This is a genomic window from Bosea sp. (in: a-proteobacteria), from assembly GCF_023953965.1.
Taxonomy (GTDB): domain Bacteria; phylum Pseudomonadota; class Alphaproteobacteria; order Rhizobiales; family Beijerinckiaceae; genus Allobosea.
Genome location: NZ_JAMLIX010000002.1, coordinates 947,120 through 1,150,000, shown reverse-complemented (window position 1 = coordinate 1,150,000; position 202,881 = coordinate 947,120). Strand labels below are relative to the sequence as shown.

Below are 202,881 nucleotides of genomic sequence, written 5' to 3'. Positions count from 1 at the left end.
GCCAATGCGCGCGCGATCGCCGGCCAGTCGATATGACCGGAGCCGACGAAGCCGCGATTGTTCTCGTTCGCCTGGAAATGCACGAGCTTCGACCCCGCCAGCCGGATCGATGCGGCAAGGTCGAATTCCTCCATGTTCATGTGGAAGGTATCGAGCATCACGCCGACGGCGGGCGAGGCGACGGCTTCGACATAGTCCAGCGCATGCCGGCAGGTGTTGCACATGTCGGTCTCGAACCTGTTCAGCGGCTCGACGCCGAGCACGATCCCCTTGTCGGCGGCGCGCTTTGCCGCCTGCGTCAGGCCGCGGACGACCGCATCGACCCGGCGACGGCGCTCGGCCGGCTCGACCGGATGTGGCGCCCGGCCGGCGAAGACCAGCGGCGCGCCATAGAGCGGGCCGCCGACGATACCGGCGCTGAGCGCGGCGGCGATGTCGACGCATTGCTCGAGATAGGCGATGCCGGCCTGATGCGCGGCCGGATCGGGGCTGGCGAGGTCGCGGGTCGGGTTCACCCGTGCCGCCAGCACGATCGACAGGCCGGCATCGGCTGCGGCGGCCTTCGTCCCGGCGAGATCGAGCTCGCCCGGCTCCGGCACGAGCAGTTCGACGACATCGGCTCCGGCCTGCTTCATGCGCTGGAAGGTCGGGAAATGCTCGCGCCCGAAGGGGCGCGCATAGAACATCGAGATCACCCCGATCGCATTGGTCATGATTTGACTGCTCCTGCCGTCAGACCGCCGACGAGCCGCTTCTGCACAAAAAGGAAAAGGATGGTCACGGGCAGGGCAATGATCGTGCCGCCCGCGGTGAGAATGCCCCACTGCACCGTGAATTCGCCGATGAACAACTGCAGGGCGACGGTCACCGGCCTGACCGTCTCGCCCGAAAGCATCATCGCGAACAGGTACTCGTTCCAGGAGGTGATGAAGACGTAGATCGCGGTGGTGACGATGCCAGGCATCACCAGCGGCAGCACCACCAGCCGGATCGTCTGCAGGCGCGAAGCCCCGTCGATCGTCGCGGCCTCGTCGAGATCGCGCGGGATCGCGTTGAAATAGCTGACCAGCATCCAGATCGAGAACGGGATCGAGAAGGTCGAATGGCCGATGATGACGCCGAGGAAGGTGTCGATCAGCCCGAGCGTCCGCATCAGCACGAAGAGCGGGATGATCAGCAGCACGATCGGGAACATGTTGATGACGAGGAAGCTCGTCATCAGCGTGCGCCGCCCGGCGAAGCGGAAGCGCGAGAACGAATAGGCGGCGGGCACGCTGGTCGCGAGCCCCAGCAGGACGGCGCCGCAGGCGATGATCAGGCTGTTCAGCAGATTGACCGGAAAGCTCGTGCGCTGGATCAGCGTTCGGTAGTGCTCGAAGGTCGTGCTGCTCGGCAGATAGCGCACCGGGAACTGGGAGAGGTCCGCATTCGGCTTGATCGAGGTCAGCAGCATCCAGACGAACGGTGCCAACGCGAAGGCGAGCACCAGCAGGACGGGAATTTCGACCTGAATCAGGTTGCGGGCGAAGGAGCGGGGCCGGATCATCGCTCCATCTCCCCGGCCTGCCGGCGGACATAGAGCCAGACGATGCCGAGCAGGATCGCGGTCAGCATCAGCGAGAGCGAGGCGGCATAGCCGAATTCCATGCCGGTATAGGCGCGCAGGAAGGCGTAGAGCGGCAGCGTATGCGTGGCATAGCCCGGCCCGCCGCCCGTCATGACCAGGATGACGTCGAGCGAATTGGCCACCCAGATGATGCGCAGCAGCACGGCCGTCGTGACGATGCCGGCGATCGAGGGCAGGGTGACGTGGAGGAACTGGCGCCAGGCATTCGCCCCGTCGATTTCGGCCGCTTCGTAGAGCTCGCCCGGCACGGTCTGCAAGCCCGCCAGAATGGTGACGGTGAAGAACGGAAAACCCTGCCAGACCAGCGCCAGCATGATGCAGGCCAGTGCCGTGGAGGGCTGGGCGAGCCAGGGATGCGGCGTCGAGATCAGGCCAAGGCGCAGGAGGATGTCGTTGAAGACGCCGAGATTGAAATCATAGATCCAGGTCCACATCAGGCCGATGATCACGCTCGGCAGCGCCCAGGGGATGATCACCAAGGCCCGCGCCATGCCGCGCCACCAGAAGCTCTGGTTGAGCAACAGTGCAGCTGCGAGGCCGAGCAGGAGCTGCAGCGACACGATGCCCGCAACCCAGATCGCGGAGTTCGCGAGCGCGATCCAGAAGACCTCGTCGGAAAGCGCGGTGGCGAAATTCCGCAGGCCGACGAAGCGGAAATTGTCCGGATCGTAGAGAACGTATTCGTGCAAGCTGTACCAGGCCGTCTGCACGACCGGGAACAGGATGACCAGTGCCGTTACCAGCAGTGCCGGCAGCAGGAAGCCGTATGGGGTCGCCGCGCGAAGCATCGCGCCGCTCGCCATTGCCTTGTTCATGGCGTCGTCCCTTAGATCGATGGCTGGCGCCGGAACTGGTCCGGCGTCGTGCGATGCGATCCGGCCTCAGCCGTGGAAGGTCTGTTCGACCGCCCTCATGAGATCGTCCGGGTTCATCCCGCCCGTCAGCGCCCGCTGCAGGTTGGTGGGCAGGACGCGGCCGACGAAATCCGGCGTCTTCACATGGTCCGGCAAGGGCTTGGCGATGGGCAGGGAGGCATCGCTCGCCTCGACGAAGCGCTTGGGATGCACGGTCCAGCTCTTCGCGTCCGAAATGGTGATCGGCAATTGGCCGCTGAGCTTGGCCTGTTCGGCATTGTTCCCGGCGCTCGACAGGAAGCTGATCCAGCGGAAGGCGGCCTCCTTGTTCTTGCTGCCCGCGAAGATCGCATTGGATTCGTCGCCGAAATAGGTCCACCCGCCACCATCGGGGCCACGCGGCACCGGCACGGCCGAGACCTTGTCGCCGAGCGCGCCGACGATTTCGGCAACCGAGCCGATGTGATGGATCGCCATGCCGGTCCGGCCGGCCTTGAAGGCGTCGACGATCTGGCGGAAGGCATCGGTCGGCGCCGAGGGCGGGACGACCTTGTGCTTCACGGCAAGGTCGACGAACCAGCGGTTCGCCGCGAGCGCCTTCTCCGTGACCATGCCGCCCTTGTCGAAGCTGGCGCCGCCGCCGAGGACGAAAGGTCCCCAGTTGTCATGGCAGCCGGCGCCGCCACGCATCCCGTAGCCGTAGACACCGTCCTTGGTCAGGGCCTGTGCGGCCGTGAGGAACTCAGCGAAAGTCTTGGGCGGCTGGAGCCCTGCCTGCTGAAGCAGATCCTGTCGGTAGTAGAGATAGATCACCACATAGTGCAGCGGCATGTAGTATTGCTTGCCGTCGGGCGAGCGGTTGATCTTCCAGACGTCCTCGGCGATGTCGCTGCGGCCCTTCCAGTTGGCGAGGAAGCCGTCCAGCGGCTCCAGCGCCTTCATCTGTCCGAAGCGCGAGAGATAGGACAGCCGCACCATGGCGCAGTCGGGCTGGTTCCCGGCGACCAGGGCCGAGAAGATGCGGTTGATGTAGTCGGTGCCGCCGCCCCACGGGATCGGCTCGGCCTGGATCTTGATGTCCGGGTTCTCCGCCTCGAATTTCGCGACGAGGCCGGCAGGCGTGTTCTGGGGATTGTCGTAATGATACCACCAGCGCACTGTCGCTTTACCCTGGGCGATGGCTGGCCTGGCGGCTTCGAAGGAGAGCGCGGTCGCGCCCGCGAGTTTCATGAAAGTCCTGCGTTCCATAATGTTTTCTTCCCTGATGTTTTTATAGTCTTTCGGTGATGTAGGCCGCCGCCGCGTCGATCATGGCCTGGGCCGGGGCAAGCTTCCGGCTCATGCGCAGGCAGCCATGGACGACGCCGGGCACATGGTCGTGGCGGAAGGCGACGTCTGCCGCCGCGATACGATCGGCCAGGCGGCGTGTGTCGTCGGCAAGCGGATCGAGCCCGCCCGCCGCAAGGTAAAGCGGTGGCAATCCGGCGAGATCGGCATGCAGCGGCGCGCCGAGCGCCGGAGGGGCGTCGAAGGCTGCACCGAGATAGTTGCGCCAGTACCAGCGCATATTGGCCGTGGTCAGGAGATAGCCTTCGCCAAACCGCGCATGGCTGCCGCTTTCGAAATCGGGGGCATAGCAGCCGTAGAACAGGGCAGCGGCGGCGGGGAGGGCGAGCCCGGCATCGCGGCGCTGGATCATCGCCGCAAGCGCGAGCGTCGCGCCGGCCGAGTCTCCGGCAAGCGCCCAGCGTCGCTCATCGACATCGGAGCCGAGTTCGCCGCTGAGCGCGAAGGCGATGGCGCCGAGCGTATCCTCCAGCGGGATCGGATAGGGGTATTCCGGCGCGAGGCGATAGTCGAACCCGAAGATGGCACAGCCGGACGCCGCCACGAGGGTCCGCATCGTGCCGTCATGGGTGTCGACCGAACCGAAGGTCCAGCCGCCGCCATGGACATAGACGACGAGAGGCAGGGCGGTTCCGGGCTTCGGATGATAGAGCCGCCCGCGCAGCGAAGCGCCGTCCAGCCGCACCGTAATCTCGCGGGCCGGGATATCGGGCGCGCCTTCGTTCCAGGCGATCGAGCCGGCGTCGGCGGTGCTGCGGGCCTCGGCGATCGGCAGGGTCTTGAAATCGACGCCCGGCGCCGCCGCGAAAGCGGCGAGAATTGGGGCCATCTGCGGATGGACGAAGGCGCTCACGCGGCCACCTCGTCGCTGCGCTGAAGGACGACCGTGTCGATATGGGAGCCGAGCGCCGCGGCCAGCCCGCGGCCGTCGCCGGCGGCAAGCCGCTCGTAGAGAACGTCGTGGCGTCGCGCCGTCTCGATCAAGGGGCGGCGATGCTCGGGTGCCCAGAGTTTGTAGCGGTTCGAATGCATGATGCAGCGCGCCAGTATCTGCCCGAGGGCATCGAGGCCGGAGAGCCGGAACAGCGCGAGGTGAAAATCCTTGTCGGCTTCGATCACGCGGTATTCGTCGCCCTCGGCGGCGGCTTCCAGCATGGTTGTCCGGAGGCCGCGCAGGTCGTCGAGCGCGGGGCTGTCGGCATGGAGCGCCGCCTTCAGCGCACCGCGCGTCTCGATGCGGCGGCGCAGTGCCAGCATTTCGTCGGCTTCCTCCGCTGTCAGCCGCGTCACGATCGTCCGTCGTCCCGAGCGGACGACGAGGCCGTCCTCCTGCAGGCGCAGCAAGGCCTCGCGGATCGACCCCTGGCTGCAGCCGATCTCATGGGCGAGGCCGAGCTCGGTCAGGACCGTTTCCGGCGTCAGCTCGTTCAGGATGATGCGCCGCTTGACGATACCGTAGACCAGATCGGACGGACGGCTGAGCTTAGGAACCAAGGCGAGCCTCCCGCTGGACAAAGGCCGGTCTCTGCGAATATCGATATCATTATCGATAATGCTGTCAATGCTTGTTGCCGTGGGGAAGCTGATGCGCCACAGGATTCGGAAGATCGACGTTCACCTCGTCTCCGCCCCGGTCCCCGGCGGCTTCGCGGATGCGACGCGCAAGGTCGAGACGATCGGCTTCGTGATCGTGCGCATCACGACGGATCAGGGACTGGAAGGGATCGGCGTCACCTATCACGAGGTCGGCGGCGAAGCGACCTGCGAGCTGATCAACCGCAACATGACGCCGAAGCTGATCGGCCGCGACCCGCTCGAGACGGAGGCGATCTGGCAGGAATTCTTCCACTATTTGCGCGGCGTCGGCCGCAAGGGGCTGATGTATTGCGCGCTCAGCGCCGTCGACATCGCGCTTTGGGACCTCAAGGGCAAGATCGTCGATCTGCCGGTCTACAAGCTGCTCGGCGGGAACCGGACCAAGGTGCCGGTCTATGCCAGTGGCGGCTGGACCTCCTATTCCGACGATCAACTCGTCGACGAGATCAAGGGCATGGTCGCGCGCGGCTTCACGACCGTGAAGTTCAAGGTCGGCTTCGACGGCGGCCGCAATCCGAGGCGCGATGCGGAGCGTGTCCGGAAGGTTCGAGAGGCGGTCGGCCCGGACATCAACCTCATGGTCGACGCAAACAATTCCTTCGATGCGGCGACGGCGGTGCAGCTCGCCAACCGCATCCGCGAATACGACATCTTCCTGTTCGAGGAGCCGGTCTTCGCCGACGACATTCCCGGGCTCGCCCGCTTCAAGCGCGGCACCGACATCCCGCTGGCAACCGGCGAGCACGAATACACCAAGTTCGGCGTCAGGGACCTTCTCATGCACGACGCGGCGGACATCGTGCAGGTCGATGGCGCCCGCGCCGGGGGGTTACACCGAGATGCTGAAATGCGCCGCCCTGACCCAGGCCTGGAATGTAAAGTTCGCGCCCCACGCCATGGAGAACCTCCATCTGCACCTCGTCGCGGCGGTGCCGAACGCACTCTTCCTCGAGCGCCTGCTGATGTTCGAGGACATAACCGCTCAGGTTTTTGACGGTGCGCCGCTGCCGATCGACGGCTATATGCACGTGCCCGACCTGCCGGGTCTCGGCCTCAAGCTGAACATGGATTTCATTGGGGAACGGGACGAAACCTCACCGGCGAGCCGCCGCTGACCGGTTCAGACTGCCACCATGATGTCCGCTTGCCCGGCGGAGAACCAACGCCCGCCCGAAACGATTCGAACTCTTCTGTAAAGAAAGGGCTGGGCGTCGAAATAAGACGTCGGATCGCTAGCTGCAGCAAATGTCGCTTCAGTTCGATGGGAATCCCGAGAGTCCACGCCACCCGGAGGGGTGGCGGCCCGCTTTAGCGCGTGCTCTGCCGCGGAACGAGCGTGAACGGGATGATGCTTTTCTTCGGTTCTGCCGCGCCGGCGAGGCTTGCGAGGATCTTGCGGCCGGCGAGAACCCCGATTTCATGCGCCGGAACGTGAACCGTCGTCAGGCCGGGGCTGACGACCCGGGCGATCGGGAGGTCATGGAAGCCCGCGATGCCGAGCGCGCCGGGCACGTCGAGGCAGCGCGCCTGGGCGGCCATGAGGGCGCCCACGGCATAGACGTCGCTCGTGAAGAAGACGGCATCGGGCGTAAGCGCGAGCACCGCGTCGAGGATCGCCGCGCCTTCCTCGAGATGGGGGACGGACGGCTCGCCGATCGTCAGGATCGGCAGTACCGGCAGGCCGAGCTCGCCAAGCGCGCGGGCGTAGCCGAGCTCGCGGCGGCGGGCGCGCTCGTTGGTGCGGCTCGGGCCGCTGACGAAGGCGATCCGCCGGTAACCGCGTTCCGCAAGATAGCGGGTCATCGCATGAGCGGCGTCTTCGTTCGAATAGCCGACGACCATGTCGAGGGGCGTGCGCGCGAGCTCCCAGGTCTCGACGATCGGCACGCCGCTGCGCTTCAGCAGGTTGCGGCTGTGCTTTGAGCGCGTCACCCCGGTGAGCATGAAGGCGTCCGGCCGATGCGCGAGGAATGCGGCGATCAGCGCATCCTCCTCCTCGAGGCGATAGCCGGTCTCGCCGAGCATCAGGTGATAGCCGTGCGGGCGCAGCGCTTCCGACAGCCCCGTCACGGTATCGGCGAAAATCGCGTGCTGGATGGTCGGAATGACGGCGGTCACGATCCGGCTCTTCGACCGGCCCGACAGGACGCCCGCGACGACATTCGGCACGTAGCCGGTTTCGGCGATCGCCGCCTTCACCCGCGCCAGCGTGCCGGGCGCCACCTTGTCGGGATCGCGCAGCGCCCGCGAGACCGTCATCTGGGTGACGCCGGCCGCCTCCGCGACATCGGCCATGCGCGGCAGCGAGGGGGCGTTCGGCTTGTCGGGCGATCCGCTCACGGCGACCTTTCCGCCCGCCGGCGAGCGTCAGAACCGCGCCGACCAGCGATCCGTGAAGAGCGGCAGAAAGGCATCCGGTTCCCAGGGGTGGGCGAGGGCGACCTCGGGCCGGAACTCGCCCACGCCGAGCCCAGGCCGGTCCGGCACCACGTAACGGCCATTCTCGGGCTTCGGGGCATGCTCGAGAAGGTCGAAGCGGAACGGAACGTCGTATTCGCAGAAGGACTCCTGCATGAAGACGTTCGTGGTGCAAGCGTCGAGCTGCACGGCCGCCGCCGTCGCCACGGGGCCGAACGGATTGTGGAAGGAGACGGGCGTATAATAGGCGTCCGCCATCGCGGCGATCTTCTTACCCTCCAGGATGCCGCCGACATGGATGATGTCGGGCTGCAAGACGTCGATCTCGTGCGTCTCGAGAAGGTTCACCATGCCGGCGCGGCTGGTGCAGCGCTCGCCGGTGGCGAGGCGTGTCTTCATGCCCCGCCCGACCATCGCGAGGGCGGCGGCGTTCTCGGGATCACAGGGTTCCTCGAACCAGAACAGGTCCGCCGCCTCGAGGTCGCGCGCGATCGCGATCGCCGAGCCGGGGCTGAAGCGGCCATGGGCGTCGATCATCAGGTCGACATCGGGGCCGACAGCGTCCCGCACCGCTTCCACGATCGCCACCGCGCGCCGGATCGAGGCGCGGTCGGGATCGCGGCCCGCATCCTCGAAAGGATCGAATTTCAGGCCGCGATAGCCTTTCGCGGCCGCCGCCTTCGCGGCATCGCCGATCTCGGCAGGCGAGGTGCCGATGCCGTACCAGGCATTGGCATAGGCGGGCAGCACGTCGTGCACCCGGCCGCCCAGCAGGTCGTGGGTCGGGCGGCCGAGCGCCTTTCCGGCGATGTCCCACATCGCCATCTCGATCGCGGCGGCGGCGCTGTTGATGATCGGGGAATGCATGAACTCGTTGCGCAACACGTCGTGCCACAGCTTCTCGATCGCGAAGGCCGAGCGGCCGGCCACATAGCGGGCGACGAGCTGGTGGATCGCGACCTCCACGGCCTTCGGCTGGTATTCGAGCGAGCCTTCGCCGATGCCGGCGATCCCCTCGTCGGTCTCGACATGCGCGAAGACACAGTTGCGCCAGCGCATGCCGACCACATAGGTCGTGACCTTGGTGATCCGGCAGGCGCGGGGATCGGTCTGCGGTAGGGACGGCATGTCGCTCGGCTCCGGGCGTGCGGGTTCAGATGTTGGGCAGCGCGCCCATCTTCTCGCCCGTCCATTTCTCGGTCAGGGCGTTCAGCTCGCCATTGGCGCGGATCGCGTAGACGAAGGTGTTGAGCCATTGCAGCAGGTCGCTCTGGCCGCGCCGGATGCCGATGCCGAAATGGTTCTCGACCAGGGTCAGCTTGCGCTCGAACTCCTTCTGGGCCTTGCCGCGGTTGAGGACGAGCAGGGCCGTGGTGCTGGAGCCGAGCGCATCGACCTGGCCAGACACCAGCGCCTGGATCGAGGTCGCCTCGTCGTCGAAGCGGACGATCTGCACGTCCGGCAGGGCCATCTTGGTGAGAAGGTTGTCGGGAATGGTGCCGCGCGGCACGCCGACCTTCAGGCCCTTGAGATCCGCGAAGCTCGCGATCTTCCGGTCGGCGCGCGCCGTCACGATGGTTCCGACCGCCGCATAGGGGCTGGAGAACTGGACCTGCAAGGCGCGCTCGGGCGTCACCGAGAAGAGCGAGATCACCATGTCGACGCGATTGGTGAGCAGGTAGGGAATGCGGTTCTGCGACGTGACGGGCACGAGTTCGAGCTTGACGCCGAGATACTTGGCCACCAGCCGGGCGACATCGACGTCGAACCCGTCGGGCTGGCCGTCCGATCCGGTGATGCCGAAGGGGGCGCTCGTCGGGTCGACGGCGATCTGGACGGTGCCGCGCTTGATGATGTCGTCGACGGTCTGCGCTCCGGCCGCCGTCGTCAGGGTGAGGCATAGCGTTGCAAGGGCCGCCGAGGCCCAGTTCAGAATGCGCTTCATGGTGTCCTCCTCTTCGTCTTGTCATTGGCGAGAGCGACGATCTGCGGGACCGTCATTCCGCATTGCTCCTGCAGGAAGGGCAGGGATCCGCATTCGATGAACCTGTCGGGAATGCCCACGCGCTCGAGGGGCTTCACGATTCCGGCCTCGAACAGCGCCTCGGCGAGGAGCGCGCCGAGGCCACCGCTCACCACATGGTTCTCGATGCTGATCAGCCGGTCATGGCGCCGTGCGAAGGCCGCGACGCCGGCGGCATCGAAGGGCTTGATCGTCGGCACGTGCAGCACGCCCGCCGAGATACCCGCGGCTGACAGAATCTCGGCGGCATCGAGCGCCCGCTCGGTCATGAGGCCGGTCGAGACGAGCCCGATGTCGCGGCCCTCGCGCAACACGTAGCTGCGCCCGATCGCGAAGCGATGCGTCTCCGGATCGAGCACGCGCGGCACCGCGCCGCGCAGCAGCCGCACATAGGCCGGGCCGCGATGCGCCGCGACCGCATGCGTGACCTGCTCGAGCTCGGTGGCGTCGCACGGGTCTATGACGACGAGATCCGGCACCATGCGCATCAGCGCGAGGTCCTCGATCGCCTGGTGCGTGCCGCCATAGCCGGTGGTGAGGCCGGGCAGACCGGCGAAGATCTTCACCTCGGCCCGGGAATGCGCGCAGGCGATGGCGATGAAGTCGTAGGCGCGGCGGGTCGCGAAAACGCCATAGGTGGTGCAATAGGCGACGAAGCCGGATTTCGCGAGGCCCGCCGCCACCGCGACGAGGTTCTGCTCCGCCATGCCGACGTTGAAGAAGCGGGACGGGCAGGCCTCCTTGAAGGGGAGGATGTCGGTGTATTTCGCCAGATCCGCCGTGAGGCCGACAATGTCGTCGCGCCTCCTCGCGAGCGCCGCCAGCGCGTTTCCGAACGGGGCGTCAACGAGCTCGCGGCCACCGGCCCGCTCCACCTCGCCCATGCCGAGGGTTACGCCGCGGCTCATGGCTGCGCCTCCAGCTCGCGTTCGAACAGGTCCCATTCCTCCGGCTCGACCCGGACGAAATGCGCCTTTTCGCGCCGTTCGATCGTCGGCACGCCGCGGCCGGGGCGGGTGCGCAGGACGATCGCCTTCGGGCGGCCGTCCCGGGCACGCGCGCCATGCAGCGCCTGGAGGATCGCCGCCACGTCGTTGCCGTCGATCTCGACCGTGTCCCAGCCGAAGGCCCGGAGCTTGCCGGCGACGGGCTCGATGTCGAGGACGATCGCGCCGTCGGCCTGGATGCCGTTGCAGTCGATCAGCGCGACGAGGTTGTCGAGCCCGAAGCCCGCGCCCGCCATCAGCGCCTCCCAGGTCGAGCCCTCCTGCAACTCGCCGTCCGAGAATTCGACGAAGATCCGCGCCTGCGATCCGCGCAGGCGCTGGCCGAGCGCCATGCCGACGGCCTGGCCGGGCCCATGGCCGAGCGAGCCGCCGATGATCTCCACGCCCGGCGTCGTGTCGAGCGTGCTCATCGGCAGCCGGCTGCCGTCGACGCCATAGCTGGCGAGCTCCTCGGCCGGGATCAGCCCCGCCTCCGCGAAGGCCGCCCAGAGGGCGATCGCGTAATGGCCGGTGGAGAGCAGGAAGCGGTCGCGCTCCGCCCAGCCGGGATTGGCCGGGTCGTGGCGCAGTTCGTGGAAATAGAGCGCCGCCAGGACGTCGGCGATAGCGAGGCCCTGCGCGATATAGCCCTGGCCGATATGGCGCGACATGCTGATCATGTGGCGCCGGAGCGCCCTGGCGCGTCTCTTGATGTCCTCGATCGGGAGATCCGATCCGGGAGCGTTGCGCAGCATCGTCTCAGTCCCTGTCCAGCCCGCCCGACATGTTCAGCCGCTCGGCCGTGAGATAGTCGGGCGCGTCGAAGGCGAGCCACAGCACGGCCTCCGCGACCGCCTCGGGCGCGATGCGCCGGCCGACCGGGATGCGGGCGGTGCGCTCCGCGAGGAAGGCGTCGATGTCGCTGCGCCCTTCGAGGCTTGCGAAGGCTTCTTCGGTGCTGCGCTGCATCGGGGTGTCCATCATGCCGGGCGCCACCGAATTGACCCGGATGCCATGGGGCGCGAGCGCGACGGCGGCGGCGCGCGTGATCGCGTCGACGGCAGCCTTCGAGGCCGCATAGGCCGTGTAGTTCGGCAGCGCCATGCGCGAGGCCGGCGAGGTGACGTTGATGATCCGCCCGGCGCGCTGCGCCGCCATGATGCGGCCGGCCGCCGCGCTCGCCAGCGCCAGCGCCCGCACGTTGAGACCGAGCGTGCGATCCCAGGTCGCCGCCTTCATCGCGAGGAACGCTTCGCCGGCACCGTAGCCCGCATTGTTGACGAGCACGTCGAGCCCGCCCAGTCGTCCGGCCGCCGACATGACGGCGGCCTCCGGGTCGCCGCCGATCAGATCGGCCGCGATCGCGATGCCGCCGCAGGTCTCGGCGACGGCCTCGGCGCCCGCCGCGTCGATGTCGATGACCGCGACGCGCGCGCCGCGGCCGGCGGCGCCGATCGCCACAGCGCGGCCGAGGCCCCCCGCACCACCCGTCACGATCATCCGTGCAGCCATAGCCATGGCCCCGTTGTTGACGGACCCGATGTTATCGGTAACATTGATGCTGTCAAGGGGGGGCCGTGGACTACGTCTTCCAGTTCTCGACGCTCTGGCGCGAATGGCCGCTGCTGCTCGGCGGGCTGCTGCTCACGCTGCGGCTTTCGCTGATCGCGATGGTGTGCGGGCTCGCGCTCGGCACGGCCTGCGCGGTCGGCAGCGCCTATGGCCCGCGCTGGCTGAAGGCGGGGCTGTTCGGCTATGTCGAGGCGATCCGCAACACGCCCTTCCTCGTGCAGCTTTTCCTGGTCTTCCTGGGATTGCCGTCGCTCGGCCTGCGCCTCAGCCCGGATGCCGCCGCGGCCTTCGCCCTGACGATGAATATCGGCGCCTATGCATCCGAGATCATCCGCGCGGGTATCGAGGCGGTTCCGCGTGGCCAGATCGAAGCCGGCCTCGCGCTCGGACTGCGCAAGACGCAGATCGTGCGCCTCGTCGTGCTCCGACAGGCGCTGATCGCCGTCTACCCGGCGCTGTGCAGCCAGTTCATCCTGCTGATGCTCGGCACGAGCGTCGTCTCGGTCATCGCGGTGGAGGAGCTCACGGCGACCGCGAACTCCATCCAGTCGCGCACCTTCCGCGCCTTCGAGGTCTATTTCGTCGTGACCGCCATCTATCTCGCGCTGTCGCTCGGGTTTCGGCAGGTCTTCCGCATCGTCTATGCGAGATGGGTACGGGCCGGATGATCCGCGATTTCTCGGCCGGCGACGTCATGATCCTGCTGCGCGCCGCGCAGTGGACCATCGTGCTGTCGCTCGTCGCCTTCGTCGGCGGCACGATCATAGGCCTCGTGATCGCGCTGATGCGCTCCGCGGCCGGCCGCGTGCCGCGGCTGCTGGCGGGTGCCTATGTCGAGCTGTTCCAGGGCACGCCGCTGCTGATGCAGCTTTTCATGCTCTTCTTCGGCGCCAACATCGTCGGCCTGCCGGTCAGCGCCTGGCACGCAGCGGCGATCGGGCTGACGCTCTACAGCAGCGCCTTCCTCGGCGAGATCTGGCGCGGCTGCATCGAGGCGGTGCCGCGCGGGCAATGGGATGCGGCGCGCGCGCTCGGGCTTCGATATCCGCATCAGGTCGGCCTGGTCATCATCCCGCAGGCCTTGCGCCTCGCGACGCCGCCGACCGTCGGCTTCCTCGTGCAGGTCATCAAGAGCACCTCGGTGACCTCGATCCTCGGCTTCGTCGAGCTGACCCGCGCCGCCCAACTGGTGAACAACACGACCTTCCGCCCCCTCCTCGTCTTCTCGATCGTCTGCGCGATCTACTTCGCGCTGTGTTGGCCGCTCTCCTATCTCAGCCGCCGGCTCGAGGGCCGGCTCGCGCGCGCGGACATGCGGCCGCCCCAGGCCAAGCCCTTCGACCGCGACCCGCTCGGCATCGCGCAGCCGCGGTAGTCTCCGGGCTCGCAAATCCGGGCCTGTCTGCCGGCGCCGGCAACGGGTCGACGGCGTTGCGGCTCGGGCCGGGCTCCACCCGTCGCGGTCCTTCTCGTTCTCTTTCAGCCGTTGAGGAGTGAGGTTGACGACCCGGTAGCTGGGCTCCAATCAAGCTGTGGCGCAACGGCGCCAGCACGGTGCGGGACTTCGAAAGCGGCGGCGATGAACGATTTGCGGGATCTGACCAATTCCCGTCGGTATTTAACTACCAATAATGGCGGGCCGAAGCCGAAGAAACAGAGAACTACACCTACGCTATAGCCCTCCCAAATGACCCGTGAGGCTTTGGTTGATTGTGTTCCGCGCCCCTTGCTCCCCCCGTTTCACTTTCGGTCACTGTACTTGAGGATCACTTGTGGCTTTTAGCTGATAATTGAGGAACGCCCCAACGCCCTTTAGTGCACGGACGCTATGCCACAGCCAGTCCGAGGGATGCGGTCATGCTCCAGCAGCTTCGTTGCTGGTCTTGATGACACATACTGTATTGAGAGAGGCTCATGAACCGCCTATCCTCGTGCTTCAAGGGGGGGGGGTGTCGAATGCAGCTCAAGTCTTTTCGCGTAAGGAATTTTCGATCCATCAACGATAGCGGTGAAGTTGATGTTTCTCGTATCACGGCGTTACTAGGTCGAAACGAGAGCGGCAAGTCGAACGTCTTGCGGGCGCTTCATAGTCTAAACCCAGCAGACGGCTTCAAGGCGCTCAATCCCATCAAGGATTTTCCGAGACATCGGAAGCTTTCAGAATGTAACGACCACACCCCGGTTGTAGACTCCACATGGCAATTGAGCGAGTACGAACAGCGACGCCTAGCTGAGATTTGGCCGGCCGCTGAAGGTGTGTCTGAGGTCACTGTTGGCCGTCGATATGGCGACAAGCGGTATGTTGGCATCGACGCCCCGGAAACCCCTTTCGACCTCGCTGCGATTAAAGCCGAAGCGCGTAAGATTGACGCGGCGGTCAAGGCAAAAGCCTCGAAGTTGACGGGCGAAGCAAAGGCCGAGTTGGAGCGGGCTTCAGACGCATTCGTGGTTGCCATCGGTGCCGGAGTGACTGCCGCGAAATGGGCTGCAACGGCGACCTCGGCGCTTGCCGCGCTTCGGCAGGCGCTTGCAGCAGCGGACATCGAACTTACAGACGCCCAAGACCAAAAAATTGTGTCCTTGGAAGAGATGGCCGAAGCCATCCCGGGAAGCGAAGAAGCACACTCGAAGGCGCGCGGTTGGATTATCGAACGCTTGCCAAAGTTCATGTATCTTGAAGACTACCCCGAAATACGAGGTCATCAAGATATTGCTCGCTTCCTCAAGCGTAAAAATGAAGGGCAGCAGACAGCCGCCGACGTAAATTTTGAAAAGCTTTGTAAGGTTGCCGGGCTTAGCCCTGAAAAGCTCAACGAACTGTCGCAAAGCGATGACCAAGAAACACGTGGGCAATTAGCCAACCGTGCTGGTGCCGTCGTCACGACCGCCATTCGCAAGCGGTGGAAGGACCGCGAACTGAAGGTACGCTTCAACCTCGACGCACACCATTTCGACACGCTGATTTCCGATCCTAACAGTACGTATGACGTTGAAGTGAACCTTGATGAAAGAAGCCGTGGCTTCCAATGGTTTTTCGCGTTCTATGTCGTGTTCGCGGCAGATACCGAAGACGGCGAAGCCGATGGCGCGATTTTGCTGTTGGACGAACCGGGTCTCTATCTCCACGCGCGGTCGCAAGGTGATTTGCTTCGACACCTCGAAGACGATTTCACCAACCAAATCGTCTATACGACACACTCACCGTTCATGGTCCCAACGCACCAATTGGATTGGGTACGAACGGTCAATATTGCCGAAGAAGAAGGCACGACCGTTTCCAACGACCCGAACGGTGACGCCCGCACCCTGTTTCCGTTGCAAGCCGCGCTTGGATACGACCTTGCCCAAAGCCTGTTTATCGGGCCGAACAACCTGGTTGTTGAAGGCGTCACCGACTTTTGGATTCTTTCGGCGGTTTCGGCATATCTGAATGAGCAAGGAAAAGTTGGCCTCGATGACCGGTTGACCATAACGCCAGCCGGCGGCGCGCAAAAAGTTCACTACATGGTAGCGCTGCTAACGTCTGAACAACTGAACGTGCTTGTCCTATTCGATGACGAAAAGGACGCCAAGGCAACGCGCGACGATTTGGTGAAAGGCAAGCTTATCCGGTCGGATAACATCGTTTTCGTAAGCGAAGCATTCGAAGCTCCCCCCACTGAAGCCGACATTGAAGATATACTGGACTCGGCTGTTTACGAAGCACTTGTGCACGAAGCCTACGCCAAGGAACTGAAGGGCAAAACGTTGGAATTGAATGCCCGCATTCCTCGCATAGCCCGCCGCTTCGAGGCGGCGTTTGATGCACTTACTATTGCGTTTCACAAAACACGGCCAACGCGGCTGTTCCTACAAAAAATGGCCAGCGACCCGTCGTCGGTTTTGCCCGCCGCAAGTGAAGGCCGGTTCGAGCGCCTATTCAAGGCAACTAATGCTGCTCTTGAAAAACACCTTTCAGGGTGATCGAGCCTCAGGGCGTGTAGGGTGTGTTCGGGGGAAATATGAATCTTGATGATAAGCATGCGTATCGCGTTGGGAGCCATTCCGAGTCATGGAGCGATCTACCTGCGGATGACGATACGCTAGATAAATTCATCGCGTCAGCGCGAAAGCGGATCGAGCCTTGGCTATCCGCTGTTTTTCAAGCCGAACACTTGAATCTTTTGATAGGTAGCGGCTTCACGACCGCCGTGGGATATATGGCCGGAGCCAATGCTACAGGCATGGGCAAGGTTGTGTTCGGGAGCGAGTTCGACAAGCAGATCGACGACTTCGCTGCGAACGAGGCGGCACGCATGGGGCGTGGTGCGGCCAATATCGAGGATCAGTTCCGGGCAGCCCTTTCGGTTTATGAGGGGTTGAAGATCATTGATATGGCTAAAGCCGCCACCCTTAAATCCGCGATGGATGTACAGCTCCGTGGTTTCCTTGAATCACTTCTCAAAACTGAAGCCGGTCTGATCAGCGGCGATCCGGCAAAGCGAGTCATTGCAGAAGGGGCAGTTCAGTCGTTCCTACTCAGCTTCGCCAGTCGCGCGGCTTCGCGCGAGAGGCTGCATGTCTTCACTACGAACTACGACAGGTTGATTGAGCACGGTTGCGACCTCGCCGGGCTTCGTATTATCGACCGTTTTGTTGGAGCGCTCACGCCTGTTTTCCGGTCAACCCGCGTCGAGGTTGATGTGCATTACAACCCGCCGGGCATTCGCGGGGAACCACGCTTCATGGAAGGCGTCATCCGCCTGACCAAACTTCATGGTTCTCTCGACTGGCTATTCAGCACGACAGATCGGAAGATTTTGCGGAAGGGAATACCCTTCGGTGCCCCCACCGATCACACCGATCTGCCCAAAAAGCCGGTCGATACGGTGATGATCTATCCGAACCCGGCGAAGGATGTCGAAACGACACAGTATCCGTACGCAGAGCTGTTTCGTGATTTTGCCGCCGCAACGTGCAGGCCCAATGCGGTTGTCGTCACTTACGGCTATGGCTTCGGGGACGATCACATCAACCGCGTGTTGCTCGACATGCTGACGATCCCATCAACCCATCTCGTGGTGCTCGCTTACTCGGCGGATGACCGCTTGAAAGGCTTTCTTTCACGGACTCGCGAGGCGCAGGTATCGCTGTTAATCGGTCCCCATTTCGGTGACCTCACAACGTTGATCGAAAACTACCTCCCGAAACCAACGCTTGATTACATCACCGGGCGCATGACCGAACTATTGAAGCACCGCCCGCCAGAGCATCCGTCCGCACCAGACGCTGCTGCTGCGACTACCGATGAGTTCGGCGAATTGTTAGGCGGCGGAACAACAGCATGACCACGCCCATAGAGTCCATTGCTGGCTTGGTTATCGGCGCGGTTGAGTCTGTTTCGCCTGATGAAATCCGCATCCTGCTCGAATTGGATGCACCGCAGGCAACGGCGCTGAACACAGGAACACCTGCCGCATTTCCTCGCCTCAATGGCTATGTCCTTATTCCTAACGAGGCCGGCGCGACGGTCGCCTACATATCATGGATCGGGATAGAGCGGTCGCCCTATCCCAAACGGTCGGGCTTGAAAGATTTCGGTCTGATCGACCTTCCGTTTCCACTGCGAAAGATGTGCGTCTCGCCTGTCGGCACACTCACGTCTCGGCGGGACCGAGCATCGAAGCAGACAGTGTATGAACTGTCGCGCGGCGTAGCCGCGTTTCCGTCAGTGGGCGATCAGGTACTCATGCCGACACCTGAACAGGTCGAGGCTATCGTTGGTGCGAAGGAGTCGGATCGGCGTGTCCGTATCGGGACTTCGGCCCTTGCATCGAGCGCCGAGATCAAGGTCGATCCCGACAAGCTATTCGGCAGACATCTCGCCGTGCTCGGCAATACGGGCAGTGGCAAGTCCTGTACGGTTGCCGGACTGATCCGCTGGTCGCTCGACGCAGGAGCAAAAGCGATGAGTGACGCGGGCCGAAAAGGCCATCCGAACGCGCGCTTCATCGTTCTAGATCCCAATGGCGAATATGCCAAAGCCTTTGCGGATCGAGGAGATCAACTCCGTCTGTTCCGAGTCCCACCAGTCGTTGGAACTGAAAGAGAGCTGGATGTTCCGGCATGGCTTTGGAGCGGCCATGAATGGACTGCCGTTGCCCATGCCCAGCCGGGTGCGCAACGTCCGCTTCTGTTGCGCGGGATACGAGAACTGAAGAGCGGCCATCATGAAGATGTACCGCGAGAAGCCACCATCAAGCGGCATCTGCTTGTTTCAAGTGGTCGCATTACCGCCATGCTCAATATGGGAAGCACCGCCTTCGCCGGAGCGGTCGGCCCCCGGTTTGATTGCGCGCGCTTGCTGGGCGGCATCGCCGAGGATTCCGCTCATTTTGCAGCATCGGTCGATGACCCAGCGACGACGCTATTGCAAACGCTTTCTGCCACAATCACTGAAATTGTTGACTCCCGGCGGTCGGGATTGACCTATTTTAACGACTTCTTGGTCGGCGATCTTGAATCGGCCCGTGACGCCATCGCTGTTGTTACAGATGCCCTACCGGATATTGTCGGCGCGGCCGCCGCAATCAGTGAAGACGCTCCAGTTCCATTCGATGTCACACTGCTTGCCGAACATCTGGATCATCTGGCTGCCGAGCAAGGCGGAAATTTCGCGGCGTTTATTAGCACGCTTGGCCTTCGTATTCGCAGCATGCTCGCGGATCAACGGCTTGGAAGCGTCATTGGAAAGGTACCGCCAACCAGCTTCGAGGAATGGCTAAAAAGTTATATCGGTGATGACGGCGCACGCAATGGCCCGCTAGCTGTCGTCGACCTTTCCTTGGTCCCCTCCGAGGTCGTTCACGTCGTTGTGGCCGTGCTGGCCCGGGTGATTTTTGAATCTCTGCAACGCTATCGGCGGCTCAATGCAGAGGGGCTATCACTGCCCACAGTCCTCGTGCTGGAAGAAGCTCACACCTTCATTCGACGCGGTAAGGACGACGAAGGCCCGGCGTCCAGTCCTAACCAGCTCTGCCGGGAAATTTTCGAGCGCATTGCCCGCGAGGGACGCAAATTCGGCTTAGGTCTGGTGCTGTCGTCGCAGCGACCATCAGAGCTTTCGCCGACCGTTTTGGCTCAGTGCAACACCTTCATTCTCCATCGTATAGTCAACGATTCCGACCAAAACCTTGTCGCGCGTCTTGTACCAGACAACGTGGGTGGGTTGCTGCGCGATCTGCCCAGCTTGCCATCAAAACAGGCGATCCTGTTGGGATGGGCGACGCCTATTCCCGTACTGGTCGAGATCGACGAGTTGGCAAAGGAGCATCAGCCTCAATCCGCCGACCCTGATTTTTGGGATGTTTGGACAGGTGCCAACAAGCGCGAAGTTGATTGGCATCGGATCGCCCGGCACTGGACAGCCCCTATCGCAGTTGACGCTCAAAGCACGGAACCGCCAACGGCATCTAGCGAGGGTGCGGTTCCCATGAACAATTCCACTTCTCCCGATCTGGATGACGAAATTCCTTTCTGAGGATTGAGACTTAGGGCTCTGCCCTCCGCGCACTTCAAGAGGCTTCCGCCCAGCTTCCTACGCGCGTGCCGCGCTCCGTGCAGCCGGTTCCCCGCGAAGCCTCCTTCCGTTTGCACACCCGGTCTCGGCGACGGCCAGAAGGTCAGGCGCGGCGTTCCGCTTCGCTGACCTTCCGACCCGAGGATCAGAGAAATGACCAACGTATCCGACAGCACCCCCCGCATCTATGTCGCCTGCCTTGCCGCCTACAATAACGGCTATTTGCATGGCACTTGGATCGACGCGGATCAGGACGCGGACCAGATCAGGGACGAGATTGCCGCGATGCTTGCCCGTTCCCCCGTCGAGGACGCGGAGGAATACGCCATTCACGACTATGAGGGCTTCGAGGGCGTCAGCATCTCCGAATATGCCGGCATCGACAGCGTGGCGCGGATGGCCGCTTTCATCGCAGAGCATGGCGCACTCGGCGCGGGCTTGCTGGGGCATTTCGGTGGCGACATGGACCAAGCCGAAACCGCCTTTCAAGACTGCTATCATGGTCAGTACGCCAGCCTCGCCGACTATATGGAGGAATTGACCTCAGAGAGCGTCACGATCCCCGAGGCGCTGCGCTACTATGTCGATTGGCAGGCGATGGCGCGCGACGCTGAGATCGGTGGCGACCTGTTCACCATCGAGACGGCGCATGGCGAGGTGCATGTGTTTTCCAGCAGATGAGAACGTGAATGCCTGTCCGTGCTCATAAGGGCAGGCATCTCGAAAGCACCGGCTGTCGCTAAGCTAAAAACACCAAAGAATGATCGGGTTAGCCGCTCAAGGTATCTGCTTTGAGCGGCTTCTCTATTTCCAACGATCCTTGAACCTCTCTTTGCCGGGCGCTGCCCAGCATCCCGGCTTGGGGAGGTGACGCCATGCTCAGCATCGATTGGCGATCTCCGGCGGCATACGGGTACACAAAGCACATCCCTGCCGCTGGTTTCGCTTGGGAATACCTGCGCCGCAACGACGAATATCGTCGGGACTGCCAGACCATCGCATTGACCGGAGGGACAGATGCCCGCGACCTCGAAGAGTTCGCGCATCGCTGGGGTTTGCGATTTCCCGTGCGATCCAGACGCGCCGCATGAGCAGCATTCGCCAATCTGGAGTCCGCGCCTTCAACCGCAAGCCGTAATGTTGTCGCCCGTCAATCACAAGGACGACGACACCGAACCGGTACTGACGTTGGCGCATCTCGACGGCCTCGATATGCGCCGCGCGGCCGATGGCTGGCACGGCATCTGGCAGGTGGATGGCGTCGCGCATCAATTCTGGCTGCCAAAGGCGGTGCCCGACGCGGCAGCGTTCTACGCTGTCACGCTGCCGATGGATTCCTTTCTGGAGCTGCGCGCCCACGCTGCGCGCCGTCTTTGGCGGTCTCTCAACGGTCGCGCGCCCGGTCCCGACTTCCGGGCCGTTCCCGCCCAACTCCGGCAATGGCATATCCTGTCCCTGCGCGCGCTCGACGCCCGACTGCATGGCGAAAGTTATCGCACCATCGCTGAAGTCCTGCTCGGCTTTCGCGGCACCAAGGAGGACTTTGAGAGCGATCCTCGCAAGAACAAGGCCCGCCGCCTGGTCACGCACGGTATCAAGATGATGCGCGGCGGCTATCGCCTTCTGCTTCACTACCCGATCAAGCCCGGCAAGCGTTGATCGGGTGGCGTGACCCTCACGCCTTGTTGGCTGCCGCCTGCTCCAGAATCTTCCGATAGCCCTCACGCGACAGCCATTGCGCGCGTTCGAGATGGCTTCGCCAGCAACGGCGGGTGCGAAGTTCATCGGCGACCGGATCACGGTGCAACACGATCTGCGCGACTTCCTTCCAGTCCGCGCCCTCGGCCTTCGCATCGAGAAGGCGCAGATAGGTAACGTAATGCCGTTTGTCATAGACGGTTATGGTATCGCCGGTCGGCGCTTCATCGTCCACATCGGGATCGAGTTCGACGGGAACCCGCATAGTCACTCCTCCTAGGTTCCAGAGAGCCTTGTTTGCGGTGCGCCCCCGCAACTGGCCCCTCTACCTGGTGATCGGGGAGTTAGTAACCGTGACTAGACGGCCCCATGACCTTTAGGCGAGAAGCCCTGGACATACGCCATGGGCTCCCCGACCATAAGGTTCGAGGATGGTGGTGCCGTCACGGCCGGCACCAACCGCTAGTCAGGGGTTACTACGCCCCAGAGCAGCGCGTCTGCTCCGTCTACGTTTCTATCCGAGCCGGCCGTAAATGTCTTTGCCTATTCGGCGGGGCAGGCAGTGAGACGCTGAATTATCTCATTTATTAGCCCGCATCACCCCAGAGGGGGTGCCGCCAGCGCATAGGCGCAAATGCGGCACGCTACGCGCCGCCGATCCCTCGCCATGGTTCGCCACAGTCCGCTGCCGCCACCGGCAGCCCAATCCTGACTGGAGGTGATCCATGCCCAACCCGCTTGCGGGCCTGCCGCCGCGCCTGCTGCGCACCAAGGAAGCCGCGCGCTTCCTCGGCATATCCATCCGCACCCTTGAGAAGCATCGCACCTACGGGACCGGCCCGACCTATCGCAAGGTCGGCGGTCGCGTCCTCTACACCGTCCGCGATCTGGAAGACTGGAGCGCGGTCGGCGAACGCAAATCCACCCGCGACAAGACCGCCGGCACCGTCTTTCCCGCGCGTCCCCTCACGCCCGAAGAACGGGGCGACTGCTAGATGCTGCGCGAGGACGATCACGACCCCGCGCACCCGACCGAGGATAGCGAGCGCAGCCGTCTAGACCCCTTCGTGGTCGCAACGGGCGACGCGCCGCCGCGCGACCAGCGCGACTTGATGGAACGGCCGTTCTTCTCGCTGGCGAAGACCCCGCGCACCAAGCCGATTCTCTACAAGGCCGCCGACATAGAGGTGCAGGTGTTCGGGATGCCCGAGCATGGCATGGCGACCATATGGGACGCCGATGTGCTGATATGGGCGGCCTCGCAGATCGTTGCGGCCGAGAACAACGGCCTCACCACGTCGCGCTTTGTCCGGTTTACGCCCTACCATCTGTTGCGCGCCATCGGGCGGCCGACCGGCAATCACCAATACCGGCTTCTGAAAGCCGCGCTGGCGCGGCTGCAATCGACCGTCATTGCCACCACCATCCGCAACGGCCCGCATTGGCGTCGCCGGCAATTCTCATGGATCAACGAGTGGGAGGAAATGACGACGCGCGCCGGCCGCGTCGAGGGCATGGAATTTGTCCTGCCCGAATGGTTCTACAATAGCGTCATCGACCGCTCGCTGGTCCTGACCATCGACCCTGCCTATTTCCGGCTGACTGGCGGCATCGAGCGATGGCTTTACCGCGTCGCCAGAAAGCACGCCGGGCACCAGCGCCACGGCTGGATTTTCGAGGTCGCGCACCTTCATCAGAAATCCGGCAGCCTCGCCCGGCCGTCCGACTTCGCGCTCGACCTGCGCCGGATCGCGGCCCGCCAGCAACTCCCCGGCTACCGCCTCCAGATCGAGCGGGAAGACGGCCGCGAGCTGCTGCGCATCCGCCCCGAAAACTCATCAACAGGCACTGTTGATAACCCTGTTGATGCCATCGGCAGATCAGGCGCACGGGGTATCGGCACATCAGGCGCAGCACTATCGGCAGATCAGGCGCACGAACCGCAGCTAACGCTCTGGCGTGAAAAGCGGAATCCGACCGCTAACTTATCTAACAGAGAATCTAACTCTTTTTCTTTGACGCGCGCGCACCCGAAGCGTGGTGCCGGTTCTGCCCGAAGGGGCGAGCCATGACGGCCGCGCTCGACGCGCTGCGCCCGCGCAGCCCCCAGCACATCACCGGAGACAAACAATGACCCGTCGCGCCCACCGCAGCGCGCACGGCCGTCCGCTGCCGGACGGGCCTGCGCCCTTCACAACATTGGTCGAGCTGACCTTCGAGAAACGCAAGGTCGAGCACTGGATACGCTTCGGCCGCAAGAGCTACAAGCAGATCATCGACCGCCGCCGCAGCGTCGTCGGTTTCGCGCCGGGCAGCGTCTTTGCCTTCGTGCGATGGGCGAAGGGCGAGCACGGCACTGTCGTTTCCCGCATCGACATTGTGCGCGCCATCGGCCGGGGCGAGCCGTTCCAGACATTGCCGTTCGTGCGTCCCGGCGGCGAAATCCTGTTGCGCCTCGACGGCTGGCCGAAGGTGCAGCGTGCGCTTGTCGCTATCGACGCCGTGGATGCGCTCGGCCTCGATCCGGCCGACGCCTCACCGGAGCATTGGCGGCACGTCCATAACCGTTTGACCGCCAATCTGGAGCCGCACGCCTACACCCCCGAGCGACATGCCGCTTGGCTTCATCGCCGAAGGATCGACCCATGACGCGCCGCCGCACCCTCACGGTGACGGCGCTCGCCGCCATCGGCATCGCCGCCGCCAGCGCCGTCGATTGGCCCGTGAAACTCATCTGGAACGCGACGGCCAGCGCACCCATCGGCTTCTACACCATCGCACCGGCCGAGCGGATCGAGGTGCCCGAGATGGTCGCCGTCATGCCGCCCGAACCGCTCGCCGCCTTCATGGCCGAGCGCGGCTATATCACGCGCGGCGTCCCGCTGTTGAAGCGCGTCTTGGGCTTGCCGGGACAGCGGGTTTGCCGCACCGGCCGCACGATCACGGTGAACGGGATCGAGATGGGCGAGGCGCTGGAGCGCGACAGCCTCGGCCGTGATCTGCCCGTCTGGCGGGGCTGCCGAGTGATCGGCGACGGCCAGCTTTTCCTCATGAATTGGGAAGTCCGCGACAGCCTCGACGGCCGCTATTTCGGACCCACCCCCGCAGCTTCCGTCATCGGCCGAGCGGTCCCGCTCTGGACCGATGAGGAAGGCGTCGGCCGCTACGAGTGGCGCGCACCGACGCATTGAAACCATCCCCCGAAAGCCAACCGCAGGAGATTTCCCATGGCAGAAATAGGCACCTTCACCCGCACCGAAACCGGCTATGCCGGGGAGCTTCATTCGTTCGGCCTGCACGAAAAGCTGTTCATAGTCCCGGCCAAGCCAAGCGACGTGAAAAACGCGCCCGACTATCGCGTGCGCCTCGATAGCGAGGACGGCCCGGACGCCGGCCCGACATGGAAGGACGCCAGCGAAAATGCCGGCGACTTCGTGTCGATGAGGCTGGAGGGACCGATCTTCCCGTTCCCGATCCGCGCCAAGCTGTTCCAGTCCAACGACGATCCTTCGGTCTGGACGCTGCGTTGGAAGCACCCCCGGAAAGTCGAGGACGAGGAATGACGGCCGCGCGCGTCCGGCCCGCCATCCGGTCCAGGATCGTCATCCCTTTGTTCGCGGAAAAGCCGTCTCATCCCTTCGTCCCGCTCGGCCACCGGACGGCCGGCGCGCACAGCGAAGGTCAGGGGCGGCCATCGGCCGGCGCTAGCGCCTTGCCCTTGACCGCAGCGCGCACGCTGGCAGGCTGGTGTCGAAGCGGAGACAGGACTGCATGGCACTATGCCGTCCTGATACTGGCCGGCGCGCTTTCCGTTTGCGCGGGATCGGGCGTCGCGGTTGCACAATCCGCGCCCGTCGAGCGCCCGGCCGCCGCCCATCCTTATGCGGTCCACATCGCCGAGGCGTCGCAGCGTTTCGGCATCCCCGAGCAATGGATTCGTGCCGTGCTGCGCGCCGAAAGCGCGGGCGACGTGCGTGCGGTTTCGTCGGCCGGCGCGATGGGATTGATGCAGGTGATGCCCGACACATGGACGGGCCTGCGCATCCGCTACGGCCTCGGCCGCGACCCCTACGACTCGCGCGACAACATAATGGCTGGCACGGCCTACCTGCGCGAAATGTGGGATCGCTACGGCAATGTCGCGGCGATGCTCGCGGCATATAACGCCGGCCCCGGCCGCTATGACGAATACCTTGCGACCGGCCGCACCCTGCCGGCCGAAACGCGGGCCTATGTCGCCGCGCTCGCGCCGATCCTCGGCGGCGCGGCTGCAACCGAACCGCCGTCATCGGCACCGCCACCGCCGCCTGATTGGCGCGAGGCACCGCTGTTCGTCATGCGTCCGGGCGACACGCGGGCCGTCGCCGCGCCGCCGTCCGACGCACAATCCGGCGACGCCCGCGCGACCGTTCCGGCGCGCGATCCCGCCGATGCAGAGTCGCAGGGCGACAGCATTTTCGTCGCCGACGCGAGCGGTTCGGGAACGCCATGAGGGCGGCGTTCCCGCGCTCGGCGGCGCTCATTCCGGTGTCCAGTCAGGCAGGTTTTTGCCCGGCTGGATTCCCGGCAGGAGGGGCAGAAAAGGCAGAAAGGGCGGAGGGCAAGATTAAAGAAGACGGCACCATATCGGGCCGCTTCTGGAAATTGTTGTTGTCTGCACACTGGTTAGGTGGCCGGTTCCGGCACCATGGTTTTGAGGGGTCGCGTGCCGCGATTTCGCACAAAGCCTTGGCTTTGCTGGGTTTCGAGCGGCACCATAGGCCCATATCAGCCGTTTTTCGGTGGTTTTATCAGGAGTCGCGCCCATGAGCGCCGACGATGAAAACCGCTTCCGTCCGAAGCCGGGCCGTATCCGATCCGACACACCGAAGGCCGGCAAGACCAAGAGCTTTTTCACGCAGGTCAAGAAGATCACCCGGCAGCATCAGGCAGCAGCCTCCCGCGATCCTTCCATGCCGTCATCCGCTCGCCCGTCATCGCCGGGGCGGTCCCGTGCCGTGGTCGCCAGCGGCAAGGGCGTGAAGCGCGGCCGGGGCGCGAGCTTCGTGCGCGCTCGGAACATCTCCGGCCAATGGCATCATCGCCAGCCCGGCAGCCGCCGCGTGATCGTCAAGCAGCGCAGCGTTCGGGCCGCGTGGAAGGGCGCACGCGCCCGCGCGCATCTGCGCTATGTCCAGCGCGACGGCACGTCACGCGACGGCGAGCGGGGCCGGCTCTATTCGGCGACCGAGGACCGCGCCGATGGCGACGCCTTCCTTGATCGCGGCAAGGACGACCGCCACCAGTTCAGATTCATCGTCTCGCCCGAGGATGGCGCGGAGCTATCGGACCTCACGGCCTACACCCGCGATTTCATGAAGCAGGTGGAAGCCGACCTCGGCACGAAACTCGATTGGGTCGCCGTCAACCACTACAACACCGGCCATCCCCATGTGCATGTCATCGTCAACGGCCGCGACGAGATGGGCGAGGATCTAATCATCAATGGCGACTACCTCGCCAACGGCCTACGGGAGCGCGCCAGCGAGCTTGCCAGTCTGGAACTCGGCCCCGTCACCGAAATCGAGCAGACCCGCAAGCTGTCGGCCGAGATAGACCAGGACCGCTTCACCCGGATTGACCGCGCCATGGCCGAGGAAGCCGATGCCCGGTTCCTCGACCTGCGCCATGAACCGGCCGCACCGCGCCGCCAGTTCGAGCGCACCTTACGCCTGCGCCGTCTCGCCAAGCTGGAGAAGATGGGACTGGCGACCGAGCACGCGCCCGGCGTTTGGGAGTTGAGCAAGGACATGGAGCCGGCCCTGCGCGAGTTGGGCGAGCGCGGCGACATTATCCGCACCATGCAGAAGGCGCTCGGCCCGCAGGGAGGCGAACGCGATCCCATGAGCTTTCAAATCCATGACGGAGCGCCAGAGACACCCATCGTCGGCCGCGTCGTGGACAAGCACCTGTCGGACGAGCTGGGCGAGAACCTGACCATTGTGGTGGACGGGATCGACGGCAGGACGCACCACATCGCAGGCATCGCGCCCGAGCGGCTGGAGGACGCCCGCGTTTGCAGCGTCGTCCAGATCGGCCCGGCCGAGGCGACCGCCCGACCGTCCGAACGCGCCATTGCCGCCATCACCGAGGACGGCATCTATCGTCCGAGCCGCCATCTGGAGCAGGCGAAGTTCGAGGGCCGCGTTCCGGGCGGCGATTATGAGGGCTATGTCGATGCCCATGTCCGGCGACTGGAGGCATTGCGCCGCGCCGGGATCGTCGAGAGGATCGACGCCGACCAATGGCGCATCCCCGATGATCTGGTCAGCCGCGCCGCCGCCTATGACGCCGGCCGTGACCGGCAGGCCAGCGTTCGCATCCTTTCCCCGGTCGATCTAGGCAAGCAGATCGGATCGGACGGCACGACATGGCTGGACCGGCGATTGGTCCATGGCGAAACGGCCGACCTTGCGCCGGCCGGCTTCGGCCAGCAGGTGCGTGAGGCGATGGACCAGCGGCGCGAGCATCACATCGAACAGGGCGATGCCACCCGAGCACGGAACGGCCGCATCTTCTACCGGCGCAGCCTTCTCGCCACCTTGCGCGAGCGGGAGGTTGCCCGCATTGGCGCGGAGATGGCCGAGGGCAAGGGGTTGCCGTTCCGTGCCGCCACGGACGGCGAGAACGTCAGCGGCAAGTTCACCGGGACCGTTCAGCTATCGAGCGGCAAGTTCGCCGTGGTGGAAAAGAGCCATGAGTTCACGCTTGTCCCGTGGCGGCCGGTGATCGACCGCCAGCTCGGCCGCGAGATCACTGGCGTCGTGCAGGGCGGATCGGTGTCGTGGCAGTTGGGGCGAAGGCATGACCTTGGCCTTTAGCACATACGCGTGTTTCATCCGGTATCTATCATGCCCCGTGTATCTCACGCTGGATGCCGGCTATTGTAGGGGCCATCATTCAAGCGAGCAGTAGAAAAGAAGATATGCCGAGACCGAAACTTCATAGCGATGAGTTCATTCTAGATACCGCGCTAGGCATCCTTCTTCAGAAAGGTCCATCGGCCTTCACCCTCTCCGATGTTGCGGAAGCGGTCGGCATCTCGCGGGCTGCACTGATCCAGCGGTTCAAAGACAAGGCGACGCTGCATCTAAAGGTCATGGAGCGCAACACGCAGGAGGTGCGCGACTATTTCGCGGGTGCGAGTCCCGAAAAGGGCCTCGATCCGCTGTGGGCGATGCTCAAGGACCTCATCGCCGGTATGGGTGACGGTGCCGGAACGGAAGGCTACCTTCTTCTATTGTGGGGAGACGTTCAGGAGCCGTCGCTTCGCGCCCTTGCGGCGGAGCGGAACAGACTGGTCCTGAAAGCTATCGAGGCACGACTGCCCGCCGGGCCGCGCCCACCCGAGCATACCGCCGGCTTGATTCAGACGGTCATTCAGGGGTCTTGCATGCAATGGCTCGTTGAGCCGGAAGGCGAGCTAGCGGCTTTCATGACCAAGCGCACCCACATGCTTCTGTCCGTCCTCTATCCCGACCATGTGTTCGGGTAACACCATCTGGAGGGTTGTTTATAACAGTCGTGTCGGTTATTTATAAGGCATGCGCCACGGTATCGCCGGGCACGGAAACCCGGAACGACTATCATGCCTATACAAGAACCCAGCCCGTTGGGGGCCGAACGACAAAAAGCACTGCCTGCGCCAACCTTGGCGCTGAACCTCATGGCCGACGAGTTCGATGCGTTGAACGCGAGCAGCGGGCCGCAAATCGCCTATCGCGACCTGTTCTGCCCACACATGGACCTGCCGCGCGCCTTGCGGAACTGGTCAGAGGCTCGGGGCGTCCAGTTGCGGAGCCTTCGCAAAATCACGCATGAGCGCGGCGGTCGGTCGCAGAAGGTGCTTTTCGGCCTTCATGACGGTTATGCCGTTGAAAGCGTTCTGATCCGTCGTCACGACGGACACACCGCCTGTATTTCGTCACAGGTTGGATGTGCCTTCGCCTGCCAGTTCTGCGCTTCCGGCCAAGCCGTGTCAACGGCGGTCGGATTCCAGGCCAGCGTGGCGGAGTAAAAGCAGGCCACTGGCGTTGAGGGTGGCGGATATGGCAGGGGCCCCGATCGGGGCCCCTGCCATATCGCGCTGTCGGGATTGATCAGGGGATGATCTCGCCGGTTTCTGGATCGGCTTCGTTGGCGGTGGTCTGTTTTTGCCCCGCCGCGGCGGAGGCGCGCCGGCGGCCGGCCGATTGTTTGAGGCGGTAGCTGTCGCCGTTCATGGCGAGGATGCTGACGTGGTGGGTCAGGCGATCGAGCAGCGCGCCGGTGAGGCGCTCCGATCCCAGGACGGACGTCCAGTCCTCGAAGGGCAGGTTCGAGGTGACGATGGTTGAGCCGCGCTCGTAGCGTTGCGAGAAGATCTCGAACAGGAGCTCGGCGCCGGTCGGCGACAGCGGCACATAGCCGAGCTCGTCGACGATCAGCAGCTTGACCGCCTGCAACTCGCGCTGGAGCCTGAGCAGGCGCTTCTCGTCGCGGGCTTCGAGGAGCTGGTTGACCAGCGAAGCCGCCGTCGTGAAGGCGACGGAGAAGCCCTTCTGGCAAGCGGCCAGCCCGAGCGCGAGGGCGACATGGGTCTTGCCGGTGCCGCTGTTGCCGAGCGCGATGATGTTCTCCCGGCGCAGGATGTAGCCGCAGCGCGCCAGCTCCAGCACGAGCATCTTGTTCAGGCTCGGGATCGCCGTGAAGTCGAAGGTGTCGAAGCTCTTCACCGCTGGGAAGCGCGCCGCCCGGATCCGCCGCTCGACCGTGCGCCGCTCCCGGTCGATCAGTTCGAGCTCGACCAACCGTAGCAGGTAGCGGGGATGATCGACGCCGTCGCGGGAGCATTCCCGTGCCACCTTGTCGTACTCGCGCAGGACGGTTGGCAGCTTCAGTTGCTTGAGGTGGTGCGCCAGCAGGACCTGCGGCGTTCCAGCGGTCGTGCCCGCCGGCATCGTCTCTTTCCCCGAGCCCGTCATGCCGCGGCTCCCGGCAGGAGCACGGCGTAATCGGCCGCCGAGGTCGTCTTCACCGTAGTCCTCGGCAGATACGGATAGGCCGCCAGATCCAGACGGGCCGGGCGCCGTTCCAGCCGCGCCAGCGCGATCAGCTTCACCGCATCGAAGCCGATCGCGCCCAGCCGGATCGCCTCGCCGACGGCGAAGCTCACGACCTCGCGCGGCAAGGCCTCCAGCAGCCGCAGCACCTGGATGAACTCGCGCTTGCCGCGATTGCCCATGCGCGCTTCCAGGAGATGGCGCAGGTGCTGGAAGGCCTCGGGCAGGTCCCAGCCCTGCAAGGCCGCGGCCTGGTCGAGGGCGTTCGGCTTCTCCTCGATTAGCGCCAGATAGTGCAGCGGATCGGAGACGAACACGCCCGTCCCGTAATTGCGGGGATGGCGGGCAATCTCCTCGCCCCGGCACAGGATCACGACCTCCTCGACGAAGCCCTTCACCACCACGTCCTGGAAGCCATAGGCCGTCGGGACCGAGTAGTCGTTCGACCGATATCGGACCAGCGCCGTCGACGAGACCCGCGCACCACGCTTCTCGCACGGCTCCAGCGGCACTGCCGGCAAAGGGCGCAAGACCCCGAGATCGGCAACAAGCCGCTCTCCGATCGTCTGGGCATGCCGGCCGGCCCGCTCGTCCTGTCGCCGGCGGCAGCGCTCGGCCAACATCGCGTTCAGTTCGGCGAAGCTCGCCGCCAAAGGGATCGGCGTCATGAAGTTCGAGCGGGCATACTTCACCAGCCCCTCGACCTTGCCCTTGTCATTGCCCTTGCCCGGGCGCCCGAACCGATCCCGGAACAGATAGTGGCTCACCAGCTCCGTGAAGGCCCGCGTCCGCTCGCGCCGGCCATCGCCGCAGATCTTCGCCACCGCAATGCGGGTGTTGTCATAGAGGATCGACAGCGGCACACCGCCGAAGAAGCCAAAAGCCGAGACGTGACCGTCCAGGAACGCTTCCGTCGTCTCGCGCGGATACGCCTTCACGAAGCAGGCATCCGACTGTGGCAGGTCCAGGCAGAAGAAGTGGATCTTCTGCCGCACGCCGCCGATCACCGCCAGCGCCTCGCCAAAATCCACCTGGGCGTGACCGGGCGGATGGGCCAGCGGAACGAAGGTCTCGCGGCCCCGCGCCCGGCAGAGCCGCACATGGTCCTTCACCACCGTGTAGCCGCCGGCAAAGCCGTGCTCGTCCCGCAGCCGCTCGAAGATCCGCTTCGCCGTATGGCGCTGCTTCACCGGAGACGCCCGGTCTCCGTCCAGGATCGCCTCAATCACCGGCAGCAGCGGACCGAGCTTCGGCTTCTCGACCGGCTTCGTGCGCGTGTAGCCCGGAGGGATCGAGAACCGGCACATCTTGGCGATCGTTTCGCGGCTCAGCCCGAACACGCGAGCCGCTTCCCGTCGGCTCTGCTTCTGATTGAAAACGAAATCGCGAACCGCCGCGTAGACCTCCACAGCGAACATCCCCGCCGACCCCGAAAGGGATCAGCCTATCCAGTGGACGACTTTTACGCCGCCCGCGCCCGCACAAACGCAGGCGCTTCACTGGATGGTTTTCTCACCGCCCTGCACACTACATGCCGGCCGTGGCATGGGCCTATCCCACACCGCCAGCAGGCCAGCGCCAGACCGTCCCGGCCGCGCCGATCATCCCGGCCGAGGCTGCGAGGAACTACCGCTACGGCCTGACAGGCGATAGCCCGCCATGGCGACCCATCTCCGTCTTCGACGATGGCCGCCGCGTCTATGTCGTCTTCCCGGCCGGGATCGTGCAGGGCGAGATGCCGCCGATCTTCGTGCTCGGCTCCGATGGCGAGCCGCAGATCGTCAACAGCCGCGTCCATCAGAACATCCTGATCGTGGACCGCCTGTTCGGCGCGGCCGAGCTGCGCCTTGGCAGCGGCAGCCGCCAGCAGACGGTCAGGATCGTCCGCATCAACCCGCCGCAGGCCGCCGCCGCGCAGCCCGCCAGCGCGACCGGAGACTCCCCGTCATGACAGACACCACTATCACCGACACCGCCGCGCCCATGCGGCTACGCGCCGAAACGCCCCGCGTCACCCGCCTGTCCCGCAAGATGCTGGCAGGCGTCGGTGCCGTCGCCTTGCTCGGCATCGGCGGGGCGCTCATCTACGCTCTCCAGACCCGCGATGCAGGACCGGGCGGCGAGGAACTCTATTCTACCGAGAACCGGCCCACGGCGGACGGCCTGTCGGGCTTGCCGCGCGACTATACCGGCCCGGTTCTCGGCCCCGCGCTGCCCGGAGATTTGGGCCGCCCCATCCTCGATGCGCAGAACAGGGGCCAGCCGGTTGCACCGCCCGTCATGGCGACGCCCGCCGTCGATCCAGAGGAAGAACGCCGCCGCGCCGAGGAAGAAGCCGCGCGCTTGAGCAACCTGTTTTTCCAGTCCGGCCCGCGCACGGGAGCACCAGCAGGAACGGCCATGCCCGGCCTTGCCGGTCTTGGCCTTGGTGGACAGCCTGCGACGCAGGATCGGCACACGGCTTTCCTCAATGGACCCGTGGACCGGCAGACCGTCGCGCCGGATCGTGTCGCGCCGCCGGCATCGCCCTATATCCTTCAGGCCGGGGCCGTGATCCCCGCTGCGTTGATAACCGGCATTCGCTCCGACCTTCCGGGCCAGATCACAGCGCAAGTCACCGAGAACGTCTATGACAGCCCGACCGGCTCGCTGTTGTTGATCCCGCAGGGCACCCGCATCATCGGCCAATATGATGACGGCGTGACCTTCGGCCAGCGCAGGGTGCTTTTGGTGTGGAACCGCCTGATCCTGCCGGGCGGCCGTTCCATCGTTCTGGAGCGCCTGCCGGGCGCGGACGCCAGCGGTTACGCCGGCCTTGAGGATGGCGTCGATTATCATTGGTGGGATCTGATGAAGGCGGCCGGACTGTCCACGCTGCTCGCGGTCGGGACGGAGTTGGCGACCAGCGACGAGGACCGGCTTATCCGGGCCATCCGCGACGGTGCGCAGGATACCGTCAATCAGGCGGGCCAGCAGATCGTTCAGCGCCAGTTGCAGGTCGCGCCGACGCTCACCATCCGGCCCGGCTTCCCGGTCAGGATCATCGTCACCCGCGACCTTGTGTTCGAGCCGGCAGGAGGTTGACAATGACCAAGCTGAAACTCGGCCCGCTGCCCGACGACAAGCCCGTCAAGGTGACGGTAGAGCTGCCCGCGCCGCTTCACCGCGATCTGGTCGCCTATGCCGAGGTGCTGGCCCGCGAGAGCGGCCAGTCCGCCGCCGATCCCGTCAGGCTGATCGTGCCCATGCTGGAGCGGTTCATCGCCACGGATCGCGGTTTCGCAAAGGCACGGCGGGAAGCAGGACAGACCATAAAAACATGAGCTTGAGTTGGTATATGTGCGTGGCAAGAGCAAAAAATTGTACGCAGCTACCTGTTTTCCATGACGGGGATATGCTAACCATCAAGCATCCTGCGACGCGGCATGTGCTTCGTCATGCGCCCTTGAAACCATCCGCTACGGAGCATACGTTACACCCATGATGTTCATTTCCACATTCTTCCCGCTGATCTGAACGACTGAAAGTCGTGCCGGCGCACCTGCGCCGTTCAGATTAAGACGGCCCTGCTGACGCGGAGGCCGAACGGAGAATGTGTTTGTAATGCCTAAATCTAAGCATGTCGGCCTGACTTCTGGTCAGGTCCAGAGCTTCATTGACGATGGGTTTGTCAAAATCGAAAATGCCTTCAGCGCCAACCTTGCAAAGCAAGGGAGGGACGAGTTGTGGGCGGATATAGGTCTGTCACCGGACGAACCTGAAAACTGGACTCAACCCGTTGTTCGAGTGGGGTTCAAGTCGTCGCCCCCCTTCATCGAAGCTGCTAACACGCCGCAACTGCACAAAGCCTACGACCAACTCGTTGGGGAAGGCCGATGGCTTGCCCCCAAAGGTGTTGGAACCTTTCCCATCCGCTTTCCGTCACCAGAATCTCCCGGTGACGACGGCTGGCATGTGGACGTGAGCTTTGGCACCGACAATCCAGATTTCATGGAGTGGCGGGCCAACGTTAAGAGTAGCGGACGCGCCTTGTTGATGCTGTTTCTGTTTTCGGATGTTGGTCCCAATGACGCGCCTACGAAAATACGAAAAGGGTCACATGCGGCGATTGCACGTGAGTTGCTGCCCTACGGCAATGCAGGCGCGACACTCAGGCAACTTTCCGAGAATGGCTACGCCTCTACGGAAGGTTGCGATGTTGCGTTGGCAACAGGTGCGGCGGGCACCGTCTACCTATGTCACCCATTCATCGTCCATGCGGCGCAACCTCATCGAGGGGAGCAGCCGCGTTTCATGGCACAGCCGCCGCTGCTGCCGAAGGACGAGTTTGATCCGGCGCTACCTCCATCGCCGGTCCAGATCGCCATCCGTCAGGCATGTAGGCTGACGTTCTAAGCCAAGAGGCATCCGGGGCCGCAACGCGGCCCCGGATGTTGCTGGTTATCCGCTAGTGTCTCTGCAACTGACGCAGGGGTGCCGCCAGCGCATAGGCGCAAATGCGGCACGCTACAGGCCGCCGACTGCCCTCCATGGTTCGCTTAATTCCGGGACCGTGAGTGCCCCGGAATCCACCAGAGCCAAGGAGGATTCCATGTGCGCAGAGCGCCGCCGCGCCCGCAAAGGGCGACCGCGACAGCCGGTTCCCGAGACACTTCCCGACGATCTTTTCGACTATGCCGACGAACCCACGTCGGACGGGCGGGAGCGCCGAAGGTCGCCGCTTCGCATCGTCGATGTGGAGTCGTTGCCTGTCTTCGACGACTGGCCCGAGAAGGTGCCGGTCACCGAGGAAGAACTGCAAATCTTCGAGCGGTATTTCGGCGACGTGCTCGACCGGCTGTTCGGCCCCATCGACGATCCTGACAATCAGGGCTTGAAATCGTTATCCTCTGATGATAACAGTAAGTCATGAGCGAGGATCGTGACCCGAGCCTCGACACGCTTCTGGACCTCGACGGTCAGGTGCTCGTTGTCGATCCCGAGAGCGGCCATTGGGTAAAGTTCGTCGTCACCCGCGTTCCGGTCTCGCCGGAGAAGCCGCACGGCCTCGATTACTCGCTCACGCTTCACGGGCCTTCGGGCGAGCGGCTGGTCGGCTTCGACAACGCCCATCCGGTCGGCCGGGGCAGGCGTGGCGGGCCGATGGACCATCGGCACCGTCTCCAGACCGTGAAGCCTTACGCCTACGAGGATGCGGCCACGCTGCTGGCCGACTTCTGGCAGGCGGTGGACGCGGTGTTGAAGGAGCGAGGCGTGCTATGACCACATTGAAAGTCGGGATTGCCGGCTACGATGAGATGAAGGCCCGCACCATGCGGATCGCGCGCGGCGAAGAAAAGCCGGCGGCCGACGATCCGAAGGTGTGGTTCACATCCATGGAATCCTTCGCGCAGCTCCTTTCCAGCGGGAACCGCGAGCTGCTGCGCGTCATCGACGAGCAGTCGCCCGGCTCGCTGGAGGAACTGTCGCGGATCACGGGGCGGGCGAAGCCCAACCTGTCCCGAACCCTCAAGAAAATGGCGCGCTACGGCCTGATCCGCATGGACCCCGGCGAGGGCCAGAAGCTCGTGCCCAAGGTGCTGCATGATCGCGTGGAGCTGGCGTTGCCCTTGCTCGAACGCCGCGCGGCAAAAGGAGGCCAATGATGAGCATTCAGTCCCCACACGTCGCCCTGCGCGCCGCGCTCTATCTGCGCGTCTCGACCGCCCGGCAGGCCGAGCATGACGTGTCGATCCCCGACCAGCGCAAACAGGGCGAAGCCTATTGCGCTTCGCGCGGCTACCAGCTTGTCGAAACCTTCGTCGAGGCCGGAGCATCGGCGACCAACGACCGTCGCCCCGAGTTCCAACGGATGATCGAGGCCGGCACCAGCAAGCCCGCGCCGTTCGACCTGGTGGTGGTTCACAGCTTCTCGCGTTTCTTCCGCGATCACTTCGAGCTGGAGTTCAACGTCAGGAAGCTCGCCAAGAATGGCGTCCGGCTGGTGTCCATCACACAGGAAATGGGCGACGACCCCATGCACGTCATGATGCGGCAGATCATGGCGCTGTTCGACGAATACCAGTCGAAGGAGAACGCCAAGCACGTCCTGCGCGCCTTGAAGGAGAACGCCCGCCAAGGCTTCTGGAACGGTTCGCTTCCGCCCATCGGCTACCGCGTCGTCGATGCCGAGCAGCGCGGCGCGAAGATGAAGAAGAAGCTGGAAATCGACCCGCTGCACGCCGACACCGTGCGGCTGATCTTCCGCCTTGCAACGGAAGGCGACGGCACGTCCGGCCCCATGGGCGTCAAGAACATCGTCAGCTACCTCAACAGGAACCACATGTTCACCCGCAGCGGCGGGCGTTGGGGCATCGGCCAGCTCCACCGTATCCTGACCCGGCGCACCTATATCGGCGAGCATCGGTTCAATCGCCGTTCCAAAAAGGGTGACGTGAAGCCCGAGGAGGAAATCGTCACCGTCGCGGTGCCACCGCTGATCGACCTTGAGACCTTCGAGGCGGTGCAGAGGCGCTTGCAGGTCAATAATCCGAAGGTGACGCCGCCGCGCGTGGTCAGCGGCCCAAATCTGCTGACCGGCATTTGCCATTGCGGCAATTGCGGAGGTGCGATGACGCTGCGCACCGGCAAGAACGGCCGTTATCGCTATTATGCCTGCTCGATCCGGGCGCGGCAGGGCGAGACCGGCTGCAAAGGCCGCGCGATCCCCATGGACAAGCTCGATCGCATAGTGGTCAGCCATATCGAGGAAAGGGTGCTGGACCCCGAGAGGATCGAAGATGTGCTCGCCTCGCTGCTCGACCGCCGGCAGGAGAGCGTCGAGCGGCGCAGCCAGCACATTGCAGAGCTGAACCAGCGCGCGGCCGAGGCCGACATGCGCCTCAAGCGGCTTTACGACGCTATCGAGGCTGGTTCGCTCGACCCGGCCGAAGCCGCCCTCGGCGAGCGGATAGCGGGCCTTACCGCGCTACGGGATCAGGCACGCGCCGACGCCGAAAGAACCGAGGCCATGCTGAAAAGCTCGGCCCATCAGGGCCTCACAGGGGCAGCCGTGCGGGAACTGGCGAGTGAAGCCCGCACCCGACTCCGGCTTGGAAAGGGCGGCTATCGGCGGGAACACGTCCGGGCCTTCGCCCAGCACGTCGAGGTCGCGGACGACGCAATCTACATCAAAGGCAGCAAAAGCACCCTGTTGAGGACGCTGGTAGCCACTAAGGGAGGGAAAACGGCGGAAATCGGCGTTCCCGGTTTTATACCGAGGTGGCGGAAGGGGTGGGATTCGAACCCACGGTGGGCTTGCACCCACGGCGGTTTTCAAGACCGCTGCCTTAAACCACTCGGCCACCCTTCCGCGCGGCCGTTCAATGCCGGTCAGGAAGCCGATTTGCAAGCGGAACCTGAACCCGGCGTCGAGCGGTGGCAGGGGCTCGAAACCGTGTCCTCGAGGTCACGCCGCACAGGAAAATCGCAGCCGGGGCCGCTCCAGGTTGACATGTGCCCCGTTTCGAACGCTCCTGTGGCCGCCCCAGGGCGCAGGGATGGCCGTTCGGCGGCCCGCTTTCCGGCGGAGCCCCGCGACTTAACGATCCCTTAAAGGAATTGGCTGAAAACTCGGCTATGCCGCCTGTGGCGGCCGAGCCGGAAGACGTGTTTTCGGCGCAGCGAAGCGGAACGGCAGAATGATGCGAGACGCTAGCCTTTCGGCCAGGGAGATTGCCTCCATGATGTCAGGGCCGATGCCGGCGTCCTCCTGCGTTCCCACCGTCGCCCGTCTCGGATGCGTCGTCCTCGCCGGCCTGTTCGCCGCCAACTGCGCCGGAAACCAGGTCGCCGGGCGCCGCTCCAAGGAGATCGGCGCCTTCCCGCAGGCGAAATACGGTACCGCCAGCCCGCGCGTGGTCGCGGAAGGCGAGGACGTGCCGAAGGGCGGCGGCCGTCAGCTGATCGGCAAGGCCTATTCCGTCGCCGGCAAGCGCTATGTCCCGTTCGAGAAGCCGGTCGGCTATGCGCAGGTCGGCACCGCCTCCTGGTATGGCGAGGCTTTCCACGGCCGCCGGACGGCCAATGGCGAGATCTACGACCGCCACAGCGTCTCGGCCGCGCATCCGACCATGCCGCTGCCGGCCTATGCGCGCGTCACCAACCTGATGAACAGCCGCTCGATCATCGTGCGCGTCAACGATCGCGGCCCCTTCCATGGCGGGCGCATGATGGACCTCTCCCAGGCCACCGCCGACGCGCTCGCCTTCCGCCATCTCGGCACGGCGCGCATCAAGATGGAATATCTCGGCCAGGCCTCGCTCGCCGGCTCCGACGACAAGCTCCTCCTCGCCACGCTACGCACCGACGGCACGCCCGCGCCGATCCCGGGCACCAGCGCCCGGACCATGGTCGCCAGCGCCGAGCCGGTCGCCACCACCCGCACGCGCAGCGTCGACCTCGATGCGCCGCCGGCAGCCGAACCGGCGCCCGTCGCCACGCCGGTCGTGCAGGCCTATGCCCCGCCGCAGCCGCGGACGATCACGCCCTCCGCCCCGGTCGTCGCGACGCTCGCCTCCGCCGTCTCGACGCCGGTCGAAGGCCCCAGCCTGCGCACCGCGCCGCTGCCGCCGAACCGGCCGTTCGATCTCGATACGATCGCCGGCGCGGCCAGGCCCGTCGTGATGCCCGCGACGCTGCGCACGACCCTGCCGCCGCCGCGGGCCAATCTGGCGAGCCTGTTCGCCGCCCCGGAGAAAGGGGCGGCCGGGCGCCTTGCCAAGACGCATCCGCTCAACAGGCTCGCGCCGCAGCCCTTGCAGCCGCTCGCCCGCAACTGAGAAGCGCCCGGCTTGACCTGATGGCGGGCGCTCTGCTTCACATCGGGGCATGAACGCCTTTTCCCGTCAGCGACAGAGTGCGGCGCCCGCGATCCGACGGCTGGCGGCCGGCTTGGCTCTGGCGCTCGGGCTTTTCTGCTTCGTTCCCGCCGTGCTGGCGCAAGGCTTCCAGTCGCAGGCACCGTTCGCGGTGCTGCTCGATTCGGAAAGCGGGACGGTGCTCTACGAGAAGGCGGCCGACACGCTGATGGCGCCGGCGAGCATGGCCAAGCTCGCGACCGTGCTCGTCGCCTTTCAGGATCTCGCCTCCGGGCGGCTGACGCTCGACAGCGAGATCAGCATCTCCGAGAACGCCTGGCGCAAGGGCGGCGCCCCTTCCGGCGGCTCGACGATGTTCGCCGTCCTCAACAGCCGGATCAAGCTGTCCGACCTCTTGCAGGGTATCATCGTCCAGTCGGGCAACGATGCGGCGATCGCGCTGGCGGAGGCGATCGCCGGCGACGAGGCGACCTTCGGCCGGGTGATGACGGAGCGGGTGAGGGCGCTCGGCCTGCCGAAATCCAGCTTCCGCAACGCGACCGGCATGGCCGATCCGCAGCAGCGGGTGACGGCCCGCGAGCTCGCCCTGCTCGCCGACCACATCATCAAGACCTACCCCGAACTCTACAGGATCTTCGGGCAGCGCGAATTCACCTGGAACAAGATCCGCCAGCAGAACCGCAACCCGCTCTTGATGATGGATATCGGCGCCGATGGGCTGAAGACCGGCAATATCGACGAATCCGGCTTCGGCCTGGTCGGCTCCGCCGTGCAGAACGGCCAGCGGCTGATCGTGGTGGTCAACGGGCTCAAGACCGCGCGCGAGCGGGCGAACGAGGCGCGCAAGCTCATCGAATGGGGGTTTCGCGCCTTCGAGCGGCGCGAACTCTTCGCCGCCGGCGAGACCGTGGGCGAGGCCAGCGTCTATGGCGGCGAGAAGGGCCGGGTCGCTTTGCGCAGCAAAGGTGCGGTCAGCCTGCTGATGCCGCGCGGCGGCAGCGAGCGGCTGGCGGCCCGGATCGTCTATCGCGGGCCGCTTTCGGTGCCGGTCGAGGAAGGGGCGGAGGTGGCGCGCCTCGTGGTGACGCGCGGCGAGGTCAAGACGCTGGATATCCCGCTCTACGCGGCCGAGAGCGTGCAGGCCGGCAGCCTGCAGAGCCGGGCGCTGGATGCGCTCATCGAGGCGGCGACCGGCTGGGTCCGCAAGGCGCTGAGCCGGAGCTGAGCGGCGCGATCATGGGCAAGGGCCGTTTTATCACGCTCGAAGGCGGGGAGGGGGCCGGCAAGTCGACGCTGGCGCGCGCGCTCAGCGAGCGGCTCAGCGCAGCCGGCATCACGGCCAGGACGACGCGCGAGCCCGGTGGCTCGCCCAAGGCCGAGGCGATCCGCGGGACAATCCTGGCGGGGCAGGTGCGCGATTTCGGGCCCTTCGCGGAAGCGCTGATGTTCTCGGCCGCCCGGATCGACCATATCGATAGCCTGATCCGCCCGGCGCTGGAGCGCGGCGAATGGGTGATCTGCGATCGCTTCATCGATTCGACGCGGGTCTATCAGGGCGTGCTGGGCAAGCTCGATCGCGCGCTCCTGGCCGCGCTCGAGGCCGTGACGGTTTCGGGGTTGATGCCGGAGCTGACGCTGATCCTCGATCTCGATCCTCAGATCGGCCTTGCCCGCGCCGCCGGCCGGCGCCGGCCGGGGGAGGCGGCCGACCGCTTCGAGGGCGAGACGCTGGCCTTCCACCGCAATCTGCGCCAAGCCTATCTCGCTATCGCCCAGGCGGAACCGCAGCGCTGCGTCGTGCTCGACGCGACGCAGCCGCCCGAGGCGCTCGCCGAGGCCGCATGGCGCGTCCTGCGCGAGCGCCTTCCCGTCGATCCGGAACCGTGATGCGAGAGACCAGCGACGAACCCGACCGGCTGCCGAGCGCGCCGCATCCGCGCGAGACGCTCGCCCTCGTCGGCCATGCCGCGCGTGAGCGCATCTTCCTCGAGGCGCTGACGTCCGGCCGCATGCACCATGCCTGGCTGCTCGGCGGGCCGGAGGGCATCGGCAAGGCGAGCTTCGCCTATCGTGCGGCGCGCTTCCTGCTCGCCGGTGGCGATCCGCAGGCGCGCGCGGCAAGGAGCGCCGACCTCGCCATGCCGGAAGCCGACCCGGCGGTGCGGCGGGTGATGGCGCAATCGCATCCGGACCTGCATGTGCTGCGCCGGATTCCGAAGCAGGACGGCAAGGGCTATACCAGCAACATCCCCGTCGACGCCGTCAGGCGGGTGATCGACCGCTTCGGCGCGAGCGCGGCGGAGGGCGGCTGGCGCGTCTGCATCGTCGACTCGGCCGAGGACATGGATCGTCCGGCCGCCAATGCGCTTTTGAAGCTCCTGGAGGAGCCGCCGCCGCGGGCGCTGTTCCTGATCGTCGCCCATGCGCCGGGGCGGATGCTGCCGACGATCCGCTCGCGCTGCCGGCTCATGACCTTCGAGCCGCTGGCCGAGGCCGATGTCGCGCAGGCTGGCCGGCTGGCGCTGGAGCGCATGGGGATGCCCTTCGACGGTTCGGCGCTGGCGCAGGCCGCAAGGCTGTCCGAAGGCTCGGTGCGGCGGGCCTTGACCTATGTCGATCCGCAGACGCTGGCGCTGGTCGAGGCGGTGAGGGCGCGGCTCGACGCGCTGCCGCAGATCGACCTTTCCGCCCTCATTGCGCTCGCCGAGGATGTCGCCGGCAAGGCGGGCGAACGCGACTTTACGGTGATGATCGAGACGGTGCAGGGCTGGATTTCCGACCACCTCCACGCCCATGCCGCGGGCGGGCCGGGGCGCCTTGCACCGCTGGCGGAGGTATGGGAAAAGCTCAGGGCTGCGGCGCGCGAGGCCGAGACCTATAATCTCGACCGCCGGCCGCTGGTGATGACCCTGTTTCATGATCTGTCGTCTGCGGTTTCCCGCTCGCGCGCAGCGTGAAGCGAAGCTTGCGGACGGACGATGGCCACGGCCCCGAAATTCTATCTGACGACCGCGATCCATTACACCAATGGCCCGCCGCATATCGGCCACGCCTATGAGATGGTGGCGTCGGACGCGATCGCGCGCTTCAAGCGCCTCGACGGCTACGACGTCCTCGCCATGACCGGCACCGACGAGCACGGCCAGAAGGTGGCGCGCACGGCAGCGCAGAACGGCCTCTCGCCTAAGGCGTTCGTCGACAAGATCGCGGCGCGCTTCCAGGAAATGGAGCAGCGCCTCGGCTGCTCCTTCGACCGCTTCATCCGCACCACCGATGCCGACCATCTGCCCTCGACCCAGGAGCTCTGGCGGCGGATGGAGGCCAATGGCGACATCTACCTCGCCAAATATTCCGGCTGGTACTCGGTGCGCGACGAAGCCTTCTACGGCGAGGAGGAGACCACCCTCCAGCCCGACGGCACGCGGCTCGGCGGGCAGGGGACGCCGGTCGAATGGGTCGAGGAGGAGAGCTATTTCTTCAAGCTCAAATCCTATCAGGACCGGCTGCTGAAGCTCTATGAGGAGGTGCCGGACTTCATCTCGCCGGAAACGCGCCGGAACGAGGTCGTCTCCTTCGTCAAGAGCGGGCTCGAGGACCTCTCGATCAGCCGCACGACCTTCGACTGGGGCCTGCCCGTGCCGGGCGACCCGAAGCACGTCATGTATGTCTGGGTCGATGCGCTGAACAATTACGTCACCGGGACGGGCTTCCCCGATCCGGCCAGCCCGCGCGCGCATTACTGGCCGGCGGACGTCCACATCATCGGCAAGGACATCGTGCGCTTCCACGCGGTCTATTGGCCGGCCTTTCTGATGTCGGCCGGGCTGCCGCTGCCGAAGCGCGTCTTCGGCCACGGCTTCCTGCTGAACAAGGGCGCCAAGATGTCGAAGTCGGTCGGCAACGTCGTCGATCCGTTCGATCTCGCCGATCTCTATGGCGTCGACCAGCTGCGCTATTTCTTCCTGCGCGAGGTCTCCTTCGGCCAGGACGGCAACTACAGCCACGAGGCCATCGTCGGGCGCATCAATGCCGACCTCGCCAACGACCTCGGCAATCTGGCGCAGCGCTCGCTCACGATGATCGCCAAGAACTGCGAGGGCAGGGTGCCGCCTTGCGGAACGCTGACCGAGGCCGACGAAGCCATGCTCGCCATGGCCGACGCGGCGCTCGCCAAGGCGCGCGCGGCGATGAAGGATTTCGCCCTTCATACCGTTCTGGCCGATCTCTGGGCCGTGGTGGCGGAGGCGAACCGCTATTTCGCCGGCAACGAGCCCTGGCGCCTGAGCAAGACCGACCCGGCCCGCCGCGACACCGTGCTCTACGTCACGATCGAGGTGCTGCGCGAGATCGCGATCCTGGTCCAGCCGGTGATGCCGCAGGCCGCCGGCAAGCTACTCGATCTCCTCGGCGTCGCGCCCGAGGCGCGCGGCTTCGCCTCGCTCGGCCCGGCGCATCGGCTCGTCAGCGGCACGGTCCTGCCGGCGCCGAGCGCGATCTTCCCGCGCTATGTCGAGCCCGAGGACGGCCAGGCGGCGTGATGCTGATCGATACGCATTGCCATCTCGACTACCCGGACTTCGCCGAGGAACTGCCGGCCTATGTCGCGCGGGCGGAGGAGGCCGGGGTCGGCCGGATGGTGACGATCTCGACCCGCGTCGCCCGCTTCGCCGACTACGCGGCGATCGCGGAGCGCTTTGCCTCGGTCTGGTTCTCGGTCGGCACGCATCCGCATCAGGCGCATGAGGAGCTCGACGTCACGCCCGAGCGGCTCGCCGAGCTCGCGCGCCATCCGCGCTGCGTCGCCATCGGCGAAGCCGGGCTCGACTACCATTACGATTCCAGCCCGCGCGAAGCGCAGGCGCAGGGACTCAGGAGCCATATCGCCGCGGCGCGGATGACGCGGCTGCCGCTCGTCATCCATGCCCGCGAGGCCGATGACGACATGATCGCGATCCTGCGCGAGGAGACGGGGAAGGGCGCCTTCCCGGCCATCCTGCACTGCTTCACCGCCGGCGAAGCGCTCGCCTTGGCCGGCGTCGAGTTCGGCTTCTACGTCTCCTTCTCCGGCATCCTGACCTTCAGGACCTCGGAGGATTTGCGCCGGATCGCCCGGATGGTGCCGCGCGAGCGCCTTCTGGTCGAGACGGATGCGCCTTATCTCGCGCCGGTTCCGTTCAGAGGCAAGCGCAACCAGCCGGCCTATGTCGTTGAAACGGCTAAGGTTCTGGCCGATGCGATCGGCGTCTCTTTCGATGAGGCCGCGCGGATCACCACCGAGAACGCCAAGCGCTGCTACTGGAAGATGGACCACGCCGCGCCGGTCGCGCAGGTGGCTTGAGCCGACCGATGACGCTGACCGTCACCATCCTCGGCTGCGGATCGTCCGGCGGCGTGCCGCGGCCGGGCTCCGGCTGGGGCGCCTGCGATCCGCACGAGCCGAAGAACCGGCGCCGGCGCTGCTCGATCCTGGTCGAGCGCTCCGGCCCGGACGGCACGACGCGGGTTCTGGTCGATACCTCGCCGGATCTGCGTGAGCAGCTTCTGGCGGCCGCGGTGCCGGCGCTCGACGGCGTGCTGATGACGCATAGCCACGCCGACCATACCCATGGCATCGACGATCTGCGGGCGCTCGTGCTGCACATGCGCCAGCGCATCCGCATCTATGCCGATACCCCGACCGAGGCTTCGCTGCGCGCGCGCTTCGGCTATCTCTTCGAGACGCCGCCCGGCAGCTATTATCCGCCGATCCTCGATCTCGACCAGATCACGGCCGGCCGGCAGCAGACCATCGACGGCGCCGGCGGGCCGGTCACGGCGCTGCCGTTCCGGGTCGAGCACGGGCCGAACTACGAGGCGCTGGGCTTCCGCTTCGGCGACCTGGCCTATCTGCCGGATGTCAGCCTGATCCCGCCGGCCGCGATGGAGGCGATGGCCGATCTCGATGTCCTGATCCTCGACTGCCTGCGCGAGACGCCGCATCCGAGCCATTTCCATCTGGCGCAATCGCTGGAGGCGATCGCCAAGCTGAGGCCGCGGCGCGCGATCCTGACCAATCTCCATGTCGATCTGGATTATGCCAGCCTGACCAGTCGCTTGGCGGGAATTGCGGATATCGCGTTCGACGGCATGACGGTGTCGGTTCCGGGCTGAAGCGCAGAGATCCCGGCGGACGTTCCCATCAGAATAAGTTCCATAATATAGCTTATGCGAATCATATCCTCGCGGCTTTCGACCCTGCTCCACCGTCGCTGCGCTCGCAATGACGACGAGGTGGACGCGAAGGCCGCTCAAGCGGCCTTCTTCCGCTCCGCGATGCGGGCGAGATCGGTCAGAAGCCGGCGTGTCGCCTTGAGCCGCTCGTCGACCGTGGCGAAATCGTCGATGAAGACGACGCGCATGTCGGGGCGCACCTTGGCCAGCGTGCCCTGCCTGGCGACGTAAGAGACGAGCCCCTCCGGATTGGCGAATTCGTTGCCGCGGAAAGCGACGATGATGCCCTTCGGCCCGGCCTCGACCTTCTCGACATTGGCGCGCTTGCACAGGGCCTTGATCGCGACGATCTCCAGGAGCTGGTCGACCTCCTCGGGCAGCGGGCCGAAACGATCGACGAGTTCGGCGCCGAAGGATTGCAGCTCGGCGTTGTCGTCCATGGTCGAGAGGCGCTTGTAGAGCGTCAGCCTCAACGTCAGGTCGGCGACGTAATGCTCCGGGATCATCACCGGCGCGCCGACCTGGATCGACGGCGACCATTGCGTCTCGGTCTCGAACTCGATGCCGGCCTTCAGCGCCGCCACCGCCTCCTCCAGCATCTGCTGGTAGAGCTCGTAGCCGACCTCCTTGATATGGCCGGACTGCTCGTCGCCAAGCAGGTTGCCGGCGCCTCTGATATCGAGATCGTGGCTGGCGAGCTGGAAGCCGGCGCCGAGCGTGTCGAGCGATTGCAGCACCTTCAGCCGCTTGTCGGCCTGCTCGGTCAGCTTGCGGTTGGCCGGCACGGTGAAGAGCGCATAGGCGCGCGTCTTCGAGCGGCCGACACGGCCCCGGAGCTGATAGAGCTGGGCCAGGCCGAACATGTCGGCGCGGTGGACGATCAGCGTGTTCGCGGTCGGGATGTCGAGGCCGGATTCGACGATCGTGGTCGAAAGCAGAATGTCGTACTGGCCGTCATAGAAGGCGCTCATCACGTCTTCCAGGGAGCCCGCCGCCATCTGGCCGTGGGCGACGCCGACCTTGCATTCCGGCACCTGCTTGTCGAGGAAGTCCTTCACATCCGCGATGTCCTCGATGCGCGGCACGACGTAGAACGACCGCCCTCCCCGGTATCGCTCGCGCAGCAGCGCCTCGCGCACGATCAGCGGGTCGAAGGGCGTGACGAAGGTGCGCACCGCGAGGCGATCGACCGGCGGCGTCGCGATGATCGAGAGCTCGCGCACGCCGGTCATGGCGAGCTGGAGCGTGCGCGGGATCGGCGTCGCCGACAGCGTCAACATGTGCACCTCGGCGCGCAGCTCCTTCAGCTTCTCCTTGTGGGCGACGCCGAAATGCTGCTCCTCGTCGACGATGACGAGGCCCAGGTCCTTGAAGTCGACGCCCTTGCCGAGCAGGGCATGGGTGCCGACGACGATGTCCATCGTGCCGTCGCGGGCGCCCTGCTTCACCGCCTTGAGATCGGCGCTGCCTACGAAGCGCGACGCCTGCCCCACCTTGACCGGCAGGCCGGCGAAGCGCTCGGCGAAATTGCGGTAGTGCTGGCGGGCGAGCAGCGTCGTCGGCACCACGACCGCGACCTGCTTGCCGTTGAGCGCGGCGGTGAACGCGGCGCGCAGCGCGACCTCCGTCTTGCCGAAGCCGACATCGCCGCAGACGAGCCGGTCCATCGGGCGCCCGGCGGCGAGATCGTCGAGCACGGCATCGATGGTGTTCTGCTGATCCTCGGTCTCCTCATAGGGGAAGCGGGCACAGAACTCGTCATAGACGCCTTCCGGCGGGACGAGGCGCGGCGCATCCCTGAGCGCGCGCGCGGCCGCGATCTGGATGAGCTTGCCGGCCATCTCGCGGATGCGCTGCTTGAGCCGCGCTTTACGCGCCTGCCAGCCGCCCCCGCCGAGTCGGTCGAGCTGGACTTCGGTGTCCTCCGAGCCGTAGCGCGACAGAAGCTCGATGTTCTCCACCGGCAGGAACAGCTTGGAATCGCCGGCATAATGGATTTCGAGGCAGTCATGCGGCGCGCCTGCCGCCGTGATCGATTGCAGGCCGACGAAGCGGCCGATGCCGTGGTCGACATGAACGACGATGTCGCCGGGCGCGAGCGACGACAATTCCGCGATGAAATCCTGCGGCCGGCGCGTCTTGCGGCGCGGGCGGACGAGCCGGTCGCCGAGGATGTCCTGCTCGCCGATGACGGCGAGGCGTCCGGCCTCGAAGCCGGTCTCGAAGCCCCAGACCGCGAGCGCGACCGTGCCGGGCTTGAGGTCGAAAGCGGCGCGCAGCGAGCCGGTCATCTGCACGCTCTTGAGGCCGTGATCGGCCAGCACATGCGCGAGGCGCTCGCGCGAGCCCTCCGACCAGGCGGCGAGGATGACGCGCTTGCCCTCGCCTTCCAGAGCCTTCACATGGGCGACGGCCGCATCGAAGACGCCGCCGGCATCGGCCGTGCGCTCGGCCGCGAAGCTGCGGCCCTGCTTGCCGCCGAGATCGAGGATCAGCTTGCCCTCGCTGTCGGGAAGCTGGAACGGGGTCAGGCTCGCGACACCCGCATTGTCGACGATGCCGCGCCAGTCGGCGGGCGAGAGATAGAGCGCGTCCGGCGGCAGCGGCTTGTAAGGGACGCCCCCTGCCCCGCCCGGCTGGTCGAGCGCCGCCTTGCGGGCGTCGTAATAGTCCTTGATCAGGCTGATGCGCTCAGCCGTGGCGTCCTCCGCGTGATGGTCCAGTACCAGCGGCACGTCCGGCAGATAGGTGAAGAGCGTGTCGAGCCTGTCCGCCAGCAGCGGCAGCCAGTGTTCGAGCCCGGCCGGGCGGCGGCCCTCGCTGACGGCTTCGTAGAGCGTGTCGTCGCGGCCGGGCGTGCCGAAGGTCGCGATATAGGACTGGCGGAAGCGGCGGATGCTCTCGCTCGTCATCTGCGCCTCGGACATCGGCACGAGGTCGAGCCCGCGCAACTGCCCGGTGGTGCGCTGCGTCTCCGGATCGAAGGTACGGATCGATTCCAGCGTGTCGCCGAAGAAGTCGAGCCGGATCGGCGCCGGCATGCCCGGCGGGTAGAGGTCGACGATGCCGCCGCGCACAGCGAATTCGCCGGTCTCGCGCACGGTCGACGAGCGCAGATAGCCGTTGATGTCGAGCCAGCGCGCCAGCTCCTCGGTGTCGACCATGTTGCCGGGCGCGGCCGAGAAGCTCTCCGAGGCCACCTTGCCGAAAGCCGGCACGCGCTGGAGCGCGGCGTTGACGGTGGTGAGCAAGAGGCGCGGCCGCTCGCCTGATTTCGTCCTGGCGAGGCGCGACAGCGTCGTCATCCGGTGCGCCACAATGGCAGGCGCGGGAGAGACACGGTCATAAGGCTGGCAGTCCCAGGCCGGGAAGCTCATCACCTCGAGATCGGGCGCGACGAATTGCAGCGCATTCTCCAGCACCTGCAGGCGCTGGCCGTCGCGGGCGATGAAGACGAGCAGCGCCGGACCTTCCGCCTTCTTGGCGCGGGCGCGGGTGAGATCCGCGAGGATGACGGCGTCGAAGCCGTCCGGCACGCCGGCGAGCGTCGGCTTGTCGCCGCGCTTCAGCGCATCGAGCAGGCGGTCGAGCTGGGGCTTGGCGATCTGGGAGGGGGGTGGGATGCTCATCGGGGCGTTTCAGTTCTGACTATCTCTCGTCATTCCGGGGCGCGCCGCAGGCGCGAACCCGGAACCCACGACTGGGTGAAACATGTTATGTCCGGCTGGCGGCCGCTCACCCGGTCGTGGGTTCCGGGTTCTTCGTTGTGCGAAGCCCCGGAATGACGATGAAGGGACCAGGCGAACCGCTACACATGGATCGGCTTGTCGTGCCGGTGGAAAGCCTTCAGCCGCCGGAACAGTTCCGAATCGTAATTCTCCGGCACCGTGATCTCGCCGGTGATCCAGCCGAGCAGGTCGCGGTCGGGCACCTCGATCAGCCGCTCGAACTCGTCGAGCTCGGCTTCGCTGAAGCCGCCGATGGCGTCGTCGGCGAAGCGGCCCATGATCAGGTCCATCTCGCGCATGCCGCGATGCCAGGCGCGGAACAGAACCTTGCGGCGGCGCGGATCGAGATCGGCGCTGGAGCGGGTCGAGCCGGACATGGGAACCTCGAAAAGCTGGGGCAAGAAAAACCGGGGAAACCCGCAATGGCGACGGGGCCGGCCCCGTCGCGAAGCCTGCCTTGCCGGGTTATATAGCGATGCAGCCCGGCGAAGTCAGCGGTGAAGCCACCGTGATCTTCGTAGCTCCGACAAACCGCCGAGACGTCTTGCGCCCCTCGATCCTCGATCCGCTGTTCGCTTCCGCCACGACGCTTCCCGGCGTCGGGCCGAAGCTCGGCAAGGTTCTGGACCGCTTCCTCGGCAGCGAGACGCAAGGGGCGCGCGTCATCGACCTGATGTTCCATCTGCCGAGCGGCGCCGTCGACCGCCGGCCGAGCCCCTCGATCGCCGAGGCGCCGGTCGGCGATGTCGCGACCTTCGCGGCGCGCGTCGCGGAGCACCGCCCAGCCCCTGCCGGCAAGAGGGCGCCCTACCGCGTCATCGTCGAGGACGAGACCGGGGACGTCACCCTCGTCTTCTTCCACGCCGATTCCCGCCATCTGGCGCAGAGCCTGCCGGTCGGCGCGTTCCGGATCATCTCCGGCAAGCTCGAGCTCTGGGAAGGCATGCGCCAGATGGTGCACCCCGAGCGCATCCTCGATCCCGCGCAGGCCGATACCCTGCCCGCCTTCGAGCCGGTCTATCCGCTGACCGAGGGCATCGGCGCGCGCGTGATGATGCGGACCGCGCAGGCGGCGGCCGAGCGCTGCCCCGAGATGCCGGAATGGCAGGACCTCGCCTTCCTCGTCAAAAGCGATTTCCCCGCTTTCCGCGCGGCGATCGCGGCCCTGCACCACCCCGCCGACCGCAAGGCGGCCGAGGGAGACACCGTCGCGCGCCGGCGCGTCGGCTATGACGAGCTGCTGGCGAGCCAGATCGCGCTCGCGCTGGTACGCCGCCAGCAGAAGAAGCTCGCCGGGCGCGCCACCAGCGGCGACGGGGGCCTGCGCTTCCGCATCCAGTCCGCCCTGCCCTTCGAGCTGACCGAGGGCCAGCGCAAGGCGATCGCCGACATCCATGGCGACATGGCAAGGCCCGAGCGGATGCTCAGGCTGCTGCAAGGCGATGTCGGCTCGGGCAAGACCGTGGTGGCGCTGATGGCGATGGCGGCTGCCGCTGAGGCCGGACGGCAATCGGTGCTGATGGCGCCGACCGAGATCCTCGCCCGCCAGCATGCCGAACGGCTGGCGCCATTGGCGGAAAAGGCGGGGCTGAAGCTCGCGCTTCTGACCGGGCGCGAGAAGGGCGCCGGCCGCCGGCAGGTGCTCGAAGGGCTGGCCGAGGGATCGATCGACATCGCCGTCGGCACCCATGCGCTGTTCCAGGAAGGCGTCGCCTTCCACGATCTGGCGCTCGCCGTCGTCGACGAGCAGCACCGTTTCGGCGTGCATCAGCGCCTGCTGCTCGGCGCCAAGGGCGAGGCCGTCGACATCCTGGTGATGACCGCGACGCCGATCCCGCGCACGCTCTCGCTGACCTGGTTCGGCGACATGGACATCTCGATCCTCTCCGAGAAGCCGGCTGGGCGGAAGCCGATCGTCACCCGCGCCATCTCCTCCGAGCGTTACGACGAGGTCGTCGGCGCCATCGGCCGGGCGGTCGAGAGCGGCCAGCAGGTCTATTGGGTCTGCCCGCTGGTGCAGGAATCCGACACGCTCGACCTGGCGGCGGCGCAGGAGCGTTTCGAGGCGCTGAGCGCGGTCTTCGGCGCCAGGGTCGGGCTGCTGCACGGCCAGATGCCCGGCCGCGAGAAGGACGCCGCCATGGCCGCCTTCGTCGCGGGGCAGACGCGCATCCTGGTCTCGACCACGGTGATCGAGGTCGGCGTCGACGTGCCCAATGCCAGCGTCATGGTGATCGAGCATGCCGAGCGTTTCGGGCTTGCCCAGCTTCATCAGCTGCGCGGGCGGATCGGGCGGGGTTCCGCCGCCTCGACCTGTCTCCTGCTCTACAAAGGGCCGCTCGGCCCGATCGCCAAGGCGCGGCTGACGATCATGCGCGAAACCGAGGACGGTTTTCGCATCGCCGAGGAGGATCTGCGCCTGCGCGGCGAAGGCGAGGTGCTCGGCACCCGGCAGTCGGGCTCGCCGGACTGGCGCATCGCCCGGCCGGAGACAGACGGCGACCTCCTGGCGGCGGCGCGCGACGATGCCCGCCTGCTGATCGAGCGCGACCCGCATCTGGAGACGCCGCGCGGCGAGGCGATCCGGGTGCTGCTCTACCTGTTCGAGCGGGACGTGGCGATCCGGTTGCTCAGGGCGGGGTGACGGGCGGCTTCAACTCCGGCTTCGGCTTTCCGCCCTGCTCGCCCGGCTGGATCAGCCCGGCCGACATGATCAGCTTGGCGCCGTCCTCGACAGAGATCGCAAGCTCGACGATCTCGCGTCGCGGCAGATAGAAGAAGAAGCCCGTGGTCGGGTTCGGCGTGCAGGGCAGGAAGACGCCGACCTGCTCGTCGCCATCCGGCAGGCGCCCGGCGATGTCGGGCGCCGCTCCTTGCGCGATGAAGACGATCGACCACATGCCCGGCTGCGGGAACTGCACCATGCCGACCTTGCGGAACGAGGTGCCCGATTGCGAGAAGATCGTCTCGAAGACCTGCTTCACGCCCTTGTAGAGGCTGCGCACCACCGGCATGCGATCGAGGATCGCCTCGCCCGCGCCGATCAGCGAGCGGCCGACGAGATTGGCCGTGAGGAAGCCGAGGAGCGTCAGTCCTACGAGCGCGATGACGAGGCCGAAGCCGGGCACCGGATAAGGCAGATAGGCATCGGGCAGGTAGGAGCTCGGGATCAGCGGCTTCACCAGCCCGTCGATGAAGTTGATGAACCACCACGTCACCGAGGCGGTGATGGCGAGGGGGGCGGCGATGACGAGCCCGGTCAGGAAATAGCGGCGCAGCCGCGCGCCCCAGGTCGGGCGCAGGATGTCGGTCGCGAGAATCAGGCGGGGATCGTGCGGGCCGGCGGTCAATCGTTTCTCCCAAAGCAGCGGCGCGACCTCGCGCCCGCTTGCGGCCGCCTCCGCGGGCCGCGATATGACACGATAAGCGAGGCGGCTGTATCCGCCACCCCGCAATTCGGGCAAGCAGGGACGAGGCCGTGAGCGAGGACGACCAGCCGCGACACCCCTGGCGGCCGCTGCTGTTCGCCGCGGGCTGGGTCTTCACCGCGCTCGGCATCGCCGGGGTGATCCTGCCGCTGATGCCGGGCACGATCTTCCTGATCGCCGCCGCCTGGTGCTTCTCGCGCTCCTCGCCGCGCTTCGAGGCCTGGCTCCTCGGCCATCCGCAACTCGGGCCGCATGTGCTGCGCTGGCGCAAGACCGGCGCCATCGCGCGGCGCGCCAAATACGTCGCCTGCGGCTCGATGGTGCTGAGCTTCGTCCTGCTGACGCGCACGGGCGCGCCGCCGGTGGCGCTCGTCGTCACCGCGGCCTGCCTGATCGGCTCAGGCTTCTACGTGGCGAGCCGGCCGGAAGCCTGACACGCCCCGTTCGCCTCACTCCACCGTGACGGATTTCGCCAGGTTGCGCGGCTGGTCGACGTCCTTGCCCATGAAGACGGCCGTCTGGTAGGCGATCATCTGGATCGGCAGCGCATAGACGATCGGGGCGAAGAGCGGGTCCATGTCCGGCATCACGATCGTCGCCTCCGGCACGATGCCGGCGGCGGCGGCACCCTTCGCATCGGTGATCAGGATGATGCGGCCGCCGCGCGCCGCGACCTCCTGCATGTTGGAGGCGGTCTTCTCGAACAGCGCGTCATGGGGCGCGACGACGATGACGGGCATGTCCTCGTCGATCAGCGCGATCGGGCCGTGCTTCAGTTCACCCGCCGGATAACCTTCTGCGTGGATGTAGCTGATTTCCTTTAGCTTCAAGGCGCCTTCCAGCGCGAGCGGGAAGCTCGTGCCGCGCCCGAGATAGAGCACGTCCTTGGCCCGTGAGAGCCTGTGCGCGAGCTGCTCGATCTGCGGCTCGAGCGTAAGCGCCCTGGCGATCAGGCCGGGCAGCGCGATCAGGCTGGCGACATGGGCCGCCTCCTCCTGCGGCGTCAGCGTGCCGCGCCCGCGGCCGGCGGCGAGCGCCAGGCACGCCAGCGCGGTCAGCTGGCAGGTGAAGGCCTTGGTCGAGGCGACGCCGATCTCGGGGCCGGCGAGCGTCGGCGCGACGGCGTCGCTCTCGCGGGCGATGGTGGAGGTCGGCACGTTCACGACCGAGAGGACGGTCTGCTTCTCCCGCTTCGCATAGCGCAGGCTCGCCAGCGTGTCTGCGGTCTCGCCCGATTGCGAGACGAAGAGCGCGAGCCCGTCGTCCGGCAACGGCGCCTCGCGGTAGCGGAACTCCGAGGCGACATCGATCTCGACCGGCAGGCGGGCGAGCTTCTCGAACCAGTATTTCGCCGTCAGCCCGGCATAATAGGCGGTGCCGCAGGCGGAGACGGAGAGCCGCGACAGCGTCTTCCAGTCGATCTCGCTCCCGAAGGGCAGGCGCACCGTGCCCTCGGCCATGTCGAGATACTGCGTCAGCGTATGGCCGACGACCTCCGGCTGCTCGTAGATCTCCTTGGCCATGAAGTGGCGGTGATTGCCCTTCTCGACCAGGAAGGCGCCGGCGGCGACGCGCTGGGCGCGGCGCTCCACCGGCGCGTTGCTCCTGTCGTAGAAGGTCGCGCCCTTGCGGTGGAGCACGACCCAGTCGCCCTCCTCCAGATAGGCGATGAGATTGGTGAAGGGGGCGAGCGCCAGCGCGTCCGAGCCGAGGTACATCTCGCCCTCTCCGATGCCGACCGCCAGCGGCGAGCCCTTGCGGGCGCCGATCAGCAAATCTTCCTCGCCCTGGAACAGGAAGGCGAGCGCGAAGGCGCCGTTGAGGCGCGGCAGGCTTAAGGCCACCGCCTCGACCGGCGACTTGCCGCGATCGAGCTCGCGGGTGACGAGATGGGCGACGATCTCGGTATCGGTCTGGGTTTCGAAGATGTAGCCATCGCCTTCGAGTTCGGCGCGCAGCTCGCGGAAATTCTCGATGATGCCGTTATGGACGACCGCGAGCTTCGGCGTCGCGTGCGGATGGGCGTTGGTCTCGTTGGGCTTGCCATGGGTCGCCCAGCGGGTGTGGCCGATGCCGATCATGCCGGCGAGCGGCTCGTTCGACAGGCGGATCTCGAGGTTCCTGAGCTTGCCCTCGGCGCGGCGACGGGCGAGCTTGCCGCCCTCGAGCGTCGCGACGCCGGCGGAATCGTAGCCGCGATATTCCAGCCGCCGCAGCGCCTCGACGACCTGCGTCGCGACTGCTTCCTTGCCCAGAATCCCGACGATGCCGCACATGAGAAAACCCTTCAAAGCCGTTGCTGCCGGCCAAGCGCATAGCCGCGAAAGCTGCGCAGGCCCAATCAATCTACGTGACGAACTGTGAACGGCGGCTTGCCCCGACCGTCGCGATTGCGCGCTATTCGGCCGCCTTCTTGGCGGCCTTGCGGGCTGCTGCTGCTTCGCGGAAGCTCTTCGCCCAGCCCTGCCGCTCGATCTGCCGGGCACGGCCGACGGCGAGCGCATCGGGCGCGACGTCGCGGGTGACGACCGAGCCGGATCCGACATAGGCGCCCGCCCCTATCGTCACCGGCGCGACCAGCGCGGAATTCGAGCCGATGAAGGCGCCCTCGCCGATCGTCGTCCTCGACTTGGCGAAGCCGTCATAATTGCAGGTGATCGTGCCGGCGCCGATATTGGCGCCCGCCCCGATCGCGGCGTCGCCGATATAGGTCAGGTGGTTGACCTTGGCGCCGGGGCCGATATCGGCCGCCTTCACCTCGACGAAATTGCCGACCTTGGCCTTCTCGGCGAGCCGCGCCCCCGGCCGCAGGCGGCCATAGGGGCCGACGCTGGCGCCAGCGCCGACGGTCGCCCCCTCCAGATGCGAGAAGGCGTGGATCACCGCGCCGTCGTCGACGCGCACGCCCGGCCCGAAGACCACGTTCGGCTCGATCACGACATCGCCGCCGATCTCGGTGTCATAGCTGAAGAACACCGTCTCCGGCGCGATCAGCGTCGCGCCGCCGAGCATCACGGCCAGGCGCTTGCGCCGCTGGAATTCCGCTTCCGCCGCAGCCAGTTGCGCGCGGTCGTTGACACCCTGCACCTCGCTTTCGGGCGCCCGCAGCACGACCGCCTCGAGGCCGCGCGCCCGGGCGACCGCGACCGCGTCGGTGAGGTAGAACTCGCGCTGGGCGTTGTCGTCGCCGATCGCCTCCAGGATCGACAGCGCATGCCGGCCGGACAGCGCCATCAGCCCGGCATTGCAGAGCGTGATGGCGCGCTGGCCGGGCGTTGCGTCCTTGTGCTCGACGATCGCCTCGAGGCGTCCGTCCTGCTCGACGAGCCGGCCATAGCCGGTCGGGTCCCTCGCCTCGAAGCCGAGCACGGCGACGGCCGCGCCGCCGGTCAATGCGGCGCGCAGCGCCGAGAAGGTTTCCGGGCGCACCAGCGGGGTATCGGCGAAGGCGACGATGACGTCGTCATGGCCCGCCGCGATCGCGGCCTTTGCCGCAAGCGCCGCGTGCGCCGTGCCCCGGCGCTCGTGCTGGACCGCGATTTCGGCATGCGGCACGAGGCGCCGCGCCTCCTCGCCGACCTCGGGGCGCTCCGAGGAGATCACGACGGCGACGGCGTCCGCCCCGGCCTGCGAGACCGATGCGAGCGCATGGCCGATGAGCGAGCGGCCGGCGACCTGATGGAGCACCTTCGGGCGCCGCGATTTCATGCGGGTGCCTTCCCCGGCGGCCAGGACGATCGCGAGACAGGGCCGGGCCGGCTGCATTTCCGTCATCTTTGTCGTTTCCCTTGCAGAGCCTGAACGGCGCGGCCGCATTCGCGCATGCCCGTATCACAGGCGCGTGGATAGCCGATCCGCCGGCCTTTTGCCAAAGCCTCGATCGCGGCGCCCGCATCGGTGCGATTTCGAAAGGGCACAATCATTCGAAATGCCGGCATCGTCGCGACGGATAAGGCTTTCCACGCGAACTGGAAATGCTCTAGAAGCGCGAAGGGCGAGGGCGTCGCCCGCGTAGTTTGGATGCCATGTCGAAACCCTTGAATCGCAGGCAGTTTCTGGAGGGGGCAGGCAGCGGCGCGTTGCTGCTCTCGCTGGCGGGCCCCGGCGCCGCACAGGCTCCGACCGGCGCGGCCTCCTTCAACATCCCCGCCCTCATGGACGGACAGCGTTTCGATCCCGCGGTCGTGGTCGACGTGGCGCGGCTTCTGGCTCAGCGCCCGATGATCGCGCTCAACGCCAACGACCTGCCGGAAGGCTATGCTTCCCTGCCCGCCGACCAATATGCCGCGATCCGGATGCAGCCGGGCGCCACGGTCTGGGCCGGCGAGAATCGCGGCTTCACCGTCGAGCCCCTGCATCGCGGCCATATCTTCTCCAATCCGGTCAGCCTGTTCACGATCGAGGAGGGCACGGTGCGTCGCATCGGCTTCGATCGCGGCAAGTTCGATTACGGGCGCGTCGCGCCGCCTCCGGCCAATCTCGACCTGCAATTCTCCGGCATGCGGATCACGGCCGGGCTCGAGCGGCCCTTCGAGGTCGCGGTCTTCCAGGGCGGGACCTTCTTCCGCGCCCTGGCGCGCGGCCAGAACTTCGGGGCGATGGCGCGCGCGCTGATCCTGCGACCCGGCGAGACGCGCGGCGAGGAACTGCCGTTCTTCCGGGCCTTCTGGATCGAGAGGCCGAGCCCGGCGGTCGGCTCGCTGGTGATTCACGGCCTGCTCGATTCCGAAAGCGTCGTCGGCGCCGTGCGGATGACGCTCAGGCCCGGCGACGTCACCTTCGTCGACGTCGAGATGACGCTGTTCGCGCGACAGGCGCTGGATCATGTCGGCTTCGGCTGCGCCAGCGCCACCTTCCTGTCGGGCCCGCAGAGCCGGCGCGTCTTCGACGACATCAGGCCGTCGATCGGCGAAGTCTCCGGCGTGCAGATGCGCTCGGGCGCGGGCGAATGGATCTACCGGCCGGTCAACAACCCGGCGACCTTGCAGGTCTCCTCCTTCGTCGACGAGAACCCCAAGGGCTTCGGGCTGGTGCAGCGCGAGCGCGACCCCGCCGCCTTCCAGGACGACGAGCAGCGCTTCGAGCTCCGGCCGAGCATCTGGATCGAGCCCCTCGGCGACTGGGGTGCCGGCTCGGTCCAGCTCATCGAGATCCCGAGCGATTCGGAGCCGAACAAGAACATCATCATGTACTGGCGGCCGAAGCAGCCGCTCGCGGCCGGCAGCGAGACGGCGCTGAGCTATCGCCAGGCCTGGTGCTGGCAGCCGCCGGAGCGCCCGGAGCTGGCGATCGCCGTCCGCTCGCGGCAGGGCAAGGGCTCGCAGGGACGCCGGCGGCGCTTCATCGTCGACTTCACCGGCGAGAGGCTCGCCGATCCCGCCCTCGTCGCCGCGACGCGGGCGACGATCACGGCCCAGCCCGGCGCCGTCCACGGCATAAGGCTGTGGTCCTATCCTGAGCGCAAGCTGATGCGCGTCGGCTTCGAGGTCGACCCCGGCAACGAGAATCTGTCGGAGCTGAGGCTCGTCCTGCGCGCGGGCGAGGAGCCCGTCTCCGAGACCTGGTTGAACCGATGGACCTGGTGAGCGTGGCCCGCCGCGACGCCCTGGAAGCGGAGCCGCGCGGCTACAGCGCCGCCCGCGAGCCGGCCACGCCCCCCGAGGCGCCGCTCGTCATGCCGGTGCAGTCCTTCCGCAGCTGGAAGGCGTCGGAGCGCCGCGCCCCCGCCGCGCCGCGGAACTGGACGACGCCCTGGCTGAAGCGCCTCTTCGTCTTCGGCGGCGGGCTCGCGCTCACCGGCTTCGGCGCCTGGGAGATGTATCATGTCGTGTCGGTCAGCCGCACGACCTTGCTGCAGTACGCCCTGCTCGTGCTGTTCACGATCAACTTCTCCTGGATCGCGCTCGCCTTCACCAGCGCGCTGCTCGGCTTCTTCGGCGTGCTCTTCGGCGCCGGCCGGGCGGAGAGGGCCGAGAGCCTGAAGCACCGCACCGTCGTGGTGATGCCGATCTACAACGAATCCTCGGCGCGCATCTTCGCGGCGGTGGCGGCGATCCGCGAATCGGTCGAGGCGACGGGCCTGGGCGCGCATTTCGACTATTTCGTCGTATCCGACACCACCAACCCGGATATCTGGGTGGCGGAGGAGCGCGCCTTCCTGGCGCTGCGCGAGCGGCTGGGGCCGGACGCCCGCGTCTACTATCGCCACCGGCCGAAGAACCACCACCGCAAGGCCGGCAACATCGCCGATTTCGTGACGCGCTGGGGCGGGCTCTACGAGCACATGGTCGTGCTCGACGCCGACAGCCTGATGACCGGCACCTGCATCGTGCGGCTCGCCGCCGCGATGGAGGCCGATCCCGATGCCGGCATCATCCAGTCGCTGCCGCTGATCATCAACCGCAACACCTTCTTCGCGCGGCTCCAGCAATTCGCCGCCCGCGTCTACGGGCCGGTGATCGCGACGGGGCTCGCCATGTGGTCCGGCCGCGACGGCAATTACTGGGGCCACAACGCCATCATCAGGACCAAGGCCTTCGCCGATCATTGCGGCCTGCCGGACCTGAAGGGCAAGCCGCCTTTCGGCGGGCATGTGCTGAGCCACGACTTCGTCGAGGCGGCGCTGATGCGCCGCGCCGGCTGGTCGGTCTACATGCTGCCCACCCTGACGGGCTCCTATGAGGAGAGCCCGCCTTCGCTGATCGACATCTCGGTGCGCGACCGGCGCTGGTGCCAGGGCAATCTCCAGCATGCGCGGATCATGGGAGCCAAGGGCTTCGTGACGGCGACGCGCCAGCACTTCGCCACCGGCATCATGGGCTACCTCGCCTCGCCGCTGTGGCTGATGCAGCTCGTGGTCGGCATCCTGATCGTGCTGCAGGTCAACTACGCGCGGCCGGAGTACTTCACCCAGGAATTCACGCTCTTCCCGGTCTGGCCGCGTTTCGACCCCGAGCGCGCCTTGCGGCTGTTCGCGCTGACCATGGCGATCCTGCTGGCGCCGAAGCTGTTCGGCCTCATCCTGACGCTGTTCAACGGCAAGCTCAGGCGGGCCGGCGGCGGCGCGATCCGCCTGATCGTCTCGGCACTGATCGAGGTCCTGTTCTCGGCCTTCTTCGCGCCGATCATGATGCTGATCCAGTCCGGCTCGGTCTTCCAGATCCTGCTCGGGCGCGACACCGGCTGGAACCCGCAGCGGCGCGACGACGGCTCCATCCCGTTGCAGGACATCGTGCGCCGGCACCGGACGCACACCGTGCTCGGCATCGTCACCGGCCTCTCGGCCTTCATGATCGCGACCTCGCTCTTCGCCTGGATGTCGCCAACCATCGTCGGCCTCGTGCTGGCGATCCCGCTGTCCTGGGCTTCGGGGCAGCTCGCCATCGGGCTCTGGCTGAAGAGCCGCAAGCTTTTGCTGACGCCGGAGGAAGGCGCCCCGCCCGCGATCGCGACGCGCGCCAACGAACTGCAGGCCGAGTTCGAGCAGGCCGGCTTCGACGAGGCCGACGGCATCAGGGCGCTCCATGCCGATGCGGAACTCCGCCACGCGCACGAGCTGATGCTGCCCTTTGGCCAGCCGCGCCGGCGCGGCGAGATCGAGCCGGACCGCGCCGTGGCCCAAGCCAAGCTCGTCGATGCCGAGACGGTCGAGGACGCGGCGATCTGGCTGAAGCCGAAGGAGCGCATGGTCGTGCTGCACGACCGCGCCCTGATCGGGCTGCTCGCCTCGCTGCCGCCGGTGGAGGCGAAGGGCTGAGACCGGCCCTTCACCCCTGCTCGAAGGCCACCATGCAGCCGAAGGCCGCCTCGGCCGGCACGAAGAGCCGCTCGTCGCTGCACTGGAACGGCAGCTCGGCCGTGGTCAGGCGCTCCGCCACGGCATCGAGATCGGGCACCGAGACGCAGAAACCGAGGAAGCGGGCCGGCGTCGTATCCGGCTCGACATGATAGGCGCCCTGCGCCGCCTCGGGATCGAGCACGTCGATGCGCCCGCGCGGCAAGGCGAGCACGTAATCCTCATTGCCTTCCAGCACCTCGGCGCCGCCGCTGAAAGCCGACAGGAAGGCGCGGTGGAAGGCGGGCTCCTCGGCCAGCATCACGGCGGCGGTGAGCGCGCTCGCCCCGTTCGGATGCCGCTGGAACTCCGGGTTCCAGAAATTCTGCGGCTCGAGCTGCTGGCAGACGAAGAAGCCGCATTCCGGCGCGCGCGGATCGGCGGCGAAGGCGAGCTCGAAGGCGACGCGGACATCGCTGCCGTCCGGCCGCCTGCCCCGGCGCTCGAAGAAGAAGGGCTCGAAATCGCCGATGCCCAGCGCCTTGAAGGTGGCGGCGTCAGCCTTGGCGTCGGTGCTTTCCAGGACCAGCATCGACAGCCCCTCGCCCTGACCGGCCAGCGCCTCGCGGACGAAGGCGCCGAAGGAGAAGCGGCGCTCGCCATGCGGCGGGATGGCGGCTGCGTCGGCGATCGCGATCAGCTCGAGGAAGGAGCCGGGGAACTGCACGATCCGGTTCTCGGTGCCCCAGGGATGGCGGTTGCGGGCGCCGACGCTGAAGCCGAGCTTCTCGTAGAAGCTGCCGGCGGCGTCGAGATCGCGGACGCCGATGACGAGATGGTCGAGGCCGCGGGGCGTTGAGGCTGGTGCAGGCATGGCAGGCTCTTTCGACGGGCGTATCGGAGCCCAAAGCTAGAGCGCTTTTTAGCCGGAGGGCAACCGGGCCTCAGACCAGGCGGCTCTGGACCTTGGCCGCCTCGATGAAGCTGGCGAAGAGCGGGTGCGGCTCGAAGGGGCGCGATTTCAGCTCCGGGTGATACTGCACGCCGATGAACCAGGGGTGGTCCGGATACTCGACCGTCTCGGGCAGGAGGCCGTCCGGCGACAGGCCGGAAAAGCGCATGCCCTTCGCTTCCAGCCGCTCGCGATAGCCCATATTGACCTCGTAGCGGTGCCGGTGGCGCTCGGAAATCTCGGTCGTGCCGTAGATCCCGGCGATCTTCGAGCCGGCCGCGAGCGTCGAGGCATAAGCGCCGAGCCGCATGGTGCCGCCGAGATTGCCGTTCGCCGCGCGCTCCTCCAGCTCGTTGCCGCGCATCCATTCGGTCATCAGGCCGACGACCGGCTCCGGCGTCGGGCCGAACTCGGTCGAATTGGCGCCCTCGATGCCGGCGAGCGAGCGCGCCGCCTCGATCACCGCCATCTGCATGCCGAAGCAGATGCCGAAATACGGCACCCTGCGCTGCCTGGCGAAGGTCGCCGCCTTGATCTTGCCCTCGGCGCCGCGATGGCCGAAGCCGCCGGGCACCAGGATGCCATCGACATGCTCGAGGAAGGGGGCCGGGTCCTCCTTCTCGAACACCTCCGACTCGATCCAGTCGAGGTTGACCTTGACGTTGTTGGCGATGCCGCCATGGGTCAGCGCCTCGATCAGGGACTTATAGGCGTCCTTCATGCCGGTGTATTTGCCGACGACGGCGATGGTGACCTCGCCCTCGGGGTTCTTCACGCGCTCGGAGATGCGCTGCCAGTTGGAGACGTCCGGCTCGGGCCCGGCGTCCATGCCGAAGGCGGCGAGCACCTCGTTGTCGAGCCCCTCGGCATGGTAGGAGAGCGGCACGTCGTAGATCGAGGCGACGTCGCGGGCCTCGATCACCGCGGTCTCCCGCACATTGCAGAACAGCGCGAGCTTGCGGCGCTCCTCGTGCGGGATCTCGCGGTCGGTGCGGCAGAGCAGGATGTCGGGCTGGATGCCGATCGAGCGCAGCTCGGCGACCGAATGCTGGGTCGGCTTGGTCTTCAGCTCGCCGGCGGTCGGGATATAGGGCAGGAGCGTCAGATGCACGAAGATGCACTGGCCGCGCGGCAGTTGCTGGCTGATCTGGCGGATCGATTCGAGGAAGGGCAGGCTCTCGATGTCGCCGACCGTGCCGCCGATCTCGACCAGGGTGAAGTCGTAGCCCTCGTTGCCGGTGAGGACGAATTCCTTGATCGCGTTGGTGACGTGCGGGACGACCTGGATGGTGGCGCCGAGATAGTCGCCGCGCCGCTCCTTGGTGAGGATGTCCATGTAGATGCGGCCGGTGGTGATGTTGTCGCCCCGGTTGCAGGGCCGGCCGGTGAAGCGCTCGTAATGGCCGAGGTCGAGATCGGTCTCGGCGCCGTCGTCGGTGACGAAGACCTCGCCGTGCTGATACGGGCTCATCGTGCCCGGATCGACGTTGAGGTAAGGATCGAGCTTGCGCAGGCGCACCGTGTGGCCGCGCGCTTGCAGGAGGGCGGCGAGAGCCGCCGCAGCAAGACCCTTGCCGAGCGAGGACACCACGCCGCCGGTGATGAATACATACCGCGTCATGGGAGCGCACCTCTATCGCCACGGGTTCGATTCGCTAAGCGCCCGCAGTGCAGCCCCGCCTTGCTCTGCGCGCTTGTCCACACAAGAGCGGGCCGGTCGCCCGGCCCCGCCCCATACAAAAGCGAAGGGCCGGTTTCCCGGCCCCTGCCCGTCTACTGCTGCGGCGCTGCCGGCGTCGGCGGCTGGGCGCCGCCCTGGTTCTGGTTCTGCATCTGGCGCAACTGGTCGAGGACGCCGCCGCCCGCATTGGGGGCGCTCGGCCCTGCCGGCGCGCCGGGCACGGCCGGGGCCGAGGTCGCGGGCGCGCCGTCGAGGATCGAGCGCTGGGTGCGGCCGGTATTGGCCATCACCGCCAGGATGATCGAGGTCAGGAAGAACAGACCTGCGAGGATCGCGGTCGCCCGCGTCAGAGCGTTGGCCTGGCCGCGGCCGGTCATGAAGCCGCCGACGCCGCCGCCCCCGCCGGAGCCCATGCCGAGGCCGCCGCCTTCGGAGCGCTGCAGGAGCACGACGCCGACGAGCGCGACGACGATGATCAGATGGATGACGATGAGAACGTGCTGCATGGTCTCACGAAATGGGCATGGCGCGGGCCGCCGCCAAGGGCCGCCCGCTCCTCCTCGAAGATCGAGGCGAATTCGGCCGCGCACATAACACGGGCCCGCCGGCTGCGCCACCCCTCAGGTGGCGCAGGCCCGGGCGATCGCCAGGAATTCCCCGGCCTTGAGGCTGGCGCCGCCGACCAGCGCTCCGTCGACGTTTACGACGTTCATCAGCTCGGCGGCGTTCGAGGGCTTGACCGAACCGCCATAGAGCAGGCGCACGCCGGCGGCGGCCTGCCTGCCGAGCAGGCGGCCCAGTTCCGCGCGGATCGCCTCGTGCATCTCGGCGACGTCGGCGGCGGTCGGCGTCAGCCCCGTGCCGATCGCCCAGACCGGTTCATAGGCGACGACGAGCGTCGCAGGCGTCGCGCCCTCGGGCACCGAGCCGCGCAGCTGCTTCTTGACGACGGCGAGCGCCTTGCCGGCCTCGCGCTCGTCCTTCGTCTCGCCGACGCAGACGATCGGCACCAGCAGCGCCTTCTGCGCGGCTTCCGCCTTGGCCTTGACCGTGGCGTTGGTCTCGCCGTGCAGCGTGCGGCGCTCGGAATGGCCGACGATGCAGAATGCCGCCCCGGCATCGGCCAGCATCGCGGCGGAAACCTCGCCGGTGAAGGCGCCGGCCTCCTGCGGGCTGCAATCCTGGCCACCGGTCGCGATGCGCGCGCCGATCAGCGCCGCGCTCGCCGCGAAGAGCAGGCTGGCGGGTGGGCAGATGGCGAGGTCGACGGCCTGCTTCAGCGGCCCGTCATAGCCCTTCGCCACCTCGGCCGCGATGGCGAGGTCGGCCTTCAGGCCGTTCATCTTCCAGTTTCCCGCCACAAGCGGCTTGATGCTGCGCGTCACGTTAATCCTCCGAAATCAGCTTCCCGCGATCTAGCAACGCCCGCTCGGCGCCGCAATCGCATGCGAAGCCGCCGCGGCGATTGCGGGTTTCGCCGCCGGTTCCTATAAGCAGCGCCGGCATACACGCGCGGCTTCGTCGCCGCGCCACGGACCAGGGTCAGGGAAAGACAACTTCCATGATGATGATGCAGGGCATCCGCAAGGCGGGACAGGGCTTCTTCGGGAAGCTCGTCATCGCCGTCATGTTCGGCTTCCTCATCCTCTCCTTCGCGATCTGGGGCGTCGGCGACATCTTCACCGGCTATGGCCGCAACGCGGTGGCGACGGTCGGCAAGACCGAGATCGGCCTCGAGCAGATGCGCTCGGCCTATCAGAACGAGATCCAGAACCTGATCCGCCAGCAGCGCCGGCAGATATCGCCCGAGATGGCGCGCGCGCTCGGCCTCGACCGGCAGGTGCTGTCGCGCCTGATCACCGAGGCGACGCTCGACCAGGCGGCGCAGCGCCTGGGGCTTGCGGTCTCCGACGAGACCATCCGCAACCTGATCTTCGACGACCCGTCCTTCCGCGACGCCGCCGGCCAGTTCTCCTCGGCGCGGTTCAACGATCTCCTGCGCTCCAACGGCTATAGCGAGCAGAGCTATGTCGCGCTCCAGCGCACGACGATCCTGCGCCGGCAGCTCTCGGAGCTGATCGTGGGCGGCCTCACCGCGCCGCTCGCCTTGCAGGAGCAGGGCAACCGCCTGCGCAACGAGAAGCGCGCCATCACCTTCGCCCGGATGCCGGCGAGCGCCGCCGGCGAGATCGCCGCGCCGAGCGAGGATCAGCTCAAGAGCTTCTTCAACGATCGCAAGGCGATGTTCCGCGCGCCGGAATTCCGCACGGCCGACATCCTCTCGATCACGGCCGAGACGCTGGCCGACCCTTCCAAGGTCTCCGACGCGGAGACCAGGGCCCGCTACGAGGCGATCAAGGGGCAGCGCTTCACCGCCGCCGAGACGCGCACCGTGCAGCAGATCCCCTTCCCCAACGCCGAGGAGGCGCAGGCCGCCAAGGCCAAGATCGATGGCGGCGACAGCTTCGACGAGATCGCGACCGAGCGCAACGTCGCCTTCGCCGACCTGACGCTGGGCACCTTCACCCGCGAGCAGATGGTCGACCCCGCCGTGCGCGAGGCCGCCTTCGCGCTCGAGGAAGGCGACGTCAGCGCGCCTGTCGCCGGCGCCTTCGGCACGGTGCTGCTGCGCGTGACCAAGGTCGAGGCCGCGCATGTGCGCCCCTTCGAGGAGGTCGCGGCCGAGGTCAGGCAGGAGCTGGCGACGAGCCGCGCCGCCGCCCGGGTCACCGAGCTGCACGACAAGATCGAGGACCAGCGCGCCTCCGCCCGCCCGCTCGCCGAGATCGCCAAGGAGCTTGGCCTGGCGCTGCGCAGCGCCGGGCCGATGAACGCCGCCCTCGGCCGCCCCGACGGCTCCCGCGAGGAGGCCCTGCCCGGCGGCGACGCGACGCTGCAGGCGATCTTCCGCTCCGATATCGGCGTCGACAACGAGGCGATCCGGCTTCCCCGCGATTCCGGCTATGTCTGGTTCGACGTCACCAAGATCGATCCGGCGCGCGAGCGCAGCTTCGAGGAGGTCAAGGCCGAGGTCGAGAAGCAATGGCGCGTCGACGAGACCGCCACGCGGCTGTCCGACAAGGCGCGCGCGCTCGTCGAGCGCCTCGACAAGGGCGAGAGCTTCGATGTGGTCGCGGCCTCCGCCGGGCTGACCATCGAGACGGCGGCCGATCTTGCCCGGCAGGGTGAGCGCCCGGAGCTGCCGGGCACGGTCGTCGCCCAGGTCTTCGGCACGCTCGCCGGCAAGGGCGGCTCGGCCGCCGGCGCGGATGGCGGGCGTATCCTGTTCAGGGTCGATTCGGCCACCGTCCCGCCTTACGTCCGGACCACGCAGGAGGCCGGCGAGTTCGAGCGGCTGCTGTCGTCGAGCGTGAGCGAGGACATCCTGCTGCAATATGTCGCCAAGCGGCAGGCAGAGCTCGGCGTCAGCATCAACGAGGCGGCGTTCCGCAACGCGACCGGCGGGGCGCAGAATTGACGATGCAGCCGCTCCAGGCGTTCGAGCATTTCGCTGAGCTCTACGAGACCGGCGCGCCGCAGCTCCTGCGGCAGGTGCTGGTCGGCGATTGCGAGACGCCGGTCGCAGCCTTCCTGAAGCTGCGCCACGCCACGACCGGCCCGGCCTTCCTGCTCGAATCGGTCGAGGGCGGCGCCGTGCGCGGCCGCTACTCGATGATCGGGCTGGAGCCCGACCTGATCTGGCGCTGCCATCATGGCAAAGCGTCGCTCTGCCGCCCGGCGCTGGGCGAGAGCTTCCTCGCCGATCCGCGTCCGGCTTTCGAGAGCCTGCGCGCGCTGCTCGCGGAGAGCGCCGTTCCGGAGGCCGAGGGGCTGCCGCCGATGGCGTCCGGCGTGTTCGGCTATCTCGGCTACGACATGGTGCGGCTGATGGAGCGCCTGCCCGAGCCGAAGGAGACCGGCACCGGCGTGCCCGACGCCATCCTGACGCGGCCGACGCTGATGGTGGTGTTCGATGCGGTGCGCGACGAGATCCATGTCGTCACCCCGGTCCGCCACGTGCCGGGCGTCGACGCGCGCCACGCCTATGAACGGGCGCAGGAGCGGCTGGAGGCTGTGGTGAAGGCGCTCGAAGGCCCCCTCCCCGCCGAGGCGGCCATCGATATCGCCAGCCTGCCGGAGCCCAGGACGGTCTCGAACACCAGCGAGGCCGACTATCTCGCGATGGTGGCGAGAGCGAAGGACTACATCCGCGCCGGCGACATCTTCCAGGTCGTGCTGTCGCAGCGCTTCGAGGCGCCCTTCGTCCTGCCGCCCTTCGCGCTCTACCGGGCGCTGCGGCGGGTCAACCCGTCGCCCTTCCTCTGCTATCTCGATTTCGGCGATTTCCAGATCGTCTGCTCGAGCCCGGAGATCCTGGTCCGGCTCAGGGGCGACACCGTCACGATCCGGCCGCTCGCCGGGACGCGGCGGCGCGGCGCGACCCAGGCCGAGGACGAGGCTCTCGCCGCCGAGCTTCTGGCCGATCCGAAGGAGCGGGCCGAGCACCTGATGCTGCTCGATCTCGGGCGCAACGATGTCGGCCGCGTCGCCGAGATCGGCACGGTCAAGGTGACCGATTCCTTCTCCGTCGAGCGCTACAGCCAGGTGATGCACATCGTCTCGAATGTGGAGGGCAGGATCGACCCGCGCCACGATTCGCTCTCCGCGCTCATCGCCGGCTTCCCGGCCGGGACGGTCTCGGGCGCGCCGAAGGTCAGGGCGATGGAGATCATCGACGAGCTGGAGCACGACGCGCGCGGCGCCTATGCCGGCTGCATCGGCTATTTCGGCGCCAATGGCGAGATGGACACCTGCATCGTGCTGCGCACGGCGGTCGTCAAGGACGGGCGCATGCATGTCCAGGCCGGAGCCGGCATCGTCTACGATTCGAACCCGGCCTCCGAGCAGGAGGAATGCATCAACAAGTCCAAGGCCCTGTTCCGCGCCGCCGAGGAAGCGATCCGCTTCGCCGCCCGCAGCGGGCGCGGGCAGTAGACTCCTCCGCCGTCATTCTTCGGCTCCCTGTCATTCCGGGTTCGCGCCTGTGGCGCGCCCCGGAATGACAGCCGTATGGCGCCTCAATGCCCGTTGCCGGGCGCGGCCGTCATCCGGTCGACCCAGGCGATGCCGAGCGCCGAGAGGATGAAGACGACGTGGATCAGCGTCTGCAGCAGGACGCCGGTTTCGGCATAGTTCGCCGTTTTGCCCGCGACGCCGATATTGCCGGCCTCGATGAAGGTCCTGAGCAGGTGGATCGACGAGATGCCGATGATCGCCATGGCGAGCTTGATCTTGAGGAGGCTCGCATTGACGTGGCTCAGCCATTCCGGCTGGTCGGGATGGCCTTCCAGGCGCAGCCGCGAGACGAAGGTCTCGTAGCCGCCGACGATCACCATGATCAGGAGGTTCGAGATCATCACCACGTCGATCAGGCCGAGCACGACCAGCATGATCTGCTGCTCGCTGTAGTCGAAGGCGTGGAGGACGAGGTGCCAGAGCTCCTTCAGGAACAGGAAGACATAGACGCATTGCGCCACGATGAGGCCGATATAGAGCGGCAATTGCAGCCAGCGCGAGGAGAAGATCAGCGCCGGCAGCGGCTTCATGGCGGCAAGTTCGGCTGGCGGGGCGGAGGGGTCGCGCGGTTGCGCCATGGTCGGGTTCCGATCCTTCGGTCGAGTGTCGCTGAGCGGTGCAACGCTAGATGGCGGGCAAAGCGGCTGCGCGCAAGCACCCCCGGAACAGCTTTCGCGACATCGCGACGGCCCATTTATGCCCTGATCGGCGTCTAAGCTTTCCCTGCGGTCGCCGGACCGCTACATTCCGAATCCAGTCGGGGACCATGCGGGGTTCCGCTCGCCCAGGATCGCAGAGGAGTTTCGCCATGATCAGGACGCTCGCCCTCGCCGCCGCCCTTGCCGGGGGCGCCATGCTCGCCCAGCCGGCAGCGGCTGCCCCGCTCGCTCCCGCCGCCTCCGCGCTCGCTGCGGCGCAGGGCGGCAGCGACCTCGTCCAGAACGTGCAGTGGCGCCGCTATGGTTATGGCCCGCGCTACTATGGCGGTTATCGCCGCGGCCCTGCCGTGGGCGCGGGGATCGCCGCCGGCATCATCGGCGGCGCGCTCGCCGCCGGCGCGCTGGCGGCTCCGCCCCCGCCGGTTTACTACGAGCCGGCACCGGTCTATGTCGCGCCGCCGGTCTACGCCGCGCCCGTGCCCCGGGCCTATGGCTACAGCGTCCAGGACACTGACGCGGTCGCCTATTGCTCGAGCCGGTTCAGGACCTACAACCCGGAAACCGGCACCTATATCGCCAAGGGCGGCGTCGTGCGCGCCTGCCCCTGACGGCAGGCGACGGCGCGATCGCGGACAAGGGCTCCCCGCAGCGATGCGGGGAGTTTTTTCATCGGCGGCCCTGCCGTATCCTGCGGCCGGACTCAATCGGAGCGTCTCGTGCGGATCGCCACCTGGAACGTCAATTCGGTCAGGCAGCGCCTCGGCCATCTCCTGGATTTCCTGAAGGAGGCCGAGCCCGATGCGCTCTGCCTCCAGGAGATCAAATGCCTGGACGGCGATTTCCCGCGCACCGAGATCGAGGCCGCCGGCTGGCAGGTCGAGACCCATGGGCAGAAGACCTTCAACGGCGTCGCGATCCTGAGCCGCTCGCGGCTGGAGGATGTCCGGCGCGGCCTGCCGGGCGACGAGGGCGACGAGCAGGCGCGCTATCTCGAAGGCGTGCTGCCCTTCGGCGCGGGCGTGGTGCGCCTCGCCTCGATCTACCTGCCGAACGGCAACCCGCCCAACACCGAGAAATACGCCTACAAGCTCGGCTGGATGCAGCGGCTGACGGCCCATGCCCGCATGCTGCTGGAGCAGGAGGAGCCGCTGGTGCTGGCGGGTGACTACAATGTCATCCCCGAGCCGCGCGATGCCCGCGATCCGGCTGCCTGGGTCAGCGACGCGCTGTTCCTGCCCAGGACGCGGGCCGCCTTCCGCGGCCTTGCCAATCTCGGCCTGACCGAGGCGCTGCGCAGCACGACCGATGCGCCGGGCCTCTACACCTTCTGGGATTATCAGGCCGGCGCCTGGCAGCGCAACAACGGCATCCGCATCGACCATCTCCTGCTCTCGGCCCAGGCGGCGGACCGGCTGGCGGGCGTCGGCATCGCCAAGCATGTCCGGGGCTGGGACAAGCCCTCGGACCATGTCCCGGTGATGGTCGAGCTGAACTGAGGGCGCTCAGTTCTGGCCGGCGGCGCTGCGGGCGCGCGCGCCGACGAGATGCTGGCGCTCGAGCAGGGCCAGCGCCGCCGAGCGATCATTGGCCGAGGCCGCCGCGAAGGCCGTGTCGTGCCGCTCGATGATCCAGGCCTCGCGCATCGGGTCGGCGCCCTCGCGCGCCATGGCGAGCCACATCAGTCCGAGCACGGGCTGGCGCGGCACGCCCTCGCCGCCGCGCAGCAGCATCTCGCCGAAGGCGGCACGCGCAGGCGCATGGCCCTTCTCGGCGGCGAGCTTCATCCAGCGCGCCGCCTGACGCAGATCGCGGCTCGCGCCCTGCCCGGTCATGTAGAGGCGGGCGAGGTTGTACTGGCCGTCCGGGTCGCCGAAATAGGAGGCGGCATAATGGAACATGTCGAAGGCCCGATCGGCGTTGGGCTTCACATAGCTGCCCTTGATCCCGTCCGAGAAATAATTGCCCAGCGCGACGAAGGCGCGGCCGACGAGTCGCCCGTCGGCGGTGCCGGGAATGGCGTCGGCATTCTCGTCCGCGATCTTCGAGAAATATTCGAACGCCTTGAGATCGCTGGCCGGCACGCCTTCGCCGCCGGCATACATCCGGCCGAGCTTGTATTGCGCCGTGAGATGCCCCTGCGAGGCGGCGTATTCGAGCGCGCGCACGGCGCCGACCTTGTTGCCGGCGGTGGAGTCGCGCATCCAGGCCTTGAGCGCGTCGCGCGCGCTGGTGAAGGGCACGAGCGGCAGCGCCGTGTGGGCGGCGGGCGTATCCGGCGCGGGCGCGATCGCCGCGGCGCCGGGAGCGGAATCCTCCGGCTCCGGCAGCGCAGCGCCCGGAATGGCCCGCGGCGGCACCGGCTTCGTGCCCGACAAATCCTGCGCCAGGACGGCCTTCTGGCCGCCAAGCGTCAGGAAGAGGCATGCTATGATTGTGCTAGATATCCGCATAGCAATGGGTTTCGGCCGCCCCTCCTGGGTGGGTTACGGCGCCGCCTCTGGCGGAGCCGACGGTCTGCGCGTATTTCCACAGCGCGCCGGAATTGTAGTCGGTCTTCCTCGGTTTCCAGCTCTTACGACGCGCTTCGAGTTCGGCATCAGAAAGGCGAACTGCGAGCTTTCCCGTGACGGCGTCGAGTTCGATGACGTCGCCGTCGCGGATCAGCCCGATCGGCCCGCCGACCGCGGCCTCCGGCCCGACATGGCCGACGCAGAAGCCGCGCGTCGCGCCCGAGAAGCGGCCATCGGTGATGAGCGCGACCTTGTCGCCCATGCCCTGGCCGTAGAGGGCTGCGGTGGTCGCCAGCATCTCGCGCATGCCGGGGCCGCCCCTGGGGCCCTCATAGCGGATGACGAGGACGTCGCCCTCCTTGTAGGTCCGGTCGGTGACGGCCTTGAAGGCGTCCTCCTCGCAGTCGAAGCAGCGGGCAGGCCCGGTGAAGACGAGCTTGTCCTGCGGCATGCCGGCGATCTTCACGATCGCGCCCTCCGGCGCGAGATTGCCCTTGAGGCCGACGACGCCGCCGGTCGCGGTGATCGGCCTGTCGGCGCGGTAGACCACGTCCTGCGCGTCGTTCCACTTCACCGAGGCCATGTTCTCGGCGATGGTGCGGCCGGTGACCGTCAGGCAATCGCCATGGAGGAAGCCCGCGTCGAGCAGGCTCTTCATGACGAGCGGGATGCCGCCGACCTCGAACATGTCCTTGGCGACGTATTTCCCGCCAGGCTTGAGGTCCGCGATATAGGGCGTCTTCCTGAAGATCTCGGCGACCTCGAACAGGTCGAAGTCGATGCCGCATTCATGCGCGATCGCCGGCAGGTGCAGCGCGCCGTTGGTCGAGCCGCCGGTCGCGGCGACGACCATCGCGGCGTTCTCCAGCGCCTTGCGGGTGACGATGTCGCGCGGGCGGATGTTCTTCGCGATCAGCTCCATCACCATCTCGCCGGCGGTGTAGCAGAAGGTGTCGCGGACATCGTAGGGGGCCGGCGCCCCGCAGCTATAGGGCAGCGCCAGCCCGATCGCCTCGGCGACGGTCGCCATGGTGTTGGCGGTGAACTGCGCGCCGCAGGAGCCGGCCGAGGGGCAGGCCGTCTCCTCCAGCTCCTTCAGGTCCTCGTCCGACATCGCGCCGACCGAATGCTTGCCGACGGCCTCGAACACGTCCTGCACCGTGACGGGCCGGCCCTTGAAGGTGCCGGGCAGGATCGAGCCGCCATAGATGAAGATCGAGGGTACGTTGAGGCGCACCATCGCCATCATCATGCCCGGCAGCGACTTGTCGCAGCCGGCGAGCCCGACGAGCGCATCGTAGCAATGGCCGCGCATGGTCAGCTCGACGGAGTCGGCGATGACCTCGCGCGAGGCGAGCGACGACTTCATGCCCTGGTGGCCCATGGCGATGCCGTCGGTGACGGTGATGGTGCAGAACTCGCGCGGCGTGCCGCTGGCGGAGGCCACGCCCTTCTTCACGGCCTGGGCCTGGCGCATCAGCGAGATGTTGCAGGGCGCGGCCTCGTTCCAGCAGGAGGCGACGCCGACGAAGGGCTGCGCGATCTGCTTCGCGGTCATCCCCATCGCGTAATAATAGGAGCGGTGCGGCGCCTTGGCCGGGCCGACGCTGACATGCCGGCTCGGCAATCTCGACTTGTCGAACACAGGCCCGTCCATCGCCACTCGTCCCGTCCCCCCGAACCAGACCGGCACGGCTTACACATCTGCCATGCCAATCACCCGGGGGCAATTTCCGCCCCGGAGCCCGCCCCCGGCCGCAATTGGCGTCCGAAGCGCTGCGTCAGGTTCCAATTCGACCGTATCCCAGGGACTTGCCGCAGCGTTTTGCTGGGCGCCGTTTGTGGCGGCTTCGCGGCGATTACGGCAGCCGGGCCTCGTTCCCGCCCGGCTGTTGCGCCGATGTCACAGCACCATGGGCAGCACGAAGAAGCCTCCGACGACGACGACGAGCAACGCCAGCGCCGTCATCGGCAGATGCTTTTCGATGAAGATGCGGATGTCGTCGCCGTAGTAGCGCAGCGCCACCGCGATCATCAGGAAGAAGGTCGCGCGCGAGACCACCATGCCGATGGTGAACTTCCACAGGTCGAAATGCAGGAAGCCGGACATGATCGTGACGATCTTGAACGGGATCGGCGTCAGGCCCTTGGTGACGAGCACCCAGAACCAATAGTCCTGCGAGGTCGCGATCAGGCTGGCGGCCTTATCCTGCAAGCCGTAGATCCCGATCAGCCAGGCGCCCAGCGAGTCATAGAGCAGCGCCCCGATGGCATAGCCGAGATAGCCGCCGAGCACGGCGCCGAGCGAACAGATGCCGGCATAGACCCAGGCGCGATCCGGCCGGGCGATGCACATCGGAATCAGCAGCGGAATCGGCGGCAGCGGGCTGACCGAGCTCTCGACAAAGGTAAGGGCGAACAGCAGCCACGGGGCAGCCGGATGGGAGGCGTAGGAAACGCACCAGTCATAGGCTCGCTTGAGCATGGGTCCTGAACAGCCGGTCCTTATACCGTCACGCATTCTGCATGACGGGTTTGCGTCGGGCGCATCTAAGCCGGGTCCGCCCGCAAACGCCAGTCCTGTCTTGGCTCGGCGTCGATTTCACGACGATGCCGTGGCCGGAATGCGGTCAGCTCAGCCGTGCCAGCGCCTCCGCGACCTTGAGCTTGCGGGCTTCTGCCGCTGCCTTGCGCTCGCGATTCTCCTCGACGATTTCTTCCGGCGCGCGGGCCATGAAGTCGGGATTGCCGAGCTTCTTCTCAACCACCGCGATGTCCTGGTCGAGCTTGGCGAGCTCCTTGGCCAGGCGCGTGCGCTCGGCCTCGAGGTCGATCAGCCCGGCGAGCGGCAGCGCCGCGACCTCGCCGCGCACGATGATCTGCGCCGACTGGCCGGGTGCCGCGCCCGCGAAGGCGATGTCGGAAACGCGCGCCAGCCGCTCGATCATCGGCGCCCACGCTTCGATCGTCGCGCGAGTCGCCTGCGATGCATTGACGAGCACCAGCGGCGCCTGCGTGCCGGCCGGCACGTTGACCTCCGAGCGTACCGAGCGGATGTCGGAAATGAGATCGACGACGAAGCCGATCTCGGCCTCGGCCGCCGCGTCCTCGAGCGCCGCGAGATCGGGCCAGCGCGTCAGGCAGACCAGCGAAGCATCGCCGGCGGCAAGCCTGCGCGGCGCGCCGGCTTCAGCCTTCTGTGCCCAGAGCTCCTCGGTGAGGAACGGCATGAAGGGGTGCAGGAGCTGGCAGATCAGGTCGATGACGTAAGCGACCGTTCCTTGCGTCTCGGCCTTCGCCGCCGCATCGACACCCTCGCCTTGCAGGACCGGCTTGGCGAGCTCGAGATACCAGTCGCAGAACTGGTTCCAGACGAAGCGATAGGCCGCGCCGGCCGCCTCGTTGAACTTGAAGCTCGGGATGCCGGCCGCGATCTCCTCGGCGGCCTGCGCCGCCTCACTCAGGATCCAGCGGTTGAGCGGCTCCTTCACAGCGGCGGGGTCGAAGCCCTCGGCGCGGGCGCAGCCGTTGATCTCGGCGAAGCGGGCGGCGTTCCAGATCTTGGTCGCGAAATTGCGGTAGCCCTCGACGCGCTGGGTGGCGAGCTTGATGTCGCGCCCCTGCGCCGCCATGGCGGCGAGCGTGAAGCGCAGCGCGTCGGCGCCGTATTTGTCGACGAGCGTCAACGGGTCGATGACGTTGCCCTTCGACTTCGACATCTTGGCGCCCTTCTCGTCACGGACGATGGCGTGGATGTAGACGTCCCTGAACGGCACCTCGTCCATGAAGTTGAGGCCCATCATCATCATCCGGGCGACCCAGAAGAAGATGATGTCGAAGGCGGTGACGAGCGTCGCCGTCGGATAATAGCGCTTCAGCTCCGGCGTCTCCTCGGGCCAGCCCAGCGTCGAGAACGGCCAGAGCGCCGAGGAGAACCAGGTGTCGAGCACGTCCTCGTCGCGCCTGAGCTCGACGGGGCCGCCGTAATGGCTGACCGCGAGCGCCTGCGCGCCCGCTTCCGACTCGGCAACGAAGACCTCGCCGTCCGGCCCGTACCAGGCCGGAATCTGGTGGCCCCACCAGAGCTGGCGCGAGACGCACCAGGGCTCGATGTTCTCCAGCCAGTCGTCATAGACCCGCGTCCAGTTCTCAGGCGTGAATTTGGTGCGGCCGTCCTTGACGGCCTTCAGCGAGCGCTGCGCCAGGGGCTTGACGTCGACATACCACTGGTCGGTGAGCCAGGGCTCGATGACGACGTCCGAACGGTCGCCATGCGGGACCGTGTGCGTGTTTGGCTCGACCTTCGCGAGCAGGCCGCGCTCGGCCATCATCGCGACGACGCGGCGGCGCGCGGCGAAGCGGTCGAGGCCGTCGAGGGCGAGGGTCTCGGGCTCGGGTTTCGCGCCGGCCAGGAACTCCTCGTTGCCGGCGAGCTGGATGCGCGCCTCGCCGTCCAGGATGTTGATCACGTCGAGCCGGTGGCGCTTGCCGACCTCGAAATCGTTGAAATCATGCGCCGGGGTGATCTTGACCGCGCCGGTTCCCTTCTCGGGGTCGGCATAGTCGTCCGGCACGATCGGGATGACGCGGCCGACCAGCGGCAGCACGGCGTTGCGGCCGATGAGATGGCCGATCGTCCCGTTGTCGGGGTGAACCGCGACGCCGGTATCGCCCAGCATCGTCTCGGGCCGCGTCGTCGCGACGGTGATTACTGTCTCCGGCTCGCCTTCGAGCGGATAGTCGAAATAATAGAGATGCCCGCTCGGATCGCGGTTCAGCGCCTTGTCGAGCTTGGCCGCGTCGAAGGGCTCCTCGCCGCCGCGCTGCCATTTGAACGAGCCGGTCTTCTCGACCTGCACGACCTCGAGATCCGAGATCGCAGTCTGGAATTTCGGGTCCCAGTTCACCAGCCGCTTGGCGCGGTAGACCAGCCCCTGCCGGTGCAGGCCGACGAAGACCTTAAGGACGGCGGCGGAGAGGCCCTCGTCCATGGTGAAGCGCTCGCGCGACCAGTCGCAGGAGGCGCCGAGGCGGCGCAGCTGGTTGACGATCGTGCCGCCCGATTCCTCCTTCCACTTCCAGACCTCGGCGAGGAAGGCCTCGCGGCCCATGGTGCGGCGGTCGGAGCGGTTCTCGGCGGAAAGCTTGCGCTCCACCACCATCTGCGTCGCGATGCCGGCATGGTCGGTGCCGGGCTGCCAGAGCACGTCCTTTCCGCGCATGCGCTCGAAACGGCAGAGCACGTCCTGGAGCGTGTTGTTGAGCGCGTGGCCCATATGCAGCGAGCCGGTGACGTTCGGCGGCGGGATCACGATGCAATAGGGCTCCGCGCCGGGGGCGGCCCCCCTGCCCGCCTTGAAGGCCTGCGCCTCGTCCCATGCCTTGCTGATCCGGGCCTCGACGGCTGCCGGCTCGAAAGTCTTGTCCATCATCGCATCGCTCGAACGCAGAAAGGCCGGGGAACCTGCCCCGGCCGGAAGATCGCTGGCCAAAAGGTCTCAAGCCTTAAGAGCCCATGCGAAGCCTGCGCGTCAACGGTTTCGATGGCACCGGGCGGGTCAGGCGAGGTTCGATTGCAGGAACCAGAGCGATTTGTCGAGCATGCGCGACCAGGCGGTGAGCAGGTCGGCGGTATCGGCGTCCCCGGCCTCGTCGCAGGCGTCGATCGCCTCGCGCACCTTGTTGGCCGTCGCGGCGTAGCGCTCGATCAGGGCGTTGAGATGATCCGGAACGGCGACGATATCGGTCGGATAGGGCTTGAGCGCGGTGGTCTGCACCGTCGTTTGCGCCGTGCCGAAGGCGACGCCGCCGAGCTGGGCGATGCGTTCGGCGACCGTGTCGACATGCAGGTCGAGCTCGTCGCGGAAGCCGTCGAGCATCAGATGGATGCCGATGAAGCCCGGACCCTTGAGGTTCCAATGTGCCTGCTTGGTGACGAGCGACAGGTCGATGCCGTCGGCGAGGCGCTCGTTCAGCAGGCCGATGACCTTCGTCCTGGTGTTCGACGCCAGATCGATCCGGCTGGATTTGACCAGCTTCGTCGTGGTCGAGCTTTTCGCCGTGCTGTGCGACGCGGTCCTGACTGCGGTTCTGGCCATGGCATACCCCCGGATCGAGAGAAGACGATGCGCCCCGATGAAGGCCGGCGCCTTTCCTATACGCGGGAGATGCCCGGCTGGTTCCGCTGCCGCCGCGACGGAACCTGCCGGGCCCTGCCCCGTTGGAGCAGCACCCCCCAACGACAGGCAGCAGGACGAGCGACATGACCAGCCACGACGACCAGACGCGGGTCTGGGACCTGATCGATTCCATCAAGTTCGCGATGCTCGTGACCCATGACGGCGAGGGCGATGCGCTGCGCGCCCGGCCGATGCACGCTCATGGCGAGCGCGAGGAGGACGCGATCTATTTCCTGACCGACCGCCGCCACTACAAGGACGACGAGATCCGCATCAACGACAACGTCTGCCTCGCCTTCGCCGATACCGACGGCCAGCGCTATCTCTCGGTGAGCGGCACGGCGACGGTCCTGGACGACCGGGCGCGCGTCCACGATCTCTGGAATGCGGGCAACCGGGCGTTCTGGGACGATGAGGACGATCCCAATATCCGCGTGCTGCGGGTCAGGCCCGGCATGGCGGAGTTCTGGGACAGCCCCGGCAAGATCGTGACCGGCGTCAAGATGGCCGCCGCGGCGCTGACCGGGGCGAAGCCCGATCTCGGTGAAAACCGCAAGGTCCCTCTCTGAAACCCTGAAACGACGAGCTGGATGCGATGATGAAACTGATGGTCCATGCGCTGGGGGCCTGGTTCGCCGTGGAGGCCGCCTCGGGCCGCTACCCTCGCCCGGTCGCCGTCGGGCTGACCATGCTGGTCTCCCGGCTCGGCGCGCCGGCCACTGTCCTCGCCATGGCGGGTTACGGCCTGATGCGCCTCAGGGAGGCCGGTGCCTTCGAGCGCAGGCGTGTGGCCCCGAATAGCCGCAAGCGCAGCGCCGGCTAGATCGTCGCGCGTCCTGCCGGACGCGGTAACGATGATCTATCTCATTGCTTGAGCATCGGATTTTTCCGAAAGCGGAATCCGCTTTTCGCATCCGATGCTTTAGCTGCGCCCGCCGCGCGCGACGCGTTCGATCTCGGCCCTGACCAGCCGCTCGACCATGGCCGGGAGGTTGTCGTCGAGCCAGGTCTTGAGCATCGGCTTCAGCATGTCCTTGACCAGATCCTCCAGCGTGCGCGCGTTGTTGCTGAGCACGGTGCTGGCCAGCTGGCCGAAGGCATGGGTCACGACGGAGCTCGCCTGGTCCGACAGCAGGCTCGCCATGTCGGGCGCGGAGGGCGATGCCGGCTCGTGCGCCGGCTCGCGCGCCGGCTTAGGCGCCGGCTCGGGCGGGAGGAAAGCGCGCGGCGGCTCGGCGGGAGCGGCAGGCGGCGGCGCAGGCGGGGCCGCGACCGGCGCCTCGTCGATGAAGGCGACGTCGGAATCGTCGGTGAAGGCGGGCGGCGGGGCCGGCGGTGCGGGCTCGGGGGCTGCGACCAGCGCGGCCTCGGCGCCGAGATCGAGCACGTCGTCCTCGATCGCCGCGGGTGCGGCCTCCGGTTCCGGCGAGGGCGCGGCGGCGTCCTCGGCCGGCTTCGCCTCGTCGTCGGAAATGATCCGGCGAATCGAGGCGAGGATCTCCTCCATCGACGGTTCGCTGGGCTTGGCTTGCGCGCTCATGAAGGCCTGACCGTTGAACACCGGGCGCGTCAATGGAATCAACGCCACTCCAAGGCGCAGTATTCCATGGCGGCGATGCCAGACAAGGCGCCGGCCGGCTCTCCCACAGGAGAAATCCGCGCTGTTGCCCGAATGCGCCGCCGCTCAGCGGCCGTCGGGGGTCTGGGTGCCCCAGAGCTTGTCCTTGACCTGCTCGTAATGCAGGCGGGCGTCATAGGCCTCTGCCTTGAGCTTGAGGGTCTGGGCCGAGAGCTTGCCGACGGCGGAGAGCACCGCATAGGAGGCGACGACCCGGTCGCGCTGGGCGACGACGAGGCTCGAACGGGCGCTGACCAGCTCCTGCTGGGCGTTGAGGACGTCGAGCGTGGTGCGCTGCCCGACCTTCGCCTCCTCGCGCACGCCCGACAGCGCGGTGGTCGCGGCCTCGACCTGCGCCTGGGCCGCGGTGATCTGGGCACGGGCCGCCTCGAGCCCACCCCAGGCGGAGACGACCGCGGCGCGCACCGTGTCGCGCTGCGTATCGACCTCGATCCGGCGCTGGCCCGCCGTTTCCTTGGCCTGGCGTGTGCGGGCATAAATCTGGCCGCCCTCGTAGATCGGGATCGTCAGCGTGCCGACGATGCTGGCCGACAGGCGCTGGTCGCCGGAATACTGGGTGTCGTAGCGCTGCTGGACGACGCCGCGCACGCCGATCACGGGATAGAGATCGGCCTCGGTGACCTTGACCTGGAGCTCGGCGGCATCGACCCCGTGCAGCGAGGCGATGATCGCCGGGTGGTTCGACAGGGCCTGGTTCAGCGCGGTCGGCAGCGTTTTCGGCAGGAGATTCTCGACCGGGCGGCCGGGCGCGAGCGAGCGCGGCTCGGCGCCGACATTCTGCCGGAAGCGCGCCACGGAGGTCTTCAGGTTCGATTCGGCCAGGATCGCCTGGGAGCGGGCCGAGGACAGGCGGGCCTCGGCCTGCGCCACGTCGGTGCGCGTCACCTCGCCGACCTGGAAGCGGTCGCGGGTCTGGCGCAGCTGCTCCTCGAGAACCTCGACGTTGTTGCGCTGGAGATTGAGGATCGCCGTGTCGCGCAGCACGTTCATATAGGAGGTCGCGGCGTCGAGCAGCACGTTCTGCTCGGTGTTGCGCAAGGTGGCGCGGGCGCCCAGAACCTGCGATTCGGATTGGCTGACGGCGCTGCGCGTCTTGCCCGAATCGAAGATGTTCTGGTCGATCTGCACGCCTGCGCCGCGCGGGCCGAGGCGGGAGGTGACGCGGTTGTGGTAGGGCGAGGCGGTGGCGAAGGCCGGAATCTGCGCGTCCGTGATGCTCGCGCCGATATCGGCCGAGGCCGTGATTCGCGGCCGGTAGCCCGCCTTCGCCTGCGGCACGTTCTCGTCGGTCGCGCGCACCGAGGCACGCTGCGCATTGAGCGTCGGATTGGCGGAATAGGCCCGTGCGAGCGCGGCATCCATGGTCTGGGCCGAGACCGGCCCGGCCCAGCCGCCGGCCAGCGCCAGAGCGAAGGCGGCACCGAGCCCTAGCCGGCCGATCTTGTCGTCGCGTTTATCCACTAGACGCCTCATCTGCGCACCAAAGGTCGCACCCAGGCATCGCCCCAGCCTCGGCAGAGTTGCAATTCATACCCGCTCAGGCTCCGCCCGCCAACGCATGGGACGCCGCCGGAGCGGTTTAGCGCGGCGGGTGCCGTAAAAATGCGACACCCGCCGGTCTCAGAAAACGAATTCCGCCGGACGGCGGAACTCGGCGAGAGCGGGCGCCGCCGCATCGAAGACCGGCCGGCCGGAGACCGCATCCGCGGATTTCAGATAGAGCATGACACGCGCGGCGCGGCCCACGCCCTCGACCACGACGAGCCTGCCTTCGGGCCTGAGCAGCGAAAACAGGGATTCGGGCGCAAGTTCGCAGGCCCCGCTCACGAGAATCGCATCGAAGCCGGCGTCAGCGGGCCGCGCGGCGGCGATCGTGACGCCATCGGCGCCGGCGCGGCCGAGCGCGGCTTGCGCCAGCGCGCGGGCCGCCGCATCGGGCTCCCAGAGCGTGGCTTTCGCACCCATATGGTCCATCAGCGCCGCGCCGTAGCCGGAGCCGCCGCCATAGTCGAGCACGTCCTCGCCCGGCTGCGGATCGATGAGCTGGATCATCCGCACGATCACCATCGGGGTCATCAGCGCGCGCCCGCTGCCCGGCAGCGGGATCGACTGGTCGAGATAGGCGAGATGGGACAGGTTTTCGGGAAGGAAGGCTTCGCGCGGCACGAAATCCGCCGCCGCCAGCGCGGCCCGGTCGGTGATGTCGTAGGTGCGCAGCTGGCAATCGACCATATTGCGGCGCAGCGAGGTGAAATCGTCCATGCCCGAACTCTCCGTTCCCGGCAGCTTTCTGTTCGAGGCCCGCGCAAAAGGCAAGCACCCCTGGGCTGGGGCGAACCATCGATCCGAGGGGGACGCTGGCTCCCGGAGCAGGATTCGAACCTGCGACCAATCGATTAACAGTCGATTGCTCTACCGCTGAGCTATCCGGGAACACGGTGGCGGCGTCATAGCGGCGCGCTTCCCCCAGCGCAAGCCCCCTCGCGGCCGGCGTCGCGGAATTGTCGCCGCCCCGCGACGAAGTTGCGATGTCGGGTTGCGGCGGCGCGCGGCTTGTGGTTAGTGCGCTCTCGCCGAAGCGGTCGCATCCGTCTTCGCGGGATGGCCTCGTGGCGGAGTGGTTACGCAGAGGACTGCAAATCCTTGCACCCCGGTTCGATTCCGGGCGAGGCCTCCACAGATCGCCGGGCAGCCGTCGCCGCCGTCCCGGCTACGCCCTAGCGTGCCGTCGAGGCAGGCGTGCCGGAACCCGGCACGAGCCGCTCGGGGAATGTCAGGGACGTGACGACGACGATCGCCGTCAAGCCGATGACGGCCAGCCAGAGCCAGAAATCCAGCGGCGGTTTCTTCGGGTTTTCCATGACGAGGGGACGCTTGAGCCGCGCCGAGGTTCCCGCTCCCGCGCGATCCGGCTTCAGCCGCCGCGTTCGGCGAAACGGGCCATCAGCGCGAAATAGGCCGGATAGGGCAGGAGCCGGGCGACCTTCAGGATCCAGGCGAGGCGGCGCGGTACGGTGATCTCGAAGCCGCCGCGCTCGAAGCCGTCGACGATTCGCCTCGCCCCCTCCTCCACCGTCAGCAGGAAGGGCATCGGAAAGCGCCGCCCTTGCGTCATCGGCGTTTCGATGAAGCCGGGGTTGACCAGTTGCAGGCGGATGCCGGCCGCCTCGCAATCGAAGCGCATCGCCTCGCAGAAATAGATCGCCCCGGCCTTCGCCGCGCCGTAGGCGGCCGCGCCCGGCAGGCCGCGATAGCCGACGAGCGAGGCGTTGACCGCGATCTGCCCGCGGCCGCGCAGGGCCATGCGCCGCTCGACGGGAAAGAAGCTCTTGGCGACGCCGACGAGGTTGACCGCGACCACGGCCTCGACGGTTCGCGCATCGATCGCCCGGCCCTCGCCGGCGGCGATGCCGGCATTGAGGAAGGCGAGCGCGATCGGCCCGTGGATGCTCTCGATCGCCTCGGCGACACGCTGCATCGCCTCTGCGTCCGTCACGTCGCCGGCATGGGCGACGATCCGGCCGGGCAGGTCTTCGGCGGCGCGCGCCAGACGCTCGAGCGCCTCGAGCCGCCGGGCGGTGACGGCGACCGTCCAGCCCCTACCCGCCAGCTCGCGCGCGACCGCCGCCCCGATGCCGGAGCTCGCGCCGGTGATCCAGGCGATACCGTCCTGCGGTGTCATGCGGGGCAAGGCCATGGCGGCTCCGGGGTGTCGGCGCAACATCTAGAGGTTGCCGCGGGCGATGGGAAGAATCCGCCGCCATGACGGCGACGACCTTGGCAGCCATACGACAATCGGTGCAGTCTTGGCCGCGAGGGCGCGCCCGCGCCGCCGCGAGACGATAGACCATGCCGACCGAACTCATCTTTCGACAGGATGCCTATCTGCAGGAGACGCCGGCGACGGTGGAAACCGTGAACGAGCGCGGCGGCATCGTCCTCAACCGCACGGTGTTCTATGCGACGGGCGGCGGCCAACCGGGCGACAGCGGCTATCTGCGCCGCCCCGACGGCAGTCCGATCGTGATCGGCACCACGATCTACGATCCGCTCGACAGAAGCCGGGTCGTCCATGTCCCGATCGAGGGGCAGGCGCTGCCTGCTGTCGGAGAGACCGTGACCGCCGTGCTCGACTGGGAGCGCCGCCTCAAGCGCATGCGCGTCCATACCGCGCTGCATCTGCTCAGCGTCGTGCTGCCCTTCCCCGTCACCGGCGGCGCGGTCGGCGACGGCGACGGGCGGCTCGATTTCGACATCCCCGAAGGCGGGCTCGACAAGGCCGAGATCACAGAGAAGCTCAATGCGCTGATCGGGCGCAACGCCGCCGTGACCGAAAGCTGGATCACCGATGCCGAGCTCGACGCCAATCCCGGCCTCGTCAAGACGATGTCGGTGAAGCCGCCGCGCGGTTCCGGCCGCGTCCGGCTCGTCGCCATCGGCGAGATCGACCTGCAGCCTTGCGGGGGCACCCATGTCCGCAACACCGCCGAGATCGGCCCCGTCGCCGTCACCGACATCGAGAAGAAGGGCAAGCAGAACCGGCGCGTCCGGATCGCGCTGGCCTGAGACCGCTTGAAGCAGGATACTACCCATGGCCCGTGAAGACGTCTTCGTTTCGACCGAGTGGCTGGCCGAGCGCCTGAATGCGCCGGACGTCATCGTCGTCGATGCCTCCTGGTACCTGCCGGCCCATGGCCGCGATCCGCATGCCGAATTCGCCGAGCGGCGGCTCCCCGGCGCCGTGCATTTCGACATCGACGCGGTGAAGGATACAGCTTCAGACCTGCCGCACATGCTGCCGCGGCCGGAGGCGTTCGCGGCGGCCGTCGGCGCCATGGGCCTCGGCGACGGCATGCGCATCGTCGTCTATGACGGGCTCGGCCTGTTCTCGGCCCCGCGCGTGCGCTGGACCTTCCGCACCTTCGGCGCCCGCGACGTCGTCATCCTCGACGGCGGCTTCCCGAGATGGGAGCGCGAGGGCCGGCCGATCGAATACGGGCCGCCGCGCGCCCGCGCCGCGCGCAGCTTCACCGCCCGTCTCGACCATTCGGCCGTCGCCAGCGCCGAGGACGTCGCCCGGGCGCTCGCCGGCGGCAAGGCCCAGGTCGTCGATGCCCGCCCGGCCGACCGCTTCCGCGGCGAGGCGGCGGAGCCCCGCCCCGGCCTGCGCAGCGGCCATATGCCCGGCGCCCTGAACGTGCCTGCCACCGCGCTCGTCGCCGATGGCGGGCTGAAGGACGCCGCGGCCATCGCCGCCGCCTTCGCCGAGGCCGGCGCCGATCTCGACCGGCCGCTGATCACGAGCTGCGGCTCCGGCGTCACCGCGGCGATCCTGGCGACCGCGCTGGAGACGATCGGCAAGCCGGCGCGCGCGCTCTATGACGGCTCCTGGGCCGAATGGGGCGCGAGCGACCGGCCGATCGCGACCGGCAAGGGCTGACCCAGCCGCCCTCACCCCGTCTCGAAATCGCCCGGTTGCGGCGGAGCGATCGGGGTGAAGAGCGTGCGGTCCGGCTTGATGTCGAGCAGCGGCGTCTCGTCGAGGCAGTCGAGACCGCGCACGCAGAGCACCCGCCCCTCGCGCGCGACCAGTGTCACGATCGAGGTGCCGATCGGGTTGGGCCGGACCGGGGTGCGCAGCGCGAAGGTGCCGTGAGTCTCGCCGTTGTTGGCCGGGCTCTGGCGGACGAGGTCGCGGCGCGACTGGTCGAGCCAGTAGAGCACCTCCAGCCGCGCGAAGCGCTCGACGCCCTCCAGAGCCTCGTCCCAGGGCGGGAAGAGCTCGATCCGGCAGATGGGCCCGTCGGCCCTGCCCTGGCGCGGGCAGGTCAGCCGCGAGGTCCAGGGCGTGCGGATGGTGCCGATGAAGACGAGGCCGGCATCGCTCGCCTCGGGCGGCGCGACGGCGACCTCGTTCTTACGGATCTCGTTCTCGCGGACCATCGCGTTCAGTCGATCGCGATCATCACGTCGGAGGCCTTGACCACGGCATAAGCCTCCTTGCCGACGGCGAGCTGCAGATCGTCCACCGCCGCGTTGGTGATCGACGAGGTCACGATCGCGCCGCCGATGTCGATGCGGACATGGGCCGTCGTCGCGCCCTTGGTGATTTCGACGATCCGGCCCTTGAGCTGGTTGCGCGCGCTGATCCTCATGGCTCGTCCTCCGCTTGCGGCACTGTGACCGCAGCGGCTCCCCGACGCGACCAGTTGACTTGGCCCGGACCCCGCTGCAACCATCGCTATATCCGTCAATATACAACGAGAAGCAGAGCGAGGAACAGCATGTTTAAGCGTCGCACCCTGTTAGGGCTGGGCCTGGCCTTCACCCTGGGCCTTGTCCCCGCCTTCGACGGCGCCCGGGCGCAGCCGAAGGAGCTCGTCATCTTCGCCGCCGCCAGCATGAAGAACGCGCTGGACGAGGCCGCCGCCAACTGGGTGAAGGAGACCGGCAAGCCCGCCCCGAAGATCTCCTACGCCGCCAGCAACACGCTCGCCAAGCAGATCGAGAACGGCGCCCCGGCCGATATCTTCGTCTCGGCCGACCTCGACTGGATGGACTATGCGGCCGGCAAGAACCTGATCAAGCCCGATACCCGCGTCAGCCTGCTCGCCAACCGGATCGTGCTGGTCGGGGCCAAGGATTCGACCGCCAAGATCGATCTCAAGCCCGGCGCCGACATCGCAGGCGCGCTCGGTGCCGGCCGCCTCGCCATGGGCAATGTCGATTCCGTCCCCGCCGGCAAATACGGCAAGGCGGCGCTGGAGAAGCTCGGCGCCTGGGACAAGGTGAAGGACAAGCTCGCGCAGGCCGACAACGTCCGCGCCGCGCTGCTTCTGGTCTCGCGCGGCGAGGCGCCGCTCGGCATCGTCTACGCGACCGACGCCGCCGCCGACCCGCAGGTCAAGGTCGTCGCGACCTTCCCCGAGGATTCGCACCCGCCGATCGTCTATCCGGTGGCCGTCACCAAGGATTCGGCCAATCCCGACGCGCAGGCCTTCCTGACCTATCTGCGCGGCGCCGCCGCGAAGCCCGTCTTCGAGAAGCAGGGCTTCACCGTGCTGAACAAGGCCGCCAGCTCTTCGTGATCGACTGGTTTTCGCTTTCCGCGGAAGAATGGACGGCGGTGAGGCTCAGCCTCATCGTCGCCACCACCGCCATGCTCGCGAGCCTGCCGATCGGGCTTTGCGTCGCGCTTCTGCTGGCGCGCGGGCGCTTCTGGGGCAAGTCCCTGCTCGACGCGATCGTCCATATGCCGCTGATCCTGCCGCCGGTGGTGACGGGCTATCTGCTGCTGATCGGCTTCGGGCGGCGCGGGCCGATCGGCCAGTTTCTCTACGACTGGTTCGGGATCGTCCTGTCCTTCCGCTGGACGGGGGCGGCGCTGGCCTGCGCGGTGATGGGATTCCCGCTGATGGTGCGCGCCATCCGCCTCTCGATCGAGGCGGTCGACCGCAAGCTCGAAGCCGCCGCCGGGACGCTCGGCGCGAATCCTTTATGGGTCTTCCTCGTCGTCACCCTGCCCTTGTGCCTGCCCGGCATCCTCGCCGGCATGATCCTGTGCTTCGCCAAGGCGATGGGCGAGTTCGGCGCGACGATCACCTTCGTCTCCAACATCCCCGGCGAGACGCAGACGCTGCCCTCCGCGATCTACACCTTCACCCAGGTTCCCGGCGGCGACGCCGGCGCGCTCAGGCTCACCCTGATCTCGATTTCGATCTCGGTTGCGGCGCTCATCCTGTCCGAGCTGATGGCGCGCATCGTCGGCCGGCGGATCGCCGTCGAATGACGCCGGTCCTCGACATCGCCGTCCGCCGGCGGCTCGGTGCATTCAGCCTCGATGCGGCCTTCACCTCGAACGGGCGGCTCACCGCCCTGTTCGGCAGCTCGGGCTCGGGCAAGACCTCGCTGATCAATGTGATCAGCGGGCTGATCCGTCCTGAATCCGGGCATGTGCGCGTCGACGGCGAGACGCTGGTCGATACGGCGAAGGGCGTCTTCCTGCCGACGCATCGCCGGCGCATCGGCTATGTCTTCCAGGAGGCGCGGCTCTTTCCCCATCTCACCGTGCGGCAGAACCTGCTGTTCGGGCACTGGTTCGTGCCGCGCGCGCAGCGCCGGCCGGCGGAGCTCGACAGGGTGCTCGACCTGCTCGGCATCGGTCACCTCACGAAGCGGCGGCCGGGCGCGCTTTCCGGCGGCGAGAAGCAGCGCGTCGCCATCGGCCGGGCCCTGCTGGCGCAGCCGCGCCTGCTCCTGATGGACGAGCCGCTCGCCGCGCTCGACGAGGCGCGCAAGGCCGAGATCCTGCCGCATATCGAGCGGCTGCGCGACGAGGCCGGCATTCCGATCGTCTATGTCTCGCATGCGCTGGCGGAGGTCGCGCGGCTTGCCACCACCATCGCCATGGTCGAGGGCGGGCGCATCCTCGCCTGCGGCCCGACCGCCGAAATCCTCTCGCGCCCCGACCTCGCTGCACGTCCCGGCGCGCCCGAGGCGAGCACGCTGCTGGCGGCCGAGGTCACAGGCTTCGACGAGGCTTTCGGGCTGGCGCGGCTTGCGACCCCGGCCGGGCCGCTGACGGTCGCACGCGGCGGGCTCAGCCTCGGGCAGCGGATCGGGATCCGCATCCTGGCGAGCGACGTGATGCTGAGCCTCTCCCGTCCGGCCGGGATCAGTGCGCTCAACCTCATGCCCGGTACCGTTTCCCAGATCGGCGCGCGCAGCGGAGCGGGCGGCAGCACGGTGCATCTGCTCGTCGCCTGCGGCGAGGCCAAGCTCGCGGTGAGGCTGACGGCGAAATCGGTCGACCTGCTCGGGCTCGCCCCCGGCAAGCCGGTCCATGCGGTGATCAAGAGCGTCTCGGTCGAGATGCCCTGAGCCAGGCGCGATACCGCCCTCCGGAAAAGTCATGGGATCAACCTTGACCTTCCCATAATGGGAAGCGCCATATGTCTCGTCATCACCACGAAGGAGACGGCGATGACGGTCATCGACAGGGGCAGGCACGACCTCGAAACGCTCGATCTCGGCGTCGAGGGCATGACCTGCGCGAGCTGCGTCGCGCATGTCGAGCGCTCCGTCGCGGCGGTGCCCGGCGTCGACGCGGTTTCGGTCAACCTCGCGACCGAGCGCGCGCGCGTCTCCTTCGCCAAGGGGGATACCGATCTCGGCAAGATCGCGGAGGCGATCCGGCAGAGCGGCTACACGCCGGTCGAGACCACGATCGAGCTGTCGGTTTCGGGCATGACCTGCGCCTCCTGCGTCGGCCATGTCGAGAAGGCGCTGCGGGCCGTGCCGGGGGTGGCCGATGCGACGGTCAACCTCGCGACCGAGCGCGCCAGCGTCAGGACGCTCGCAGGCGCCGACATCACCCCTGCCCTGGTGAAGGCGGTGACTGACGCCGGCTACGAGGCGAGCCCCATCGCTGCGGCCGATGGCGAGGCGGAGGCCCGCCGGCAGGCCGGGAAGGCGGAGGAGCAGAGCAGGCTCCTGCGCTCCGTCATCCTCGCCGGCCTGATGACGCTGCCGCTGCTCGTCGTCGAGATGGGCAGCCATATGGTTCCCGCCCTGCATCACTGGCTCTCCGGCACTTTCGGTGCCGGCAATGTCCGCGTCTTCTCCTTCGTGCTGGCGACCGTCGTGCAGTTCGGGCCGGGCCTCGTCTTCCTGCGCAAGGGCTTTCCGGCGCTGCTCAGGGCCGCGCCCGACATGAACTCGCTGGTCATGCTCGGCACCGGGGCGGCCTATCTCTATTCGACCACCGCGACCTTCCTGCCGCATCTCCTGCCGGAGGGCGCGGACGGCACCTATTTCGAATCGGGCGCGGTGATCGTGACGCTGATCCTGCTCGGACGCTGGTTCGAGGCGCGCGCCAAGGGCCGCACCGGCGCCGCCATCCGCAGCCTGATCGCGCTCCAGCCCAGGACCGCGCGCGTGCTGCGCGACGGCGTCGAGAGCGACGTGGCCGTCGAGAGCGTCCGCCCCGGCGACAGCGTCATCCTGCGGCCGGGCGAGCGCGTGCCCGTCGACGGCACGGTGACGGACGGCTCCTCCTTCGTCGACGAATCGATGATCACCGGCGAGCCGGCCCCGGTCCGCAAGGAGGCCGGCAGCGCCGTCACCGGCGGCACCGTCAACGGCTCGGGCGCGCTGCGCTTCACCGCTGAGAAGGTCGGCGCGGATACGCTCCTGGCGCAGATCGTGCGCACCGTGCAGGCCGCGCAGGGCGCGAAGCTCCCGATCCAGGCGCTGGTCGACCGTGTCACGCTCTGGTTCGTGCCGGCCGTGATCGGGCTTGCCCTGATGACCTTCGTTGTCTGGATGGTTTTCGGACCGAGCCCGGCGCTGTCGCATGCGCTGGCCAACGCCGTCGCGGTGCTCATCATCGCCTGCCCCTGCGCCATGGGGCTTGCCACCCCGACCTCGATCATGGTCGGCACCGGGCGGGGCGCCGAGCTCGGCATCCTGTTCCGGCAGGGCGACGCCTTGCAGGCGCTCCGGGACGTGCAAGTCGTCGCGCTCGACAAGACCGGCACGCTGACCCGGGGCCGGCCCGAGCTCACCGATATCGAGCCGGCCGCCGGCTTTTCGGAAGACGCGGTGCTGCGCCTCGTCGCCTCGGCCGAGAACCGCTCGGAGCATCCGCTGGCGCAGGCGCTGGTCGCCGCGGCCAAAGCGCGCGGGCTTTCGCTCGCGGAGCCCGCCGATTTCGTCAGCGACCCCGGCCGCGGTGTCACCGCGACGGTGGAGGGCCGCAAGGTCGCGATCGGCGGCCACGGGCTGATGCAGCAGGACAATCTGGAGGTCGCGCCCTTCGCGGATCGCGCCAAGGCGCTGGCCGAAGCCGGCAAGACCCCGCTCTATGCCGCGATCGACGGCCGCATCGCCGCCGTCATCGCCGTCGCCGACGCGGTGAAGGAGACCACGCCCGAAGCCATCGCCACGCTGCACCGGTTGGGCCTCAAGGTCGCGATGGTGACCGGCGACGACCGGCGCACCGCCGAGGCGGTCGCACGCAGGCTCGGCATCGACGAGGTCAGGGCCGAGGTCCTGCCGACCGACAAGGCCGAGGTGGTGAAGGCGTTGCAGAAGGGCGGCGCCCGGGTCGCCTTCGTCGGCGACGGCATCAACGACGCACCCGCGCTCGCCCAGGCCGATGTCGGCATCGCCATCGGCACCGGCACCGACATCGCGATCGAAAGCGCCGATGTCGTGCTGATGTCGGGCGACGTGATGGGCGTGCCGCGCGCGATCGCCCTGTCGCAGGCGGTGATCGCCAATATCCGGCAGAACCTGGCCTGGGCCTTCGGCTACAACGCCCTGCTGATCCCGGTCGCGGCCGGGGTGCTCTACCCGGCCTTCGGCATCCTGCTCTCACCGGTCTTCGCGGGGCTTGCCATGGCGCTGTCGAGCGTCAGCGTTGTCACCAATGCGCTCAGGCTGAAGCGCTTCCGGGTTCCGGCCGCCGAGGGGGAGGTCTGAGATGAATATCGGTGAAGCGGCCGCCCGCTCCGGCGTCAGCGCCAAGATGATCCGCTATTACGAGAGCATCGGCCTGATCGCCGCGCCCGCCCGCAGCGCGGCGCAGTACCGGGTCTATGCCGACGAGGACGTGCATGCGCTGCGTTTCGTGCGCCGCTCGCGCGATCTCGGCTTCTCGCTGGAGGAGACGCGCGAATTGCTGGCGCTCTGGCACGACAAGAGCCGGGCCAGCGCCGATGTGAAGAGCCTCGCCATGGCGCATGTGCGCGAACTGGAAGAAAAGGCGGCCGAGCTCAAGGCGATGGCCGACACGCTCAGGCATCTGGCGACGCATTGTCATGGCGACCAGCGCCCCGATTGTCCGATCCTGGCCGATTTCGCCGCCGCGCCGGCGGCGCGGGCCAAAGCCTGAGGCGCCTTTCCGTCATGCGCCGGGCGGCTGGACGCAGATGCGCCGGCTTGCTCATATGCGGCCTCGACGAGGGGCAGAGCGACCATGGACAATCGAAACGATCTCTGGCGGCATGTCGATGCGCATAAGGAGCGCCTGATCGCGCTCTCCGACCGGGTCTGGGGCATGCCCGAGGTGTGCTACACCGAGAAGCGCTCGGTGGCCGAGCATGTCGCCGAGCTGAAGCACCAGGGCTTCCGCCTCACCGAGAACGTCGCCGGCATCCCGACCGCCGTGATCGGCGAGGCCGGCGAAGGCGGCCCGGTCATCGCCTTCCTCGGCGAGTACGACGCCCTGCCCGGCCTGTCGCAGGAGGCCGGCCTCGCCGAGCACAGGCAGATCGAGGCCGGCGGCCACGGCCATGGCTGCGGCCACAACCTCCTGGGCTCGGCCGCCCTGCTCGCGGCGGTGGCGATGAAGGCGTGGCTCGCCGAAAACGGTATCCCCGGCCGCGTGCGCTACTATGGCTGCCCGGCCGAGGAAGGCGGCGCCGGCAAGGCCTTCATGGTCCGGGCCGGCGCCTTCGACGATGCCGATGTCGCCATCTCCTGGCACCCGGCCAGCGTCTGGGAGGTCGCGCCGGCGCTGGCGCTCGCCAACACCCGCGCCGATTTCGTCTTCACCGGCCGCGCCGCGCATGCGGCCGCCTCGCCCCATCTCGGCCGCTCGGCGCTCGATGCGGTGGAACTCATGAATGTCGGCGTCAACTACATGCGCGAGCATATGCCGAGCGATGCGCGCGTGCATTATGCCCTGCTCGACACCGGCGGCATCGCGCCGAACGTCGTGCAGGCCCATGCCCGCGTCCGCTACTCGATCCGCGCGCGCGACCTGCGCGGCATGCTGGAGCTCGTCCAGCGCGTGAAGAAGATCGCCGAAGGCGCGGCGCTGATGACGGAAACCCGGATGGAGATGCGCGTGATCAGCGCCGTTTCCGACCTCGTCGCCAACACGCCGCTCGAGGACGCCATGCACAAGGTGATGGAGGAGCTCGGCCCGCCGCCTTTCGACGATGCCGACAGGGCCTTCGCCGAAACGATCCGGGCCACGCTCTCGCCGCAGGACATCGCCGCGATCTGGCGCGCCATCGGCATGCCCGACAGCGGCGTGGCGCTCGCCGATTTCCTCGTCCCGCGCGACGTCCGGCGCAATCCGGCGATCGGCTCGACCGATATCGGCGATGTCAGCTGGGTCGTGCCGACCGTGCAGGCCCATGCGCCGACGGTGGCGTTCGGCACGCCGTTCCACACCTGGCAGGTGGTGGCGCAGGGCAAGGCGCCCGCCGCCCACAAGGCGATGGTGCATGTCGCCAAGGCGATGGCCGCGACCGGCGCCGCCGTGCTGAGCGATCCGGCCCTGATGGAAGCCGCCAAGGCCGACCACAAGGCGCGGCTGGGCAAGGAAGGCTACATCTCGCCGCTGCCGCCGGAGGTTAAGCCGCCGCTGACGATGTCGCTGGGGTGATTGAACGAACACATATGATCCGGGAGAATGGGCCTTAAGCCGCCAGCCGGCGGAAGCGCCCGCCCGGAGCAGCCATGGACCCCGCAGAAGACGCAGAAGACGGGTTGGGCCGGCATCACCGCCTCGCCAGCGGCCGGGCCGATTCCGCCGTTCCCGAACCGGTCGATCTCGCCGGCTATGTGCTGGACGAGCAGTTCGGCTTCCTGTTGCGCCAGATCCAGCAGCGCTATGTCGCGATGTTCCTCGAGATGATGGGGCCGGACGGGCCGACGCCGCCGCAATTCGCCACGCTGTGCCGGCTCGCCGCCGACGGGCGGATATCCCAGAACCAGCTCGGCCGCATGACCGCGATGGACCCGGCCACGATCCGCGGCGTGGTGACGCGGCTGGAAGAACGTGGCCTCGTCGAGCGCCTGAACGATCCCGACGACAAGCGGCGCGTTCTGGTCCAGCTCAGTCCGCGCGGACGCGAGCAGCTGCCCGGCTACATCGTGCGCGCCAAGGCGATCACCATCGCCGCGCTCGATCCGATGGAGGCGCAGGAGGTTACGCCGCTGCTCGATCTGATGCGGCGCCTGCTCTCAGGCTTCAGAGCGCCAGATACTGGCGCCGCGCCGCCTCGTCGTCCTTGAGCGCGGCCATCGTGCCGTCGAAGCGGATCAGCCCCTTCTCGATGATGACGGCGCGGTCGGCGATGTCGCCGGCGAAATGCAGGTTCTGCTCGCAGAGCAGGACCGAAAGCCCCTCGCCCTTCAGCAGGCGGATGGTCCTGGCCATCGCCTCGACGATGACGGGGGCGAGGCCCTCCGAGGGCTCGTCGAGCAGGAGCAGGCGCGGATTGCCCATCAGCGTGCGGGCGATGGTCAGCATCTGCTGCTCGCCGCCCGACATCGCCCCGCCCGGCCGCTCGCGCATGCGGCCGAGATTGGGGAAGAGATCGAACAGACGCTCCGGCGTCCAGTGCGGCGCTCCCTCACGCGGCGGCTGGCGGCCGACCTCGAGGTTTTCCATCACGTCGAGATCGGAGAAGACGCGCCGGTCCTCCGGCACATAGCCGATGCCGAGGCGGGCGATTCGATGGGGCTCGCGGCCGGCGATGTCCTTGCCCTCGAAGCGGATCGTGCCTTGCGGCTCAGGCACCAGGCCCATCACCGTCTTCAGCGTCGTCGACTTGCCGGCGCCGTTGCGGCCCATCAGCGCGACGACCTCGCCATGCCCGACCGCGAAGCCGACGCCGTGCAGGATCTTGGCGCGGCCATACCAGGCCTCGACGCCGGAAAGTTCGAGGAGCGCCGCCATCAATGCCCCCCCGAGGCTAAGCCGGTGCCGAGATAGACTTCGCGCACCCTTGGGTCGCCACGCACCTCGGCGCCGGTGCCGGACGCGATCAGCCGGCCGTGATCGAGCACCAGCACGCGGTCGGCATGGGCGAAGACGACATCCATGTCGTGCTCGGTGAACAGCACGGCGATGCCGCGTTCCCGCGCGATGCGGGCGGTCAGCGCCATCAGTTCGATGCGCTCCTGCGGCGCCATGCCGGCGGTCGGCTCGTCCATCAGCAGGAGCTTGGGCGCATTGGCGAGCGCGACCGCGAGCTCGACGCGCTTCAGATCGCCATAGGCGAGCACGCCGCAGGCGCGCCCGGCCTGCTCGCGCATGCCGACCTGATCGAGCAGCGCGTCGGCCGCTGCGCCATGGCGCCGGTCGGCCCGGCCGATGAGGCGCCAGCTCTCGCCGGCATGCGAGGTCAGCGCCGTCTGGACGTTCTCGCGCACGGTCATCGAGGCGAAGGTCGCGGTGATCTGGAAGGTGCGGCCGACGCCGAGGCGCCAGACCTTGCGCGGCGCGAGTCCGGTGATGGCACGGCCGGCGAGGAAGACCTCGCCGCGATCGGGCCTGAGCTGGCCGTTCAGCATGTTGAAGCAGGTCGTCTTGCCGGCGCCGTTGGGGCCGATCAGCGCGACGAGCCTTCCGGCCTCGACCGAAAACGAGACGCCGTCGACCGCCTTCACGCCGCCGAAGGACCGGGCGAGGTCGCGCGCTTCCAGCACCGCGATCATGCCGCCGCCCGCCTGGCGCGCCAGTACAGCCAGGTGCCGACGAGGCCGCGCGGGAACAGCACGACGAGCAGCACGATCGAGAGCCCGAGGACGAAGCGCCAATAGGCCGTCAGCTTCATCAATTGCTCGTTGAGGCCCATATAGGCGAAGGCGCCGACGACGGGGCCCGCGACCGTCTGCACGCCGCCGAGCAGCACCATCAGCAGGGCATCGACCGAGCGCGGAATGCCCATATAGGTCGGGAAGACCGACCCCTTCGAGAAGGCGAAGAGGCCGCCGGCGATGCCGGCCGCAACCGCGGCGACGATGAAACCCGCCCATTGCAGGCGCCCGACATCGAGCCCGATCGCTTCGGCCCGCAAGGGGCTGTCGCGGCCGGCGCGCAAGGCGTAGCCGAAGGGGGCGAAGATGATCACGCGCAGCGCCAGGACGACGAGCACGGCTATGGCGAGCGCGAGATAGTAGAATGCCGTCGCGGAGGCCGCCCAGGCCGAGGGCCAGACACCGAGGATGCCGTTGTCGCCGCCGGTCAGCTCCACCCATTGGAAGGCGGTCGCCCAGGCGATCTGGGCGAAGGCCAAGGTCAGCATGGCGAGATAGACGCCGGAGAGCCGCACGCAGAACCAGCCGAAGATCGCGCCTGCGACACCCGCCATCAGCGGCGCCGCCACCAGGGCCGGCTCCATCGAGGCGCCCAGCCATTTCACGGCCAGCGCCGCGCCATAGGCGCCGAGGCCGAAATAGGCGGCATGGCCGAAGGAAATGATGCCGCCCGGCCCCATCAGCAGATGCAGCGAGGCGGCGAAGACCGCGAAGATGGTCAGATCGGTCAGCGTCAGGATCAGGTGATCCGGCACGGCGAGCGGCGCGAGGACCAGAAGGCCGAGCGCCACCGCGCCGAACGCCTTGGCCCCGCCGTCGGCCGGGCTCAGCAGGAAAAGCCCGCCGGCCGCGCCGCGCGGCTCGGCGCCGGCCTTGCCGAGCAGGCCGTGCGGCCGCACGATCAGCACCGCCGCCATCACCAGGAAGACCAGGACGAGCGTGATCTTGGGCAGGATCAGGATGCCGAAGGCATGGAGCACGCCGATCAGCACGGCGGCGAGATAGGCGCCCGCCACGCTGCCGAGCCCGCCGACGACCACCACCACGAAGGCTTCGGCGATCATCGAGAGGTCCATGTGCAGGTTGATCGCCTCGCGCGGGAGCTGAAGCGCGCCGCCCAGCCCCGCCAGCGCCGCGCCGAAGGCGAAGACCGAGGTGAAGAGCAGGCGCTGGTCGACGCCGAGCGCGCCCACCATCTCGCGGTCCTGCGTCGCGGCGCGGATCAGCACGCCCCAGCGCGTCCGGTGGAACAGGAGCCAGATCAGGCCGAGCACGACCGGCCCGACGGCGATCAGGAAAAGCTCGTAGCTCGGGAAACGGCTGTCGAACAGGATGACGAAGCTGCGCAGGCCCGGCGCGCGCGGGCCGAGCTTGTCCTCCGGCCCCCAGGCCGCCAGCGCGATGTCCTGCACCATCAGCACGACGCCGAAGGTGGCGAGCAGCTGGAACAGCTCCGGCGCCTGATAGATCCGGCGCAGGATCAGGACCTCGATCAGCGCGCCGACGAACCCGGTGAGAACGACGGCGAGGACGACGCCGCCCCAGAAGCCGATCGGCGCGGCCGGGCCGAGCCAGGTCACCAGCGTGAAGGCGAGATAGCCGCCCAGCATGTAGAGCGAGCCATGGGCGAAGTTCACGATGCGGGTGACGCCGAAGATGATCGACAGCCCGCACGCCACCAGGAACAGCGACGAGGCCGAGGCCAGACCGTTCAGCGTCTGGGTGAGGACGAGATCCAGCATGTCGTCTCGGGCGGGGCCTGCCTGGATAGAAACCTGTCCGTCATCCCGGACAAGCGGCTTGCAAGCCGCCCCGATCCGGAATCCATCATGAAACTCGACACCCTATGATGGATTCCGGGTCAAGCCCGTAATGACGGAATCATCCCGTATGGCCAAGCTCAGGCGCCCGGGCGCAGCTTGCGGACCTCGTCGTCGCTGGGCAGGTACTTCGCGCCGTCGCGATAGCTCCAGTCGACCATCACGCCCTTGCCGTCGCGCAGCGCGCTCTTGCCGACATAGGCGCCGAGCGTCGACTGGTGGTCGATCTTGCGGAACTCGACCGGGCCGAAGGCCGAGCCGAAACTCAGGCCCTCGAAGGCGTCGACGAGCTTCTCGTTGTCGGTCGTGCCGGCCTTCGCCAGCGCGGCGGCGATCGCCTTCACCGTCTCGTAGCCGACGATCGAGCCCAGCCGCGGATAATCGCCGTATTTCGCCTTGTAGGCGTCGCGGAACCTGACGTGCTCCGGCGTCTGAAGATCGGCATGAGGGTAGCCGGTGATGATCCAGCCCTCCGGCGTCTCGGCGCCGAGGGTGTCGAGATATTCCGGCTCCCCGGTCAGCATCGAGACGACGTTGCGCCCCTCGAACAGGCCGCGCGTGTTGCCGGCGCGGACGAAATTGGCGAGGTCGACGGCGAAGGTGACGTTGAAGATCGCCTCCGGCTTGGCCGCCTCCAGCGCCTGGACGGTGGCGCCGGCATCGATGCGGCCGAGCGCCGGGAACTGCTCGGCGACGAAGGTCACGTCGGGGCGCGCCTTCAGGAGCAGTTCCTTGAACCATTTCACCGCCGACTGGCCGTATTCGTAGTTCGGCGCGACGATCGCCCATTTCTTGGCCGGGAGCTTCGCCGCCTCCTCGACCAGCATCGCCGCCTGCATGTAGGTCGAGGGCCGCAGGCGGAAGGTGTAGCGGTTGCCCTGCGACCAGACGAGCGCGTCGGCCAAGGGCTCGGACGCGACATAAAGCCGCTTGTTCTGCCTGGCGTAGTCGGCGAGCGCCAGGCCGACATTGGAGAGGAAGCCGCCGGCGATGATGTCGACCTTGCCCGCGGTCACGAGATCGGCGGCGTGGCGCACCGCGTCCTCGGGCTTGCCGGCATCGTCGCGGAACACCGTCTCGAGCTTGCGGCCGAGCACGCCGCCGGCGGCGTTGATCTGGTCCTGCGCCAGCTCCCAGCCCTGGCGATAGGGTTTCAGGAAGGCCGGCTGGGCGGTATAGCTGTTGATCTCGCCGATCCGGATCGGCCCCGCACCCTGGGCGCGGGCCAGCGAGGGAACGCCGAGGGCAAGCGTGCCCGCGACGAAACGGCGGCGGTCGATCTGCATCAGGGGTGTCCTTCGCCTCGCTTACGGCTGCAATCCGCGCCGATATACCGTTCCAAGGGTGGCTGGAGCGGATTTCATATGCATGCATATGAATAGGTGCGGCAGCGTGTTTGTCAATCCGGTTTTTGCATTGCAGCGGATAGCCGGGCGGCCTACGGCGAAGGCCGATGGCCGGCGAAACACGGAAAAGCCCTTGAATCGGAATGAAAAATTCCCTGCCTGAAAATAAGTCAGCAATACTTCCCCTTCCCTCTTGCCGGGTTGCGGGAGGCTGCTTATCTGAATTGCAGCGCAGCAGAGATGTTGCGCCGCCCTCCTTGGGCGTTTCCTCCCTCGACTTCGGGCTGCGCTTCGCGCAGCCCTTTTTTCTGGGCTGAACCGCGTTGCTTTCACCAGCGCCGGCCATAGGCCCAGGGCGGCCCGCCGAAGGAGGCGTCGAACCGGTCGAAGCGATGGCGCCGCTCCGCCGCCCGGTCGAGATCGAGCTGCAGCAGGCAGTTCGAGAAGGCGTCGCTGGGCGCGCGGAAACCGAAGGCGCGGCAGCGCGCTTCATCCATGGCGCGATAATCGGCGTCCGTGGTCACGCAGCCGCCGAGCGCGAGGGCCAGCATCGTGCCGGCGGCAAGCCTGATGATCTTCATCGCGCTTCTCCTCTCGCTAGTCCGTCCTACGCACCGAGGGCCTTGCGGTTCCCAAAGCCAGGTCAGCGCGAGAACCGGATCGGCACGGCGAGCGCGATCGCGCTGCCGCCCACTCCCTCCGGGGGAGCCGGAACGGGGCTGGCGCGGCGGATCATCGCGACCGCCTCCCCGTCCAGCGCCGCATCGCCAGAGCCGCGCAGGAGCCGGGCCGAGAGCACGCGCCCGCCACGGTCGATGCTGAAGGCGACCTGCACCGTACCGGGGCTGGCTCCGCCGGGGAAGCGCTTGTAGCGGTTGAGATGGGCCATCAGCGAACCCCGCCAGCTCGCGGTCGCGGCCGGAGACGGCGAGGAGGCGCCGGAAGCAGGTGCCGCCGCACGGGGCGCGGCTTGCGCCTGCGCGACCGGCGCGGTTGTCTGCTCGGCTTTCGGCTTGTCGGGCCGGACCGGCTTCTTCTTCTCGACGACCCTGGGTTTCGGCTTCGGCCTGGGTTTCACCTCCGGCGGCGGCGGCTTCGCCTCCTCCTTCGGTGGCGGCGTCAGGACGGCTAGAGCATCCGGCAGCGGCGGCAGCTCGGGAATCGGGATATCGAGCTCCGGCACCGCGACCGGCTCGGGTTCCGGCGGCGGCTCGATCTCGCTTGGCGTCTCGACCGGCTCGGGCGGCGGCGGTTCGGGCTCCGGCTGGGCCTCGGTCATCTCCGGGCCCGGCGCGACCTCCTGGGGAGGCGTCTCGGGCGCGACGGCCAGCGGCGAAAGCTCGATCATCACGGCGGCGGGAGGCGCTCCCATCGCCGCCTCGGCGCGCTGCCAGTTGGCGATGACCCAGCCGGCCGTGCCGTGGGCGCCGGCCACGATCAGCGCCGCCAGGCTCCAGCGCAGCGCCGCCGGCGCGAAACGCGAGATCGCGGGGCGTTCCAGGCTCATCATGGCTTCGGCTCCGCGGCGGCGCCCTGCCCGGTATCCTCGAGCCCGACCAGCGCGATCTTGAGATAGCCGGCATTGCGCAGGAGGTTCATCACCTCCATCAGCTCGCGATAGGCGACGGCGCCGTCGGCGCGCAGGAAGACCCGCTGCTCGCGGTCATGCCCCGTCCGCTGGTCGAGCGTCGCCTGCAGGGCCTCGCGCGGCACGCCGTCATTGCCGAGCGCGAGCGAGAGATCGCCCTTCACCGTCAGGAAGACCGGCGTGTCCGGCCGCGGCTGCGGCTGCGCGTTCGAGACCGGCAGGTCGACGGCGACATCGACGGTCGAGAGCGGCGCCGCCACCATGAAGATGATCAGCAGCACGAGGATGACGTCGATGAACGGCGTGACGTTGATGTCGCTGACCTCGCCGAGGTCGCCGTCCTGCGGCTCCTTGAGGGAAACGCCCATGGCTCACTCCGCCGCCGCGAGCGGCGCAGCCTTGCGCCCGCGGCGCTCCAGATCGCGCGAGAGATGGCGCAGGATCTCGCCCGAGGCATCGGACAGCGTGGCGCGGTAGCCGGTGATGGCGCGGGCGAAGACGTTGTAGATGATGACGGCGGGAATCGCGGCGACGAGGCCGATCGCCGTCGCCAGCAGCGCCTCGGCGATGCTCGGCGCGACGACGGCGAGATTGGTCGTCCTGGCCTGGCTGATGCCGATGAAGGCGTTCATGATGCCCCAGACCGTGCCGAACAGGCCGACGAAGGGCGCGGTCGAGCCGATCGTGGCGAGAAGGCCGGTGCCGCGCGCCATGGCGCGGCCGGCGCGCGCCTCGATCCGGGAGAGCGCGATGGCGACGCGCTCCTTGGTGCCGTCCTCGCCGAGATCGGCCGAGCGGCGCGTCTCGGCCAGCGCCGCCGACAGCAACTGGCCGACGGCGCCGCGCAGCTTGCCGCTCTTGCCGGCGGCCGCTCCGGCCGCCTCGCCGAGGCTGTCCGCCGCCTCGATGCGCCTGAGCGCCCGGCCGGCGGAGCGCTTGGCCGCCGCGAGCTCCATCGCCTTGGCGAGCCAGATCGTCCAGGTCACGAGCGAGGCGAAGGCGAGCCCGAGCATCACCGCCTTCACGACGATGTCGGCGGCCATGAACATGCCCCACGGGGACAGATCATGCGGCAGCGTCGCCATCGCGGGCGGCGCAGCCGTCTCGGCGGGCGCCAGCGGCGGATGGGCGCTCATCGGCGGGTTGATGCCGAGCCCAGGCAGCGTGGGCGGCAGGGGTTCGGCAGGCTGCCCGGGCTCCTGGGCCTGGGCCACCACGGACAGGCTCACCGCGACGAGAGCCAGACGAAACGCACGCATCATCACCCGATCCAGTCTCATCCGGAGCGCCCCCGGCCCATGCCGGCTGCGCCCTTGCGCAGGCCTCTCCCCAGTCTGGAGGATTGGCGCTTCCTCATTGGAATCATTACAAAAAAAGACAGGCAGCAGCGCTGCCGCGCATGCGATACGCCTGTTCGAATCGGATCGGCATGTCAAGGTGAAGCAGCTTGCCGACCACGCCTTCGGCAGGGCGGAAGCCGCGCATTCCAAGGCCCGCCCGCGCTTCCCGACAGCTACTACATATCCGCCATTCGGTGAATGCAGAACGCTGCCGCGGCCCGATCCGTCAGTCCCGTCCGGGCCGGTCGATCTCGGCCTGCAGCGCCGCCAGGTGCTCGGCGGCAGCGTCGGCCGCGGCCCGCTCGACGGCGCGGAAACGCAGGATCAGGGCTTCTCCGAGCGCGGTCAGCCGTGCGCCCCCGCCATCGCGGCCGCCGATCCGGCGCTCGACCACCGGCTTGCCGAAGAGCAGGTTAAGCTCCTCGACCAGCTCCCAGGCGCGCCGATAGGACATCTCCATCGCCCGGCCGGCCGCGGAGATGGAGCCATGCGCCGCGATGTTCTCGAGCAGGGCGATCTTGCCGGGGCCGATCCGGCCTTCCGGGTCGAGCTGGATGCGCAGGCTGAGCGAGGGCACCGCCGCCTCTCAGGAGGCTCTGGCCAGGGTGCTCCGCTCAACCTCTCCGCAGGCGGAAAGCCAGATCGCCGCGACCTCTTCGATGCCGGTCCGGTCGTCGGCGTCGAAGCGCCCCGGTGACGGGCTGTCGAGATCGATCACGCCGATGATGCCGTCGCGGCCGTGCAACGGCACCACGAGCTCCGAGCGCGAGGCAAAATCGCAGGCGATATGGCCGGGGAAGGCCTGAACGTCCTCGACGAGAATCGAGCAGCCGCGCGCGACCGCCGTACCGCAGACGCCCTTGCCGACCGGGATGCGGACGCAGGCCGGCCTGCCCTGGAACGGCCCGAGCACGAGCTCGCCGCCGCGCATGAAGTAGAAGCCGGCCCAGTTCAGGTCCGGCATCGCCTGGAACAGCAGGGCCGAGGTGTTGGCGGCGTTGGCGATGGGGTCGCTCTCGCCGGCGAGCAGGGCTTCGAGCTGCGCCGCGAGCGCGCGGTAGAATTCCGGCTTGCTGCCACTGTCGATGCTGCGTGCCTCGAACATGATCCTCGCGCCTCCGCCGCTCGATCGCCGTGCGTCCTGTCGGACGCAAAGTGGCGATTTGGCTTTTGTTTCAGCATCCGATTGTTCCGGAAAGTGGATTCCACTTTTCGGTCCGATGCTCTAGCCGGTGCCGGTCCTAGCACCATCCACCCGCGCGCGCCACCGACGCTCGCCCCGGCGGCAGGCGCAACGAGGCCGATCCTAGAACGGGATGTCGTCGTCGAGATGGCTGGAGGACGAGCGCCCGCCCCCGCCGCCGCCGCTCGACATGGCCGGCTGGCGCGAGCCGCCGCCGCCCATCGCGCCGGAACGGCCGAAGGAGCCGCCGCCCGAGCGGTCCTCCACGTAGCCGCCGCCCCCGCCGCCCTCGCCATATTCGTCGGAGCCGCCCTGGCGGCTGTCGAGGATGGTGAGCTCGCCGCGGAAACGCTGCAGCACGATCTCGGTGGTGTATTTCTCGACGCCGGACTGGTCCTGCCATTTCCGGGTCTGAAGCTGGCCCTCGATATAAACCTTCGAGCCCTTCTTCAGATACTGCTCGGCCACCTTCGCCAGGTTCTCGTTGAAGATCACGACCGAGTGCCACTCGGTGCGTTCCTTGCGCTCGCCGCTCTGCTTGTCGCGCCAGGTCTCGGAGGTGGCGATGCGCAGATTGACGACGGGCTCGCCGCTGCCCAGCCGACGCACCTCGGGATCGCGCCCGAGATTGCCGATCAGAATGACCTTGTTGACGCTACCAGCCATGACAGGCTCCACTTCCTGCGCACTTCATCACCGAACCGGCCTCTTGACCGACGCCGAACCCTATCGGCCAGTGCAATCAATTGCAATGATGTTCTTGCTTTGTTCGAGAGCCGCCGGCAAGGTTTTCCCCTGTTCGTTCGGCAGCGGCGCCTCGTTCGCAGCGCGAAACGAAACGACCCGGCGGGCGGGGCCTGCCGGGTCGCGAAATGAGGATAGTCGCCGAGGCTTCAGCCGCGCGGCGCGAAGGCCTTGAGCGCGGCGGCGGCGAGCGCCGATTTCAGCGCGGCGCCGAGCACGAAGGGCATGGCGCCCAGCGCGATCGCCTTGGGCAGGCCGATCAGGACGGAAAGCCAGGCCGTGCCGATCACCAGGCACAGCGCGTTGCCGATGAGCATGGCGGCGAAGGCGAGGCCGACGCGGTTGCCGTTCCAGCCCCGCTGCGCGAGCCACCCGGTCAGCGCCGCGGCGAAGGGGAAGGCCAACAGATAGCCGCCGGTCGGGGCGACGAAATAGGCCACGCCGCCGGCCCCGGCCAGGACCGGCAGGCCGATGAGGCCCTGCATCAGCCAGGCGACGACGGTGACGGCGCCCAGCCGCCAGCCATAGAGCGCGCCGATCAGCGTCACGGCGAAGGTCTGCATCGTCATCGGCACCGGATACATCGGCACCTTGATCTGCGAGGACAGTGCCAGCAGAAGGCTGCCGACGATCACGGCCCCGGCCTGCCAGGCGAGCGAGCGGCTTTCCAGCCGCAGCGGGCTGAACGGGCGGCTGAGGGCAAGGTCGGTCATGGTCGCTCCTGTGTCGGGATCGAATTGTCGATGATCTTGATGTTCGATGCGGGAGGAAGTCCATATCCCGGCGGAAAAGGCAAGCGTCACCGCGGAGGCCGGATCGCGACCCGCGTCGAGCGTCGCCTTGCGCGCGGCTGCTGACGTTTTCTGTCAGGATGACGGCAGCAGCGCGCGCGGCTGCATGCTATTCATGCCGGGCAGAACGCCGCGAGGCTGGAAAGGCCCGGCATTTGCCTTATCTCTAGGCTTCTCCGATACGGACGCCCCGATGGCCCGCAAGACCGATACCGCCGCCCGAACGGCTGCCCAGCAGGCTGCCGCTCTCGAAGACATGTTCGACCGCAACCAGGTGGCGGACCCGAACCTGCGCGTCATCTGCGTGCGCGGTGCGCGCGAGCACAACCTCAAGAACGTCGACCTCGCGATTCCGCGCGACAGGCTCGTGGTGTTCACCGGGCTTTCGGGCTCGGGCAAGTCCTCGCTCGCCTTCGACACGATCTATGCGGAAGGCCAGCGCCGCTATGTCGAGTCGCTCTCGGCCTATGCCCGCCAGTTCCTCGAGATGATGCAGAAGCCGGATGTCGACCAGATCGACGGGCTCTCGCCCGCCATCTCGATCGAGCAGAAGACGACCTCGAAGAACCCGCGCTCGACGGTCGGCACCGTCACCGAGATCCACGACTATATGCGCCTGCTCTGGGCGCGCGCCGGCATCCCCTATTCGCCGGCGACCGGCCTGCCGATCGAGAGCCAGACCGTGCAGCAGATGGTGGATCGCCTGACCGAGCTGCCGGAGAAGACGCGCGGCTACCTGCTCGCGCCCGTCGTGCGCGGCCGCAAGGGCGAGTTCCGCAAGGAGATGGCCGACTGGCTGAAGCGCGGCTTCCAGCGCGTCAAGGTCAATGGCGAATTCTACGAGATCCCGGACGCCCCGGCGCTGGACAAGAAGTTCAAGCACGACATCGACGTGGTCGTCGACCGCATCGTGATCCGGCCCGATCTCGGCGCGCGCCTCGCCGACTCGCTGGAGCAGGCGCTGGAGCTGACCGACGGCATCGCGGTTTTCGAGTATGCGGACGAAAAGCTCGATAACGGCGAGGCCAAGCGCGTCACCTTCTCTTCCAAGTTCGCCTGCCCGGTCTCCGGCTTCACCATCCCCGAGATCGAGCCCAGGCTGTTCTCGTTCAACAACCCCTTCGGCGCCTGCCCGGCCTGCGACGGCCTCGGCCACGAGATGCGGATCGATCCGGACATGATCGTGCCGGACCATTCGCTGACGCTGAAGAAGGGCGCCATCGCTCCCTGGGCCAAGTCGACCTCGCCCTATTACGGGCAGACGCTGGAAGCGCTCGCCAAGCATTTCGGCTTCTCGATGACCAAGCCCTGGTCCGAGCTGCCGGAAAGCGCGCGCAACGCCATCCTGTTCGGCACCGGCACGGAAGCCGTGCGCATGGCCTATCACGACGGGCTGCGGTCCTACGAGGTGAAGAAGCCCTTCGAGGGCGTCATCACCAATATGGAGCGGCGCTGGAAGGAGACCGAGTCGGACTGGGCGCGCGAGGAGATCGGCCGCTTCATGTCCGAGACGCCCTGCGCCGCCTGCGACGGCTATCGCCTCAAGCCCGAGGCGCTGGCGGTGAAGATCGACGGCCGCCATATCGGCGAGGTCTCGAAGCTCTCGGTCAAGGACGCGCTGGACTGGGTCAGCGCCCTGCCCGCGCGGCTCTCGAAGAAGCAGAACGAGATCGCCCCGCGCATCCTCAAGGAGATCCGCGACCGGCTGACCTTCCTGCTCGATGTCGGGCTGGAATATCTCACCCTCGCCCGCGCCTCCGGCACCCTTTCGGGGGGCGAGAGCCAGCGCATTCGGCTCGCCTCGCAGATCGGCTCGGGGCTGACCGGCGTGCTCTATGTGCTGGACGAGCCCTCGATCGGCCTGCACCAGCGCGACAACGAGCGCCTGCTCGGCACGCTGCGGCGCCTGCGCGACCTCGGCAACACCGTGATCGTGGTCGAGCATGACGAGGACGCGATCCTGACGGCCGACTACGTCGTCGATGTCGGCCCGGGCGCCGGCATCCATGGCGGCGAGATCGTCGCGCAGGGCACGCCGCAGGACATCCTCGACAATCCCAACTCGCTCACCGGCAAATACCTCACCGGCGAGATGAGCGTGCCGGTGCCGCCGAAGCGCCGCAAGGCGCAGAAGGGGCGCTCGCTCAAGATCGTCGGCGCGCGCGGCAACAACCTGAAAAACGTCGACGTCGAGATCCCGCTCGGCCTGTTCACCTGCATCACCGGCGTCTCCGGCGGCGGCAAGTCGACGCTCGTCATCGACACGCTCTACAGGGCGGTGGCGCGCAAGCTGAACGGCTCGATCGAGCATCCCGCCCCGCACGACCGCATCGAGGGCATGGAGCATCTCGACAAGGTCATCGACATCGACCAGTCGCCGATCGGCCGCACGCCGCGCTCGAACCCGGCGACCTATACCGGCGCCTTCACGCCGATCCGCGAATGGTTCGCCGGGCTGCCGGAGGCGAAGGCGCGCGGCTACCAGGCCGGGCGCTTCTCCTTCAACGTCAAGGGCGGGCGCTGCGAGGCCTGCCAGGGCGACGGCGTCATCAAGATCGAGATGCACTTCCTGCCGGATGTCTACGTCACCTGCGACGTCTGCAAGGGCAAGCGCTACGACCGCGAGACGCTGGAGGTGAAATACCGCGACATGTCGATCGCGGACGTGCTCGACATGTCGGTCGAGGAGGCGAAGGGCCTGTTCAAGGCGGTGCCCTCGATCCGCGACAAGATGGAGACGCTGGCCCGCGTCGGCCTGGACTACGTCAAGGTCGGACAGCAGGCGACGACGCTGTCGGGCGGCGAGGCGCAGCGCGTCAAGCTCTCCAAGGAACTGTCGAAGCGCGCCACCGGCCGCACCCTCTACATCCTCGACGAGCCGACCACGGGCCTGCATTTCCACGACGTCGCCAAGCTGATGGAGGTGCTGCACGAGCTGGTCGACCAGGGCAATTCGGTGGTGGTGATCGAGCACAATCTCGAGGTGATCAAGACAGCCGACTGGATCATCGACATGGGCCCCGAAGGCGGCGACGGCGGCGGCGAGGTGGTGGCGCAGGGCACGCCGGAAGAGATCGTGCGCACGGCCAAGGGCCACACCGCGCGCTTCCTGAAGGAGGTGCTGGAGAGGCGGCCGATCAGAAAGGGCAAGGCGGTGACGCGGCAGGCGGCGGAGTAGGCCGGCGCCCCCTCAGAACCGGTCGACGATCGTTACCCCTGTCCCCTCGAATCGATCCATCGCCATCAGCGCGGGGATCGATTCGGCAAGCGTGATGCGCCGGCCGACGAGCTGCTGCGGGGTGAGCTTGCCGGCGCTGATCATCTCGAGCATCGCGCCATAGCGATGTGCCTGCATGCCGCGGCTGCCGAGGATCTCGAGCTCGTTGGCGATGACCTGCGCCATCGGGATCGGCGGCGTCGCCTGCTCCGCCAGCAGGAGCCCGACCTGGACATGCCGGCCGCGCTTGCGCAGATTCGCCACCGAGTTGAAGCAGGTCTGGGGAGAGCCCAACGCATCGAGCGAGAGATGGGCGCCGCCGCCGGTTGCGTCGCGCACCGCCGCGACGACATCGGGCACCGTCGCGGCATTGATCGCGACCGAAGCGCCGACCGCGCGGGCGAGGCGCAGCTTGTCGTCGGAGATGTCGACCGCGACGACATTCGCCCCGAGCGCGGCGGCGATCATGATCGCCGACAGGCCGACGCCGCCGCAGCCATGCACCGCGACCCATTGCCCGGCCGTGGCCCTGCCCTGGTCGACCACCGCCCGGAAGGAGGTGACGAAGCGGCAGCCGAGGCTGGCGGCCGTGGCAAAGTCGATTTCCTCCGGCAGGCGCACGAGGTTGAGGTCGGCCCGGTCGATCCGGACATATTCGGCGAACGAGCCCCAATGGGTGAAGCCGGGCTGGAACTGGTGGTCACAGACCTGCTGGTTGCCGGAATGGCATTGCGGACAGGCGCCGCAGCCGGCGACGAAGGGCACGGTGACGCGGTCGCCCTCGCGGAAGCGGACGACGCTGCGCCCGACCGCCGCGATCACCCCGGCGAGCTCATGGCCCGGCACATGCGGCAGGCGGATGTCGGGGTCGTGCCCGACCCAGCCATGCCAGTCGCTGCGGCACAGGCCCGTCGCCTCGACCTTGATGACGACGCCGTGCGGCTCCGGCGCCGGATCGGGCAGGATGCGCAGCGCGGGAGCCTGCCCGAAGGCTTCGTAGACGACGGCTTTCATCGCGCATGCGCTCCTCGATTGCGCTCTTCTCATGGGGCAGCGGCGCCGGAATCGTCAATCGCGCAGCAGCGCCCGGGCGGTCAGACGCCCTTAAGATTCCGGGCCTAGAGTCCCGGGACCCGCCGTCATCGGCGGGTTTTTCGAGGACGGCCGCGAAACATCCATGAGCGACAGCGTCCACGGCCCGACGATCGGCGACAGCGCCCCCTCCGCCGCCTTCGGCGGCGTCCTCGCCGGCTGCGGGCTGTTCGTGCTGATCCTGTCGCTCCAGCCCTTCGCCGCCCCGCCGGAAGCGACCGCGCCCGTCGAATCGACCGGCAACATCGTCAACCAGATCGGCTGGTTCGGGCTCGGCCTCGTCTTCCTCGCGGCGCTGCTTTGCCTGACGCGGCGCGACGTGCTGGCCCGGCTCGGGCTCGGCCGCTGGGGGCTCGTCTTCACCATCGCCGCGCTCTCGGCCCTGCAGGCGCTCGATCCGGCCGCCTCGCTGCGCGGGCTCCTGCTCACGGGAATCGTGATGATCGTCGTTGCCGGCGTGCTGCTCCTGCCGCGCGACGAAGGCGCCTTCGCCACCGCCGCGGTCAATGCCTGCCTCGTGCTGGTCCTGCTGATCTACGCCATGCTGCTCCTGGCGCCGCATCTCGTCGTCCACAGCGCGGAAGGGGCCGAGGGCGTCCATGCCGGCGATTGGCGCGGGCATCTATCGCACAAGAACTTCGCCGCGCCGGTCTTCTCCATCATGGCGATGATCGGGATCTATGGCTGGCAGAGCCGCCTGCGCTGGCGCGGGGCGCTGATCGTCGCGCTGTGCGTCGTCTTCGTGCTCAACAGCGGCTCCAAGACGACGATGGGCTTCCTGCCGCTCGCGCTGGGCGTGGTGGCGCTGGCCCGGATCAGCGGGCGGCCGGGGCTTGCGGTTCTCGTCCATCTCGGGCTTGTCGGGCTGATCGCGGCGCTGACGGTCGGCTCGGTGATGTCGCCGCTGCTCTCCGGCCTGGTCAAGGTGTTGATCCCCGACCCGACCTTCACCGGCCGCGACGAGATCTGGAGATTCGCCCTGAACCGCATCGCCGAGCGGCCCTGGTCCGGCTACGGCTATGCCAGCTTCTGGCAGACGCCGGTCGTGACCGGCCTGGAGGAGAATTACGAAGCGAGCTGGGACGTGCGCGGCATCGGCTCCGCCCATAACAGCTATCTCGACGCCGCGCTCGCCTTCGGCATCCCCGGCGCCGTCGTCACGATCGTCGTGCTGACGGGGCTGCCGCTCCTCGATTACCTCGCCGCCTGCCGCGTCGCGGGCAACCGCCGGCTCGCCGATCTCTTCGCCATGATCGTGGTCTTCATGACCTATGTCGGGATGCTCGAATCCTTCCTGCTCAACCGGGCCGATCCGCTCTGGGTGCTGTTCGCGCTGGCGGTGACGGGCCTCGGGCTGGCCGGGCGGATGCGGGCACGCCCACCCTAGCTGACGCGCGGACGCGGGTCCGATATCATCCCGGCGGACGAGAAAGCCACGACGACGACCCGATGAGCGACAGACAACCCGCAACCACCGACGGCAAGGGCCGCGTCACGCTGGTCGGCGCCGGGCCGGGCGATCCGGAGCTCCTGACGCTGAAGGCGATCCGCGTCCTGGAGAGCGCCGACATCATCCTCTACGACGAGCTCGTCTCGCCCGGCGTGCTCGAACTGGCGCGGCGCGAGATCAGGCGCATGCTGGTCGGCAAGACCGGCTACGGCCCCTCGGTGAAGCAGGCCGACATCAACGCGCTGATCGTGACGCTCGCAGGCCAGGGCAAGCATGTCGTGCGGCTGAAGGGCGGCGATCCCGGCATCTTCGGACGCGCCGGCGAGGAGATCGACGCCTGCCGGGCCGCCGGCATCCCGATTTCGATCGTGCCCGGCATCTCGGCGGCGCAGGGCGCTGCCGCCGCGCTTGGCCTGTCGCTCACCCATCGCGACCATGCCCGGCGCCTGCAATTCGTCACCGGCCATTCACGCAAGGGCGAATTACCCGAGGATCTCGACTGGCGCGCCATGGCCGATCCAGCAGCCTCGACCGTGATCTACATGGCGCGCGCCACCCTGCCCCGCTTCCGCGAATGCGCCATCGCCGCCGGGCTCGACCCGCTGACGCCGGCCGTCGCCATGCTCTGCGCCACCCTTCCCGGCGAGGCGCGTGTCGCCGCGACCATCGCCACCCTGCCGGAGCGGCTGGCCGAGCTGCCGGCGAAGGGGCCAGTGCTCGTCCTCATCGGCCGTGCCTTCGGCCCGGCGCTCGCCAGCGAGAACCCGGCCGAGGACCAGCGCCGGAGACGCGTTTTCTCCTAACGCGCTTAAATTTGGAAGACGCGGGCTGCGCCGGCTGATTGAGACGGGACCGAGGAGCCCCTAGGTTTCGTTTGTTTTCCAGAACGATTCGAAGCCTGAACCGAACCTTGCGATGAACCCAACGGAGGCCCGCCATGACGCGACCTGTGTTTCGCCACCTCATCCGGGCCGGACTGGTCCTTAGCGCCTTTGGCCTCGGCTTCGGCATGGCGGCCGCGGCCCGTGCCCAGAGCGAGCTCCTCAACGTCTCCTACGACCCGACCCGCGAGCTCTACCGCGAGATCAACGCGGCCTTCCTCGCCGAATGGAACGCGAAGAACCCCGACCGCAAGATCACCACTGTCCGCCAGTCCCATGGCGGCTCGGGCGCCCAGGCGCGCACCGTGATCGACGGGCTTGCCGCCGATGTGGTGACGCTGGCGCTGGCCGGCGACATCGACGCCATCGCCGAGCGCTCGAAGAAGCTGCCACTCGACTGGCAGACGCGCCTGCCGCATAATTCCGCGCCCTATACCTCGACGATCGTCTTCCTCGTCCGCAAGGGCAACCCGAAGGCGATCCGGGATTGGGGCGACCTGGTGAAGCCCGGCGTCCAGATCATCACGCCGAACCCGAAGACCTCGGGCGGGGCGCGCTGGAACTATCTCGCCGCCTGGGCCTATGCCGAGAAGGCTTTCGACAAGGACGAGGCGAAGGTGCGCGACTATATCGGCAAGCTCCTCGCCAATGTCCCGATCCTCGACACCGGCGCGCGTGGCGCGACGACGACCTTCACCCAGCGCGGCATCGGCGACGTCTTCCTGTCCTGGGAGAACGAAGCCTTCCTCGCGCTGAAGGAGTTCGGCGCCGACAAGTTCGAGATCGTGGTGCCGAGCCTGTCGATCCTGGCCGAGCCGCCGGTCGCGCTGATCGACGCCAATGTCGACGCCAGGAAGACCCGCGAGGCGGCACAGGCCTATCTCGAATTCCTCTATACGCCGAAGGCGCAGGCGATCATCGCCAGGAACTTCTATCGCCCGCGCAACCCGGAAGCGGCCGAACCCAAGGACATCGCCAATTTTCCGCAGGTGGAGCTCGTGACGATCGATGCCGTCTTCGGCGGCTGGAAACAGGCGCAGCCGACCCATTTCGGCGATGGCGGCAGCTTCGACCAGCTCTACAAGCCGGCACGCTGATCCGATGACGGCGGCGACGACGCCTTTCCGCTGGCGCGAGCCGAGCATCCTGCCCGGCTTGGGGCTTTCGCTCGGCATCACGCTGACGGCACTGTCGCTGATCGTGCTGATCCCGCTCGCGGCGCTGTTCCTGAAGGCCGCCAGCGCCGGACCTGCCGATATCTGGGCGGTGGCGACCTCGCCGCGCACGCTCGCCGCGCTCAGGCTCTCCTTCACGGCGGCGCTGTTTGCGGCGCTGGTCAACGCCGTGTTCGGCCTGATCCTGGCCTGGGTGCTGGTGCGCTACGAATTTCCCGGCCGGCGCCTGATCGATGCCGCCGTCGATCTGCCCTTCGCGCTGCCCACGGCGGTCGCCGGCATCTCGCTCGCGGCGATCTACGCGCCGAACGGCTGGGTCGGCTCGCTGCTCGCGCCGCTCGCCTTCCGCATCACCGTGCCCTTCACCGATCTCTCCTTCGGCTTCGACGGCCGGATCGCCTATACGCCGCTCGGCGTGATGGTGGCGCTGATCTTCATCGGCCTGCCCTTCGTCGTGCGCACCGTCCAGCCGGTGCTGGAGGAATTGCAGAGCGATGTCGAGGAGGCCGCGGCGCTGCTCGGCGCCAGCCGCTTCAGGACGTTTCGCCGGGTGATCCTGCCGCAGCTCGTGCCGGCGCTGATGACCGGCTCGGTGCTCGCCTTCGCGCGGGCCGTCGGCGAATACGGCTCGGTGATCTTCATCGCCGGCAACGTGCCGATGGTCTCCGAGATCGCCCCGCTCCTGATCGTGATCCGGCTCGAGCAGTTCGACTATGCCGGCGCGGCCGTGGTGGCGACGATGATGCTGATGATCTCGTTTGCGCTCATCCTCGCCGGCAACCTGATCCAGGCCCACGCCCGCAGGAGGTTCGGCGATGTCTGACGCCGCGCTCCCCTCCGGCCGCGCCGCCCGCGCGCGTGGCGAGAGCCCCGTCGTGCGGGCGCTGCTGATCGGCGTCTCGCTCGCCTTCCTCATGCTGTTCCTGCTCCTGCCGCTGGCGACGGTCTTCATCGAGGCAGGCAGCAAGGGCTGGGAGGCCTATCGCGCCGCGATCACCGAGCCCGACGCGCTGGCCGCGATCCGGCTGACGCTCGTCGTCGCAGCCGTCGCGGTGCCGTTCAACATCGTCGTCGGCGTCGCGGCGGCCTGGGCCGTCGCCCGGTTCGAGTTCCGGGGCAAGGACCTGCTGATCAGCCTGATCGACCTGCCCTTCTCGGTCTCGCCGGTGATCTCGGGCCTCGTCTTCGTGCTGCTCTTCGGCGCGCAGGGCTATTTCGGCCCCTGGCTCCAGGCCAACGACATGAAGATCGTCTTCGCGCTGCCGGGGCTGATCCTCGCCACCATCTTCGTCACCTTCCCCTTCGTGGCGCGCGAGCTGATCCCGCATATGCAGTCGCTCGGCTCGGCCGACGAGGAGGCGGCGCTGACGCTCGGCGCCTCGCCCTGGCGGGTGTTCTTCCGCGTGACGCTGCCGAACGTGAAATGGAGCCTGTTCTACGGCGTGCTGCTCTGCAACGCCCGCGCGATGGGCGAGTTCGGCGCGGTCGCGGTCGTCTCGGGCAGGATCCGCGGCCTGACCAACACCATGCCGCTGCATATCGAGATCCTCTACAACGAGTATATGGGCGCGGCCGCCTTCGCGGTGGCCTCGCTGCTGGCGGGGCTCGCCCTCGTCACCCTCATCCTCAAGACCCTGCTGGAATGGCGCTACGGCGATGCGATCGCCGCCAGCCGCCGCCACTGACCCCGGGAGCCGGGCCATGTCGGTCGCCGTCACCATCGAGACCATCGAGAAGCGCTTCGAGACCTTCCCGGCGCTGCGCGGCGTCTGCCTCGACATTCAGGCCGGCGAGCTCGTCGCGCTGCTCGGCCCGTCGGGCTCGGGCAAGACCACGCTCCTGCGCCTGATCGCCGGGCTGGAACAGGCCGATCGCGGCCGCGTGCTGTTCGGCGAGACCGATACGCGCGAGCTTTCCCTGCGCGAGCGGCGCATCGGCTTCGTCTTCCAGCAATATGCCCTGTTCAAGACGATGAACGTCGCCGAGAACATCGCCTTCGGGCTGAAATCCCGGCCGCGCCGCGAGCGCCCGAGCGACGACGAGATCCGCAGGCGCGTCGGTGCCCTGCTGGAGCTCGTCCAGTTGCCGGGGCTGGAGAGGCGCTATCCGAGCCAGCTCTCCGGCGGCCAGCGCCAGCGCGTCGCACTGGCGCGCGCGCTCGCGATCGAGCCCAGCGTGCTCCTGCTCGACGAGCCTTTCGGCGCGCTCGACGCCAAGGTGCGCAAAGACCTGCGCGCCTGGCTCAGGGAGCTGCACGGACGCACCGGCCACACCACCGTCTTCGTCACCCACGACCAGGAGGAGGCGCTGGAGCTCGCCGACCGCGTCGCCATCCTCAATGACGGGCGCATCGAGCAGGTCGGCTCGGCCGACGACGTCTACGACCATCCGGCGACGCCCTTCGTCTGCGAATTCCTCGGCGAGGCGAACAAGCTGCCGGTCGAGATCGTCGGCAGCCAGGCCTTCTTCGGCGACCGGCCGGTGCTGGGCGGGCTGACGCAGAACCAGGGCGGGCCGGCCTCGCTCTATGTCCGGCCGCAGCATCTGCGCATCGTCGACGAGATGCCGCTGGCGCTGCCCGGCACGGTCGCGCATTTGCGCCGCAACGGGCCGCTGCGCCGGGCGGAAGTCGCGGTCGAAGGGCTGAAGAAGCGGCTCGAGGTCGATCTCGCGAGCCAGGTCGCCCCGGCGATCGGCGAGCGCATCAGGCTGCGCATCACCCATGGCAACCTGTTCGCAGCCGCCTGAGGAACCGCCCCTCGCCTCGCCGGACGGACCGGGCTATGCCTGTCGCAGAACCGATCACGACGACAGGAGACCGCGATGAAAGCGCGCGCGAAATGGGTGGAAGGCATGGCCTTCATGGGCGAATCCGGCAGCGGGCATGCCGTGATGATGGATGGCGCGCCCGAATATGGCGGGCGCAATATCGGCATCCGGCCGATGGAGATGCTGCTGATCGGGCTCGCCGGCTGCACGAGCTTCGATGTCGTCGGCATGCTGAAGAAGGGTCGTGAAAACGTGACCGGCTGCGAGGTCGAGGTCGAAGCCGAGCGCGCCGCGACCGACCCCAAGGTGTTCACCAGGATCCACCTCGCCTACCGCATCACCGGCAAGGGGCTGTCGCGGGCCAAGGCGGAGCGCGCCGTCACCTTGTCGAAGGAAAAATACTGCTCGGCTTCGATCATGCTCGGGGCGACCGCCGAGATGAGCTACAGCCTGGAGGTGATTGATACGGTGCAGGAGGAGGCCGCCGCATGAGCAAGGCTGAATTCGCAGGGCTGATCGTGCCGGAGACGCTGGCCGAACGGCTCGGCGGGGACGATCTCGTCATCCTCGACATCCGCACCGCCGCCGATGGCGGAAGCGCCGCCTTCGAGGCCGGGCACATCCCCGGCGCCGCCCATTCCGACTATGCGACGGATGGCTGGCGGGCGCGGATCGGCAATGCGCCGGGCATGCTGCCGCCGCTCGACCGGCTCGCCGCGCTCGCGGGAAGGCTCGGCATCGCGCCGGGTTGCGACGTCGTCATCGTCGCGGCCGGCACCGCCGCCACGGATTTCGCCGCGGCGGCGCGGGTCTACTGGACGCTGAAGTTCATCGGCCACGGCCGGCAGGCGATCCTCGACGGCGGCTTCAGGGGCTGGACCGCCGATCCGGGGCGCCCGGTCGCGCGCGGCCCCTCGCCGCCGAGGAGCGCCGCCGCCTATCCGGTCGTCGCGCAGCAGGATCTGCGCAGCACGGCCGACGCCACCCTCGTCGCCCTGCGCAGCCGGCAGGCGAGCCTCCTCGATGCGCGGGGCTCGAGCTTCTTCGAGGGCCGCGAGAAATCCGCCGAGGCGGCGCGCGCCGGCCATATCCCCGGCGCGATCCAGCGCGACTATGCCGGCGCCTTCGAGGGCGGCAAGCTCAAGGCCCGCGGCGAGCTGGAGGCGCTGTTCGCGATGGTGCCGCAGGGGCCGGTGGTGTCCTACTGCAACACCGGCCATTCCGCCGCGGCGAACTGGTTCGTGCTGTCGGAGATCCTCGGCCGCGACGAGGTCGCGCTCTATGACGGCTCGATGACCGAATGGACCCAGGATCCCGAGCGCCCGGTCACGACCGGCGGCGCGGCCTGACGTCGGAATTGCCAAACAGGCTGAAACCGTTCAAAGGAAGCGCTTCCCGACAATCCGGAACTCAAAGCCCAGCCGATGAACGCCGTCGCGCCGAAAATCTCCTTCGTCTCGCTGGGCTGCCCCAAGGCGCTGGTCGATTCCGAACGGATCATCACCTCGCTGCGCTCCGAGGGCTATGAGCTCTCCAAGAGCCATGCCGGCGCCGATCTCGTCATCGTCAACACCTGCGGCTTCCTCGATAGCGCCAAGGCGGAATCGCTCGAGGCGATCGGCTCGGCGATGGCTGAGAACGGCAAGGTCATCGTCACCGGCTGCATGGGCGCCGAGCCGGAGCAGATCCGCGACGCCTTCCCGAACGTGCTCGCGATCACCGGCCCGCAAGCCTATGAGAGCGTCGTCTCGGCCGTGCACCAGGCCGTGCCGCCGCAGCACGACCCCTTCGTCGACCTCGTGCCCGACCAGGGCGTCAAGCTGACGCCGCGCCACTACGCCTATCTCAAGATTTCAGAGGGCTGCAACAACCGCTGCACCTTCTGCATCATCCCGAAGCTGCGCGGCGACCTCGTCTCGCGGCCGATCGGCGAGGTGCTGCGCGAGGCCGAGAAGCTGGCGAAGGCCGGCGTCAAGGAACTGCTGGTGATCTCGCAGGACACCAGCGCCTATGGCCTCGACATCAAATACGCGCCCTCGCTGTGGAAGGACCGGGAGATCCGCAGCCGCTTCTTCGAGCTTTCCCGCGAGCTCGGCCAGATGGGGATGTGGGTCAGGCTGCACTATGTCTACCCCTACCCGCATGTCGACGAGGTCATCCCGCTGATGCAGGAAGGGCTGGTGCTGCCCTATCTCGACATCCCCTTCCAGCACGCCTCGCCTTCCGTGCTGAAGGCGATGCGGCGTCCGGCCCACCAGGACCGCACGCTCGACCGCATCCGCAAATGGCGCGGGATCTGCCCGGAGCTGGCCATCCGCTCGACCTTCATCGTCGGCTTCCCCGGCGAGACCGAGGACGACGTGGAGATCCTGCTCGACTGGCTGAAGGAAGCGAAGCTGGAGCGCGTCGGCTGCTTCAAATACGAGCCCGTGAAGGGCGCGCCCGCCAACGATCTGGGCCTTGCCCCCGTTCCCGAGGCGGAGAAGGAGGCGCGCTGGCACCGCTTCATGAAGGCGCAGGCCGAGATCTCGGCCCGCATCGTCAAGGGCCGGGTCGGCAAGCGCATCCCCGTCATCATCGACGAGGCCGGGCCGAGCGTCGCCAAGGGCCGCTCGAAATGGGACGCGCCCGAGATCGACGGCAACGTCTATGTCGCGAGCCGCCGGCCCTTGCGCCCGGGCGACATCGTCACGGTGAAGGTCGAGCGCGCCGATGCCTACGACCTGCACGGCGTCGCTGTCTGAGCCGTCTTCCTCTCAGTTGAAGGCGCAGAGGCGGCGGATGATGCGCCCGCTGCGGTCACGCGCCGTGCCCAGGCTGCTGCAGGCGTCGCTCGCGATCACGGCCTCGGTCTGCTCCGACTGCCGGGGCGGCTCGCCGCAGGTGCCGGTCGTGCAGCCGGTCTGCGCATAGCGCAGCCGGACCGGGCCGGGAACGCGCACCCGCCCCTTGTCGGCGCCTTGCAGGATCGCGTCGGCATGGGTCGCGGATTGGCCACCGTTTCCCCTGGCCTGCTGGGCGAGCGCGATCCCCGAGAGGGACAGGACCGCGAAGAGGAAGACGCTGGTCTGAAACTTGGACGACATGAAGCCGGGTCCCGCATGGTCGCCAGCATGCGCTGGCCCCCATTCGTCGCGTCACCTCGGCACCGGGTTCACGCCTTGCGGAAAAAGGGGCCCGGTCTCCCGGGCGCCCCTCTCCCGCCTTGCGTCGTCAGGGGATCAGCACCGTCGAGCCGGTCGTGCCGCGCGATTCCAGCAGGCGATGAGCGTCGGCGGCCTGCTTCAGCGGGAAGGTCGCGTTGACCGGCACCTTGACCTTGCCGCTCGTCACCGCCTCGAACAGGTTCTTCGCCATCGCGACCATGGTCTCGCGCCTGCCCGTGTAGACGTTCAGCGTCGGCCGCGTCACATAAAGCGAGCCCTTGGTGGCGAGGATGCCGAGATTGAAGGCTTCGACCGCGCCCGAGGCATTGCCGAAGGATACCATCAGGCCGAGCGGCTTCAGCGTGTCGAGCGACTTCATGAAGGTGTCCTTGCCGACGCCGTCATAAACCACGTCGCAGAGCTTGCCCCCGGTGATCTCCTTCACCCGCGCCGCGAAATCCTCCTCGCGGTAGTTGATGACACGGTCGGCGCCATGCGCCTCGGCGAGCCGCGCCTTTTCCTTGGAACCGACCGTGCCGATCACGGTTGCGCCCAGCGCCTTGCCCCATTGGCACAGGATCAGGCCGGTCGCGCCGGCCGCGGCATGGACCAGGATCGTGTCGCCCGGCTTCACCGCATAGGTGCGGTGCAACAGGTATTCGGCGGTCAGTCCCTTCAGCATCATGCTGGCGGCGGCTTCGTAGGAAATGCCGTCCGGCAGCGCGACGGCATTGGCCGCCGGCACGACGCGCTCCTCGGCATAGGCGCCGAGCGCCGAAACCACCGCGACTCGGTCGCCCGGCGCGAATTCGGTGACGTTGGGACCGACCGCGAGCACGTCGCCGGCACTCTCGTTGCCCAGGATGAAGGGCAGTTGCGGGGCCGGATAGAGGCCCGAGCGGAAATAGGTGTCGATGAAATTCAGGCCGATCGCCCGGTTCCGGATCCGGATTTCGCCGGGGCCCGGCGGCGCCAGGGCGATATCCTCGAACTGGAGGACGTCGGGACCGCCGGTCTGATGGGCGCGGATGGCTTTGACCATGAAGGCATCTCCTCGGAATGGATGGGCTTCAGCATAGTTGATCGGACGGGGTGGCCGCATCCCAGCCGGACGCAGGGGCCCCTTGCGACTTTGCGGCCCGTGGCCAAAACGCGCCTCATCAGCTAGCCAGAGGCTATGAATGCACAGAGCGCCGATCCGGTCGACATCGCCATCGTGGGCGCGGGCGCCGCGGGGCTCGCGGCCGCGCTGGCGCTTGGCCGCGAGGGCCGCAGCGTCGCCCTCATCGGCCCGGTCGCGACGCCGCGCGACGGGCGCACCGTCGCGCTGTTCGACGGCTCCTGGCGGATGCTGTGCGGGCTCGGCCTGGAGGAGGCGCTCAGCGACAAGGCCGCTCCGCTTTGCGTGATGCGCCTTGTCGACGACAGCGGCAGCCTGTTCCGGCAGCCGCCGGTCGAATTCCGTGCCTCCGAGATCGGGCTTGCCGCCTTCGGCTGGAACGTCGAGAACGCCGATCTCACCGCGATCCTCGCCGAAAAGGCCGCCGCGCTGCCCGGCCTCACGATGATCCCCGGCTTCGTGCGCGCCATCGAGCCCGAGGCCGATGGCGTGCGCCTCACCGGCGACGGCTTCGCCCCGCTGAAGGCCCGCCTCGTCGCCGGCGCCGACGGGCGCAACTCGAAGGTGCGCGCGGCGGCGGCGATCGAAAGCCGCGACTGGCGCTATCCCCAGGTCGCCCTGACCGCGATCTTCGCGCATCGCCGGGACCATGGCGACACCTCGACCGAATTCCACACCCGCCAGGGTCCCTGCACGCTCGTCCCCCTGCCCGGCCGGCGCTCCTCGCTGGTCTGGCTCACCGATCCGGCCGAGGCGGAAACCATCGTGGCGCTCGACGATGCCGCTTTCGCGCGCCGCGTCGAAGACCAGGTGCAGTCGCTGCTCGGCGCGATGACGGTCTCAGGCGCGCGCGGCAGGGTGCCGATGGGCGGACTCTCGGTCGAGCGCTTCGGTGCCGGCCGCATGGCCCTGATCGGCGAGGCCGCGCATATCTTCCCGCCGATCGGGGCGCAGGGGCTGAACCTCGGGCTGCGCGATGTCGCGGATCTGCGCGATGCGCTCGAGGGAGCGGCCGATCCCGGCGGCGAAAGCGTCATCGCCGCCTATGACAGGGCAAGGCGGGTGGATGTCCGGCTGCGCACGGGCGCGGTCGACATGCTCAACCGGACGCTGCTGACCGATCTGGTGCCGGCCGACCTGCTGCGCGGCGCGGGGCTTTTAGCCCTGTCGCGGATCGGGCCGCTGAGACGCTTCGTGATGCGGCAGGGCGTGGGCGATCATACCCGCTAGCGAAAGAGATCGGCGGTTATCCGGCCCGTCTTCACCAGCCACAGGAAGCCCGGCAGCGTGATCATCGAGACGATGGTGCCGACGAGGATGCAGGCCGAGGCGCGCGCGACGCCGACGCCGTACTGCGTCGAGATCACGAAGATGTTCAGCGCCGGCGGCAGCGCCGCCATGATGATCGCGGCGTAGGTCCAGTGCGGCGGCACGCCGCCTAGCGCCGAGAGCAGCAGCCAGACCATCAGCGGATGCAGCAGGAGCTTGATCGCGACCAGCGCCGGCACCTCGGCCGGCATCGTCTTCATCGGCCTGAGCGCGACGGTGACGCCGAGCAGGAAGAGCGCGCAGGGAGCGGCCGCCTGCGACAGCCACAGCACCATCCGGTCGATCGCCTCCGGCAGCTCCAGCCTGAGAGAGCTCGCGAGCACCCCGGCGAGCGTCGCGAGGTTGAAGGGATGGGTCAGCACCCGCCAGATCACCTCGCCCGTGGTCGCGAGGAGGCTCTTTTTCCCGACCCCGGCCAGGGCCATCAGGAAGGGCACCAGCGAGAACAGCAGGATGTTGTCGAAGACGAAGATCAGGACGACGGGCGCGCTCGCGGCCGGGCCGAGCGCCGCCAGGATCAGCGGCGGCCCCATATAGCCGATATTGGAATAGGCTCCGGCCACGCCCTGCATCACCGCCTGCGGCATATCGCCCTTCGCGGCCTTCAGCCCGATCGCGAAGGACAGGCTGAAGGCGAGGAAGGTCGCGGTGGTCGTGCCGGCGATGAAGCGCCAGTTGGCGAGCTCGCTCAGCGGCTTGTCGGCGATCAGCCGGTAGAACAGCGGCGGCAGCGCCACATAGATCAGGAAGAACTGCAGCCAGGCGAGCCCCGCCTCCGGCAGCCGCTTGACGCGGCCGATGGCGAAGCCGAGCAGGATCAGCCCGAAGAAGGGCGCGACCAGGTTGAAGATGCTGAGAAGGTCGGCCATCGGCGGCGTTTTCGTCCTGCGGTGAAGGCGCCCGCTTTCGAACAGAATCCCGCGGACGCCTGCATCTAGCGTCGTTTCCGATCCGACAGAACCGCCATTGCGCGCCGGTCCCCCCGGATGGCTTCGCAGCTCACGTTCCTCGCGATGATGATTTACGACCAGCCGGATAATATGCCTAGGATAAATTTCTTACCGGCCTGCAAGAATATAAACCTGGGACCATTTGCCTATCCGTTATCGAAATGGACGGCGGGCCCCGCCCGGATCGGATCCGGCGCGGCGCTACGAAGGGAATCCGGCACGCCACTTCGATCGGTCGATTGATTTCGACGCATTTACGACGCATTGCTTGCGCAAGGCGACGAGACCCGAAGCCGGCGCGTATCGGCCGGCTCAAGATGGATCTGTCATGGAAGCGCGTTCGGCCAAATTCAGGATCGGGCAGGTGGTCAAGCACCGCATCTACCCGTTCCGTGGCGTGATCTTCGACGTCGACCCGGTCTTCTCCAACACCGAGGAGTGGTGGATGGCGATTCCGGAAGCCATGCGCCCGTCGAAGGACCAGCCGTTCTACCATCTCTTCGCCGAGAACGAGGAGGCGGAATACGTCGCCTATGTCTCCGAGCAGAATCTCGTCGACGACGATTCCGGCGAGCCCGTGCGGCATCCGCGCGCCCGGGAGTTCTTCCGGCGCGACCGCAAGGGCCGTTACAAGCTGGACCGCGCCGACCTGAACTGACGGAGGCCGAACCTTCACGAAAAAGGCCGGCCCCGCGAGGGACCGGCCTTTTTCGTCATCGGGCGGAAGCGCCGCCGCTCAGGGCTTCGGCGGGGTCGCCGGCGCAGGCACGGCAGGAGCCGGAGCCGCGCCCGGAGCAGCCTCGGCGCCGCCGGCGCCGAGGCGCTGGCGCAGCTCCTCCTGGCGCTTGCCGAGCTCGTCCTGCAACTTCTTCTGCTGGTCCTCGAGCACCTTGGGGTCGATCGCCGCGCCGTCGAAGCCCTTGGCGAAATCGGCGAGCGGGATGGTGAAGGTCAGCTCGCGGGCGCCCTGGTTCTGGACGCTGACGTTCAGGTTGGTGCCCTTCCTCATCGCGTTGATGAAGTCGTCCTTGACCGGCGCCTCGGCGAAGCAGCCATTGGGGAAGCAGATCGCGTAGCGGCCGCCGACCGGCTGCGCGCTGTCGACGGCGAAGCGGATGCCGGGCTGCAGCAGGAGGCCGAGCGGCATCAGGAAGCGCACGATCTTGTTGGCGTCGCCCTTCACGTCGTAGATCGCGACGGCCAGCACCGGCTGCCCCTGATCGGAGACGAAGTCGCGCGTGGTGTAGCAGATTTCCTTGTTGGCGCCCTGATCCTTGCCGCAGACCTTGGTCCAGGTCGTCTGCGAAGGCTCGGGCTTGACCTGGACGACGGTGGGGCCGGCAGGCGCGGCGCCGGGCTGGGCCGGAGCGGCGGGCTGCTGCGCCGGAGCAGGAGCGGCCGGGCGGGAGGGCGCCGGGCGCTGGGCGGGGGCCTGGGCGAAGGCCGCGATCGGCGCGAATCCGACAGCCGCACCGAGCACGAGGCCCAGAGCACATGATGACAAGCGATACGAAGCGGACATTCCTTGTCTTTCCTTAACCTGGCGAATCCGGTACCACGCCTTCGCAAGCCGCGCGCGTCACCATTCATGGCCCAATCGCATGGGGCGCCGGCCACCGCAAGCCCGTGCACATCAAGGCCGATTGAGGCGTTTGAATGACACCTTGCCCCGCCTTTAGAGCATCGGTCCGAAAAGGGGAATGCGGTTTTCGGGAAAAGCCGGGGGTCCGGCGCGCCGCCAGTCGCAATTCCGGCAGCAATAGCCTGCGTGACCGCAGCACCGGCATGCTATCCTCGCTCGAGGGAATCAGGTCGTCCGATGGATCGTCTTCGCTCGTCCCCGGCGCCGAGCCGCCGTGGGATCAACCTTTTACTGGCTTCCGCCCCGTTCGCCTTGATGGCGCGCGGCAGTGCCGCGCTCGCCGATTCGGCCCCCGCCCGGCATGCCATCGCCATGCATGGCGAGCCCGCCCTGCCGCCGGGCTTCGACCACCTGCCCTATGCCGATCCGAAGGCGCCGAAGGGCGGACGCATCGTCCTCGGCATCCAGGGCACCTTCGACAGCCTCAACCCGCTGGTCGTGCTCGGCGTCGCCCCGGATGCCGTGCCGAAATACGTCCAGCAGAGCCTGCTCTTCCGCTCGGCGGACGAGCCCTTCACGGCTTATGGCCTGATCGCCTCCGCAGTCGAGCTCGACGCGGATCGCACGCGGCTTGCCTTCGAGCTCGACGAACGCGCGCGCTTCTCCGACGGCAGGCCGGTCACGGCCGAGGACGTGATCTTCACCTTCGAGATGCTGAAGACGAAGGGCAAGCCCTTCCACCGCGGCAGCCTCGCGCGTGTGACCAGGGCCGAGGCCGTCTCGCCGCGGCGCGTCGAATTCGCGCTCGGCGACGGTTCGAACCGCGAGCTGCCGCTGGTGATCGGCGCCATGCCGATCTTCGCCAGGCATGCGACCGATGCCGAACGCTTCGGCGAGACCAGCTTCAGGCCGGCGCTCGGCTGCGGCGCCTATGCGGTCGCGGAGGTCAGGCCCGGCGAATCGCTGACGCTGAAGCGGCGCCGGGATTTCTGGGCCGAGGATCACCCGCTGATGCGCGGGCTCCATAACCCCGACGAGATCCGCTATGACTTCTACCGGGATTCGAATGCGCTGTTCGAGGCGTTCAAGGCCGGGCTCTACGATGTCCGCATCGAGGGCGACCCGACGCGCTGGATGACCGGCTACGACGTGCCGGCGGTTCACGACGGGCGCATCCGGCGGAAAACCCTGCATTTCGACACGCCCAAGGGCATGACCGGCCTCGTCTTCAACACGCGCCGGCCGATCTTCGCCGACCCGCGGGTGCGCGAGGCGCTGGGGCTGATGTTCGATTTCGAATGGGTCAACCGCAACCTGTTCCACGGCGTCTATCGCCGCGCCGGCAGCTTCTTCTCCGATTCGGAGCTCTCGGCGCTGGGCCAGCCGGCCGACGCGCGCGAGAAGGCGCTGCTCTCGGGCTTTCCGGGCGCGGTGCGCGAGGACATCCTCGCAGGCAGCTGGCGACCGTCCGAGACCGATGGATCGGGCCGCGACCGGGAGCCGGCGCGCAAGGCGCTCGATCTGCTCAAGGCCGCCGGCCATGCGCTTCAGGGCGGCGTGCTGCGCAATGCGCAGGGCGAGCCCTTCGCCTTCGAGATCACCGTGACCAGCCGGCCGCAGGAGCGGCTGGCGCTCAACTATGCGCAGTCGCTCTCGCGGCTGGGCATCGCGGTCGCGGTCAGGCTGATCGACGACGTGCAGTACTGGCGGCGGCTGTCGACCTTCGATTTCGAGATGATCCAGTGGACCTGGCCGGCCTCCGCCTCGCCGGGCAACGAGCAGATCGGGCGCTGGGGCTCGGCCAACGCCCGGCGCAACGGCGCGCTGAACTATGCCGGCGTCGCGTCTCCGGCCGTGGACGCGGTGCTGCAGGCCCTGCTGAGCGCCCGCGAGCGCGCGGATTTCGTCGCGGCGGTGCGCGCGCTCGACCGGCTCCTGATCGCGGGCTTCTACGTCGTGCCGCTGTATTACCTGCCGGATTTCTGGATCGCGCTGGCGCAGGGCGTCGAGCTCACGGGGCGCCAGCCGGCCTATGTCCTCTCCACCGAAACGCTGGCGCGCCTCCCGGCCGCGCCGGCCCCGGCGAATTAGGGTTCCTCGATGCGGGCAGAACAGGACGACGCCTCCGCCTTGCTCGACGGGCTCGATCTCGACACCCTGCTTACGGCGCTGACGCGCAGCCGCGGCTACGAGGCGGCGCTGCGCGACCCGCCGGGCCGGCGCGGCTGGAGCGACGCCGTTCCGGGCTCGATCAGCTTCCTCGACCTCGACCAGCGCATCGAGCGGCTTTCGCGGCTGCTAGCGCTCAACAAGGGGCAGCCGGGCGCGAGCGTCGCGATCCTGGCGCCGCTGGGGCCCGAGGCGATCGTCTCGATGATGGCGGCCTTGCGCGCCGGGCTTTCGCCGCTGATGCTGCCGCTGCACGCCAACGAGCTCGAGCTGCTCAAGCTGATCGAGGCGTCGGGCGCGGTGATGGCGCTGGGCGTCAGCCGGGTCGGGTCGCAGCGGCCGCTCATGACGCTGCGCAACCTCGCGATGCGGACCTTCGGCACGCGCTTCGTCGGCGGCTTCGGGCCGGATATCCCGGACGGCGTCGCGCCGCTCGACATGCTGATGACGAATCCGGCGTTGCAGCCCCTGCCGCCGGTCACGCAGCGGCCGGCCTTGCAGGTCACTGAGGGCGTCTCGCTGCAGGGGCCGTTCACGCTGTCGGAACGGGAGCTGCTCGGCAAGGCGCTCGACATCTCGCGGGCGCTGAAGCCGGCGGTCTCGTCGCGCATCGTGACGACGCTCATCGGCGGCGATCTCGCCGCGCTGGCGAGCGGGCCGGCCATGGCGATGCTCGCCGGACTCGAGCTTCTGCCGCTCGGCCTGTTCAGCCTCGGCGACCTGCAGGCCTGCATCGAGGGCGGGCGCAGCGTCCATCTCGTCCTGCCGGGCGCGATGGAGCCGGCGCTGGCGCATTCGCGGCTCGCCAGCCATCCGGCGCTGGCGAGCCTCGTCTTCGTGCAGCGGGGCGCGCGCGAAGACCCGGCGGTCGGCCGGCCGGACATCGCGATCGTCGATATCGAGGTCAGCTCGCCCGCCGACATCGCCGTCGTCAGGCGCCAGGGGCCGGCGCTCGCCTGACGGCGATTGCCTGTGGAAGGCGGGGCCTCCCCGCGCCCGGCGAAGGCATGGCCGTGCTAGAAGCGCCCCCCGCACCCGCATACGCCAGCACGACACAGCCACCGCAAGCATGACCACGGCCATCGAGATCGGAACGACGAAGACCGGCGAGCCCGGCCTGATCGATCTCGCCGAATTGCTGGCGACGCGCCTCCTGGTGCAGGGCAATTCCGGCTCCGGCAAGTCGCATCTGCTGCGCCGCCTGCTGGAGCAGAGCGCGCCGCTCGTGCAGCAGGCGATCATCGATCCGGAGGGCGATTTCGTCTCGCTTTCCGATGAGTTCGGCCATGTCGTGGTCGATGCCACATGCGGCGAGGCGGAATTGCAGCGCGTCGCGCTGCGCGTGCGCCAGCATCGCGTCTCGGTGGTGCTGAACCTCGAAAACCTCGAGGCCGACGAGCAGCTGCGCGCCGCCGCCGCCTTCCTCGGCGGGCTCTTCGACGTCGACCGCTCGCTCTGGTTTCCGATGCTGATCGTCGTCGACGAGGCGCAGCTCTTCGCCCCCGTCATGGCGGGCGAAGCCTCCGACGAGGCGCGCCGGCTCTCGCTCGGCGCCATGACCAACCTGATGTGCCGCGGCCGCAAGCGCGGGCTCGCCGGGGTGATCGCGACACAGCGCCTCGCCAAGCTCGCCAAGAATGTCGCGGCGGAAGCCTCCAACTTCCTGATGGGCCGCACCTTCCTCGACATCGACATGGCCCGTGCCGCCGACCTGCTCGGCATGGACCGGCGCCAGGCCGAGATGTTCCGCGACCTCGCGCGCGGCGAGTTCGTCGCGCTCGGCCCCGCCCTTTCGAAGCGGCCGCTGCCTCTTCGGATCGGCCCGGCCTCCTCGGTCGATCGCGGCGGCGCGCCGGGGCTGATGCCGCTGCCCGAGCAGGCGCCGGAGGAGGCCGGCAAGCTGATCTTCACGCCGGGCGAGGACGAGCCGGCGCCAATGGCCCGCTCCGCTCGCCCGGCAGCGCGCCCGCGGCCGGAGCCGGGCGACGTGCTGCGCCGGATCGAGAGCTACCGCCCTGCCCCGCTGCCGGAGCCCGAACCCGAAATCGCGCTGGAGCCGGCCGAGCGCGAGGCGATCATGGTCGCGGTCCTGCGCGAGCTGATGGCCGATCCCGAGGCGCGCTCGCGGCAGGTCGCGGTGCTCTACCAGGATTTCACCGTGCGCTGCCGGATGCGCCGGCTCGGCCGGGTCGATCTGAGCCTGGAGGAGTTCCGCCGCAGGCTCGCCGTGGCGCGCGCCGGCGTCAGCGACGCCATCGCGGAAAGCGAGGGCTGGCGGGCGGCGGTGGCGGCCTCCGCCACGCTGCCGGAGGATCTGCAGGGGCTCTTCCTCTACATCGCCCGCACCGCGATCGAGGGCCGGCCCTGCCCCGGCGATGCCGAGCTCGCACGGGTCTATGGCAGCCATTCGCCGAGCCGGGCGCGGCGCCTCATCGGCTATATCGAGGAGCGCGGGCTGATCGTGGTCCATGTCGATTTCCGCGGCCAGCGCACGCTGGCGCTGCCGAGCCTCGGCGTCGAGACCGCGCCGGGACTGGCCCAGCCGCGCACCGCCGGGATGCCGCGCAGCGCGCGGGGGTGAGCAAATCGGACCTGCTGCCACGAAACTTGACCATCCCGCCCCCGAGCGTGCATGACCTCAAGCCGCAGTCACGGGTCCGGCCATGCGCGTTCTGTTGATCGACAACTACGACAGCTTCACCTGGAACCTGGTCCACCTCGTCGGCGGGCTGGGGGCCAAGGTCGATGTCTGGCGCAACGACGCGCTGACGGTCGCGGAGGCGCTCGGCGGCGAGCATGACGCGATCGTGCTCTCGCCCGGCCCCTGCACCCCGAACGAGGCGGGAATCTGCCTCGACCTCATCAGGCAGGGCGCGGGCGTGAAGCCGATCTTCGGCGTCTGCCTCGGCATGCAGGCGATGGGGCAGGCCTTCGGCGGGGAGGTGGTGCGCGCGCCGGAGCCGATGCACGGCAAGATCTCGGCCGTCCGCCACAAGGCGCGCGGCCTGTTCCGCGGCATCAACGGGCCGTTGCAGGCGACGCGCTACCACTCGCTCGTGGTCGAGCGCGCCTCCTGCCCGGCCGTGCTCGAGATCGAGGCGGAGACCGAGGACGGCCTGATCATGGCGCTCTCGCACCGGCACTTGCCGGTCCACGGCGTCCAGTTCCATCCGGAGAGCATCGCCTCCGAGCACGGCGCGACGATCCTGCAAAACTTCCTCGACCTGGCGGCGCGATGGCCGCGCGAACGCGAAGCCTCCGCCCAGCCCCTTTCAGCCTGATCCCGCAGAGTTGCCATGGACGATTTCAAACCCTTCATCGCCAAGGTCGCGACCGGCGCGACGCTCTCGCGTGAGGAAGCGCGCGACGCCTTCGACACGATCCTCTCCGGCGAGGTCACCAATGCGCAGTCGGCCGCCTTCCTGATGGCGCTGCGCGTGCGCGGCGAGACGATCGAGGAGATCGCCGGCGCCGTCGGGGCCATGCGCGGCAAGATGCTTCCCGTGAAGGCCCCGCCCGAGGCGATGGACATCGTCGGCACCGGCGGCGATTCCTCCGGCTCCTACAATGTCTCCACGCTGGCCGCGATCATCACCGCCGCCTGCGGCGTGCCGGTCGCCAAGCACGGCAACCGCGCCGCCTCCTCGCGCTCGGGCGCCGCCGACGTGCTGATGGCGCTTGGCGTCAAGGTCGGGCTCGATCCGGCCGCGACCGAGCGCTGCATCCGGCAAGCCGGCGTCGGCTTCATGTTCGCGCCGACGCATCATGCCTCGATGCGCCATGTCGCGCCGGTGCGCACCGAGCTCGGCACGCGCACGATCTTCAACCTGCTCGGGCCGCTCTCCAACCCGGCCGGGGCGAAGCGCCAGCTCATCGGCGCCTTCTCCGAGACCTGGCTGGAGCCGATGGTCAAGGTGCTCGCCTCCCTCGGCTCGACCAGCGTCTGGGCGGTGCACGGCTCCGACGGGCTCGACGAGATCACCACCACCGGGCCGACCCGCGTCGTCTCGCTGGAGAACGGCGAGATCACCCGCTTCTCGATCAGCCCCGCCGATGTCGGCCTTCAGCCGGCGAAGCCCGAAGACCTGCGCGGCGGCACGCCCGAAGAGAACGCGGCGGCGCTCAACGCCGTGCTCGCCGGGGAGAAGACCGCCTTCCGCGACATCGCCGCCTTCAATGCCGCCGCCGCCCTCCTCGTCGCCGGCAAGGCGAAGGACCTGAAAGAGGGCTTCGCCCTGGCGAGCGCCGCGATCGATTCAGGCCGGGCGAAGGCGACCCTCGCCGCGCTCGTCGAAGCCTCGAACGCGTGAGCGCCGGCATGACCGACATCCTCGCCAGAATCGAAGCCTATAAGCGACAGGAGATCGCCGCCGCCAAGGCCGCCGTCCCGCAGGCCGAGATCGAAAAGCGCGCGCGCGCCGCAGGCCAACCGCGCGGCTTCGCCGATGCGCTCGGGGCCAAGCTCGCGCAAGGCACGCCCGCCCTGATCGCCGAGATCAAGAAGGCGAGCCCGTCCAGGGGCCTGATCCGGGCCGATTTCGACCCGCCCACGCTCGCGCGTGCCTATGCGGCCGGCGGCGCGGCCTGTCTTTCCGTGCTGACCGACGCGCCCTCCTTTCAGGGCAGGCCGGAGTTCCTGACGCAGGCGCGCGAGGCCGCCGGCCTGCCGGCGCTGCGCAAGGATTTCCTCTACGAGCCCTATCAGGTCCATGAGGCCCGCGCCTGGGGCGCCGATTGCATCCTGATCATCATGGCCGGCGTCGACGACGCCACCGCCAAGGCGCTGAACGAGACCGCGCGCGGGCTCGGCATGGACGTGCTGGTCGAGGTGCATGACGACGCCGAGCTCGACCGGGCGCTGAAGCTGGAAAGCAGGCTCATCGGCATCAACAACCGCGACCTGCGCAGCTTCAACGTCGATCTCGCGGTGACGGAACGGCTGGCGCCGCGCGTGCCCGCCGGCCGGATCGTCATTAGCGAAAGCGGCATCTTCAGCCATGCCGACATCGCCCGGCTCAACCGGGCGGGCGTGAACAGCTTTCTCGTCGGCGAGAGCCTGATGCGGCAAGCCGACGTGACCGCCGCGACGCGGGACCTGCTCGCCGGCAAGGCCGACGCGGCGTGAGCAGGCTCAGCCATCTCGACGCCCAGGGTGAGGCGCATATGGTCGATGTCGGCGGCAAGGCCGAGACGGTGCGTCTCGCCATCGCCGAAGGCAACGTCGTGATGGCGCCGGAAACCATCGCGATCGTGCGCGACGGCAACGCCAGGAAGGGCGACGTGCTCGGCACCGCCCGGCTAGCCGGCATCATGGCGGCGAAGCGCACGCATGAGCTGATCCCGCTCTGCCACCCGCTGCTGCTGAGCAAGATTGCCGTCGATCTCACCATCGACGAGGCGCTGCCGGGCGTGCGCGTGCGCGCCGAAGTCAGGATGAAGGGCCAGACCGGCGTCGAGATGGAGGCGCTGACCGCCGTCTCCGTCGCCTGTCTCACCGTCTACGACATGGTCAAGGCCGTCGACCGGGCGATGCGGATCGAGGCTATCCGCCTGCTGCGCAAATCCGGCGGCCAGTCCGGCGATTACGAGGCGAAAGAGTCCTGATGGCGCTCACCCCGGTCCCCGTCGCGCGCAAGGCGCTGCTCGAGAGCATCCCGGGGCCGATGGGAGCGGAGACCCTGCCACTCTCCCAATGCGCCTGGCGGGTGCTCGCCACCGAGGTCGAGGCGCTGAGGACCCATCCGCCCTTCGCCAATTCCGCCATGGACGGCTATGCCGTGCGCGGCGACGAGATGGCGCAAGGCGTTGCGCTCGCCGTGATCGGCGAATCGGCCGCCGGCCGGGCTTTCGAGGGTGCGGTCGGGCCGGGTGAGGCGGTGCGCATCTTCACCGGCGCGCCGATGCCGCAGGGCGCCGACACGATCCTGATCCAGGAAGATGCGGACGGCGTCGGCAGCCCGGCGATCCGCGTGCGCGTGCCGCCCGCGAAGGGCCAGTTCCTGCGCGCTGCGGGGCTCGATTTCCACAAGGGCGACGTCCTGCTGCCGGCCGGGCGCGTGCTCGACGGCGCGGCGCTCGGGCTCGCCGCCGCGATGGGGCACCCGGCCCTGGCCGTCCGGCGCAAGCCCAGCGTCGCGATCCTCGCCACCGGCGACGAGCTGGTGGCGCCGGGCGAGCCGGTGGGGCGCGACCAGATCGTCGCCTCGAACTCGTTCGCGCTCGCCGCGCTGGTCGAGAAGGCCGGCGGCAGCGTGCTCGATCTCGGCATCGCCCGCGACGACCATGCCGACCTCGCCGCGAAGATCGCGCAGGCGCGGGCAGCCGAGGCCGATGTGCTGATCACGCTCGGCGGCGCCTCGGTCGGCGCGCACGACCTCGTGCACGAGGCGCTGACGCGGGCGGGCATGGCGCTCGGCTTCTGGAAGATCGCGATGCGGCCGGGCAAGCCGATGATGACCGGGCGCCTCGGTCCGATGGTGGTGGTCGGCCTGCCCGGCAACCCGGTCTCCTCGATCGTCTGCGGCCATCTCTTCGTGCTGCCGCTGATCGAGGCGCTGCTCGGCATCACTGACGCCGGCCGCGACCGCAGCATCCCCGCTTTGCTCGGCCGCGACCTGCCGGGCAACGACGCGCGCGAGGATTACCTGCGCTCGGAGCTTTCGCTGACGCCGGAAGGCTGGGTCGCGACGCCCTTCGGCCGGCAGGATTCCTCGATGCTCGGCACGCTGGCGCGGGCGCAGGCGCTGACGATCCGCCCGGCCTATGCCCCTCCGGCGAAGCAGGGCGACCCCTGCCGCATCCTGCCGCTACGGTAGCTGCTTGCGGAACACAAGCAGAACGCGTATGGTGTTCGTGCTTTGTTTCGAATCTCTTCCAGGGGCCGGCGGGGACCATGCTGACACGCAAGCAACACGAACTCCTGCGCTTCATCCAGGAACGCTTGCGCGAGAGCGGCGTGCCGCCCTCCTTCGACGAGATGAAGGACGCGCTCGACCTGCGCTCGAAATCCGGCATCCACCGGCTGATCATGGCGCTGGAGGAGCGCGGCTTCATCCGCCGCCTGCCGAACCGGGCGCGCGCGCTCGAGGTCATCAAGACGCCGGAAGGGCTCGGCGCACCGCAGCCGCGGCAGCGCTTCAGCCCGGCCGTGGTCCAGGGCGGCCGAGGCGCTGAGCCGGCTTCCGCCAGGCCGCGCCCCGCGGCAGCGGCGGAGGAGGACGGCCGGCGCGCCGTCGCCATCCCCGTCATGGGCCGCATCGCCGCCGGCACGCCGATCTCGGCGATCCAGAGCCGCAGCCACACCGTTTCGCTGCCGCCCGACATGCTGGGCTCCGGCGAGCATTACGCGCTGGAGGTGCGCGGCGATTCGATGGTCGAGGCCGGCATCCTCGACGGCGATACCGTCATCATCCGCAGGCAGGACACGGCCGATACCGGCGACATCATCGTGGCGCTGATCGACGACGAGGAGGCGACGCTGAAGCGGCTGCGCAAGCGCGGCTCCGCGATCGCGCTCGAAGCGGCGAACCCGGCCTACGAAACCCGCACGCTCGCCCCCGACCGGGTCAAGATCCAGGGGCGGCTGGTCAACCTGATGCGGCGTTACTGAAGGCGATCGGTCGCCATCGGGGCTGGGCGACGGCCCCCGGCTTGATCGGCAACGCCTACAAGGGGTCCGGATCGCCATCGGCGGCATCGGCCGATGGCCGAGGGGCTGCAGCCGGCGGGGCCGCAGGCGCCGGCTTGCCGCGGCTCCAGGGCCTTTCGGCGCCGGAGCGTTCCGCGGCATGGCTGCTCCAGCCCTTGGATGCGCGGTAGAGCGAGGTCGCGCCGCCGCGCGAGAGCGTCATCCGCTCGATCAGCTGCGCCTTGCAGGCCCCACTCCAGGGGGTGGCGGTGACGACGAGGTCGGCCCGCTGGCAATCCTCGACGATCGCCAGCCGGTCGCGCGCATAGGAGACCGTGCGCCGGTCTGCCGTCCGGGCGATGCAGGCCAGCCTGTCGCAGGCGATGCCGGCCCTGAGCGAGGGATCGTCGGGCGAGCGGGCGTCGCCATCGGCGGCGAGCCATTGCTGGAGGACGAAGCGGCTGGGCTTGCCGGCGATGGCGAGGCGCCCGTCGGGCCCACGCACCGCCAGCCCCGCGCCGTCGCGCTCGATCAGGATCTCGGGCCGCTCCGGCTTGCCGGCTATCGCGACGCCGAAGACCAGTGGCAACACCGCAAGCCAGCGCCAGGCGGTCGTCCAGAGCGTCAGCCACAAAAGCGCCAGCGCGAAGCAGCCCAGCACCGCCGGACCGAACGCCGCGACCGTCACCGTGGAATGGTCGATGGTCGCGACCCAATGCGCCACGCTGAGCACCGCGTCGGAGGCGAGCCCCATCAGCGCCCAGGCCGGCCAGTCCAGCCCGAACGGGTAGGCGAGCACGCCGAACACCGCCGCCGGCATCACGAAAAGCGAGACGAAGGGCAGCGCCATGGCGTTGCCGAGCAGGCCGAAGGGGTTGAAGGTCTGGAAATGATAGGCGCCGAAGGGTGCGGTGGCGGCGGTCGCCAGCAAGGTGGTGACGACGATGCCGAGCGCCGCCGTCGCGATCGGCCCAAGCGGCCAGGGCAGCGCCGGCGGCGGATTCGTGCGCTCGCGCCCCTCCCAGCGCTCGGCGAAGGCGATCAGCGCCGCGACCGCGCCGAAGGACATCTGGAAGCTCGGTCCCAGCAGCGCGTCGGGCTCGCGCAGCAGCACGATCATGGCGGCGATCGCGAGGTTGCGCATGCTGAGCGCCGTACGGTCGACCAGGATCGCGCCCAGCATCACCAGCGTCATGATCAGCGAGCGCTCGGTCGCGACGTCGCCGCCGGAGAAGATGCAATAGCCGGTCGCGCCGAGCATGGCCGCCAGCGCCGCGAGCTTCTTCACCGGCCAGCGCAGCGCCGCGGTCTGCGACAGGGCGAGGAGCGCGCGCACCAGCGCGAAGATCGTCCCGGCGGCGAGCACCATGTGCAGCCCGGAGATCGAGACGATGTGGTAGATGCCGGCGGCGCGCAGATCGTTGTTGGTCGCCTCGGTGATCAGGCCGCGCTTGCCGGTGACGAGCGCGGCGGCGACCGCCCCGCCCTGTCCGCCCGCGACCTCGGCGATGCGCCGCGTCAGGGCGTTGCGGGCGCGGTCGATCGTCGCGTCGACGGTCAGGCGCGTCGGCGGGGGATGAGGCGGCGGCGCGAGCGCGATCTTGCCGGAGACGCTGCCGACGGCGCCGATCCCGCGGAAGAAGGCATCGCGGCCGAAATCATAGCCGCCGGCCCTGGCCGGTCCCGGCGGGGGCAGAAGCCGCGCCGTGGCGAGGATGTGGTCGCCCGGCGCCACGGAACCCGCCCGGATGTTGACACGGACCCGCTTCGGCCGCTCGCCCGCAGGCACCCCGGCGATATCCGTGACCAGCAGCACGAGCCGCGCCCCGCCGCCATCGCGGGTTTCGACGCTCTCGACGAAGCCGGAGAGCTTGCCGATGCGCGCCCGCTCCAGCATCGGCGCGGCGACATCGGCGGTGCGCCAGACCCCGGCGGCGAAGCCCGTGAAAGCCGCCGCCGCGGCGAGACAGGCCATCGCGGCGTAACGGCGCAGGCGCAGCGCGAAGGCGAGCGCACCGCTGAGCATAAGGCCGGCGAGCGGCGCCCACAGGGCGGGCTCCCGGTCCGCCGCGAAATAGAGCAAGATGCCGGCGCCCATCGCGACGGGCAGCCAGAGGAAAGGCCGGCGCCGCTCGGCCTCCAGCGCGAAGCCTTGCCGCAGATGCAGCCAGAGCCGTCCGAACAGGGGATCGAGGCGCACCGCAAGCGGGCGTGTGGCGCCCAGGCGGGCCGGCCAGGCACGGACCTGCGCGCCGCGCCGGCCTCGTCCCGGCCCATCCCCCGGCGGCGCCGGCTCCATCGCCCGCTCCTCCCCTGCCGGCCCTGCGATTTGACCGCTTAACCTTTCCGGCCAAGCCATGTTACAGGGCGCGCGCCGATTGTCATGCCACGATCTGCGCCCTTCCCGTTTCGCCCCCGGGCGGTCCCGCCGCCCGGCCGGAGTTTTCTCGCATGAGCAACGCCGTCGTCACGCGCTTTGCGCCCTCGCCCACCGGCTTCCTGCATATCGGCGGGGCCCGGACGGCGCTGTTCAACTGGCTCTATGCCCGCCGGCAGGGCGGCAAGATGCTGCTGCGCATCGAGGACACCGACCGGGAACGCTCGACCGATGCGGCGATCGCCGCGATCCTCGACGGGCTGAAATGGCTCGGCCTCGATTGGGACGGTGAGACAGTCTACCAGTTCCAGCGCGCCGGCCGGCATCGCGAGGTCGCCGAGGAGATGCTCGCCGCCGGCAAGGCCTATCTCTGCTACGCGACCCCGGCCGAACTCGAGGAGATGCGCGAGAAGGCCCGCGCCGAGGGCAAGCCGCTGCGCTATGACGGGCGCTGGCGCGACCGCGACCCGGCGACGGCGCCGGCCGGCGCGAAGCCCGTGATCCGCCTGAAGGCGCCACAGACCGGGGAGACGGTGGTGAACGACGAGGTGCAGGGCCGCGTCGTCTGGCAGAACGAGAACCTCGACGACCTCGTGCTGCTGCGCTCGGACGGCACGCCGACCTATATGCTGGCGGTGGTGGTCGACGATCACGACATGGGCGTCACTCACGTCATCCGCGGCGACGACCACCTGACCAACGCCGCCCGCCAGACGCAGATCTACCAGGCGCTCGGCTGGGACGTGCCGAGCATGTCGCATATCCCGCTGATCCACGGGCCGGACGGCGCCAAGCTCTCGAAGCGCCACGGCGCGCTCGGCATCGATGCCTATCGCTCGATGGGCTATCTGCCGGCGGCGCTGCGCAACTATCTGGTGCGGCTGGGGTGGAGCCATGGCGACCAGGAGGTCTTCTCGACGCAGGAGATGATCGACGCCTTCGGCCTCTCCGCGATCGGCCGCTCGCCGGCGCGCTTCGACTACGCCAAGCTGGAGAACCTCAACGGGCTCTATATGCGCCAGTCGGGCGATGCCGAACTGCTCGACGCGCTCAAGGTCATCCTGCCGGAGATCGGGCCGGCGCGCGGCCTCGGCTCGACGCTCCCGCCGGAGCTGGAGGCGAAGTTCCTCGCCGCCATGCCCGGGCTCAAGGAGCGCGCCAAGACGCTGGTCGAGCTCCTCGACTCCGCCTTCTATCTCCATGCCCGGCGGCCGCTGAAGCTCGACGAGAAGGCGGCCGGCCTGCTCGACGCGGCCGCGCGGCAGCGGCTGCCGCAGATCGCGGAGAAGCTCGCCGGCCTCGGTGACTGGGCGCCGGCGCCGCTGGAGGCTGCGGTGCGCGCCTATGTCGAGGAAAGCGGGCTCAAGCTCGGCCAGGCGGCCCAGCCGCTGCGCGCCGCGCTGACCGGCCGGGCGATGTCGCCGGGCCTGTTCGACGTCATGGCCGTGCTCGGCCGCGAGGAGACGCTGGCGCGGCTGGCCGACCAGGCGGCCTGAGGCGGCGCCGATAGCCGCGCAGCCATGAGCGCAGCGCGGCTCCAACCGCCTTTCGGCTCGGTTGAATGCCCTGCGCAAATGGTCTAGTGACGCGAGGTGCCTCGTGGCGCGGCAGCGCGGCCGGGCGTAGATATTGCTTGTAAATCAGTCACATGGTCCGCCTTCCTTGTTCCTTTTCGAATGAGGGATGCCAGGCGCGGAAGCGCCCGGAGGCGAAACCGGGGCTGAACGGCAGCGAGCCTTGAAAGGATCGGTATCGATGAGCGGAAACATCAGCCAGCTCCAGGTCGGCGACAAGACCGTCGACATGGCGATCAAGGAGGGGACGGTCGGCCCCGCCGTCATCGACATCGCCAAGCTCTATGCCCAGACCGGCATGTTCACCTACGATCCCGGCTTCACCTCGACGGCGAGCTGCGAGTCGCAGATCACCTATATCGACGGCGACGAGGGCGTGCTGCTCTATCGCGGCTACCCGATCGAGCAGCTCGCCGAGCATGGCGACTTCCTCGAGACCTGCTATCTGCTGCTCGAAGGCAGCCTGCCGACGGCCGCGCAGAAGGCCGATTTCGACTACCGCATCACGCGCCACACCATGGTGCACGAGCAGATGGCCCGTTTCTTCCAGGGCTTCCGCCGCGATGCGCACCCGATGGCGGTGATGGTCGCCTCGATCGGCGCGATGGCGGCCTTCTACCACGACTCGACCGACATCTCGGACCCGCACCAGCGCATGGTCGCCTCGATGCGGATGATCGCGAAGGTGCCGACGCTGGCCGCGATGGCCTATAAATACTCGATCGGCCAGCCCTTCGTGTATCCGCTGAACTCGCTCGACTACACCTCGAACTTCCTGCGCATGTGCTTTGCGGTGCCGGCCGAGGAGTACAAGGTCAATGCGGTGCTGTCGCGCGCGCTCGACCGCATCTTCATCCTGCACGCCGACCACGAGCAGAACGCCTCGACCTCGACGGTGCGGCTTGCCGGCTCGTCGGGCGCCAACCCCTTCGCCTGCATCGCGGCCGGCACGGCCTGCCTGTGGGGCCCGGCCCATGGCGGCGCCAACGAGGCGGCGCTCAAGATGCTCGAGGAGATCGGCTCGGTCGAGAACATCCCGAAATACATCGCCAAGGCCAAGGACAAGGACGATCCGTTCCGCCTGATGGGCTTCGGCCACCGGGTCTACAAGAACTACGATCCGCGCGCCAAGATCATGCAGCAGACCACGCATGAGGTGCTGAACGAACTCGGGGTCAAGGACGACCCGCTGCTCGACGTCGCCATCGAGCTCGAGCGCATCGCGCTCTCGGACGAGTATTTCATCGAGAAGAAGCTCTATCCGAACATCGATTTCTATTCGGGCATCACGCTCAAGGCGATGGGCTTCCCCACCTCGATGTTCACCGTGCTCTTCGCCGTCGCCCGCACGGTCGGCTGGATCGCGCAGTGGAAGGAGATGATTGGGGATCCGTCCCAGAAGATCGGCCGCCCGCGCCAGCTCTACACCGGCTCGCCGCGGCGCGACTACAGCCCGATCGGCCGCCGCTGAAGGCGCTTCATCGCTCATCCGGAAGGCGCGAGGCGAAAGCCCCGCGCCTTTTTTCATGGCTGAAGGAAGCTGGTGCTGTTTCCGACCGGAAGCGCGGTCCGTCAGCGCCCCTGCCCGTCCGGCAGGATCGCCAGCGCCGCCGCGACCGCATTCGCAGCGGGACTTGGCCCGGCGGAGCGCATGATCGTCTCGACTTCGGCGAAGCCGGCAAGCTGTTCGCGCCGCTCGCCGCCCTCGGCCATCGCGGCGAGGAGATGCCGGCTCAGCGCCCCGGCCGTCGCCGCCTCCTGGATGAACTCCGGGACGATGCTCCGGCCGAGGATCAGGTTCGGCAGGATCACGCTCGGCAGCTTGACGAGGCGGCGCGCCAGGAAGGCTTCCCAGCCGGCGCCGCGATAGGCCGCGACGGTGGGGACCTGCGACAGGGCAAGCTCCAGCGTCACGGTGCCGGAGGCAGCCAGCGCCGCCCGCGCCCCGCGAAAGGCCGCAAGCTTCGCAGCCTCGCCCGTCACGATCTCCGGCGCGACGGGCCAGCGCGCCACGGCCTCCGCGATCATCGGCCGGAGCCGCTGAACCGCCGGCAGGACGAAGCGCGCGCGCGGCACCGCGGCCGCGACCTTCGCCACCGTCTCGCCGAAGACCGGCATCAGGTGGTGGATCTCCGAGCGCCGGCTGCCGGGAAGGACCAGCACCAGCGGCTGCGTCGCGTCGTCGCGGCAGCGCTGCTCCTCCACATCCGGGCGCATTTCGGCGAGCCGTTCCATCAGCGGATGGCCGACATAGACGGTCTCGGGGCCGTGAAGCCTCGCGAGCGCGGCGGGCTCGAAGGGCAGCAGGGCGAGGATGCGGTCGACATGCGGCGCCATCCGCCGCGCCCGGCCGGAGCGCCAGGCCCAGACGCTCGGGCAGACCCAGTGCACGATCGGAATGGCAGGCGCCCGCGCCCTCACCTTCTTCGCGACGCGCAGGCAGAAATCCGGGCTGTCGATCGTGAGCAGCAGATCGGGCGCGAAGGCCGCGATTCCGGCAGCCGCATCCTCGATCCGCCTGAGCAGCAGCGGCAGGCGCGCGATCACCGGGCCAAAGCCCATCACCGCGATATCGGCCTGCGGAAAGAGGGGCTCGAGCCCCGCTTCCGGCAGGCCGTGGTCGCCCACGCCGCTGAGTTCGACCGGGCGGTCGCCCAGCCGTTCGCGCAAAGCGGCGAGGAAGCTGAGCGCCAGCGCATCGCCCGACGCCTCGCCGGCGATGACGGCCAGGCGGAAGGGGCGCATCAGGGGAAGCCTTCGACGAAGAGGCGAAGCGCGTCCGCCTGTTGGCCGAGCGTCGCCCGATCGCCGACCAGCACGGCGCCTGCGCGCAGGCCGATGCCGGAAAGCCCGGCCTCGGCGATGTTGCGCAGGGTATCGGGCCCGATCGCCGGCATGTCGACGCGCAGATCCTGTCCCGCCTTCGGGCTCTTGACGAGGAAGCCGTCGCCCTTGCCGATCTTGAGGCGCCCGCGCGCGACGAGATCAGCCACCCGCCGGATCATCGCATCGGTGCCTTCGGCGGCCTCGATCGCGACGACGCGGTGATCGGCCAGGATCGCCGCCTGCCCGACATCGAAGGGCGACAGCGCGTCGAGCAGCGAAAAGCCGCGCTCAAGCGCGGCGCGCTGCTCCGGCGATGCCTGCCGGCGGCCGAGCGCGCCTTGCGGCGCGGCCATGCCGGGCGCGATCTCGGCCGGGCCGTGGACGCGAAAGCCCTGCGTCTCGAAGAAGCGGACGACCCCGCGCAGCAGATGATCGTCCCCGCCCTGAAACGCCTTGGCGAAATGCGGCAGGTATTTTAGCGTCGAGACCTCCGGCCGCAGCGCGCCGAAGCTCGGCCGCGGCAAAGCGCCGAGCATGACGATGTCGGCGATGCCGCGCCGGCGCAGCTCGTCCAGCAGGCCGCCGAGCTGGCCGAGGCGATAGGTCGCGACATCCGCCTCCGCGCCGAATGCTGCCGGATCGGTCGCGCCTTCGAGCGCTGCGATATAGGGCCGCTCGCCGCTCCCGGTCAGGCTGCGTGCGAGTTGGAGCGGATAGTCGCCGCCGCCTGCGATCAGCGCCAGCGGGCCGCGCGTCGTTGGCCGCGGATCGGCGCTCACCGCTCCGTCGCGGCGGCGTCCCGCGGTATGCAGAGCGCCTTGTCGCCGCCTTCCCTGATGAAGTTCAGGATCTCGTCGATCAGCGGATGCGTCGCGAATTCGGTCGCGACGTCCTCGACGCGCTCGGCCAGCGTGCCTTCATCGGCGAAGAGCAGCCGATAGGCCCGGCGCAGCTCGTTGATCTGCTCGCGGCTGAAGCCGCGCCGCTTCAACCCGACGAGATTGAGCCCGGCCAGATGCGCCGGGTTGTCGCGCACCATGCCGAAGGGGATGACGTCGCTGATGACGCCGGCCCCGCCGCCGATGAAGGAATGATCGCCGACCCGGACGAACTGCAGGAGGCCCGCTCCGCCGCCGACGATGACGAAATTGCCGACCCTGACATGGCCGGCGCACATCGCATTGTTGGAGAAGACGACGTTGTCGCCGATCCGGGCATCGTGCCCGACATGCGAATTGGCAAGGAAGGCGCAGCGGTTGCCGACGACGGTGGCCATGCCGCCGCCCGCGGTGCCGGGATTCATCGTCACGCCCTCGCGGATGATGCAATCCTCGCCGACCGAGAGCGTCGAGGGCTCGCCGCGATATTTCAGGTCCTGCGGCGGGTGACCGATCGAGGCGAAGGGGAAGATCCGCGTGCGCGCGCCGATCGTGGTGCGCCCGGCGACCACGGCATGGCTGACGAGCTCGACGCCTTCGCCGAGCACGACATCCGGGCCGACCTCGCAGAACGGCCCGATCCGCACGCCCGCGCCGAGTTGCGCCTTGGGATCGACGAGCGACATGGGATGGATGGAGACGCTCATCGCGACGCTGCCCTGATCCTGAACCGACACTGCGCTCAAATGACCATTGCCGAAATCTCGGCCTCGGCGACGAGCGCGCCGTCGACGCGCGCCTCGCCCCTGTAGAACCAGATGTTGCGCTTGCGGGCGAGCTTGGTGAGGTGGAAGCGCAGCTGATCGCCCGGCGTGACGGGCTTGCGGAACTTCGCCTTGTCGATCGTGGTGAAGAGGACGGTCTTTACCTGCTCTGCGCCGGGCTCGCGGGCATTCACCACCAGGACGCCGGCGGTCTGGGCCATCGCCTCGATCATCAGCACGCCGGGGAACACCGGGCGCTCCGGGAAATGGCCGGTGAACTGCGGTTCGTTGGCCGTCACGTTCTTGATGCCGACGCCCGAATTGTCGCCGTCGATCTCGACGACGCGATCGACCAGCAGGAACGGATAGCGGTGAGGAATGCTGGCCATGATCCTCTGGATGTCGAACACACCCAGCGCCGTCGTCGCCTCGCTCATGGTCTGCCTTCTCCCGCCTGCCGTCCCTCGGGCAGCGCCTTGCCTTATTCGTCAGAAAGTGAATGCCGCTTTCCGGTCCGATGCTCCAAGCCCTCCGCCGCTTTGCCGGAAAGGCGGCGGACTCGGCAAGACAATTCTCGGCATCCGGACTGGAAAACAGCCTCCGCGCCGCTCAATCGCGTGCCGTGTCCGGCTTCTTGCCCCGGTTCGCCACCAGCGTCTTGAGCAGGGCCGTCTCGCGCGCCCAGCCGAGCGCGGGCTGGGCCGGGTAGCCGCCGAAGCGGGCGCCGCGCGGGATATCGCCGGCGACGCCGCTTTGGGCCGCGACCTGCGCGCCGGCGCCGATGACGAGATGGCCTGCGAGACCGACCTGGCCGCCGAGCACCACGAAATCCTCCAGCGTGGAGGAGCCGGCGAGCCCGGTCTGCGCGCAGATCACGCAATGGCGCCCGATCACGCAGTTATGGCCGATCTGGACGAGGTTATCGATCTTGGTGCCCTCGCCGATCACCGTATCGCGGCTGGCACCGCGGTCGATCGTGCTGTTGGCGCCGATCTCGACATCGTCCTGGATGATGACGCGGCCGATCTGCGGCACCTTCATGTGCCCCTTCGGGCCCATCGCGAAGCCGAATCCGTCCTGTCCGATGCGCGCGCCGGGGTGGATGATGACGCGGTTTCCGATCAGCGAGGCCTGGATCGTGCTGCCGGCCCCGATCGCGCAGTTGCGCCCGATCCTGACCTGCGGGCCGATGACCGCATGCGACGCCACGACCGTGCCGGCGCCGATCTCGGCGCCCGGCCCGATGACCGCGCCGGGATCGACGGTCACGCCCGCCTCGAGCACGGCGGTGGCATGGACCACGGCGCCCGGCGCGACGCCCTGCGAGGCGAAGACGGATTCAGGCTTCAGCGCGTTCGGAAAGCAGCGCGCCATCACCCCGGCGAAGGCATGATACGGCGTCGGCGTGACGAGGGCTGCCGTTCCGGCCGGGACGCGCTCGGCAAAGCGCGGCGAAACCAGGCACAGCCCCGCCTTGGTGGCGGCGAGGGCCTGGGCGTATTTCGGATTGTCCATATAGGCGAGGTCGGCCGGGCCCGCCGTTTCCAGAGGGGCGACGCCGTCGAGCCGGCGGGCGGGATCCACGCCCTGCGGCAAGGCACTGCCTGAAAGGCTTGCGACCTCGCCGAAGGTGAGCGAGGTCGCGACCGGAAAGAAAACGGGTTCTGCCATGATCGGGTCCGGAGCGGGGCTTATAGCCCCGCCGCCTCAGAAGCTGGTGCCGCCCGAGAAGCGGAACGCCTGGAGGCGGTCGCCGCCGTACTTGGCGACCAGGCCGGTCCGCGGGTCGACGCCGATCTGGCCGTCGTCCTTGGTCAGGGCGTAGGCATAGTCGAACCGGATCGGTCCCAGCGGCGACTGCCAGAGCAGGCTCGCGCCCACCGAAGACCGCAGGGTGTTCTTGTCGCGGATACAGCCGATGTTCGACTGGCCGAAAAGCCCGCCGCCGGTCAGGACATTGTACTGGCGCGCTTCCGAGCCGGCCGGGCAGGCATAGGCCACCGCCTTCGAGCCGCCGTCATAGTTGAACAGCGTGCCGGCATCGAGGAAGACCGCGCCGCGCAGGCCGAGATCGCGCGGCAGACCGAAGATCGGGAACTGCACCTCGAGCGTGCCGCCGAAATAGGTGGTGCCGCCGACCGCGTTCGCCGTGGGATCGTTCAGCACGTCGCGCGGGCCGATGCCGGAGGGCGAGAAACCGCGCACCAGCGACGGGCCGAGGAAGTAGTGATCGACCATGCGCAGATTGCCGCTGGTCGCCTGGACATGGCCACCCTGGAAGCGGAGCATGCCGACGACGTCGTCGAAGATCTCGCGGTAATAGCGGGCATCCGCAGAGATGCGGAAGAACTTCGAATCGCCGCCGAGCCCGGCGAATTCCGGCTTCAGCTCGGCCGAGAAGCCGTTGCGCGGCATACGGACGTTGTCGAGCGAGTTGTAGTTGAAGTTCAGGCCGACGAGCGAGGTCAGGGTCTTGCCCTGCGCCTCCTTGACCGCCACCGTCGCCTCGCCGTTGCTCACGCAATTGAACACGGCGTCACCCGGCGTCGGCGTGATGCCGGGTATCGGACGGCTACAGTCGTTATAGGGCCGGCTGGTCGTGTTCGGGATGTCGATCTCGGTCTGGTAGATCGAATAGCGCGGCGTGATCGAGAATTCTTCCGTGATCGGGAAGGTGAAACGCACCTGTCCGCCGGTGACGCGGCTCTCGAAGCGGCCGGTGTTGTAGTTGTCGTTGAACTTCGAGAACAGGTCGATGCCCGCCGCCACGCGATAGCCCAGGAAATAGGGCTCGGTGAAGGAGAAATCGATGCCCTGCGTCCGCTCGCCCATCGTGCCGGCGATGCGGACGAACTGGCCGCGGCCGAGGAAGTTCGCTTCCGACAGCGAGACCTCGCCGATGACGCCGTCCGCGGTCGAGTAGCCGCCGGCGATCGAGAAGGAGCCGGTCGCCTTGTCCTCGACATCGATGTTGACGACCACGCGATCCGGCGCGGAGCCGGGCTCGTTGGTGATGCGGACCTTGCTGAAGAAGCCGAGATTGTTCAGCCGGCGCTCGGCCCGGTCGACCATGACCTTGTTGTAGGCGTCGCCCTCGCCGAGATCGAGCTCGCGGCGCACGACATAGTCGCGGGTGCGGGTGTTGCCGCGCACGTTGATGCGCTCGACATAAACGCGCGGCCCCTCGTCGACGATATAGGTGATGCCGATCTGGTTGCCCGCGGCGTCGCGGTCGCCGCGCGGGCGCACCTGGGCGAAGGGGTGGCCGCGGCGCGCCACCTCGGTCGTGAGCGCGACCAGCGACTTCTCGACCGCCTCGGCATTGTAGGTGTCGCCCGTCCCGGTCGCGACATAGCGCTGAAGGGCGGCGGCATCGACGTCGCTCAGCGCGGAATCGACCGAGACATTGCCGATCTGGTAGCGCGGCCCTTCCTCGACAACGATGTCGACGACCCAGCCGCCGGCCGCCTCGTCGAAGCGTGCGGCGCTGTTGACGATCTGGAAATCGGCATAGCCGTTCTTCAGATAGAAGCGACGGATGAGGTCGAGATCGGAATTGATCCGGTCGGGGTCATAGACGTCGGAGGTCTTGATCCAGCTCAGGAAGTTCGATTCCGTCGAGCTCATCAGCCCGCGCAGGCGCCCGGCCGAATAGGCGTGGTTGCCGCTGAAATTGATCGACTTGATGCCGGTCTTGCCGCTCTCGTTGATGGTGAAGACGATGTCCTGGCGGCCGTTCGGCAGCGGCGCGATGCGGCCCGAGACCGAGGACAGGCCATAGCCGGCCCGGCGATAGGCTTCGCGCAGGCGCTCGACATCGGAATCGATCAGCGCCTGGCTGATCGGCCCGCCGGAGCGCGATTGCACGATCTGGCCGAGTTGCTCGCCCTTCAGCTTGCGATTGCCCTCGAAGGCGACGCGGTTGACCGTACCGCCCTGCTCCCTGACGGAAATCACGGTCTGGCCGCCGCGGCGGTTGACCTGCACATTGCTGAACAGCCCCGTCGCCAGCAGGCTCTCGCGGATCTCCTGCGGATTCTCGCGACCGACGGCATAGGAGCGGATCGTCTCCGCATCGACCCGCTGGTTGCCCTGGACAACCACGGCCTGCGCGAACGCCACGCCACCACTCACGGCCAGCATCAAAGCCGAAAGTCCGATCGATCGAGAGAGCCGCATCCTGGTCGTCCGGCTCTTTTGGGTCGACGTCATCAGGTCGCCTATTCCATCTCTCTGGTCACCACCCCGAACGGGGACCGCCGTCTCGCGACGGCAGCACGGGGACATTTGCGGTTCAATCGCTTCTACAAAGTTTCCGGCGGGGTGCAAACCGCGATCATCGTTAATAAAGCGTTTTTGGAAAGCTCGTTGCCGGCGGGCCACGCAAGCCCGCTGTCTTTCCTTCGCAAGGCGCGGCGCCGGTGCCGCTCTTTAGAGCATGGCGCGGACGTGGACAATGTCGTTCCAGGTCACGAACAGCATCAGCATCAGGACCAGCGCCAGGCCGAGCCGGAAGCCGATCTCCTGCGCGCGCGGGCTCAGCGGCCGGCCGCGCACGCCCTCGTAGAGATAGAACAGCAGGTGCCCGCCATCGAGCATGGGGATCGGCACGAGATTCATCAGCCCGATCGAGACCGAGAGGATCGCGGCGAGATTGAGCAGCCCGATCAGCCCGCCGCTCGAGGCGACGACGCCGGAGACCTGGGCGATCCGAATCGGACCGGAGAGCTGATCGGTGGATTCGCGCCCCGTCAGCAGCTTGGCGACATAGTCGTAGGTCCGCGTCACCACGAACCAGGTCTCGGTGAAGCCGGCCCTGACGGACTCGGCCGGGCCGAATCGCTGGAGCTTCCAATCCTCCGGGCGCGGCGAGGCCTTGATGCCGATCACGCCGATGCGTTGCGTGCCGAACGCGGTCTTCATCTCGGTGAGCGCGGGCGTCACCGGCAGGATCAGCGTGCCGCCGTCACGCTCCACCGAGACCTCGAGGCGCTCCTCGGGCCGGGTCGAGACGATGCGCTGCATGTCGGCGAAGCTCAGGACCGGCTCGCCGTCGACGGCGATCACGAGGTCGCCCGCCTTCAGCCCGGCCCGCTCGGCCGCGCTGCCGGCGACGATGGCATCGACGCGCGGAACGAGCACCTGCTTGCCGAAGAAGAAGACGGAGCCGGCGAAGATCAGGATCGCCAGCAGGAAATTCGCGACCGGGCCGGCGGCGACGATCGCCGCGCGCTCGCCCAGCGACTGCTCCGGAAAGGAGCGCGCGCGCTCCTGCGCCGACATGCGCTCGACAGCGGCATCGTCGGGCGCGCTCGCGGCATCGGCATCGCCCGAGAACTTGACGTAGCCGCCGAGCGGTATGAGCGCGAAGCGCCAGCGCGTGCCGTGCCGGTCGTCGAAGCCGAAGATCTCGCGGCCGAAGCCGATGGAGAAGGTCTTGACGTCGACCCCGCACCAGCGGCCGACCAGGAAATGCCCGAGCTCGTGGACGAAGACGACGAGCGTCAGGACGAACAGGAACGGCAGCAGATAGCCGAGCAGGAAATGCCCGCTGTTCCAGAGCGACGCCGCGAATTCCATCGAATGATCCCCTACGGTCCCAACACAGCCCTAGGTGACAGTGAACCGGGCTTGCGACAAGAGCGAGGCGGCCCGCCGCCTTGAAACTTGGTCAATGACGGTTCGGTCGGCCGCGAGGCCACCGGCCTCAAACGTCGAGATGCAGGGCAAACAGCACGAAGCCGGCCAGCACCATCACCGCCCAATACCCGTCGAGCCGGTCGAGGAAGCCGCCATGGCCGGGGATCAGCTTGCTCGAATCCTTGACGCCGAAGCGGCGCTTCAAGGCGGATTCGAACAGGTCGCCCGCCTGGCTGACGACCGAGCCGGCGAAGGAGGCCGCGACCACCGGCCCGGCCGCCGTCATCGCCTGCAGGGCCGGCACCAGCCACCAGACGAGATAGCCGCCGAGCATCCCCGCGAGCGCGCCGCCGAGCGCGCCCGACCAGGTTTTCTTCGGGCTGACGGCCGGCATCAGCTTCGGGCCGCCGAGGCTGCGCCCGGTGAAGTAGGCGGCGATGTCGGTGAGCCAGACGACGGCGAAGCTCCACAGGATCAGCGACAGGCCGATGCCGGGAAGGTCGCGCAGCGCCGGCGTGACCAGCGCGAAGGCCATCGCATAGGCCACGCCGCAGAGCTCGAGCGCCAGCCGCGAGCGCGCGAAGGGCGTCGTCAGCGCGCCGAGAAGGGCGGCGGCCGCGGCCGTGCCGGCAAGGGCCGCCGGGCTCGCCGGGGAGAAGCTCAGCGCAAGCCCGGCAACGACCACGGCGATGCCGGCGGGGATCGCGTTGCCGCGGCCGACGATCGCGAGCCATTCATAGGCGGCCAGGCCCGCGACCAGGATCCAGACCAGCCGGAACGGCCAGTCGCCCCAGAGCGTGACCAGGAGAACCAGCGCGCCGAGCACCAGCGCGGAGGCGATCCTGAGCTTCAGCTCGCTCACGCCACGCCCACGCTGCGGTCGGAGGGGGCGCCGAGGCCGCCGAAACGCCGCTCGCGCCGGCGGTACTCGGCCAGGGCCTCCTCGAAGGCGGCCCGGTCGAAATCCGGCCACATCACCGGGGCGAAGATGAATTCGGCATAGGCCGCCTGCCAGAGCAGGAAATTCGAGATGCGCGTCTCTCCCGAGGTGCGGATGACCAGTTCGGGATCGGGCAGGTCGTGCGTGTCGAGGCGGCGCGCGATCTCGGCCTCGTCGATCGCGGCGGGGTCGATCAGGCCCGCCGCCGCATCGGCCGCGAGCCGGCGTGCGGCGCGGGCGATCTCGTCGCGGGAGCCGTAGTTGAAGGCGATCACCAGAACGAGGCCGGCATTGTCGCGGGTCACCGCCTCGGCATGCTCGACGAGGCGGCGCAGATCGGGCGCGAGATCGTCCCGGCTGCCGATGATGCGGACCCTGACATTGGCGGCCGAAAGCTCGGCGAGGTCCTTCTCGACGAAATGCCTGAGCAGCCCCATCAGGAAGGAGACTTCAGCCGAGGGGCGGCGCCAGTTCTCGGTCGAGAACGAGTAGAGCGTCAGGACCCGGATGCCGAGGTCGCTGGCGTTGCGCACCGTGCGCCTGAGCGCCTCCAGCCCGCGGCGATGGCCTTCCTGCCGCGGCAGCCCGCGCTTCTGCGCCCAGCGTCCATTGCCGTCCATGATGATGGCGACATGGGCCGGGTTGGACGGCTTTACGTCGCGCTGACCGGATGACATGCGGATGAGCCTCGCTCGGCGGAGCGCGGGGAGCGCCCGCGCGGACGCTTCAGACGTGCAGGATTTCCTTTTCCTTCGCCGCCAGCGCCTGGTCGATCTCCACGATATGCTGATCGGTCGCCTTCTGGACAAGGTCGGTGTTGCGGGCGGCGTCGTCCTTGGTCAGGTCGCCGTCCTTCTCGAGCTTCTTGACGACGTCGATGCCGTCGCGGCGGACATGGCGCACCGCGACCTTGGCCTCCTCGGCATATTTATGCGCGACCTTGACCATCTCCTTGCGGCGCTGCTCGTTCAGCTCCGGGATGCGGATGCGCAGCACTTGCCCTTCCGTCTGCGGGTTGAGGCCGAGATCGGATTCGCGCACCGCCCTGTCGACCGCCTGCACCATCGAGCGGTCCCAGACCTGGACCGAGAGCAGGCGCGGCTCCGGCACGGAGACGGTCGCGAGCTGGCTCAGCGGCGTGCGCGCGCCATAGGCTTCGACCTGGATCGGGTCGAGCATGTTGGCGGAGGCGCGACCGGAGCGCAGCGAGGCGAGATCCCCCTTGAAGGACTGCACCGCACCGGCCATGCGGCGCTTGATGTCGGCGAGGTCGAACGTCGTCTGGGCCATTTCAATCGGGACCTTGCAGAGAAGCGAAAACCGGCGCGACCATGGCGGCGGGGCCGCCCAGGGTCAAGCCGACATCCTCGAACAGCACTTTCCCTCGCGCCGGGCAAGGGAAAAGCGGCCCTCAGGGCGTCACATAGGTCGCCCTGCCCTCGCCGCGCAGCACGGCGGCGAGCATGCCGGGCTCGGCGATCGAGAACACGACGATGGTCAGGCTCGCGTCGCGGGCGAGCGCGAAGGCGGCGGTGTCCATCACCTTGAGGTCGCGCCTGATGGCGTCCGCATGGGTCAAAGTGTCGTAGCGGGTCGCGGCCGGGTCCTTCTTCGGGTCGGCGCTGTAGACGCCGTCGACCTGCGTCGCCTTGAGCAGATGGCTGCAGCCGAGCTCGGCCGCGCGCAGCGCAGCGCCGGTGTCGGTGGTGAAATAGGGGTTGCCGGTGCCACCGCCGAGGATGACGACCTTGCCGTTGCTGAGATGGTCGAGGGCGCGTTTGCGGGCGTAGCTCTCGCAGAGCGAGGGCATCGGCACCGCCGACATGGCGCGCGCCGGGGCGCCGGCCGCCTCGATGGAATGTTCCAGCGCCAGCGCGTTCATCACCGTGCCGAGCATGCCGATCGAATCGGCGGTGGTGCGGTCGAGCCCCTTGTTGAGCCCCTGCACGCCGCGGAAGAAATTGCCGCCGCCGACGACGATGCCGATCTCGACGCCCTCATGCGAGGCATGGGCGATGTCGGCGGCGAGCGCCGTCAGCGTGGCGCCGTCGAGCCCGTTTCCGACAGGTCCCGCAAGGGCTTCGCCGGAGAGCTTCACGAGAACGCGTTGGGGTCTCATCGATCGTCTCTCCGTCTTCAGCCGGGACCGGACGCGATTCGCCGCGGCCCTCCCTTCCTTACAAAAAAAAGGCCGCGCGATGCGCGGCCTTTCTGTCATTCATGCGGGAGCCTGTCAGCCCGCGGTGCCGGCGGCGGCGGCGACCTCGGCCGCAAAATCCTGCTCCTCCTTCTCGATGCCCTCGCCGAGCGCGAAGCGGGCGAAGCCGGTGAGCTTCACGGCAGCGCCGAGCTTGCCCTCGGCCTCCTTGAGGACCTGCGAGACCGATTTCGAGCCGTCATGGACATAGGCCTGCTCGAGCAGGCAGTTCTCCTTGGCATAGCTCTTCAGGCCGCTCTCGGTGATCTTCTCGAGCACATGGGCGGGCTTGCCGGCGTTCTTCTCGGCCAGGATCGCCTTCTCGCGCTCCAGCACCTCCGGCGCGACCGAGGCGAGGTCGAGCGCGACCGGGTTCGTCGCCGCGACATGCATGGCAAGCTGGCGGCCGAGCGTGGCGAGCTCGTCGCCCTTGGCCGTGGTCTCCAGCGCGACGATGACGCCGATCTTGCCGAGGCCCTCAGTGATCGCGCCGTGGACATAGGAGCCGATCAGGCCGGACGAGACCTTGAGCGAGGCGACGCGGCGCAGCGTCATGTTCTCGCCGATGGTGGCGATGGCGTTGGCGATCGCCTCCTGGACACTGCCGCCGCCGGGATAGTGATGGCCGAGCAGCGCCTCGACGTCGCCGCCGCGCTCGAGCGCGACATCGGCGATGGTCTTGGCGAGCGCCTGGAACTCGGGGTTGCGCGCGACGAAGTCGGTCTCGGAATTGACCTCGACGACGACGCCTTCATTGCCCTGCACCGCGACGGAGACAAGGCCCTCGGCAGCGACGCGGCCGGCCTTCTTGGCGGCCTTGGCGAGGCCCTTGGCGCGCAGCCAGTCGATGGCGGCCTCGAGATTGCCGTCATTGGCGGAGAGCGCGGTCTTGCAGTCCATCATGCCCGCGCCGGTCTTGTCGCGGAGTTCCTTCACGAGTGCGGCGGTGATCGCTGCCATGGTCTCAGATCCTTATGGTCGGTGCGGCACCGGTCCGAGACCGGGCGCAAATCGAAAATCGTGCGGACGCCTCAAGGGGCAACGCCGACGCTCCGTTTCCGGCCGTCGGCGCTGACGAGCGTCTAGCGGGAGCGCGGCGCGGATTACGCGTCGGCGAACTCGCGGGCCTGGGCGACCCAGCCCTCGCGGTCGATCTTGCCGCCGAGCTTGAGGTCGTGGTCGATCTTGCTGACGTCGGCCGGCGACATCGCGGCGATCTGCCAGAAATGGTAGATGCCGCCGTCGTTCAGCTTCTGCACCGCGTCGGGGCCCATGCCCGAAAGCTTGGTCAGGTCGTCGGGCGCGCCGCGCGGGGCGGTCAGCACCTCGAAGACCTGGCCCTCGGCTGCGGCCGGCTCCAGCGCTTCCTCGACCACCGGCGCTTCGGCCGCGCCGACATCGATGCCCTGGTCGCCCGAGGCGCGGCCGATGCCGTCGATCGCCGAGCGGGCGATCAGGTCGCAATAGAGCTGGATCGCGCGGCCGGCGTCGTCATTGGCCGGGACCGGGAAGGTGATGCCGTCCGGGTCCGAGTTCGAATCGACGATCGCGGCGACCGGGATGCCGAGGCGCTGGGCCTCCTTGATCGCGAGCTGTTCCTTGTTGGTGTCGATCACGAAGATCATGTCGGGCGTGCCGCCCATGTCCTTGATGCCGCCGAGCGCCTTCTCGAGCTTGTCGCGCTCGCGCGACAGCATCAGGCGCTCCTTCTTGGTGAGGCCCGTACCGCCGCCGTTGAGCAGTTCGTCGACCTTGCGCAGGCGCTGGATCGAGGCCGAGATGGTCTTCCAGTTGGTCAGCATGCCGCCGAGCCAGCGGGAGTTGACATAATACTGGGCCGAGCGCTTGGCCGCATCGGCGATGGCGTCCTGCGCCTGGCGCTTGGTGCCGACGAAGAGGACGCGGCCGCCGCGGGCGACGGTGTCGGACACGGCCTGGAGCGCGCGGTGCAGCATCGGCACCGACTGCGACAGGTCGAGGATGTGAATGTTGTTGCGGACGCCGAAGATATAGGGCGACATCTTCGGGTTCCAGCGATGCGACTGGTGGCCGAAATGGGCACCGGCCTCGAGCAGCTGGCGCATGGAGAAATCGGGCAGAGCCATGGTGTTCTAGTCCTTCCGGTTGAGCCTCTGGAGCGCGAATGAACAGGGCATAAGCTGCCGCGTCACCGGAACGCCCCGGAAAACGGGGCGATGCGCTCCATGTGGAATGGCCTGCGCCTTACAGGGGATGACCGCGCAATGCAAGCCGGTGGCTCGGAAAATCCCACGGGCCTTGAGGCCGATCCGGCGCGAATCGCGTAGAACCGCATTCGGCCCGCCCCATGGGGCGGGTGCCGCCATCAGGCCGCCTTCGCACAAGGTGCCGTTGCGGAATCGGCATCAATGAGTTGTAAAAGGTCATGGGGGATATCTAGAGGCCGTCGCCTCCGCGCCCCCATGCGGAGGCTGGCGTTCCCGCCTGTCTCGTCAAACAGCCGGAGGAATTCGAAATCGGCGTGATCCTCGACCTGCGGACGATCTTCGTCACCGGCGCGCTGACCTGCTTCATCATCGGCGCGATGCAGCTGATGACCTTCGCGACCGGACGCTTCACCCGCAACCCCGTCTGGTGGGGCGTCAGCAGCCTGTGCATCGGCACCGGCCTGCTGGGCACCGCGTTGCGCGGCGCGATCCCCGACATCGCCTCGATCGAATTCGCCAATACCGCGCTGTTGGCGGGCTGCCTGCTGCTGCTCTTCGGGATCCGGAATTTCGCCGGCCGCAGGCTCGACTGGTTCGGCTTCGGCGTGGTGCTGCTCGGAACCTGGACGCTGCTTTCGCTGTCGCCCGGCCCGGAAGGCTATGCGACGCGGGTCATGGTCGTGTCGACGGTAATGGCGCTCTGCGACGCCGCGATCGTGCGCGAGGCTCTCCGGCTCGGCCGGCAGGAAGGGCTGCGTTCGGCCTGGCTCCTCGCCATCCTGTTCGCGCCGACCGTCGTGGTCTATGCCGGGCGCATCGCGCTCGCGGCGCTGGACCAGGTCGGCACCACGCTGTTTCCGGCGGAATCGGGCGCGACCGGATGGCTCGCCGCCAGCGGCGTCGCCTTCATCATCCTGAGAGGCCAGGCTCTGCTCCTGCTCTCGGCCGAGCGCAGCAACCGGATGCTGGCGACGCTGGCCAGGCGCGATCCGCTGACCGGCGCCATGAACCGCTCCGGGCTCGAGCAATGGCTGGCGCAACAAACGCACGGCGAGCAGCGGGCGGCGCTGCTGCTCGTCGACATCGATCACTTCAAGCGCCTCAACGACACGCTCGGCCATGCGGCGGGCGACCGGATCCTGCGCGTCTTCGCCGCCGCCGTGCGCGATGAGCTGCGCAGCACCGACATCCTGGCCCGGCAGGGCGGCGACGAATTCGCGATCATCCTGCCCGATATCGGCGTCCGGGAGGCGGTGAGGGTCGCCGAGCGCATCCGCCACGCCTTCCGCGACAAGCTCGCCGACCTCGCCGAGGCCCGCCTGCGGCCGACGCTCAGCATCGGCGTGGCGGAGGCCGGGCTCGGCGGACGGGAGCTCGACGACCTTCTGGTCGAGGCCGACGAAGCGCTCTATCGCGCCAAGCGGCTCGGCCGCGACCGCGTCCAGGCCCAGCTCTCCTCGGCGGCGTGAGGCGGGCGAAGCCCCGGAATGACGGAGGTGGTTCCGCGCTGCCGCGCCCCTACTGCAGCCGCACCTCGACCACGCCCGGCGCGGCGCGCACGGCATTGGCGATCTGCTGGTTGACCGGGAACCTGCCGGGCAATTCGATCTCGACCTCCTGGGCGCCGTCGTCGATGATCATGACGACCGAGACCTTGCCCTCGGCGCGCAGCGCCTCGCGCGGGCGAATCCGCTCGGCAAGCGAGGTCAGCGCCCTGTCGTCACGCAGATAGACCACGAGATCCTGCTTCTGGCGCGCGGCGAGGCCGTCCAACTCCTCGGCATCCTCGATGCGGGGCCTGGCCTCCTCGCCGTCGAGCACGGCCGAGAGGCGCAGGACCAGCGCCCTGCCCGGCTCGAGCAGATCGCGCAGGCGCATCAACCCTTCCGAGAACAGCACCGCCTCGAACTGGCCGCTCGGGTCCGAGAGATTGACGATGCCCATCTTGGAGCCGGATTTGGTCCGCCGTTCCGACTTGTCGATGACGGAGACCGCGACCTTGCCGACGCCGGTGCCGTTGGCGCGCACCGTCCGGGCGAAATCGGCATAGTGCTGCACGCGCAGGCGCTTCAGCACCTGGGCGTAATCGTCGAGCGGATGGCCGGAGAGGAAGAAGCCGACCGCTTCGTGCTCACGCCTGAGCTTCTCGGCCGGCGCCCAGGGCTCGACCTGCGGGATGCGGAAGGCTTCCTGCACCACGCCGCCGCCCAGCAGGTCGAACTGGCCGGCGGCGGCCTCGTCGCGGGTGCGGTTCGAGAGGGCCAGCATGCCGTCGATCGCGGCCATGGCCCGCGCCCGATCCTCCTCCAGCTCGTCGAGGGAGCCTGCGGCGATCAACGCCTCCAGCGTGCGGCGGTTGACCAGCCTCGTGTCGATCCGCCGCGCGAGATCGGCGAGGTCGCGGAAGGGGCCGCCCGCAGCGCGCGCCGCCACCAAGGCCTCGACCGCCGCCCGGCCGACGCCCTTGATCGCGCCGAGCGCGTAGAAGATCTTGCCCTCGGCGACGTCGAACTCGACGCCGGAGCGGTTGATCGCCGGCCGCTCGACCTTGATGCCGAGCCGCTCGGCGTCGCGGCGGAATTCCGAGAGCTTGTCGGTGTTGCCCATGTCGAGCGTCATCGAGGCGGCGAGGAACTCGACCGGGAAATTCGCCTTCAGATAGGCGGTCTGGAAGGCGACGATGGCATAGGCCGCCGCATGGCTCTTGTTGAAGCCGTAATCGGCGAACTTCGCCAAGAGGTCGAAGATCTCGGAGGCGATGTCCTTCTTGATGCCGCCCTCGATCGCGCCCTTCACGAAACGGTCGCGCTGGGCGTCCATCTCGGCCTTGATCTTCTTGCCCATGGCGCGGCGCAGCAGGTCCGCCTCGCCGAGCGAATAGCCGGACAGCGCCTGCGCCACCTGCATCACCTGCTCCTGGTAGACGATGATGCCGTGGGTCTCGCGCAGATAGGGCTCCATGCCGGGGTGGAGATATGTCGGCTCCTCCAGCCCGAGCTTGCGGCGGCAATAGGTCGGGATGTTGTCCATCGGCCCCGGCCGGTAGAGCGCGACCAGCGCGATCAGATCCTCGATCCGGTCGGCCTTCATCTCGACCAGCGCCTTGCGCATGCCGGCCGATTCCACCTGGAACACGCCGACCGTCTCGCCGCGCGCCAGCATGGCGTAGGTCGGCGGGTCGTCGAACGGCAATTTGGCGAGGTCGATGGCGATGCCGCGCTGGGCGATCAGCTTCACCGCCGTGGTCAGCGTCGTCAGTGTCTTGAGGCCGAGGAAGTCGAACTTCACCAGCCCCGCCTGCTCGACCCATTTCATGTTGAACTGGGTGACGCGCATGCCGGTGCGCGGATCGACCGAGAGCGCGACGAGCTGCTCGAGCGGGCGGTCGCCGATCACCACGCCTGCGGCGTGAGTCGAAGCATGGCGGTGAAGCCCTTCCAGCTTCTGGCCAATTTCGAGGAGGCGGGCGACGATCGGCTCCTCGGCGGCGGCCGATTGCAGCTTCGGCTCGCCCTCGATCGCATCCTTCAGCGAGATGGGCTTGGCCGGGTTCTGCGGCACCAGCTTGGTCAGCTTGTCGACCTGGCCGTAGGGCATCTCCAGCACGCGGCCGACATCGCGCAGCACGCCGCGCGCCAGGAGCGTGCCGAAGGTGATGATCTGGGCGACGCGCTCCTGCCCGTAATGATGCTTCACATACTCGATCACCTCTTCGCGCCGGTTCTGGCAGAAATCGATGTCGAAATCGGGCATCGAGACGCGGTCGGGATTGAGGAAGCGCTCGAACAGCAGGCCGAAGCGCAGCGGGTCGACGTCGGTGATCGTCAGCGCATAGGCGACGAGCGAGCCCGCGCCCGAGCCGCGGCCGGGCCCGACGGGGATATCCTTCGCCTTGGCCCATTTGATGAAGTCCGAGACGATCAGGAAATAGCCCGGAAACTTCATCCGGGTGATGATCATGAGCTCGAAATCGAGCCGCTTCTCGTAATCTTCGACGCTGTAGCCCTCGGCCGGGCCGTGCTTGTCGAGGCGCTGGCGGAGGCCGGCGCGGGCCTGCGCCTGAAGCTCCTCGGCCTCGTCGCGGCCCGCCTCGCCGAAGCGCGGCAGGATCGGCTTGCGCGGCAGCACGCGCCAGTGGCAGCGCATCGCGATCTCGACCGTGTTCGTCAGCGCCTCCGGCAAATCGGCGAAGCGCTTCTGCATCTCGGCGCGCGAGGCGAAGTAATGCTCCGGCGTAACACGGCGGCGCTCGCCATCCGAGACGAGCCGCCCTTCCGCCACCGCCAAGAGCGCGTCATGGGCGTCGAAATCGGCGGGCTTGGCGAAGAAGGGCTCGTTGGTCGCGACGACCGGCAACTCGGCATCATAGGCGAGGCGCAGCAGATGAGCCTCCCGCGCCGCCTCGCCGTCAGCGCCATGGCGCTGGATCTCGACATAGAGCCGGTCGCCATAGATGCCCTTCAGCGTCGCGAGCCGCGCCGCCGCGAGCGGAAGCTGGCCGCCGCGCAAGGCCGTGTCGACCGGCCCGTAGGGCCCCCCGGTCAGGGCGATCAGCCCGGCGTGATGGGCGCAGAGGCGCTCGATCGTCGTCACCGGCTGGCCGGCGCCGCCGGTCGCCAGCGCCGCCTCGCTGACGAGCTTCATCAGATTGCCGTAGCCGGCCTCGTCCATGGCGAGCAGGACGATATGCGGCAGGCGCTGGGCTTGCGCCGGCTTGCGGCCGCCCTCGCCCTCGTCGGCGAAATCGACCGAGAGCTGGACGCCGGCGATCGGCTGCAGGCCCGCCCCGGCGAGCTTCTCGGAGAATTCAAGACCGCCGAAGAGATTGTCGGTGTCGGTCAGCGCCAGCGCCGGCTGGCCGTCGGCGGCGGCGAGCTTGGCGAGGGTGGAAATCGTCATCGCGCCTTCGAGCAGCGAATAGCTCGAATGGACGTGCAGGTGCACGAAGCCGATCTTCGGGAGAACGCGCCCCTCGCCAGCTTCGCGACCCATAGCCCTCTCCCGCCGCGGCGCGACTCGCCCGCCCGTTCCGTCCGTTATGGCGCCGGGACGGCTCCGGCGTCGAGGGCCCGCCGCCGCATCTGTGGATGGCTCCTGCCGCGATCAGACATGCGGGCCGGTGAGGATCGCAGCCCACAGCCAGATCATGCCGAGGAAGACGCAAAGCGAGGCGATCTCGGCAATGCCGGCGGCGAATTTGCGCGTTATGGTCATGGCGAACCTCCTGTGTTCTTGATAGGTTCAGATTAGTTCATGTTTTGTTCTCGTCAATATCGGGGCGGCCCGCTTCCTGCACGAGGGTTAACGAAATCCTGTCGCTGAAAAGGGGCTCCTACCTTTGAAAAGGCGCTCCCACCTCGTCATTCCGGGGCTTCGCGTCAGCGAGGAACCCGGAACCCACGACCGGGTGAGCCGCCGACAACCCGGCATGAGATGTTCCACCCGGTCGTGGGTTCCGGGTTCGCGCCTTGAGGCGCGCCCCGGAATGACAGCCGTGCGAGATCGATGAAAGCCGTGCCCCGACCGCCTAAAGCTTGACGACGAGCCCTTCGCGGATCGTGACCTGCCGGTCCATCTGGCGGGCGAGGTCGAGGTTGTGCGTCGCGATCAGCGCCGCCAGCCCCGAGGCGCGGGCCAGCGCCATCAGCGTGCCGAAGACGTGCTGCGCCGTCTGCGGGTCGAGATTGCCGGTCGGCTCGTCGGCGAGCAAAAGGCGCGGCCCGTTGGCGACCGCCCGGCCGATGGCGACGCGCTGCCGCTCGCCGCCGGACAATTCGCCCGGCAGATGGTCGAGCCGGTCGCCGAGCCCGAGGAAGCTCAGGAGCTCGGCCGCCCGCTCCTCGGCGAGGCCACGCCCGAGCCCGCGGATGCGCTGCGGCAGCACCACGTTCTCCAGCGCCGTGAATTCGGGCAGGAGATGATGGAACTGGTAGACGAAGCCGATCTCGGTGCGGCGCAGCCGCGTGCGCGCCCTGTCGTCGAGCTTTGTCGTGGCGAGCCCGCCGACGAAGACCTCGCCGGCTTCGGGCTTCTCGAGCAGGCCGGCGACGTGCAGCAGCGTCGACTTGCCGGTGCCGCTGGGCGCCACCAGCGCCACGACCTCGCCGGGCCAGAGCGCGAAATCGGCCTTGCGCAGCACCTCGAGCGGCCCGTCGGCCTGCGGATAGAAATGCTCGACCTGCGACAGGAAGAGCGCGGGCATATCCTGGCCCATGCTCAGCCCATCCTCAGTGCTTTGACGGGATCGAGCCTCGCCGCCTTCCAGGCCGGATAGAGCGGCGCGAGCAGCGACGTCACCAGCGCCATCACCACGACGCTGGTGACGTCGCGCCAATCGACGACGGAGGGAATGTCGCTGAGGAAGCGCACGGTCGGGTCCCAGAGATTGGCGCCGGTGATCCAGTTCAGCACGGCCATGATCGACTTGATGTTGTGCGAGAACAAGAGGCCCAGCACGAAGCCGGCGAAGGTCCCGGCGACGCCGATCGAGGTGCCGGTGATCAGGAAGACGCGCAGGATCGCGCTCCGCGTCGCGCCCATCGTGCGCATGATCGCGATGTCCTCGGTCTTGTCCTTCACCAGCATGATCATGACGGAGATGATGTTCAGCGCCGCCACCAGCACGATCAGCGTCAGGATCAGGAACATCACGTTGCGCTCGACCTCGAGCGCGTTGAAGAAGCTGCGGTTGCGCTGGCGCCAGTCGGAGAGGACGAGCGGGCGCGGCGCGTCGGCCTCGATCGCGTCGCGCACGGCCTGGGTCCTGTCGGGGTTGTCGACGAAGATCTCGATGACGTTCACGTCGCCGTCGCGGTTGAAATAGGCCTGCGACTCGGCGAGCGGCATGTAGACGAAGGTGCCGTCGAACTCGGTCATGCCGATCTCGAAGATCGCCTTGACCGGATAGGCCTTGATCCGCGGCGCCGTGCCGAAGGGCGTCGAGGCACCCTGGGGCGAGACCAGCGTCATCATGTCGCCGACCTGGAGGCCGAGCGCGTTGGCGAGGCGGATGCCGATGGCGACGCCGGGCGGGGCGGCATCGAAGCCCTCGAGCGTGCCGGATCGGACGTTGCCGCCGATGAAGGGAATCTCCTTGATGTCGGCCTCGCGCACGCCGCGCACCAGCACGCCGTTGTTGCCGGTCTGCGAGGAGGCGAGCGCCTGCCCCTCGACCAGCGGAATGGCGAGCTTGATGCCGGGAATCTTGCGCAGCCGCTCGGCGACGCTGTCGTAATCGTCGAGCGGGCGGTCGATCGGGGTGGCGAAGATATGGCCGTTGACGCCGACGATCTTCTCCAGGAGCTCCTTGCGAAAGCCGTTCATCACCGACATCACGATGATCAGCGTGGCGACGCCGAGCATGATGCCGAGGAAGGAGAAGGCGGCGTTGACCGAGACGAAGCCCTCGCGCCGGCGCGAGCGCAGATAGCGCCCCGCGAGCTGCCATTCAAAGCCGGCGAAGGGTTTCGTGCCGGTCGGGACGTCCGCGCTGTCGCCCACGCTCATGCCCGGCGTCCCGTCACGCCGCCCTGCCCCTGAAGCGGTCGAGCGCGGCCTCGAGCGAGACGATCTCGCGCTCGCCGCCGGCGCGGCGCTTGATCTCGACCTTGCCCTCGCTGAGCCCCTTCGGGCCGACGATGACCTGCCAGGGCATGCCGATCAGGTCGGCCTTGGCGAATTTGGCGCCCGGCCGGTCGTCGGTGTCGTCGAGCAGGGCGTCGTAGCCCTTGGCGATGAGGTCCTGGTAGATGCGCTCGGAGGCACCGTCGCTCGCGGCGTCGCCGGGCTTCAGGTTGATCACCGCGATGTCGAAGGGGGCGATCTCGTCCGGCCAGACGATGCCGGCCTCGTCGTGCCCGGCCTCGATCAGCGCCGCGACGAGGCGGCTCGGGCCGATGCCGTAGGAGCCCATATGGACGGCCGTCTGCTGGCCGTCCGGCCCGGTCACGGTCGCGCCCATCGGCTGCGAATATTTCGTGCCGAAATAGAAGATGTGGCCGACCTCGATACCGCGCGCCGAGACCCGCTTGCCCTCGGGGATCGCCGCGAAGGCGTCCGCCTCGTGCATCTCCTCGGTCGCGGCGTAGAGGCTCGTCCATCTGTCGACGAGGCCCTGCAGGCCGGGGCGGCTGTCGAAATCGGTATCGGCCGCCGGCGTCTCGAAATCGAGATAGTCGCTGTGGCAGAAGACCTCGCTCTCGCCGGTCGAGGCGAGCACGATGAACTCATGGGACAAATCGCCGCCGATCGGGCCGGTATCGGCGCGCATCGGGATCGCCTTCAGGCCGAGCCGGGCGAAGGTGCGCAGATAGGCGGTGAACATCCGGTTATAGGCATGGCGCGCGCCGGCCTGGTCGAGATCGAAGGAATAGGCGTCCTTCATCAGGAATTCGCGCCCGCGCATCACGCCGAAGCGGGGGCGGACCTCGTCGCGGAACTTCCACTGGATGTGGTAGAGGTTGAGCGGCAGGTCCTTGTAGGACTTGACGTAGGAGCGGAAGATCTCGGTGACCATCTCCTCGTTGGTCGGGCCGTAGAGCATCTCGCGGTCGTGCCGGTCCCTGATGCGCAGCATCTCCTTGCCATAGGCGTCGTAGCGCCCGCTCTCGCGCCAGAGATCGGCCGACTGGATCGTCGGCATCAGGATCTCGATGGCGCCGGCGCGATTCTGCTCCTCGCGCACGACATTGCTGATCTTGTCGAGCACGCGCAGGCCCAGCGGCAGCCAGGAATAGATCCCCGCCGCCTGCTGGCGGATCATGCCGGCGCGCAGCATCAGCCGGTGCGAGACGATCTCCGCCTCCTTGGGCGTATCGCGCAGAAGGGGCAGGAAATAGCGGGAAAGACGCATCGGGAAACCTGTCGGAGGGCCCCGCGCGGGATCGCGCCGGGATCGCTGGAACGAGTCGCTTCTACCCGAGAGACACCATCGCTCTCGGCAAAATGCAAACCAAAAGCGTGTTCAGCCCTTGGCGAAGCGCGCCTTCAGCGCCGCGAGCACGGGCGCCGGCACGAAGGGCGAGACGTCGCCGCCCATCGCCGCGATCTGACGCACCAGCGTCGCGGTGATGAAGCGCACGCCGGGCGAGGCCGGCAGGAAGACCGTCTGCAGATCGGGCGCCATGGTGCCGTTCATCCCGGCCATCTGCATCTCGTAATCGAGGTCGCTGCCGTCGCGCAGGCCGCGGATGATGAGGCTCGCCCCGGCGCGCCGCGCCGCATCGACGGCGAGATCGGCGAAGGTCACGACCTCGAGCGAGGCGCCCCTCGCCTCGAGCAGCGGCCCGGCGACCGCGCGCAGCAGATCGGCGCGCTGATCGACCGTGAGCAGCGGCGTCTTGCCGGGGTGGACGCCGATCGCCAGGACGAGCCGCTCGCACAGGCCGGCCGCCGCCGCGATGACGTCGGCATGGCCGTTGGTCACGGGATCGAAGGAGCCGGTGTAGAAGGCGGTGCGGGTCATCAAGGCCAGCGTTAGCGGCTGGGCCGGCAAACCGCAAGCATGTCAGCGGGTTGTGAGCCCTCAGGACAGCGGCACGAGCGTGGTCAGCGCGGCGGCGCTGCCGACGACGATCGAGACAAGGATCATCAGCGACGCCACCGCGGAGGCGCGGCGGGGGCTGGCATAGGGCTGGCAGAGATTCATGGGCGGTAGCCTTGAAGCGAATCGCGACATATCCGGTTGCCCTTGGGTGAGGGCCGCAGCGGGCGGGGCCGAGGCGATATCATGACGAAACCGTGTCATCGGCGGCTCGGCTCGGCTTTCGATTGCCTTTTGCGGCGGCGCATGGCCTAAACCGGCCCGCCATGCTGACGATCAACGACATCACCTACCGCCTCGGCGAGCGCCTGCTCATCGACCGGGCGAGCGCCGCCATTCCCGACGGCGCGCGCGTCGGCTTCGTCGGCCGCAACGGCACCGGCAAGACCACGCTGTTTCGGATCATCACCGGCGATCTCGGCACCGAGGGCGGCTCGATCAGCCTGCCGAAGGGCCGGCGCATCGGCGGCGTGGCGCAGGAGGCGCCGGGCGGGCCGGAGAGGCTGATCGAGGTGGTGCTCGCCGCCGATACCGAGCGCACGGCGCTGATGCAGGAGGCCGAGACGGCGACGGACCCGCACCGCATCGCCGAGATCGGCACGCGGCTTGCCGATATCGGCGCGCATGCGGCCCCGGCGCGGGCGGCGATGGTGCTGCACGGGCTCGGCTTCGACGAGACGGCGCAGCAGCGCCCCTGCTCCGATTTCTCGGGCGGCTGGCGCATGCGCGTCGCGCTCGCGGCCGTGCTGTTCTCCGAGCCCGACCTCTTGCTGCTCGACGAGCCGACCAATTATCTCGACCTCGAAGGCACGCTCTGGCTCTACGATTATCTCGAGCGCTATCCGCATACCGTGATCGTCATCAGCCACGACCGCGAGCTGCTCGATACCTCGGTCGACCACATCCTGCATCTCGACCAGGGCAAGCTGACCCTTTATCGCGGCGGCTATTCCTCCTTCGAGAAGCAGCGCGCCGAGAAGCAGATGCAGTTGTCCCGCGCCCGGGAGAAGCAGGAGGCCGAGCGCAAGCACCTGCAAGCCTTCGTCGACCGCTTCAAGGCCAAGGCGAGCAAGGCCCGCCAGGCGCAGTCGCGCGTCAAGCGGCTGGAGAAGATGCAGGCGATCGCGACCATCGTCGACCGCGACGTGCAGCCCTTCGTCTTCCCGGGCCCGGAAAAGCCGCTCTCGCCGCCGATGATCGTGCTGGAGGACGCCAGCGCCGGCTATGGCGAGCGCAAGGTTTTGTCGCGGCTCGACCTCTCGCTCGCGCCCGACGACCGGATCGCGCTGCTCGGCGCCAACGGCAACGGCAAATCGACCTTCTGCAAGCTGATCGGCGGGAGGCTTGCGCCCCTATCCGGCACGATGAAGTTGTCGAGCAAGCTGGAGACCGCCTATTTCGCCCAGCACCAGCTCGACGAATTGCGCATCGAGGATTCGGCCGTCGGCCATCTGCGCGACCTGATGCCCGATGCGCCGGAAGCGAAGGTCCGTTCCAAGGCGGCGCAGATCGGCTTTCCCGCCGCCAAGGCGGATACACCGGTGAAGCTTCTCTCCGGCGGCGAGAAGGCGCGGCTGATGCTGGGGTTCGCGACCTTCCACGGGCCGCATCTGCTGATCCTCGACGAGCCGACCAACCATCTCGACATCGACAGCCGCACCGCGCTCGTCAACGCGATCAACGACTACCCCGGCGCGGTCATCCTGGTCAGCCACGACCGCTTCCTGATCGAGGCCTGCGCCGACCGGCTCTGGCTCGTCGGCGGCGGCACGGTGAAGAATTTCGACGGCGACATGGACGACTACCGGACCTATGTGCTCGGCGCCGCCAAGGCCGAGCGGCGCGGCAAGCCGGCGCCTGAAGCCGCCGCGAAGCCCAAGGCCGACGAGCGCAAGGAGGCCGCGACGAAGCGGGCGGTGCTGGGGCCGCTCAGGCAGAAGCTCAACCTCGCCGAAGCGCGCATCGCCAGGCTGACCGGGCTGATCGAGAAGGTCGACGCGGCGCTCGCCAACGGCGCCTTCGCGCGCGAGCCCGACAAGGCGCTCCAGATCTCGCGCCAGCGCGCGGAACTCTCGGAAGCGTTGGCCGCGGCCGAGGAGGAATGGCTCGCGCTGGGGGAGGAGCTGGAGAGCGCGTGAGGCGGTTGCATGACGCCATGGCAGGCCTCGGGAACCGCCGCTCGGAACCCCTCTTCCTATGGGAGAGGGTTCCCCGCGGCTGATCTTTCCGCAGCGCGCGTGCGGGTCACCCCTGCCCCGGCTTGACGATGCGGCTCAGGCGGTTGTCGGTGAACAGGTAGATCTCGCGCCCGCCGGGCTCCGAATAGAGCACCTGCACCTCGCGCTGGCCCTTGCCGCTCTCGCCGACCAGCACGTCGGTCGGGCGGGCGCCCTTCAACTTGACCAGCTCGCATTCGGTGATGCCGGGCGCGATCTCCTGCGGCAGCGGCCGGGTCGAGGGATCGAGCGAGGCCCCGACGCTGCATTCGCCCTCCGGCGTCAGCACCGGCTCGCCCGTCGAGATGCCGGCGCTGGCGCTGGCGGTCGTCGTCGTGGTGACGCCGTCCTTCTTTTGCGACTGGAAGGCGAAGCCGCCCATATCGACCGAGCAGCCGGCGAGGGCCGCGGTGCAGAGGAGCAGAACGGGCAGTCTCACGCTTTCTTCTCCCAGCGGCCGGCCTCGTCCTGCTGCCAGTAGCTGGCGGCATGGCCCGAGGCCCTGGCCTTCTTCCAATCCTCGCGGGCGGCAGAAAGCGCCTCGGGATCGTCTCCGTCGAATATCAGGACGATGCGCTCGTAATCCTGCATTGCGTCGGGAATGCGGACACCGTCGGCGCAGATGCGCACCTGCGCCCCATTCGGATTATGCGCCTGCGTCGTCAGCACGACCGGGTTCTGTGCCGCATCCGCCTCCATCGCCGTGACATGCGGCAGGAAGCTCTCGTCGGCATAGGTCCACAGATGGTCGTCGAGCGCGCTCAGCCGCTCCTGGCTCGAAACCTCGACGACGGCTTTCTGGCCGCGCGACAGGGCGCGCATCAGGATCGTCGGCAGGACCTGCTCCAACGGGCGCGATTGCAGGTGGAAGAACAGGATCTCAGCCATGGACCACCCGCATCGCCACCTCACCCCTCGTAATGATCGGCGACCAGCCGGTCGAGCAGGCGCACGCCCCAGCCGGGCCCCCAGGAGCGGTTGATCTCGCTGTCCTTGGCGGCCATGCCGGTGCCGGCGATGTCGAGATGCGCCCAGGGCGTCTCGCCGACATGGCGCTGGAGGAACTGCGCGGCCGTGATCGAGCCGCCATGGCGGCCGGCGGCGTTCTTCATGTCGGCGAATTTCGAATCGATCATCTTGTCGTAGGCCTTGCCGAGCGGCAGGCGCCAGACCGTCTCGCCGGTGGCGGTGCCGGCCGCGGCGAGCCTCGCGGCGAGCTCGTCGTCGTTGCTGAACAGGCCGGCATGCTCCTGCGCCAGCGCCACCAGGATCGCGCCGGTCAGGGTCGCGAGGTCGATCATGAAGCGCGGCTTGAAGCGCTCCTGCGTGTACCAGAGCACATCGGCCAGCACGAGCCGGCCCTCGGCGTCGGTGTTGATGATCTCGATGGTCTGGCCGGAGAGCGAGGTGACGATGTCGCCGGGGCGCTGGGCGTTGCCGTCCGGCATGTTCTCGACGAGGCCGATCACGCCGACCGCGTCGACCTTGGCCTTGCGGGCGGCGAGCGCCTGCATCAGGCCGACGACGCAGGCCGCGCCCGCCATGTCGCCCTTCATGTCCTCCATGCCGGCGCCCGGCTTCAGCGAGATGCCGCCGGTGTCGAAGGTGACGCCCTTGCCGACGAAGGCGACGGGCTTCTCGCCCTTGCCCGCTCCGTTCCAGCGCATGACGACGACGCGGCTTTCGCGGCGCGAGCCCTGGCCGACGCCGAGCAGCGCGCGCATGCCGATCTTCTTCAGCGCCTTCTCGTCGAGGATCTCGACCTCGACGCCGAGCTTCTCGAGCTTTCCCGCCCGCTCGGCGAATTCCTCGGGATAGAGGACGTTGGGCGGCTCGTTGACGAGGTCGCGCGCCTGGATGACGCCGGCGGCGACGGCGTCCGCCGCCTTGAGGGCCTTCTTCAACGCCGCCGGATCGGCCGTGCGCAGCGTGACGGCGCGCGGTTCGGCCTCGTCCTTGTCCTTGCTCTTGGTCTTGTAGCGGTCGAAGGCATAGGCGCGCAGCCTGAGGCCGAGCGCGAGATCGGCGCCGTGCTGCGCGTCGATCTTGCCCTCGGGCAGCGCGAGCACGATCTCGGCACTGCGCCCCGCGCCAAGCCTGCCGGCGATCGCGCCGCCGAGCTTGACGAAATCGAGCCCGGCGCGCTCGTCCTGCGCCCCCACGCCGATGGCGATCAGGCGCTCATAGGGCGCGCCTTCCGGCGCGGGCAGCGTCAGCCCGGAGAACGCCTTGCCCTTGAAGCGCTCGGCGGCGGCGGCCCGCGCCAGCAGCGCCTGCGCGCCTTCGCCGGCCGGTCGCCTCGCCGCCTCCGGCAAGGCGAGCGTGTCGGAGACGAGGACCACGAGGTCCTGCCCCTCGACGGCGTCCGGGGCTTTGATCTCGAGCTTCAGGCGCTGCGACATGATCCGCTCACAATCTTGCGAAAACTGGCTGGGAAGGACGGCGACGGCTAAGGCGCGAACGATTCCCGTTTGCGCCATCCTCGCGCCTATACCATAGGGTTGCGTCCGACGAACCATCCCGAGGGCTTTCGCCCTCGCCTTGCCGGAAACGACTTAGTGACGCTCAACCGCCTCGACCGCTACATCCTGAAGATCGCGGCGGTCGCGGCGATCGTGCTGCTTGTCGGCCTCACCGGCGTGATCTGGGTGACGCAGGCGCTGCGCGAGGTCGATCTCGTCACCGGCAAGGGCCAGACGGTCCTGATCTTCCTGACCGTGACGCTGCTTTCGCTGCCGGCCCTGATCGCCGGCATCGCGCCGGTGGCGCTGTTCATGTCGACGCTCTACACGCTGAACAGGCTCAACGGCGATTCCGAGCTGATCGTGATGAATGCCGCGGGCGTGGCGCCGCAGCGCATCACCCGCCCCTTCCTCGTGCTCACGGTCATGACCGCGCTCGCCGTCGCCTGGATGACGGTCTCGGTGATGCCGGCGAGCTTTCGCATGCTGCGCGACCTGATCACGCTGATCCGCGCCGATTTCGTCGCCAACGTCGTCAAGGAAGGCCAGTTCGTCTCGCTCGATTCGGGCGTCACCTTCCATTACCGCGAGAAGGCCGGCGACGCGCTGGTCGGCATCTTCATGCAGGACCGGCGCGATCCGGCGCAGCCCTCGATCTATCTGGCCGAGCGCGGCCGCACCGTCGAGGCAGAGGGCCAGAGCTTCCTGATGCTGGAGAAGGGCACGATCCAGCGCGAGACCAGGAACACCAGCACGACCTCGATCATCTCCTTCGAGCGCTATGCGCTGAACCTCTCGGCGCTGACCGGCGATTCCAGCGGCGGCCCCGGCGAGGGCGACGGCGACAAGGTGATCTACAAGCCGCGCGAGCGCTCGACCTGGGATCTCCTGCGGCAGGACCCGAACGAGCCCTACTACAAGATCCAGGAAGGCCGCTTCCGGGCCGAGCTGCACAACCGGCTGTCAGCGCCGCTCTATCCCTTCGCCTTCATGCTGATCGCGTTCGCCGCCATCGGCGAGGCGCGCACCACCCGCCAGGGCCGGGCCCTGGCGATCCAGTCGGCGATCATGATCGTCGGCGCCACCCGAATCGCCGCCTACGCCGCCTGGACCGCGAGCGTGCGCTCGCCCTTCGCGGCGGCGCTGCTCTACATTCTGCCGATCGCCGCCATCGTCCTGGCCACGGTCTTCATCTTCCACGGCGCGCGTATCCAGCCCGCGCTGGCGCGCCTCGTCGCCCCCCTCGCCGCGCCGCTCAGCGGGCTCGCGGCCCGTTTCCGGCGCGCCTGATGCTGCTGTTTACAACCTTCGGCCGCTATCTGACGAGGCGCTTCGCGCGCGCCATCGTCGGGGTCTTCAGCACTTTCTTCTTCCTGATTGGGACGCTCGATTTCGTCGAGCTGATGCGCCGCGCCGGCGATTCGCCGATCGCGACGACGCCGCGCATCGTGCAGCTCGCCCTGTTCCGGGCGCCGGCGGTGGCCGAGCAGATCTTCCCCTTCGCGGCGCTGTTCGGCGGCATGTTCGCGCTCCTGACGCTGAGCCGGAAGCTCGAGCTCGTCGTCGCCCGCTCCGTCGGCGTCTCCGCCTGGCAGTTCCTGCAGCCGGCCGCGGCCGTCGCGGGCGTGATCGGGCTGATCTCGATCATGATCTACAATCCCGTCGCCGCCGAGCTGAAGCGCAAGGGCACGGCGCTCGAGACGCGCCTGTTCGTCCGCTCCGGCGGCAAATCCGGCCTGTCCCAGGAGATCTGGCTGAGGCAGCGCAGCGTCGACGGCCAGGCGATCGTGCGCGCCGCCGGCGCCCTGCCCGACGAGGACGGGCTCAGCCAGGTCGCCTTCTTCGTGTTCAACCCGGACGGCAGCTTCAAGGAGCGCATCGATGCCCGGCAGGCCCTGCTGCGCCCGGGGCACTGGGAGCTTTCCGATGCGCGCACCACCTCCGCCACGGAAGAGCCGCAAAGCTACAAGAGCTATGTGCTCGCGACGACGCTGGAGCCCGAGCAGATGCGCCAGAGCTTCACCCCGCCCGATGCGGTGGGCTTCTGGTCGATGCCGGCGGTGATCGAGCGGACGCGGCGCGCCGGGCTCGATACGACGCCTTACGAGCTGCGTTATCAATCGCTCATGGCGCGACCGCTGCTGCTGATCGCCATGGTGCTGGTGGCAGCATCCGTTTCCTTAAGATTTTTCCGTTTTGGTGGTGTGACCAAATTGGTGATAGGTGGTGTCGCGGCCGGCTTCGTGCTCTATGTCGCGACACAACTGTCGGAGGAACTCGGATCGTCGGGAATCGTCAATCCGGTCGTCGCGGCGTGGTTGCCCGCAGCATTGGGTGCGATGCTGGGGGTGCTCGCCCTCCTCCATCAGGAAGACGGGTAAGAATTACTGTGCCTATGGTTAATGGCGAGTTGACGAGATGGTTCCGGGCGTGAACCGCATGGCGCGCCTTGCGGCGGCGACGGCGCTCGCCACCAGCCTGGCCTATCTCATGGCCGGGACGGCCCATGCCCAGAACCGGGCGGCCGGCGGGCAGCCCGCGGCCGCGGCCCCGGCCAAGCCGCAGGACCGCATGGTCGTCGATGCGCGCGAGCTCGTCTACGACAACGACAAGAAGACGGTGGCGGCCGTCGGCGACGTCCAGATCCTGTATCAGGGCCGTACGATCGAGGCCGACCGCGTCATCTACGACCAGGGCGCCAAGCGCGTCATCGCGATCGGCAACGCCCGCATCACCGAGGCCAACGGCACGGTCATCACCGGCGACCGGTTCAACCTGACCGACGATTTCCGCGACGGCTTCATCGACTCGCTGCGCGTCGTGAACCCGGACAAGACCCGCTTCTCGGCGCCGCGCGCCGAGCGCACCGACGGCGAGACCTTCGTCTTCGACAAGGGCATCTACACGGCCTGCGAGCCCTGCAAGGACAATCCGGAACGGCCGCCGCTCTGGCAGGTGCGCGCCGCGCGGATCATCCACAAGAAATCCGAGCAGACGATCTATTACGAGGATGCCCGCGTCGAGTTCGCCGGCATCCCGATGGCCTATATCCCCTATATGTCGGGGCCGGATTCGACGGTGAAGCGCAAGACCGGCTTCCTGTCGCCGCACTTCATCAACACCTCGGCGCTCGGCTACGGCGTCGGCCTGCCCTATTTCCTCAACCTGGCGCCGAATTACGACCTGACGCTGACGCCGACCTATTTCAGCCGCCAGGGCTTGCTGGGCCAGGTGGAATGGCGCCACCGGCTGATGAACGGCTCCTACACGATCCGGGCCTCGGGCATCTTCCAGCAGGACAAGGAAGCCTTCCTGCCGAGCCCGCTCGGCCCGCGCGACAAGGAGTTCCGCGGCTCGGTGGAAACCAGCGGCAAGTTCTTCATCAACCCGCGCTGGACCATCGGCTGGAACGCCTCGATGTCGACCGATCGCTGGTTCTACAAGAACTACCGCATCCGCAACGAGGCCCTGAGCAATACCACCTATCTCCAGGAAGCGATCTCGACCGCCTATCTGAACGGGCAGAGCGAGAGCGCCTGGTTCGACCTGCGCGGCTATTATTTCCAGCCCCTGAACTACCAGGACTGGCAGAAGCAGCAGCCCGTCGTGCTGCCCGTGCTGGACTACGACAAGCGGGTCCACAAGCCGTCCTTCCTCGGCGGCGAGCTCTCCTTCAACGTCAACGTCACGAGCCTGACGCGCGATACCGCCGCCTTCACCGAGCTGCCGCAGCAGCAGAGCTATCTGATCACGGGCGCCGGCTATTCGCTCTATGACGGCTGCGCCGTCTACGACAAGAACCACTGCCTCGTGCGCGGGCTCGCCGGCCATGTCTCGCGCGCCACGGCCCAGCTCGCCTGGCGACGCAACTTCATCGACCCGATCGGCCAGATGTGGACGCCCTACGCCTCGGTCAGGGCCGACGTCTTCTCGATCAACCCCGACACCGGCGGGCTGATCAACTCCCGCGTCGCGACCATCGCCGACACCTCCGACGAGGTGTTCGGCCGGGTCATGCCGGCGATCGGGCTGATGTACCGCTATCCCTTCGTCGCCCGGACCGGCTGGGGCACCCATATCGTCGAGCCGGTGGCGCAGATCGTGGCGCGCCCGAACGAGACCAACAGCCTGCGCGTCGCCAACGAGGATGCGCAGAGCCTGGTCTTCGACGCCAACAACCTGTTCGAGTGGAGCGGCAAGTTCTCCGGCTTCGACCGCGTCGAGGGCGGCACCCGCGCCAATGTCGGCGCGCTCTATACCGGGCGCTTCGGCAAGGAAGCCTTCGCCAACCTGCTCATCGGCCAGTCCTTCCAGCTCGGCGGGCGCAACTCCTTCGCCACCGGCGACCTGGTCAATACCGGGCTGAACTCCGGCCTCAACACCCGCAACTCCGATTACGTGGCCCGCGCGCAGTTCTCGCCGTTCAAGGGCTTCTTCCTGACCGGCGCGACGCGGCTCGACGCGACGACCTTCGAGGCACAGCGGATCGACGCCGCCGCGACCTATTCCAGCAGCTTCCTCTCCACCTCGCTCGGCTATGCCCGCTACGAGCCGCAGCCCGATCTCGGCATCCAGCGGCGCCGCGAGGGCCTTTCGCTCAGCGGCTCGCTGAAAGTCCTCGAGAACTGGCGGGTGCGGGCGAGCGTGCTGTTCGACCTCGACAAGTACAAATACGACCGCGAGCGCTTCCGGGCCGCCTATGCGTCCTATCTGGCGGCTCCGACCGTGGCGGCGATGCCGATCTATCCGAATACCGGCCCGTTCCAGACCGCCGGGACCTCGTTCGGCATCAACTACACCGACGAGTGCACGATCTTCGACGTCAGCTATTCGCAAAGCTACGCCGACCGCCAGGCCGGAGCGACGAAGGACACGCGCACGATCATGTTCCGCCTCGAACTGCGCACGCTGGGCGAGATCAGCTACTCGCAGAACCTCAGCGCGAGCTCGACGAGCGACGGCGTCAGCTCGTCGAACTAGGGCGGATCCTGGATTCTCGCCGCGGAGCACGTCTTGCCGGCAAAGCCGCTCGCATTGACACAGGGCGACCCGGCCGGCATCGGGCCGGAGCTGACGCTGCGCGCCTGGCTGGAGCGGCGCGAACGCGCGCTTTCCCCTTTCGCCTGGATCGGCGACCCCGGTCATCTCGCCGATCTCGCCGGCCGGCTCGGCTGGAGCGTGCCGCTCAGGACCTGCGGCTGGGACGATGCCGGCGCCGTCTTCGACGCGGCGCTGCCGGTGATTGCGCTCGACGGCCCGGCCGGTGTCGAGCCAGGCAGGCCGGACCCCGCGACGGCCTTGGGCACGATCGCCTCGATCGACCGTGCGGTCGCAGCGGCGGAGGCCGGCCAGGCTTCTGCCATCGTGACCAATCCGATCACGAAATCAGTGCTTTACAAGGCAGGCTTCAAGCACCCCGGCCATACCGAATATCTGGCGCATCTGGCGGCTCACGGCGGCGTCGCGCCGCGCCCGGTGATGATGCTGTGGTGCGAGACGCTCGCCGTCGTGCCGGTGACGATCCATGAGCCGCTGCGCCTCGTGCCCGAGCTCCTGACCACGGCGCTGATCGTCGAGACCGGCCGGATCGTCGCGGCGGGGCTGCGAAGCCACTTCGGCATCGCTTCGCCCAGGCTCGCGGTCGCCGGGCTCAACCCCCATGCCGGCGAGAACGGCGCGATGGGCCACGAGGACGCGGGCGTCGTCGCGCCGGCCGTCGCGCAGTTGCGCGCCGAGGGCATCGACGCGCTGGGCCCCTATCCGGCCGATACGCTGTTCCATGCCCGCGCGCGCGCCGGCTACGACGCGGCGCTGGCGATGTATCACGACCAGGCGCTGATCCCGATCAAGACCATCGCCTTCGACGAGGGCGTCAACGTCACGCTCGGCCTGCCCTTCATCCGCACCTCGCCGGACCACGGCACGGCCTTCGACATCGCCGGAAAAGGCATCGCGCGGCCGGACAGCCTCTGCGCCGCGCTGAAGCTCGCCGCCCGGATGGCGGACGCCTCGTGAGCCGGATCGACGAGCTGCCGCCGCTGCGCGAGGTGGTGGAGCGCCATGGGCTGACGGCGCAGAAGGCGCTCGGCCAGAACTTCCTGTTCGATCTCAACCTGACGAGCCGGATCGCCCGCGCGGCCGGGCCGCTCGAAGGCCGCACGGTGGTCGAGATCGGCCCCGGCCCCGGCGGACTGACGCGCGCGCTTTTGGCCAACGGCGCCGGGCGTGTCGTCGCGGTCGAGCGCGACCGGCGCTGCCTGCCGGCTCTCGCCGAGATCGCGGCGCATTATCCGGGAAGGCTGACGGTCATCGAGGGCGATGCGCTTTCCGTCGACCTGACGCCCTATCTGGCGGGCGAGCGGGCGAGGATCGTGTCCAACCTGCCCTACAACATCGGCACGCCGCTGCTCACCGGCTGGCTCGGGCTCGAGCCCTGGCCGCCCTGGTGGGATGGGCTCACCCTGATGTTCCAGCGCGAGGTCGCCGAGCGGATCGTCGCGACGCCGGCCGAGCGGGCCGATTACGGCCGGCTCGCCGTGCTGTCGAACTGGCGCTGCGAGACGAAGATCCTGTTCGACGTGCCGCGCAGCGCCTTCGTGCCGCCGCCGAAGATCACCTCCTCGGTCGTCCAGCTCCTTCCACGCGAGCGGCCCGAGCCCTGCGAACGGCGCCTGCTGGAGCGGGTGACGCTCGCAGCCTTCGGCCAGCGGCGCAAGATGCTGCGGCAGAGCCTGAAGGCCGTGCTGCCCGACCCCGCCCCGCTGATCGCCGCGGCCGGGCTTGCCGAGACGGCGCGGGCGGAGGAAGTGCCGGTCTCCGGCTTCGTCAGGCTGGCGAACTCGCTGGGCGAAGCGCTACCGCCGTCATTCCGGGGCGCCGGAAGGGCGAACCCGGAATGACGAGGGCAGCGCAACGACGCCCGGTCAGGGCATCTCCTCGGCGAGCAGCCGGTCGACGAAATCGCCCAGGCCCACGGCGCGGCTGCGCTTCAACCGCTCGGCCGTCAGGATCGCCTTGATCGATTCATAGGCCGCCTGGAGATCGTCGTTGACGATGACGTAGTCGTACTGGCTCCAGCGGGCGATCTCGTCGCGCGCATTGGCGAGGCGCTTGGCGATCACCTCGGCTGCATCCTCCGCCCGGCGGATCAGGCGCGAGCGCAGCTCCGCCATCGAGGGCGGCAGGATGAAGATGGTGACGACGTCGGGCCGCGAGCGCTTGACGATCTGCTGGGTGCCCTGCCAGTCGATGTCGAACAGCACGTCGCGGCCGGCGGCGAGCGACGCCTCCACCTCCTTGCGCGGCGTGCCGTAGCCGTTGCCGTGCACCTCCGCCCATTCCAGCAGGTCGTTGTGCTGGCGCATGGCATCGAAGGTCGGGCGGTCGATGAAGCGGTAATGCACGCCCTCGATCTCGGAGGGGCGCTTCGGCCGCGTCGTCACCGAGATCGAGAGGTCGAGATTGTTCTCGCTCTTGAGATTGCGCGTCAGCGTGGATTTGCCGGCGCCCGAGGGCGAGGACAGGATCAGCATCAGGCCGCGGCGGGCCGGGCGAAGGGTCTCGGCCATCAAGGCTCACTCCACGTTCTGGACCTGCTCGCGCATCTGGTCGACGACCGTGCGCAGCTCGAGCCCGATGCGCGACAGGCCGGGATCATTGGCCTTGGCGCAGAGCGTCGAGGCTTCGCGGCCGAATTCCTGCGCCAGGAAATCGAGCTTGCGGCCGATCGGCCCGCCCTTGTCGAGCAGCTCGCCGAGCGCCTCGACATGGGCGTGGAGGCGGTCGACCTCCTCGCGGATATCGGCGCGGACCGCCAGCAGCGCCGCTTCCTGATGCAGGCGCTGCGGATCGAAGCCGTTGTTCGCCCCGATGAGCGCCTCGACCTGCTGGGCGATGCGGGCGCGGATCGCCTCAGGCGTGCGGGCCGGATGCCGCTCGGCTTGCCCGGCGAGCCCGGCGATGGTTGCAAGATGGCCGCGGACGATGGCCTCGAGCGCCCGCCCCTCGGCGGCGCGCGCCTCCTTGAGCGCCCGGGCCACGGCTTCGAGGCCGGCAAGCGCCGGCGCCTCGAGCGCGCTGAGGGCATCTTCGGCCTCGTCGGCATAGTCGACGACGCCGCGGATGCCGAGCAGGCCGTCATAGGAGGGCGGGTTGATGCCGGCGGCCGGCGGCAGCTTCGCCACCGCCTCGAGCAGCGCGGCGAGGATCGCCTCGTTGACGCGCGGGCGCGGCGGGCCGGCGTCGCTGGTCACAGCGAGGTTGACGTGCAGCGTTCCGCGCGAGAAGGCGCCGCCGAGCGCTTTGCGGGCCGCCTCGGCGAGAACCTCGAAGCCGGGCGGGACCCTGACCCTGAGATCGAGCCCGCGCCCGTTGACGCTGCGGATTTCCCAGGCCCAGCCATGGACCCCCGCCGTGCCGGCCGCTCGGGCGAACCCCGTCATGCTTTCGATGGCCATCGCCCTGCCGCCCCGGTTTACGATCGGGCCGGACCGTAGTGGCGCGCCCGTGCGACAGCAAGCCGCCCGCGACGGGAAAATGGGGATGGAGCCGACCCCACTGTCACGGCTTGAGCTGCGGCACCTGCTTCGGCGAGTTGAGATCGAAGGTTTTGTTGAGCAGGGGATCGCGCGCCGTCCCCTCGGAGGCGTCAAAGGCGCGCGCGCGCGTTCCGGGGACGGCCCCGGCCGGCTCGGCGACGGAAGCCGGCTGCGCGGTGGCGGGCGCCTCGGTGCGGTTTTCGGGAGCCGGCGGCGGCTCGACCTTGTCGACCGCCTCGGCCGGCGGCTTGCCGCCCTGCTGCTGGGTGCGCGTCGTCTCGATCTGGCGCCAGCGCCCGACATTGCGGTTGTGCTGCTCCAGCGTCTCGGCGAAGGCGTGGCCGCCGCTGCCGTCGGCGACGAAGTAGAGGTCCTTCGTGCGCGAATGGTTGACCACCGCCTCCATCGCCGCGCGGCCGGGATTGGCGATCGGCCCCGGCGGCAGGCCGTTGATGACATAGGTGTTGTAGGGCGTTGCCTGGGTGATCTCGCTGCGCTGGATCGGCCGGCCGAGCGTGCCCTTGCCGCCGACGAGGCCGTAGACGATCGTCGGATCGGATTGCAGCTTCATCTTCTGGTTCAGCCGGTTGATGAAGACGCCGGCGACGCGCGGGCGCTCGTCGGCGCGGCCGGTCTCCTTCTCGACGATCGAGGCGAGGATCACGAGCTCCTGCGGCGTCTTGATCGGCAGGTCGGCCGGCTTCTTGGCCCAGATCCGCTCCAGAACCGCGTTCTGGTCCCGGGCCATGCGATCGATGATGCCCTTGCGCGAGAAGCCGCGCGGGAAGCGGTAGGTGTCGGGCAGGATCGAGCCCTCCTTCGGCACCTGCTCGATCTCGCCGGTCAGAAGCTCGTTGGCGCGCAGGCGCTCGACGATCTGCTCGCTCGTCAGCCCTTCCGGAACCGTGATCGAATGCTCGACCACCTTGCCGCTCGACATGATGTCGAGGATCTCCTGCGGGCTGACGCGGGCCTTGAACAGGTATTCGCCGGCCTTGAGCTTGTGCCAGTCGCCGCCGACGATCGCCGCGATGCGGAACGAGAGCGGATGCTCGATCAGCCCCTCCCGCTCCAGGAGGGCGGCGATCTCGGTCAGCCCGCTCTCCTTGGGGATGATGACGGCGCGGTCGCTGGTCAGCGGGCCCGGCGTCTTGCTCTGGTTCGAGACGATCGCGATGCCGGCGCCGACCACGCCGGCGCCGACGAGCGCGACCGTGAACAGCCCGCTCAACATCGAGAGGAAGGGGCTGCGCCGGCGGCGGCGCGTCCTGGGCGGGGGCGCCGGCGGCGCGACGGGCTTGAGGGCCTCGCCGGGGCTTTTGGGGGCGACGCGGGGCGTATCGTTCACAGGGATGGCGCTCGCAAGCAGAGAGAAACGATGTTGGCCGGATGGGAACCGAGGGTCGGGCCGGACGCCGCTCCATTAGAGCCGGTTTCGCCGCGGCTGTGAACGCGCAATCGTGCCGTCGACAGCCTCAGTGCCCGACTCTACCCAGGAATATGGCAAAACGGCGCTGTGCCGTGGCGCCCTTCTCAATCCGGCCGGTAGCGCCGCATCACCAGCGAGGCGTTGGTGCCGCCGAAGCCGAAGGAGTTCGACAGGGCGTAGTCGATCTCGCGCTTGCGCGCGACATGCGGCACGAGGTCGATCTCGGTCTCGACGGAGGGGTTGTCGAGATTGATCGTCGGCGGCGCGATCTGGTCGCGGATGGCGAGCACCGTGAACACCGCCTCGATCGCGCCGGCGGCGCCGAGCAGGTGGCCGGTCGCCGATTTCGTCGAGGACATCGCGGGACGCCTCGGCGCATTGGCGAGCAGCCGCTCGACGGCGCGCAGCTCGATCTCGTCGCCGAGCGGCGTCGAGGTGCCGTGGGCGTTGATGTAGTCGAGATCGGAAGCGGCGATGCCGGCGCGATCCAGCGCCGCCTGCATGCAGCGATAGGCGCCGTCGCCGTCCTCGGCCGGCGAGGTGATGTGATAGGCGTCGCCCGACATGCCGTAGCCGACGACCTCGGCATAGATGCGCGCGCCGCGGGCGAGCGCATGCTCCAGCTCCTCGAGCACGAGGATGCCGGCGCCCTCGCCCATGACGAAGCCGTCGCGATCCCGGTCATAGGGGCGCGAGGCTTTCTCGGGCGTGTCGTTGAAACCGGTGGAGAGCGCCCGGCAGGCGCAGAAGCCGGCGATGCCGAGGCGGTTGATCGCCGATTCGGTGCCGCCGGCCACCATGACCTCGGCATCGCCGAGCGCGATCATGCGGGAGGCGTCGCCGACGGCGTGCGCACCGGTCGAGCAGGCGGTCACGACGGCGTGGTTCGGACCTTTCAGCCCGTGCTCGATCGAGACGTAGCCCGCCGCCAGATTGCTGAGGCGGCCGGGAATGAAGAAGGGCGAGAGGCGGCGCGGGCCGCGCTCCTTGAGCAGGAGCGACGCCTCGTAGATGCCGCCGAGCCCGCCGATGCCGGAGCCGATGGCGACGCCGGTGCGGATCTGGTCCTCGTAGCTTTGAGGCTTCCAGCCCGCGTCCTTCAGCGCCTGGGTGGCGGCGGCCATGGCGTAGACGATGAAATCGTCGACCTTGCGCTGCTCCTTCGGCTCCATCCAGTCGTCGGGATTGAACGTGCCGTCGCTGCCGTCACCGCGTGGGATGTGGCAGGCGATCCGCGCCGGCAGGTCGCTGGCGTCGAAGCCGGTGATGGGGCCGGCGCCGCTCAAGCCAGCGAGAAGCCGCGACCAGGTCGGCTCGACGCCGCAGGCGAGCGGCGTCACCATTCCGAGTCCGGTCACGACGACACGCCGCATCGGATAACTGCGAGAAACCATGGCTCTTTCTGGCGAAAGGCCAGCCCGAGGGCCGGTCAGGCGCTCTTGGACGAGAGGAACTTGACCGCGTCGCCAACGGTCACGATCGTCTCGGCGGCGTCGTCCGGGATCTCGACGCCGAACTCCTCCTCGAAGGCCATCACGAGCTCGACCGTGTCGAGGCTGTCCGCGCCCAGGTCCTCGATGAAGTTGGCGCCGTCGACGACCTTGTCGGCCTCGACGCCGAGGTGCTCGACCACGATCTTCTTCACGCGCTCGGCAACATCGCTCATGGGTCTCTTCCTTAAGACTTGGAAACTGAAAGCGCGCCGCAAGGCTTACGACGCGGTTGGGGGGAACGCATTCAGAGCCGCCGCGCCACGATGACGATGCCCGCGATCCGGAAAGCTCGAAGCCTGCACAAACGCAACAACCGAGGTTTCGTCAAGTCCCCCCGGGCCGCCGCATGGCGGCGCGACGGCGCTAGTTAACATAAGCTTTCGAGGCTGGCGAGAGCGGCGCGGGAGCGCCGGAGAGGGGCACGAAGCGGCGCATGGCCCTGCGCCGCCACGCCCGCGCCGGGCGATTCGCTGCGGGCGGGTGGACTTGGTGGACGTCGCCAACGAGGCGGTCCGCCGCTGTTTCGGGATGCGGGCAGCGCCGCGCTGTTCCGGCGCGAGATCGCGGCGGCCGGGCAAGGCGGCGGCTATTCCTTCGCCGTGCCGCAGGCGGGCGAGGCCGGGCCGATGGTGGCGCATCTCCTGCCGCTCGCCGGCTCGGCGCGCGACCTCTTCCTCGATGCGCGCTGGATCCTGTTCTTCACGCCGGTCAGGCCCCGGCCCGGCCTGGGGCTGGAGATCCTGCAGGCGCTCTACGACCTCGCACCTTCCGAGGCCACCCTGCTCTCGGCGCTCCTTGACGGGCTCTCCGTCGAGGCGGCGGCGGCAGCCTCGGGCATCAGCGTGAACACGGCGCGCAGCTATCTCAAATCAATCTTCGCCAAGACCAATGTCCGGCGGCAGACCAAGCTGATGCGCCTGCTGGGAACGAGCTTCGAGACGGGTTGACCGTCGTTGCGGGGCGCCCGGCGCTCAGATCATCGCCATGCCGCCGTTGACGTGCAGGGTCTGGCCGGTGACGTAGCCGGCTTCCGTGCTGGCGAGGAAGGCGACCGCCGCCGCGACGTCGGCGCCCGCGCCCAGCCGCCCCATCGGCACGCCGGAGAGGATGCCCTCGCGCTGCTTCTCGTTGAGCGCCTGCGTCATCGGCGATTCGATGAAGCCCGGCGCGACCACGTTGACGGTGATGTTGCGGCTCGCCACCTCCGCGGCAAGCGCCTTCGACATGCCGATCAGCCCGGCCTTGGCGGCGGCGTAGTTGCCCTGCCCCGGATTGCCCGTCGTGCCGACGACGGAGCCGATCGCGACGATGCGGCCATAGCGCCGGCGCATCATCGATTTCACCGCCGCCCGCGACAGGCGGAACGCCGCCGTCAGGTTGACCGCGAGTACGGCGTCCCAGTCCTCGTCCTTCAGGCGCATGAACAGGTTGTCGCGGGTGATGCCGGCATTGTTGACCAGGATGTCGAGCCCGCCGAGCTTCTCCTCGGCCGCCGGCACCAGCGCCTCGACCGAAGCCGCGTCGGAGAGATCGCAGGGCGTGACCACGATGCGCTCGCCCAGTTCCGCGGCAATCGCCTCCAGCGCCTCGGTGCGCGTGCCCGAGATCGCGACGCTCGCGCCTTGCGCATGCAGGGTGCGGGCGATGGCGCCGCCGAGGCCGCCGGTCGCGCCGGTGACAAGGGCCTTGCGGCCGGTCAGATCGAACATGCTCACTCCCGTAGGTCGTCTGGGCGATTATAGGACATTCCCGCCTGCCATTCCGAGGCGCCCGAAGGGCGAACCCGGAACCCATGACTGGGTGAGCCGCCCGCAACCGAGTAGAATGCCTCACCCCGCCATGGGTTCCGGGTCCTTCGCTTCGCGAAGCCCCGGAATGACAGGCGGAGCGTTTCCATCAAACGCGATACCCTATGCCTTGCGGGCCTTCCAGGCCGCGATGTCCTCGGCCGTGCCGATCGAAACCGGCGCCGCGCCGGCGACGATACGCTTGACGAGGCCGGCCAGCACCTTGCCGCTGCCGGCTTCGACGAAATCAGTCACGCCGGCCGCGGCCATCGCCAGCACGCATTCGCGCCAGCGCACCGTGCCGGTGACCTGGGCGACGAGCGAGGCGCGGATCGCGTCGGGCTCGCTCAGCGGCGCGGCGCCGACATTGGCGACGACCGGCACGACCGGCGCCCGCATCGTAACCTTTGCCAGCGCCTCGCGCATCGCCTCGGCCGCCGGCAGCATCAGGGCGCAATGAAAGGGCGCGGAAACCGGCAGCAGCATGGCGCGCTTGACGCCCCGCTCACCGGCGAGCGCGATGGCGCGCTCGATCGCGGGTTTGGAACCGGAGAGCACGACCTGCCCGCCGCCATTGTCGTTGGCGGCCTCGCAGACCTCGCCCTCAGCCGCCGCAGCGGCGATCTCGCGGGCGAGATCGAGCTCGGCGCCGAGCAGCGCCGCCATCGCGCCCTGCCCCGCCGGCACCGCCTTCTGCATGGCGTCGCCGCGGATGCGCAGGAGCCGGGCGGCATCGCCGATGGAAAAGGTGCCGGCGGCCGCGAGCGCCGAATATTCGCCGAGCGAATGGCCGGCGACGAAGGCCGAATCGCGCTTCAGGTCGAGCCCCGCCTCGCTTTCGAGGACGCGCACCACCGCAAGGCTCACCGCCATCAGTGCGGGCTGGGCATTGGCCGTCAGCGTCAGCTCCTCCGAGGGGCCCTCCCACATCACGGCCGAGAGCTTCTGCGACAGGGCCGCGTCGACCTCGTCGAACACCGCTTTCGCGACCGGGAAAGCCTCGGCCAGGCTCTTGCCCATGCCGAGGACCTGCGAACCCTGACCGGGAAAGATGAACGCTGTCGTCATCGACGCAATGCTCCGCTCTTCACAACCTTAGTAATATGACGCGGCTGTCACATCGCTTCCGCCGCGAAGTCAAGCGCGGAACCGGAAATTTCGGGCTTGCGCGGCAGATTCCGGTTGCCATTGCCGCTCGGGCGCTGTAACCACCGCCTCCTGCTTGTTCGGCCGGAGGCTGAACGGATGGCGCATGTCCGCATGGATCTGCGCAGGTTCTCATGAGCCGTCGTCCCGTGTCTCCGCCTTCGATGAAATCCTGTCGGGCCTTATCCAGGGCTCGGAGGGCTCCGCGCCGGGCGAGGCAGGGTGAAACGAGGAAGGCCACTCATGGCATTGTACGAGCATGTGCTGCTCGCGCGGCAGGATGTCAGCGCGCAGCAGGTCGAGGCCCTTGTCGAGCAGTTCAAGGGCGTGATCGAGGCGAATGGCGGCGCCATCCGCAAGGTCGAGTACTGGGGCGTCAAGTCCCTCGGATATCGCATCAAGAAGAACCGCAAGGCGCATTACACGCTGTTGAACATCGAGGCTCCCTCCGCCGCCGTGCTGGAGATGGAGCGCCAGATGCGCATCAACGAGGACGTCCTGCGCTTCCTGACCGTCCGCGTCGAGGAGCTCGAGGAAGGCCCGTCGGCCATGCTGCAGAAGCGCGACCGCGACGACCGCCCCGAGCGTGGCGGCGACCGGTTCGACCGCGGCCCGCGCCGCGACCGCCCGCGCCGCGAAGACGAAGCGACCGAAACCGCCGAAGCGGAGGCCTGATTCATGTCGACTGCATCCGCCGGCGCCCGCCGCCCCTTCTTCCGCCGCCGCAAGTCCTGCCCGTTCTCGGGCGAAGGCGCCCCGAAGATCGACTACAAGGACGTGCGCCTGCTCTCGCGCTACATCTCCGAGCGCGGCAAGATCGTGCCCTCCCGCATCACGGCGGTTTCCGCCAAGAAGCAGCGCGAGCTCGCCCAGGCGATCAAGCGCGCCCGCTTCCTGGGGCTCCTGCCCTACGTCATCCGCTGAGCGGATGAAGGTTTCCGCAGGCGCCTTGCGGTGCCTGCGGCTTTCGCTTTCGAGACCAACCAGTCACCCGGCGGTGAGACTCCACCGGGTTCGTTGAGGCGATGAGCCTCTCACCCTGCCCGGCCTTAAGAAGCCAGCGAGCAGCGGGACAGCAGGACGGACCATGATTCCGATCGTCGGCATCGGCGCGGGCCTCGTTTCGGCCCTGCTCTTCGCAGTGGTGATCAGCGGATCGCCGCTGGCGGCGCTTCTGTATTCCGCCGCCCCCCTGCCGATCTTCATCGCCTCGCTGGGCTGGAACCACCGTTCCGGGCTCTACGCCACGGCGGCCGGGGCGCTCGCCGTCGCGGTATCGCTCGCGCCCACGGGCGGCATCGCCTTCGCGCTGATCATCGCCTTGCCCGCCTGGTGGATCGCCTATCTCGCCTTGCTCGCCCGCGGCGACGGGCAGGGCCGGGTCGAGTGGTATCCGCTCGGCCATATTCTGCTCTGGATCGCCGCCACGGCCGCGCTCGCCACCGTCGGCAGCGCGCTCGTGATGACCACCGACTACGAGGCCTACCGCACGGCGATCGCGCAGATGATCGAGAACCTGCTGAACGAGATGGTGCGCGGCAAGCTGATCGTGCTGCCCGGCGACATCCAGGTGAAGGAGCTGGCGGAGAGCCTGGCGCCGGCCGTGCCGCTGGGCATCGGCGCCTCCTTCGTCACCACCATCACCGCCAATCTCTGGATCGCGGCGCGCGTCGTGAAGACGTCCGGCCGGCTGCCGCGCCCCTGGCCGTTCATCCCTTCGACCACGCTGCCGCGGCAGGCGCTGCTGCTCTTGATCGCTTCCGCCTTCGTCGCGGCGACGGGCGGCTTCATCGGCGTCGCCGCCATGGCCCTCGTCGGGGCGCTGCTCGCCGGCTTCATGTTCAGCGGTCTCGCCACGCTCCACGACATCTCGCGCGGCCGCCCCTGGCGGCTGCCGATGCTGATCTCGGTTTATGTCGCGCTCGTCGTGATGCAGGCGGTGCTGACCCCGCTGCTTGCGATCGCCGGCATGATCGACACGCTTCTCGGCCTGCGCAAGCGGGCCGCGCCGCCGCCTGCCCATTCCTGACAAACAGACTTGAAATCAAGGAGAAGAACAATGGAAGTGATCCTGCTCGAACGCGTCGCCAAGCTCGGCCAGATGGGCGACGTGGTGAAGGTGCGCGACGGCTTCGGCCGCAACTACCTGCTCGCCCGCGGCAAGGCGCTGCGCGCCACCGACGACAACAGGAAGCGCTTCGAGAGCCAGAAGCTCGAGCTCGAGACCCGCAACCTCGAGCTGAAGTCCGAGGCCGGCGCGGTCGCCTCGCGCCTCGACGGCCAGAGCGTCACCATCCTGCGCCAGTCGGGCGAATCGGGCGTGCTCTACGGCTCGGTCTCGACCCGCGACATCGCCGAGGCGCTGACCAAGGACGGCTTCAACGTCTCGCGCGGCCAGGTGACGCTGAACCACCCGATCAAAACGCTGGGCCTGCACACCGTCCCGGTCGTGCTGCATCCTGAGGTCTCGGTCACGATCACCGTCAACGTCGCCCGCTCGGCCGGGGAAGCCGAGCGCCAGGCTGCCGGCGAGAACGTCACCGCCCGCGAGGAGTTCGACCTCGACGATCTCGGCCTCGAGGTCGGCGCCGCGCTGGCCGAGGCCGGCGACGCCGAGCTCTGAGACCCGACGCACGAGAAAACGAGTCAAGGGCGCCGTGGCAACACGGCGCCTTTTTCGGTTCGAGGCCTGTGCAAAGGCGTGGATGGAGCCGCGGGATGCTGGCACCAACTGTCAGCATGTTAAGTTAGTTTTCCGCCGACTCGGGACGGCCCCGGACGCAGGTCCGCGCGGCTGATTGTCGGCTTGATTTCGCTCGGCATTGATTTATCGGGACGGCCATGGCCACCGCTACCGCCCTCGTCGCCCGCCTCGACAACCGCGAGCCGGATTACCGCGTCCAGCCTCACAACATCGAGGCGGAGCAGGCGCTGCTGGGCGCGATCCTGGTCAACAACGACGCCTTCTACCGCGTCTCCGACTTCCTGCTGGCGGAGCATTTCTTCGAGCCGATCCACCAGCGCGTCTTCGAGCTCACGGCGAGCCTGATCCGGGCCGGCAAGCTCGCGACCCCGATCACGCTCAAGACCTTCCTCAACGACGTCGATATCGGCGAGATCACGCCCTCCCAGTATCTGGCGCGGCTCGCCGCCGAGGCGACGACCGTCATCAACGCCGCCGATTACGGCCGCACGATCTACGACCTCGCCATCCGCCGCCAGCTCATCGGCGTCGGCGAGGACCTCGTCAACGTAGCCTATGACGCCCCCGTCGAGATGGCGCCGCGCGAGCAGATCGAGGATGCCGAGCGCAGGCTCTACGAGCTCGCCGAGAAGGGCCGCTACGAGGGCGGCTTCCAGAAGTTCGACGGGGCGCTCGGGCTCGCCATAGACATGGCGGCGAGCGCCTATCAGCGCGCCGGCGGGCTGTCGGGCATCTCGACGGGCCTGCGCGACGTCGACCAGCGCATGGGCGGCCTGCAACGCTCCGACCTCGTCGTGCTGGCCGGGCGCCCGGCCATGGGCAAGACCTCGCTCGCCACCAACATGGCCTTCAACATCGCCCGCGCCTGGCGCGGCGAGCGCCAGGAGGACGGCACGATCAAGAGCGTCGACGGCGGCATCGTCGGCTTCTTCTCGCTCGAGATGTCGGCCGACCAGCTCGCAACCCGCGTCGTCGCCGAGCAGTCGGGCATCTCCTCCTACAAGATCAGGCAGGGCCGCATCACCGAGGCCGATTTCGCCCGGCTGACCGACGTCGCGGCCCAGATCGAGAAGCTGCCGCTCTATATCGACCAGACCGGCGGCCTCTCGATCGCCCAGCTCATGGCCCGCGCCCGGCGCCTCAAGCGCCAGAAGGGGCTCGACGTCCTGTTCATCGACTATCTCCAGCTGCTCTCCGCCTCGGCCAAGAGCGGGCAGAACCGCGTGCAGGAGCTGACCGAGATCACCACCAGCCTGAAGGCGCTGGCCAAGGAGCTCAACGTCCCGATCGTCGCCCTCTCCCAGCTCTCGCGCCAGGTCGAAAGCCGCGACGACAAGCGCCCGCAGCTCTCGGATCTGCGCGAATCCGGCTCGATCGAGCAGGACGCCGACGTGGTGATGTTCGTCTACCGCGAGGAATACTACCTTAAGGGCAAGGAGCCGCGGCCGGGCACCGAAGAGCACAACAAGTGGCAGATCGAGATGGAGGCCGCCCACGGCCTCGCCGAGCTGATCATCGGCAAGCAGCGCCACGGCCCGACCGGCACCGTCGCTCTGCAATTCGACGCCGAGGTGACGCGCTTCTCCGACCGCGCCGACGAGATGCGCCTGCCGGAGCGCGAATGATGCCCGATACCGCCCATGGCGCGACGCTGACCATCGATCTCGACGCGCTCATCGCGAACTGGCGCGCGCTCGCCCGGCGGGCGGGCGCCGAGGCCGGCGCCGTGGTCAAGGCCGACGCCTATGGCATCGGCATCGAGCCGGCGGTGACAGTGCTCGCGCGGGCGGGCTGCCGCGACTTCTTCGTCGCGCATGTCCTGGAAGGCATCCGCGCGCGAAAGGCGGCACCGGAAGCGACGGTCTACGTCCTCAACGGCCTCCTGCCCGGAGCCTGCGAGGCTTATGCCCGGCATGCGCTCTCGCCGGTGCTGGGCTCACGGGAGGAAGTGCTGGAATGGGCCTCGTTCCGGCAGACCGGCGCGCAGGTCCGGCCGGCTGCGCTGCATATCGACACCGCTATGAACCGGCTCGGGTTCCCGACGGCCGAGGGGCTCGCGCTTGCCCGCGAGCGGCCGGACGAGTTCGCGGCGGCGGGGATCGGGCTGGTGATGAGCCATTTCTCCTCCTCCGAGGACGAGGGCGACCCGGCCAATGCCCGCCAGATCGCCGCCTTCGCCGAAATCGCGGCCGCCTTTCCCGGCCTGCCGGCCTCGCTGCTCAACTCCTCCGGCCATTTCCTCAGGGACTGCCCGTCCTATCAGCTCACCCGGCCGGGCTATGCGCTCTATGGCGGCAATCCCACGCCCGGCAGGCCGAACCCGATGCGGCCGGTCGTCGGGCTGGAGGCGCCGATCATCCAGACCCGCGAGGTCGAGCCGGGCGCGCAAGTCGGCTATAACGGCCGCTGGACCGCCACGGGCAGGCGCAAGCTCGCGACGATCTGCCTGGGCTATGCCGACGGCTATCCGCGCAATGCGAGCTGGACCGACGGCTCGACCGGCGGCTCGGCGCTGGTCGGCGGCGTCTTGTGCCCCTTCGTCGGCTCGGTCTCGATGGACCTGATCATCCTCGACGTCACCGACGCGCCGGAGGATGCCGGAAGGCGCGGCGAAAGCGTCATCCTGATCGGAGGGGAGCTCGACATCGATACGGTCGGCGCCGGGGCCAAGACGATCGGCTACGAGATCCTGACTAGCCTCGGCCGCCGCTATGCGCGGCGCTATGTCGGGCTGTGAAGGTGAATGCCCCCGCCGTCATTCCGGGGCTTCGCGCCAGCGAAGAACCCGGAACCCGCGACTGGGTGAGCGGCTGCCATCACGCGCGGCAAAGGTCGCGGGCCGCCGTAGGTTCCGGGTTCACGGCTTCGCCGCGCCCCGGAATGACGGTTTAGCGATGGCCAAGCGCGGCCCGACCTATCATTGCCAGGCCTGCGGGGCGGTCTATCACCGCTGGCAGGGCAAGTGCGACGCCTGCGGGACATGGTCCTCGCTGGTCGAGGATGCGCAGGCCGCGCCCGTTCCCGGCGGCGGACGCGCATCCTCCGGCGGACGGGCACGGGGCCGGGTGTTCGCGCTGGAGACGCTGAAGGGCGAAACGCAGGACGCACCGCGCATCGTCTCGGGGATCGGCGAGCTCGACCGCGTCACCGGCGGCGGCTTCGTTCCGGGCTCGGTGCTGCTGATCGGCGGCGATCCCGGCATCGGCAAGTCGACGCTGCTGATGCAGGCCTGCGCGGCACTGGCCAGGGCCGGGCGACGCGTCGTCTATGTCTCGGGCGAGGAATCGACCGGGCAGGTGCGGCTCAGGGCCGAGCGGATGGGGCTCGCCGAGGCGGCGGTCGATCTCGCGGCCGAGACCAATGTCGAGGATATCGTCGCCACTCTCGGCCAGGGCGAGCGCCCGGCGCTGGTGGTGATCGACTCGATCCAGACGATGTGGTCAGGCGAGGTCGAGAGCGCGCCGGGCACGGTGACGCAGGTGCGCGGCTCGGCTCAGGCGCTGATCCGCTACGCCAAGACGAGCGGCGTCTGCCTGATCCTGGTCGGCCACGTCACCAAGGACGGGCAGATCGCCGGCCCGCGCGTGGTCGAGCACATGGTCGACGCGGTTCTGTCGTTCGAAGGAGAAGGGGCGCATGCGTTCCGGATCCTGCGCGGCCAGAAGAACCGCTTCGGCCCGACCGACGAGATCGGCGTCTTCGAGATGACCGGCAAGGGGCTTAGCGAGGTGACGAACCCCTCGGCGCTGTTCCTCGCCGGGCGCGACCAGCCGGCGCCGGGCGCGGCGGTCTTCGCGGGGATAGAGGGCACGCGGCCGGTCTTGGTCGAGATCCAGGCGCTGGTCGCCCCGACCGCGCTCGGCACGCCGCGGCGCGCCGTGGTCGGCTGGGAGAACAGCCGGCTTTCCATGGTGCTGGCGGTGCTGGAAACCCATGGCGGCCTCAGGCTCGGCCAGCACGACGTCTATCTCAACGTGGCGGGGGGCCTGCGCGTCAACGAACCGGCGGCGGATCTGGCCGTCGCGGCGGCGCTGGTTTCCTCGCTGAGCGGAGCGACGCTGCCGCAGGAGGCGGTCTATTTCGGCGAGATCGCGCTCTCGGGCGCGATCCGGCCGGTTTCGGTCGCGGCGGCGCGCCTCAGGGAGGCTGCCAAGCTCGGCTTCGAGGCGGCGCTGATGCCGGCCGGCGGCGCCGACCATGGCGACGGCGGCGGGCTCTCATTGCGGCGTTTCGGCCATGTCACGGAACTCGTTGCCGATATCGCGGCGCGCGCACCACGCAAGGGTGTGAAATGACGTCGCCGGAAGGGTGACGCAGAGGCCCGGAACGCGTATAGCAAAGCCGAAACGGCCGCTGCCTCACGGCCGGTCGGCACCTGACCACAGCAAAGCGGCCCTTCCATGCCTGTCACCATTCTCGATCTCGTCGTCATCGGCGTGGTTTTGATCTCGGCTTTGCTCGCAGCCGTCCGCGGCTTCACGCGCGAGGTGCTGGCGATCGCCTCCTGGGTCGCGGCGGCGGCCGTCGCCTGGATCTTCCACCCGCAGCTCGTGCCCTTCGTGAAGCAGTACATCCCGGCAAGCTCCGCGCAGGATACGATCGCGCTCGTCGCGGCGATCGCGGCGCTGTTCCTCGGCACGCTGATCGTGGTCTCGCTGATCACGGCGCGGATTTCCGACTTCGTGCTCGATTCGCGCATCGGCGCGCTCGACCGCACGCTCGGCTTCGTCTTCGGCGCGGCGCGCGGCCTGCTTCTGGCGGTGATCGGCTACCTGTTCTTCGCGGCGCTGGTCGGCGCCGAGAAGATGCCGGTCTGGGCCCGGGACGCCAAGGCCAAGCCGATGCTGGAGGAAACCGGCCGCTCGCTGATCGCCATGCTGCCGCATGACGTCAACGCCGAGTTCATCAGGAACCTCCTGAAGAAGCAGAAGCCGGAGGAAGCGACCGAGGCTCCGGCGGAGGAGCCGCGCAGCCCGGCGCCGGTTGCGCCCGCCCCGCCCGTCCCTAATTAGCGCGTAAGAGAGTTTGCCCGCGGCCCTCCTGGAGCTCGACATGACCTCGCATACCGAGAGCGTTACCGCCTTCGACCCCGATGCCGACCGGCTCAGGGAAGAATGCGGCGTCTTCGGCATCTACGGTCATGCCGACGCGGCGGCGCTGACGGCGCTCGGCCTGCACGCGCTCCAGCATCGCGGCCAGGAGGCGGCGGGCATCGTCTCCTTCGATGGCAAGCGCTTCCATTCCGAGCGCCGGCTCGGCCTCGTCGGCGACGCCTTCTCGGAAGCGAGCGTCATCGACGAGCTCAAGGGCCCGCAGGCGATCGGCCATGTCCGCTATTCGACCACCGGCGGAACGATCCTGCGCAACGTCCAGCCGCTCTTCGCCGATCTGCACGGCGGCGGCTTCGCGGTCGCCCATAACGGCAACCTCACCAACGGGCTGACGCTCAGGCGCAACCTCGTCCGCGACGGCGCGCTCTACCAGTCGACCTCGGATACCGAAGTTCTGCTGCACCTCGTCGCGCGCAGCCGCAAGGCGCGCTTCGTCGACCGCTTCATCGAGGCGATCCGCCAGATAGAGGGCGCCTATGCCTTCGTCGGCATGACCAACAAGAAGCTGATCGGCGTGCGCGACCCGCTCGGCATCCGCCCGCTGGTGCTGGGCGAGCTCGACGGCGCGCCGATCCTGACCTCCGAGACCTGCGCGCTCGACATCATCGGCGCCAAATTCGTCCGCGAGATCGAGAACGGCGAGGTCGTGATCATCTCCGAGAGCGGGATCGAGAGCCACAAGCCCTTCCCGCCCGTGCCGGAGCGGCCCTGCATCTTCGAGTACATCTATTTCGCCCGCCCCGATTCGGTGGTGAAGGGCCGCAGCATCTACGAGCGCCGCAAGGCGATGGGCGCGGTGCTGGCCCGGGAGGCCCCGGCCGAGGCCGACGTCGTCGTGCCGGTGCCGGATTCGGGCGTGCCCGCCGCGCTCGGCTATGCCCAGGCGAGCGGCATCCCCTTCGAGCTCGGCATCATCCGCAACCATTATGTCGGGCGCACCTTCATCGAGCCGACGCAGAAGGTGCGCGAGCTCGGCGTCAAGCTGAAGCATTCGGCCAACCGCTCGGTGGTCGAGGGCAAGCGCATCATCCTGGTCGACGATTCGATCGTGCGCGGCACGACCTCGTTCAAGATCGTCAAGATGATGCGCGAGGCCGGGGCGCGCGAGGTGCATTTCCGCATCTCCTCGCCGCCGATCACCCATCCCGACTATTACGGCATCGACACGCCCGACCGGCAGAAGCTGCTCGCCGCCACCCATTCGCTGGAGGAGATGCGCCAGTTCGTCGGGGCCGATTCGCTCGCCTTCATCTCGGTCGACGGGCTCTACCGGGCGATGGGCCATGAGCGGCGCGATCCGCTGAGGCCGCAATTCACCGACCATTGCTTCACCGGCGACTACCCGACCTCGCTCACCGACATGGTCGGCGAGACCGGCAAGCAGCAGCTCTCCCTGCTGGCCGAAGCCGGCTGAGCCCATGACCAGGCCCCTCCAGGATCGCATCGCGCTCGTCACCGGTGCCTCGCGCGGCATCGGGCGCGCCGCGGCGCTGGCCTTCGCCGAGGCCGGCGCCCATGTCGTGGCGCTGGCGCGCACCACCGGCGCGCTCGAGGAGCTCGACGACGAGATTACCGCGGCCGGCGGCAGCGCCACGCTGGTGCCGCTCGACCTCGCCGATGCCGGCGGGCTGGAAAAGCTCGGCGCCGTCGTGATGGAGCGCTGGGGCAGGCTCGACATCCTCCTTGCCAATGCCGGCATCCTCGGGCCGCTCACCCCGCTCGGCCATGCCTCCGAAGCGGAATGGGCCAAGGTCATCGACATCAACGTCACCGCCAACTGGCGCCTGCTGAAGGCGCTCGATCCGGCGCTGCGCGCTTCCGATGCGGGGCGCGTCCTCATGATGTCGTCCGGCGCCGCGCATAAATGCACCGCCTATTGGGGGCCCTATTCGATCTCCAAGGCCGCCGTCGAGGCGCTGGGGCGCACCTATGCGGCCGAGACCGCGACGACGCCGGTCAAGCTGATGCTGGTCAATCCGGGCCCCTTGCGCACGCGCATGCGGGCCGAGGCGATGCCGGGCGAGGATCCGATGACGCTGAAGACCCCGGAGGCGCTGGCGCCGCATCTGGTCAGGCTCGCCTCGCCCGACTGGAACGAGAGCGGCAAGATCTTCGACTTCCCGCAGGGCAAGGTGCTGACGCCGCAACTGCCGGCGTGAGCGCTTATTTGCGCGCCTTGTCGTAAGGATTGCCGCCGCCGCGGCGATGCAGGCGGATCGGCGTGCCCGGCAGCTCGAAGGCGTCGCGCAGGTTGTTGACCAGATAGCGGGTGTAGGACACCGGCAGATGGTCGAGCTGGTTGCCGAACAGCGCAAAGGTCGGCGGCCGGGCCTTGGCCTGCGTCATGTAGCGGATCTTGATGCGCCGCCCGGCCACCGCCGGGGGCGGATGGGCCGAGAGCACGCCTTCGAGCCAGCGGTTGATCCGCGCGGTCGAGACGCGGCGGTTCCAGACGCCATAGGCCGAAAATACCGCCTGCATCAGCTTGTCGATGCCCTCGCCTGCGAGCCCCGAGAGCGGCACGATCGGCACGCCGCGCACCTGCGCCAGGAGGTGGTTCGCCTTCTCCTTGAGCTCGGCGAGCAGGCCCTGCCTGTCGGCGACGAGATCCCATTTGTTGAGGCCGATGACGACCGCCCGGCCCTCGCGCTCGGTGAGATCCACCAGCGTCAGATCCTGCTTCTCGAAGGGGATCGTGGCGTCGAGCAGCACGACGACGACCTCGGCGAAGCGGATCGCGCGCAGCGAATCCGCGACCGAAAGCTTTTCCAGCTTCTCCTCGATGCGGGCGCGCTTGCGCATGCCGGCGGTGTCGAAGAGCTTGACCTTGCGGCCGCGCCATTCCCAGTCGACCGAGATGGTGTCGCGGGTGATGCCGGCTTCCGGGCCGGTCAGCATCCGCTCCTCGCCGATCATGCGGTTGACCAGCGTCGACTTGCCGGCGTTAGGACGCCCGATGATGGTGACGCGGAGCGGACGATCCGGATCGATATCCTCCTCGTCCTCGCCCTCGGGAGCGTCCTCCCAGCCGGTGTCGTCATCGTCCTCGGGCTCGTCGGCGATGAAGGGGACGAGCGCTTCGAGCAGGTCGGCCGTGCCCTCGCCATGCTCGGCCGAGAACGGCACGGGATCGCCGAGGCCGAGCCCATAGGCCTCGATGATGCCTTCGGCGCCCTTCTTCCCCTCGGCCTTGTTGGCGAGCAGGATCACCGGCTTGCCGGAGCGGCGCACCAGATCGGCGAAGGGCTGGTCCATCGGCGTGATGCCGAGGCGCGCGTCGATCATGAACAGCACGACATCGGCCTGGGCGATCGCGGTCTCGGTCTGGGCGCGCATGCGCCCGGCCAGCGAATCCCTGTCCGCCTCCTCGAGACCTGCGGTGTCGATCACCTTGAAGCGCAGATGGCCGAGCGTGGCGTCGCCCTCGCGCCGGTCGCGCGTGACGCCGGGCCGGTCGTCGACCAGGGCGAGCTTCTTGCCGACCAGCCGGTTGAACAGCGTCGACTTGCCGACATTGGGGCGCCCGACCAGGGCGACGATGGCTGTCATGCCGCTTGTGTCAGTTCTTCACCGTGACGGGGCCGCCGCGGACGAGCGCGAGGTAGAGCTCGACGCGCTGGCGCAGGCCCTGCGGCGCCTGCGGATCGGTGATGGCGGCATCGAACCAGCGCCCGGAATCCTCGAAGAGATCGGCCTTGAGCGCGGAAATGCCGAGGAACTCGCGGGCGGTGTGGCGCCAGACGCCCTGCGCCGCCGCGAGCGGCTCGAGCGCCGCCTTGATTTCCGCATAGGGGACGAGATCGACGCGCAGGATGCCGGCGCGCAGCCTGGCGAGATCGCGATAGATCTGCTCCAGCGCGCCGTCGCCGGCGAGCGCATCGAAGGCGGCGGCACCGGCTGCGGGATCGCGCTTGGCCGTCTCGGCGGCGAGGCGGAAACGGGCGATCAGGCGGTAGCCGGCGGGCGCCGTCTCGGCCAGCTCCTTCAGGATCGTCTCGGCCTGGGCGGCATCGCCGTCGCGCGAGGATTTCAACGCCGCCTCGAGGCGCGCGCCGACGGCCTGCGACGCCTGGTTCTCGCGATGCTGCCAGAACTGCCAGCCGGCGACGGCCAGCACCGCCAGCACGGCGAGGCCGGTGATGACCCAGCCATATTTCTTCCAGAGCTCGGCCGCCTTGTCGCGGCGGACTTCCTCATCGATCTCGCGAAAAATATCGGCCATTTGACTCGTCACGATCCCTGTTGGGAGCCCGGTAGCATTTTCGCGGCCGGAATGCGAGCCGGAACCGCCGCGTTGCCCTCCGCCGTCATTCCGCCCGGAACAGCAGGCTGCCGTCGCCATAGCTGTAGAAGCGGTAATGTGCCGCGATCGCATGGGCATAGGCGCGCTTCATCAGGTCAAGCCCGCAGAAGGCGGAGACCAGCATGAACAGGGTCGAGCGCGGCAGGTGGAAATTCGTCATCAGCAGATCGACCGCGCGGAAGCGATAGCCCGGCGTGATGAAGATCGCCGTGTCGCCCGTGAAGGGCCGGATCGTGCCGTCCTCTTCCGCCGCGCTCTCGATCAGGCGCAGCGCGGTCGTGCCGATGCAGACGATCCGCCCGCCCTTCGCCCTCGCCGCGTTCAGCGCCGCGGCGGTCTCGGGCGAGACCGTGCCCCATTCGGCATGCATGCGATGATCGTCGGTGTCGTCCGTCTTCACCGGCAGGAAGGTGCCGGCGCCGACATGCAGCGTGACGAAATGGCTGGAGACGCCGCGCGCCTTCAGCGCCGCCAGGAGCTCCGGCGTGAAGTGCAGCCCGGCCGTCGGCGCGGCGACGGCGCCGTCGCTTCGGGCGAACTGCGTCTGGTAGTCGGTCGTGTCGGCGCTGTCCGTCGGGCGCTTGCCGGCGATATAGGGCGGCAGGGGCAATTCGCCGAGCCGCTCGATCGCCTCGTCGAGATAGGCACCGGTCAGGCTGAAGCGCAGGCCGACCTCGCCGCCCTCGCCCTTCGCGACCACCTCCGCCTGCAGGCGGGCGAGCTCGCAGGCGTTGCTGGCTCCGTCCGTATCGAAGCTGACCGTCTCGCCGAGGCTGAGCTTCTTGGCGGGCCGCGCGAAGGCGAGCCAGCGATCCTCGCTCTCGCGCTTGTGCAGCATGATCTCGACGCGGGCAAAATCCTCGCCGCGGTAGCGCCGCCCGCGCAGGCGAGACGGGATGACGCGCGTGTCGTTGAGGACGAGCGCGTCGCCGGGCTCGAGCAGCGAAGGCAGGTCGCGGATACCGCGATCGGCGAAGGGCTCGGCCGCGTCCGGGCGCACCACGAGCAGGCGGGCCGCATCGCGCGGGCTCGCCGGCCTCAGCGCGATCCGGTCCTCGGGCAGGTCGAAATCGAAGAGCCCGACATCCACGATGGGTCAGGCCGCGTCGGCCATCACCTTCATCGAGACGATCGAGTCGGGATCGCGGACCGGCTCGCCGCGCTTGATCTGGTCGACATTCTCCATGCCTTCAACGACTTCTCCCCAGACGGTGTACTGCTTGTCGAGGAAGCGGGCATCGTCGAAGACGATGAAGAACTGGCTGTTGGCCGAGTTCGGGTTCTGCGCGCGGGCCATCGAGCAGATGCCGCGCACATGCGGCTCGGCATTGAACTCCTGCTTCAGGTCCGGATAGCTCGAGCCTCCGGTGCCGGTGCCGTGCGGGCAGCCGACCTGGGCCATGAAGCCGTCGATGACGCGGTGGAAGACGATGCCGTCATAGAAGCCCTCGCGGGCGAGCAGCTTGATGCGCTCGACATGGCCGGGCGCGAGGTCAGGGCGCAGCTTGATGACCACCTTGCCCTTGGTGGTTTCCATGACGAGGGTGTTCTCGGGATCGAGGGACATCAGCTCTGCCTTTCGTTGGACGGCGCGCGGCCGTGGAAGCGTATGGTGAAGGGTCGCCCCGCGATACTCGCTCCGAGGCCCGTCGACAACCTCATCGGCGTGCAGGCGCGGACGGCGGCGATGGCGGACTCGCTGAAGCGCCGCTGGAATTCGGCGTCGCCGCGCCTGGTCTCCCAGGTGATGCGCGGCTCGCCGAACAGGCTGCCGTCGCGCCGCAGGCTGAAACGCAGCGAAACCATCGCGCCCGTCAGGTCGCCGGGCAAGGGCGGCGGGGTCCAGCAGCGGCTGATCGCCGGGGCGATCTCGGCGAGCCGGTCGACGATGCCCGTGCCGTCCGGCGGGGTCGCAGGGGAGAGCTGGCCGATCAGGCCGATCTCGCCGCTGCCGCGCATCGGGTGCGGCGGGCCGGGCCGGCGCCGGTCGAGGCCCGGAATGTCGCCGCCGCCGAAGGGGCCGCCGACGCCCGGATCATAGCGCTGGCCGCTCTGCGGCGGCAGGATCGGGTTCTGCGAGCCCGAGGGCGGCGGCAGAACCGGATATTGCGAGCCCGAGGGTGGCGGCAGGCTCAGATCATGCGTTCCCTGGGCCTGCGCGCCGCCGGCCGCCAGCAGCAGGGCGATCCCGATCAGGGCCGTCCGAAGCATCGCCGCCCTCCTGGGCTCGCGCCCGGCATGCCGCCTACTTGGCGTCGGCCTGCATCCGCATGCGGACGATCTTGTCGGGGGCGCTGACCTGGCCGTTGGCGGCGCTGGAGCCCTTCTTGATCTTGCGCACGGCGTCCATGCCCGAAACGACCTCGCCGAACAGCGTGTACTGGCCGGTCAGCGAGCCGCAGCCCTCATAGCAGATGAAGAACTGCGAATTGGCCGAATCCGGCGAGGCCGAGCGGGCCATGCCGACGGAGCCGACCTTGTAGGGCGTCTGGGTGAACTCGGCGGGCAGGTTCGGCAGGTCGGACTTGCCGGTGCCGGTGCCGGTCGGGTCGCCGGTCTGGGCCATGAAGCCGTCGATGACGCGGTGGAAGACGATGCCGTCATAGAAGCCGCGCTTCACCAGCGTCTTGATCTGCGCGACGTGCTTGGGCGCCAGATCCGGCCTCAGGCGGATGGTGACCGGCCCGTCCTTGGTCTCGAGGATGACGGTGTTCTCCGGATCGGGCTTCGGGCTCTGGGCCTGGGCGAAACCGAGCGAGGCGACGACGGCGAGAGCGGCGAGCGAGCTGCGCAGCATGAAGATCTCCATGGCCGCCGGAAAGCCCGGCGGATACCGGTCGATAGCTCCATCCTTTGGCCGGAACAAGGCATGGCTGCGATCCACCCCCCCTGCCCTTGCTGCACCGCACAAGAGCACGAGAGATTAATCTTGCAAAAATTCGAGGCTCATTCTGCCTAAACTGGTGACAGAGCCGCCACGATGAGCTAATCTTTTCGCTGCTGGGAGCGCTTTGCTGGCCGAAGCGCTGCGGACCAGGTCTTGGGAGGAACAAACGCCCGCCTCGCAAAACGAGTCGCACGCTTTTCGAATGTGCGCCGGTGCAGCGGTAAAAGCGGACTGATCAAGGCAAGGCATCGGCCTTGCCTTTTTTCTTGGGCGGTATCCCAGCACCGTTGTCATTCCGGGGCGCGCCACAGGCGCGAAGCCCCGGAATGACAGGCGTGTAGCGCAAAGCCGTTCCCTCAGACGTCGTAGGTCACCCAGGCATACCAGACGCCGGCGAAGATCACCGCCGCGATCAGCGAGGTGACGACAGCCTTCCTCAGGAGCCTCGGCAGCACGGGGGCGCCGGGTTCCGTTCCGGCCACGACATCGCCTGTCTCATGCTGGCTGCGGATGCCGAAGGGCAGCACCGCGAAGAGCGTGATCCACCAGATGATGAAATAAAGGGCGAAGCCGCCGACGATGTTCATGCGGCCCTCACGCCTGCTCCAGCTCGACCAGCGTGCCGAGGAAATCCTTGGGATGCAGGAACAGCACCGGCTTGCCATGGGCGCCGATGCGCGGCTCGCCGGAGCCGAGCACGCGTGCGCCTTGCGCCTTCAGCCGGTCGCGCGCCGCCAGGATGTCGTCGACCTCGTAGCAGATGTGATGGATGCCGCCATCGCCGTTGCGATCGAGGAACTTGGCGATCGGGGAATCGGCGCCGAGCGGCTCCAGGAGCTCGATCTTGGTGTTGGGCAGTTCGACGAAGACGACCGTGACGCCGTGCTCCGGCTCGGGCTGCGGCTGCGACACGCGCGCGCCGAGCGTGTCGCGATAGAGCGCGGTCGCGGCGCCGAGGTCCTTCACGGCGATGGCGACGTGGTTGAGGCGTCCGATCATGGGAGCTCCGCAGCGGTGTTCGACTGCCTTATAGCCTTACACCTCAATCACCAGCGCGTGCACCAGCGGCTTCTTGCCCCACTCCTCGTTGACCGCGCTGCGGATGCCGCGCTCCAGCGCGTTGCGCAGCGCCTCGGGATCGCGGCGGCGGGCCTTGGGGATGTTGTCGATGAGGTCGGCGAGCGTATCGGCGACATATTCGTCGAAAGCGCTGCCGTCGCGGGTCCTGGGCGGCAGGCCGAGCACGGCGATCTCGGGCTCGCCGGCGATGGCGCCCTTCGCGTCGACCGCGACCGCGATCGAGACGATGCCGGCGAAGGAGAGCCGGCGGCGCTCCTGAATCGTCTTCTCCAGCGCATTCACCAGGAGCGAGCCGTCCTGGTAGAGCCGGCCATGGGGCGCCTCGTCGACCTTGCGCGCGCCCTCGGCCGCGATCGCGACCACGTCGCCATTGCCGGCGCGCAGCACATGCTTGACGCCGAGGCTGCGGGCGAAGCTTTCGTGCTCGGCCAGATGCAGATCCTCGCCATGGGCGGGGATCGCGATCCGCGGCTTCAGCCAGCCATAGAGCCTTGCCAGCTCCTCGCGGCGGGGATGACCGGAGACGTGGACCAGATGGGTGCGGTCGGTGATGATCTCGATGTTGTCGCGCGCCAGCGCGTTCAGGATGTTGCCGACCGATTTCTCGTTGCCGGGAATGGTGCGCGAGGAGAAGATCACGCGGTCGCCGGGCGAGAGCGCGATCTCGGGATGATCGTCGGCGGCGATGCGCGAGAGCGCGGCGCGCGGCTCGCCCTGGCTGCCCGTCACCAGCGCCACCACCTTGTCGCGCGGCAGGTAGCCATAGGCGTCGACCGGGCGGAAGGCGGGTATGCCGTCGAGATAGCCGCATTCGCGCGCCACATCGATGACGCGGTCCATGGCGCGGCCGACGACGACGACCTCGCGCTCATTCGCCATCGCGGCTTCCGCCACGGCGCGCAGCCGCGCGACGTTGGAGGCGAAGGTGGTGACGGCGACGCGGCCGGGCGCCGAGGCGACCAGCTCCTTCAGCTTGGCGGCGACATCGGCCTCGCTCGGACTCGTGCCGTCGCGCATGACGTTGGTCGAATCGCAGATCAGCGCCAGCACGCCCTCGTCGCCGAGCTCGCGCAGGCGCTTCTCGTCGGTGGGCAGGCCGACGCGCGGCGTCGGATCGATCTTCCAGTCGCCACTATGGACGACGAGGCCGACAGGCGTGCGGATCGCGAGCGCGTTCGATTCGGGGATCGAATGCGCCACGGGCACGAACTCGATGTCGAAGGGGCCGAGCGTGATCCGCCCGCCCTGCGGCACGATGTTGATCTCGACATTGGGCGCGCCGGGCTCCGAGAGGCGGCGCGTCGCGAGCAGGCCGGCGGCGAAGCGCGTGCAATACACCGGCGCGCGCAACGAGGGCCAGAGCGCGGCGAGCGCGCCGATATGGTCCTCGTGGGCGTGGGTGATGACGATGCCGAGAAGATTCGCCCGCTCCTCGACGATATAGCGCAGGTCCGGCAGGACGATATCGACGCCCGGCGCCTCCGGCCCGGCGAAGGACAGGCCGCAATCGACCAGGATCCATTTGCGCCGTCCCTCCGGCCCGAAGCCGTAGAGGGCGGCGTTCATGCCGATTTCGCCGAGGCCGCCGAGGGGAACGAAGACGAGTTGGTCGGAGGCGCGGGTCACGGGGTATCCTTGGCGGTCGGCGGGCGTTGCAGCCCTAACATGACGAGCGGCACGCCTCCATAGGGACATGCGCCTCCGTCATTGCAATGACGGTTCAGCCCTGGGGAGGCGGGCCGAAGAACAGGTCGCCGGCATCGATCAGGCGCCGGCCCGTCCCGGTCTCGAGTTCGAGCCGCCCGGAGGGGTCGAGTCCGGCGAAGATGCCGCTGAGCGGGCCGTCCGGCAGGCGGATGGTGATCGTCTCACCGAGGAAGGCGGCACGCTCCAGCCAGGCGGCGCGGATCGGGCCGAAGCCGCCCGGTTGCGACCAGATGGCGAAGCGCCGGGCGAAGGCGTCGGTGAGGCCGCCGAGCATCGCTTCGATCGTGGCCTGCGGCGCCGCCGCCTTGAGGAAGGTCGCCGGATAGGGCGTGTCCGTCGGGCAGGAGGCGATGTTGACGCCGCAGCCGACGATGACGTTGAGCCGCCCTGCCCGGCTCTCGCCTTCCAGCAGCAGGCCCGAGATCTTGGCGCGGTCGAGCAGCAGGTCGTTCGGCCATTTCAGCTTCAGGCCCGATGCGGCCGGGCCGAGCAGCGCGGCAGCGGCATCGTGCAGGGCAAGCCCCACCACGAAGCCGAGCTGCGGCGCCAGCGCCGGCTCGCAAGGATCGGTCAGCAGGAGGCTCGCATAGAGATTGCCGGGCGGGGAGCCCCATTGCCGGCCGTGGCGTCCCCGGCCCGCATTCTGGCTGCGGGCGACGATCCAGAGCCTGCCCGGCTCGCCCTGATCCAGCGCGCGCCGCGCCTCCGCCATGGTGGAGCCGACTTCGTCACGGACGATCAGCCGATAGCCCGCGGCGCGGGCAGCCTCACCGAGCACGCGGCTTCAGCTCAGAACAGCGACTTGGCCGCCGCGGCCGCCGAGTCGAACAGCGGCGAGGGCAGGAGCGACAGCGCCACCACGAAGATCGCCGAGACCAGCAGCACGCCGCGCACGCCGAGGTCCGAGGCCTCGAAGGCCGGCTTCGGATCGTCGAAATAGATCAGCTTGACGATGCGCAGATAGTAATAGGCGCCGACCACGCTGGTCAGCACGCCGATCACGGCGAGCACGTAGAGCTTGGCGTCGATCGCGGCGAGGAAGACGTAGAACTTCGCCCAGAAGCCGGCGAGCGGCGGGATGCCGGCGAGCGAGAACATCATCATCGCATAGGCGAAGGCCATCCAGGGATTGGTCCGCGACAGCCCGGCGAGCTCGCCGATGTCCTCGACCGGCTTGCCGTCGCGGCGCATCATCAGCACGCAGGCGAAGGCACCGAGCGTGGTCGCGAGATAGACCGCCATATAGGTCATCACGCCCTGCACGCCGGCGGGCGTGCCGGCGGCGAGCCCGACCAGCGCGAAGCCCATATTGGCGATCGAGGAATAGGCGAGCAGGCGCTTGATGTTGCGCTGGCCGATCGCGGCGAAGGCGCCGAGCGCCATCGAGGCGATCGAGACGAAGACGATGATCTGGCGCCAGTCGTGGATCGCGCCCGGAAAGGCGCCGACGAAGACGCGGATCACCATCGCCATGGCGGCCATCTTCGGCGCCGAGGCGAAAAAGGCCGCGACCGGGGTCGGCGCGCCCTCGTAGACGTCCGGCGTCCACATGTGGAACGGCACGACCGAGATCTTGAAGACGATGCCGCCGGCGATGAAGACGATGCCGAAGATCAGGCCGAGCCCCGCATGGCCGCCTTGCGTCGCGGCCGCGATGCCGGGGAAGGCGACGGTGCCGGTGAAGCCGTAGACCAGCGAGCCGCCATAGAGCAGCATGCCGGAGGAGAGCGTGCCGAGGATGAAGTATTTCAGGCCGGCTTCCGTCGATTTCGCGTTGTCCCGGTCGAAGGCGGCGACGACGTAGAGCGCCAGCGACTGCAGCTCGATGCCGATATAGAGGCTGATCAGGTCGTTCGCCGAGATCATCATCATCATGCCGACGGTGGCCAGCACGACGAGGATCGGATATTCGAAGCGCATCACGCCGTCGCGGCGCAGCGGGTCGCAGGCGAGCAGGATCGCGGCCGCCGCCCCGATCAGCGCCAGCACCTTCATGAAGCGGGCGAAGCCGTCAACGATGAAACCGTCGTTGAAGGTCGTGGCCCGCCCGTCGCCCGACAGCACCAGCACAAGCGCGATTGCCATGAGCGCGAGCGCCAGCCCCTCGAGCAGGCGCGTCGCGCGCTCGCCGCGGATCGCGCCGACCAGCACCATGGCGATGGCGCCGAGGGCCAGGATGATTTCCGGCAGGGCCGGGCCGAGAGCGGGCAGAGCCATGTCGAGACCTTACTGCGCGGCCGCCAGCGCCGTCTTCGCGACGGTGAGCGCGGCCTGATAGTTCTTGATGAGCGCCTCGGTCGGCGCCGCGAAGGCGTCGAGGATCGCGTGCGGCTGGATGCCGTACCAGATCGTCAGCAGGACGAGCGGGACCAGGATCAGCGCCTCGCGGCCGTTCAGATCCTCGATGTCCTTGAGCTCGGGCTTCTCGAGCTCGCCGAAGACGACCCGGCGGTAGAGCCAGAGCGCATAGGCCGCCGAGAGGATGACGCCCGACGTCGCGAAGAACGCGACCCACGGATTGGCGCGGAAGGCGCCGAGCAACGTCAGGAACTCGCCGACGAAGCCCGAGGTGCCGGGCAGGCCGACATTGGCCATGGTGAAGACCATGAAGACCACGGCATAGGCCGGCATGCGGCTCACCAGCCCGCCATAGGCGGCGATCTCGCGGGTGTGCATGCGGTCGTAGATCACGCCGACGCAGAGGAAGAGCGCGCCCGAGACCAGCCCGTGGCTGACCATCTGGTACATCGCGCCCTGGATGCCCTGCGGGGTCAGCGTGAACAGCCCCATCGTCACGAAGCCCATATGGGCGACGGAGGAATAGGCGATCAGCTTCTTCATGTCCTCCTGCATCAGCGCCACCAGCGAGGTGTAGATGATGGCGATGACGGAGAGCGCGAAGACCAGCGGCGCGAACAGCGCCGAGGCTTCCGGGAACATCGGGATCGAGAAGCGGATGAAGCCGTAGCCGCCCATCTTCAGGAGGATCGCGGCGAGCACGACGGAGCCCGCCGTCGGCGCCTCGACGTGGGCGTCGGGCAGCCAGGTATGGACCGGCCACATCGGCATCTTCACCGCGAAGGAGGCGAAGAAGGCGAGCCACAGCCAGGGCTGCATCTGCGAGGGGAACTTGTGCGCGAGCAGCGTCGGGATGTCGGTGGTGCCGGCGTTCCAGTACATCGCCATCAGCGCCAGCAGCATCAGGACCGAGCCGAGCAGCGTGTAGAGGAAGAACTTGTAGGAGGCGTAGACGCGCCTTTTGCCGCCCCAGATGCCGATGATCAGGAACATCGGGATCAGGCCCGCCTCGAAGAACAGGTAGAACAGCACGAGGTCGAGCGCCGCGAAGACGCCGATCATCAGCGTCTCCAGCACGAGGAAGGCGACCATGTATTCCCGCACCCGCTTCTCGACCGAGGTCCAGGAAGCGAGGATGCAGAACGGCATCAGGAAGGCCGTCAGCACGACGAAGGGGAAGGAGAAGCCGTCGACGCCGAGCTTGAAGCGGATCGCATCCGAGATCCAGCCATGGGTCTCGACCATCTGGAAGCCGGGATTGGCCGTGTCGAACCGCCCCCAGGCGACGCAGGCGAGCAGGAAGGTCAGCACCGTCGTGATCAGCGCCGCCCAGCGGGCGTTGGAGTTGACCGAAGCCTCGTCGCCGCGCTGCGCCAGGATGAAGGCGGCGCCGACCAGCGGCAGGATCAGGAGACCGGCGAGGATACCGAAACCGAACATCATCTCACCCGCGCGCCACGAGATACCAGGTCACGAGACCGGCGATGCCGATCAGCATGGCGAAGGCATAGTGATAGAGATAGCCGGTCTGCAGCCTGACCACCCGGTTGGTGACGTCGACCACACGGGCCGAGACGCCGTCCGGGCCGAAGCCGTCGATGACGAGGCCGTCGCCCTTCTTCCACAGAAAGCGGCCGAGCCATTTCGCCGGCCTGACGAACAGGAAGTCGTAGAGCTCGTCGAAATACCACTTGTTGAGCAGGAACTGGTACAGCATCGGGTTGGCGGCGGCGAGCTTGCCGGGCACGTCCGGCCGGCGGACATACATGTACCAGGCGAGGACGAAGCCGAGCAGCATCGCCACGAAGGGCGACCAGACCACCCATGCCGGCACTTCATGCATCTCGTGCAGGATGTGGTTGTCCTTGCCCATGAACAGGGCCGACTTCCAGAACGCCTCGAAACCGTCGCCGATGAAGGCGCCCTTGAAGACGAAGCCGGCCGCGACCGCGCCGAGCGCCAGCACCGCGAGCGGGATCAGCATGACCCAGGGGCTCTCGTGCGGCGTGTGGTCATGACCGTGGCCGTGGCCGTGATCGTCGTAAGCGTGGTCGTCATGGCCGTGTGAATCATGGCCGTGGCCCCAGCGCGGCTTGCCCTCGAAGGTCATGAAATAGAGCCGCCAGGAATAGAACGAGGTCATGCAGGCGGCTGCGACCAGCAGCACGAAGGCGTAGGAACTGGCGAAGCCGCCATGCGCCACCGAGGCATAGGCGCTCTCGATGATCGCGTCCTTCGAGAAGTAGCCGGCGAAGCCGGGGAAACCGGTCAGCGCCAGCGTGCCGATCGTCATCGCGGCTGCGGTCAGCGGGATGTGCTTCCTCAGGCCCCCCATATGGCGCATGTCCTGCTCGTGATGCATCGCGTGGATGACGGAGCCGGCGCCGAGGAACAGCAGCGCCTTGAAGAAGGCGTGGGTGAAGAGGTGGAAGATGCCGGCGCCGTAATTGCCGACGCCCAGCGCC

At 68.1% G+C, this 202,881-nt stretch carries 188 protein-coding genes, 3 tRNA genes and 4 pseudogenes (2 of these 195 only partly in view); 96 read left to right on the top strand and 99 right to left on the bottom strand.

What is annotated here, in order from left to right; genetic code table 11:
• From M9917_RS20560 to M9917_RS20535, 6 genes are all read right to left on the bottom strand, one after another.
• Nucleotides 1-713, bottom strand: the 5' portion of a protein-coding gene (locus M9917_RS20560) for a sugar phosphate isomerase/epimerase family protein (protein ID WP_297256838.1). It extends 190 nt beyond the left edge of the window; 713 of the gene's 903 nt are visible here — the first part of the coding sequence; it begins with the start codon at nt 711-713; the stop codon falls past the left edge of the window.
• Nucleotides 710-1,546, bottom strand: a complete 837-nt coding sequence (locus M9917_RS20555) for a carbohydrate ABC transporter permease (RefSeq protein ID WP_297256836.1) — start codon at nt 1,544-1,546, stop codon at nt 710-712. Before M9917_RS20555 ends, M9917_RS20560 begins: the two co-directional genes overlap by 4 nt.
• Complete coding sequence (locus M9917_RS20550; RefSeq protein ID WP_297256834.1) at nt 1,543-2,442, bottom strand: carbohydrate ABC transporter permease; 900 nt, start codon at nt 2,440-2,442, stop codon at nt 1,543-1,545. The genes M9917_RS20555 and M9917_RS20550 overlap by 4 nt, the downstream gene beginning before the upstream one ends.
• A 66-nt stretch (nt 2,443-2,508) precedes the next feature.
• Nucleotides 2,509-3,711 carry an ABC transporter substrate-binding protein gene (locus M9917_RS20545; RefSeq protein WP_297256832.1) on the bottom strand — a complete coding sequence of 401 codons (1,203 nt, stop codon included), beginning with the start codon at nt 3,709-3,711 and terminating at the stop codon, nt 2,509-2,511.
• A gap of 40 nt (nt 3,712-3,751) precedes the next feature.
• Complete coding sequence (locus tag M9917_RS20540; RefSeq protein ID WP_297256830.1) at nt 3,752-4,681, bottom strand: alpha/beta hydrolase; 930 nt, start codon at nt 4,679-4,681, stop codon at nt 3,752-3,754.
• Nucleotides 4,678-5,322, bottom strand: a complete 645-nt coding sequence (locus tag M9917_RS20535; protein ID WP_297256828.1) for a GntR family transcriptional regulator — start codon at nt 5,320-5,322, stop codon at nt 4,678-4,680. The genes M9917_RS20540 and M9917_RS20535 overlap by 4 nt, the downstream gene beginning before the upstream one ends.
• 91 nt (nt 5,323-5,413) lie before the next feature.
• Between M9917_RS20535 and M9917_RS20530 the strand changes: the two genes are divergently transcribed.
• Both M9917_RS20530 and M9917_RS20525 read left to right on the top strand, forming a co-directional pair.
• Nucleotides 5,414-6,418 (top strand): mandelate racemase/muconate lactonizing enzyme family protein, encoded by a 1,005-nt coding sequence (locus M9917_RS20530; RefSeq protein ID WP_367273934.1) that lies wholly within the window; start codon nt 5,414-5,416, stop codon nt 6,416-6,418.
• Entirely contained in the window at nt 6,321-6,539 is a 219-nt protein-coding gene (locus tag M9917_RS20525; protein WP_367273933.1) for an enolase C-terminal domain-like protein, read from the top strand. Before M9917_RS20530 ends, M9917_RS20525 begins: the two co-directional genes overlap by 98 nt.
• Nucleotides 6,540-6,732: 193 nt before the next feature.
• Here M9917_RS20525 and M9917_RS20520 read toward each other — a convergent pair whose 3' ends face one another.
• From M9917_RS20520 to M9917_RS20495, 6 genes are read right to left on the bottom strand one after another with little or no spacing between them, the layout of a single operon-like run.
• Nucleotides 6,733-7,764: a LacI family DNA-binding transcriptional regulator gene (locus M9917_RS20520; RefSeq protein WP_297256824.1), complete on the bottom strand. Its 1,032-nt coding sequence runs from the start codon at nt 7,762-7,764 to the stop codon at nt 6,733-6,735.
• Nucleotides 7,765-7,791: 27 nt separating this feature from the next.
• Nucleotides 7,792-8,970: a mandelate racemase/muconate lactonizing enzyme family protein gene (locus tag M9917_RS20515; RefSeq protein ID WP_297256823.1), complete on the bottom strand. Its 1,179-nt coding sequence runs from the start codon at nt 8,968-8,970 to the stop codon at nt 7,792-7,794.
• Between the two features lie 25 nt (nt 8,971-8,995).
• The gene (locus M9917_RS20510; protein WP_297256821.1) at nt 8,996-9,787 is read right to left on the bottom strand and encodes a transporter substrate-binding domain-containing protein; all 792 of its coding nucleotides are present in this window, start codon (nt 9,785-9,787) and stop codon (nt 8,996-8,998) included.
• Nucleotides 9,784-10,773: a transketolase family protein gene (locus tag M9917_RS20505; protein ID WP_297256819.1), complete on the bottom strand. Its 990-nt coding sequence runs from the start codon at nt 10,771-10,773 to the stop codon at nt 9,784-9,786. The genes M9917_RS20510 and M9917_RS20505 overlap by 4 nt, the downstream gene beginning before the upstream one ends.
• Nucleotides 10,770-11,606, bottom strand: coding sequence for a transketolase (locus M9917_RS20500; RefSeq protein ID WP_297256817.1), 837 nt, complete (start codon nt 11,604-11,606; stop codon nt 10,770-10,772). The genes M9917_RS20505 and M9917_RS20500 overlap by 4 nt, the downstream gene beginning before the upstream one ends.
• 4 nt (nt 11,607-11,610) lie before the next feature.
• Nucleotides 11,611-12,369 carry an SDR family NAD(P)-dependent oxidoreductase gene (locus M9917_RS20495; protein WP_297256816.1) on the bottom strand — a complete coding sequence of 253 codons (759 nt, stop codon included), beginning with the start codon at nt 12,367-12,369 and terminating at the stop codon, nt 11,611-11,613.
• A 59-nt stretch (nt 12,370-12,428) separates the two neighbouring features.
• Here M9917_RS20495 and M9917_RS20490 point away from each other — a divergent pair, with 59 nt between their 5' ends.
• The 8 genes from M9917_RS20490 (at nt 12,429) to M9917_RS20455 (ending at nt 21,640) form a co-directional block, all read left to right on the top strand.
• Nucleotides 12,429-13,091: an amino acid ABC transporter permease gene (locus M9917_RS20490; protein WP_297256814.1), complete on the top strand. Its 663-nt coding sequence runs from the start codon at nt 12,429-12,431 to the stop codon at nt 13,089-13,091.
• The gene (locus M9917_RS20485) at nt 13,088-13,798 is read left to right on the top strand and encodes an amino acid ABC transporter permease (RefSeq protein WP_297256812.1); all 711 of its coding nucleotides are present in this window, start codon (nt 13,088-13,090) and stop codon (nt 13,796-13,798) included. The genes M9917_RS20490 and M9917_RS20485 overlap by 4 nt, the downstream gene beginning before the upstream one ends.
• A 581-nt stretch (nt 13,799-14,379) precedes the next feature.
• Entirely contained in the window at nt 14,380-16,386 is a 2,007-nt protein-coding gene (locus tag M9917_RS20480; protein WP_207588954.1) for an AAA family ATPase, read from the top strand.
• Nucleotides 16,387-16,424: 38 nt separating this feature from the next.
• Entirely contained in the window at nt 16,425-17,750 is a 1,326-nt protein-coding gene (locus M9917_RS20475; RefSeq protein ID WP_207588952.1) for an SIR2 family protein, read from the top strand.
• Nucleotides 17,747-19,942, top strand: coding sequence for an ATP-binding protein (locus tag M9917_RS20470; protein WP_207588950.1), 2,196 nt, complete (start codon nt 17,747-17,749; stop codon nt 19,940-19,942). The genes M9917_RS20475 and M9917_RS20470 overlap by 4 nt, the downstream gene beginning before the upstream one ends.
• Nucleotides 19,943-20,134: 192 nt before the next feature.
• On the top strand, nt 20,135-20,662 hold the full coding sequence (locus tag M9917_RS20465) for an antirestriction protein ArdA (protein WP_207588948.1): 528 nt from the start codon (nt 20,135-20,137) through the stop codon (nt 20,660-20,662).
• Nucleotides 20,663-20,856: 194 nt separating this feature from the next.
• Complete coding sequence (locus tag M9917_RS20460) at nt 20,857-21,072, top strand: transcriptional regulator domain-containing protein (protein WP_207588946.1); 216 nt, start codon at nt 20,857-20,859, stop codon at nt 21,070-21,072.
• Between the two features lie 46 nt (nt 21,073-21,118).
• A complete protein-coding gene (locus M9917_RS20455; RefSeq protein WP_207588944.1) occupies nt 21,119-21,640 on the top strand; it encodes a DUF2285 domain-containing protein in 522 nt (173 codons plus the stop codon).
• A gap of 16 nt (nt 21,641-21,656) precedes the next feature.
• Here the strand turns inward: M9917_RS20455 and M9917_RS20450 are convergent, their stop codons facing one another.
• Nucleotides 21,657-21,944: a DNA -binding domain-containing protein gene (locus M9917_RS20450; RefSeq protein WP_207588942.1), complete on the bottom strand. Its 288-nt coding sequence runs from the start codon at nt 21,942-21,944 to the stop codon at nt 21,657-21,659.
• 460 nt (nt 21,945-22,404) lie between these two features.
• Between M9917_RS20450 and M9917_RS20445 the strand changes: the two genes are divergently transcribed.
• From M9917_RS20445 to M9917_RS20405, 10 genes and pseudogenes are all read left to right on the top strand, one after another.
• Nucleotides 22,405-22,674 (top strand): helix-turn-helix transcriptional regulator, encoded by a 270-nt coding sequence (locus M9917_RS20445; protein ID WP_024353481.1) that lies wholly within the window; start codon nt 22,405-22,407, stop codon nt 22,672-22,674.
• On the top strand, nt 22,675-23,751 hold the full coding sequence (locus M9917_RS20440; protein ID WP_207588940.1) for a replication initiator protein A: 1,077 nt from the start codon (nt 22,675-22,677) through the stop codon (nt 23,749-23,751).
• 58 nt (nt 23,752-23,809) lie between these two features.
• On the top strand, nt 23,810-24,328 hold the full coding sequence (locus M9917_RS20435) for a DUF2840 domain-containing protein (RefSeq protein WP_207588938.1): 519 nt from the start codon (nt 23,810-23,812) through the stop codon (nt 24,326-24,328).
• Nucleotides 24,325-24,870: a S26 family signal peptidase gene (locus tag M9917_RS20430; protein WP_207588936.1), complete on the top strand. Its 546-nt coding sequence runs from the start codon at nt 24,325-24,327 to the stop codon at nt 24,868-24,870. The genes M9917_RS20435 and M9917_RS20430 overlap by 4 nt, the downstream gene beginning before the upstream one ends.
• Before the next feature lie 36 nt (nt 24,871-24,906).
• Nucleotides 24,907-25,242 (top strand): DUF736 domain-containing protein, encoded by a 336-nt coding sequence (locus M9917_RS20425; protein ID WP_207588934.1) that lies wholly within the window; start codon nt 24,907-24,909, stop codon nt 25,240-25,242.
• Entirely contained in the window at nt 25,239-26,171 is a 933-nt protein-coding gene (locus M9917_RS20420) for a lytic transglycosylase domain-containing protein (RefSeq protein ID WP_246751659.1), read from the top strand. Before M9917_RS20425 ends, M9917_RS20420 begins: the two co-directional genes overlap by 4 nt.
• Nucleotides 26,172-26,484: 313 nt before the next feature.
• A pseudogene (locus tag M9917_RS21810) lies at nt 26,485-27,132 on the top strand (relaxase/mobilization nuclease domain-containing protein); the annotation flags it as partial.
• A gap of 9 nt (nt 27,133-27,141) precedes the next feature.
• Nucleotides 27,142-28,539 carry a DUF3363 domain-containing protein gene (locus M9917_RS21790; RefSeq protein ID WP_371413031.1) on the top strand — a complete coding sequence of 466 codons (1,398 nt, stop codon included), beginning with the start codon at nt 27,142-27,144 and terminating at the stop codon, nt 28,537-28,539.
• A 104-nt stretch (nt 28,540-28,643) separates the two neighbouring features.
• Nucleotides 28,644-29,213: a TetR/AcrR family transcriptional regulator gene (locus tag M9917_RS20410; RefSeq protein WP_029074205.1), complete on the top strand. Its 570-nt coding sequence runs from the start codon at nt 28,644-28,646 to the stop codon at nt 29,211-29,213.
• 171 nt (nt 29,214-29,384) lie between these two features.
• A complete protein-coding gene (locus M9917_RS20405; protein WP_297256805.1) occupies nt 29,385-29,735 on the top strand; it encodes a hypothetical protein in 351 nt (116 codons plus the stop codon).
• Between the two features lie 82 nt (nt 29,736-29,817).
• Here M9917_RS20405 and istB read toward each other — a convergent pair whose 3' ends face one another.
• Both istB and istA read right to left on the bottom strand, forming a co-directional pair.
• The gene (istB, locus tag M9917_RS20400; protein WP_465246306.1) at nt 29,818-30,681 is read right to left on the bottom strand and encodes an IS21-like element helper ATPase IstB; all 864 of its coding nucleotides are present in this window, start codon (nt 30,679-30,681) and stop codon (nt 29,818-29,820) included.
• The gene (gene istA / locus M9917_RS20395; protein WP_297250232.1) at nt 30,678-32,177 is read right to left on the bottom strand and encodes an IS21 family transposase; all 1,500 of its coding nucleotides are present in this window, start codon (nt 32,175-32,177) and stop codon (nt 30,678-30,680) included. The genes istB and istA overlap by 4 nt, the downstream gene beginning before the upstream one ends.
• A gap of 110 nt (nt 32,178-32,287) precedes the next feature.
• On the opposite strand from istA, the pseudogene M9917_RS20390 reads away from it, so the two are divergent.
• The 8 genes and pseudogenes from M9917_RS20390 to M9917_RS21785 all read left to right on the top strand — a co-directional run.
• Nucleotides 32,288-32,710: pseudogene (locus tag M9917_RS20390) on the top strand (TrbG/VirB9 family P-type conjugative transfer protein); the annotation flags it as partial.
• Entirely contained in the window at nt 32,707-33,843 is a 1,137-nt protein-coding gene (locus tag M9917_RS20385; RefSeq protein ID WP_099547430.1) for a TraB/TrbI/VirB10 family type IV secretion system protein, read from the top strand. The pseudogene M9917_RS20390 and the gene M9917_RS20385, both read left to right, overlap by 4 nt.
• A 2-nt stretch (nt 33,844-33,845) precedes the next feature.
• Nucleotides 33,846-34,082, top strand: coding sequence for a DUF2274 domain-containing protein (locus M9917_RS20380; protein WP_099547431.1), 237 nt, complete (start codon nt 33,846-33,848; stop codon nt 34,080-34,082).
• A gap of 280 nt (nt 34,083-34,362) precedes the next feature.
• Nucleotides 34,363-35,154, top strand: a complete 792-nt coding sequence (locus M9917_RS20375; RefSeq protein ID WP_099547432.1) for a phytanoyl-CoA dioxygenase family protein — start codon at nt 34,363-34,365, stop codon at nt 35,152-35,154.
• 196 nt (nt 35,155-35,350) lie between these two features.
• Complete coding sequence (locus tag M9917_RS20370; protein WP_099547433.1) at nt 35,351-35,671, top strand: hypothetical protein; 321 nt, start codon at nt 35,351-35,353, stop codon at nt 35,669-35,671.
• Nucleotides 35,668-36,021 (top strand): toxin-antitoxin system TumE family protein, encoded by a 354-nt coding sequence (locus M9917_RS20365; protein WP_099547434.1) that lies wholly within the window; start codon nt 35,668-35,670, stop codon nt 36,019-36,021. The genes M9917_RS20370 and M9917_RS20365 overlap by 4 nt, the downstream gene beginning before the upstream one ends.
• Complete coding sequence (locus tag M9917_RS20360) at nt 36,018-36,404, top strand: HVO_A0114 family putative DNA-binding protein (protein WP_099547435.1); 387 nt, start codon at nt 36,018-36,020, stop codon at nt 36,402-36,404. Before M9917_RS20365 ends, M9917_RS20360 begins: the two co-directional genes overlap by 4 nt.
• Nucleotides 36,401-37,444, top strand: a pseudogene (locus M9917_RS21785) (recombinase family protein); the annotation flags it as partial. The gene M9917_RS20360 and the pseudogene M9917_RS21785, both read left to right, overlap by 4 nt.
• A 576-nt stretch (nt 37,445-38,020) precedes the next feature.
• Here M9917_RS21785 and M9917_RS20350 read toward each other — a convergent pair.
• A tRNA-Ser gene (locus tag M9917_RS20350) sits at nt 38,021-38,110 on the bottom strand.
• A gap of 370 nt (nt 38,111-38,480) precedes the next feature.
• On the opposite strand from M9917_RS20350, the gene M9917_RS20345 reads away from it, so the two are divergent.
• The 7 genes from M9917_RS20345 to M9917_RS20315 are packed head-to-tail and all read left to right on the top strand — an operon-like array spanning nt 38,481 to nt 45,767.
• The gene (locus M9917_RS20345) at nt 38,481-39,578 is read left to right on the top strand and encodes a septal ring lytic transglycosylase RlpA family protein (RefSeq protein WP_297256799.1); all 1,098 of its coding nucleotides are present in this window, start codon (nt 38,481-38,483) and stop codon (nt 39,576-39,578) included.
• A 49-nt stretch (nt 39,579-39,627) separates the two neighbouring features.
• The gene (locus M9917_RS20340) at nt 39,628-40,842 is read left to right on the top strand and encodes a D-alanyl-D-alanine carboxypeptidase family protein (protein ID WP_465246395.1); all 1,215 of its coding nucleotides are present in this window, start codon (nt 39,628-39,630) and stop codon (nt 40,840-40,842) included.
• Between the two features lie 11 nt (nt 40,843-40,853).
• A complete protein-coding gene (tmk, locus tag M9917_RS20335; protein ID WP_297256796.1) occupies nt 40,854-41,504 on the top strand; it encodes a dTMP kinase in 651 nt (216 codons plus the stop codon).
• On the top strand, nt 41,504-42,574 hold the full coding sequence (locus M9917_RS20330) for a DNA polymerase III subunit delta' (protein WP_297256794.1): 1,071 nt from the start codon (nt 41,504-41,506) through the stop codon (nt 42,572-42,574). Before tmk ends, M9917_RS20330 begins: the two co-directional genes overlap by 1 nt.
• A 21-nt stretch (nt 42,575-42,595) precedes the next feature.
• Nucleotides 42,596-44,155 (top strand): methionine--tRNA ligase, encoded by a 1,560-nt coding sequence (metG, locus tag M9917_RS20325; protein WP_297256792.1) that lies wholly within the window; start codon nt 42,596-42,598, stop codon nt 44,153-44,155.
• Entirely contained in the window at nt 44,155-44,955 is an 801-nt protein-coding gene (locus M9917_RS20320) for a TatD family hydrolase (RefSeq protein WP_297256790.1), read from the top strand. Before metG ends, M9917_RS20320 begins: the two co-directional genes overlap by 1 nt.
• Before the next feature lie 8 nt (nt 44,956-44,963).
• On the top strand, nt 44,964-45,767 hold the full coding sequence (locus tag M9917_RS20315; RefSeq protein WP_297256787.1) for an MBL fold metallo-hydrolase: 804 nt from the start codon (nt 44,964-44,966) through the stop codon (nt 45,765-45,767).
• A 137-nt stretch (nt 45,768-45,904) separates the two neighbouring features.
• On the opposite strand, the gene mfd is transcribed toward M9917_RS20315, so the two are convergent.
• Both mfd and M9917_RS20305 read right to left on the bottom strand, forming a co-directional pair.
• Nucleotides 45,905-49,456: a transcription-repair coupling factor gene (gene mfd / locus M9917_RS20310; protein WP_297256785.1), complete on the bottom strand. Its 3,552-nt coding sequence runs from the start codon at nt 49,454-49,456 to the stop codon at nt 45,905-45,907.
• A 179-nt stretch (nt 49,457-49,635) separates the two neighbouring features.
• A complete protein-coding gene (locus M9917_RS20305) occupies nt 49,636-49,932 on the bottom strand; it encodes an FAD assembly factor SdhE (RefSeq protein ID WP_297256783.1) in 297 nt (98 codons plus the stop codon).
• Nucleotides 49,933-50,099: 167 nt separating this feature from the next.
• Between M9917_RS20305 and recG the strand changes: the two genes are divergently transcribed.
• Complete coding sequence (gene recG / locus M9917_RS20300; RefSeq protein WP_297256781.1) at nt 50,100-52,199, top strand: ATP-dependent DNA helicase RecG; 2,100 nt, start codon at nt 50,100-50,102, stop codon at nt 52,197-52,199.
• On the opposite strand, the gene M9917_RS20295 is transcribed toward recG, so the two are convergent.
• Nucleotides 52,186-52,878 carry a DUF502 domain-containing protein gene (locus M9917_RS20295; RefSeq protein WP_297257136.1) on the bottom strand — a complete coding sequence of 231 codons (693 nt, stop codon included), beginning with the start codon at nt 52,876-52,878 and terminating at the stop codon, nt 52,186-52,188. The two genes, recG and M9917_RS20295, sit on opposite strands and share 14 nt — an antisense overlap.
• 155 nt (nt 52,879-53,033) lie before the next feature.
• On the opposite strand from M9917_RS20295, the gene M9917_RS20290 reads away from it, so the two are divergent.
• Nucleotides 53,034-53,417, top strand: coding sequence for a YbaN family protein (locus M9917_RS20290; protein ID WP_297256779.1), 384 nt, complete (start codon nt 53,034-53,036; stop codon nt 53,415-53,417).
• 15 nt (nt 53,418-53,432) lie between these two features.
• On the opposite strand, the gene glmS is transcribed toward M9917_RS20290, so the two are convergent.
• Both glmS and glmU read right to left on the bottom strand, forming a co-directional pair.
• Nucleotides 53,433-55,259, bottom strand: a complete 1,827-nt coding sequence (gene glmS / locus M9917_RS20285; RefSeq protein ID WP_297256777.1) for a glutamine--fructose-6-phosphate transaminase (isomerizing) — start codon at nt 55,257-55,259, stop codon at nt 53,433-53,435.
• Nucleotides 55,260-55,380: 121 nt separating this feature from the next.
• Nucleotides 55,381-56,748 carry a bifunctional UDP-N-acetylglucosamine diphosphorylase/glucosamine-1-phosphate N-acetyltransferase GlmU gene (gene glmU, locus M9917_RS20280; protein ID WP_465246409.1) on the bottom strand — a complete coding sequence of 456 codons (1,368 nt, stop codon included), beginning with the start codon at nt 56,746-56,748 and terminating at the stop codon, nt 55,381-55,383.
• Between the two features lie 260 nt (nt 56,749-57,008).
• Between glmU and M9917_RS20275 the strand changes: the two genes are divergently transcribed.
• Nucleotides 57,009-58,568 carry an OpgD/OpgG family glucan biosynthesis protein gene (locus M9917_RS20275; RefSeq protein WP_297256774.1) on the top strand — a complete coding sequence of 520 codons (1,560 nt, stop codon included), beginning with the start codon at nt 57,009-57,011 and terminating at the stop codon, nt 58,566-58,568.
• Nucleotides 58,556-60,739 carry a glucans biosynthesis glucosyltransferase MdoH gene (mdoH, locus tag M9917_RS20270; protein ID WP_465246394.1) on the top strand — a complete coding sequence of 728 codons (2,184 nt, stop codon included), beginning with the start codon at nt 58,556-58,558 and terminating at the stop codon, nt 60,737-60,739. Before M9917_RS20275 ends, mdoH begins: the two co-directional genes overlap by 13 nt.
• Nucleotides 60,740-60,749: 10 nt before the next feature.
• On the opposite strand, the gene M9917_RS20265 is transcribed toward mdoH, so the two are convergent.
• From M9917_RS20265 to tpiA, 4 genes are all read right to left on the bottom strand, one after another.
• Nucleotides 60,750-61,631: a VOC family protein gene (locus M9917_RS20265; RefSeq protein WP_297256772.1), complete on the bottom strand. Its 882-nt coding sequence runs from the start codon at nt 61,629-61,631 to the stop codon at nt 60,750-60,752.
• A gap of 70 nt (nt 61,632-61,701) precedes the next feature.
• Entirely contained in the window at nt 61,702-63,330 is a 1,629-nt protein-coding gene (locus M9917_RS20260) for a CTP synthase (RefSeq protein WP_297256770.1), read from the bottom strand.
• Nucleotides 63,331-63,482: 152 nt separating this feature from the next.
• Complete coding sequence (gene secG / locus M9917_RS20255; protein ID WP_297256768.1) at nt 63,483-63,896, bottom strand: preprotein translocase subunit SecG; 414 nt, start codon at nt 63,894-63,896, stop codon at nt 63,483-63,485.
• A 114-nt stretch (nt 63,897-64,010) separates the two neighbouring features.
• Nucleotides 64,011-64,775, bottom strand: coding sequence for a triose-phosphate isomerase (gene tpiA / locus M9917_RS20250; RefSeq protein WP_297256766.1), 765 nt, complete (start codon nt 64,773-64,775; stop codon nt 64,011-64,013).
• A gap of 176 nt (nt 64,776-64,951) precedes the next feature.
• Between tpiA and M9917_RS20245 the strand changes: the two genes are divergently transcribed.
• Nucleotides 64,952-66,868, top strand: a complete 1,917-nt coding sequence (locus tag M9917_RS20245; RefSeq protein ID WP_297256764.1) for a peptidylprolyl isomerase — start codon at nt 64,952-64,954, stop codon at nt 66,866-66,868.
• Between the two features lie 2 nt (nt 66,869-66,870).
• Nucleotides 66,871-68,385, top strand: a complete 1,515-nt coding sequence (gene trpE, locus M9917_RS20240) for an anthranilate synthase component I (RefSeq protein ID WP_297256762.1) — start codon at nt 66,871-66,873, stop codon at nt 68,383-68,385.
• An 83-nt stretch (nt 68,386-68,468) separates the two neighbouring features.
• Here trpE and M9917_RS20235 read toward each other — a convergent pair whose 3' ends face one another.
• Entirely contained in the window at nt 68,469-69,044 is a 576-nt protein-coding gene (locus tag M9917_RS20235; RefSeq protein WP_297256761.1) for a TIGR00645 family protein, read from the bottom strand.
• A 230-nt stretch (nt 69,045-69,274) separates the two neighbouring features.
• On the opposite strand from M9917_RS20235, the gene M9917_RS20230 reads away from it, so the two are divergent.
• Together M9917_RS20230 and xth are read left to right on the top strand one after the other, a co-directional pair.
• On the top strand, nt 69,275-69,733 hold the full coding sequence (locus M9917_RS20230; RefSeq protein ID WP_297256759.1) for a BA14K family protein: 459 nt from the start codon (nt 69,275-69,277) through the stop codon (nt 69,731-69,733).
• 108 nt (nt 69,734-69,841) lie between these two features.
• Nucleotides 69,842-70,621 (top strand): exodeoxyribonuclease III, encoded by a 780-nt coding sequence (xth, locus tag M9917_RS20225; RefSeq protein WP_297256757.1) that lies wholly within the window; start codon nt 69,842-69,844, stop codon nt 70,619-70,621.
• Between the two features lie 6 nt (nt 70,622-70,627).
• Here the strand turns inward: xth and M9917_RS20220 are convergent, their stop codons facing one another.
• The 5 genes from M9917_RS20220 to dps all read right to left on the bottom strand — a co-directional run bounded on the left by M9917_RS20220 (nt 70,628) and on the right by dps (nt 77,733).
• Nucleotides 70,628-71,575, bottom strand: a complete 948-nt coding sequence (locus M9917_RS20220; protein WP_297256756.1) for a tetratricopeptide repeat protein — start codon at nt 71,573-71,575, stop codon at nt 70,628-70,630.
• Complete coding sequence (gene ilvD / locus M9917_RS20215) at nt 71,562-73,292, bottom strand: dihydroxy-acid dehydratase (protein ID WP_297256754.1); 1,731 nt, start codon at nt 73,290-73,292, stop codon at nt 71,562-71,564. The genes M9917_RS20220 and ilvD overlap by 14 nt, the downstream gene beginning before the upstream one ends.
• Before the next feature lie 246 nt (nt 73,293-73,538).
• Nucleotides 73,539-74,120: a YqaA family protein gene (locus tag M9917_RS20210; RefSeq protein WP_297256752.1), complete on the bottom strand. Its 582-nt coding sequence runs from the start codon at nt 74,118-74,120 to the stop codon at nt 73,539-73,541.
• Nucleotides 74,121-74,265: 145 nt separating this feature from the next.
• Complete coding sequence (locus M9917_RS20205; RefSeq protein WP_297256750.1) at nt 74,266-77,067, bottom strand: valine--tRNA ligase; 2,802 nt, start codon at nt 77,065-77,067, stop codon at nt 74,266-74,268.
• Nucleotides 77,068-77,193: 126 nt separating this feature from the next.
• A complete protein-coding gene (dps, locus tag M9917_RS20200) occupies nt 77,194-77,733 on the bottom strand; it encodes a DNA starvation/stationary phase protection protein Dps (RefSeq protein ID WP_297256749.1) in 540 nt (179 codons plus the stop codon).
• A 164-nt stretch (nt 77,734-77,897) separates the two neighbouring features.
• Here dps and M9917_RS20195 point away from each other — a divergent pair, with 164 nt between their 5' ends.
• Both M9917_RS20195 and M9917_RS20190 read left to right on the top strand, forming a co-directional pair.
• Nucleotides 77,898-78,383, top strand: a complete 486-nt coding sequence (locus M9917_RS20195; protein WP_297256747.1) for a pyridoxamine 5'-phosphate oxidase family protein — start codon at nt 77,898-77,900, stop codon at nt 78,381-78,383.
• A gap of 29 nt (nt 78,384-78,412) precedes the next feature.
• On the top strand, nt 78,413-78,637 hold the full coding sequence (locus M9917_RS20190; RefSeq protein WP_297256745.1) for a hypothetical protein: 225 nt from the start codon (nt 78,413-78,415) through the stop codon (nt 78,635-78,637).
• Nucleotides 78,638-78,736: 99 nt separating this feature from the next.
• Here M9917_RS20190 and M9917_RS20185 read toward each other — a convergent pair whose 3' ends face one another.
• From M9917_RS20185 to M9917_RS20170, 4 genes are all read right to left on the bottom strand, one after another.
• Nucleotides 78,737-79,321, bottom strand: a complete 585-nt coding sequence (locus tag M9917_RS20185; protein ID WP_465246408.1) for a PopZ family protein — start codon at nt 79,319-79,321, stop codon at nt 78,737-78,739.
• A gap of 177 nt (nt 79,322-79,498) precedes the next feature.
• Nucleotides 79,499-80,926 (bottom strand): TolC family outer membrane protein, encoded by a 1,428-nt coding sequence (locus tag M9917_RS20180; protein ID WP_465246393.1) that lies wholly within the window; start codon nt 80,924-80,926, stop codon nt 79,499-79,501.
• Between the two features lie 147 nt (nt 80,927-81,073).
• Nucleotides 81,074-81,715, bottom strand: a complete 642-nt coding sequence (locus M9917_RS20175; protein ID WP_297256739.1) for a protein-L-isoaspartate O-methyltransferase family protein — start codon at nt 81,713-81,715, stop codon at nt 81,074-81,076.
• A 96-nt stretch (nt 81,716-81,811) separates the two neighbouring features.
• Nucleotides 81,812-81,886 (bottom strand) — tRNA-Asn (locus M9917_RS20170).
• Nucleotides 81,887-82,056: 170 nt separating this feature from the next.
• On the opposite strand from M9917_RS20170, the gene M9917_RS20165 reads away from it, so the two are divergent.
• Nucleotides 82,057-82,130: transfer RNA gene (locus M9917_RS20165), tRNA-Cys, on the top strand.
• A 40-nt stretch (nt 82,131-82,170) separates the two neighbouring features.
• Here the strand turns inward: M9917_RS20165 and M9917_RS20160 are convergent.
• Together M9917_RS20160 and M9917_RS20155 are read right to left on the bottom strand one after the other, a co-directional pair.
• A complete protein-coding gene (locus M9917_RS20160) occupies nt 82,171-82,314 on the bottom strand; it encodes a hypothetical protein (RefSeq protein ID WP_297256737.1) in 144 nt (47 codons plus the stop codon).
• A 53-nt stretch (nt 82,315-82,367) separates the two neighbouring features.
• Nucleotides 82,368-83,150, bottom strand: coding sequence for an SDR family NAD(P)-dependent oxidoreductase (locus M9917_RS20155; RefSeq protein WP_297256735.1), 783 nt, complete (start codon nt 83,148-83,150; stop codon nt 82,368-82,370).
• A gap of 152 nt (nt 83,151-83,302) precedes the next feature.
• Between M9917_RS20155 and M9917_RS20150 the strand changes: the two genes are divergently transcribed.
• Nucleotides 83,303-84,019, top strand: a complete 717-nt coding sequence (locus tag M9917_RS20150) for an alanyl-tRNA editing protein (protein WP_297256733.1) — start codon at nt 83,303-83,305, stop codon at nt 84,017-84,019.
• Nucleotides 84,020-84,044: 25 nt separating this feature from the next.
• Nucleotides 84,045-84,893: a 3-mercaptopyruvate sulfurtransferase gene (gene sseA / locus M9917_RS20145; protein WP_297256731.1), complete on the top strand. Its 849-nt coding sequence runs from the start codon at nt 84,045-84,047 to the stop codon at nt 84,891-84,893.
• 11 nt (nt 84,894-84,904) lie between these two features.
• Here sseA and tsaA read toward each other — a convergent pair whose 3' ends face one another.
• Nucleotides 84,905-85,396 carry a tRNA (N6-threonylcarbamoyladenosine(37)-N6)-methyltransferase TrmO gene (tsaA, locus tag M9917_RS20140; protein ID WP_297256728.1) on the bottom strand — a complete coding sequence of 164 codons (492 nt, stop codon included), beginning with the start codon at nt 85,394-85,396 and terminating at the stop codon, nt 84,905-84,907.
• Nucleotides 85,397-85,401: 5 nt separating this feature from the next.
• Nucleotides 85,402-85,608 carry a TOBE domain-containing protein gene (locus tag M9917_RS20135; protein WP_297256726.1) on the bottom strand — a complete coding sequence of 69 codons (207 nt, stop codon included), beginning with the start codon at nt 85,606-85,608 and terminating at the stop codon, nt 85,402-85,404.
• Between the two features lie 129 nt (nt 85,609-85,737).
• Here M9917_RS20135 and modA point away from each other — a divergent pair, with 129 nt between their 5' ends.
• From modA to M9917_RS20100, 7 genes are all read left to right on the top strand, one after another.
• Nucleotides 85,738-86,541, top strand: a complete 804-nt coding sequence (modA, locus tag M9917_RS20130; RefSeq protein WP_297256724.1) for a molybdate ABC transporter substrate-binding protein — start codon at nt 85,738-85,740, stop codon at nt 86,539-86,541.
• Nucleotides 86,541-87,242: a molybdate ABC transporter permease subunit gene (gene modB, locus M9917_RS20125; protein ID WP_465246407.1), complete on the top strand. Its 702-nt coding sequence runs from the start codon at nt 86,541-86,543 to the stop codon at nt 87,240-87,242. Before modA ends, modB begins: the two co-directional genes overlap by 1 nt.
• Nucleotides 87,239-88,333, top strand: a complete 1,095-nt coding sequence (modC, locus tag M9917_RS20120) for a molybdenum ABC transporter ATP-binding protein (RefSeq protein ID WP_297256720.1) — start codon at nt 87,239-87,241, stop codon at nt 88,331-88,333. Before modB ends, modC begins: the two co-directional genes overlap by 4 nt.
• A 102-nt stretch (nt 88,334-88,435) precedes the next feature.
• Complete coding sequence (locus M9917_RS20115; RefSeq protein ID WP_297256718.1) at nt 88,436-90,937, top strand: heavy metal translocating P-type ATPase; 2,502 nt, start codon at nt 88,436-88,438, stop codon at nt 90,935-90,937.
• 1 nt (nt 90,938) lies between these two features.
• Nucleotides 90,939-91,349 carry a Cu(I)-responsive transcriptional regulator gene (gene cueR, locus M9917_RS20110; protein WP_297256716.1) on the top strand — a complete coding sequence of 137 codons (411 nt, stop codon included), beginning with the start codon at nt 90,939-90,941 and terminating at the stop codon, nt 91,347-91,349.
• Nucleotides 91,350-91,433: 84 nt separating this feature from the next.
• The gene (locus tag M9917_RS20105) at nt 91,434-92,852 is read left to right on the top strand and encodes a M20 family metallopeptidase (protein ID WP_297256714.1); all 1,419 of its coding nucleotides are present in this window, start codon (nt 91,434-91,436) and stop codon (nt 92,850-92,852) included.
• A gap of 74 nt (nt 92,853-92,926) precedes the next feature.
• Nucleotides 92,927-93,484, top strand: coding sequence for a MarR family winged helix-turn-helix transcriptional regulator (locus M9917_RS20100; RefSeq protein WP_297256713.1), 558 nt, complete (start codon nt 92,927-92,929; stop codon nt 93,482-93,484).
• Here the strand turns inward: M9917_RS20100 and M9917_RS20095 are convergent.
• From M9917_RS20095 to M9917_RS20040, 12 genes are all read right to left on the bottom strand, one after another.
• Entirely contained in the window at nt 93,441-94,151 is a 711-nt protein-coding gene (locus M9917_RS20095; RefSeq protein ID WP_297256711.1) for an ABC transporter ATP-binding protein, read from the bottom strand. The genes M9917_RS20100 and M9917_RS20095 overlap by 44 nt on opposite strands.
• Nucleotides 94,151-94,912 (bottom strand): ABC transporter ATP-binding protein, encoded by a 762-nt coding sequence (locus M9917_RS20090; RefSeq protein ID WP_297256709.1) that lies wholly within the window; start codon nt 94,910-94,912, stop codon nt 94,151-94,153. Before M9917_RS20090 ends, M9917_RS20095 begins: the two co-directional genes overlap by 1 nt.
• Nucleotides 94,909-96,753, bottom strand: coding sequence for an ABC transporter permease (locus M9917_RS20085; protein ID WP_465246406.1), 1,845 nt, complete (start codon nt 96,751-96,753; stop codon nt 94,909-94,911). The genes M9917_RS20090 and M9917_RS20085 overlap by 4 nt, the downstream gene beginning before the upstream one ends.
• A gap of 161 nt (nt 96,754-96,914) precedes the next feature.
• Nucleotides 96,915-98,120 carry an ABC transporter substrate-binding protein gene (locus tag M9917_RS20080; protein ID WP_297256706.1) on the bottom strand — a complete coding sequence of 402 codons (1,206 nt, stop codon included), beginning with the start codon at nt 98,118-98,120 and terminating at the stop codon, nt 96,915-96,917.
• Between the two features lie 389 nt (nt 98,121-98,509).
• Nucleotides 98,510-98,761: a hypothetical protein gene (locus tag M9917_RS20075; RefSeq protein WP_297256704.1), complete on the bottom strand. Its 252-nt coding sequence runs from the start codon at nt 98,759-98,761 to the stop codon at nt 98,510-98,512.
• A 62-nt stretch (nt 98,762-98,823) separates the two neighbouring features.
• Complete coding sequence (locus M9917_RS20070; RefSeq protein ID WP_297256702.1) at nt 98,824-99,690, bottom strand: energy transducer TonB family protein; 867 nt, start codon at nt 99,688-99,690, stop codon at nt 98,824-98,826.
• Nucleotides 99,687-100,136, bottom strand: coding sequence for a TonB system transport protein ExbD (gene exbD, locus M9917_RS20065; RefSeq protein WP_297256701.1), 450 nt, complete (start codon nt 100,134-100,136; stop codon nt 99,687-99,689). Before exbD ends, M9917_RS20070 begins: the two co-directional genes overlap by 4 nt.
• Nucleotides 100,137-100,139: 3 nt before the next feature.
• A complete protein-coding gene (gene exbB / locus M9917_RS20060) occupies nt 100,140-101,027 on the bottom strand; it encodes a tonB-system energizer ExbB (protein WP_297256698.1) in 888 nt (295 codons plus the stop codon).
• A gap of 307 nt (nt 101,028-101,334) precedes the next feature.
• Nucleotides 101,335-101,685, bottom strand: coding sequence for a winged helix-turn-helix domain-containing protein (locus M9917_RS20055; protein WP_297256696.1), 351 nt, complete (start codon nt 101,683-101,685; stop codon nt 101,335-101,337).
• Between the two features lie 9 nt (nt 101,686-101,694).
• Nucleotides 101,695-102,213 (bottom strand): GAF domain-containing protein, encoded by a 519-nt coding sequence (locus M9917_RS20050; protein WP_297256694.1) that lies wholly within the window; start codon nt 102,211-102,213, stop codon nt 101,695-101,697.
• A gap of 201 nt (nt 102,214-102,414) precedes the next feature.
• Nucleotides 102,415-102,957 (bottom strand): single-stranded DNA-binding protein, encoded by a 543-nt coding sequence (gene ssb / locus M9917_RS20045; RefSeq protein ID WP_297256691.1) that lies wholly within the window; start codon nt 102,955-102,957, stop codon nt 102,415-102,417.
• A gap of 227 nt (nt 102,958-103,184) precedes the next feature.
• A complete protein-coding gene (locus M9917_RS20040) occupies nt 103,185-103,748 on the bottom strand; it encodes a biotin transporter BioY (RefSeq protein ID WP_297256689.1) in 564 nt (187 codons plus the stop codon).
• Nucleotides 103,749-104,082: 334 nt separating this feature from the next.
• On the opposite strand from M9917_RS20040, the gene uvrA reads away from it, so the two are divergent.
• Entirely contained in the window at nt 104,083-107,004 is a 2,922-nt protein-coding gene (uvrA, locus tag M9917_RS20035; protein WP_297257134.1) for an excinuclease ABC subunit UvrA, read from the top strand.
• Nucleotides 107,005-107,016: 12 nt separating this feature from the next.
• On the opposite strand, the gene M9917_RS20030 is transcribed toward uvrA, so the two are convergent.
• On the bottom strand, nt 107,017-108,057 hold the full coding sequence (locus M9917_RS20030; protein WP_297256687.1) for a zinc-dependent alcohol dehydrogenase family protein: 1,041 nt from the start codon (nt 108,055-108,057) through the stop codon (nt 107,017-107,019).
• Between the two features lie 163 nt (nt 108,058-108,220).
• Between M9917_RS20030 and M9917_RS20025 the strand changes: the two genes are divergently transcribed.
• The 9 genes and pseudogenes from M9917_RS20025 (at nt 108,221) to rimO (ending at nt 117,154) form a co-directional block, all read left to right on the top strand.
• Entirely contained in the window at nt 108,221-109,522 is a 1,302-nt protein-coding gene (locus M9917_RS20025) for an O-antigen ligase family protein (RefSeq protein WP_297256685.1), read from the top strand.
• Between the two features lie 98 nt (nt 109,523-109,620).
• Nucleotides 109,621-110,388: pseudogene (gene cobA, locus M9917_RS20020) on the top strand (uroporphyrinogen-III C-methyltransferase); the annotation flags it as partial.
• 134 nt (nt 110,389-110,522) lie between these two features.
• The gene (locus M9917_RS20015; RefSeq protein WP_297256683.1) at nt 110,523-111,563 is read left to right on the top strand and encodes a sulfate ABC transporter substrate-binding protein; all 1,041 of its coding nucleotides are present in this window, start codon (nt 110,523-110,525) and stop codon (nt 111,561-111,563) included.
• A 4-nt stretch (nt 111,564-111,567) separates the two neighbouring features.
• A complete protein-coding gene (gene cysT, locus M9917_RS20010; RefSeq protein ID WP_297256681.1) occupies nt 111,568-112,464 on the top strand; it encodes a sulfate ABC transporter permease subunit CysT in 897 nt (298 codons plus the stop codon).
• Nucleotides 112,457-113,326, top strand: coding sequence for a sulfate ABC transporter permease subunit CysW (cysW, locus tag M9917_RS20005; RefSeq protein WP_297256679.1), 870 nt, complete (start codon nt 112,457-112,459; stop codon nt 113,324-113,326). Before cysT ends, cysW begins: the two co-directional genes overlap by 8 nt.
• Before the next feature lie 16 nt (nt 113,327-113,342).
• Nucleotides 113,343-114,389 (top strand): sulfate/molybdate ABC transporter ATP-binding protein, encoded by a 1,047-nt coding sequence (locus M9917_RS20000; protein WP_297256677.1) that lies wholly within the window; start codon nt 113,343-113,345, stop codon nt 114,387-114,389.
• Between the two features lie 75 nt (nt 114,390-114,464).
• Nucleotides 114,465-114,902: an OsmC family protein gene (locus tag M9917_RS19995; protein ID WP_297256675.1), complete on the top strand. Its 438-nt coding sequence runs from the start codon at nt 114,465-114,467 to the stop codon at nt 114,900-114,902.
• Entirely contained in the window at nt 114,899-115,759 is an 861-nt protein-coding gene (locus tag M9917_RS19990; RefSeq protein WP_297256673.1) for a sulfurtransferase, read from the top strand. The genes M9917_RS19995 and M9917_RS19990 overlap by 4 nt, the downstream gene beginning before the upstream one ends.
• A gap of 75 nt (nt 115,760-115,834) precedes the next feature.
• The gene (gene rimO / locus M9917_RS19985) at nt 115,835-117,154 is read left to right on the top strand and encodes a 30S ribosomal protein S12 methylthiotransferase RimO (RefSeq protein WP_297256672.1); all 1,320 of its coding nucleotides are present in this window, start codon (nt 115,835-115,837) and stop codon (nt 117,152-117,154) included.
• A gap of 12 nt (nt 117,155-117,166) precedes the next feature.
• Here the strand turns inward: rimO and M9917_RS19980 are convergent, their stop codons facing one another.
• Together M9917_RS19980 and M9917_RS19975 are read right to left on the bottom strand one after the other, a co-directional pair.
• The gene (locus tag M9917_RS19980; RefSeq protein WP_297256670.1) at nt 117,167-117,496 is read right to left on the bottom strand and encodes a hypothetical protein; all 330 of its coding nucleotides are present in this window, start codon (nt 117,494-117,496) and stop codon (nt 117,167-117,169) included.
• A gap of 127 nt (nt 117,497-117,623) precedes the next feature.
• A complete protein-coding gene (locus tag M9917_RS19975; protein WP_297256668.1) occupies nt 117,624-118,598 on the bottom strand; it encodes a quinone oxidoreductase family protein in 975 nt (324 codons plus the stop codon).
• A gap of 135 nt (nt 118,599-118,733) precedes the next feature.
• Here M9917_RS19975 and M9917_RS19970 point away from each other — a divergent pair, with 135 nt between their 5' ends.
• Nucleotides 118,734-119,906: a UbiH/UbiF family hydroxylase gene (locus M9917_RS19970; RefSeq protein ID WP_297256665.1), complete on the top strand. Its 1,173-nt coding sequence runs from the start codon at nt 118,734-118,736 to the stop codon at nt 119,904-119,906.
• Here M9917_RS19970 and M9917_RS19965 read toward each other — a convergent pair.
• Entirely contained in the window at nt 119,903-120,874 is a 972-nt protein-coding gene (locus M9917_RS19965; RefSeq protein ID WP_297256664.1) for an AEC family transporter, read from the bottom strand. The two genes, M9917_RS19970 and M9917_RS19965, sit on opposite strands and share 4 nt — an antisense overlap.
• Before the next feature lie 409 nt (nt 120,875-121,283).
• On the opposite strand from M9917_RS19965, the gene hspQ reads away from it, so the two are divergent.
• A complete protein-coding gene (gene hspQ / locus M9917_RS19960) occupies nt 121,284-121,613 on the top strand; it encodes a heat shock protein HspQ (protein WP_199085589.1) in 330 nt (109 codons plus the stop codon).
• A 78-nt stretch (nt 121,614-121,691) separates the two neighbouring features.
• Here the strand turns inward: hspQ and M9917_RS19955 are convergent, their stop codons facing one another.
• Nucleotides 121,692-122,477, bottom strand: a complete 786-nt coding sequence (locus M9917_RS19955) for an invasion associated locus B family protein (protein WP_297256659.1) — start codon at nt 122,475-122,477, stop codon at nt 121,692-121,694.
• Nucleotides 122,478-122,852: 375 nt separating this feature from the next.
• Here M9917_RS19955 and M9917_RS19950 point away from each other — a divergent pair, with 375 nt between their 5' ends.
• The 9 genes from M9917_RS19950 (at nt 122,853) to lexA (ending at nt 132,315) form a co-directional block, all read left to right on the top strand.
• Nucleotides 122,853-124,628: an extracellular solute-binding protein gene (locus M9917_RS19950; RefSeq protein ID WP_297256657.1), complete on the top strand. Its 1,776-nt coding sequence runs from the start codon at nt 122,853-122,855 to the stop codon at nt 124,626-124,628.
• Between the two features lie 9 nt (nt 124,629-124,637).
• Complete coding sequence (locus tag M9917_RS19945; protein WP_297256655.1) at nt 124,638-125,666, top strand: AMP-binding protein; 1,029 nt, start codon at nt 124,638-124,640, stop codon at nt 125,664-125,666.
• A gap of 109 nt (nt 125,667-125,775) precedes the next feature.
• Complete coding sequence (locus M9917_RS19940; protein WP_297256653.1) at nt 125,776-127,287, top strand: helicase HerA domain-containing protein; 1,512 nt, start codon at nt 125,776-125,778, stop codon at nt 127,285-127,287.
• Nucleotides 127,288-127,369: 82 nt separating this feature from the next.
• Nucleotides 127,370-127,987: an anthranilate synthase component II gene (locus tag M9917_RS19935; protein WP_297256652.1), complete on the top strand. Its 618-nt coding sequence runs from the start codon at nt 127,370-127,372 to the stop codon at nt 127,985-127,987.
• Nucleotides 127,988-128,002: 15 nt separating this feature from the next.
• Complete coding sequence (gene trpD / locus M9917_RS19930) at nt 128,003-129,016, top strand: anthranilate phosphoribosyltransferase (RefSeq protein ID WP_297256650.1); 1,014 nt, start codon at nt 128,003-128,005, stop codon at nt 129,014-129,016.
• An 8-nt stretch (nt 129,017-129,024) separates the two neighbouring features.
• Entirely contained in the window at nt 129,025-129,831 is an 807-nt protein-coding gene (gene trpC, locus M9917_RS19925) for an indole-3-glycerol phosphate synthase TrpC (protein ID WP_297256649.1), read from the top strand.
• Entirely contained in the window at nt 129,828-130,310 is a 483-nt protein-coding gene (gene moaC / locus M9917_RS19920; protein ID WP_297256647.1) for a cyclic pyranopterin monophosphate synthase MoaC, read from the top strand. The genes trpC and moaC overlap by 4 nt, the downstream gene beginning before the upstream one ends.
• Nucleotides 130,310-131,521 carry a molybdopterin molybdotransferase MoeA gene (locus tag M9917_RS19915; RefSeq protein ID WP_297256645.1) on the top strand — a complete coding sequence of 404 codons (1,212 nt, stop codon included), beginning with the start codon at nt 130,310-130,312 and terminating at the stop codon, nt 131,519-131,521. The genes moaC and M9917_RS19915 overlap by 1 nt, the downstream gene beginning before the upstream one ends.
• 77 nt (nt 131,522-131,598) lie before the next feature.
• Nucleotides 131,599-132,315: a transcriptional repressor LexA gene (lexA, locus tag M9917_RS19910; RefSeq protein ID WP_297256643.1), complete on the top strand. Its 717-nt coding sequence runs from the start codon at nt 131,599-131,601 to the stop codon at nt 132,313-132,315.
• Between the two features lie 55 nt (nt 132,316-132,370).
• Here the strand turns inward: lexA and M9917_RS19905 are convergent, their stop codons facing one another.
• Nucleotides 132,371-134,632, bottom strand: coding sequence for a ComEC/Rec2 family competence protein (locus M9917_RS19905; RefSeq protein ID WP_297256641.1), 2,262 nt, complete (start codon nt 134,630-134,632; stop codon nt 132,371-132,373).
• Between the two features lie 152 nt (nt 134,633-134,784).
• Between M9917_RS19905 and gltX the strand changes: the two genes are divergently transcribed.
• Both gltX and gltA read left to right on the top strand, forming a co-directional pair.
• Nucleotides 134,785-136,206 carry a glutamate--tRNA ligase gene (gltX, locus tag M9917_RS19900; RefSeq protein WP_297256640.1) on the top strand — a complete coding sequence of 474 codons (1,422 nt, stop codon included), beginning with the start codon at nt 134,785-134,787 and terminating at the stop codon, nt 136,204-136,206.
• Between the two features lie 259 nt (nt 136,207-136,465).
• A complete protein-coding gene (gltA, locus tag M9917_RS19895; protein ID WP_297256638.1) occupies nt 136,466-137,755 on the top strand; it encodes a citrate synthase in 1,290 nt (429 codons plus the stop codon).
• A 101-nt stretch (nt 137,756-137,856) separates the two neighbouring features.
• Here the strand turns inward: gltA and lpxB are convergent, their stop codons facing one another.
• From lpxB to M9917_RS19830, 13 genes are all read right to left on the bottom strand, one after another.
• Nucleotides 137,857-139,029, bottom strand: a complete 1,173-nt coding sequence (gene lpxB / locus M9917_RS19890; RefSeq protein WP_297256637.1) for a lipid-A-disaccharide synthase — start codon at nt 139,027-139,029, stop codon at nt 137,857-137,859.
• Nucleotides 139,029-139,889, bottom strand: a complete 861-nt coding sequence (locus M9917_RS19885) for an LpxI family protein (protein WP_297256635.1) — start codon at nt 139,887-139,889, stop codon at nt 139,029-139,031. The genes lpxB and M9917_RS19885 overlap by 1 nt, the downstream gene beginning before the upstream one ends.
• Nucleotides 139,886-140,695 (bottom strand): acyl-ACP--UDP-N-acetylglucosamine O-acyltransferase, encoded by an 810-nt coding sequence (gene lpxA / locus M9917_RS19880; RefSeq protein ID WP_297256633.1) that lies wholly within the window; start codon nt 140,693-140,695, stop codon nt 139,886-139,888. Before lpxA ends, M9917_RS19885 begins: the two co-directional genes overlap by 4 nt.
• Nucleotides 140,696-140,730: 35 nt before the next feature.
• Nucleotides 140,731-141,189: a 3-hydroxyacyl-ACP dehydratase FabZ gene (fabZ, locus tag M9917_RS19875; RefSeq protein ID WP_297256631.1), complete on the bottom strand. Its 459-nt coding sequence runs from the start codon at nt 141,187-141,189 to the stop codon at nt 140,731-140,733.
• 172 nt (nt 141,190-141,361) lie between these two features.
• Nucleotides 141,362-142,423 carry a UDP-3-O-(3-hydroxymyristoyl)glucosamine N-acyltransferase gene (gene lpxD / locus M9917_RS19870; RefSeq protein WP_297256629.1) on the bottom strand — a complete coding sequence of 354 codons (1,062 nt, stop codon included), beginning with the start codon at nt 142,421-142,423 and terminating at the stop codon, nt 141,362-141,364.
• A 36-nt stretch (nt 142,424-142,459) separates the two neighbouring features.
• Nucleotides 142,460-144,967, bottom strand: a complete 2,508-nt coding sequence (gene bamA / locus M9917_RS19865; RefSeq protein ID WP_465246405.1) for an outer membrane protein assembly factor BamA — start codon at nt 144,965-144,967, stop codon at nt 142,460-142,462.
• 216 nt (nt 144,968-145,183) lie between these two features.
• Nucleotides 145,184-146,332, bottom strand: coding sequence for an RIP metalloprotease RseP (gene rseP, locus M9917_RS19860; protein WP_297256625.1), 1,149 nt, complete (start codon nt 146,330-146,332; stop codon nt 145,184-145,186).
• Between the two features lie 127 nt (nt 146,333-146,459).
• Nucleotides 146,460-147,254, bottom strand: a complete 795-nt coding sequence (locus M9917_RS19855) for a phosphatidate cytidylyltransferase (protein WP_297256624.1) — start codon at nt 147,252-147,254, stop codon at nt 146,460-146,462.
• Complete coding sequence (locus M9917_RS19850; RefSeq protein ID WP_297256623.1) at nt 147,251-148,009, bottom strand: isoprenyl transferase; 759 nt, start codon at nt 148,007-148,009, stop codon at nt 147,251-147,253. Before M9917_RS19850 ends, M9917_RS19855 begins: the two co-directional genes overlap by 4 nt.
• 49 nt (nt 148,010-148,058) lie before the next feature.
• A complete protein-coding gene (frr, locus tag M9917_RS19845; RefSeq protein ID WP_297256621.1) occupies nt 148,059-148,622 on the bottom strand; it encodes a ribosome recycling factor in 564 nt (187 codons plus the stop codon).
• Nucleotides 148,623-148,743: 121 nt separating this feature from the next.
• Complete coding sequence (gene pyrH / locus M9917_RS19840; protein WP_297256619.1) at nt 148,744-149,451, bottom strand: UMP kinase; 708 nt, start codon at nt 149,449-149,451, stop codon at nt 148,744-148,746.
• A gap of 114 nt (nt 149,452-149,565) precedes the next feature.
• Nucleotides 149,566-150,489, bottom strand: coding sequence for a translation elongation factor Ts (gene tsf / locus M9917_RS19835; RefSeq protein ID WP_297256617.1), 924 nt, complete (start codon nt 150,487-150,489; stop codon nt 149,566-149,568).
• A 143-nt stretch (nt 150,490-150,632) separates the two neighbouring features.
• Nucleotides 150,633-151,634, bottom strand: a complete 1,002-nt coding sequence (locus tag M9917_RS19830) for a 30S ribosomal protein S2 (protein ID WP_297256615.1) — start codon at nt 151,632-151,634, stop codon at nt 150,633-150,635.
• Between the two features lie 395 nt (nt 151,635-152,029).
• On the opposite strand from M9917_RS19830, the gene M9917_RS19825 reads away from it, so the two are divergent.
• A complete protein-coding gene (locus M9917_RS19825; RefSeq protein ID WP_297256613.1) occupies nt 152,030-153,184 on the top strand; it encodes a GGDEF domain-containing protein in 1,155 nt (384 codons plus the stop codon).
• 49 nt (nt 153,185-153,233) lie between these two features.
• Here the strand turns inward: M9917_RS19825 and dnaE are convergent, their stop codons facing one another.
• The 6 genes from dnaE to M9917_RS19795 all read right to left on the bottom strand — a co-directional run bounded on the left by dnaE (nt 153,234) and on the right by M9917_RS19795 (nt 161,361).
• Nucleotides 153,234-156,707 (bottom strand): DNA polymerase III subunit alpha, encoded by a 3,474-nt coding sequence (gene dnaE, locus M9917_RS19820; protein WP_297256612.1) that lies wholly within the window; start codon nt 156,705-156,707, stop codon nt 153,234-153,236.
• 535 nt (nt 156,708-157,242) lie between these two features.
• A complete protein-coding gene (locus M9917_RS19815; protein ID WP_297256610.1) occupies nt 157,243-157,929 on the bottom strand; it encodes an ABC transporter ATP-binding protein in 687 nt (228 codons plus the stop codon).
• 2 nt (nt 157,930-157,931) lie between these two features.
• Nucleotides 157,932-159,221 carry a lipoprotein-releasing ABC transporter permease subunit gene (locus tag M9917_RS19810; RefSeq protein ID WP_297256608.1) on the bottom strand — a complete coding sequence of 430 codons (1,290 nt, stop codon included), beginning with the start codon at nt 159,219-159,221 and terminating at the stop codon, nt 157,932-157,934.
• 13 nt (nt 159,222-159,234) lie between these two features.
• Nucleotides 159,235-160,566 (bottom strand): proline--tRNA ligase, encoded by a 1,332-nt coding sequence (gene proS, locus M9917_RS19805; RefSeq protein WP_297256606.1) that lies wholly within the window; start codon nt 160,564-160,566, stop codon nt 159,235-159,237.
• A 111-nt stretch (nt 160,567-160,677) separates the two neighbouring features.
• Nucleotides 160,678-161,178 (bottom strand): pantetheine-phosphate adenylyltransferase, encoded by a 501-nt coding sequence (gene coaD, locus M9917_RS19800; RefSeq protein ID WP_297256604.1) that lies wholly within the window; start codon nt 161,176-161,178, stop codon nt 160,678-160,680.
• Nucleotides 161,179-161,238: 60 nt separating this feature from the next.
• Nucleotides 161,239-161,361: a hypothetical protein gene (locus M9917_RS19795; protein ID WP_297256602.1), complete on the bottom strand. Its 123-nt coding sequence runs from the start codon at nt 161,359-161,361 to the stop codon at nt 161,239-161,241.
• A gap of 161 nt (nt 161,362-161,522) precedes the next feature.
• Here M9917_RS19795 and M9917_RS19790 point away from each other — a divergent pair, with 161 nt between their 5' ends.
• Nucleotides 161,523-163,394: an ABC-F family ATP-binding cassette domain-containing protein gene (locus M9917_RS19790; protein ID WP_297256600.1), complete on the top strand. Its 1,872-nt coding sequence runs from the start codon at nt 161,523-161,525 to the stop codon at nt 163,392-163,394.
• A 106-nt stretch (nt 163,395-163,500) separates the two neighbouring features.
• Here the strand turns inward: M9917_RS19790 and M9917_RS19785 are convergent, their stop codons facing one another.
• From M9917_RS19785 to M9917_RS19775, 3 genes are read right to left on the bottom strand one after another with little or no spacing between them, the layout of a single operon-like run.
• Complete coding sequence (locus tag M9917_RS19785) at nt 163,501-163,911, bottom strand: hypothetical protein (protein WP_297256599.1); 411 nt, start codon at nt 163,909-163,911, stop codon at nt 163,501-163,503.
• Nucleotides 163,908-164,360: a DNA polymerase III subunit chi gene (locus M9917_RS19780; protein WP_297256597.1), complete on the bottom strand. Its 453-nt coding sequence runs from the start codon at nt 164,358-164,360 to the stop codon at nt 163,908-163,910. Before M9917_RS19780 ends, M9917_RS19785 begins: the two co-directional genes overlap by 4 nt.
• 20 nt (nt 164,361-164,380) lie before the next feature.
• Nucleotides 164,381-165,874, bottom strand: a complete 1,494-nt coding sequence (locus M9917_RS19775) for a leucyl aminopeptidase (protein WP_297256595.1) — start codon at nt 165,872-165,874, stop codon at nt 164,381-164,383.
• Between the two features lie 156 nt (nt 165,875-166,030).
• Between M9917_RS19775 and lptF the strand changes: the two genes are divergently transcribed.
• The 5 genes from lptF to rsmA are packed head-to-tail and all read left to right on the top strand — an operon-like array spanning nt 166,031 to nt 172,833.
• Nucleotides 166,031-167,224 carry an LPS export ABC transporter permease LptF gene (gene lptF / locus M9917_RS19770; RefSeq protein ID WP_297256593.1) on the top strand — a complete coding sequence of 398 codons (1,194 nt, stop codon included), beginning with the start codon at nt 166,031-166,033 and terminating at the stop codon, nt 167,222-167,224.
• Nucleotides 167,224-168,315, top strand: a complete 1,092-nt coding sequence (gene lptG / locus M9917_RS19765) for an LPS export ABC transporter permease LptG (protein WP_297256591.1) — start codon at nt 167,224-167,226, stop codon at nt 168,313-168,315. Before lptF ends, lptG begins: the two co-directional genes overlap by 1 nt.
• 37 nt (nt 168,316-168,352) lie before the next feature.
• Nucleotides 168,353-170,914 (top strand): LPS-assembly protein LptD, encoded by a 2,562-nt coding sequence (locus M9917_RS19760; RefSeq protein ID WP_297256589.1) that lies wholly within the window; start codon nt 168,353-168,355, stop codon nt 170,912-170,914.
• Between the two features lie 33 nt (nt 170,915-170,947).
• Nucleotides 170,948-171,949, top strand: a complete 1,002-nt coding sequence (pdxA, locus tag M9917_RS19755; RefSeq protein WP_297256587.1) for a 4-hydroxythreonine-4-phosphate dehydrogenase PdxA — start codon at nt 170,948-170,950, stop codon at nt 171,947-171,949.
• Nucleotides 171,946-172,833 (top strand): 16S rRNA (adenine(1518)-N(6)/adenine(1519)-N(6))-dimethyltransferase RsmA, encoded by an 888-nt coding sequence (rsmA, locus tag M9917_RS19750; protein ID WP_297256585.1) that lies wholly within the window; start codon nt 171,946-171,948, stop codon nt 172,831-172,833. The genes pdxA and rsmA overlap by 4 nt, the downstream gene beginning before the upstream one ends.
• Before the next feature lie 24 nt (nt 172,834-172,857).
• Here rsmA and gmk read toward each other — a convergent pair whose 3' ends face one another.
• The 5 genes from gmk to M9917_RS19725 form a co-directional block, all read right to left on the bottom strand.
• Entirely contained in the window at nt 172,858-173,502 is a 645-nt protein-coding gene (gmk, locus tag M9917_RS19745; protein WP_297256583.1) for a guanylate kinase, read from the bottom strand.
• Between the two features lie 6 nt (nt 173,503-173,508).
• Nucleotides 173,509-174,390: a YicC/YloC family endoribonuclease gene (locus M9917_RS19740; RefSeq protein WP_297256581.1), complete on the bottom strand. Its 882-nt coding sequence runs from the start codon at nt 174,388-174,390 to the stop codon at nt 173,509-173,511.
• Nucleotides 174,391-174,493: 103 nt separating this feature from the next.
• The gene (gene mltG, locus M9917_RS19735; protein WP_465246404.1) at nt 174,494-175,825 is read right to left on the bottom strand and encodes an endolytic transglycosylase MltG; all 1,332 of its coding nucleotides are present in this window, start codon (nt 175,823-175,825) and stop codon (nt 174,494-174,496) included.
• 179 nt (nt 175,826-176,004) lie between these two features.
• The gene (gene fabF / locus M9917_RS19730; RefSeq protein ID WP_297257133.1) at nt 176,005-177,273 is read right to left on the bottom strand and encodes a beta-ketoacyl-ACP synthase II; all 1,269 of its coding nucleotides are present in this window, start codon (nt 177,271-177,273) and stop codon (nt 176,005-176,007) included.
• A gap of 56 nt (nt 177,274-177,329) precedes the next feature.
• Nucleotides 177,330-177,566 carry an acyl carrier protein gene (locus M9917_RS19725; protein ID WP_061968116.1) on the bottom strand — a complete coding sequence of 79 codons (237 nt, stop codon included), beginning with the start codon at nt 177,564-177,566 and terminating at the stop codon, nt 177,330-177,332.
• 426 nt (nt 177,567-177,992) lie between these two features.
• Between M9917_RS19725 and M9917_RS19720 the strand changes: the two genes are divergently transcribed.
• Complete coding sequence (locus tag M9917_RS19720) at nt 177,993-178,340, top strand: helix-turn-helix transcriptional regulator (RefSeq protein WP_297256577.1); 348 nt, start codon at nt 177,993-177,995, stop codon at nt 178,338-178,340.
• 24 nt (nt 178,341-178,364) lie between these two features.
• On the opposite strand, the gene fabG is transcribed toward M9917_RS19720, so the two are convergent.
• A complete protein-coding gene (gene fabG, locus M9917_RS19715; protein WP_297256575.1) occupies nt 178,365-179,102 on the bottom strand; it encodes a 3-oxoacyl-[acyl-carrier-protein] reductase in 738 nt (245 codons plus the stop codon).
• A gap of 201 nt (nt 179,103-179,303) precedes the next feature.
• Nucleotides 179,304-180,248: an ACP S-malonyltransferase gene (fabD, locus tag M9917_RS19710; RefSeq protein WP_297256573.1), complete on the bottom strand. Its 945-nt coding sequence runs from the start codon at nt 180,246-180,248 to the stop codon at nt 179,304-179,306.
• 321 nt (nt 180,249-180,569) lie between these two features.
• Between fabD and rpsF the strand changes: the two genes are divergently transcribed.
• The 10 genes from rpsF to M9917_RS19660 all read left to right on the top strand — a co-directional run bounded on the left by rpsF (nt 180,570) and on the right by M9917_RS19660 (nt 190,300).
• Nucleotides 180,570-181,001, top strand: a complete 432-nt coding sequence (gene rpsF, locus M9917_RS19705; protein WP_297256572.1) for a 30S ribosomal protein S6 — start codon at nt 180,570-180,572, stop codon at nt 180,999-181,001.
• Nucleotides 181,002-181,004: 3 nt separating this feature from the next.
• A complete protein-coding gene (gene rpsR, locus M9917_RS19700) occupies nt 181,005-181,250 on the top strand; it encodes a 30S ribosomal protein S18 (RefSeq protein WP_038367644.1) in 246 nt (81 codons plus the stop codon).
• A 163-nt stretch (nt 181,251-181,413) separates the two neighbouring features.
• A complete protein-coding gene (locus tag M9917_RS19695; protein ID WP_297256564.1) occupies nt 181,414-182,355 on the top strand; it encodes a DUF2232 domain-containing protein in 942 nt (313 codons plus the stop codon).
• 30 nt (nt 182,356-182,385) lie between these two features.
• Nucleotides 182,386-182,949 (top strand): 50S ribosomal protein L9, encoded by a 564-nt coding sequence (gene rplI / locus M9917_RS19690; protein ID WP_297256562.1) that lies wholly within the window; start codon nt 182,386-182,388, stop codon nt 182,947-182,949.
• Nucleotides 182,950-183,167: 218 nt separating this feature from the next.
• Nucleotides 183,168-184,655, top strand: coding sequence for a replicative DNA helicase (locus M9917_RS19685; protein WP_297256561.1), 1,488 nt, complete (start codon nt 183,168-183,170; stop codon nt 184,653-184,655).
• Nucleotides 184,652-185,767: an alanine racemase gene (gene alr / locus M9917_RS19680; protein ID WP_297256559.1), complete on the top strand. Its 1,116-nt coding sequence runs from the start codon at nt 184,652-184,654 to the stop codon at nt 185,765-185,767. Before M9917_RS19685 ends, alr begins: the two co-directional genes overlap by 4 nt.
• Before the next feature lie 157 nt (nt 185,768-185,924).
• Nucleotides 185,925-187,325: a DNA repair protein RadA gene (gene radA, locus M9917_RS19675; RefSeq protein ID WP_297256558.1), complete on the top strand. Its 1,401-nt coding sequence runs from the start codon at nt 185,925-185,927 to the stop codon at nt 187,323-187,325.
• A gap of 105 nt (nt 187,326-187,430) precedes the next feature.
• A complete protein-coding gene (locus tag M9917_RS19670; RefSeq protein ID WP_297256557.1) occupies nt 187,431-188,042 on the top strand; it encodes a CvpA family protein in 612 nt (203 codons plus the stop codon).
• A gap of 40 nt (nt 188,043-188,082) precedes the next feature.
• A complete protein-coding gene (purF, locus tag M9917_RS19665) occupies nt 188,083-189,555 on the top strand; it encodes an amidophosphoribosyltransferase (RefSeq protein WP_297256555.1) in 1,473 nt (490 codons plus the stop codon).
• A gap of 4 nt (nt 189,556-189,559) precedes the next feature.
• Nucleotides 189,560-190,300: an SDR family NAD(P)-dependent oxidoreductase gene (locus tag M9917_RS19660; protein WP_297256553.1), complete on the top strand. Its 741-nt coding sequence runs from the start codon at nt 189,560-189,562 to the stop codon at nt 190,298-190,300.
• Nucleotides 190,301-190,304: 4 nt separating this feature from the next.
• Here the strand turns inward: M9917_RS19660 and der are convergent, their stop codons facing one another.
• The 13 genes from der to nuoL form a co-directional block, all read right to left on the bottom strand.
• The gene (der, locus tag M9917_RS19655) at nt 190,305-191,690 is read right to left on the bottom strand and encodes a ribosome biogenesis GTPase Der (RefSeq protein ID WP_297256551.1); all 1,386 of its coding nucleotides are present in this window, start codon (nt 191,688-191,690) and stop codon (nt 190,305-190,307) included.
• A 10-nt stretch (nt 191,691-191,700) separates the two neighbouring features.
• A complete protein-coding gene (locus M9917_RS19650; RefSeq protein ID WP_297256549.1) occupies nt 191,701-192,363 on the bottom strand; it encodes a tetratricopeptide repeat protein in 663 nt (220 codons plus the stop codon).
• Nucleotides 192,364-192,448: 85 nt separating this feature from the next.
• Nucleotides 192,449-193,534, bottom strand: a complete 1,086-nt coding sequence (gene queA, locus M9917_RS19645; protein WP_297256547.1) for a tRNA preQ1(34) S-adenosylmethionine ribosyltransferase-isomerase QueA — start codon at nt 193,532-193,534, stop codon at nt 192,449-192,451.
• A gap of 6 nt (nt 193,535-193,540) precedes the next feature.
• Nucleotides 193,541-194,011, bottom strand: coding sequence for a peptidylprolyl isomerase (locus M9917_RS19640; RefSeq protein WP_297256545.1), 471 nt, complete (start codon nt 194,009-194,011; stop codon nt 193,541-193,543).
• Nucleotides 194,011-194,655, bottom strand: a complete 645-nt coding sequence (locus M9917_RS19635; RefSeq protein WP_297256543.1) for a hypothetical protein — start codon at nt 194,653-194,655, stop codon at nt 194,011-194,013. The genes M9917_RS19640 and M9917_RS19635 overlap by 1 nt, the downstream gene beginning before the upstream one ends.
• A gap of 34 nt (nt 194,656-194,689) precedes the next feature.
• On the bottom strand, nt 194,690-195,241 hold the full coding sequence (locus M9917_RS19630) for a peptidylprolyl isomerase (protein WP_297256541.1): 552 nt from the start codon (nt 195,239-195,241) through the stop codon (nt 194,690-194,692).
• A 446-nt stretch (nt 195,242-195,687) separates the two neighbouring features.
• The gene (locus M9917_RS19625) at nt 195,688-195,918 is read right to left on the bottom strand and encodes a DUF1467 family protein (RefSeq protein WP_297256539.1); all 231 of its coding nucleotides are present in this window, start codon (nt 195,916-195,918) and stop codon (nt 195,688-195,690) included.
• Between the two features lie 7 nt (nt 195,919-195,925).
• Entirely contained in the window at nt 195,926-196,330 is a 405-nt protein-coding gene (gene mce, locus M9917_RS19620) for a methylmalonyl-CoA epimerase (RefSeq protein ID WP_297256536.1), read from the bottom strand.
• A gap of 36 nt (nt 196,331-196,366) precedes the next feature.
• Nucleotides 196,367-198,037 carry a ribonuclease J gene (locus M9917_RS19615; RefSeq protein WP_297256534.1) on the bottom strand — a complete coding sequence of 557 codons (1,671 nt, stop codon included), beginning with the start codon at nt 198,035-198,037 and terminating at the stop codon, nt 196,367-196,369.
• 94 nt (nt 198,038-198,131) lie between these two features.
• Nucleotides 198,132-198,896, bottom strand: a complete 765-nt coding sequence (locus M9917_RS19610; protein WP_297256532.1) for a biotin--[acetyl-CoA-carboxylase] ligase — start codon at nt 198,894-198,896, stop codon at nt 198,132-198,134.
• A gap of 11 nt (nt 198,897-198,907) precedes the next feature.
• Complete coding sequence (nuoN, locus tag M9917_RS19605; RefSeq protein WP_297256530.1) at nt 198,908-200,335, bottom strand: NADH-quinone oxidoreductase subunit NuoN; 1,428 nt, start codon at nt 200,333-200,335, stop codon at nt 198,908-198,910.
• Between the two features lie 9 nt (nt 200,336-200,344).
• Nucleotides 200,345-201,856 (bottom strand): NADH-quinone oxidoreductase subunit M, encoded by a 1,512-nt coding sequence (locus tag M9917_RS19600; RefSeq protein ID WP_297256528.1) that lies wholly within the window; start codon nt 201,854-201,856, stop codon nt 200,345-200,347.
• Between the two features lie 4 nt (nt 201,857-201,860).
• Nucleotides 201,861-202,881, bottom strand: the 3' portion of a protein-coding gene (nuoL, locus tag M9917_RS19595) for an NADH-quinone oxidoreductase subunit L (RefSeq protein ID WP_297256526.1). The gene runs 974 nt beyond the window's last position; 1,021 of the gene's 1,995 nt are visible here — the last part of the coding sequence; its start codon lies off the right edge, out of view — the gene reads right to left on this strand; it ends in the stop codon at nt 201,861-201,863.

Bases quoted from the DNA above. Each gene is read 5' to 3' on its own strand.
- M9917_RS20555 (WP_297256836.1), bottom strand. From the start codon at position 1,546: ATGATCCGGCCCCGCTCCTTCGCCCGCAACCTGATTCAGGTCGAAATT.
- M9917_RS20550 (WP_297256834.1), bottom strand. From the start codon at position 2,442: ATGAACAAGGCAATGGCGAGCGGCGCGATGCTTCGCGCGGCGACCCCA.
- M9917_RS20545 (WP_297256832.1), bottom strand. From the start codon at position 3,711: ATGAAACTCGCGGGCGCGACCGCGCTCTCCTTCGAAGCCGCCAGGCCA.
- M9917_RS20530 (WP_367273934.1), top strand. From the start codon at position 5,414: ATGCGCCACAGGATTCGGAAGATCGACGTTCACCTCGTCTCCGCCCCG.
- M9917_RS20525 (WP_367273933.1), top strand. From the start codon at position 6,321: ATGGAGAACCTCCATCTGCACCTCGTCGCGGCGGTGCCGAACGCACTC.
- M9917_RS20515 (WP_297256823.1), bottom strand. From the start codon at position 8,970: ATGCCGTCCCTACCGCAGACCGATCCCCGCGCCTGCCGGATCACCAAG.
- M9917_RS20510 (WP_297256821.1), bottom strand. From the start codon at position 9,787: ATGAAGCGCATTCTGAACTGGGCCTCGGCGGCCCTTGCAACGCTATGC.
- M9917_RS20505 (WP_297256819.1), bottom strand. From the start codon at position 10,773: ATGAGCCGCGGCGTAACCCTCGGCATGGGCGAGGTGGAGCGGGCCGGT.
- M9917_RS20500 (WP_297256817.1), bottom strand. From the start codon at position 11,606: ATGCTGCGCAACGCTCCCGGATCGGATCTCCCGATCGAGGACATCAAG.
- M9917_RS20495 (WP_297256816.1), bottom strand. From the start codon at position 12,369: ATGGCTATGGCTGCACGGATGATCGTGACGGGTGGTGCGGGGGGCCTC.
- M9917_RS20485 (WP_297256812.1), top strand. From the start codon at position 13,088: ATGATCCGCGATTTCTCGGCCGGCGACGTCATGATCCTGCTGCGCGCC.
- M9917_RS20480 (WP_207588954.1), top strand. From the start codon at position 14,380: ATGCAGCTCAAGTCTTTTCGCGTAAGGAATTTTCGATCCATCAACGAT.
- M9917_RS20475 (WP_207588952.1), top strand. From the start codon at position 16,425: ATGAATCTTGATGATAAGCATGCGTATCGCGTTGGGAGCCATTCCGAG.
- M9917_RS20470 (WP_207588950.1), top strand. From the start codon at position 17,747: ATGACCACGCCCATAGAGTCCATTGCTGGCTTGGTTATCGGCGCGGTT.
- M9917_RS20465 (WP_207588948.1), top strand. From the start codon at position 20,135: ATGACCAACGTATCCGACAGCACCCCCCGCATCTATGTCGCCTGCCTT.
- M9917_RS20460 (WP_207588946.1), top strand. From the start codon at position 20,857: ATGCTCAGCATCGATTGGCGATCTCCGGCGGCATACGGGTACACAAAG.
- M9917_RS20455 (WP_207588944.1), top strand. From the start codon at position 21,119: ATGTTGTCGCCCGTCAATCACAAGGACGACGACACCGAACCGGTACTG.
- M9917_RS20450 (WP_207588942.1), bottom strand. From the start codon at position 21,944: ATGCGGGTTCCCGTCGAACTCGATCCCGATGTGGACGATGAAGCGCCG.
- M9917_RS20445 (WP_024353481.1), top strand. From the start codon at position 22,405: ATGCCCAACCCGCTTGCGGGCCTGCCGCCGCGCCTGCTGCGCACCAAG.
- M9917_RS20440 (WP_207588940.1), top strand. From the start codon at position 22,675: ATGCTGCGCGAGGACGATCACGACCCCGCGCACCCGACCGAGGATAGC.
- M9917_RS20435 (WP_207588938.1), top strand. From the start codon at position 23,810: ATGACCCGTCGCGCCCACCGCAGCGCGCACGGCCGTCCGCTGCCGGAC.
- M9917_RS20430 (WP_207588936.1), top strand. From the start codon at position 24,325: ATGACGCGCCGCCGCACCCTCACGGTGACGGCGCTCGCCGCCATCGGC.
- M9917_RS20425 (WP_207588934.1), top strand. From the start codon at position 24,907: ATGGCAGAAATAGGCACCTTCACCCGCACCGAAACCGGCTATGCCGGG.
- M9917_RS20420 (WP_246751659.1), top strand. From the start codon at position 25,239: ATGACGGCCGCGCGCGTCCGGCCCGCCATCCGGTCCAGGATCGTCATC.
- M9917_RS21790 (WP_371413031.1), top strand. From the start codon at position 27,142: ATGGGCGAGGATCTAATCATCAATGGCGACTACCTCGCCAACGGCCTA.
- M9917_RS20410 (WP_029074205.1), top strand. From the start codon at position 28,644: ATGCCGAGACCGAAACTTCATAGCGATGAGTTCATTCTAGATACCGCG.
- M9917_RS20405 (WP_297256805.1), top strand. From the start codon at position 29,385: ATGGCCGACGAGTTCGATGCGTTGAACGCGAGCAGCGGGCCGCAAATC.
- istB (WP_465246306.1), bottom strand. From the start codon at position 30,681: ATGACGGGCTCGGGGAAAGAGACGATGCCGGCGGGCACGACCGCTGGA.
- istA (WP_297250232.1), bottom strand. From the start codon at position 32,177: ATGTTCGCTGTGGAGGTCTACGCGGCGGTTCGCGATTTCGTTTTCAAT.
- M9917_RS20385 (WP_099547430.1), top strand. From the start codon at position 32,707: ATGACAGACACCACTATCACCGACACCGCCGCGCCCATGCGGCTACGC.
- M9917_RS20380 (WP_099547431.1), top strand. From the start codon at position 33,846: ATGACCAAGCTGAAACTCGGCCCGCTGCCCGACGACAAGCCCGTCAAG.
- M9917_RS20375 (WP_099547432.1), top strand. From the start codon at position 34,363: ATGCCTAAATCTAAGCATGTCGGCCTGACTTCTGGTCAGGTCCAGAGC.
- M9917_RS20370 (WP_099547433.1), top strand. From the start codon at position 35,351: ATGTGCGCAGAGCGCCGCCGCGCCCGCAAAGGGCGACCGCGACAGCCG.
- M9917_RS20365 (WP_099547434.1), top strand. From the start codon at position 35,668: ATGAGCGAGGATCGTGACCCGAGCCTCGACACGCTTCTGGACCTCGAC.
- M9917_RS20360 (WP_099547435.1), top strand. From the start codon at position 36,018: ATGACCACATTGAAAGTCGGGATTGCCGGCTACGATGAGATGAAGGCC.
- M9917_RS20345 (WP_297256799.1), top strand. From the start codon at position 38,481: ATGATGTCAGGGCCGATGCCGGCGTCCTCCTGCGTTCCCACCGTCGCC.
- M9917_RS20340 (WP_465246395.1), top strand. From the start codon at position 39,628: ATGAACGCCTTTTCCCGTCAGCGACAGAGTGCGGCGCCCGCGATCCGA.
- tmk (WP_297256796.1), top strand. From the start codon at position 40,854: ATGGGCAAGGGCCGTTTTATCACGCTCGAAGGCGGGGAGGGGGCCGGC.
- M9917_RS20330 (WP_297256794.1), top strand. From the start codon at position 41,504: ATGCGAGAGACCAGCGACGAACCCGACCGGCTGCCGAGCGCGCCGCAT.
- metG (WP_297256792.1), top strand. From the start codon at position 42,596: ATGGCCACGGCCCCGAAATTCTATCTGACGACCGCGATCCATTACACC.
- M9917_RS20320 (WP_297256790.1), top strand. From the start codon at position 44,155: ATGCTGATCGATACGCATTGCCATCTCGACTACCCGGACTTCGCCGAG.
- M9917_RS20315 (WP_297256787.1), top strand. From the start codon at position 44,964: ATGACGCTGACCGTCACCATCCTCGGCTGCGGATCGTCCGGCGGCGTG.
- mfd (WP_297256785.1), bottom strand. From the start codon at position 49,456: ATGAGCATCCCACCCCCCTCCCAGATCGCCAAGCCCCAGCTCGACCGC.
- M9917_RS20305 (WP_297256783.1), bottom strand. From the start codon at position 49,932: ATGTCCGGCTCGACCCGCTCCAGCGCCGATCTCGATCCGCGCCGCCGC.
- glmS (WP_297256777.1), bottom strand. From the start codon at position 55,259: ATGTGCGGCATCGTCGGGATTCTGGGCAAGGAAGCAGTCGCGACGCAG.
- glmU (WP_465246409.1), bottom strand. From the start codon at position 56,748: ATGCAGCCGGCCCGGCCCTGTCTCGCGATCGTCCTGGCCGCCGGGGAA.
- M9917_RS20275 (WP_297256774.1), top strand. From the start codon at position 57,009: ATGTCGAAACCCTTGAATCGCAGGCAGTTTCTGGAGGGGGCAGGCAGC.
- mdoH (WP_465246394.1), top strand. From the start codon at position 58,556: ATGGACCTGGTGAGCGTGGCCCGCCGCGACGCCCTGGAAGCGGAGCCG.
- M9917_RS20265 (WP_297256772.1), bottom strand. From the start codon at position 61,631: ATGCCTGCACCAGCCTCAACGCCCCGCGGCCTCGACCATCTCGTCATC.
- M9917_RS20260 (WP_297256770.1), bottom strand. From the start codon at position 63,330: ATGACGCGGTATGTATTCATCACCGGCGGCGTGGTGTCCTCGCTCGGC.
- secG (WP_297256768.1), bottom strand. From the start codon at position 63,896: ATGCAGCACGTTCTCATCGTCATCCATCTGATCATCGTCGTCGCGCTC.
- M9917_RS20245 (WP_297256764.1), top strand. From the start codon at position 64,952: ATGATGATGATGCAGGGCATCCGCAAGGCGGGACAGGGCTTCTTCGGG.
- trpE (WP_297256762.1), top strand. From the start codon at position 66,871: ATGCAGCCGCTCCAGGCGTTCGAGCATTTCGCTGAGCTCTACGAGACC.
- M9917_RS20235 (WP_297256761.1), bottom strand. From the start codon at position 69,044: ATGGCGCAACCGCGCGACCCCTCCGCCCCGCCAGCCGAACTTGCCGCC.
- M9917_RS20230 (WP_297256759.1), top strand. From the start codon at position 69,275: ATGATCAGGACGCTCGCCCTCGCCGCCGCCCTTGCCGGGGGCGCCATG.
- M9917_RS20220 (WP_297256756.1), bottom strand. From the start codon at position 71,575: ATGCGGATATCTAGCACAATCATAGCATGCCTCTTCCTGACGCTTGGC.
- ilvD (WP_297256754.1), bottom strand. From the start codon at position 73,292: ATGGACGGGCCTGTGTTCGACAAGTCGAGATTGCCGAGCCGGCATGTC.
- M9917_RS20210 (WP_297256752.1), bottom strand. From the start codon at position 74,120: ATGCTCAAGCGAGCCTATGACTGGTGCGTTTCCTACGCCTCCCATCCG.
- M9917_RS20205 (WP_297256750.1), bottom strand. From the start codon at position 77,067: ATGATGGACAAGACTTTCGAGCCGGCAGCCGTCGAGGCCCGGATCAGC.
- dps (WP_297256749.1), bottom strand. From the start codon at position 77,733: ATGGCCAGAACCGCAGTCAGGACCGCGTCGCACAGCACGGCGAAAAGC.
- M9917_RS20195 (WP_297256747.1), top strand. From the start codon at position 77,898: ATGACCAGCCACGACGACCAGACGCGGGTCTGGGACCTGATCGATTCC.
- M9917_RS20190 (WP_297256745.1), top strand. From the start codon at position 78,413: ATGAAACTGATGGTCCATGCGCTGGGGGCCTGGTTCGCCGTGGAGGCC.
- M9917_RS20185 (WP_465246408.1), bottom strand. From the start codon at position 79,321: ATGGAGGAGATCCTCGCCTCGATTCGCCGGATCATTTCCGACGACGAG.
- M9917_RS20180 (WP_465246393.1), bottom strand. From the start codon at position 80,926: ATGAGGCGTCTAGTGGATAAACGCGACGACAAGATCGGCCGGCTAGGG.
- M9917_RS20175 (WP_297256739.1), bottom strand. From the start codon at position 81,715: ATGGACGATTTCACCTCGCTGCGCCGCAATATGGTCGATTGCCAGCTG.
- M9917_RS20160 (WP_297256737.1), bottom strand. From the start codon at position 82,314: ATGGAAAACCCGAAGAAACCGCCGCTGGATTTCTGGCTCTGGCTGGCC.
- M9917_RS20155 (WP_297256735.1), bottom strand. From the start codon at position 83,150: ATGGCCTTGCCCCGCATGACACCGCAGGACGGTATCGCCTGGATCACC.
- M9917_RS20150 (WP_297256733.1), top strand. From the start codon at position 83,303: ATGCCGACCGAACTCATCTTTCGACAGGATGCCTATCTGCAGGAGACG.
- sseA (WP_297256731.1), top strand. From the start codon at position 84,045: ATGGCCCGTGAAGACGTCTTCGTTTCGACCGAGTGGCTGGCCGAGCGC.
- tsaA (WP_297256728.1), bottom strand. From the start codon at position 85,396: ATGGTCCGCGAGAACGAGATCCGTAAGAACGAGGTCGCCGTCGCGCCG.
- M9917_RS20135 (WP_297256726.1), bottom strand. From the start codon at position 85,608: ATGAGGATCAGCGCGCGCAACCAGCTCAAGGGCCGGATCGTCGAAATC.
- modA (WP_297256724.1), top strand. From the start codon at position 85,738: ATGTTTAAGCGTCGCACCCTGTTAGGGCTGGGCCTGGCCTTCACCCTG.
- modC (WP_297256720.1), top strand. From the start codon at position 87,239: ATGACGCCGGTCCTCGACATCGCCGTCCGCCGGCGGCTCGGTGCATTC.
- M9917_RS20115 (WP_297256718.1), top strand. From the start codon at position 88,436: ATGACGGTCATCGACAGGGGCAGGCACGACCTCGAAACGCTCGATCTC.
- cueR (WP_297256716.1), top strand. From the start codon at position 90,939: ATGAATATCGGTGAAGCGGCCGCCCGCTCCGGCGTCAGCGCCAAGATG.
- M9917_RS20105 (WP_297256714.1), top strand. From the start codon at position 91,434: ATGGACAATCGAAACGATCTCTGGCGGCATGTCGATGCGCATAAGGAG.
- M9917_RS20100 (WP_297256713.1), top strand. From the start codon at position 92,927: ATGGACCCCGCAGAAGACGCAGAAGACGGGTTGGGCCGGCATCACCGC.
- M9917_RS20095 (WP_297256711.1), bottom strand. From the start codon at position 94,151: ATGGCGGCGCTCCTCGAACTTTCCGGCGTCGAGGCCTGGTATGGCCGC.
- M9917_RS20090 (WP_297256709.1), bottom strand. From the start codon at position 94,912: ATGATCGCGGTGCTGGAAGCGCGCGACCTCGCCCGGTCCTTCGGCGGC.
- M9917_RS20080 (WP_297256706.1), bottom strand. From the start codon at position 98,120: ATGCAGATCGACCGCCGCCGTTTCGTCGCGGGCACGCTTGCCCTCGGC.
- M9917_RS20075 (WP_297256704.1), bottom strand. From the start codon at position 98,761: ATGAAGATCATCAGGCTTGCCGCCGGCACGATGCTGGCCCTCGCGCTC.
- M9917_RS20070 (WP_297256702.1), bottom strand. From the start codon at position 99,690: ATGATGAGCCTGGAACGCCCCGCGATCTCGCGTTTCGCGCCGGCGGCG.
- exbD (WP_297256701.1), bottom strand. From the start codon at position 100,136: ATGGGCGTTTCCCTCAAGGAGCCGCAGGACGGCGACCTCGGCGAGGTC.
- exbB (WP_297256698.1), bottom strand. From the start codon at position 101,027: ATGCGTGCGTTTCGTCTGGCTCTCGTCGCGGTGAGCCTGTCCGTGGTG.
- M9917_RS20050 (WP_297256694.1), bottom strand. From the start codon at position 102,213: ATGTTCGAGGCACGCAGCATCGACAGTGGCAGCAAGCCGGAATTCTAC.
- ssb (WP_297256691.1), bottom strand. From the start codon at position 102,957: ATGGCTGGTAGCGTCAACAAGGTCATTCTGATCGGCAATCTCGGGCGC.
- M9917_RS20040 (WP_297256689.1), bottom strand. From the start codon at position 103,748: ATGACCGACCTTGCCCTCAGCCGCCCGTTCAGCCCGCTGCGGCTGGAA.
- uvrA (WP_297257134.1), top strand. From the start codon at position 104,083: ATGTTCGACCGCAACCAGGTGGCGGACCCGAACCTGCGCGTCATCTGC.
- M9917_RS20030 (WP_297256687.1), bottom strand. From the start codon at position 108,057: ATGAAAGCCGTCGTCTACGAAGCCTTCGGGCAGGCTCCCGCGCTGCGC.
- M9917_RS20025 (WP_297256685.1), top strand. From the start codon at position 108,221: ATGAGCGACAGCGTCCACGGCCCGACGATCGGCGACAGCGCCCCCTCC.
- M9917_RS20015 (WP_297256683.1), top strand. From the start codon at position 110,523: ATGACGCGACCTGTGTTTCGCCACCTCATCCGGGCCGGACTGGTCCTT.
- cysT (WP_297256681.1), top strand. From the start codon at position 111,568: ATGACGGCGGCGACGACGCCTTTCCGCTGGCGCGAGCCGAGCATCCTG.
- cysW (WP_297256679.1), top strand. From the start codon at position 112,457: ATGTCTGACGCCGCGCTCCCCTCCGGCCGCGCCGCCCGCGCGCGTGGC.
- M9917_RS20000 (WP_297256677.1), top strand. From the start codon at position 113,343: ATGTCGGTCGCCGTCACCATCGAGACCATCGAGAAGCGCTTCGAGACC.
- M9917_RS19995 (WP_297256675.1), top strand. From the start codon at position 114,465: ATGAAAGCGCGCGCGAAATGGGTGGAAGGCATGGCCTTCATGGGCGAA.
- M9917_RS19990 (WP_297256673.1), top strand. From the start codon at position 114,899: ATGAGCAAGGCTGAATTCGCAGGGCTGATCGTGCCGGAGACGCTGGCC.
- rimO (WP_297256672.1), top strand. From the start codon at position 115,835: ATGAACGCCGTCGCGCCGAAAATCTCCTTCGTCTCGCTGGGCTGCCCC.
- M9917_RS19980 (WP_297256670.1), bottom strand. From the start codon at position 117,496: ATGTCGTCCAAGTTTCAGACCAGCGTCTTCCTCTTCGCGGTCCTGTCC.
- M9917_RS19975 (WP_297256668.1), bottom strand. From the start codon at position 118,598: ATGGTCAAAGCCATCCGCGCCCATCAGACCGGCGGTCCCGACGTCCTC.
- M9917_RS19970 (WP_297256665.1), top strand. From the start codon at position 118,734: ATGAATGCACAGAGCGCCGATCCGGTCGACATCGCCATCGTGGGCGCG.
- M9917_RS19965 (WP_297256664.1), bottom strand. From the start codon at position 120,874: ATGGCCGACCTTCTCAGCATCTTCAACCTGGTCGCGCCCTTCTTCGGG.
- hspQ (WP_199085589.1), top strand. From the start codon at position 121,284: ATGGAAGCGCGTTCGGCCAAATTCAGGATCGGGCAGGTGGTCAAGCAC.
- M9917_RS19955 (WP_297256659.1), bottom strand. From the start codon at position 122,477: ATGTCCGCTTCGTATCGCTTGTCATCATGTGCTCTGGGCCTCGTGCTC.
- M9917_RS19950 (WP_297256657.1), top strand. From the start codon at position 122,853: ATGGCGCGCGGCAGTGCCGCGCTCGCCGATTCGGCCCCCGCCCGGCAT.
- M9917_RS19945 (WP_297256655.1), top strand. From the start codon at position 124,638: ATGCGGGCAGAACAGGACGACGCCTCCGCCTTGCTCGACGGGCTCGAT.
- M9917_RS19940 (WP_297256653.1), top strand. From the start codon at position 125,776: ATGACCACGGCCATCGAGATCGGAACGACGAAGACCGGCGAGCCCGGC.
- M9917_RS19935 (WP_297256652.1), top strand. From the start codon at position 127,370: ATGCGCGTTCTGTTGATCGACAACTACGACAGCTTCACCTGGAACCTG.
- trpD (WP_297256650.1), top strand. From the start codon at position 128,003: ATGGACGATTTCAAACCCTTCATCGCCAAGGTCGCGACCGGCGCGACG.
- trpC (WP_297256649.1), top strand. From the start codon at position 129,025: ATGACCGACATCCTCGCCAGAATCGAAGCCTATAAGCGACAGGAGATC.
- M9917_RS19915 (WP_297256645.1), top strand. From the start codon at position 130,310: ATGGCGCTCACCCCGGTCCCCGTCGCGCGCAAGGCGCTGCTCGAGAGC.
- lexA (WP_297256643.1), top strand. From the start codon at position 131,599: ATGCTGACACGCAAGCAACACGAACTCCTGCGCTTCATCCAGGAACGC.
- M9917_RS19905 (WP_297256641.1), bottom strand. From the start codon at position 134,632: ATGGAGCCGGCGCCGCCGGGGGATGGGCCGGGACGAGGCCGGCGCGGC.
- gltX (WP_297256640.1), top strand. From the start codon at position 134,785: ATGAGCAACGCCGTCGTCACGCGCTTTGCGCCCTCGCCCACCGGCTTC.
- gltA (WP_297256638.1), top strand. From the start codon at position 136,466: ATGAGCGGAAACATCAGCCAGCTCCAGGTCGGCGACAAGACCGTCGAC.
- lpxB (WP_297256637.1), bottom strand. From the start codon at position 139,029: ATGCGCCCCTTCCGCCTGGCCGTCATCGCCGGCGAGGCGTCGGGCGAT.
- lpxA (WP_297256633.1), bottom strand. From the start codon at position 140,695: ATGAGCGTCTCCATCCATCCCATGTCGCTCGTCGATCCCAAGGCGCAA.
- fabZ (WP_297256631.1), bottom strand. From the start codon at position 141,189: ATGAGCGAGGCGACGACGGCGCTGGGTGTGTTCGACATCCAGAGGATC.
- lpxD (WP_297256629.1), bottom strand. From the start codon at position 142,423: ATGGCAGAACCCGTTTTCTTTCCGGTCGCGACCTCGCTCACCTTCGGC.
- rseP (WP_297256625.1), bottom strand. From the start codon at position 146,332: ATGGAATTCGCGGCGTCGCTCTGGAACAGCGGGCATTTCCTGCTCGGC.
- M9917_RS19850 (WP_297256623.1), bottom strand. From the start codon at position 148,009: ATGTCATCCGGTCAGCGCGACGTAAAGCCGTCCAACCCGGCCCATGTC.
- frr (WP_297256621.1), bottom strand. From the start codon at position 148,622: ATGGCCCAGACGACGTTCGACCTCGCCGACATCAAGCGCCGCATGGCC.
- pyrH (WP_297256619.1), bottom strand. From the start codon at position 149,451: ATGAGACCCCAACGCGTTCTCGTGAAGCTCTCCGGCGAAGCCCTTGCG.
- tsf (WP_297256617.1), bottom strand. From the start codon at position 150,489: ATGGCAGCGATCACCGCCGCACTCGTGAAGGAACTCCGCGACAAGACC.
- M9917_RS19830 (WP_297256615.1), bottom strand. From the start codon at position 151,634: ATGGCTCTGCCCGATTTCTCCATGCGCCAGCTGCTCGAGGCCGGTGCC.
- dnaE (WP_297256612.1), bottom strand. From the start codon at position 156,707: ATGGGTCGCGAAGCTGGCGAGGGGCGCGTTCTCCCGAAGATCGGCTTC.
- M9917_RS19815 (WP_297256610.1), bottom strand. From the start codon at position 157,929: ATGGGCCAGGATATGCCCGCGCTCTTCCTGTCGCAGGTCGAGCATTTC.
- M9917_RS19810 (WP_297256608.1), bottom strand. From the start codon at position 159,221: ATGAGCGTGGGCGACAGCGCGGACGTCCCGACCGGCACGAAACCCTTC.
- proS (WP_297256606.1), bottom strand. From the start codon at position 160,566: ATGCGTCTTTCCCGCTATTTCCTGCCCCTTCTGCGCGATACGCCCAAG.
- coaD (WP_297256604.1), bottom strand. From the start codon at position 161,178: ATGACCCGCACCGCCTTCTACACCGGCTCCTTCGATCCCGTGACCAAC.
- M9917_RS19795 (WP_297256602.1), bottom strand. From the start codon at position 161,361: ATGAATCTCTGCCAGCCCTATGCCAGCCCCCGCCGCGCCTCCGCGGTG.
- M9917_RS19790 (WP_297256600.1), top strand. From the start codon at position 161,523: ATGCTGACGATCAACGACATCACCTACCGCCTCGGCGAGCGCCTGCTC.
- M9917_RS19780 (WP_297256597.1), bottom strand. From the start codon at position 164,360: ATGGCTGAGATCCTGTTCTTCCACCTGCAATCGCGCCCGTTGGAGCAG.
- M9917_RS19775 (WP_297256595.1), bottom strand. From the start codon at position 165,874: ATGTCGCAGCGCCTGAAGCTCGAGATCAAAGCCCCGGACGCCGTCGAG.
- lptG (WP_297256591.1), top strand. From the start codon at position 167,224: ATGCTGCTGTTTACAACCTTCGGCCGCTATCTGACGAGGCGCTTCGCG.
- M9917_RS19760 (WP_297256589.1), top strand. From the start codon at position 168,353: ATGGTTCCGGGCGTGAACCGCATGGCGCGCCTTGCGGCGGCGACGGCG.
- gmk (WP_297256583.1), bottom strand. From the start codon at position 173,502: ATGGCCGAGACCCTTCGCCCGGCCCGCCGCGGCCTGATGCTGATCCTG.
- M9917_RS19740 (WP_297256581.1), bottom strand. From the start codon at position 174,390: ATGGCCATCGAAAGCATGACGGGGTTCGCCCGAGCGGCCGGCACGGCG.
- fabF (WP_297257133.1), bottom strand. From the start codon at position 177,273: ATGCGGCGTGTCGTCGTGACCGGACTCGGAATGGTGACGCCGCTCGCC.
- M9917_RS19725 (WP_061968116.1), bottom strand. From the start codon at position 177,566: ATGAGCGATGTTGCCGAGCGCGTGAAGAAGATCGTGGTCGAGCACCTC.
- fabG (WP_297256575.1), bottom strand. From the start codon at position 179,102: ATGTTCGATCTGACCGGCCGCAAGGCCCTTGTCACCGGCGCGACCGGC.
- fabD (WP_297256573.1), bottom strand. From the start codon at position 180,248: ATGACGACAGCGTTCATCTTTCCCGGTCAGGGTTCGCAGGTCCTCGGC.
- rpsF (WP_297256572.1), top strand. From the start codon at position 180,570: ATGGCATTGTACGAGCATGTGCTGCTCGCGCGGCAGGATGTCAGCGCG.
- rpsR (WP_038367644.1), top strand. From the start codon at position 181,005: ATGTCGACTGCATCCGCCGGCGCCCGCCGCCCCTTCTTCCGCCGCCGC.
- M9917_RS19695 (WP_297256564.1), top strand. From the start codon at position 181,414: ATGATTCCGATCGTCGGCATCGGCGCGGGCCTCGTTTCGGCCCTGCTC.
- rplI (WP_297256562.1), top strand. From the start codon at position 182,386: ATGGAAGTGATCCTGCTCGAACGCGTCGCCAAGCTCGGCCAGATGGGC.
- M9917_RS19685 (WP_297256561.1), top strand. From the start codon at position 183,168: ATGGCCACCGCTACCGCCCTCGTCGCCCGCCTCGACAACCGCGAGCCG.
- alr (WP_297256559.1), top strand. From the start codon at position 184,652: ATGATGCCCGATACCGCCCATGGCGCGACGCTGACCATCGATCTCGAC.
- radA (WP_297256558.1), top strand. From the start codon at position 185,925: ATGGCCAAGCGCGGCCCGACCTATCATTGCCAGGCCTGCGGGGCGGTC.
- M9917_RS19670 (WP_297256557.1), top strand. From the start codon at position 187,431: ATGCCTGTCACCATTCTCGATCTCGTCGTCATCGGCGTGGTTTTGATC.
- purF (WP_297256555.1), top strand. From the start codon at position 188,083: ATGACCTCGCATACCGAGAGCGTTACCGCCTTCGACCCCGATGCCGAC.
- M9917_RS19660 (WP_297256553.1), top strand. From the start codon at position 189,560: ATGACCAGGCCCCTCCAGGATCGCATCGCGCTCGTCACCGGTGCCTCG.
- der (WP_297256551.1), bottom strand. From the start codon at position 191,690: ATGACAGCCATCGTCGCCCTGGTCGGGCGCCCCAATGTCGGCAAGTCG.
- M9917_RS19650 (WP_297256549.1), bottom strand. From the start codon at position 192,363: ATGGCCGATATTTTTCGCGAGATCGATGAGGAAGTCCGCCGCGACAAG.
- M9917_RS19640 (WP_297256545.1), bottom strand. From the start codon at position 194,011: ATGTCCCTCGATCCCGAGAACACCCTCGTCATGGAAACCACCAAGGGC.
- M9917_RS19635 (WP_297256543.1), bottom strand. From the start codon at position 194,655: ATGCTTCGGACGGCCCTGATCGGGATCGCCCTGCTGCTGGCGGCCGGC.
- M9917_RS19630 (WP_297256541.1), bottom strand. From the start codon at position 195,241: ATGCTGCGCAGCTCGCTCGCCGCTCTCGCCGTCGTCGCCTCGCTCGGT.
- M9917_RS19625 (WP_297256539.1), bottom strand. From the start codon at position 195,918: ATGAACATCGTCGGCGGCTTCGCCCTTTATTTCATCATCTGGTGGATC.
- mce (WP_297256536.1), bottom strand. From the start codon at position 196,330: ATGATCGGACGCCTCAACCACGTCGCCATCGCCGTGAAGGACCTCGGC.
- nuoN (WP_297256530.1), bottom strand. From the start codon at position 200,335: ATGGCTCTGCCCGCTCTCGGCCCGGCCCTGCCGGAAATCATCCTGGCC.
- M9917_RS19600 (WP_297256528.1), bottom strand. From the start codon at position 201,856: ATGTTCGGTTTCGGTATCCTCGCCGGTCTCCTGATCCTGCCGCTGGTC.